Origin of the sequence: Allorhizobium pseudoryzae, assembly GCF_011046245.1 — a bacterium.
GTDB lineage: Bacteria > Pseudomonadota > Alphaproteobacteria > Rhizobiales > Rhizobiaceae > Neorhizobium > Neorhizobium pseudoryzae.
Genome location: NZ_CP049241.1, coordinates 2,252,212 through 2,478,238 on the forward strand (window position 1 = coordinate 2,252,212; position 226,027 = coordinate 2,478,238).

Consider the following 226,027-nt stretch of genomic DNA (forward strand, 5'->3'; position numbering starts at 1 on the left):
GTTCGGACGATCCGATCCGCGTCTTCCAGCAGTTTTCGACCGTCGATCTGCTTTCCGGCGGGCGTGCAGAAATCATGGCGGGGCGGGGCTCCTTCATCGAATCCTATCCGCTCTTCGGCTACGACCTCAACGATTACGACCGGCTGTTTTCCGAAAAGCTCGACCTGCTTCTGACGCTCCGCGACAACGAGATTGTTGACTGGGAAGGGGAACTCCGGGCGCCCATCCAGCGGCGCGGCGTTTATCCGCGCCCATTGCAGGACAAGCTTCCGGTGTGGATCGCGGTGGGCGGCACGCCGCAATCGGTGGCCCGTGCCGGCGCCATGGGCCTGCCGCTGGCGGTCGCCATCATCGGCGGCGACTACGCCCGTTTCGCGCCCTTCTTCGAACTGTACCGGGAGGCGGCGCGCCGCTCCGGTCACGATCCGAAGACGCTGAAGACGAGCATCAACGTGCATGGTTTCATTGCCGACACGACCGACAAGGCGGCAGACCAGTTTTACGGCCCGCAGGCGGCGGTCATGGACCGGCTTGGCCGCGAACGCGGCTGGCCGCCGACCAACCGCACGCAGTTTGATCGCGCCCGCTCTGCGCCCGGCAATCTCTTCGTCGGCGATCCGGAAACGGTGGCGGAAAAAATCATTGCCGCTCACAAGGTCTTCGGCAATGACCGGCTGCTGATCCAGATGGCGATCGGCCTGATGCCGCACGATGAGATCATGCGCGGCATCGAGCTTTTCGGCACCAAGGTGGCGCCGCTTGTCAGAAAAGCGTTGACGCCTGCCCAAGATGGGGCGAAACCCGCCGCCTAAAACGGCAGCCGGATTTGTCCCATGATCATCACCTCCGACGACGAACTTCAGAAACTGAAGGCCATCGGGCGCATTTGCGCCCAGGCGGTCGATGTGATGGCGAAGGCGCTGGAGCCAGGGATCACCACGCTGGAACTCGACCGGATCGGCCGCAAGGTGCTGGAAGACCATGACGCGCAGTCGGCTCCGGAATTCTGCTACCAGTTTCCGGGTGCGACCTGCATCAGCGTCAATGAGGAAGTGGCGCACGGCATTCCGGGCAGCCGGGTGATTGCGGCAGGCGATCTCGTCAATATCGACGTCTCTGCGGTCAAGGATGGGTTCTTCGGCGACACGGGCTCGTCCTTCGCCGTGCCCCCGGTGAAGCGCGAGATCGAGAAACTGGTGCGCGATGGACGCCGCGCGCTCTGGACCGGGCTGCAGCAGGTGAAGCCCGGCAAGCCGATCGCCGGCATCGGCCAGGCCATCGGTACATTCGCCAAAAAGAACCGCTATACGCTCATCACCAACCTCGCGAGCCACGGCATCGGCCGCTCGCTGCATGAGGAGCCGGCGGAGGTGCCGACCTGGCCGGATCCGGCCGAGAGCCGCCTCATGGACGAGGGCCTCGTCTTCACCGTCGAACCCTTCCTCTCGCTCGGCGGCGAGTGGGCGGAAGACGGCGGCAATGGCGATCCCTGGACGCTCTACAGCGATCCCAAGGCGCCGACGGTGCAGTTCGAGCACACCATCGTCGTGACCCGCAACGGCCCGTTGATCTTGACGCTTGCGGAGTAGGGGCGGGGTCCATCCTCGCACTGGCCTTCCGTGAATTAATGTGTACTTTTATCTCTCTCTGCGTTAGATTTCCTATGTCCGGAAACTGCGATGAAGATCATCTACGACGAAGGCAAGCGGCTTTCCAATCTCGAGAAGCATGGTCTCGACTTCGCCGACCTGACGATCGAGTTCTTCGCTGCTTCCACCGTCATTCCCGCGAAGTCGGGTCGCTTCATGGCGATTGGCGAGCTTGATGGCCGCATCATCATCGCGGTGGTGTTTCGTCCATTGGGCGCTGAGGCCCTGTCGGTGATCTCCATGCGGCCCGCGAGTAGCAAGGAACGGAGCGTGCGATGACGGCCAAGTTTGCATCCAGACGTCCGCTGACGGAAGATGAAGAAACCGAGATCCAGCGGATGATTGCCTCCGATCCGGATGCGCCGGAGGCAAGCGATGCGGAAATAGCCGAGGCACGTCCTTTTGCCGCGGTCTTTCCGGAGATGGCTGCCAGCATTGATCGGGAAATCGCCCGCCGCGGACCCGGTCGTCCGCCGGTCGAGTCCCCGAAGGTGGCGGTCACCATCCGCGTCGAGCCTGAGGTTCTGCAGCGGTTTCAGGCGCAGGGCAAAGATTGGCGAAGCCGGATGACCGAAGCACTGCGCAAGGCGGCAGGGTTATGATGCGACACGGTTGCTGTGGGCTGTTCGGGGCATCACTCCGGCCCAGAGGCCGATTTCTTGCTGAAGGCGAGCGCTGCCTGAGCGGTCGCATCGGACGGTTTCCGCATCACCCGTTCTGATGGGTTGCGTCAGAATTCCTGAATTGCGCCCCTGCCGTTTTGCTGCGACGAAGGGGCATGTCCCGCATCACCTCCCCCGAACCTTCACTGCTGATCGGTTTTGCCGGTGCCGTCGCCATGGCGGCGGCCATGGGCTTCGGCCGGTTCTTTTTCACTCCCGTTCTGCCCGGCATGATGAGCGGCATTCCGCTGTCGGCGGCCGAGGCGGGTTTGATTGCCGGCGGCAATTTTGCCGGTTATCTCGCCGGGGCGCTGCTTGCCAGCCAGGGCTGGGCCGCCGGCCGCGAGAGGCTGCTGTCGCTGTGCGGACTGTTTGCCACCGCTCTGCTTCTCGCCGCGATGGCGACCACGGTCTCCTTGCCGCTCTTTATCCTGATCCGCTTTTGCGCCGGGCTTGCCAGCGCCTTTGCGATGATCTTCACCTCCTCGATCGTGCTGCCTTATGCGGTGGGGCGCAGCGCGGTGCAATCGGTGCATTTTGGCGGCGTGGGGCTGGGCATTGCGCTCTCGTCCGTCGTCGCCTTCCTCATCCAGCGCGCTGCCGGTGATGCCGCGCATGGCTGGCGGCTGGACTGGGTCGGCGGGGCCATGATTGTTCTGTGTGCTGCGCTGTTCGTGGCGCGGCATCTTCCAAAGCCGGTGCAGGGCCGGCAAGCATCGCCCGAGCCGCCGATGACCTGGACGCGGCCGCTCGTGCTGCTGACCGTTTCCTATGGCCTGTTCGGGTTCGGTTACGTGGTCACGGCCACCTTCCTCGTCGCCATCGTGCGCATGGCCGCGGCGGGCGCCGCCGTGGAAGCGGGCGCCTGGCTGGTGACGGGGCTTGCCGCGGCCTGTGCGCTGTTTCTCTGGCAACCCATCGCCCGGCGGCTTGGCCTCGGGCTTTGTTATCTGCTTTGCCTGTTGCTCGAAGCAGGTGGTGTGTTCGCTTCCGTCCTGCTGCCGCCCGTGTCGGGCGCGCTGCTTGGTGGGCTGCTGCTTGGCCTCACCTTCATGACGGTGACGGCCTATGGTCTGCAGATCGCCCGTGCCCTTGCGCCAAGCAGCCCGCGCCGGGCGCTGGCGCTGATGACGGCGGCGTTCGGCACGGGCCAGATCGTCGGGCCGCTCGTTGCCGGCTGGGCGACGGAATGGAGCGGGTCGTTTACGCTGGCCTCCGTGCTGGCCGCGATCGTCCTCCTCCTCTCGGCCGTACTGATGATGCCTGTGCTGCGGCACAGCTGAGGCGGATGCAATGAAAAAGGGGCTCGGCTTGGCGCCGGCCCCTTCCTCGGTTTCAAATTGTCGTTGGTTCGAGATCAGAACTCTTCCCAACTGTCTGCCGGCTTGGTCGCAAGTGCGGCATTGCCGGAGAAGGCGCTGGCGAGCTTGCGTCCGAGCGCACGGGCCGGAGAGGCTGCCGGCTTTGCCTCGGCCGCCGCGATGCGTGCCACCGGTGCCGCGGTGCCACCGTTTGCCAGCTTGAACTGCGACAGCAACTCGTTCAGCGACGCGACTTCGCGGGCAAGGCCGTGGCTGGCGGCGGTCGATTCCTCCACCATGGCGGCGTTCTTCTGAGTGTCCTGGTCCATCTGGTTGACGGCCGTGTTGATCTGCTGCAGGCCGGACGACTGTTCCTGAGCGGCTTCCACGATCGCCGCCACATGGCGGTTGATCTCATGCACTTCGGTGACGATCGTCTCCAGCGCCTTGCCGGTTTCGCCGACCAGCTGCACGCCTTCCTGAACTTGTCCATTGGAAGTGGAAATCAAGGCTTTGATTTCCTTGGCAGCGGTTGCGGAACGCTGGGCCAGTTCACGCACTTCCTGGGCAACGACCGCAAACCCCTTGCCGGCATCACCCGCACGGGCCGCCTCGACGCCGGCGTTCAGCGCCAGGAGGTTCGTCTGGAAGGCGATTTCGTCGATGACACCAATGATCGAGGAGATTTCGGAGGACGACTTCTCGATCTTTTCCATCGAGGCGACGGCGCGGCGCACCACATCACCGGACTGCTCGGCACCACGGCGGGTGCGGGCCACCAGATCACCGGCCTCCTGGGCGCGGCGGGTGGAATCCTTCACCGTCGTGGTGATCTCTTCCAGGGCGGCTGCGGTTTCTTCCACGGCCGCGGCCTGCTGCTCTGTCCGCTTGGCCAGATCATCGGCCGCCGACTTGATTTCATTTGCGCCGGCATCGATGCCTCGGGCATTCTGGGCCACGGCCTTCAGCGCGGTCTGCAACTTGTCGGCAGAATGGTTGAAGTCGTGGCGAACCTGATCCAGGCTTTCCGCGAAGGACTGGTCGATGCGATAGGAGACATCGCCGTCAGCGAGACGCGAGAGGGCGCCGGCAAGATTATCGACGGCGAACTTCACCTCGGCAGCGACCCTGGCGTTCTCCGCTTCCCTCTGCAGGCGTTCCGTTTCCGACAGGCTGCGGTTGGCGTCTGCCTCTGCCTCGAGACGGATGCGCTCGATGGCATTGACGCGGAAGACGGCAACGGCGTCCGCCATCTCGCCCAGTTCGTCGCGACGACCGATGCCGGGAATTTCCTCCTCGGTCTTGCCGTCAGCGAGCGACAGCATGCGGTTCCGCATCAATTCGATCGGGCCGGTAATGCCGCGAGACGAGATGAAGAGGGCGGCAGCGATGATGGCGGCGAAGCATACGGCGAGACCCGTCAGAATGCTGAGGATCATCGCACTGTTCTGATTGCTCAGAACAACCGACTGCGCCTTGAGCTCCGTCATCCGGTTGTTGTTCCAATTCCGCAAGTCGGTGCGCCAGGTGACAATGTCTTTGTCGATGCCGACAAGAATGGCTGTGGCTTCCGATGTCTTGCCCTGACCGTCCAACGCAATGGCAGAGTCGAATTTTGTATAGATCTCTTTGGCGCGGCTTGCGAACCGGTCGATGTCGGTGGAGGCGTGAATGTCCAGTTCCTTGGCCTTGTCAAGACGCCTGAAAACTGTCGCTTTCCCTTCGTTGTAGCTGTCCAAAGGAGCCAGTTGCTTCTCGGTGGCATCGTCCAGGTGGACGATCTGATAGGCGGCAGCCTCCGATGCAAGCAGGGACGTCGTTGAACGCGCCATTTCCATCGCGGATGACATGTCTTCCGAGATGAAGGCGGAATAGGCCGAATCTGCTTCCTTGTAGCCGCTTGCCATGATGCCTGCGCCACCCACGCCCACCACGACAATGGAGGCAACTAAAGACAGAATTTTGGTGCGGATACGGGCGTTCCGGAGAAAGGACAAATCAAAACCTCCTTGGGTTCGATCCGTTCCTTCCCGTGGCAAGAAGTCGGCGGATTAAGAAATATTAAACATTCATGCCACGGTCAACGACCTGCTCATCAGACCACCGAACAACGTACTTAGCGAAACTTGGTTCAATACATCTCAAAAACTGACTTAATGTTAGGTTAAATTCGCCGTATATTTGACAATACGCATTCATAATACAACCTATGGGAAACTTGTTGTTGGGCTTCGCCCAATTCGATGAAGGTTACAAATGCTTAACCCTGCCGTGTCGGCCATTGCCGCACTCTCGCAACTGGCATAGGTTCTGCGCACATCGCGTCCTTCAGACGTTTGTACTGCAGCAAGGGAAACCGCATTCCGTGTTCCATTCGTTCTTCCCCCGTCCCAAACTGTTTTTTTCCTCCGCCGCCATCTGGGCGCTGATCCTGATCTTCGGCTGGTATGCTGGCGGAGAGGCGCTCGGTGCCTCGATCGGCCTGCCGCCGTTGCCGGACGGGCAAAGCCCGATCATCGGCGTGTCGGTGTTCTGGTCCACGCCGTTTCTGTGGTTCTATCTCTATTACGCCGCCGGCGTGGCGATCTTTTCCGCCTTCTGGTTCTGGTTTGCCCCGCATCGCTGGCAGATGTGGTCGGTTCTGGGCTCGGCGCTGATCATCTTCACCACCTATTTTTCGGTGCAGGTCAGCGTCGCCATCAATGCCTGGTACGGACCTTATTATGACCTCATCCAGCAGGCGCTGGCCCGTACCGCACCGGTGACCGCGGAACAGTTGTACACCGGGATGCTGGGTTTCGTCGGCATTGCCTTCGTCGCCGTTACCGTCGGCGTGCTGAACCTCTTCTTCATCAGCCATTACATCTTCCGCTGGCGCACCGCGATGAACGAGTTTTACATGGCGAACTGGGGCAAGCTGCGCCATATCGAAGGGGCTTCCCAGCGCGTGCAGGAAGACACGATGCGCTTTTCCTCGACGGTGGAAGGTCTCGGCGTCGGCTTCGTGCGTGCCATCATGACGCTGATCGCCTTCCTGCCGGTTCTGTTCACCTTCTCCGAAACGGTGAACGAGCTTCCCTATTTCGGCCAGGTTCCGCATGCGCTGGTCTGGGCAGCGATTGTCTGGTCACTGTTCGGCACGGTGTTCCTGGCGCTGATCGGCATCAAGCTGCCGGGGCTGGAATTCCGCAACCAGCGTGTGGAAGCGGCCTACCGCAAGGAACTCGTGTATGGCGAGGACGATGAGGGCCGTGCGCAGCCGGTAACGATCAACCAGCTGTTCGCCAATGTGCGCAAGAACTATTTCCGGCTCTACTTCCACTACATGTATTTCAATGTTGCCCGCATCTTCTACTTGCAGGCCGACAACATCTTCGGAACCGTGGTGCTGATCCCCTCGATTGTGGCCGGCAAGGTCACGCTCGGTCTGATGAGCCAGATCATGAATGTGTTCGAGCAGGTGCGCGGCTCTTTCCAGTATCTCATCAATTCCTGGACGACCTTCGTGGAGCTGATGTCGATCTACAAGCGTCTGAAAGCCTTCGAGGCCGCCATTGACGGAGAGCCGCTGCCGGTGATCGACCAGCATCATCTGAAACGCGAGGCAGAGGGCGGTGAACTCGCCGCCAACAAGCCGACCTGATTGAACCGACATTCTACTGACGAGGACCCGCATTGCCGACCGGTGATGCGGGTCCTGCCGTTTCAGAGACCCGACCGGCGTTCCGGCTCTGCGCGTGCACGCAGCGCTTCGATCGCCTCGCCATACGTCACGCAGGCGACATCCGGCATGCGGCACACCTCGGTTGCCAGCCGTTCCATGGCCCGCCAATAGGCGCCGCCATTCATCTCGACGAAATGGAAACCGAGCTGCAGCGGAACGCGCTCGCCGGCATATTCCCGGTCGAAGGCGGCACGGAAGGCCGAATAGGCGCGCTCCTCGAATTCCACCGTTCGGCTCTGGTTTTCCACGCCCGCCGAATGGCGGATGAAGAGGTTGTAGTCCATGGCGATGATTTTGCGCTGTTCCGGGCCCTCCGGGATCAGCGGCAGGCCGAAGTTCAAAACACCGTGTGCTGTTTCCGGCAGAGACGGACCCCTGGTGACGCCGCTGGCATCATAGGTGAAACCCTCGCGCCGTTCTGCCTCGTTCAGCGCGTCGGATGTCGAGAGATAAGGCGCACGGAAACCCCGGATGGATTGGACGAAACCGCGCCACTCGGAGGGTTCGCGGTCTGCGGCACCGACATCGCTCCAGGCGGAGGTGAGAACCGTTCGGAAGGATTGCATTTCCTGGCGCCAGTCCGTAGATGCCCAATCCTTGCCGTCGAAGTGACCGCAGGTATGGCTGGCAATCTCGTGGCCTTCCTGATGGGCCTGCCAGACATGCTCCAGCCGGGCGACCGCTTCCGCCTTCGTCTCAGCAAAGCCAACATTCGAGCGGCCGGCCTTTTGTCCCGGCCCCTGATAGGTTTTCGCCCGCTCGCGGTCGATCACCAGCGTGCAGGAGAGAAAATACGTGAAATGCGCGCCGCTTTGTTTGGCGAAATCCCGGCTTCGTTGCCAGAGCGCATTGTTGCCGGCGCCGTCGAAGGAGATCAACACAAGCTGTTGTTGCTTGTCTGCCGCGTCGGCGGTGGCGGCGGAAGCCAGAAGGGCGGCGGCAAAGGCGGTCAGAAGGCGCAAAACAGATCCTTGGTAATAAGCTTGCAAAGCGGGACTTGTCGGTGCCGAATACGGCAAAGGCGGGGCGAGGGCTCAGCCCGCAGCTCAAACCTGGTCTGCTTTCCCGGTATCAGGGCCTTGCAAAATCCAGCGCACCGCTTTGTCTCTTGTCGGTGAGAGCAGTCAACGTCGCGGCGAGCCGTTTACATCCCCCCTTACATCCTGGGCAAAATAGGTTAGAAGGCAGGCTTTCGAGATCCAGGGGCCGCCGTGCGGCCGGAGTTTGGCCCGGAGTTTGGCATGGCACACGACAACGACAGCTTTATCCGCGAAGTGAACGACGAACTGCGCTCCGAACAGCTTTCGAGCTTCTGGCGCCGCTTCCGGCCGTTCATCATTGGTGGAGCCGCTTTGGTCGTGCTCGGCACCGCCGGCTATCGTGGATACGAATACTGGCACTCGCACAATGCCTCTGTCTACGGCGATGCCTTTCTCTCGGCGCTCAACCTTGCCAAGGAAGGCAAGACGGATGAGGCGCTGACGGCGCTGCAGGATCTGGAAAAGAATGGTGGCGGGTCCTATCCGGTGCTGGCGCGCCTGCGCGCGGCTACGCTGCTTTCGGAAAAGGGTGACAAGGCCGGTGCCGTATCCGCGTTCAACGCCGTGGCGGCCGATAGTTCCGTTCCGGAGGTTCTGCGCGAACTCGCCAAGATGCGCGCGGCCTGGATCCTGATCGATACCGGCACCTATGACCAGGTCTCCGCCGAGGTGGAGGTCATGGCAACGCCCGGGCAGGCGCTTCGCCATTCCGCGCGCGAAGCGCTGGGCCTTTCGGCGTACAAGGCCGGTGACATGGCCAAGGCCAAGCAGTGGTTCCAGGACATCGCCAATGATGCCGAAACCCCGCGCAACGTCGCCAACCGCGCGCAGATCATGCTGGATACGATTGCCGCATCCGGCAAGGCGCCGTAAGATTTGAACAAGAAGGCCCAGAAAGGCACTTTTCCATGAGCTTCACCGTCGCCATTGTCGGGCGCCCCAATGTCGGCAAGTCCACGCTGTTCAACCGTCTGGTTGGCAAGAAGCTGGCGCTTGTCGATGACACGCCGGGTGTGACGCGTGACCGTCGCCCGGGCGACGCGAAGCTTGTCGATCTTCGCTTCCGCATCATCGATACCGCCGGTCTCGAAGAGGCGGGGCCCGAGACGCTCGAAGGCCGCATGCGCGCCCAGACGGAAAAGGCGATCGACGAGGCGGATCTGTCGCTCTTCGTCGTGGATGCCAAGATGGGCCTGACGCCGGTCGACCAGTCGCTGGCGGAAATGCTGCGCCGGCGCGGCAAGCCGGTGGTGCTTGTCGCCAACAAATCCGAAGCGCGTGGTTCCGACGGCGGCTTCTACGACGCCTATACGCTGGGTCTTGGCGAGCCGGTGCCGATTTCGGCCGAACATGGCCAGGGCATGATCGACCTGCGCGACGCGATCGTCGAGGCGATCGGCCCGGAAAAGGCGTTTGTCGACGACGAGGACGACGAAGCGATCACCGACATCGATGTGCGTTTTTCGGACGACGAGGACGAAGAGACCGAACCGGCCTATGACGATACCAAGCCGCTGCGGGTGGCGATCGTCGGCCGGCCGAACGCCGGCAAATCGACGCTGATCAACCGTTTCCTGGGTGAGGACCGGCTGCTGACCGGCCCGGAAGCCGGCATCACCCGCGATTCCATCTCGGTCGAATGGGACTGGCGCGGCCGCACCATCAAGATGTTCGATACAGCCGGCATGCGCCGCAAGGCGCGCGTGCAGGAAAAACTCGAAAAGCTGTCGGTTGCCGATACGCTGCGCGCCATCCGTTTCGCGGAGACCGTCGTCATCGTCTTCGACGCCACCATTCCCTTCGAGAAGCAGGACCTGCAGATCGTTGATCTGGTGCTGCGCGAAGGGCGCGCCGCGGTTCTCGCCTTCAACAAGTGGGATCTCGTGGAAGATCCGCAGGCGGTGCTGGCGGATCTGCGCGAAAAGACCGAACGGCTTTTGCCGCAGGCGCGCGGCATCCGCGCCGTGCCGATCTCCGGCCAGACGGGCTATGCGCTCGACAAGCTGATGCAGAACATCATCGACACCGACATGGTGTGGAATAAGCGCATTTCGACCGCCAAGCTCAATCGCTGGCTGGACGGGGTTCAAATTCAGCATCCGCCACCGGCGGTCTCCGGCCGTCGCCTGAAGCTCAAATACATGACGCAGGTGAAAGCGCGCCCGCCGGCCTTCATGATTTCCTGCACGCGGCCCGATTCCGTGCCGGAATCATACCTGCGCTATCTGATCAACGGCCTGCGCGCTGATTTCCAGATGCCGGGCGTGCCTGTGCGCATCCACTTGCGGGCGGCGGAAAACCCGTTCGAGAACAAGCGCAAGAAGCGGTAGTCACGACGGCAGGGCGGCGCGAAAGCCGCCCTTGCGGCCGGAGAGATTCTTCTTGCCCTGGGCGATCAGCACATTGTTGAGGAACTGTTTGGACGCCGCTTCCCAGGTGAAATGGCGCGCCAGGCGGCGCGCGTTTTCGCGCGGGCAGGACAGTGCATCAAGGCAGGCCTGGCGCAGGTCCTCGTTCAAGGCGCCTGCACCGGACCCTTCCTCTATGATATCGACCGGCCCGGTGACGGGAAAAGCTGCCACCGGAACGCCGCTCGCGAGTGCTTCCAGGATCGTATTGCCGAACGTGTCGGTCTTCGACGGGAAGACAAAGACATCGGCCTGCGCATAGGCGCGGGCCAGATCTTCACCCGTCTTCATGCCGGTAAACAGCACGTCCGGATAACGCCGCTGCAGCGCTTCCCGCTCCGGCCCGTCGCCGACCACCACCTTTGAGCCCGGCAGGTCGAGATCAAGAAAGGCCGGCAGGTTTTTTTCGACGGCAATGCGGCTGACCGTCATGAAGATCGGCCGCTGGAGGCCAAACGGTTCGTCCTCCAGTGGGCGGGGATGAAACTGCGCCTGATCGATGCCGCGGCTCCAGCGCAGAAGGTTTTTCAGTCCGAGCTTGGAGAGTTCGCGCTCCAGGCTCGCAGTCGCCACCATGCAGCCATTGCCGGCATTGTGGAACCAGCGCACGAAGGCGCGCATCCAGCGGATCGGCACGGGAAACCGCGCCGCCACATATTCGGGAAACCGCGTGTGGTAGCTGGTGGAGAACGGCAGATCGTTCTTCAGGCACCAGCGACGGGCGAGAAGCCCGAGCGGTCCTTCGGTCGCGATATGTACCGAGGTCGGCCCCTGGCTTTCCAAGAGTTTGGCGACTGCCGAATAACTGGCGACGGAAAGCCGGATCTCCGGATAGGTGGGGCAGGGGACGCTCGAAAAATCCTGCGGCGTGATCATCGAGACCTCGACACCCATGCGGGTCAGCTCGCGATTGGTGTTCTCGATGGAGCGCACCACGCCGTTGACCTGCGGATACCAGGCATCGCTCACGATGGTGATTCTGGTCATGCACCCGACCCTCGCTGGGACTGGGCACGACTCGCATGCCGCACCCATGATGAGGGCCCTTATCGATGATGCGTGTTACATGCTGATGTCAGGGGCAGTTGCGTTGTTTCCCCGTGCATGCGGTGCTATTGTTCGAAAAAAAGGGGTTTTCGATGTCATTTGTTGTGCGCGACGATGAGATTGCCGCCATGGCGGTCGAATTGCAGGAACTGTTGAAGGTGCCTGATACGACCGAGGCGCTTCGGCAGGCACTCCGCCACGAGCTGCAGCGGGCGCGGTCCCATACTCCGCTGCGTGAGAAGATCGCTAGGGCTCGTGCGACAGCGGATGCGATCGGGCCATCTGCTCCTCATTTTCAGTTCAAGCCGTTCTCCGACCAGCTCTGGGGCAACTGATGTATTTCCTGGATGCATCCGTGATCGTGGCAATCTTGAAGCCCGAGGCGGATGCGGAAACCTGGGTAAGCCGCCTTGAGCAATTGGGCGGCCCTTTTTTCGTGTCACCACTCGTTCGAATGGAGGCGATGCTTGCGGTCACCCGTGCCAAAGCGGATGCGATCCCTCAAGGAAAGCGTTCGCTTCCGCAGATCATGGTTGCAGCTGCGGCGGCGGTCGATCAGTTCATCGACGCTCTGGATGCGCACGATATGGCGATTACACCAGCCGTCGGCGCCTTCGCCAAGGATGAATCTATACGCTACGGGAAGGTGGCAGGACACCCGGCGCGGCTGAACATGGGAGACGTCTTTGCCTATGGCTGTGCCAAGTCAGCAGGCCTGTCGCTCGTCTACAAAGGCGATGACTTCACGCAAACTGACCTCGCCTAGTGAGCCTCACCCCGGCAACAGCGCAAAATCGATCAGCGCACCGTGATGGGCGATCACCACGGAGGCGACTGCGGCGCCGTGGGCGGCGGCTTCCGGCAGGGGGCTTCCCATCATCAGTCTTGCCAGCAGGCCGCCATTGAAACTGTCGCCGGCGCTTGTGGTATCCACCAGGCTTTCCGGGCGGGCGGCGGGAACGAAGATCGTCTCACCGTCCTCGCCAACGGTCGCGCCTTGCGCGCCGCTCTTGACGATCACCTGGCGTGGCCCAAGCGACTGGTAGCGCTCGATGGTGGCCGCGACGTTCGGATCGCCGAAATGGGTGTTTTCGTCATCGAAGCTCGGCAAAACGATGGTCGCGGCACGTGCGCCGGCGCTGATCGTGTCCAGCATGACCTCGCGGTTTTCCCAGAGGCGCGGGCGGATGTTCGGGTCATAGGCAACCGTCTTGCCCGAGGCTTTGGCGCGGCGCAGTTCCGACAGCAGCGTTTCGCGCGCCGTCGGGCTGAGGATCGCGAGCGTGATGCCGGAGAAATAGACGACATCCGCCGTCTCGATCGCCCGGCGCAGATGCTCGGCGTCATCGGCGAGCATGCGGGCGGCCGAGGTGTCGCGCCAGTAGCTGAAGGTGCGTTCGCCGTCCTTCAGCGAAATCAGGTAAAGGCCGGGCGTCTTGCCCGGAACCTGGCGGATGTGGTCGGTGCCGATGCCGGCCTTTTCCATGAAGCTCAGCATCTCGCCCGAAAGCGCGTCATCGCCGAGGCAGGTGAGATAATCGACGGCCACGTCATCCGGCAGGTTGGCGCGCAGATACCAGGCGGTGTTGAACGTGTCGCCGGCAAAACCCTTGCGCAACAGGCCGTTGCCCGCCTGCGACAGCTCCACCATGCACTCGCCGATCGAGAGAATGCGTCTTGTCATGAAATGTTACTCTCTCCTTCTGCCCCGCAAGCGGAATAGGCCGAACCGTGATGCAAGGCAAGCCGGCGGTTCACGCTTCTGTCATTCCTGAGGCGTCGCCGCATCATCGGGTTCATCTTCATTTGTCTTTTGCCGCAAGGTCACTAGGTTGTCGTCAGAACAGAAACGCAGACGGAGCAGAGACGGCATGGCAACGGGAACGGTACGCAAGGGCGATCCGAACTGGTGGCGCGGCGCGGTGATCTATCAGGTCTATCCGCGCTCCTTCCAGGATACGTCCGGGGATGGCATCGGCGATATCCAGGGCATCACGGCCCGCCTGCCGCATATTGCCTCGCTCGGTGTGGATGCGATCTGGCTGTCGCCTTTCTTCACTTCGCCGATGGCGGACATGGGCTATGACGTGTCCGATTATTGCAACGTCGATCCGATGTTCGGCACGCTCGCCGATTTCGATGCGATGATGGCCGAATGCGACCGGCTGGGCCTCAAGGTCATCATCGACCAGGTGATTTCGCACACCTCCGACCAGCACCCCTGGTTCATCGAAAGCCGGGCGAGCCGTACCAATCCGCGCGCCGACTGGTACATCTGGGCCGATCCGAAGCCGGATGGCACGGCGCCCAACAACTGGCTGTCGATTTTCGGCGGGCCGGCCTGGGAATGGGATGGCGTGCGCAAGCAGTATTACATGCACAACTTCCTGTCCTCGCAGCCGGATCTCAACTTCCACAACCCGGATGTGCAGGATGCCGTGCTGGCGACGGTGAAATTCTGGCTGGATCGCGGCGTGCACGGTTTCCGGCTGGATACCGTCAACTACTATTTCCATGACAAGCAGCTGCGCAACAATCCGCCGATGGTCTACGATCCGAACTCGACGGGGCTTGAGACGGATACCAACCCGTATTCGATGCAGCACCATCTCTATGACAAGAGCCAGCCGGAGAACATCGATTTCCTGAAGCGCTTGCGCGCGCTGCTCGACCGCTACGATTGCCGCACGACGGTGGGCGAGGTGGGCGATGCGGACCGTTCGCTGACGACGCTTGCCATTTACACGAGCGGCAATGACAAGCTGCACATGTGCTACACCTTCGACCTTCTGAGCCCGCGCTTTACCGCCGACCATATCCGTGGCGTGGTGTCGAAGTGCCAGGAGATCGTCACGAATGGCTGGGTCTGCTGGGCCTTTTCCAACCATGACGTGGTGCGGCATGTCTCCCGCTTCATGGAGGCGCCGGAAGAGCGCGAGCCGATCGCCAAGCTCGCCATCAGCGTGCTGTCGACGCTGCGCGGTTCGATCTGCCTCTATCAGGGAGAGGAGCTCGGGCTTCCCGAGGCGGAGCTGTCCTTCGAGGATCTGCGCGACCCTTATGGCATCCGCTTCTGGCCGGCCTTCAAGGGCCGTGACGGATGCCGCACGCCGATGGTCTGGGAGGCGGATCAGCCGCTTGGCGGCTTCAGTTCCGGGCCGAAGGCCTGGCTTCCCGTGCCGCCGGAGCATCTGCCGCTTGCCGTCAGCGCGCAGGAGGGGATCGAGACCTCGATCCTCGCGCATTACCGCGAGACGCTTGCCTTCCGCCGGGCGCATGGCGCGCTGCTGGATGGAGACATGACCTTCCTCGACACGCAGGCGGATCTTCTGGCCTTCGTGCGCGAAAAGGGCGGCGAACGGCTGCTCTTCGTCTTCAACCTGACGCGCGAAGCACAGGATTATCTGCTGCCGGCGTCGCTTGCCGATTGCCACCCGCTGCCGATGCCGGGCTACAATCCGGAGATGGACGACAAGGTGGTGCGCCTTAAGTCGTTTGACGTGTTCTGCGCGCGTCTTTGAGGGTTTGCCTCAGGCGGAGGCCGGTGCAAAGGCTGCCGGCTCCGTCTTCAGGCGCGAGACATCCTGGATCGGCGGTGCGCCGAACAGACGGCGATATTCGCGGCTGAACTGCGAGGGGCTGTCGTACCCGACGCGATGGGCGGCGCTTGCCGCGTCGAGCGCTTCTGCGAGAATCAGCCGCCGCGCCTCCTGCAGGCGCAGCTGCTTCTGGTATTGCAGCGGGCTCATGGCCGTCACTTCGCGAAAATGCTCGTGCAGGGACGAGGTGCTCATGCGCGCCTCGCGGGCCACTTGGTCGATGCTGAACGGGCGGTGGTAGTTCTGCCGGATCCAGGCGATTGCCCGGTTGACCTGCGACAGCCGGCTTTCCGGCATCAGCATGCGCCGAAGTTTTGCCGCCTGGTCGCCGCGCAGCAGGCGGTAGAGGATTTCCCGTTCGATCAGCGGTGCCATCACGGGGATATCGTCCGGCGTGTCGAGCAGGCTGACCAACCTCAGCGCCGCATCGACCAGCTTCGGATCCGTGCGGCTGAGGCAGATCGCCTTGCCGCAGCTTTTCGACGGCGAGGCGGAGGATGAGGCAATCGGCACCTCCATCACCAGGGCAGCGAGCGCATTCATGTCGAGGTCAAGCTTGAGGCTCAGATACGGAACGCCGGGACTGGCCTCCAGCACCTGCCCGGTGATCGGCAGGTCGGCGGAGGCGATCAGATGGCGCGCCGGACCGTAATCATAGATCTCGTCCGCAAGGATCACCTGTTTCGATCCCTGCGCGATCAGGCAGAGCGACGGCTGCTGCACACCCAGCATCGGTTCCGTCGGTTTTGAGACGCGCACCAGGCTGAGGCGCGGGATGGCGGTTTCCACGATCCCGTCAGCCTCGGTGTGTTGTGCAATCAAGCGAGAGAGGGCCTCGAGCTGCTGCATCGTCGTGCCTTTCCAATCCATTCGTACAAGCCGGAAATCCAGCCTTTGTGTCATGTTGAATATCAGCGATGGCTTGCTGAAGCCAGGGGATTTCCGCAAGCTCCGGATTTTTGTGCAATCATCTCGGAGTCCTGATCTACCGCGTCTGCTGTCTCGTTTGCCATATTGCTCCTGCAACGCAAAACGCACATTCCATAGAAAGGAGACGGAGATGCAACATTTCCAGCGGCTACTCGAAAGCCCATTGAACTGGGTCGTACACCTGATCGAAACGACGAAGACGCAGCACCGCATATCCGTCGAACGTCGCAAGCGTGCCGAACTTCGCCGCCGATATATGAACGGCTGAGCTTGCTTGAAAGGGGTGGGATTGCAGGTCTGCCGGATCACTGCCGACAATCATGCAATCCCTACCCATCGAGAGCATCCCGGAAAGACCCAGGAGAGACCCATGACCAGCCATTCCTATACCGGGCTGTGGATAACCGATGACGGTTTTATCCGCCACGAACTCTTGCCGAATGGCCGTTACGTTGAAGGCCGAGGCAACCGCGAACGCGCCTATCAGGGCCGTTACGAGGTGCGGGGCAACCAGATCGACTACAAGGACGATACCGGCTTTTCCGCCGACGGCGAGTTTCGCAACGATGTGCTCTACCACGCGGGCATGGTCTTGCGGCGCGGCTGACACATTTTCGCCACGGAACACGATAACGTCTGCCGGACCTTCAAACGGAGCTTCGGCGGATGGCGATAGCGGCACTTCACGCAGGATCGGACGACGCAGATTGCCGGTTCGGTGCCATTCATCCCCGCCAGCATGTGATTGCCTACTCGATCCGGGCGCATTGGCGCGTTTCGCTCGCCCTGCTTCTGCTGGCGGCGGGCTCGACCTGTCTTCTCACCGAAACCATCACCCATGCGGTGGGCCATCTGCCCAAACCGCAGAAATCGGTGGTGCTGGCCCGCAGCCGGCGCCAGCCGGTGGCGACACCGAAGACCGGGCGTGTGTGGATGCCGGAGCTTGCCAGTGCCCCGCGCAAGCTCGACCTCATCGAGCGCATGGGGGACGGCTCGCTGGCCCATTCCTCCTATTTCAACGTGTCGCTCGATCTATCCGCCGCCGAAGACAAAACCTCTCCCCTGCTTGCCGCCTATCAGGATGGCGACACCGGCGATGATCCGTTCGGGCTTGTGCTGCGTGGAACGCAGGATCAGAAGCCGTCATCTGGTGGGCTGACGGGACTTGCGGCGAAGCGGGGCAGGCTCGGTCCGGTTCTGGGCGAGCCGATCAATGTCAGCATTGCGCCGGTCAAGCCGGCGGGGCAGGTGCGGCGCCTTGTTTCCATGCCGGCGCATGACGAAGCGCTGATCAATATCGAAGGGGCCGTCGATATTCCCGAATGTGAGTTTGCCGCACTCGCCGCCGATCTCGGCGCGGGGAGCGTCAAGGCGGGCGAAGAGCTTGATCTTCTGGTGCGCGAGGCCGAGCAAGGCAAGCAGAGCCGCCAGATCATTTTCGTGCGGCACAGAAGCAAGGATGGCAAGGAGCGGCTGCTTGCCCGGCGAGACAACGGCCATTTTCAGGCGGTGGGTGACCGGCGTCTCTACGATCGGCTGCTGGCCGAGGCGCTGGCGGCGGAAGAGACCAACCGGTCTGCCAAAAGCACGGCCAAGCCGCAGGATGTGAAGGCCTTGTCGCGCGCGCAGGCGGACTATCCGAAACTGGTCTCTCATCTGAAGCAGTCCAACATTCCCTCCCGCGTCGGCGTGCAGGTGGTCGATCTCCTGCGCAAGAACGGCATCCAGTGGGAGGGTGAGGACAAGGAGCCTGTCATCGACGTCGTGTTCCGCAAGACAGAGGCGGGTGGCGAAGATCTGGTCTCGGTGACCGTGCGGCAGGACGGAAAGGAGCGGCATTTCTATCGTTATGCCGCGTCGGACGATGGCGAGGCGGAATATTTCGACGACAGCGGCCGCTCCGTGTCCAAACACCTGATGCACAAGCCGGTGCCGGCCGGCAAGCTGGGCGATGGCTTTGGCTGGCGCGTTCATCCCATTTTGAAGGTTCGCAAATTTCACAACGGCGTCGATTACCGGGCACCAGAGGGATCTCCGATCCTTGCCGCAGGCGATGGGGTCGTCATCAAGATTTCCTCCGAATGGGGGTATGGCAAGTATGTCCGCATCCGGCATGACGGCGGGTACACCACGACCTATGCGCATATTGCCGGTACGCCGAAGGGCCTGAGCGTCGGTCAGCATGTCTCACAGGGAGAGGTGATAGCCTATGTCGGCTCGACCGGCCTCTCCACCGGGCCGCACCTTTACTACGAACTGCGGGTGGGCGACCGTTATGCCGATCCGACCAAGGCGCAGATGTCGGCCGGTACGACGCTGAAGGGCCGGGCGCTCGACGAGTTCCAGTCGCAGGTGAAGCGCGTCGAATCGATTGCCGACGCGATCAAGACCTCCGCCACTTCGGCGGCGGACGCGGTTGCCCAGGCCTTCAGACCCGGCGCGCGGCAAAGAGCCGAATAGGCTCAGTCGAGCAGGCGGAACTGGTCGACATCCACCATGCCCATGTCGGAAATCTTCAGGTGCGGGATCACCGGCAGCGGCAGGAAGGCCACCTGCAGAAAGGGTTCGGCCAGCGTCGTTCCCAGAGCATAGGCGGCCTTGCGCAACTCGGTCAGCGTGTCGCGCACCGTCTCGTAGGGCTCAAGGCTCATCAGGCCGGCGACCGGCAGCGCGATTTCGCCGGTAACCTTGCCATCTTCCACCACGACGAAGCCACCGCGAATATCCGACAGGCGGTTGACGGCAAGCGCCATATCCTCCTCGCTGACGCCGACGACGCAGATATTGTGGCTGTCATGGCCGACGGTGGAGGCGATTGCGCCTTTCTTCAACCCGAAGCCTTGCACGAAACCGTTGGCATGGTTGCCGTTCTTGCCGTGACGTTCGATCACGGCGACCTTGATGATGTCGTTGGCAAGATCAACGCTCGTCTGGTTGCCGGCCGATGGCAGGCGGTAACGGCGATGTTCGGTGATGATCTTGCCCGGCAGCACGCCGATCACCGGCTGCTCCTCGCTCTTCACCGGCACGGCAAAATCCGCTGCCTTGACGAGGCGCGCCTTGACGCTGTCGAGGCCGACCGGTTCCACCGGCTGGCGGGTGGCAAAGAGGTCTGCCGTCACGCGCCGGCCGCCGGCAAACACCATCTCGGCCTTGCAGTTTTCCAGGCTGTCGATGACCACCAGATCGGCACGCCAGCCGGGCGCCACCAGCCCACGATCGCGCAGGCCGAAGGCGCGCGCCGCGGAAATCGAGGCGGCGCGGTAGATCGCCAGCGGCTCGACGCCATGGGCAATCGCCGTGCGGATCATGAAATCGAGATGGCCTTCCTCGGCTATATCGAGCGGGTTGCGGTCATCGGTGCAGAGCGCGAGATAGGGGGAGAGGCGCTCCGTGATGATCGGCATCAGCGCGTGCAGGTCTTTCGAGACCGAGCCTTCGCGCACCAGGATATGCATGCCCTTGCGGATCTTTTCGAGGGCTTCTGCGGCGCTCGTCGCCTCGTGTTCGGTGCGGATGCCGGCGGAGAGATAACCGTTCAGCCCCTGGCCCGAGAGCAGCGGCGCGTGGCCATCGATATGGCCGCCCTGGAAGGCGTCGAGCTTGGCGATTGCCCCCGGGTCCTTGTGGATGACGCCCGGGAAATTCATGAACTCGGCAAGCCCGATCACCTTCGGGTGGTCGCGGAAGGGCAGGAGCCGTTCGATCGGCAGGTCGGCGCCGGAGGTTTCGAGATGGGTGGCCGGCACGCAGGAGGAGAGCTGGACGCGGATGTCCATGATCGTCTGCTCGGACGAATCGAGGAAGAACTGGATGCCTTCGGTACCGATGACATTGGCGATCTCGTGCGGATCGCAGATCGCGGTCGTCACGCCATAGGGCAGCACGCAGCGGTCGAATTCGTGCGGGGTCACCAGCGAGGATTCGATGTGCAGGTGCGTGTCGATGAAACCCGGCACGACGATCCTGCCGGTGATGTCGATTTCGTCGCGCCCCGCGTAGCCCTCGCAGGTGCCGACGATCGTCTGGCCGCAGATCGCGATGTCGGAGGCCACCAGTTCACCGGTGGTCAGGTCGAAGAAGCGTCCGCCCTTCAGGACAATATCGGCCGGCTCGCGGCCCGTGCCCTGGTCAATGCGCCGTTCAAGATCGCTCATGCTGCCGTTCTCCGATTCATGCTGGCCGCACAGTAACCGGGTGCGGCGCGGCGCGGAAGGGGCAGACCGAGCAGGGCTTGGTCGAGGCCCGGCGCATGCGAGACCGGGCAGATCGCTCTGCCCGGTCCGAAGGTCAAAGGTCGGTGCTTATTGCACCGGAACCATCTTGCCGCCTTCCCATTTGAAGAGGTCGAAGGTCTGCGAGGTCAGGTCGCCGGTTTCGCCATAGGTGAGGTCGCCGATGACGGTCTTGACCGGCTCGCCGGATTTGAGGGCCTTGGCGACCGCTGCGGCATCCTCGGTGCTACCGGCCCGTTCGATGCCGGTCTTGATGACCTGCACCGCCGCGTAGGCATTCAACGTGAAGGATTCCATCGGGATGTTGCGGGCGGCCAGTGCGTCGGCGGCGGACTTGGCGTCCGGGTTCTTGCTGGCGTCGGACGCCGTTGTGAAGAGTGTGCCGTCGGCGGCCGGACCGCCAATGCTCGCCAGTTCCGTGTTGGACAGGCCGTCGCCGCCGATGAACAGCGGCTTGATGCCGATATCGGCGAACTGTCGCACCAGCAGGCCGGCTTCCGGATGGTAGCCGCCGAAATAGACCACATCGACATTTTCCGCCTTGATGCGGCTGGTCAGCGCGCTGAAATCCTTTTCGCCGGGCGTCAACGACTCGTTCAAGACTTCCTTGACGCCGCCCTTGTTGAGAGCGGTCTTGAAGGCTTCGGCGAGGCCTTTGCCGTAAGCACCCTTGTCGTTGAGGATGGCGATGCGCTTGTCCTTGGCGGTCTTCAGCAGATAGGCGGCGGCCACTTCGGCCTGCTGGTCGTCGCGGCCGCAGGTGCGCAGCACGGTTTCGAGGCCGCGGGTGGTGAGCGCCGGCGTGGTTGCCGTCGGGGTCACCATCAACACGCCGTTTTCAGCCAGCGCATCCGAGGCCGGCATGGCGACGCCGGAGGTGACCGGGCCGACGACGAAACGAATGCCTTCGCCGATCAGCTGGTTGGCGGCGGAAACGCCCTGCTTCGGTTCGCCGGCATCGTCAGCGATCTTCAGGACGATCTTCTCGCCCTTGATGCCGCCGGCATTGTTGATCACGTCGATGGCGGTCTCGACGCCGTTCTTGACCTGGTTGCCATAGGCGGCAACCGGGCCGGTTACCGGCGCGATCAGGCCGATGACCAAATCGGCCCGCGCGGCGGATGCGAGGGACAGCGTGGCAAGGGCAGTCGCGCCCAGCAATGTTCTGAGGTTCATGTGGCTCTCCTTGGGTCGGCCGATGCGGATGCAGGGCCTTTGCGCCTCGCGCATGAGCTGCTGTCGCCGACGTCCTGCTGCAACAGGGCGTGCCAAGCGGCGACCAGACTGCGCGGTCTATGCCGGTTGCGCCATGTTTGGCTGCAACCCGTCTGAATTGTTTAGGAATTTGCAGGGATCTGCGCAAGGAAATATCAAGTGAAGCGCGATTTTTGTGCAGATGCCTCCATTCAATGCTGTGTCGGCGATCAAATGGATCGTGGCGCTGGTCTTTGACGGCTTTTGGACCCGTTCTCCTTGCGGTTGCGCCGCCTGCTTTCTATCTCATCCTCATGAAGCAGGGTATCGATGAAAATCCGGTCATCGTGTTTGATGGCGATTGCGTGCTGTGTTCGGCGAGCGCCCAGTTCGTGCTGCGGCATGACCGGGCGGCGCGTTTCCGGCTGGCGGCGCTGCAGACACCGGCCGGCGCTGCGCTGGCAAGCCTCTACGGGATCGATCCTCTCGATCCGCAGTCGATCATGCTCGTCCGGGGAGGCAGGGCGCTGACGGACAGCGATGCCGTGCTTGCGATCGGGCAGGGGCTCGGCTGGCCGTGGAAGGCGGTGGGCGCATTGCGGATTGTTCCGCGACCTGTGCGGGATCTCGTCTACCGCTTCATTGCCCGCAACCGGTATCGGTTGTTCGGCTGGCGCGAGGGCTGTTTCGTGCCTGCGCCGGACCATCGCGGGCGCATCCTTTGAAGGACCTCGCCCACGCGGTTCCCGGTCTCATTGGGAGGGCGGGGTGACCTCGAAGGAGAACCCGTCGCGGCTGCAGCGGCGCACCTGCTCAGGCCCGCTTCGCCGTTCGCGTTCGGCGCCTGGACGCTCCCAGGACATGCGGGTGACCGTGTCGCAATCAAAGCCGCTGTCCGGCAGGTCCGGCTTGGCAACCGTTTCTGGCTGGTGCGGGCTCGGCGGTTTAAAGGCGGGGGCGGTTTGAGGGTCTGCCTTGCCGGCGCTTCCCCAATCGATGGCATGGGTGGGGCTCACGACAAGAATGCTCAGCGCGACAAATGCCAGCGCAAGCCCAGTCATCATCTGTTTCACGGATAGGCGGCTCCTCGACCTCGTTGTCCGGTTGCGTTGTCAGATGGTCCCCGCGCCATGGAAGAGCAGGATGGAGCCGAGGTCAAGTCCGGACGGATTTTTCGGCAGAGCAAATGTCCGCCGCCGCAAGGGAGCCACAGTGGTGCTCACCCACAGGCAATGGTTTGATCAAAGGGATTTTATGGGTTTTCAGTCAGCAGGCGGGGGAGGTTTGTGTCCGGGTAGCGCTCCGACATCCGGTGCCTCCCATGTGCCGCCGCAATCCTTCGGGGAGATCTCGAAGCCTTCCCCCGTCCCGATCAATCAGCTCGGAAAGTGATAAAAAAGCAGGGGGGACGCGCCTTGGGTCCGCGCCCTTCCTGCTTCCTTCAATGCTTGTCGCACCGCGATGTTTGCGCTGTCATCAGGCCGCAGATTTTGCCTGTTCGCCTTCGCAGTACAAACCTTCCAGCGTCTCGAGAACCTTCATGACCGATTCCGCGGAGCTGGAATAATAGATAGTCTGGGCGTCGCGACGCGTGTTGACCAGCTTCTGGGCGCGCAACTTGGACAGGTGCTGCGAGAGCGCCGACTGGCTCAACCCGACCTTGGTTGCGAGAGCGCCCACGGCAACCTCGCCCTTGACCAGGCAACACAGGATCATCAGCCGCTTTGGATTGGCCATTGCGGACAGCAGATTGGCTGCGGCAGCCGAGTGCTCAGTGAGTGTTGTCATTTCTTGTTCCTCAGTCGTCCCCTAGAAACACGCTACCAGCCCTGTGAGCGGTAACAATGTATCATAAATCTAGCAACTCACAGTAAGGATTGTATATCCCTAAATTTTGCGTATCGGGTATACAGCCTCAAGTATTTCGCGCAGCTCGGCATCTACTGCCGTCCACTCATCGCCCTCGAATACAAAATCGTATCGGAATGATACACTTCCGCCAATCAAGTTAAAACCGGCCGGGTCCAACCCTGCCAAACGGTAACGATGCGCCTTCGGAGCGCCGATCGCCGCCGCCAGCTGAGTCGCATCGCGATACCTTATCATAATCCGTTCTTCCAGCCGGAGCCAGTCTTCGGGATCTCCCGGCACGGCGATTTTGAAAGCGTCGCCGTCGAGCGCGTAGGCCCGCCCGAACCCGCCGTTGAGCGAGGCCCGCCTTGGCTCCAGACGAAAGAAGCTGAAGTCGGGGAAATCGATGTAGAGCGCAGCCTTGGGGTGCCGGTTGAGGAAGCGCCGTCTCGCCCTTTGGTGATCGGGGGTGTCGCGGGGCACCTGTCTTGCCTCTGCAAACAGGGTGATGCGTGGATGGGCGAGGGGATCGCCCTTGCCGACGTCGCCCGCCAGGAGCGAGCAGCGGGGCTCTGCCAGCAGGCTTTTGGTATGCAGGGCGAGCATCGAGACCAGGATGAGCGGCGTGCCATCCAGGTCGGTCGCCGTCAGCGCGCGGCTGACGGCGGGGAAGCCGGACACCGCATCCTGCACGGCCAGTGCCACATGGCCGGCCGAACGAACGAGCTTGCGGGCAAGGCTGAGGGCCTCGGGATCGAGATCCCGCAAGACGTTCGGCTTGTCGGTCACGGCGTTACCTTTCGCGGCGCCGGTGACGCGTGAGACCGGCGATGATGTCGTCTGCGCCGATGGTGCCGATCACGGCGCCGTTGTCAACGATGCCGATGACGCCCGGTTGCCGCGCCAGGGCATCCATCACGTCGATCAGCGGGGTTTCCCGCCTGGCGGTCGCGGTTACCGGTGCCTGTGCGGTATCGTCTGCGCCGGCACGCATGATGTCACCGGCGCTCAGCATGGTGATCGGGTTCAGGTGCTGCACGAAATCCGCCACATACCGGTCCGCAGGGTCCTGGACGATCTCCTGCGGCGTGCCGCACTGGACGATCCGCCCGCCCTCCATGATGGCGATGCGGTTGCCGATGCGGAAGGCCTCGTCCAGATCGTGGCTGACGAAGAGGATGGTCTTTCTCAGGCGGCTTTGGAATTCGAGCAGTTCATCCTGCAGGCGCGTGCGGATCAGCGGGTCGAGGGCCGAAAACGGCTCGTCCATCAAAAGGATGGGTGCGCCGGTGGCAAAAGCGCGGGCAAGGCCCACACGCTGCTGCATGCCGCCGGACAGTTCGCCCACCTTGCGATCGGCCCACTGCGACAGGTTGACGAGCGCCAGCTGCTCGGCGACCTGCGCCTTGCGCTCCTTTTCGGGCACTCCGGCAAGCTCCAGGCCGAAGCCGACATTGTCGGCCACGGTGCGCCAGGGCAAAAGGCCGAACTGCTGGAAGACCATCGAGACGGTGTGCATGCGCAGGTCGCGCAGCACCTTCGGCGAACAGCGGTAGGGATCGACCGGGCCGCCTTTCGTCATCACCGTGACGGATCCGCGCACCACCGGCGCCAGTCCGTTGACGGCGCGCAGAAGGGTGGACTTGCCGGAGCCGGAGAGACCCATCAGCACGAGGATCTCGCCCTCGCGGATGGTCAGCGAGGCTTTGGAGACGCCCAGCACGAGGCTGGTTTCCTTGCTGATCTCATCGCGGCTCTTGCCGGCGTCCATCATGGCGAGGGCGCGGTCCGGCTGGTCGCCGAAGACGATATCGACGGCGTCGAAGGTGATTGCGTCCGTCATGCACCATCCCCTTCGCTGTCGGCGCGGAACATGCGATCGAGGATGATGGCGAGAATGACGATGCAGAGGCCGGCCTCGAAACCGCGTGCAACGTTGACGGTATTGAGCGCGCGCACCACCGGAACGCCGAGACCATTGGCGCCGACGAGCGCTGCGATCACCACCATCGAGAGCGAGAGCATGATGGTCTGGGTCAGGCCCGCCATGATCTGCGGCATGGCAAAGGGCAGTTCCACCTTGCTCAGCACCTGGGAGGGTGTTGCGCCGAAAGCGACGGCGGCTTCGGTCAGGGCCGACGGTGTCGAGATGATGCCGAGACGGGTGAGGCGGATGGGAGCGGGGATGGCGAAGATGACGGTGGCGATCAGTCCGGGCACCATGCCGAGCCCGAACAGGATCAATGCAGGAATGAGATAGACGAAGGTGGGGATCGTCTGCATCAGATCGAGCATCGGGCGAAGGATCTCGTAGAGCCACGGACGGCGGGCGGACGCGATGCCGACCGGCACGCCGATTGCCATGCTGACGGCCGCGGCGGCGACGACAAGCGCCAGCGTCTCGGTCGTTTCCTTCCAGTAGCCCTGGTTGATGATGAAGAGCAGTCCGAGACAGGTGAACAGTGCGACGCCCGCCGAGCGGCGGAAATACCAGGCAATCCCGGTCAAGGCGGCCACGATCGCCAGCGGATGCGGCCATTGCAGAACGAGGAGAAGCAGATCGATGATGTGCTTGAGAACGGTGGAGAGCCAGTCGAAGAACCAGGCGCCACTGACGGTGAGCCAGTCGACGAAATGTTTCGCCCAGATCCCGATCGGGATTTTATGGTCTGTGAGAAATTCCAAAGGACATCTTCCCGTGTTGGACAGATTGCGCGGGAGCGACATGAGCCTCGATCAGGCAGAAGAGAACTCAGCGCTTGGCGAATGCTATCGTGCGAGCCTGTCACCCGCACGGCACCAATCGGCACGGAACCGGTGACCGTCTCCCTTGTCGGGTGCAATCACCGGGGTTCCGCACGGGGCTCGTCCCGTCAGAGGCCGAGCTTTGCCTTGACCGCAGCCGATCCGTCCTTGCCGTCCAGCGTCGTGACGCCGGCAAGCCAGGGGGTGATGGCGGACGGGTTGTCCTTCAGCCACGCAAGTGCTGCCTTCTGCGGATCCTGCCCGTCATTCAGGATCTTGCCCATGATGACGTTTTCCATGGGCAGGGTGAATTTCAGGTTGGTGACGAACTTGCCGACATTCGGGCAGTCCTTGGTGAAGCCGGCGCGGACATTGGTGTAGATCTGCGCGCCGCCGAAATCGGGACCGAACACTTCGTCGCCGCCCGTCAGATAGGTCAGCTTGAAGTTGGCATTCATGGGATGCGGTTCCCAGCCGAGGAAGACGATCGGCTCGCCGGCACGATCGGCGCGGGCGACCTGCGCCAGCATGCCCTGTTCGGAGGATTCGACCAGGTCCAGCTTCTTCAGGCCGAAACTGTCCTTGGCAATCATGTCGAGGATCAGGCGGTTGCCGTCATTGCCGGGTTCGATACCGTAGATCTTGCCGTCCAACTCCTTGGCGTGGGTGGCGATGTCCTTGAAATCCTTGATGCCGAGTTCGGCACCCTTGGCATTGGTGGCGAGCGTGTATTTTGCGCCGACCAGGTTCGGCCCGAAGGATTCGACCGATTTGTCGGTCAGGAAGGGACGCACGTCGGCCTCCTGCGTCGGCATCCAGTTGCCGAGGAAGACATCGATGTCCTTGTTCTTCAGTGACTGGTAGGTCACCGGAACCGACAGAACCTTGACTTCCGGCGTGTAGCCAAGCGCGTCGAGAAGCACGGCTGCCGTTGCGGTCGTTGCGGTGATGTCCGTCCAGCCCACATCCGAAAAGCGAACAGTGCTGCAGCTCCCCGGATCGGCGGCCAGCGTCTGACCCGTGGCCATCACGGTGATGATGGCCGCGACGGATAGTTTCAGCGAAGTGGTTCCTGGCATGGTGTTGCTCCATTTTTATGTTCCCCGGCCATTATCAATATATGGAAAGGGCAAGCAAGCACGCCTATTCGCGCCGGAAGCCAGGGGGTATTTGCGACAATGTGTCCAAAATGTGGTTTGACTTCGGTCAAAACATGAGTGCGCGAGGCGTCGTATCAGCAGCTCCGAAACAATGAACGACAGCCGCACGAGGCGGCTCGTCCGGAAGGAGCCCGACAATGAAATTCACGACCATGATCGCTGCCGGCCTGATGGTGGCTGGCACTTCGCTGTGCAGTTCTTTGGCCTCGGCCGCCGAATTCGAAGTGAAGATGCTCAACAAGGGATCGGATGGCGAAGCGATGGTCTTCGAACCGGCTGCGTTGCGCGTGGCCGTTGGCGACACCGTCCACTTCGTGCCCGTCGACAAGGGGCATGACGCCGCTGCGGTCAAGGAGCTCATTCCCGAAGGCGTGGAGGAGTTCAAGGGCAAGATGAACCAGGAACTGGTCGTCACCTTCTCGAAGGAAGGCGCCTATGTGATCAAGTGCTCGCCGCATTGGGGCATGGGCATGGTGGCGCTCGTCGTTGCCGGCGAGGGAGCCCCGGCCAATCTTGACGGCATCAAGTCCGCCAAGATGGCGAAAAAGACCCGCGAGCGTCTCGACAAGGAAATCGCCGCGCTCGGTCTCTGACCGGTCGGTCGTTTGCCTCTGTGCTTTAACAGCGAAGTCTCCTAAATAGACCTGCACACAGACGAGGTGGGGGATCAGGATGGGCGCGGAGGCTCTGAAGAACGCAGTATCGGTTGTCGAGGCGCTGTCATCGTTGCAGGGCAGGCTATCGGTTTTCGCGGACCCGCTTCTGTCGGGTGGCCGTCTCGCCGTTCGCGGCGGCCGCCGGGATCTTCTCGACGATGCCTTTGCCGAAATGGATCGCGCGGCGATCGAGGCGCGCCAGGTGGAGAGCCATCTCGTGCGCCTTGTCCTGGAAATGGATCAGGAAACGCAGCGGCTGATTGCGCCCCTCCAGCAGCCGAAGGAAGCGGAACGGCGTCCCGGCATCTGGGGGCGGTTTCGCCTGCGCGAGCCGGAGCGGGCCGAGGCCGACAAGGATCGTCGGGCGATTGTCGCGCTGGTGGCACTGTTGCGGGAAACCGGCGTCCTGCTCGGCGCGCTCGAGGATCATCGGTCCTTCCTTCGCGCATTGCTTCTGCGCTGCGAACAGGCGCTCGACGAGGCGCTGGTGCGCGTGAGGTCCGTTGCGGGAAGACCGGAGGGCAATCACGTGGCCGATGACCTGCAACCCGGCATCGACCTGCTGCAGGAACTCGTCGATCGGATCATCGGTCTCATCGGCGCGAACAGTCTCCTGATCAACAAACTGTCCGTCGATGCGGAGGAGCGCGTGATCGTGCTGTCCGGATTACGGTTCGTGCTGGATGAGGGGGACGAGAGCGTGCCGAAGCTTGCTTATCTCTTTCGCCGGGCGGAGCGGGGGCTGCTCAGCCTGAAGGGCCTGTCGTCGCGCAAGGCGCGGATCAATGAGGCGTTCCGGTTTCGGCTGAATGCGTCTCGACAAGCCGCCACCGCATAACTACGTGAAAGGCGGTCTTTGGAGGGCCTGTTGATGATGGATGCCGTTTCCGCCTTTTTCCGCCGTGCCGGCGCTGCCATAGGGCGGGTTCTTCAGCTCGCCTTTGCCGCCATCGTCTGGCCGTTCATGGCCGCGCATGGCTGGTACCGACAGCGCCATCTGATGATCAAGGTGCCGGTGGCCGCAGCTCTCATCTTTCTCGCCGGGCTCTATGGTTACTTCATCTGGCAGACGCAGGTCTGGACCGGCTTCGATACGAATTTCACCGAGCGCTACAGGCTCTCGGAACGGACCGTTCCGGTCGGCCAGCCTCTGGTGCCGCAGACGCCCGCCGTCACGGATCCGGCGCGTAGCTGCCAGTCGTCCGCGATCGTCGAGACGGTGGCCGATCTTACCGATCAGAATGTCAATCAGAACGCCTGGATCTCCTCCATGCTGCTCTACCGTCTCGGCCTGTTCGGCATGGACTGGGACCGCACGCCGTTTCTGGACAACAAGGCGGCCTTTCAGCGCGGCGTGAACCAGGCGGTGCGCCGCACGGCGGTGGAACTCGTCGATACGCTTGGCCGGGTGCGCGGCACCTCCGGCATCAACGGCGACCTGCAGGATGCGCGTGGCAATCTGCAGTTCGATGAATATTCCTGGTATTTCGGCCTCAATCCCTTCGGCTTCAAGACGCCGACGCCAAGCTACTATCGCGCGGCGATCAACAGCCTGCGCAAGTTCAACGTCGATCTCGCCGCCTGCAATGCGACATTCGATACGCGCGCCGACAACCTCGTCCAGTTCGTCGATCGCATCGCCAATGATCTGGGGTCCACCTCGGCGATCCTGCGCGAGCGCTCGGAAAACTACAATGCGGGCTGGTTCGACACCCGTGCCGATGACCGTTTCTGGTTCGCCTACGGCCAGCTCTATGGCTATTCGGCGGTGCTCTCCGCCGCCGGCGCCGACTTTTCGCAGGTCATCCGCGAACGCAATCTGGGCTCGCTGTGGACGGAAACGCTGTCGCAGTTCCAGGCAGCGTTGAAGATCCAGCCGGCGATCATCTCGAATGGCAGCGAATCCGGCATCATCATGCCGACGCATCTGGCGACGATGGGCTTTTACATTCTGCGCACGCGGTCGAACCTGGTGGAGGTGCGCGGCGTTCTGGATCGGTAAGATGCGCCGGCTGAAGACGCCTCAGATCGTGTTCATCCGCTTCTGGATCGCTTCGCAGCGTTGCGGCGGGATTTCCCAGGTAATGCCGACGATCTCGCCGATCGTTCCCTCCTTCGGGCGGAAACGGCCGGCAGAGCAGTACCAGCGATAGGTGCCGCCCGGGTCTTGGATCCGGTGGATCTTCTGGAAATGCATGGGCTCGGCGGAGGCCGATTCATGGGCTTCCATCACCAGGGTCAGATCGTCTGGATGCAGGCGGGCCGAAATGTCCACCATGCTCACCGGTCCGTCGGATGGCGGCAAACCGAAGATGTCGAGCATCGTCTTGCAACAATAGACGAGACCTGTTTCCAGGTCATTGCGCCAGTGCCCAAGCACATTAAAGGTGGAAAAGATCTCGACGACTTCGGTGTCCGTGATCTGAAACGGCCCCTGAGTGGCGGTTTCCTGGACCGATGAATGCGACTTTTGCTCCTCAAGCAACGTGGCCGCTCCCTTCGCTAAAACTACGCACGCCCGGGTGTTGATGAGGCAGGATCTAACTGATCAGCCGCAGGCGAATGGCTTTGGCTACCAGCTGAGTCCGATTCACGCAATCGAGTTTCTTGATTGCCTTATTTAGATACGTGTTGACCGTGTGATCCGACAACGAGAGGATATTGGCGATTTCTACCGATGTCTTGCCCTGCGAGGTCCAGCGGACCACTTCCAGTTCGCGGGCGGTCAGCAGGCTGCGATGCATCGGTTCGTCACCGCGCAGCCGGTCGAAGCTTCGAAACGACTGCAGGAAGAGCATGCCCAGTTCGTTGAGCTCCGGCAGCGCCAACAGCGTGCGGTCGCCGTCAAGCCGCATGACGAAGACAGATCCGTCCGACGAGTGGAGAGGCATCGCCACCCCGGTGGTCACGCCCCAGACCTTCAGCATCCGGGTCATCGCGTCCGGAAAATTGAGGCCCAGATCCGCACTGCTGGCGGGATCGTAGCTCCAGCACAGCGGCAGGGCCATGTTCTTCAACAGCGGCACCAGAGGGCAATGGGCGAGCAGGCGCCGTGCGTCAAAATCCTGGATCAACCGCCGGGGCAGCGTCGTTTCGATGATGAGCGACGAGAGCGTATGATCGCTGGCGGCAGGCGCGGTCATCAATGTGAAGAAGCGAAAGCCGAACTGTGCCGGCAGCTTTTCCATCGCAGCAACAATCGCTGCCCGCGAGTCAGCCGAGGAAATTTCTTTGCTTAAAACGGAATGGCGTTCCAGCGTAATCATCGGACGATTTTGTCAGACATGTGAACCCAGGCCCCCTCAGGCAAACCAAAGATCGTTGCGGACTGGTGGAGAGAATGTTCGAATGTCTTCTCTTAACACAGCAAATCGATAAAGCGAACGAATATTCGTTTCCACTTATTTGATGGAATGCGGCAGAACTCAGTTTTCCGTGAGTGTATCGGAATTTTCCTCTACTTGTTTTTGGTCCCGGCGGAAAACGTACTGTTGGTTGTTTCTTTGTTCGGCCAGCCATCCTCCTGCGATCCCCGGTTGATTTTCCCGTTTCCGGAGACTGTCGAGAGCGCCATTCGGCTTAAAGGTGATAGTTTTCATCCACTTTAATGTTGACAGGATCAATCATGTTTTTTATGGGGCATAGGTGAGGCGCTTCTGCGCTGACCCGTCACTTCACACCGCCAGGACCTCTTCGGCGCGCCGCGCGCCGTTGCGTTTTGGCGTGCCAGCCCGAGGACAGATCCTACATGTTGCTCCGTATTCACACCAATCTCCTGACTTGTACCGGACTTGCCCTGTTGTGCCTGACGTCGGGAGCCGTCGCGCAGGAGCAGCAGGCGGCCGTCTCCGAGGCGACGGTGCTGCCGCGCATCACCGTCAAGGGCCAGCGGGTTAACGCACCGAAGGGGTCCGCGACCGATACGCCGCTGACCACCGAGACGTCGCGGGACGAACTGGACAAGAAGCAGATCACCAGCATCGAGGATCTCGGCCGCGTGGCGGAGCCTGGTGTCAACTTCAACCGCTCGACCGGGGCGGTGAATATCCGCGGTCTCGAAGGCAGCCGCGTGCTGACGACGATCGACGGTATCCCATTGCCTTACCTGTCGGATGCCACCCGCAGCGCGAGCGGCGGTGTCGATACCGTCAATTTCAGTTCGCTGTCGGCAGTCGATGTGATGCGCGGCGCCGATTCCAGCCGCGCCGGCGGCGGTTCGCTGGGCGGCGTTCTTGCCTATCGCACGCTGGAGCCGGAGGACCTGATCGGCGAGGGCAAGGACTGGGGCGGGATTGCCAAGACCACCTATGACAGCGCCGACAAGAGCTGGCGGGGGGCGGTTGCCGTCGCCAAGACGATCGACAATACCTCCGTGCTGTTCCAGGGCAGCTACGCGAAGGGTAATGAGCGCCAGACGAACGGTTCCGTCGGCGGCTACGGCACCACCCGCACCGAAGCCAACCCGTCCGATTTCGACGAGAACAACCTGCTGTTCAAGCTGCGGCAGGAACTGGCCGGCGGCCACACGATCGGCATCACGCTGGAGCGGTATCGCAAGGACCGTGATACGGATCTGATGACGAACCAGACGCTCACCGGCAATTACCGGCCGGGCGGCTACACCACGCAAAAGGATTCCGACCGCGACCGTGTCTCGATCGACTACAGGTTCGAGAGCCAGGACAAGGACAGCTTCATCGACAATATGTGGGCGTCGCTCTACTATCAGAAGACGCGCAGCCTGGATGGTTACACCGGCTATCGCTCCACCTCCGTCATCGGCCCGATCGGCCGTGAAAACACGACGGACGAAAAGGATTTCGGCCTCATCGGTGCGGCCCAGAAGAGCGTCGAGATCGGCGGCAACAACCATCTCTTCACCTTCGGCTTCGACCTCGCAACGCTGACCAGCGAACAGTATTCCGCCGGCTACGACAATTGCGGTCCCAAGCCCGCGCGCGGCAGCTATACGGGTGCGCTCACAGCCTGCAACAATCTGCACACCAATCAGGCGGACACGCCGAAGGTGGATGGCAACCGCATCGGCTTCTATCTGGATGACGAGATCACGCTGGGGCAGTCCGGCTTCCGCTTGACGCCCGGCCTGCGCTTCGACTGGGTGCGTTACGAGCCGCAGATGACCGACGCCTTTGCCCGCAACGCCTCGAAGCCGTCGCTGCCGGGATCGTTCGAGGACACGGCCGTGTCGCCCAAGGTGCGGCTTGCCTATGATCTCGCGCCGAATGTCGAACTTTTTGGCCAGTGGGCAATGGGCTTCCGCGCGCCGACGACCGGCGAACTCTACAGCCGCTTCGGCGCCAGCGGCACCTATCTGCGCATGGGTAATCCGGATCTCGACTCGGAAACCAGCAACGGGTTCGAACTGGGCGCCAATCTCGGCGACGAAACCTTTGGCGGTCGTGTCAACCTCTTCTACAATCGCTACAAGAACTTCATTGACACGCGCAGCCTGACATCCGCAGAAGCCTCGGCCATGGGCCTCAACCTTGCAGACTACCGCCAGGGCGGCATTACCAGCTACCAGAACATCTCCCGTGCCGAGATCTATGGTCTGGAAGTGTCGGCCGAGAAGGTCTTCGACAACGGCTTGCGCATCGGCACCGGCCTTTCGGCGATGCGCGGCAACGATCTCGACAACGACACCTTCCTGCGCTCCGTCGCGCCGATGAAGGCGGTCGCAAGCCTTGGCTATGACACCGAGACCTGGGGCGTCGGCGTCGATCTGATCGGGGTTGCGGCCTCGAAGTCCGACGACGGCAAGGGTGGCACCTACTTCAAGACGCCCGGTTACGGCGTCGTCGACCTCACCGCCTGGTGGGAGCCGGAACAGGTCAAGGGCCTGCGCATCAATGCCGGCGTCTACAATGTCTTCGACCGCACCTACTATGATTACAGCAGCGTGCGGACGAACTCTGCGGCCCAGGCGCGCGAGTTCTACTCCGAGCCCGGCCGCAGCTTCAAAATCTCTCTGACGCAGCGCTTCTGATCTCCCGTCGCCGTGTCCGGGAAGGGGGTGGCACCCGGCGTGCCGCCCCTTTTCTGTTTGCAGTCTTCACTGCGCGCCGATCTGTCATTCACAGCCGGCCCGTCCATGGTCTATGCAGGGGGAACAAGAACCGCCTGCTTTTGACGAGGAACATGCATGGGACCTGTGCCGTCGGACATCGAAATCGCTCGTGCCGCGAAGAAGAAACCCATCCAGGAGATCGGCCAGCGCCTCGGCATCGGGGCAGAAGACCTCGTTCCTTACGGGCATGACAAGGCCAAGATCACCGCGAGCCTGATTGCCTCTCTATCCGACCGGCCGGATGGCAGACTGATCCTGGTGACGGCCATCAACCCGACACCGGCGGGCGAGGGGAAGACCACGACGACGGTCGGGCTCGGTGACGGGCTGAACCGCATCGGCAAGAAGGCGATGGTCTGCCTGCGCGAACCGTCGCTCGGTCCCTGTTTCGGGGTGAAGGGTGGCGCTGCTGGCGGTGGTTATGCACAGATCGTGCCGATGGAAGACATCAACCTGCATTTCACCGGCGATTTCCACGCCATCACCTCGGCGCACAATCTGCTGGCCGCCATGGTGGACAACCATATCTACTGGGGCAATGCGCTCGACTTCGACCTGCGCCGCGTGACCTGGCGGCGCGTCGTCGACATGAACGACCGGGCGCTGCGCCAGATGGTGGGCCCGCTCGGCGGCGTCTCCAATGGTTATCCGCGCGAAACCGGTTTCGACATCACGGTCGCCTCGGAGATCATGGCGATCCTCTGCCTCTCCACCGATCTTGCGGACCTTGAAAAGCGGCTTGGCGCGATCGTCGTCGGCTACCGGCGCGACAAGAGCCCGGTCTTTGCGCGTGACCTGAAGGCCGATGGCGCCATGGCGGTGCTGTTGAAGGACGCCATGCAGCCGAACCTTGTGCAGACGCTGGAAAACAATCCCGCCTTCGTGCATGGGGGCCCGTTCGCCAATATCGCGCATGGCTGCAATTCCGTCGTCGCGACCCGCGCCGCGCTGAAGCTTGCCGATTACGTGGTGACCGAAGCCGGTTTCGGTGCCGATCTGGGCGCCGAAAAATTCTTCGACATCAAGTGCCGCGAGGCGGGCCTGAAACCCGCGGCGGCGGTCATCGTGGCGACCATCCGGGCGCTGAAGATGAACGGTGGCGTCGCGAAACCGGATCTGTCGAAGGAAAATGTCGCTGCGCTCATTGATGGCTGCGCCAATCTCGGACGGCATATCGAGAATGTCACGAAATTCGGCGTGCCGGTGATCGTGGCGATCAACCACTTCTCCTCCGATACGCAGGCCGAGGTGGACGCGGTCCAGACCTATGTGCACTCGCTCGGCGTGGAGGCGATCCTGTGCCGTCACTGGGCGGAGGGGTCGGTCGGCGTCGAGGAACTTGCCCACAAGGTCGCAGCGCTTGCCGATTCCGGCAGGGCAAATTTCAAGCCGCTCTACGGCGCGGACCTGCCGCTTCTCCAGAAGATCGAAACCGTCGCCCGCGAAATCTACCGGGCTGGCGAGGTGACGGCGGAAAAGGCGGTGCGTGACCAGTTGAAGGCGTTCGAGGATCAGGGCTACGGGCATCTGCCCGTCTGCATTGCCAAGACGCAATATTCCTTCTCCAGCGATCCGGATCTGCTCGGCGCGCCGACCGGCCATACGCTGCCGGTGCGCGAGGTGCGACTGTCGGCCGGTGCCGGTTTCGTCGTGGCGATCACCGGCGAAATCCGCACGATGCCCGGCCTGCCGCGCTCGCCCTCGGCAGAACGGATCCATCTCAACGAGGCCGGCTATATCGAAGGTCTGTTCTGATCTGGGACGCATGACGTCCGCCCAGTCCGAATAAGGGCCACTCTTCCCGCGCAGGCGGCGGGCGGAGACGCAGAAGTTGTCGGCGCTTTACAAGGCTTAACCTTAGCGCCGCAATTTGTGTCGCAGTGAGGCGGGACCCCGCCCTATATTAGGGCTTTGACAAAGTTCTTCCCGGAGAAAGGGAATAACTTTGGAGACCTGATGCCGACACGCGACAAAAACCTGGTTGCTGCGCCCCGCCTCGCACCCCTGCGGTGGCTGACAGATATGGCCAATATTGGAAGCTGCGAATTGCAGTCGCGTCTCAGGCAGACGCTGACCGGTTCTGCTCTGCCGATGGCTCTGGGCTGCGCAAACTCTGCGACCGTCGCGCTTATCGCCTATTTTCGAACGGGATCCTCCATCTTCCTCTGGCTGGCGCTGTTGGATGTCATCGTTCTCTGCATCCGATGGGCGGCGACCTCGCCCCTGTTGCGGCCGTGGTATGCCGATCTCGTTCTGTTGTGCGGGGTGAGTTGGGCGGCGACGACGGCGACCACAACCTTGCTGATCAGCCTGGGAGACGATCTCGACCTGATCATCCTCGTCACGGCATCCGCCTTCGGATCCTGTGCCGGCATCATTGCCCACAATTTCGCGGCTCCCCGATATGCCTTGCTGCAGGTGATCATGATCGATGTCGCCTTCAAGGTGGCATTCGCCTTGCGCTCGCCCCTCTTTATCCCGCTCCTGTCGGTCCAGGCGGTGATCTTTGTCGTGGTGGTGCGCTGGATCATGAGGCGGCAGCGCAATACGACGGTCCGGGCCATCCGTGCCGAAATCGAAAGCCGCATTCAGGCGTTCAACGATCCGCTGACCGGCCTTCTCAATCGCCGCGGCTTTCAAGCCCGGGCGGATGAGATGATGACGTCGAAGACGCCTCTGACGCTGTTTTATCTGGATCTCGACGGGTTCAAGGCGGTCAATGACCAGATGGGGCATGCGGTTGGCGACGAGTTGCTGCGTCAGATCGCGCAACGGTTACGCGACTGCCTGCCCGAAACGACCATCTGCCGACTTGGCGGCGATGAGTTCCTGATCCTGACGCCCGGGATGGACCGTCGTCTGGCGCAATCGACGGCAGCGCGTCTCATACACGCGATTTCGACGCCCTATCTGATCGCAGAGACAATCGCCAAGGTCGGGGTGAGTATCGGTATATCGACTGTGGACGCCGAAAACTCCGACCTGATTGCCGCAACCGCGCTCGCCGACCGGGCGCTCTACCAGGCGAAGGCGTCGGGCAAGGGGCATTATATCCTGGCAGACGATGTCGCCGGAGAGACGTGCGGCGCCAACGCAAATGTCCTCAACCACGCGTTCGGGGCCGATATCTAGCGGCAGTAGCGGTAGCCGCCGTTGCGCTCCAGCACGTCCAGATGCAGGTGGTCCTGGTGCGTCGCGTCGCTGCCGGGGGAGAGCACGGTGGTGAAATGCAGGCAGGCGCCGGCGGTGATCGTCCGCTGGAAGGCGCCAGTCAGCGTCGGATCCTCCATTTTCGGTGTCATGATCACCGGCTCGCCCTTCGACAGGTCGAGACCGATGATATCGATGGCATTGCCGCGGGCATGTTCGGAAATCTTGCCGGTCTCTGCGCCGTTGCGCTTGCGGCAGGTATAGCCCGGGGCATTGCGCACGCCGGTCAGCGTCCGGTCGGGCAGGGCAAGGGCGAGCGTCGGCTGCACCGTGTCCTTCAGCCAGTGCGAGAGCGCAAGGGCTGCCTCGCAGCGCATGGGGGAGGGGTCCGACATCGGTACGCCCGGCAGGGCCTTCGTCATCAGGATCGGCCTTTCGATGCCGCAGACGCCATCGTCATCCTTGATCGGCTCCTGCGGTTCAAACTCGGCCCCCAGCGCCTTCAGATCGCGCAGGCAGGACTCGAGCTTCACCGGATCCTCCGCAACGATGGCGCTGACCACGGGTTCCTTAGGCTTTTCCGCGTCGGTGGTTGATTCCGGTTTGGGCTCGGGTGTCGGCGCGGCCGTGTCCTTCGGCTCGTCCGGTTCTGCCTTGTCCCGCTCCTGCGCGGTCGGCGTCTCACCGGAGGCCGGTGTGTCGGGGGAGGGTTTGGGCCGAGGTGTCGCGACGGGTGTCTCCGGCGGGTTCTGCGGGCCGGAGACGTCCGGTTTATCCGTCGGCAGAGGCGGTGTGTCCGGCAGTCCGGCGCCCGTCAGCATGATGGCCGCAAGTGCTGCGGCCATCCCGTTCCTGGCCCATGATGGGGATCGTGTCATCGTGCCGTCCTCGCCTTCTGCCCGTGGTGAAGTCCCTGTGGGAACCCTCACATCTGGGCAGGTAACGCACGACGGCGGGATTGGTCGCAGACGGAGGCGGGATCAGGCGGCCCGGCGGCGCGGGCGCGGATCGATCTGCACTTCGTCTTCACGGCTGACGAACTGGTTGACCAGCGCCACCATCTCGCCCACCTCCTCGGTCAGCGAATGGCTGGCGGCATTCATTTCCTCGACCATCGCCGCATTCTGCTGGGTAATCTGGTCCATCTGGTTGACGGAGGTGTTGATCGCCTGCAGCACGTCGCTCTGTTCGCTGGTGCCGAGTGCGATCGTCTCGATGTCGCCGGCAATGGACGCGATGTCGTTCTCGATTTCCTTCAGAGCCTCGCCGGTGCGCGAGACGAGCGCCACGCCGCCGGCCACTTCGTTGGTGGAATGGGTGATGAGCGCGTGGATTTCCTGCGCGGCATTGGCGGATCGTTGGGCGAGTGCACGTACTTCCTGGGCGACAACGGCAAACCCTTTGCCGGCTTCGCCTGCGCGTGCCGCCTCGACGCCGGCGTTCAGCGCCAGCAGGTTGGTCTGGAAGGCGATCTCGTCGATGAGGCCGGTGATCGAGCCGATGCGCTGGGAGGCATCCTCGATGCGGCTCATGGCATCGATCGCCTGACGGACGATCTCGGCCGAGCGTCCGACATTTTCGCGCGCGTGGTTGCTCTTCGTCATCGTGTTCTTGGTCAGGCCGCTGGAGGCGGCGATATTCGAGGTGATCTCGTCCAGCGCGGCAGCGGTCTCTTCCAGGGCCGCGGCCTGCTTTTCGGTGCGGTGGGCGAGGTTGTCGGCGGAGCCATCCAGGCTTTCGGCATTGGCACGGATTTCATCCGCCTTGCCCAGCACCCGGCGCATCGTCTGCTGGAAGACGGCGAGCGACCGGTTGAAATTGTTGCGCAGCACCTCGAATTCCTCGTCGAAGGGCTCGTCCAGCGTGACATGGATGTTGAAGCGCGACAGGCGATCGAGGCCGGCGCCCAGATCGTCGATGACCTTCTTGAGGGTCGCGGCCCGTTGCGTTTCGATGGCCAGCTGGCGGTTGCGCTCTTCGCTCGTCTGCTGTTCGTGGCGGTCGGCATCCTGCTCCAGCCGTTCCTTCTCCAGGGCCGCCTCGCGGAAATGGGCCACGGCCTGTGCCATGTGGCCGACTTCGTCCTTGCGGTCGGCATGCGGCACCGGGCTTTCGAGGTCTCCGGTCGCCAGGGCGGTCATGTAGCGTTGCATGTCCTGCAATGGCGAGATGGCGCGTCGGCGAAACAATGCGATGCCGCCGAGAAGGACGATGACGGCCACGCCGCTCGCCGTATAGGCCAGGGAGCGATAGAAGGTTCCGGTGGTGGCGGCTCGCGCCTCGACGGCGGTCATGTCCTTGTGGGCCATGTCGACCAGGTGCACGACGGCGGCGCGCTGGGTGCGGAAGCGCTTTCTCAGCTCCGTCAGGTCGGTTTCCTTGCCATTGACGGCGGCAATCTTGAACTGCGGGACAACAACCTCGAACAGATGTTGCCAGAAGGCTTCGGACGCCTGTTTGTACTCTCCGAAGACGAAGGATGCGGTGGCGGCCGGCAGGGGTTTGGTGGCCCAGGCCGCCATGCGTGCCGAGTAATCGGCGTGCAGCTTCTTCAGCATTTCGGTATTGGCGTCCGCTTCTTCCGGATAGGCCGCCGTCTCGGTGGCCGTCAGATAGGCCTCGACCACGAACATCGGCGGCGGCAGGATGTCGGCCACGAGGTCCTTCGCATCGATGATGAGGCTGTATTCCGGTCCGTCGATCTGCAACTGACGCAGAGAATACAGAAGCGTTCCCACCGCGACAGACAGTCCCATGAAGAGAACCATTCCGAACAGAGCAAGAAAGCGCGATATGGTCATCTGCATGCGTGTGAGCTCCAGTCTCTGACCCTAGGCTGTCTGATGCGGCTTCTAGTGAACAGGGTTAATCTAAGATTAACATAAGCATAAATTTGTTATTCAATTGCTAATGGCGCAGTACAATTGATTTAACTGTTCGACCTATCCGGCTGTGCGAAAAGTGTTTTTTAAAGTGCAGGCTTTCCTGAAGAAAAACTTTCGCCGCGCGTCTTCAGGCCGTCCGATCTGACGCTGTCGCGGAGCAGCACAGATCCCGCTTGTCAGACACAAAGCCGCGCGCTATGAACGTCGCCATGACAACGTCGAGCAACATGATGATCTGGTGGTGGGCACGCTAAACGCGGCCTTGACCAGTCATGTCCAAAGACGAGACAAAGCCGCCCGAAACTCCCGAGGCGGCTTTTTTGATGAAAAGACCTCCTCCAGAACCGGGCTCGATGGGAAAGAGGAAGAGGTTAAGAGCATGGTCACCATCATCGAAGACGACGGCTCGGAGGTCTACGAGACTCGTGGCGGCATTTCCGTCAGCCGCAAGCGCCGGCCGACCCCTTATGCCAATGCGGTGTCCAGTTACGTGGACAAACTGGATGAACGCCGCGGCGCGGTCTTCTCGTCGAACTACGAATATCCGGGCCGCTATACCCGCTGGGATACGGCGATCGTCGATCCGCCGCTCGGCATCTCCTCCTTCGGCCGCACTGTCTGGATCGAGGCCTATAACGGCCGCGGCGAAGTGCTGCTCGATTTCATTGCGGATCGCCTGTCGTCCGAACCGGACCTGACGCTCGGGGCACGCTCTCAGCGCCGTCTCGACCTCTCCGTCAACACGCCTTCCCGCGCCTTTACCGAGGAAGAGCGCTCGAAGATGCCGACGGTGTTTACCGTGCTGCGCGCCATCGTCGATCTCTTCCATTCGGATGCTGACAGTGCCATCGGCCTCTTCGGTGCCTTCGGTTACGATCTCGCCTTCCAGTTCGATTCCATCGATCTTTCGCTCAACCGCCCCGATGACCAGCGCGATATGGTGCTGTTCCTGCCGGACGAGATCCTCGTCGTCGACCACCACGCCGCCAAGGCCTGGATCGACCGCTACGATTTTGCCCGCGACGGCAAGACGACGGTCGGCAAGTCGGAAGAGATTGCGCCGGAACCCTTCCGCACGACGGACACGATCCCGCCGAAGGGCGATCATCGCCCCGGCGAATATGCCGAACTGGTGGTGAAGGCGAAGGAAAGCTTCCGCCGCGGCGATCTGTTCGAGGTCGTGCCCGGCCAGAAGTTCATGGAACGCTGCGATTCAAAACCCTCGCAGATCTCCAACCGCCTGAAGGCGATCAACCCGTCGCCCTATTCCTTCTTCATCAATCTCGGCAACCAGGAATATCTCGTCGGCGCTTCGCCGGAAATGTTCGTGCGCGTTTCCGGTCGCCGCATCGAGACCTGCCCGATTTCCGGCACGATCCGCCGCGGCGAAGATGCGATCTCCGACTCCGAACAGATCCTGAAGCTCTTGAACTCCAAGAAGGACGAGAGCGAGCTCACCATGTGCTCGGACGTCGACCGCAACGACAAGTCCAGAGTCTGCGAGCCGGGGTCGGTCAAGGTCATCGGCCGCCGGCAGATCGAGATGTATTCGCGGCTCATCCACACGGTGGACCATATCGAGGGACGCCTGCGTCCGGACATGGACGCCTTCGACGGCTTCCTCTCCCACGCCTGGGCCGTTACCGTCACCGGGGCGCCGAAGCTTTGGGCGATGCGCTTCATCGAGAAACACGAAAAGAGCCCGCGGGCCTGGTATGGTGGTGCGATCGGCATGGTCGGCTTCAACGGCGACATGAACACGGGTCTCACGCTGCGCACCATCCGCATCAAGGACGGCATTGCCGAGGTGCGCGCCGGCGCGACGCTGCTCAACGACAGCGACCCGCACGAGGAAGAGGCCGAAACCGAACTGAAGGCCTCCGCCATGATTGCCGCCATCCGCGATGCCCGCACGGGCAATACCGCCAAGGTCAGCCGTGACGTGCAGACGGTGGGGCAGGGGGTGAAAATCCTGCTGGTCGATCACGAGGACAGCTTTGTCCATACGCTCGCCAACTATTTCCGCCAGACGGGAGCGGACGTCTCCACCGTGCGCACGCCGGTGCCGGAGGAGATCTACGACCGGATCAAGCCGGATCTGGTGGTGCTCTCGCCCGGACCCGGCAATCCGAAGGATTTCGATTGTAAGGCAACGATCAAGGCGGCGCGCGCCAAAGGTCTGCCGATCTTCGGCGTTTGTCTCGGCCTGCAGGCGCTGGCGGAAGCCTATGGCGGCGAGCTTCGGCATCTTGCGGTTCCGATGCACGGCAAGCCGTCGCGCATCCGCGTGCTGGAGCCGGGGATCGTCTTTGCCGGCCTTGGCCGCGAGGTGACGGTCGGCCGTTATCACTCGATCTTCGCCGATCCGAAGACGCTGCATCCGGATTTCATCATCACTGCGGAAAGCGAGGACGGCACGATCATGGGGATCGAACACGCCAAGGAACCGATTGCGGCGGTGCAGTTCCACCCCGAATCGATCATGACGCTCGGCGGCGATGCCGGCATGCGGATGATCGAGAACGTGGTGGCGAACCTGTCGCGCCGGGCGAAGGAACAGGCGGCGTAAGGGCTGTTTGGGGCTCTCCATCTATTCCATCAAACCTCGCAAGACTCGGTCTTGCGAGGTTTTTATGTGACCGGCGACGGATCCGGCGAGTGGTACCCAGGTAACCGTCGGGCACATTCCGGGGCCGACTGTCGGATCAGTCGTGGCACTCAGGCACTGGCTTTCCGTCATCGTTCCCCCAGCTTTTCAGCCAGGCGCTGACTTCGTCGCCGGTCAGATGGCGACCGGAATGTTGGTAGGCGGTCCAGAATGCGTCTGCTTCCTGCCTGAAGCTTTCGCGCGCTTCGTCGCGCGGTTCGATCGGTTTCAACTCGGCAATCCAATCAGCTTCTCGAAATCTTCCCAGGTGTCGTCCATGGCATAGGCGCCGGTGAAGGGAATGTTCAGGTGGCCGAAGAGCGGCGTCAGCTGCCATTCGGCGGTCCGTTCGTCCACATTCGCCACCTGCTGCAGATACATGACGGAGGCAAGGCCGGTGCGGTCGGCGCCGTTCTTGCAGTGGACGAGGATTGGGCCTTGTGCCGTGCGGAGCAGGCTGACCAGCTTGAAACTCTGTTCCGGCGTCAGTTCCTTGCTGGCCGACATCGGAAAATCCACATGCGTCACACCGTGTGCATGCGCGGCCGCCAGTTCATCCTCGTACCAGGCCGCACCGGGTTTTGCGCCGCGCAGGTTGATGACGGTTCGGATGTGGTAGGTCTCGATATAGTGATCGAAGCCGTCCTTCGAAAGCTGGGCGGAGCGGTAGAACTGGCCGGGTACGACCTCGTGGACATTCCCCGTCAGCTGCAGAAAGCCCAGATAGGCACCGAGCAGCAGCAGCGGCGCGACGAGACAAAGCCCGGCGCCTTTAGCGATCTGTGAAACTGTCATGAAGGCCCCCGTCCGACCGAAGCAGATGCACCACACCTGCTGGAACACGATGAAGATCGCATCGGTGGCGGTTTTGTGGCAAGCGGAAAAGCTTGCCGAAGTGCTTTGACATTGCCGTCAATCCGAGCGATAGAGCGCACGAAACCGAAACCGCCGAGCGCTACAGTGTGCTCGGCGGTTTCGCCGTTTTCAGGCTTTTGCAAATCATTCGCATGCGCACGGAAAGACGATGACCGACGACGAAAAACAGCTTGTCCAACGCCTTGCCTTCTGGGGCATCCCGCTCTCGCTTGGCGTGATGGGCCTCAAGCTCCTGGCCTGGTGGGTCACCGGTTCAGTGGCGCTTCTGTCCGACGGGCTGGAGAGCTTCGTCAATGTTGCGGCGGCCTGCATCGCCTACTTCGTCATTCGTTATGCGCAGCGTCCGGCAGACGAAGATCACCAGTTCGGCCATCACAAGGCGGAATATATCTCCGCCGTCATCGAAGGCGTGCTGATCGTCATTGCCGCGCTGCTGATCGTCAAGGAGGCCTGGGGCGGGCTGGTCGAGCCGCGCCTGCCGGAGGCGCCGGTCATGGGTCTGGCGATCAATGCCTTGGCCGGCGTCATCAACGCCGCCTGGGCAATGCTTCTCATCCGCATCGGCACCAGCCATCGTTCGCCGGCGCTCAAAGCCGACGGGCAACACATCATGTCGGATGTGGTCACATCCGCCGGCGTGCTGATCGGCCTCATTCTCGCACTTCTGACCGGTTATGCCATCCTCGACCCGGTTCTCGCCATCATCGTCGGCATCAACATTCTCTACCAGGGCTCGAAGGTCATCTCCCACTCTCTGGGCGGACTGATGGACAAGGCGGTCGAGCCGGAAGAGGAAGATGCGATCCGTGCGGCGATCCGCAGCCATTCCGCCGGCGCGCTCGGCGTGCATGATCTGAGAACCCGCCGTGCTGGCGCTGTCGCCTTCATCGATTTCCATCTGGTGGTGCCGGCGAAGATGCCGGTCGGTGAGGCGCATACGATCTGCGATCGCTTGGAAGATGCGATCAAGGCGGTTATTCCCGGCGCATCACTCGCCATTCATGTGGAGCCGGAGGGCGAAAGCCCCCACGGGCTCAAGGTTACTGTAGAAGGTCAATGAAATGAGCATGACGGATGTCAGCGGGCTCTCGCAGCTCGGTAAACACGTAGAGGCTCCGACGAGCCCGGAGACGGCGGTTCTCGAAAAAGTGCCGAACAGCAATGCGGGCACGGATTACGTGGTGCGCTTTACCGCGCCGGAATTCACCTCGCTTTGCCCGATGACCGGCCAGCCGGATTTCGCCCATATCGTCATCGACTACATTCCGGGCGAGTCGCTCGTCGAATCGAAATCGCTGAAACTGTTCCTCGCCGCCTTCCGCAATCACGGCGCCTTTCATGAGGATTGCTCGGTCTATATCGCCAAGCGGCTGGTCGATCTTCTGCAACCGAAGTGGCTCCGGATCGGCGCCTACTGGTATCCGCGCGGCGGCATCCCGATCGATGTCTTCTGGCAGACCGGTGCGGTGCCGGAAGGGGTCTGGCTGCCGGACCAGGGTGTGCCGACCTATCGCGGCCGCGGATAATCCGGCTTTCGGATCAGACTTTGCAGCGCGGGGAAGTCTCGAGCTTTCCCGCGGTGCTTTTTGTGCTTGATCAGACGAAATCGCTGCCGTCGTCGCTGCCGAGATCGGTGTCGTCGTTCCAGCCGGTATCGTTGGTATCGAGATCGGCCTGCTGCAGGTTGTCGTCCGGCTCCAGGTTGGCGCTGGCATTCGTGCCGGTATCGATCTGCGGCGGATCATTGCTGGGATCGCCGTAATAGTTGTTGATGACGGTTTCCTCCACCGGCGCATTGCCAAAGCCTTCGCTCAAGGGTGCGCCGAGCCCGAGCCCGGCCATGTGATGGCCGAAGATCCCGCTCAGGGAATTGGCAAGCAGCATACCGCCCGCAACGCCTGCGGCGGTGCCGAGCGCACCGGTGAGGAAACTGCTCCCGGCGGAGGGGCCGGACACAGGTTGCGACCACGGGCCTGTCGGCGCCTGGGAATAGCCAGATGCCTGCCCATAGCCCTGCGGCTGGCTCCAGGGCGCGCCGCGATCGGTCGCCGGATAGGCGGGACGCGAGGGTGCGGGCGGTGCGGTCCGCGTCGGCTGGCTGGAGCCGAAGATCGAGCTCAGGAAACCGCGTTCCTCCGGCTGGGGTGCCGGTTTCGCCAGGTTTCCCTCAAGCTCGCGGATCCGACCTTCGAGATCGTTGATACGTTTGGAGGCGGCTTCGAGCCCTTTTTCCTGAACGATCACCGCCTGCGCCAGATAATAGGGCGCGGCCGGTTCGGCGCGCACCGCATCGGCAATCAGCCGTTCGGCATCGGCATCGCGCGGGGTGCCGGCGGCGGTGCGAACACGGTCGAACAGGGCGGTCAAAAGCTGGCGTTCTTCCGGTAACATCGGGTCTCTCCTTCGCTCAAAGGCTCTTTGCCTCAGCCATGAAAAAGAAATGGGGCCGGATTCGGTCCGTGTCACCGGGGCTTTGCCTTAATTCTTGGTAAGGCGGGGGGAGGGCTCGGGTTGCGCCCGCCCGAAGCTCTCTTCAGCCGCCGAAGGCGAGCGACAGGCCGGCGAGGGCCGCAAGGGTTCCCAGCACCCGCGACACGACCGGTGCCGTGCGGCTGACGAGAAGGCCAAGCGCTAGGCCCGCCACATGCAGGAGCGCGGTCGAGACCAGGAAGCCGAGACCGAAGGCCCAGGCGCCGGCATGGCCCAGCTCGGCGCCATGCGCATGGCCGTGGAAGAGGGCAAAGACCGCAACGACGGCAGCGGACGCCGCCACCGGCAGACGCACGGCGAGGCCGACCAGCAGGCCGAGACCGATGACGGAGGCGAGAATCGCCGGCTCGACGAACGGCAGTTGAACGCCGAACACCGCCAGCGCGAAACCCAAGGCCATGGTGCCGACAAAGGCGGCGGGCACGGCAAAGAGTGCGGCGCGGCGGCCCGGTGTGGCGGCAATCTGCGCGGCCCAGAGCCCGACGGCCACCATGGCCAGAACGTGGTCGGCACCGAAGACCGGATGCGAGAGGCCGGCGGCAAAGGAACCATGGGCCAGCGGATCAAGATGGGCGAAGGCCGGAGCGGCAGCGGCGGCAAAAAGGCCTGCGGTGAGTGAAAGACGTTTCAACATGAAGGGTTCCTTTGACAATCGACAGACAGCGGCAGGTTATCATCTGCTGCACTGCATCAGGCGCAAGATTAGGCAGTGCCTAAAAATCTGTCCATCCGCAAAATGACGGTAATTGGATTCACCTTGCCGGAAGTTCAGGCCGGCTCTTGCCGTTTCGCTCATTGTCTTGCGCGCCCGAACGCATTATGTCCGGTGGCATGCACTTCCACATTGGAGAACGCTCTATGCTTGATGAGAATGACGACGACAAGTCGAAGGAATTGCCACTCGGGAAGGAAACGGAGGCGAACCTCTTCAAGTCGCGTTCGATCTTCATCTATGGCGGCATCACGCAGGAACTGGCGCAGAAGGTCTGCACCCAGCTCGTCGCGCTGGCCGCAGCCTCCGACGAGGATATCCGCATCTACGTGAATTCTCCGGGCGGCCATGTCGAATCGGGTGATTCGATTCACGACATGATCAAGTTCATCAAACCGAAGGTCTGGATCATCGGCACTGGCTGGGTCGCGTCTGCCGGCGCACTGATCTACGTATCGGTGCCGAAGGAACGCCGCATCTGCCTGCCGAACACCCGCTTCCTGCTGCACCAACCGTCCGGCGGCACGCGCGGCATGGCGTCCGACATCGAGATCCAGGCCCGCGAAATCATCAAGATGAACCAGCGCCTGATCAAGATCTTCTCCAAGGCCACCGGCCAGACGGAAGAGAAGATCGCCAAGGACATCGACCGTGACTACTGGCTGTCGGCGGAAGATGCCGTCTCCTACGGTCTGGTTTCGAAGATCGTCGAGAGCCAGGCCGAAATCGGCTGATCGTTTTCGATCTTCGTTGCAAAATTGGCCCCGTCGGAGAGATCCGGCGGGGTTTTCCGTATCCATGATCTGCGGCGCGGCAAATGTCCGCGCAGCGTTGCAAGACCGGTGCATCCGATGAGCGTTCCGACCGACCACCCGTTCGCATTCGATCCCACCTACGGCTATAGCCTGGAGGCGCTTCAGGCGCTTCGCGCGCCGGAGGCCCCGGAGGGGTTCGACGCGTTCTGGGCCGGTCGCTACCAGCGGGCGCTTGAGGTGAAGCCAAAGCCGCAGCGGCGCGTGAGCGCCTTGTCGCATCCGGCTTGGCAGGTGGAGGAGATTCACTTCACCTCGACCGACCGTGTGCGGATCGGCGGATGGTTGCTGACGCCGAGGAGCGGAGAGATCCGCCGCGGGATCGTGGTCGGCCACGGCTATGGCGGGCGTGAGGCGCCGGATTTCGACTATCCGGTCACGGATGCAGCGCTGCTCTTTCCCTGCTTCCGCGGCATGTCGAAGAGCCCGCATCCGCCGATTTCCGGCAACGCGGTCTGGCACGTGCTGCACCATATCGAGAAGCCGGACCAATATGTCATCGGCGGCTGCGTCGAGGATCTCTTCGTCTCCGTCTCGGCGCTGCTTCAGCTGTTTCCCGCGCTTGAGGGGCAGATTGGCTACAGCGGCATCAGTTTCGGCGGCGGCATCGGGGCGCTCGGCATTCCCTTCGACCCACGGATCGATCGTGGTTTCCTCGAAGTGCCGACCTTCGGCAATCGGCCGCTCTGGCTGACGCTGCCCTCCACCGGTAGTGCGGCCTCGGTTCAGATCTATCGCAAGACACATCCGGGCGTCGATGAGGCACTGCGTTTCTTTGATGCCGCCACCGCCGCCACGCGAATCACGGTGCCGATGCTGGTGGCGCCGGCGCGGTTCGACCCGGCGGTGGCGCCGCCCTGCCAGTTTTCCGTCGCCAATGCGGTGCCGCAAAAATTTAATGAAACCTTCATTCTCGACGCCGGCCACTTCGATTATCCTGACGCTGCAACGCAGCATAACCTTCTCTCTGAGAAGGTCAGGACATTCTTCGGAGATCCATGAACCGAGAATATGTGCGCTGGTACAGTCCCCGCCTTCATCGCGAGATGGAGCTACTGATCTTTGGACACGCCGGCGCGAAGGTTCTGATGCTGCCGACCCGTGAGGGGCGGTTCTTCGAATACGAACAGATGGGCGTGGTGGCGAGCCTCGCGGGCAAGATCGAAGCCGGACAGATGCAGCTCTTCTGCATCGAAGGCATGGCGGGCGAGACCTTCTACAGCGGCTGGCGGCATCCAGGCGATCGCATCCGGCGGCATGCGCTGTTCGAGGACTATGTGCTCTCTGAGGTGCTGCCGCTGATGGCGGCGCGCAACCCGCATGACTGCACGATCATCCAGGGCTGCAGCCTGGGCGCCTTCCAGGCGGCAAGCCTTGCGCTGCGCCATCCGCACCTGTTCCGCAAGCTCGTCGCCTTTTCCGGCCGCTACGACCTGACGCTGAAAGTGGAACATTTCGATGACCTTCTGGGCGGTTATTATGACGACGAGGTGTATTTTCGCACGCCGACCCATTTCCTGCCCAACCTGCCGCCGGGCGATCATCTTGATCACCTCAGGCGTCTGGAGGTGGTGCTGGCGATCGGTGCCGACGATCCGTTTCTCGACAACAACCGGCATCTCAGCCGCCTTCTGACGGAAAAGGGTGTGATGCATCAGCTGCATGTGTGGGACGGACGTGCGCATCGCGCCGGCATCTGGCGGCGCATGGCGCCGCTCTATATCTAGCAAGCCGATCAGACGATCACGGCTTTCGGAACCGTCTTGGTGTCGGAGACGAGGCGGCCTTCCTCCAACACAAGAATGCGGTCGGCGAGATCGACGATGCGGTTGTCGTGCGTGACCATGACGGTGGTTGTGCCGCGCTCACGGCCGAGCGCCTTCAGCAGGGTCACCACCTGCAGGCCGCTTTCCTTGTCGAGGGCGGCCGTCGGTTCGTCGGCAAAGACAATCCGCGGTCCGCTGACGAGCGCGCGGGCAATTGCGACACGCTGCTTCTGGCCGCCGGAGAGGGATGCCGGCAGATAATCGATGCGGTGGCCGAGACCGAGCAGGTCGAGCATATGTTCGATCGCCCGCTGGCGTGCCTGGGCATCGCCGCGGCCATGCACTTCCAGTCCCATCATGACGTTCTGCCGGGCCGTCAGGCTTTCGTGCAGATTGTGCGCCTGGAAGATGAAGCCAACCTCACGGCGCAGGGCCTCGAGGCGCCTCTGGCCAGCACCGCGCAGTTCCTCGCCCAGCAGCAGGATCGATCCATCCATCACCTCGCGCAGGCAGCCCATCAGTGTCAGCACCGTCGTCTTGCCGGAGCCCGACGGTCCCATCAGCACGGTGAGGCTTCCCAGTGCGATGGACAGCGAGATATCGAAGAGCGCCTGCTTGCGGGCCTCGCCCTTGCCGAACCAGTGGTTCAGATGCCGGATGATGATGGGGCTATCGGTCATCAGAAAAGGTCCGCTGGATCGGCGCCCTTGAGGCGGCGGGTGGCAAGGCTGCCGGAAATGACCGAGGCGGCCAGCGTGCCGACTAGGACCATGACGGCGCGCTGTCCGGTCATCGCGATCGGCAGCGCGGTGACGCCTGACAACAGGCTATAGATGAGGTTCGACAGAAGGAAGCCCGGCACGAAGCCGAGGACGCCGAGCACCAGCGCCTCCTCCAGCACGATGCCGAAAAAGAAGCTGTGCGGATACCCCATGGCCTTCAGTGTCGCATATTCCTTCAGGTGATCGGCGACATCGGTGGATAGCACCTGATAGACGATGACGATGCCGACGAGCACACCCATGAAAACCCCAAAGCCGAAGATGACGCCGGTGGGGCGCTCTGTGGTCTGGTAGCGGAGATCCTCGGCTATTGCATCGGCGGTGGAGCGGACGATGACCGGCTCATCCTTCAGGATTTCGCGCAAGTGCGCCACGAGCGATGGGATCGCCTGCTTGTCGTCCACATGCAGAAGGATGTGTGAGGGGGTTCCGCCGATCCTTTTCGGAAACAGCGACAGGAAGGTCTGGTCGGAGGTGAACATTGCACCATCGGCGGAAAAACCGGCGCCGATACCGAGCGTTCCGATGGCGGTGATCGTGCGGCCCTGGACTTCCAGGCGGTAAGGATTTGCCTCGGATATGTCGGCGAGTTCCTGCGCTTCGACACCGCGAATCGAGTGGTCCAGCAGGACATGATCCGTCAGCATCAGGCGTGGCATCTCTGGCCGCACCTGGGGGCCGGCAAACGCCGCAGCCTCGACCGGCAGGCCATAGACCATCAGGTTCACCGTGTTGCCATCCTGCCGTTTCCAGTCCAGCTTGCCCATATAAAGGGGGGCGGCCGCGATGATACCGGGTACGGAGAGTGCGCGAAACAGCAGGCGCCTTGAGACTGCCGACCCCTCCGTCAGCGTGTTGCTGTCGTTCGACGAGATCATGATGTCGGAGACGATCGGGTCATAGCTCGTCTTGATGGTGCCGTTCAGGACGCCCATGATGCCGAGCTGGACGAAGACCAGCATGTTGGCAAAGGCGACGCCGGCAAGGGCTGCTGCCAGGCGCGCCGGGTTGTGCCGCAGTTGCAGCCAGCCGATGGGCAGGCGCCCGAACAGTTTTCCGAGAAGATAGCTCATGATGCCGGCCCCGAAATGCTGATGCGGCCGATGACTTCGAGCCCGGTCAGGCCGCGGGCGCGCTCGGAGGAGGCGTTGTCCAGATCGCCGGTCACCCGCACGATGCGCGCATCGGTATTGGCCACTGGATCGGAAGACAGAACCGTCTGGCGCTCCACCTCCAGCCCGATCCTGGTGACGAAAGCCTTCAGCGGCGTTGCAAGCGCCGGGCTGCTGATCTCGATCGACTGGCCGGGTGCAATCGACCGGATGTCGGTTTGGTAGACTTCGAGCTCCACCTGCATGTTTTGTGTATCGCCGAGCGTTGCAAGCCCGGTCGTGCCCGGCCTTTCCCCGACGCGGCTGATGAGGGAAATCACGGTGCCGTTGATGGGCGAGACGATCGTGCCCTTGCTGATGTCCCGTTCTGCCGTTTCCAGCTGGATCTTTGCGACCTCGACATTGCGGGCGGCAAGCGCGATATCGGCCTGATCGGCGGGACTTGCCGCATCATAGCGGGCGACGGATGCAATCGCCTTCAGCAGATCGCCGCGCGCCTGCGCCAATTGGCTTTCCGCCGATTGCAGCGTGGAAGTGGAGGAGGCGCCGCCCTGCTGCAGGCTCTTGGCCCGTGCCAGTTCCTTTTCCGCAAGGTCAAGCGCCGCCTTGGCGCTTTCCTGAGTAGCCCTTGCCTCTGCAAGGTTGGTCGAAACCGTCAGCTTCGTCTGCGAAAGTGTTGCCTCGCTGGCGGCGAGATTGGCTCTCGCCGTCGCAACGGCGGCCTTCAGCGATGGCAGATTGTCAAGTTCCGCCAGCACCTGGTTTGCCGTAACCGGATCGCCTTCGTCCACCAGGATCTTTGCAATGCGCGCATCGCTGCCGCCATAGGGGGAGGAGACCGTGATGGTTTTCCCGTGCGGCAGCAGGTGTCCAAGCGCCGTGACGGAGACGTTCGTGTCGGTAGCCGTCGGGAGCGCAGCCGGGGAGGGCGCCACGGCGATCGGGGTCGAGGTGCCGCCGCCGGGTTGAAGGCCGGTGATGCCGAAGAAGGCCTTCAGCGCCGGCGGCTGGAAATAGAGGCCGATGACCGCGCCTGTGAAGAGGATCGCCATCAGAACGGGCAGGCGCCAGAGACGGCGGATCGCCTTCAGCCGCGGGCGCTCCGCAGGGCGCGCGGACGGTACCACCAGCGCCTCGCGTGGCACGGGCAGGGGGAGCGATGACGCAACGGCTTGCGTGTCTTGCTGCGTCTCTGACATGATGACCTCTGGCGATTTAATGACTTTTCGGTCATTAATAGCGGAAAGGCATGAGGAAAACAATATGGATGTGGAACAGAGCCCGCGCCGGCGTCAGCGCCGCAAGGAGGCGAGACCGTCCGAAATCATCGATGCAGGGCTGGAACTGTTCCGGGAGAACGGCTTTGCCGGTACCCGCCTGGAAGACGTGGCCAAACGCGCCGGCATCGCCAAGGGCACGGTGTATCTCTATTTCCCCTCCAAGGAGGCGTTGTTCGAAGCGGCGATGAAGGAGCGGATCGTCTCCAACATGGAAGCCATGGGCCAGTTGGTGGCTTCTTTCGAAGGGACGACAGCCGAACTGCTGCAACGCTTCCTTGAGACCATGTACTCCCACCTCATGGAGGGAGAGGCCGGCATTCTGATGCGGATCCTGATCGGCGAGGGGACGCGCTTTCCGCACCTGATTGAGCTGCATCGGAAGATCACCATGGAGCTCGGCCTGGGCACAATGAAGGCCATGTTGATGCGCGCCGAGGCGCGAGGCGAGTTACGCATCCCGGTCCAGGATATCGATCCGCGGATGATCGTGGCGCCGCTCGTTCTCTTTGCTGTCGCCCGTGACATCTTTCCCAAGGACAGTTTTGGCAGCCGAGAGGATTTCATCCGCCGCCATTGCGACCTGGTGCTGAACGGCATGCTGGCCCGGTAGCGATCAACCGCCGATGAGCAGCCGGGCGGCGATGGCCCACATGACGAGCGCGATCACCCCTTCGAGGAGACGCCAGGCGGATGGGCGGGCAAACAGCGGGCGTAGCCACGCCGCGCCATAGCCGAGGGAAAAGAAGAACAGGAACGAGCCGCTGGTCGCCCCCAGGGCGAAGCTTAACGTGCGACCCGGAAACTGCGTGGAAATCGTACCAAGCAGCACGACCGTATCCAGATAGACATGCGGATTGAGCCATGTGAGCGCCAGGCAGGTGGCGAATACCTGGCCGACGGGAACCGCTGCGCCCGCATTGGTGGCCAGGGCTTCCGTCGAGGTGAACGCGGAGCGCAGGCTGCGCGCGCCATACCAGAGGAGAAAGGCAGCGCCGGCCATGCGCATCGCAGGATCGAGCCAGGGGAGCAGGGTCGCCACCTGGCCGAAGCTGGTCACGCCGAGCGTAATCAGGATCGCGTCCGAGGTGGCGCAGGTGAGGCAGACGAGGAAGACGTGCTCACTGCGCAGGCCCTGCCGCAACACGAAGGCGTTCTGGGCGCCGATGGCGAGGATGAGACTGAGGCCCATGCCAAGCCCGGTGACGTAAACGCCGAAATCCAACAAAGATTCAATCTCCACCATTGGGTTTCGCTTTTGTTAAATGCAGCTGGGCTAAATATCGAACGAGAAATCCTTGTGCCGATTAAGCGGAGCTAATGATGCTGGACTACGCAGCCCTTTCTGCCGTTGCAGCAGTCGTCCAGACGGGGAGTTTCGAGCGTGCGGCCAGCCTGCTGCATGTCACGCCATCGGCTATCTCCCAGCGCGTCAAGCAACTGGAGGAACGGCTCGGGACCGTGCTGATCAGCCGCGGCACGCCCTGCAGCGCCACGGATCAGGGCGCCTGGTTGTGCCGGCATATCGAGCATGTCGGCATGCTGGAAAAGGAGTTGCTGCAGAACCTGCCGCAGTTGACGGAGCGGGATGCTCCGGCTCTGAAAGTGACGTTGCATCTGGCCACCAATGCCGACAGCCTGGGGACCTGGTTTCTCAAGGCGATCTGCGATTTTGCCAACGCCTCCGATTATCTCTTGAAGATTGAAGTGGACGACCAGGAGCACACGGCCGAATGGCTGCAGAAGGGCAGGGTGCTGGCGGCCGTCACCGGGCATGGCAAGCAGGTGCAGGGGTGCCGCATGACGCGGCTTGGCAACCTGCGTTACCATGCCACCGCAAGCCCGGACTTCGCGGCCCGTCACTTTGCCGAGGGCGTCGATGCGGGTTCCCTGTCGAAGGCGCCGGCGCTCACCTACAATCAGAAGGATCGGCTGCAGGAGCAGTGGATCCACGCGATCTGCGGTCGCACCGTCAATCATCCCACCCACTGGCTGCCCTCGACGCATGCGTTTGTCGAGGCAAGCCTTGCCGGCACCGGCTGGGGTATGAACCCGGCTCTGCTGGTGAAGGAGCATCTGGAAAGCGGTCGCCTGATCGACCTGGCGCCCGGCACCGTTCTGGATGTGCCGCTCTATTGGCAGGTCAATCGTATGGTCGATGAGCAATTGTCGGGGCTGACCCAGGCCGTTATTGCCGCAGCCGAGTCCGCCCTCGTGCGCTGACGTCAATTTCCGGTGGATTTTTAGGGGGCGTATCAACCGATTTGAAACGGCTCAGTGAGAATACTGGTATTCTGGATGCAGATTTTAACGCATGGATGTGTTCAGTTTTACCGGATGGATCGCTGCCTTCGGGTCGATCGGCTTGTTCTGTTGTCGATGGACCGATGATTTGGATGACCTGCCGCTGATTTGAGAAGGCCACGATATTGCCAGGTTTGCTGGAGGCATTTTTTGCAAGGGTGCGCCATCGTCTTTCTTTTCACGAAGAGACGATGAGTTGGACGGCTGCCCAGAGACATGACTGGCGGGTCCGAAATCTGATCCTGGTCGCCGGCGTGCTCAGCATTCTCGTCGGCTCGATCTGGTCCTATGTCTATTTCCGACTGGGCAATCTGTGGAATCTTTCCTTCACCGCAATGGTGGTCGTCGGCGGGGGCATCATGCTCGCCCTGGTGTTTTATGGCCATCAGCGCGTCAGCATGATTTTTTTCGCGCATCTGGTGTTCGTCACCGTCATCCTGTGCGGGCTCGCCGATGTGCCGGTGGATGGTGTTCCGCGGTCGATTCACATGAACCTCCTGCCGGTGGCAGCGGCTGCGTTGCTGGCCTTTTCCAGCGAGGGCTTTTATCTTCGGCTTTTTCTGCCGATCACAAGCCTTGTGGTGTTCGTGGCATTCCAGGTCGAGTTGATCCCCGCATTGCAAATGGACGACCTCACCGGCGTGTCTGCCGGCTGGCCCGGCGTGTGGGCCAACAACATCACCGGCATCGGATCCACCTGTGTCGCCATAGCGATCATGCAGGCGAACATGACGCTCCGGCGCTCGCTGGAAGGCGAATTGCGCCAGGCGGTTGCCCGCGGTGAGTTTCACCTTCACTACCAGCCGCAGATGGACCATACGGCCCGAATGATCGGGGCAGAAGCCCTGCTGCGCTGGCGACATCCAACGCGCGGTCATGTCTCACCCGGCGAGTTCATTCCGCTGGCGGAAGAAACCGGCCTGATCATCCCGATCGGCGAATGGGTGCTGCGCACCGCCTGCGCGCAACTGCAGGTCTGGGCAAAAGATCCCGCGACGGCGCACCTGACGATTGCGGTCAATGTGAGTGCATCGCAGTTTCGCCAGCCGGATTTCGTCGAGCAGGTTCGTTCCATCCTCGCGCTCAGCGGGGCGCCCGCATCCCGGCTGAAGCTGGAATTGACGGAAAGTGCGCTGGCCGACGATGTGGCGACCGTGGTGGCGAAGATGACCGCGCTGAAGGGGACCGGAATCAGTTGGTCGCTCGATGATTTCGGCACCGGCTATTCATCGCTCAGTTCCTTGAAGCGCCTGCCACTCGACCAGTTGAAGATCGACCAGTCCTTCGTGCGCGACCTGCAGACCGATCCGCGCAACATGCCGATCGTGGAAGCGATCCTGCATTTGAGCGAGACGCTCCATCTCGTGGTGATTGCCGAAGGGGTGGAGACCGAGGCGCAGCTTGCGGCGCTGACCAGTGCCGGCTGTCGATATTTCCAGGGGTTTTACTTCAGCCGTCCGCTGCCCATTGCCGAGCTGGAGCAGTTTCACCGTTTAACGGCGTGACCTCCCGCGTCATTCGACGCCGAGCGCTTCCGCCGAGATCCAGAACACCGCATCCTGCGATTGCGCCGTCTCTATCCAGGAAAATTCCAGGTGCGGGAATTCTTCTTCCAGGATCTCGCGGCCCGAGCCGATCTCGCAGAGCAGACCGCCGCCGGCATTCAGGAACCGCGGTGCGTCGGAGAGGATGCGGCGCACCAGATCCAGCCCATCCTCGCCGCCGTCATGGGCGATCCGCGGTTCGGCCTGGTATTCCGGCGGATAGCCTTCGAGTGCGGCGTGATCGACATAGGGCGGATTGGTGATGATGAGGTCGTAGGTCCGGCCTTCCAGCGGGGCAAACAGATCGCCCTCCAGCAGCTCCACCTGGTCTTCCACCTCGTGCGCTTCCACGTTGATGGCAGCCACCTGTAGCGCATCGGCGGAGAGATCCACGGCATCGACCCGCGCATTGGGGAAAAACTTTGCCGCAAGCACCGCAAGGCACCCGGAGCCGGTGCAGATATCGACCGCACTTTCCACCAGCATGGGTTCCGGCAGGAAGGACGAACCGTTCTCGTTCAGATATTCGGCAAACAGGATCTCGCCGATATGCGAGCGCGGCACGATGACCCGCTCGTCCACATGGAATCGCACGCCCTGGATATAGGAGCGGCCGGTGAGATAGGCGGACGGCTTGCGGCTCGTCACGCGCCTCTCGATACGCTCGGCGAGCATCCGGCGCTCGTCGTGCAGGAGTTTGGCATCCAAAAAGGGATCGAGCACGTCGATCGGCAGTTCAAGCGAATCGAGGATCAGGAAGGCGGCGTCGTCGCTGGCCGTATCGGTGCCGTGGCCATAGCTCAGTTCCGCTGCGTTGAAGCGCGAGATCGCATACCGCCAGTAATCGCGCACGGTGGCGAGTTCCGCAATGACGGCAGTCTGGTGGATGATCTCGGTCTGGTTCATGGGGGGCCTCTCTTCCAAACGGTCCGGCTCTGCTTTATGGGCAAAGCATGTTTTGGGCAACGGGGTCCGGTCTCAGATCAGCATGGTGAAAAACAGCCGAAACCGCCCGCCCTCCAGACCGGCCAAGGCGCCGGATGCCCGCCGTGGCAGGCAGGCCCAGCCTCGACAGGCCGAGACGGGCAAGCGCGCCACCCTGCCGCGGGCGCTCTCCAAGCTCGGCTTCTGCTCGCGCGGCGAGGCGCAGGTGCTGATCGCGGAAGGCAGGGTGCGCCTCGGCAGCCGTCTCGTGACCGATCCGGAGACCTGGGTGGATCTTGCGGCAGACGTCATCTTCGTGGATGGCAAACGGGTCGCGGCGGAAAAGCGGCTCTACCTGATGCTGAACAAGCCGCGCGGGCTCGTCACCACACGGCATGATCCGCAAGGCCGCCCCACCGTCTTCGACTGCCTGCAGCAAGTGGACGCCACGCACCTCTCCGCCGTCGGGCGGCTGGACAAGGCGAGCGAAGGCCTGCTGCTCTTTACCAACGACACCGATTTCGCCAACCGCCTGATGGACCCGAAAACCCATGTGGCAAAAACCTATCACGTGCAGGTGGAGGGGCAGGTGGACCCGGAGACGCTTGCCCGCCTTGCCGCCGGCGTCGAACACAAGGGCGAATTCCTGAGTGCCGAGCGCGTGACCCTGATCCGCGAGGGCGAGAAGAACAGCTGGCTGGAATTCGTGCTGACCGAAGGCAAAAACCGCCAGATCCGCCGCATGCTGGAGGTGGAGGGCATCCCCGTGCTGCGCCTCATCCGTATCGCCATCGGCCGCCTGGAACTGGGGACGCTGGAAAAGGGCGCGGTGCGGGAACTGACGGAGGCGGAGCTGCGGGGGCTCGGGGGGTAACAAGTCTAGATCAAGCGCCGATTAACCTTGCAATTCTGGAACTGTTCTCCATAATTGCAAGGATGATACCGCGACGAAAATCCGCCGAACTGTTCGCCCTGCTGGACAGCAATCCTGCTGTGGTGCTGCTCGGCCCGCGGCAGGTCGGGAAAACGACCTTGGCTCTCGACATTGCAGAGCAACGTCCCTCCATTTATCTCGACTTGGAATCCGATGCAGATCGTGCAAAGCTCGCGGAGCCCGAACTCTATCTCACCGGGCATGAGGACAAGCTCGTCATACTTGACGAAGTGCATCGTGCGCAGGGTTTGTTTCTGAATCTGCGTGGCCTGATCGATAAAGGGCGCCGGAAGGGTTTGCGCAGCGGTCGCTTCCTGCTGCTGGGATCGGCGTCCATGGATCTCCTGAAACAGTCCGGGGAGAGCCTCGCTGGACGGATCGCTTATTTGGAACTAACTCCGATCCATGGCCTCGAAGTTGCGCCCGATGATCTCAACCAGCTTTGGGTGCGAGGCGGTTTTCCGGACAGTCTGTTGGCCGGGACCGATTCGATCAGCCAACGCTGGCGCATCGATTTCATCCGTACCTATCTGGAACGCGATATTCCGCTGCTCGGCCCGCGTATTGCGGCGGAGACACTGCGCCGCTTCTGGACGATGCTCGCCCATCATCAGTCCGCTCTCCTCAATGCAGCGGAACTTGCGCGCTCCCTCGGTGTGGACGGCAAGACGGTGGCCGCCTATCTCGATTTGATGGTCGACCTGCTTCTGGTGCGTCGGCTGGAACCCTGGCACAGCAATGCCGGCAAGCGGCTGGTCAAGGCACCACGGGTGTATGTGCGCGATACAGGTCTGCTCCACAGCCTGCTCGGTCTGACAACTATTGAGGATGTTCTGGGCCATCCTGTTGCGGGGGCAAGTTGGGAAGGCTTCGTCATCGAAACCCTTCATGCGGTTATGCCTGAGGGCGCGCGTCCCCACTTCTATCGCAGTTCGGCCGGTGCGGAAGTTGATCTCGTCATTACACTGCCTGGCGGTGGTCGATGGGCGATCGAGATCAAGAGAAGCCTTGCGCCGACGGTCGAACGCGGTTTCCACCACGCCTGCCTCGATCTGCAGCCGGACCGCCGCATCGTCGTCTACCCCGGACGCGAGGCCTATCCTCTCGGCAATGGCATCGAGGTGCTTTCATTGCCGGAACTTGGGGTACAGCTTGCATGGAATGGGAGGTGAGGTATGTCGAAGCTGTGCACGCACAGAGGCTAAAGCGTGTCGCATTTATTTTGCCTCATATCCTGCTGCGCGGAAAAAGTTTCTGCATTCGGTGACGGAGAAGAGGCTGATGATGTCGCCGAGGGCTTGGGCAATCGCATCGAAGCTTCTGGCGGCTCGCTTTCGTAAGAGCGCCTTGAGCTTTGAGAACGCCATTTCGATGGGGTTCAGGTCCGGTGAATAGGGCGGCAGGAAGAGCAGCCAGGCGCCCTTTGCCTTGACCAGCTGCTCGGCTTTCTCGCTTTTGTGGAAGCCGACATTGTCGAGGATGACAACATCGCCGGGCGACAGTGTCGGCGCAAGCTGTGTTTCGATCCATGTTTCGAAGATGCGGCCGTTCATGGGCCCCTCGACGATCCACGGCGCGGTCAGGCCATGGCAGCGCAGTCCGGCGATGAATGTCTGCGTCTTCCAGTGGCCAAAGGGAGCGTAAGCCGCAAAGCGGCTGCCTTTGGCAGACCATCCGGTGCGCTTCGTCAGGCGGGTATTCGTGGACGTCTCATCGATAAAGATGAGCCGGGACAACGCTTTGTTGAAGAACCGCTTTCGGCGGTTGATCCAAAGATCACGCGCCTTGGCGATCTCCGGTCTGCGCTGCTCGCTTGCCTTGAGGCTTTTTTTTATTGCTCAGCCCAAGCTGGTGTAGAAACCGCCCGACGGTGGCGCGGTGGACGTCGATACCGCGCTCGGCCAGTTCGAGACACAGTTCGTCCAGGGTCACTTCGCCATGCAGAGCAACGCGCTCGCTGATCCACTCCGCATGAGGCGAAAGTTTACTGCCAGGCGGATGGCCCTGTCTGGCGGGGCGAAGAGAACCAGAGGAACGGTGCAGGATCATCATGTTGTTGACGAACCGGGGCGAAACCCGGAAATGCCGGGCGGCTTCCCGATTGCTATTGCCTTCGTTCACAAATGCAACGACACGCTCACGCAACTCCATCGGATGCGGCTTGCCCATGGCGCTTCTCCTTCCATGGGCAAATGAATCATAAATCCAAACAAACCGGAATACCGAATCTGGTTTGGCGCGACACGCTTTAGACTTCACTAGCATTGCCGACCGTATTTTTGTCGATGGTGACAGAGACCCTCGGGACTTCGCCCTGAGCAGACGACGGAGGGGCGTTGTCGGCAACGAAAAACTCCGCCGAATTCCTCCAGCGGGGTTGCATCTTTCATCCCATCCCGAACGCCGATCAGAACTCCACAGCCCGGTCGCCATCCTCGTCCTGAATCCGCGTCGGCAGGCCGATCTTGTTGAGCAGATTGATAAACGGCTTCGGCGGCAGTTCTTCCACGTTCGCCATCTTCTTCACGTCCCATTCGCCGGTGGCGACGAGCATGGCGGCCGCAACCGGGGGAACGCCGGCGGTGTAGGAGATGCCCTGGCTGCCCACTTCGTTGTAAGCTTCCTTGTGGTCGGCGACGTTGTAGAGGAAGACGGTCTTTTCCTTGCCGTCCTTGAACCCCTTCACGTAGTCGCCGATGCAGGTCTTGCCTTCGTAGTTGGGGGCAAGCGAGGCGGGATCCGGCAGGCAGGCTTTCACCACCTTGAGCGGCACGACTTCGGAACCGTCGGCCAGCTTGACCGGCTGTTCGGACAAGAGGCCAATCGACTTCAGCACGGTGAAGACGTTGATGTAGTGATCGCCAAAGCCCATCCAGAAGCGCACGTCGGCGCCGTCCATGTTTTTGGCCAGCGAATGCACTTCGTCATGGCCGCAGAGATAGGCGCGGCGCGTGCCGACGACCGGCAGGTCGTAGTCCTTGCCGATCTCGAACATCTTGTTGACCTTCCATTCGCCGCCCTGCCAGGAATAGACGACGCCGGTGAATTCGCGAAAATTGATTTCCGGGTCGAAGTTGGTGGCGAAGTATTTGCCGTGGCTGCCGGCATTGATGTCGACGATATCGACATCGGTCACCTTGTCGAGATATTCGTCCTTGGCAAGCCGTGCATAGGCGTTGACGACGCCCGGATCGAAACCTGCACCGAGAATGGCGGTCACGCCCTTTTCCGCACATTCGGCGGCGCGCTTCCATTCGTAGTTGCCGTACCACGGCGGGGTTTCGCAGATCTTGTTCGGCTCTTCATGGATCGCCGTGTCGATATAGGCGACGCCCGTGTCCATGCAGGCGCGCAAGACCGACATGTTGAGGAAGGCGGTGCCGACATTGATGACGATTTGCACGCCAAGCTTGGTGATCAGCGCCTTGGTGGCGTCGATGTCGAGGGCGTCGAGCGCATGGGCTTCGAGAACGCCTTCGCTCTTCATCGCCTTCTTCTCGTGGACCGAGGCAATGATGGCGTCGCACTTCGCCTTGGTGCGCGATGCGATATGGATATCGCCCAGCACGTCATTGTTCTGTGCGCATTTGTGCGCCACGACCTGCGCGACGCCGCCGGCGCCGATGATGAGGACGTTCTTTTTCATGATGGGGACCAACTCCTTGTCCAATCGTCAGAAACCTTGACCCTGAGGAATTTCAGGACAGGCTTTGTTCGTAGTCCGCGTAAGAAAATTCACGGACCGTCCTGAGGCTGCCATCCAGTTCGCGGATGGCGATTGCCGGCATTTTCACGCCGTTAAACCAGTTTTTCTTGACCATCGTGTAACCGGCGGCGTCCTGGATCGAGATCCGGTCGCCGACATTCAGCTCGCTCGGAAAATCGAACTCGCCAAAAATGTCGCCGGCCAGGCAGGACTTGCCGCAGACCATGTAACGATGTGGTCCCTGGTTGGGGGAAACCTTCGCGCTTTCACGGTAGATCAGAAGATCCAGCATGTGCGCTTCGATGGATGAATCCACCACGACAAGGTCCTTGCCGTTATAGAGCGTGTCGAGCACGGTGACTTCGAGCGTCGTCGATTTGGTGATCGAGGCCTCGCCGGGCTCCAGATAGACCTCTACGCCGTAGTCTCCGGCAAAGCGCTTCAGGCGTTCGGCGAATTTTTCGAGCGGATAGTCTTGGCCGGTAAAGTGGATGCCGCCGCCAAGGCTCACCCACTCGGCCTTCTTCAGAAGCGGCGCGAACTTTTGCTCGATCTGGCCGAGCATGGTGTCGAAGAGATCGAAATTGCCGTTTTCGCAGTTGTTGTGGATCATGAAGCCGGAGATCAGATCCATCACCGGCTCGACCTGGCTCACATCCCATTCGCCCAACCGCGAGAAGGGGCGGGCGGGGTCGGCTAGGTCGAAGCTGGAGGATGATATGCCGGGGTTCAGCCGCAGGCCGCGGATAATGCCGGCGGATTGTTGTTCAAACCGCTGCAGCTGGCCGATCGAGTTGAAGATGATCTTGTCGGCGTGGGACACCACCTCGTCGATCTCGTAATCGGCATAGGCCACCGAATAGGCATGCGTCTCCTTGCCGAACCGCTCGTGGCCAAGGCGCACTTCGTTGAGCGAGGACGACGTCGTGCCGTCCATGTAATCGCGCATGAAATCGAACACACCCCAGGTGGCAAAACATTTGAGCGCCAGAAGCGCCTTGGCACCGGAGCGTTCGCGCAGCCACGCGATCTTCTCCATGTTGGCGAGAAGCTTTGACTTGTCGATGAGGTAATAGGGAGTCTGGATCAAGGCTTTATCCTTCGTGAACCCAGCCGTTTCCGGCGGAAGTGAACGGGACGCCCCGAATGCGTCGGAGGGGGTCCTATGCAAAAGGGGGGCGCAAAGCAAGAGGCAAAGCGGGCCTTTGCCTTGCAAATGCGTGTCAGGGTAAACCCTGGTTGCCCTGCGCGGGTTCTGGCTGGCCGGATCTTCGTACGGAGTGTGCCGGTTTTGCACTTGTCCGCCGCGGCGGATTCTGGTTGCAGTCGCAGACTTATTTCCAGTTGCCGCCCGGATCGCCTCGCATGCTGAAAGATTTCTCCGTTCAAGCCATGGTCATGGGCCTGCTTGCTGCCTTTGTCGGCTTCGTCAGCTCGTTTGCTGTCATCATGCAGGGGCTGACGGCCATGGGGGCGGGGCCGGATCAGGTGGCCTCGGCGCTTCTGGTGCTGTCGGTGCTGATGGGCGTGCTCGGCATCCTGCTGCCGCTCTGGTATCGCATGCCGATCAGCATTGCCTGGTCGACACCCGGGGCCGCCCTGCTGACGGGCGTCGGACTGATCGAGGGTGGTTTTCCGGTCGCTGTCGGCGCCTTTATTCTCTGTGCCGGGCTGATCGTGATTTCCGGCCTGTTTTCACCGCTTGGCCGCGCCATCCGTCTCATCCCGGCGCCGCTTGCCAATGCGATGCTGGCCGGCATTCTCGTCAACCTGTGCCTTGCCCCGGTGAAGGCTGTCGCCTTCAATCCCAGTCTCGGGCTGCCGATTGTCGCTACCTGGATGTTGGTGGTGATCTGGAAGCGGTTGTGGGCGGTGCCGGCGGCGCTTCTTGCCTTCGCGCTGGTGCTGGTCTTCGGTGTGGAGCTACCTGATGATGTGCTGTCGCAACTTGGCCAGTCCATTCATCCGCAACTGCTTCTGGTGGCGCCGGTCTTTACTCTGCACGGCTTCATCTCGGTTGCCGTGCCGCTCTTCATCGTCACCATGGCCTCGCAGAACATTCCGGGGATCGCGATCCTGAAGGTGAACGGCTATGAGCCGGCGCCGAACTCCCTCTTCGTGGCGTCCGGCCTGTTCTCCGGCCTTGGTGCGGCCTTCGGCGCAGTACCAGTCAATCTCGCAGCGATCACCGCGGCCATGTGCGCCAGCGAAGAGGCCCATCCCGATCCGGCGCGGCGCTACTGGTCGGCAATCGTTGCCGGCATCGGCTATATCCTGCTTGGCCTTCTGGCGTCGGGAATCATCGCTTTCGTGGCGCTGTCACCGCCGATCCTGTTGCAGGCGGTGGCGGGGCTTGCCCTGATCGGGGCATTCTCAGGCGCCGCGCAGGCGGCCTTCCGCGATGCCGAGAGCCGCGAGGCCGCGGCCATTACCTTCCTCGTCACAGCGTCCGGCACGGCCTTTGCCGGCGTCTCCGGCGCTTTCTGGGGGCTTTTGGCAGGGGCTGTCATGCTGGGATTAAAGCGCGTGGCGGAGAAAGGTTGAAGTTCTCGATTTCACCGAGAGGTTGTGCTTTGATGCGGATATGGAATTCGAGTTCGATCCGGCAAAGAACGCTGCAAACCAGGAAAAGCATGGGATCGACTTTGTCGAAGCCCAGGCGTTGTGGTACGATGATTTTCGTATTGATGCCGAAGCGAACCATGATCTGGAGTTGAGACGGATCACCATTGGCCGTATTGGCGAAAAATTTTGGACCGGTATCTATACGATGCGCGGGGATGTCGTCCGGATCATATCGGTGAGGCACGCCAGACCGGCGGAAAGGCTTCGTTATGCAGAAAATAACCGCTGAGGAATTTGACCGGAAGTTCGATAATGGCGAGGATATCAGCGCCTATGTCGACTGGAGCAAGGCCACTCGACCCAATCTGGAACCGGTGGAGATGACCGTTGTCGTGAAGCGTGGAACACTGCTGCGATTGGATAGGCGTGCCAAGGAGCTTGGGCTTTCGCGCGACTCTCTTTTGGAAAGCTGGCTGACGGAAAAGCTGGAAGACCAGCGGAAAGATGCCGCCGAATAACCTGCTTGCACTCTCTTCAGTCCCGCGTTATCACATCTCCATGACGATCAACGGCACATCCATAGCTGCGACGAAGATAACGGACCGCCCCGCGGTCGGTTTCGTCGCGTCGGTGCCAAACTCGCTTCTTCTCCTCGGCCTTATCCGCGGTTGCCGGGTCCTTTGAGGAGCGCCCGGCGGCCGATCAAGCCTGCCGGCATCAGCTCCTCGCACAAAATCCCCGTTTGAAGACCAAAAGCCTCACCTGAGGCCTTGATCCACCGTTATGGCGCTGTCACAGGCTTTTGCCACAAGCGCCGACGCTGGACGCGAAGGAGAAGAGACCATGGACGCCAACCATTCCGCCACAGCTGTGACCGCTTCCGGCAAAAAGGGCATGCCCGATGCCGCCCGCAAATATCGTGCTTACCCCACCATCAACATTCCGGATCGCACCTGGCCGTCGAAGGTGATCGACAAGGCGCCGATCTGGTGCTCGGTGGACTTGCGCGACGGCAACCAGTCGCTGGTCAATCCGATGGGCCATGACCGCAAGGCGCGCATGTTCAAGCTGTTGCTCGACATGGGCTTCAAGGAAATCGAGATCGGTTTCCCGTCAGCCTCGCAGACCGATTTCGATTTTGCCCGCTGGTGCGTGGAAGAGGGTGGTGTGCCGCAGGATGTCTCCCTGCAGGTGCTGGTGCAGTGCCGTCCCGAACTGATTACGCGGACCTTCGAGGCGCTGGAAGGTGCGCACCAGCCGATCATCCACTTCTACAACTCGACCTCGGAGCTGCAGCGCCGGGTGGTGTTTGCGAAGGATGTGCCCGGCATCAAGCAGATCGCCGTCGATGCGGCCAAGATGATCATGGACATGTCCCAGAAGGCCGGCGGCGGGTACCGCTTCGAATATTCGCCGGAAAGCTTTACCGGCACGGAACTTGAGGTGGCGCTGGAGGTCTGCAACGCCGTCATCGCCGAAGTGAAGCCGACGGCGGAGAACAAGCTGATCCTCAACCTGCCGTCCACCGTCGAAATGGCGACGCCGAACATCTATGCCGACCAGATCGAGTGGATGTGCCGCAACATCGACAACCGCGACAACGTCATCATCTCGCTGCATCCGCACAACGACCGGGGCACCGGCATTGCCGCGACCGAACTCGGCCTGATGGCCGGTGCCGACCGCGTCGAAGGCACCTTGTTCGGCAATGGCGAGCGCACCGGCAATGTCGATGTGGTGACGCTGGCGCTCAACATGTTCACGCAAGGCGTTGATCCGGAACTGGATTGCACCGACATCGAGCGCATCAAGGCGGTCTATGAATATTCCAACGAGATGACGATCCCCGAGCGTCATCCGTATGTTGGCGAACTGGTCTACACGGCGTTTTCCGGCTCGCACCAGGATGCGATCAACAAGGGCATGAAGGCGATCAAGTCGGCCAATTCGCCGGTCTGGGAAGTGCCCTACCTGCCGATCGACCCGCAGGATGTCGGGCGCACCTACGAGGCGATCATCCGCATCAATTCGCAGTCCGGCAAGGGCGGTATCGCCTATATCCTGCAGCAGGATCATGGCATCAACCTGCCGCGCAACCTGCAGGTGGAATTCCGCGAAGACATCCAGCGCATTACGGATGAGGAAGGCAAGGAACTGCCCTCCAAGCGGATCTACGAGCGCTTCATCGAGCGCTACGTGGAGCAGCCGGAAGGCCGCATCAAGTTCGTCGATCACCACACCTATCCGGCCGGCATGGACCAGAAGGGCATCCGCGTGGTCGCGGCCGAGATCACCGACAAGGGCGAGACGAAGCGGATCGAGGGCAAGGGTACCGGCCCGATCGACGGTTTCATCAACGCGCTGTCGATCTATCTCGGGGTGGAGCTGTCGGTCGCCGATTATTCCGAACATTCGCTGCAGCACGGCTCGAACGCGTCTGCCATTGCCTATGTGGAAGTCGAGCATGCCGGCGGAAAGCTGTTCGGCGTCGGCATCAACAAGAACATCGTGGCCGCCTCGCTGGAGGCCATCGTTTCTGCGGCAAATCAGGTGATCGCTGGAAAGTAATTCGCCTGACGGTGACTTGAATGACGCCCGGCGTTCGACGCGCCGGGCGCTTTTCGTTGTCAGGGAACCTCCCGCAGGGCTTCCGCCAGCACCGTGTCGATGCGCCTGTCCTGCATCTGCGCCACGTTGAAGCGCATGAGATTGCCGGCGCTTTGGCTGAGACTGAAGACATTGCCCGGTGCCAGCACGACGCCCTTTGCCAGCGCCTGTTGGGCGACCCTCGCAGCATCCACCCCGTCCGGTAGCCGGCACCAGAGATAGAAGCCGCCGCGCGGGCGCAGCACCGGCTCGATGCCAAGCGCTGCCAGACGCTGTTCGACCTCGCGCCGCGCATGGCCGAGCCGCCGGCGCAGCAGATCCATGTGCTTGCGATAACCGCCGCCTGCGAGAACGAGCGCGACGATCTCTGCGGCGATGGGGCTCGGCCCGCCGAAATTGGTGGCGACCTGCAGATCGACAAGGCCTTCGATCCAGTCGGCGCGCGCGGCGATATAGCCGCAGCGAATGGAGGCCGAGAACGTCTTCGAAAAGCTGCCGATGCGGATGACATGGGTCAGGCCATCGAGGGCGGCGAGCCGCACCGAGGCCTCCGGCTCGAAATCGGCAAAGATGTCGTCTTCGACGATCGTGACGCCGTGGCGGGTGGCCAGCGTGAGGAGACGATGTGCGACCGGCGCTGAAAGACTGGCGCCCGTCGGATTGTGAAGGGCGGAATTGGTCAGGTAGAGGCGGGGGCGCTCGGCCTCCAGAACCGCCGCAAACCTGTCCGGATCCGGTCCGGCGGGCGTATAGGGCACGCTCACCACCTTGACCTGGTGCGCCTTCAGCAGTGCCTGGAAGTTGAAATAGCACGGATCGTCGATCAGCACCGTATCGCCGGATCTCAGCAGGAAGCGGCAGGTGAGATCCAGCGCCTGTGTGCCCGTGCTGGTCAACATCAGCTGGTCCGGCTGCGCCACAATTCCGCCTTCGGCAAAACGCGAGAGCAGCAGGCGCCGAAGGGACTGCGAACCGCGGGTGCTGCCGTAATCAGCCAGGAGTTCCGGTGTCGCCCGCGCCACCTGCCGCATGGCTCGGCCCAGCGCCTCCTGCGGCATCCAGTCGGCCGGAAGCCAGCCGCAGCCGGGGCGGAGGATGTCCTCGCCCGCATCGAGCGACTGGCGCGAGACCCAGAAGGGATCGACGGCGCGTGCCTGCGGGGTCGAGGACTGCATCAGCGTCAGCGGCTGCAGAAGGCCTTCCGTGACGTAGAAGCCTGAGCCGCGCTGAGCCCGGATCAGACCTTCCGCCGCCAGCCGTTCATAGGCATCCACCACGGTTGCGGGCGCGACTTTCATCGTCGCTGCAAAACCGCGCACCGAGGGCAGGCGATCGCCCGGCAGGAGCGTGCGTGCGGCTATGCGGGTGCGGATTGCCTCCATCACCACCTGCCTGCGTGTCCCTGTCTCCATCTGTGCTACCTGTGGCTCCAGTACAGTTTGTGTAAATTGTATCTGTCTGTGCCTGTCATTGCCAGAGCCGGCGCCTATAAACGGAGGCGAAAGCGAGGGATCATGAAGGCGTCAATGGATGGCTGGCTCAGCGGCCTCACGGGTGTGGTGATCTTCAGCGGATCGCTGCCGGCAACGCGCGTGGCGGTGGCGGATCTGTCGCCGCTGTTCTTGACCTCGGCCCGGGCGGTGATTGCGGCGCTTCTGGCGGCAGCATTGCTGGCGGGGCTTCGGGAGGCGCGACCGGCGCGCAGTGACCTTATCCCGCTTGCCGTCATCGCAGTTGGTGTGGTCGTCGGTTTCCCACTTTTCACGGCGCTGGCGCTGCAAAGCATCACCTCGGCCCGGTCGATCGTCTTCATCGGCCTTCTGCCGCTGGCCACCGCGATCTTTGGTGTGCTGCGCGGAGGCGAGCGGCCAAAGCCGCTGTTCTGGCTCTTCTCCTGCCTCGGCAGTGCGGCGGTGGCGGGTTTTGCGCTGCAGTCGGGCGGAGCGGCGAACCTCAAGGGCGATCTGCTGATGCTGGCGGCGATCATCGTCTGCGGCCTGGGCTATGCGGAAGGGGCGCGCCTTTCCCGGCGGCTGGGCGGTTGGCAGGTGATTTCCTGGTCGCTTCTTCTGGCCTTGCCGCTGATGCTTGCGCTGGCGCTCAGCCAATTCCCGGCAGACTGGTCGGTGATCGGTGCCGGCGCCTGGGGCGGACTGGCCTATGTTTCCGTGTTCAGCATGCTGGTGGGTTTCGTCTTCTGGTACCGAGGCCTTGCGATCGGCGGGATCGCCGCTGTCGGCCAGTTGCAACTGCTGCAGCCCTTCTTCGGGCTCCTGCTGGCGGCTCTGCTGCTCGGTGAGCCGGTCAGTCCCGCCATGCTGGCCGTCACGGTGGGCGTGGTGTTCTGCGTGGCGCTTGCGCGCCGGTTTGCGCGCTGATGCGAGTTGAGAAAGGCGAGACTACAACTTTTGACATATCATTTCATGATGCTGAAATTTAGCAAATCGTAAATCCCCCATGGGTTGAATGCCGTGTGGAAATTCCACGGATCCGGAGGGTATGATGTCGTGGCGTAGTCTGTTTAATGCCTCGAAACTTGCGGATGATCTGGATGCCATTTCCGCCTCACAGGCGATGATCTGGTTCAAGCCCGACGGCACCGTGCTCAGTGCAAATGAGAATTTTTGCAAGACCCTGGGCTACCAACTGTCCGAGATTCTCGGCAAGCATCATCGCATCTTCTGTGAAGATGCCATCCGCAATTCTCCGGATTACGTTTCCTTCTGGAATGACCTCGCGAAAGAGAATTTCAAGAGCGGACAATTTCGCCGCCAGTCCAAAACATCGCAGGACGTCTGGATCGAAGCGACCTACAACCCGGTCTTCCACGGGAACAAGGTTGTCCGCATCCTGAAGCTCGCAAGCGACATTACGAAAACAAAAATCCAGGCGCTGGACGATAACAACCGTCTTCGCGCGATCGATCAATCGCAAGCCATCATCGAGTTCGAACCCGATGGTCGCGTGTTCAAAGTCAACGACAATTTCCTCTCGGCCATGGGCTATCAGGAAAATGAGGTCTTGGGGCAACATCACAGCATGTTCTGTGATCCGGTCTATCGCAACAGCAGTGACTACCAGCGGTTCTGGGAAAGGTTGAGGGCCGGCGAATATATTGCCGACAACTTCATGCGTGTCGGCAAAGGCGGACGCAAGGTCTGGATTCAGGCGGCCTATACGCCGGTCTTTTCCTCCCGCGGCGTGGTCTACAAAGTCGTCAAGGTTGCCACCGACATTACCGCTCGGATGGTTGCCGTCGAAACCATCGGCAAGGCGATCGGGCGTCTGGCGAGTGGCGACCTGACGGTCGAGATCACGGACAAGATCGACATGGCCCTTGAGCAGACGCGTCTGGACTTCAACAATGCGGCTCGGTCCCTGGAATCGACGGTGGGGTCCATCCAGCATTCGGCCGAAGTGCTTGCCGCCAATGCCGAGGTCATTCGCTCCGTGTCCGATAACATTGCGCGCAATACCGAACAGCAGGCCGCCTCTGTCGAGGAAACGGCGGCGGCCATCGATCACATCACCACCACGGTGCGCGACTCGAGCAGTCGGGCGGCGGAAGCGAGCCAACTGGTTGCCGCAACCCGGACCTCGGCTGAAGTGTCAGGCCAGATCGTCGATGATGCGACCAACGCGATGGGCAAAATCGAAGAGTCATCCAAGGAAATCGAGAACATCATTTCCGTGATTGATGAGATCGCCTTCCAGACCAATCTGCTGGCCCTGAATGCGGGAGTGGAAGCGGCTCGGGCGGGCGAGGCGGGCAAGGGCTTTGCGGTGGTTGCGCAGGAAGTGCGGGAACTGGCCCAACGCTCCGCCAAAGCTGCAAAAGAAATCAAGGCGCTCATTGCCGCGTCTGCGGGCTCGGTGGATCACGGCGTGAAGCTTGTGGCACAGACCGGCGATGCCCTGCGGGATATTGTCCAGAAGGTGCTCGAAGTGGATGGCAATGTGCAAGCCATCTCCGCGGCGGCGCGGGACCAGACTATCGGCATCAACGAGATCAACGCTTCGATCGGCACCCTCGACAAGGGGGCGCAGACCAATGCCGCCACCGTGGAAGAGGCCAATGCCGCCGCGCAAACCCTCGCCGAAGAAGCCTCGCATCTCTACGACATGATTGCGCGCTTCAAGGTCGCGCGCAAAGCACCGGTCGAGCAAAGGATCACACGAAAGGCGAACGCCGCCTGAGGCAGGACGTTCAGATGATCCGCGCCACCTTGGCGGCGAGCGTATCGAGGAAGGCGTCGGAGGAGGGGCCAGTCAACACATAGCTCGCCTGCAGTCCCTGCCAGGTCACGAGGCCGATGTCGTCGCGGATCACTTCCCGCATCTCGGTGTCGCTCGGCGCCATGCTCTTGGCAAACGAGATCGCGATGACCTCCGACTCGCTGTTGCGGTACACGAGCTGTCCGACCGGACGGCCGCCCGCGGAATAAAGGCGGGCGCCGATAAATTCCAGCCCATCCTCCGTCAGGTCCGGTATCCGGAAGGAGACGCCCGTGGTCGCCATCAGCCACTCGACGATATGAGCGGATTCATTGGCTGGCAGCTCGACAAGATGGCGCGACTGGCGGGAAAACAGCCGGTAATGCGAGGTCACGTCATCGAGCCAGGCCTTGCCCGGATCGCCGGCGAGATCGGCAAAGGTGGTCATGCTGGGACGGGCGCCGAACATGTAACCGGCACCGGCGCCCAGTCCAAACATCAGCAAGGACGAGGCGACCACCGTTGCCAGCGTCGGCTTTATTCTCACCTTGACCTTGTCAAGCGGCGTCTCGGGCAGCTGCACAACGCGGCGCGGCTCCGATGCCGTCTTGATCGAGCGCACGAGATCAAGCGAGACCGGTTCCTTCAGCATGGCCTCGAACTGTTGGCGTCCCAGATCGTTGGCGTAGCGAAGCGCATCCATCTTGGCCCGTGTCGCAGGATCATTGTCCAGCAGCGCATCCAGCGCGGCACTTTCCGTCTCGGAAAGCTGGCCGTCCAGCTGTGCGGAAAACTGCGATTCGGGGTTTTTGCGATTGTCAGCCATCAGGCCCTTCGCTCTTCGGTGTTGGATGCCAGCGCAGACAGCGCACAACGGGCGGTGAACATGGATTTGGCGATGTGGTCTTCCGTGCTTCCCATGACGGACGCGGCCTCCCGATAGGTGAGGCCCTCGACCGCGCAAAGAAGGAAAACGGCGGCAGAATCGTTCGGAAGCGTGTCGATTATGAGGCGGTGCGTCGGCTGGGTTCGCGGTGTGCGGCCCCTGGCGGATGTCTGCTCGTCGCCCGCCTTGCGCCTCTGCGCATCCTTGCGCGCGATGAGCCGCAGCCCTGTAAACAGGCGGATCTCCAGACGGATATCCCCGCGCCACGACGACGATTTGAGCACCGCCTCCTCGCAGGCGAAGGTCACCAGCCCGTCAACCCGATTTTCATCCCGGCAGAGCGCCAGCGCAAAACGCCGCAGCCTCGGCAAAATGGCGACGAGGTCGCGGCGGATGTCCGGTCGTGCGGGCGCAGGTTCCATATGCTCGTCTGTCTTTTCTCGCTGGCTGTTCACGTCGTCTGGGAAAGTCGGACCACAGATAAGCATATCGGGCTTTCGCCAAGCTAGCGGAATATCGTTGTTCAGCAAGAGGACGGCGCGAAAGGCGCACTTGGCCGCCGAAACGGGACAAACGCTCGTGTATGATTAGAGATCGAGCGCCAGCGGCGGCGGTTGTGGCACAGCATCGCCGCTGCCCAACAGAATGCGCCGCTGCTGGTGTTCGATGGCATCCGCCGTTTCGGTGAGGCCGTAGCGGTCGCAGGCGAGATTCCAGGCGCCGGGCTTCCCCGACAGGGTGAAGAAATTGTAGGCGGCGCGCGGTTTGTGTCCGCCGGGCCCTTGCGAGGCCGATGCGATGCCGACGACCGGCACGTCACCGTGATGGGTCTTCAGCGTGTAGACGGTGTTCAGATGCGTGTGCCCGTGCAGCACGAGTTCGGCGCCACCGACAGACAGGGCCGCGGCAAAACGCCGGATGCCGATCATGCGTTTATGCGAGGGCGCCGCGCCGCGGATTGGCGGATGGTGGATGAGCACGACGCGGAAGAGACCGTCCGCCTTGGCCCGCTTCAGAAGATTGGCCGTTTCGCGCGCCTGGCGGGCGCTGAAATAACCGCCGGCAGAAAACGGCAGCGTTGCATTGGAGGTCGAACAGCCGATGATCGCGATCGGGCCGCGCTGGCGGTAGGTCGGGAAAACGTGTTCCTCGTCCGGCCAGTCTTCCGGAGACTCGTCGCCGGCGATGAAGGGATACCACGCGCGGACGGACCGATCGTGCGCGCCCGGCACATAGGCATCGTGATTGCCCGGCACGACGGTCGTTTCCAGGGGCTTGCCGATGCTGTCCAGCCACTCGCCGGCCAGCCTGATCTCGATCGGCGTGGCGAGATTGACGAGATCGCCGGTGACCATCAGATGTTCGGGCCCGCGCAGGCGCATGTCGCTCAACAGCAGATCCAGCGTGTTGACCAGCAAATGCTTGCGTCGGTTCCGGTGCCAGTTGATAAAGCCGGTGATCCGTTTCGATGCCAGTTCACGCAATGTGAGGCGCGGCAGCGGTCCTAGGTGAATATCGGAAATATGCGCGAACGTGAACATGGCGCAGACATAGAGCCAAGAGGCCAAGGGGGCAAGACGCATGGCCAATCAAGGCATTCCCGAAATCAGCGGCATCAGGACGCGCATCACCGTTTTTCTGCTGCATCGTCTGTTTGCGTTGACGCGCGGCATGACGATGGGCGTGCGGGCCGCCTGCTTTGATGAAGCGGGCCGCATCTTCCTGGTGCGCCATACCTACGTGCCCGGCTGGTACATGCCGGGCGGTGGCGTGGAGCGGGGCGAGACGGTAAGCGCCGCGCTGGCAAAGGAGTTGCGGGAGGAGGGCAATCTCGACATCGTCGGGGAGCCGGAACTCTACCATGTCTACCAGAACGCCAAAGCGAGCCGCCGGGATCACGTCGTCTTCTACAAGGTGACCGTGCGGCAGGTGGCGCCCCGCTCGCCCGACCGGGAAATTGCAGAGAGCGGCTTCTTCGCGCTCGATGCCCTGCCGCCGGACGTGACGGCGGCGACGCTTGCCCGCATTCGGGAAATCTCCGGACAGCAGCCGAAGGCGGACCACTGGTAGGCCGCCTTCGGTGAACGCCTGTCAGCCGAGCGCTTCGCGCCCGTGCGGGGACTGAAGATCAAGTGCCGGGCCGAGCGGCACGACCCCGGTCGGATTGATCGTCTTGTGGCTCCGGTAATAATGCTCCTTGATGTGGCGCATGTTCACCGTCTCAGCGACGCCGGAAACCTGATAAAGATCACGCAGATAGGCCGACAGGTTACGGTAATCCGCGATGCGGCGGATGTTGCACTTGAAGTGGCCGACATAGACCGGATCGAAGCGGACGAGCGTTGTGAACAGCCGCCAGTCCGCCTCCGTCAGCCGGTTGCCGACGAGATAACGCTGCGTTGCCAATCGTTCATCGAGCGTGTCCAGGGTTTCGAACAACCGCGTGACGTTTTCCGCATAGGCCTCCTGGGTCGTGGCAAAACCCGCCTTGTAGACACCGTTGTTGACGCTGTCGTAGACCAGTGCATTTACCTCGTCGATCTCGGCCAGGAGGTCCGCCGGGCAGAAGTCGTCGGTCGAACCGGTGAGACCATCGAAGGCGGAATTGAACATCCGGATGATCTCCGCCGATTCATTCGAGACGATCGTGGTCTTCTGCTTGTCCCAGAGGACGGGGACGGTCACCCGACCGCTGTAGTGCGGATCGGCATTGACATAAACCTGCCAGAGGGTCTTTGCGCCAAAGAGCGGGTCATCCGTGGCGTCGGCATCATCGTCCGGGCGAAATTCCCAGCCCTGTTCCAGCATCAGCGGATGCACGACGGAGACCGAGATCAAATTCTCGAGCTTCTTCAGCTTGCGGAAGATCAGCGTGCGGTGCGCCCAGGGACAGGCCAGCGACACGTAAAGGTGATAGCGTCCGGCCTCCGCCTTGAAGCCGCCATCGCCGGTCGGGCCCGGTGCGCCATCGGCCGTCACCCAGTTGCGGAAGCTCGAATCAGCGCGTTTGAAATGGCCGCCTGTCGATCGCGTGTCGTACCAGACGTCCTGCCAGACGCCATCTACCAACCTGCCCATGCGTTCTTCCTTCCTGTTCCTATTCGTCGGGCGAATGTGGCAGCAGGCATCGAAAATTTCGACCCCTGCGCCGGTAGACAGTGTGTTTTTCGTGGACGACCGGAAAAAATCTTGTTATTGCGCTCGGTCAATTGGAGACATTCATGACTGAAGCCCGGACCCTTCGACGACGCTGATTGAGCCTGACGGTGCGAAAACGCGCCGTGCCGAACCGTTGTCCTGTCCGCTTATCTGGTTTCAGCTATCCATGCACGCTCACGAACTCGTCTACCTCACCGAGGACGCGTCGCACGACGCCATCATCGAGATCATCAATGCCGAGGCCTTTGGCCCTGGCCGATTCACCAAATCATCGGCGCGGATCCGCGAGCAGGGACCGCACGACCGGTCGCTCTCCTTCGTCTGTGCCGATCGGGGCGAAACGATCGCCTCGGTCAGGATGACGCCTGTCCGGGCGGGCGACGTGTATGGCCATCTTCTCGGACCGCTTGCCGTGCGGCCCTCGCACAAGAACATGGGGATTGGCCGTGAACTGGTGCGCATCGCCATCGAGGCGGCGCGGCGGAAGGGTTCGGAAGCGGTGATCCTGGTGGGTGATCCGCCCTATTACATGCCGCTCGGTTTCGAGAAGGTCCGCTACGGCGCGCTCACCTTCCCGGGCCCGGTCGATCCCGGCCGTGTCCTGGTGGTGCCGTTGGTGGGGGATGTTCACACCCGGCTGAAGGGCGTGATCGCCTGGGACGGCTGGCAGCCACAGGCACTGGCCGCCGCCGCCGAGTAAGGCCTCACGGCTTCGTCCATTCCATCAGATGCGCATAGGGCACGCGGTTGTAGGCCTCGCGTGCCGGCGGCGGACCGCCGATCGCCGGCGGTTCCTCGAACCGCACCAGTTGAAGCCCTGCCGCCAGAAGCAGCGTCATGTAGCGGCTCATCGGGCGGTGATGGTTGAGAATACGGATGCCGCGCCAGGCCTGCCAGTCCGCATGGTCCTCCAGATAGCGATCGACCCGCACGAACTGTTTGCGACCGGCGCCATCCTTGACCCAGGCGGTGCCGCCGCAGGCCGTGATGAAAGAGTTGAGGTTGGCAATCAGCAGCGTTCCCTTCGGGCGCAGCACGCGGGCCATTTCCGAGATCGCCTGCGGCAGATCAGGGATGTCGATCAGAGACAGGTAGCTCACCACGAGATCAAAGCTCTCGTCGGGAAAGGGCAGGGCTTCCGCGTCCGCCTTGAGATAGGTGCCTTGCGGATCCCTTGTCCGGGCCGCCGCCAGCAGCGGTTCCGTCGGGTCGATGCCGGTGACGGACGCAATCCCGTACCGGGTCCGCATCCGCCGGCAGAAGCGTCCTTCGCCGCAGCCGACATCCAGCGCCCGGTCGAACCGGCGTCCGGCCATCAGCGTGTCGATTGCCGGATCGAGCACGAATTCGCGGCTGAAATCGCCCTCGCTTCCCTGACTTTCGATCCAGGCCGGCGCCGATTGCGACCAGCCGTTTTCCTCGTCGTTCATGCCGCGCTTCCCTCGTCAAATCGTTTGCTGAGCCAGGAGATCCTCATATCGCCCGTCAGCGGGCCGTGCTGCCCGATGAGCCGATAGCCGCAGCGTTGATAGGTCTTCAGCGCCTCCGGGTTCATCGTATCGAGATAGGCGCCAATGCAGCCGCGGCGTTTGGCCTCCTCTTCCGCCATGGCGAGAAGTCGGGACGCAAGCCCCTGTCCGCGTGCCGCTTCGGGGATGAACAGAAGCCGGACATAAAGCCAGCCGCGCGCGGTATAGCCGACCAGCCCGCCCTCGACCGCGCCCTCTGCATTGCGCAGCGGAATGTTGAGGTCGCGCTTGTCGCTCTTGCCGAAGGTCGCGATGTTATAGGCAATCAGCGGCACCTCGATCGCCTTTTCGTCCTCCGAGGTGATCGCGTCCGTGACCGTCAGGTCATAAGCCATGAGAGTGCCTCAGCCTCCGTGAAGATCGGAAGCGCGGTGTAGCAGACCAAGAGGCGGGCGAAAACCCGGTGTTCGATGGGGTGTCAGGTTTGGGAGGCCGTCTCTTCCAGCGGACGAACCGAAAGCCGCAGCCCCATGCTGCGCAGAAGAGCGCTCAGGCTGCGCAACTCCGGATTACCGCCCTCCGAAAGGGTTCGGTACAATTGGGTGGGGTTCAGTTCGGCAGACCGAGCCACCGCCGGAACCCCGCCGAATGCCTTCGTCATCTGCCGAAGCGTCACCAGCAATTCGCCCTGATCGCCCTCGGCCAGGATGGCATCCAGCGTTGCCGCGGCAAGATCCGGGCTCTCCCGGAAGAAATCCGCCATGGCGTCGTCATGGCTGCGGTCCTTCATGATCCTCGTCTCCAAACCGTCCGTCCGCCCAGGCATCATAAACCTCACCGCCCCTCGCGCCACCACATGGCGGAGATGGCCATCAGCAGCACGGCAAGGCCGGCGAAACCGGCAAACAGCGGGGTCGTGTCGATGCCGCGCAGCACGGTCTCGTCCGTCATGCGGATCACCATGCGGTTCGGGTCGCTGATGCGCACTTCGCCGCGCACCGGCAGGATGTCCGGCAATTGCACGCTGTCACCATCCTCGACGCGGGTCACAAGGCCGCGGGTCTTCTGGGCATAGGGGGCGAGCGTATCGGTGGTCGAGATCATCGCCTTGAATTCCGGCGCATCCACCGTGCCGATGTGAACGAGCGTGGAAAACTCGCCGTTCGAGACTTCGAACAGGCCGGTCTCCTCCATCCGCTTTTCGATGCGGTAAAGGCCGGGGCCGGCGGCGGTGAATGCAACGGTCTCCGTGCGGCCGGAGGGATAGCGGATCGTCGCCGGGCCAGGATCGTCGCCGATCGTCTGGCGGGTCGCCTCCAGCGTGCGGCCAACGGCGCGTGCGGTGAGCGCCTCTTCTTCCAGCTCCGGCTCCTTCATCAGCCAGTGGGCGATGCGGCGATAGAGCGCCACATGCGGGCCGCCGCCTTCGAAACCGCGGGCCCAGAGCCAGCCCTGGTCGGAAAGAAGCATGGCGACGCGACCTTCGCCCGCCCGGTTCAGCACCAGGAGGGGGCGGTCGCCGTCGCCCTGCATCACGGTTTCGCCTTCCGGCTGGGTCACGTCGATCGTGCGGAACCAGCGGCCCCAGGCGGGCGGTTCGCTGCCGGAGCCATCAAGGCCGCGGGTCACCGGATGTTTCTTGCCGAGCTCGGAGAGACGCGGGAAAAAGCCCGCTTGATGAATGTCCCCAGTGGGAGCGGCCGGCAGAACGGTGGCGAGCGGCGTCGAGGCGATCGAATCCTGACCGGCATGTTCGGGGCCGGCGGCGATGAGAAGCGCGCCTCCGTTTTCCACGTACTGGGCGATGTAGTCGTAATAGAGGATCGGCAGCACGCCGCGGTGCTGGTAGCGGTCGAAGATGATCAGGTCGAAATCGTTGATCTTTTCGACGAAGAGCTCACGCGTCGGAAAGGCGATCAGCGACAGTTCGTTGATCGGCGTGCCGTCCTGCTTTTCCGGTGGGCGCAGAATGGTGAAATGCACCAGATCCACCGAGGCATCGGATTTCAGCAGGTTACGCCAGGCGCGTTCGCCGGCATGCGGTTCGCCGGAGACGAGCAGCACGCGGAGATTCTGGCGGATGCCGTCGATCACATGGACGGCGCGGTTGTTGGCGGTCGTCACTTCGCCCGGCAGTTCGGCGACGGAAAACTCCATCACATTGCTGCCGCCGCGCGGCACGGTAAAGCTGAACGGGATCGGTGCGCCGGGTGTCGCCGGCAGATTGGCAATGATTTCGCCATTCATGCGCACCGTCACGGGGGCAGAACCACCCTGGGCGCGTCCGTCATCGAAAACCCGGAGCGTCATCTGCTGTTCTTCGCCGACGATGCCGAAGCGCGGCGCGCGCACCACTTCGACGCGGCGGTCGAACTCGTTGGCGCGGCCGGTGATCAGCCCGTGGATCGGCGCGTTGAAAGGCAGCGCCTGATCGACACCCGGCAGATCGTGGATCTGGCCATCGGTCAGGAAGACTGCGCCGCCGACACGACCGGGCGGCACATCCGCGGTGGCGGTGGAGAGCGACGAGAACAGGCGGGTGGAGGGCGTGTCGGAATTTTCGTCATCCCGCACCTCGACGATGCGGGGCTCGATGCGGGGGAAGCGCGAAAATCGGTCCTGCAGCTGCGCCAGCGCCTCGTTCGTCTGGGCGACCCGCTCCGGCGTATCCTGGCTCTGCGAGCGGTCGACAATGACCGGAACGATGGTGGAGAGCTGTTCGCGGTCCTCCTGGGTCAGCGTCGGGTTGGTGAGGGCCAGGAGCAGCGCCGCGAGCGCGAGTGCGCGCAAGACACTGCCGCGCAGGCCCCGCCACAGGGAGAGGACGACGAGGATGGCCGCGAATGCGGCCAGAACGGCCAGAACGGGCAGGGGCAGAAAGGGCGCAAACTGAATGTCCATCGTCGCGCTCCTATTGTCCCAGCCGCTCGAGCAAAGCCGGCACATGCACCTGGTCGGCCTTGTAGTTGCCGGTCAGCATATACATCATGATGTTGACGCCGGCGCGGTAGGCATATTCGCGCTGCATCTCGTCCGGCGGAACCGTGGGCAGAACCGCGCGGCCCGTGTCGTCGATCGCCCAGGCGCCGGCAAAATCATTGCCGGTGATGAGCAGCGGCGTCACGCCGTCGCCGGTTGAGGACAGCTGGCTGCCGGAATTGCGCGCGTCCTGGCGCGCCTCCACCCAGAGCGGGCTGCCGGAATAGCGGCCGGGGAAGGACGAGAGCAGATAGAAGGTGCGGGTCAGCACATGGTTTTCCGGCGTCGGCTCCAGCGGCGGAATGTCGATATTGGCAAGGATTTCCTGCAGCCGCTGGCCATTGGCATTCGGTGCCCCACCGGCATCCAGCGAACTCAGCTGGTCACGCGTATCGAACAGCACCGTGCCGCCATTGCGCATATAGGCATCGATGCGGGAAATCGCCGCCTGGGTCGGCATCGGCGCGGTGGCCGAAATCGGCCAGTAGATGATCGGGTAGAAGGACAGCTCGTCCTTGGTGATGTCGAGACCGACCGGGGCGCCGGGCTCCAGCGTCGTGCGGTAGGTGAGGAACTGGCTGAGGCCTTCCAGGCCCTGTTCGGACAGCGTGTCGACATCCGCCTCGCCGGTGACGACGTAAGCCAGGTGCGTGGTGTCCAGCCGCTCGAGCGCCTGTTCGTCGCCCGGTTTCAGATCCTGGGCCCGGCCTTCGGTCGGGGCGAATGCGAAGGGGAGGAGGGCGAGCATCAGCATGGCCGCGGTGGACCGAGCCGCACGCGGAGTTCTGGCAAAGGCGCCGTTCATGAACAACACAATCAGGCTATCGAGGAGAAGCATCAACAGCGCCGCGGTGAAAAGAGCGGGCCTGAGAGAGATCGCCTCGCGTCCGATCAACGCCTCGCGCGTCACGGTCATGCCGGTGCCGTTGAGGGCAATCGGGTTGAGCTCCGTATCCGCCGGCAGCAGGTTGACGGCGGTGAAGCCATCTTCGGAACCGTAGAGACCGGGTGGATGGTCAAGGCTTGCGACCGGCACCTGGCCGGCGGTGAGGGTGATGGGTTTCGCCGCGGCAGTATCCGCCGTCAGCACGCCGGTGGCGTTCAGCAGGCGATAGGGCGGCAGCGCGGCTGCGGCTTCTGCCGACTGCCCGGTCGATTGTGCCCCGCCGGCACGCGAGAGCTGGACGATCCGGCGCAGCATTTCAACGAAGGTGCCCGACAGCGGCAGATCCGACCAGGTCGCCTCGGCGCTGACATGGAAGAGCACGATTCGGCCCGCATCGATCTGCTGAGTCGTCACCAAAGGCGTGCCGTCGGCCAGGCTTGCCCAGGTGCGCTCAGCCAGATCCGGCGTCGGTTCGGCCAGCACCTGGCGTTTGACTGTCACATCCGTTGCGCGCGGCATGCCGGCGAACGGGCCGAAAGTCGGGAAATCAGCCAGCGGCTGCGGTTCAGCCCAGGAGAGCGCGCCGCCAAGCGCGCGCTCGCCGCGGCGCAGGATGACCGGCACCAGCGGATCGTCGGTCGGGGCGGCAGCGAGGCGCGGGCCGGCAAACCGGATCAGCATGCCGCCCCGGGCGATCCAGCGCTGCAGCGGCTCATAGGTTTCCGCCGGCAGGCGACCGATGTCGGCCATGATGATGGCAGACGGGTTCTGCTGCAGGATGTCCGGGATCGAGGCGGCGAGATCGGCGCCTTTCGGTTCGATGAGGTCCGCATAGGGCTGCAGTGCGCGGCTGATGTAATAGAGCGGCAGCAGAAGCGGCTGCATATCATTGCCGCCATCGCCGGCAATCAGCGCCACACGGCGGCGCTTGAAGCCGTCATCCAACAGATGCACGGCGCCGGCGCTTGCGGCATTGTCGATCGACAGCCGTGCGAAATCGTTGCGCAGTTCGAAGGGAGCGGAAATCTCCGCGGTCGCCGTGGCGGCGCCGGGCGCGAAGGAGAGGGCGCCGGTGGCGAGCGAGCGCCCCTGCTGGTCGAGCGCGTTGACGGTGTAGGTGGCAGACGCCTCCCGAGTCAGCCGGGCCGCCGTAACGCTCATTGCGCCGGCATTGTTGGTGGCGCTTGTCAGCGCGACGGCCTGCCCGCCATCGCCCTCGATGAGGCGCATGTCGGCAGGCGAGAGGCTTTCAAGAGCGGACATCATGTCGGGATCCTGTGGCGTCGCCACACCATCCGACAGCAATGCGACGGTACCGGGGCGGGTGCCGTTAAAGGCTTCGGTGAGCGCCGCGGCGGCCCGTTCGCGATCCGGCACCAGCGGCTTCGGCCGTGCCGCCATCAGCTTTTCGCGGGCGGCAGCGGCACTGCCTGGCACCGCGTCGTGGTTCGCATCGGCGGTGAAGACGATCGCGACCGGCAGGTCGGCATTTTCCGCATCGCCGATCAGCATGTCGGCGGTCTCCACACGCCGCTCCCAGTCGCGCGCCGTCGACCAGCTGTTGTCCACGACCAGCGCCAGCGGCCCGACGGTCGACAGCGACCCGGTGCGCGGGTTCATCACAGGATCGGCGATCGCAAAGATGAGCGCGGCGGCCATCAGCATGCGCAGCAGCGTCAGCCACCACGGGCTTTTCGCCGGCGTTTCCTGGCGTTTCAGCACCGAGGCCAGGATGGCGAGCGGCGGGAAGACTTCTGCTTTCGGACGCGGCGGGGTGAGCCGCAGCAGCCACCAGATGGCCGGCAGCGTCACGAGAGCGATCAGGATGAGGGGGCTGGCAAAGGCAAGGGCACTCATGGGCGTGCTCCCGACAGCACCGGCGGATTGCCCGAAAGATAGCCGTGAATAGCGGCCAGTGCCTCGGAGGCGAGGTGGTCCGTGCGGTGGAAGACGAAGTTCCAGCCCATATGGCGCAGCGACTGGCCAAGGCTTTCGCGCCGCGCCAGATAGGCTCGTTGATAATCGTCCTTCAGCGTTTCGGCGCGGCCGGAGACCAGCTTTTCGCCGGTTTCCGGATCGGTGAACTCGGTGCGACCGCTATAGGGAAAAATCTCTTCGGCGGGGTCCGCCACTTCCACCACATGGCCGCGCAGGTTGCGCCGGGCAAGCGGCGTGATCTTCTCCATGATCCGGTCGGCATCGTCCAGGAAATCGCCGATCAGGACGATATCGCTCGCCCCACGGATCATGCCGGTATCCGGCATACCTTGCGTCGGCGGGGCGTGCATGATGGCGGTTGCCAGCCGTTCGGCGGCATTGCGTGCCGCGACCGGCTCCATGACGCCGGGGCAGCCGATGCGCTCTCCGGAGCGGGCCAGGATTTCCGCCAGCGCCAGCATCAGCACCAGCGCGCGGCTTTCCTTGGATACTGTCCCATAGGTTGATTTGTACATCATGGAGGCGGACATGTCGGCCCAGAGCCAGACGGTGTGCGCCGCTTCCCATTCCCGGTCGCGCACATAGGTATGGTCGTCGCGGGCGGAGCGACGCCAATCGATGCGCGACAGGCTCTCGCCTTCGGAATAGGGGCGGAACTGCCAGAAGTTTTCGCCGATGCCGCGCTTGCGCCGGCCGTGCCAGCCGGCGATCACGGTGTTGGCGATGCGGCGCGCCTCGACCATGCAGTCCGGCACCAGGATGGCGCGCTGCCGGGCGCGTGCCAGCACCTCGCTGCCGGGGGTCTGCGGAACGATCTGGCCGATGGATGATGCCACGCCTGCTCCTTCGAATTCGTCTATGAGTGTGTTGCGGACCGCGGCGTCAGCCGCGGGCCTGCTTCACCAGTCCCTGGATCACGTCGCGCACGCTCATGCCTTCGGCGCGCGCCGCAAAGGCGAGCGCCATGCGGTGTTCGAGAACGGGTTCTGCGAGTGCGTGCACGTCATCGATCGACGGCGCGAGCCGGCCTTCGTACAGCGCGCGGGCGCGGGCGCAGAGCATCAGTGCCTGGCCGGCGCGCGGGCCGGGGCCCCAGGCCACGTGCCGGTCGGTCAGCGTATTGCCCTGGCCGGGACGGGCCGAGCGGACGAGCGATAGGATGGCATCGACCACGCTGTCGCTCACCGGCATCTGGCGGATCAGGCTCTGGATCTCCTGCAGCCGCGGCGCATTGATCACGCCACGGGGCTTCGCTTCGGAAATGCCGGTCGTTTCAAGCAGGATCTGCCGTTCGGCGGCGAGATCGGGGTAAAGCACATCCACCTGCAGCAGGAAGCGGTCGAGCTGGGCTTCCGGCAGCGGATAGGTGCCTTCCTGCTCCAGCGGGTTCTGGGTGGCCAACACATGGAAGGGGGCAGGCAGATCATAGCGCTGTCCGGCCACCGTGATGTGGTACTCCTGCATGGACTGCAAGAGCGCCGACTGGGTGCGGGGCGAGGCGCGGTTGATTTCATCGGCCATCAAAAGCTGCGCGAAGACCGGCCCCTTGACGAAGCGGAAGGAGCGCCGACCGGTTTCGTCCTGGTCCATTACTTCCGTGCCGAGGATATCGGAGGGCATCAGGTCGGGCGTGAACTGGATGCGGTTGGCATCGAGCCCCAGCACCGCGCCGAGCGTCGTGACCAGCTTGGTCTTGGCAAGACCCGGCACGCCGACAAGCAGCGCGTGGCCGCCGGAGAGGACCGCGATCAGGGTGTTTTCCACCACCTGTTCCTGGCCGAAGATGACCTTGCCCACTTCGGCGCGGATGGCGGCGATATCGGCAAGCGCCTGTTCGGCCGCGGCAATGATCGCCTTCTCGTCGAGCGGAGTTTCGGTGGAAGTCATGACGCCCATGTCGGTCTCCATCAGGCTTTCTCACCGGCATCCTGCCGGGGAAACGCGAATCGCTGCGGTTGCACGATCTCATCGTGCTCTTGAACTTATTCCCACGCCAGCCGCTGACAAGAACGATCGAAATGACTATCTCGTGAGAGAGATGCGCATACACGGCAACCATGAATGAAATTATGGCAGGCGAAACGATAAACACCGCGACCGATGCTGCAGGCCGTGCTGCGATGATTGCCCGTGCCGCCGAGCAGACGGGCGAGGGCAAGCGCGGCTTACCCCCCGTAGAGCGCTGGAATCCGCCGTTTTGCGGCGATCTGGACATGGAAATCCGCGCCGACGGCACCTGGTTCTATCTCGGAACGCCGATTGGCAGGCCGGCTCTGGTGCGGCTGTTTTCCACGGTTTTGCGCAAGGATGAGGACGGCAAGACCTATCTCGTCACGCCTGTGGAAAAAGTCGGAATTCGCGTCGAGGATGCGCCCTTCCTCGCCGTTGAAATGTCCGTGACCCATAGTGAGGAGGGTCCGGTGATCACCTTCCGCACCAATCTCGGCGATGTGATCGAGGCTGGCCACGAGCATCCGCTGCGCTTCGAGATCGTTGGCGAGGAGCGTCGGTTGAAGCCCTACCTGCATGTCCGCGGACGCCTCGAAGCGCTCGTGTCGCGTGCCGTCATGTATAATCTGGTGGAGCTCGGCGAGGAGATCGAGGTGGATGGGGTGATGATGTTCGCCATCCGCTCCGGCGGCGCGGTGTTTCCCGTGATGCCGGCGGACGAACTGGATGCGGCTTCCCGATGAGTGACGTGCTGATGCCGCCGACGTTTACGGCCGAGGATTTTCGCCGTCGTGCCCTTAACCAGACGGGCGCTTCGCTGGCCGAGGCGGTGCATGATCATGGCGATCATCTCCTCAATCCGGGCATCGTCCGGCATGTCGAGGGGATGGTGCTGAAAAATGCCGCCGTGCTCGTGCCGGTCGTCGATGACGAGGATGGCGCGAAGATCATCCTCACCCAGCGCACCACCGGTCTTCGCAAGCATTCAGGCCAGATCGCCTTTCCGGGCGGTGCCATCGACCCGGAGGATGGCGGGCCGGAAACCGCGGCACTGCGCGAAGCGGAGGAGGAGATCGGCCTCGACCGACGTTTTGTCGAACCGGTCGGCCGGCTGCCGGATTATTTCGCCGCAAGCGGTTTTCGCATCACGCCGGTGCTCGCCGTCGTCCAGCGCGGCTTTAATCTGACGCTCAACCCCACCGAGGTGGAACACGCCTTCGAGGTGCCGCTCTCCTTCCTGATGGACCCGGCCAATCACAGCCAGGGCAGCCGGGAGTGGCAGGGCGCGATCCGTCATTTCTACGTGATGGCCTATCGCGACTGGCATATCTGGGGCATTACCGCCGGAATCCTGAGAACGCTTTACGAAAGGCTATACCGATGACGAGCCTCGCCGGTCAGACCTGGCTCACCGATCCCGCCGTGCAGGCGGTGTTTTCGCTTCTGAACGCCGATGGCGGGGAGGGGCGGATCGTCGGCGGCGCCGTCCGCAATGCGCTAATGGGATTGCCGATTTCGGATGCCGATTTCGCCACCACCCATCTGCCGGACGTGGTGATGGCGCGGGCGAAACAAGCCGGCATCAAGGCGGTGCCGACCGGCATCGACCACGGCACCGTGACGCTTGTCATTGATGGCCGCGGCTTCGAGGTGACGACACTGCGCCGCGATGTGGCAACTGATGGACGCCATGCGACAGTGGCCTTCGGCACCGACTGGCAGGCGGATGCCGAGCGGCGGGATTTCACCATGAATGCGCTCTACGTGACGGCGGACGGCGTGGTGATCGATCTGGTCGGCGGCCTGAAAGATATCGAGAGCCGCACGATCCGCTTCATCGGCGACGCTTCGGCCCGAATTGCCGAGGATTACCTGCGCGTTCTGCGCTTCTTCCGCTTCTTTGCCTATTACGGCTCTGGACGACCGGATGCGGATGGACTGCGCGCTTCGGCCAAGGCGAAGGATCGGCTCGACCATCTGTCGGCGGAGCGCGTCTGGGCCGAAATGCGCAAGCTGTTTTCCGCGCCCGATCCGGCGCGTGCGCTGTTGTGGATGCGCACATCCGGCGTGCTCACCGCCATCCTGCCGGAAACGGAAAAATGGGGCATCGACGCCATCCACGGGCTGGTGGCGACCGAACAGGCGCTCTCCTGGACACCGGACCCGCTTCTGCGGCTCGCAGCCATCATTCCGCCCGATGCGGAGCGGGTGGGGGCGCTGGCGAAGCGTCTGAGGATGTCGAATGCTGAGGGTGAACGGCTGCTGGAATGGGCCAAGGCGCCGCCGGTGACGGCGGATCTGGCGGAAACCGCTCTCGACCGTCTGCTCTACCGGCATCAAAAACCCGCTCTGGTGGCAAGGCTGAAACTCGCACTCGCCGCAGCCAGGGCAAGTGCCGTCACGAACGATCAGGACATGCTGAAGGCGGCGAAGCTCTCCACGCTGCTGTCGCGTGCCGAACGGTTTGAGAAGCCGGTCTTTCCGCTCGGCGGCAGCGATGTCATGCAAGCCGGGGTGCCTGCCGGTCCGCGCGTGGGGGAACTGCTGCGGGAGCTTGAAACCCTTTGGGTGGACCGCAATTTTACCCTTGACCGGGCAGCGCTTGCCGCCCGGTTGCAGAAGATGATCGAAGATCGGGGCTGACCGACAGGCAACCGGATCGGCGCCGCTCTCAGGGCGATCTCCGGCAATTGTGTTCGGTTCAGACCGTCGCCTTGGCCGGATCGTCGGTTCGGATCCGCTCCTTGATGTTGTCGATCATGTTCTCGCGGATAAAGGTTTCGCCGTGCACGGAGCGCATATGCTCGACCGCTCGGCGCACCACTTCCGCATCCTCATCCGCCCGGGTGTGCCAATCACAACCCGGAACCAGGGTTCCACATTCGAAACGTCGCATAGGAAGCCTCCATCCGTTGATGATGGGCGGCCGCTTCCTCCAAGCGGTTGCGCCCTTGGCACAACGGACGAGAGCTGGCTGTGTTCCGTTCGGCAGTCGTCGAAGGTCTATTCCGACAGAGCCCAGGCGTGAAAGACGGAGGGATGCGCCTGTCCGCTGCGCGCCGCGATACTTCCGTCGTCATTCGCCGCCGCCGATCGGGTGCGGGCCTCACCGGCCAGTTGCCGACGCACCTGCTCGACATAAAACGAATGCGGCAGATCGGAATCGCTGCGAGCACGAAGCTCCGCGGCCATCCGGTCGATCATTTCGGGGGTTTCAATCAAACGCGCCTTGTCAGGACCAGTCGATCCTGGCGCAGGGGGTACTGGCACGCTCCTTGATGTAACCATGACATCCTCCTCCGGTGCAGTCGTTCGAAAACTACCACCGCAGCCTTGATTCGGATATGTCAAATGTCAAATCAACAGAGTGTCACATTTTCGCAGGGTGATGCATCACGGCCACCGCACCAGTGGCGGCAGGGACGACAGGATCGACTCCACATTGCCGCCGGTCTTCAGGCCAAAAATCGTGCCGCGGTCGTACAACAGGTTGAACTCCACGTAACGTCCGCGCCGCATCAGCTGCTCGTCCCGGTCCGCTTCGGTCACGGGTGTTTCGAGATTGGCACGGACGATCTGCGGGTAGACGGCGTGGAAGGCGCGACCGACATCCTGCACGAAGGCGAAGTTGGCATCCCAGCCGCCCTTGTCCGCCTCCGGGTACAGCCAGTCGAAAAAGATGCCGCCGATACCGCGCGCCTCGTTGCGGTGCGGCAGGAAGAAATACTCGTCGCACCAGGCCTTGTAGCGGTCGTAATCGGCAACGGTCTCGTGCCGCCGACAGACTTGCTCCATCGCCGCATGGAAGGCTTTGCTGTCGTTGTCCTCCTGCGTCCGGCGCCGGTTCAACATCGGCGTCAAGTCCGCGCCGCCGCCAAACCAGAGGCCGGTGGTCGCCACCATGCGTGTGTTCATGTGCACGGTCGGAACGCTGGGGTTGACCGGATGGGCGATCAAAGAGATGCCCGAGGCCCAGAAGCGCGGGTCTTCGGCAGCGCCCGGCATCTGCTTGCGAAACTCCGCGGAAAACTCGCCGTGGACGGTGGAGGTGTGCACGCCGACCTTTTCGAAGACGCGGCCTTCCATCATCGACATCACGCCGCCGCCGCCCTTGCCATCCTCGCGCAGCCAGGGCTTTCGGGTGAAACGACCGGCGGGCCGCTCGGATCCGGAGAACGCATCCTCCAGCGCCTCGAAGGTGGCGCAGATCTCGTCGCGCAAGGTCTCGAACCAAGCGCGTGCCGCGGCCTTCTTCTCCTCGATATCATGCGGCAGGCCAACGGGGATCTGCGGTCTTTCCATGGGCTTCCCATCCTCTGACATCCGAAGGCTGCGGCTGCAGCGGTTTACTCCCATGGGCTTTAACCAAGGCTTTGCGCCGGTGCAACCGGGCAGGTTGGCACAGCCGATTCGACTCGTGCGCCTGCTTGTGCAACACTGGGGGACATCCGCAGAGGTAGAACGCATGGCAAAGTTCTCACCGCCGCCGCTTGCCGGGCTGAAGCGCAGGATCGATCGCCACCGCCAGGAAAAGGCCGGTGATGCGCAGGGGCTGTTCGTCCGGCAAACCTATACGCTGTCACGCGAAGATGCGCGCCAGAAGGCCCGCGAATGGTTCGATGCCTTTCCCAAGGCCGCCTATTGGACGGAAGTGGAAAGCTGGCGCCAGCTGGACGGTGACCAGATCGAATTCACCATGCGGCGGCTGCCGACCGCGGATTGATGGCGGGCGCGCATCCTGCCGCCTGGCCGAAGCGATCCTTCAAATCCACGCCTTTGCTAAAATTCTAAAGTTTCGAGAAATCGAACTGCAAAACCTCCCCGCTAAAGCTGTTGGTGAAGACGGAGATTACTCCCGTTTTCGGACAGGCGCACAGGGGGGCAGATGTCAACAACCTCAGTCAATTCGACAGCAGCTTCGGCGCTTGCCCTGCTTGGCGGGACGACGCGGGCACTGAGCGAAAACACGACGCGCGTCGCGTCGGGACGTGAGGTCCAGTCGGCATCCGACAATGCGGCGTACTGGTCGATCGCGACGACGATGAAGTCGACCAATCTGTCGCTGTCGAGCGCCGAAGATGCGCAGGCCTTTTCTGCCGCGATTGCCGATACGGCGGCTCTCGGCATGGCTGAGGCGGGCGACATCATGTCGGAGATCCAGTCGAAGCTCATTCTCGCGAAGACGCCGGGCATCGACAAGGATGCGCTGAATTCCGAGATCTCGCAGCTGAAGGAGCAGCTGGGCACGGTGATCGATTCCAGTTCGTTCAACGGGCAGAACTGGCTGAAGACGTCGGCGACGAAGAACCCCAAGATGGAGAGCATGGTCGGCTCCGTCACCAGCAATGCGCGGGGCGACGTCTCGGTCAATGTCATCAACTTTGACCGTGCCACGTCGAACCTCGTTGCGGAAGGCGATGCGAGCGACGGCCTTTTGACGCGCTCCTATTCCGGTATCACCAGATCCGGGGCCGCGTATGATTATTACCTTCTCGATGCCGGCTCGACGACGCCTGCCGGCGGTTCGGCGCGGGAGATCGGCCTGTCGAGTTCGACGACGGATGACGAGATCGACGGCATGATCTCCGCCATGAACAGCATGATGAAGGGCATGACCGACGGCGCTGCCACCATCGGCGCGACGAGCAAGCGGATCGACAGCAATGCCGATTTTCTTGCCACCCTTCAGGACGTCACCGAAATCGGCATCGGCTCCATGGTCGATGCCAATCTTGAGGAAGAGGCCGCGCGCCGTGCATCGCTTGTGGTGCAGCAGCAGTTGCAGACCTTTGGCCTCAACATCACCAATGCATCCATGGCGGGAGGACTGAAGATCTTCGCCTGATGCCAGGATTTTGCTTTGGCGGGTGAGAGAGGGAAGGCTTTCTAGTCCCTTGTCGTCTCTTCCTCTCTCCCGCCAGACCCGAAAATGCCGGTGGGGAAACCCGCCGGCATTTTCACGTTCATGCCTATTCCATGGAGCCGGCGACCGGCCGGTCGAGCGTCTGTTCAGGCGCCTGTTCGGCGCTTCTCTAACGCTTGCGGCTTCGTGATGCGCGTCTGGCGGTTGCCGGCTTGTCCGCGGGTGGCGGTGGCGGCACCGGTTCGATGGCGATCGCGGCGGCCCCGTCGATGGTGGCCATCGGCTGTGCCTCTTGCAGGATGGCGTTCTGCGGGACCGGCTGCGGGACTGGCACTGAGGCCTGATCGACGACGGGCGAGGCAAGCACCGGCGCCGGCAGCGGCGGCTCGGCAACGACGAGCGGCAGGTTCGCCGCCTTGGCGACGGGAGACGGGATCGGGCCGGCTGTTGTGGTCAACTCCGGCTCTGCCGGCAGCGGTTCGTTCGTGTTGCTGGCCGTGCGGTTGATCGCGCGTGCCATGATCTTCTGCACCACCTCGGTCACCGGCAGGTGATTGGGCAGATCCGTATTCGTGTGATGCAGCGCGTTCGGCACGATCTCGTCGGTCTCGAGGAAGCGGCGGGAATTCAATTCACCGAACCAGTCCCATTCGCCCATCACGTCGATCACCGACTTGAACATCGGCGGCATGGCGATGCGGGCGCTGAGGGTGATGAGGGTGGCGCGGGCGGCCAGTTTCTCGGCCTGCGTGTGCTCGTCCTTGACCAGGCTGTAGAGCGCTTCGGAAATGATCAGGTTGCCCTTGGAATGGCCGACGAGCAACGAGAAGGCGAGGCGCGGATCGTTGAGCAAAGCGCGCACCGTCTGCGTGTCGAGGCTGCGCTCCTGCAGGCGCTCGGCCGAAAGACGGGTGGCCGCGCCGAATTGCGGGCGCCCGAAGAGTTCGTCCAGCACCTCGAAGGAGTGGCGAACGCTGTTTAGGGTTCCGAAGAAGAAATACCCGCCCAGCGCTTCCGTCACGACATCGGCGAGGCCGTAACCGGAAATGACCGCCGCGACCGGTTTGCCGATCGCATCGGCGACGTTGCGGGCCAGCGCTGCGGAACCGAGCGCCGAACTGCCAACACCGGCCACCACCAGCGTATCGATCATGCGTCCGCCGCCGATGACGAAGTCATCGATCGTGTCGCAGAGCGTGAGAGGGGAGCCGCCGGTGGGCGGCACGATGAGGATCGCCCCTTCGGCGGCGAGACAACCGCTGATATAGAAGACCTCGTCCGCCGTGATGGTCTTCACGTCGTAGAACATCGCGTCGAGCGAGGTGTTGCGGCGACGCAGTCCCTCCAGCGTCAGATTGCGCACGGGGGAGTGCTGAATCCGTTCGGGAAGGCTTAAAGTGCGGGCAAACTGGGTGACGCTGTGCGTGAATGCTGTGGGGAACATGATCCGTCTCTCTTAAGGCTGGGAGTGTTCATGGCATGCATTCGTGTGAGCATCTTCGCATAAAGATCAGGGTCTGCCAACGCCACTTCAGGCTGTATCGTCAGACCCAGGCAATTTGCCGCATGGCCTCGCCGGCCATCATCGCTGCCGACATGGCCACGTTGATGGACCTTTGCCCCTCGACCATCGGAATGATGAGGCGGGCATCGGCGAGTTCATGGACGTGATCCGGCACGCCGGCGCTCTCGCGCCCGAACATCAGGATGTCATTGGGCGCAAAGCGGAAACCGGTATAGGGCGTGGCGGCCTTGGTGGAGGCGAGAACGAGGCGACGGCTTTCCTGCCGGCGCCAGGCGTCAAAGCTTTCAAAGTTGACGTGACGCGTTATCGCAACGCTGGCGAGATAGTCCATGCCGGCGCGGCGCAGGTTCTTGTCCGACAGCACGAAGCCGGCGGGCTCGATGATATCGACCTTGAGGCCGAGACAGGCGGCGAGCCTGAGGATCGTGCCGGTATTGCCCGGAATATCAGGTTGATAGAGAGCGATACGCAACTGGTTCATCAGGTTCTCCGGCGGGTTCCGACAGCATGTCCCGCCGCTATCTCATCCACAGGCGGTGTGATGCAACCGTCACATATCGGTCCGGTCTTCAAAGGCGATGAGATTGGCCCTTTTCACGGACGGTTGTTGCTGCTAATGCGTGATCATCTTCAACGCCCGCACAAGGAGGCAGACATGGACATGACCGTGATGACGCGCCTCCGCCGCCCAGCCTGGTTGCTGTTGGCCTGAGGCGTTCGCGGTTTCCGCATATCTCCCGCAAAAATTATCTTTCGTGGCCGGCACTCGGCCTCGTACTGTGAATTTCCTCCCGTTGACGACCATGTCTTTTGGCGCGCTTGCGCAAGGGTCGGTTGCGACGGTCTTTGATGACGGAGCATTCTGATGTTTGCCTGGTTTGAACAGCGCGTGAACCCCTATCCGACAGACGCGCCGCAACTGCCGCCCAAGGGCCTGTTTGCCTTCTGCTGGTATTATACGAAACCGGTCTGGCCCTGGCTGGTGGTGCTCGGCTTCTGCTCGATGGGCATCGCCGTGATCGAGGTGTTTCTCTACCAGTTTCTCGGCAATATCGTCGATTGGCTGAGCAGTGCCAACCGCGAAACTTTCTTGGCAGACGAGGGCTGGCGGCTGGCCGGCATGGCGGCGCTTTTGCTGATCGGCCTGCCGTTCATCGGTTTCTTCCATACGCTGACCATGCATCAGGTGCTGGCCGGCAGCTTTCCGATGATTGCCCGCTGGCAGATGCACCGTTTCCTGCTGCGCCATTCGATGACCTTCTTTGCCAACGAGTTTGCCGGGCGGGTCTCGACCAAGGTCATGCAGACGGCGCTTGCGGTGCGCGATGTGGCGATGAAGATCATCGATGTCTTCGTCTATGCCATCAGCTTCTTCGTCTCGATGCTGGCGCTCGTCGCCGCCGTCGATTGGCGGCTCGGCATTCCGCTGCTCGTCTGGCTGATCTTCTACATCCTCATTCTGCGGCACTTCATCCCGAAGCTGAGGAAGCTTTCGAGTGCGCAGGCGGATGCCCGTTCGATGATGACGGGCCGGATCGTCGACAGCTACACGAACATTGCGACGGTGAAGCTCTTCTCGCATGCCGGACGCGAAGAGACCTATGCCAGGGAGGGCATGGACGAGTTTCTGGGTACCGTGCATGGCCAGATGCGGCAGATCTCGCTCCTCAACATCGCGGTCGATATCAACAACGTGCTCGTGCAGTTCTCGGTGGCGGCGCTCGGCATCTGGTTCTGGCTGGGCGGCGATGTCAGCATCGGTGCGCTGGCGGTCGCGATCGGGCTTTCGATGCGCGTCAACGGCATGTCCAACTGGATCATGTGGGAAGTGGCGGCGCTGTTCGAAAGCATCGGCACGGTCTACGACGGCATGGGCATGATGACGAAGCCGCACGACATCCTGGACAAGCCGCAGGCGACACCGCTTGCCGCCCCGCGTGGCGAGATCGTCTACGAGGATGTCCGCTTCCACTACGGCAAGCAGAAAGGCGTCATCGAGGACTTCTCGCTCACCATCAAGGCGGGCGAGAAGGTCGGGCTCGTCGGTCGCTCCGGTGCCGGCAAGACGACGCTGATGAACCTGCTCCTGCGGTTCTACGATGTCGAGAAGGGCCGCATCCTGATCGACGGCCAAGACATCGCCCAGGTTTCGCAGGACAGCCTGCGGGCGCTGGTCGGTGTGGTGACGCAGGATACCTCTCTGCTGCACCGCTCGATCCGCGACAACATTTCCTATGGCCGTCCCGAGGCCTCCGATGAGGAGGTGATCGAGGCCGCCAAGCGCGCCAATGCCTGGGACTTCATCCAGGGCCTGGCGGACCAGCAGGGCCGCACCGGTCTCGACGCACATGTCGGTGAGCGGGGCGTGAAACTCTCCGGCGGCCAGCGGCAGCGGATCGCGATCGCGCGTGTCTTCCTGAAGGACGCGCCGATCCTGATCCTCGACGAGGCGACCTCGGCGCTCGATTCGGAAGTGGAAGCGGCGATCCAGGAGAGCCTGTTCAAGCTGATCGAGGACAAGACGGTGATCGCGATTGCCCACCGGTTGTCGACGCTGACGCAGATGGACCGGCTGATCGTGCTCGACAAGGGGCGGATCATCGAGGAGGGGACGCATACCGAACTCGTCTCGCATGGCGGCATCTATGCGGACCTCTGGAACCGCCAATCGGGCGGTTTCCTCGCCGACCAGACCACGCAGGAGCCGGAGGCGGCGGAGTAATCCGCCGCATTCCCGGCCCTTGCGAGGGCCTTTGCTCGCATTTTAACGAAGCGTTTAAACTCTTGGATCGGTCCCCGGCCTTAAGATGGTCCGGTCACGATTCGGGAGTTTGCCTATGTCGATCACCGCGTATGGAAGCACCAATGAGGCCTCGATCGGCCGCCAGGCCTCCGTTGTCCTGACGAGGCTCGGCCTCGATCTGACGCCTGCCAACTTTCATCTCGTCTGCCTGCTGTTGAAGGGAGACAATGCGGATTTGAAGCAGAGCTTCCTGCTTCTGAAGCGTCCTGTCTCGCAGGCGGATCTCACGGATCTGGCGCAGCGTTTCCTGCCCTTCCTGTTCGAGCCGGTCCAGCAGGTGGTCGATGCGCTGGCGCTCGCCCCGGTGCTGCCGAAGGTGGAAACCTCGCTCAAAGACATGCAGGTCTCGCTGCAGGACTTCGAGGCGCAGCTTGCCAAGGCGCAGGCGGTGTTTGCCGCGGCGCCGGAACCGGCCGCCGCGCCGCTCGCGCATATGGTCCATCTGCTGAAACAGTCTGCCGGCGAGCAGGTCAACGTGGTGGCCGATCTGCAGGCCTCGGTGGCGCAATGGCTGGCGGAGGTTGCGCCCGTGGCGCCGCAGGATGATGCGTCGCAGGTGGCTGCCGGTCCGCAACCGGCTCCTTCGATGCCGGACAGCATCATCAGCCACGGACTGGGCGAACGGGCCACCATGATGGGCCGTCTTCAGGCGCTGCATTCGGGCGAGCAGCATCTGGATGGCTACAGTCTGATGTTGTGTCGCGTCAGCGGTTTCGATGCCTATCGCGGCCCGGTGATGGCCAAGGCCCGCGACTATCTGCTCGACACGATCGGCCAGCAGACGGGTCGCCTGATCGGCAAGGATGACAGTGCCTGCTGGATGTCTGCGGATGAACTGGGGCTGCTGCTGAATTCCAACACCGAAATCCATCTCACCGATGTCAGCAACCGGTTGCGGCATGTGGTGGACGGCGCACTCGGCCACGCACGGCGCACGGTCAAGGATCTGCCATCGCTCAATTGCCGCTTCGGCTGCGCCACGGCCTATGGCACGGCGTCTCCCGCCCAGCTTTACGGCAGCGCGCGGCTGGCGCTGCAACGGGCGGAACTGACGGAGGACGAGACGCTGGTGATCAACGCCGTCTCGCCGCCCGTGGGCAACCGCCGCTACCACGCGATCTATGGCCGCTATTACCAGTAGCGGTCCCACCGATGCGAAGACAGCATGGCGTTTGAAGATTGCCAAGTTTTAAGGTGGGTCCTTCTTGTTGCATCCGCGAAAGAGCCTATACCCATCTTATGATCGACGCCCTGTTCCGCTTCTTCGAAAACCGCATCCAACCCTTTGCGCCGCGCGCTGATCTGAGGCCGCCCAAGGGCACGATCGCCTTCATCTGGTTCTATGTGCGCCAGGCGAAATTCCCTTTCTTCGCCATGCTGGTTCTGGGCGGCATGACGGCGGCGATCGAGGCGGCGCTGTTCTGGTTCGTCGGGCGGCTGGTCGATATCCTGGCGAGCGTCAACAAGGCGGAGGGCTGGAGCGGTCTTCTGGCTGCGCACGGGTGGGAACTCGCTGGCATGCTGGTGCTGATCGGCCTCGTGCGCTTCCTGGTGACCATGGCGACCGCGGTCGTCGACCAGCAGATCATCACGCCGGGCTTTTACAATCTCGTCCGCTGGCAGTCCTACCAGCACGTGGCGCGGCAAACGATCTCCTTCTTCCAGAATGATTTTGCCGGTCGCATCGTCACCAAGGTGTGGTCCGGCGGGCAGTCGGCGGGCGATCTCGTCACGTCGCTGATGGAAAGCGTCTGGTTCGTGCTGATCTATGCGGTCTCGATGCTGACGCTGATCGGCGGGCTCGACTGGCGCCTCGCGATGATCGTCGTTCTCTGGGTGGTGATCTTCTCCTTCCTTGCCCGCTATTTCGTGCCGCGCATCCGGTATCATTCGCGGGAGACGGCGGAGGCGGCCTCGATGCTGAACGGCCGCATGGTGGACAGCTACAGCAACATTCAGACGCTCCGGCTCTTTGGCCGCGACGAGGTGAACGACCGCTACATGCGGGAAGGCTTCGACACCTTCCAATCGACGACCATGATGTTCACCCGCTTCATCACCGGTGTCAGGGCCTCCATGGCGCTGCTCTCCGGCATCATGATCACCAGCATGGCGGCCCTCTGTATTCACCTCTGGCTGGATGGCCGTATCAGTTCCGGTGCCGTCGCCTTCACGCTGGCGCTCGTACTGCGCCTGAATTTCCTGCTCGGGCGGCTGATGACCCAGTTCAACGGCATCATGCGCAATTTCGGCACCGTGCAGAATGCCGCCGAACTGATTTCCCAGCCGATCGGCCTGACGGATGCCACGGACGCGCGGGATCTCGTCGTTGCGCGCCCCGAAATCCGCTTTGAGAATGTCAGCTTCCATTACGGTCGCGGCAAGGGCGTGATCGACAGCCTGAACCTCACCATCGCGCCGGGCGAAAAGGTCGGCATCGTCGGACGTTCGGGGGCGGGCAAGTCGACGCTCGTCAACCTGCTCTTGCGCTTCTACGATGTGGAGAGCGGGCGCATCCTGATCGATGGCCAGGATATCGCCAAGGTCCGCCAGGAAAGCCTCCGGGTCCAGATCGGCATGGTGACGCAGGATACCTCGCTCCTCCACCGCTCGATCCGCGACAACATCCTCTTCGGACGGCAGGATGCCACGGATGCGCAGCTTCTGGCCGCCGCACGGCGGGCCGAGGCGGATGGGTTCATCCAGGCGCTGGAAGATCAGCGCGGCCGGAAGGGTTTTGACGCGCATGTCGGCGAACGGGGGGTGAAGCTCTCCGGAGGGCAGCGCCAGCGCATCGCGATTGCCCGCGTCATGCTGAAGGATGCGCCGATCCTGGTGCTGGACGAGGCGACCTCGGCACTTGATTCGGAAGTGGAAGCGGCCATCCAGTCCAATCTGGACGAGCTCATGAAGGGCAAGACGGTGCTGGCGATCGCCCATCGCCTGTCGACGATTGCAGCCCTCGACCGGCTGATCGTGATGGACAAGGGCCGCATCATCGAACAGGGCACGCATGCGGAACTCGTCGCGTCCGGCGGGCTTTATGCCGAACTTTGGTCGCGTCAATCCGGCGGCTTTCTGGCGGTCAACGAACCCGCCTGATCATCATTCGTGAAAAAGGCATGCCCGCATCGGCGCGAATCATGGTCAACTCCGCTCATCGCGGGGCTTGGTCAGCGCGGGATGATGCCGTTGGGGCAGGTGACCCGTTTCGGGCATCTCCTGCGCGTCGACAGGGCCCATCGGTGCCGTAGGAATGCGATGATTTTGACCTGAGGCCGAATCGGCAGCCCCTGCGTGCAGTGCAACATCGCGGGTGCGCCTTGATCTGGCGCAAGGCAAATGGGGAAAATCTCTGCATATGCAGGACTTCCGAGCTTTGTTGACCCGCGACAATGTGCCCATAGGCTGTTGGGGAGGCTAGACTTATTGTTGCGCGACGCTTAAAAAATTTGCGGGAGATGAGAGGCCGGTTGCGTCCAGACCGGCTTCATGAGGGGCGAGGGGCAATGCAATACAATCACATTTCTGTGCAGAGGATGGTTTGACCGTGAGCGAGCACGACACGACGAGCGGAACCGTGGGCGAGCCCACTCGCCGCGATTTCCTTTATCTGACGACCGGCATGGCGGGTGCGGTGGGGGCCGCCGCCGTGGCCTGGCCATTCATCGACCAGATGCGGCCGGATGCCTCCACATTGGCGCTGGCCTCGATTGAGGTGAATGTCGCGAGCCTGGAGCCCGGCATGTCACTGACGGTGAAATGGCGCGGCAAGCCCGTCTTCATCCGCAACCGGACGGCAAAGGAAATCGAAGAAGCAAAGGCCGTTCAACTGGCTGAGCTGAAGGATCCGGTCGCCCGCAATGCGAATATCCCGGCAGACTCCCAGGCGACCGATCTTGATCGTTCCGCCGGCGAGGGCAAGGAGAACTGGATCGTCATGATCGGCTCCTGCACCCACCTCGGCTGCGTGCCGCTCGGCCAGTCCGGGGATTTCGGCGGATGGTTCTGTCCCTGCCATGGCTCGCATTACGATACGGCGGGCCGCATTCGCAAAGGTCCGGCGCCGCAGAATCTCGCCATCCCGACATTTACTTTTGCAAGCGATACCGTGATCCGGATCGGCTGAGGGGACTAATCAATGAGTGGGCATTCCAGTTATCAGCCTTCCACGGGCTTGGAAAAGTGGATCGACGCGCGGCTTCCCCTGCCGCGCATGATGTATGACAGCTTCGTGGCCTATCCGGTGCCGCGCAACCTTAACTACGCCTATACCTTCGGCGCCATGCTGATGGTGATGCTGGTGGTGCAGATCCTGACAGGGGTAGTGCTCGCCATGCACTACGCGGCGGATACGACCGTCGCCTTCAACTCCGTCGAAAAGATCATGCGCGACGTTAACCACGGCTGGCTGCTGCGCTACATGCATGCCAACGGCGCCTCCTTCTTCTTCATCGCCGTTTACCTGCACATTGCCCGTGGTCTCTATTACGGTTCCTACAAGGCCCCGCGTGAAATCCTCTGGATTCTCGGCGTCGTGATCTTCCTCCTGATGATGGCGACCGCCTTCATGGGCTACGTTCTGCCCTGGGGCCAGATGTCCTTCTGGGGCGCGACCGTCATCACGGGCTTCTTCTCGGCCTTTCCGCTGGTCGGCGAGTGGATCCAGCAGTTCCTGCTGGGCGGTTTTGCCGTCGATCAGCCGACGCTGAACCGCTTCTTCTCGCTGCACTACCTGCTGCCCTTCATGATCGCCGGTGTCGTCATCCTGCACGTCTGGGCGCTGCATGTGACCGGCCAGACGAACCCGACCGGCATCGAGGTGAAGACCAAGACCGATACGGTTCCGTTCACCCCTTACGCGACACTGAAGGATGCGCTCGGCCTTTCGATCTTCCTGATCGTCTATGCCTGGTTCATCTTCTACATGCCGAACTTCCTCGGCCATCCTGACAACTACATCATGGCGGACCCGCTGAAGACCCCGGCGCACATCGTTCCGGAATGGTACTTCCTGCCCTTCTACGCCATGCTGCGCGCCATCACCTTCAATGTCGGCCCGATCGATTCCAAGCTCGGCGGCGTGCTCGTGATGTTCGGTGCGATCATCGTGCTGTTCTTCCTGCCCTGGCTCGACACGTCCAAGGTGCGCTCCGCCGTCTACCGTCCGTGGTACAAGCTGTTCTTCTGGATCTTCGTGGCAAACTCCATCATGCTCGGCTGGCTCGGCGCCATGCCTGCGGAAGGCATCTATGTCATCCTGTCGCAGATGGGCACCGCCTATTACTTCGGCTTCTTCCTCGTTCTGATGCCCGTTCTGGGCCTGATCGAAACGCCGAGGCGCATCCCCAACTCGATCACGGAGGCCGTGCTTGCCAAGAATGGCAATGTCACCGCCGACATGCGCGCCTGAGCCAGAAGACGGAGAGGACCAACCAAATGAACAAGCTTGTAAAAAGCCTCCTGTCTCTGGCGCTGCTGACCGGTCTTGCGACCGGCGTGCAGGCCGCTGAAGAAGGCGCGCATGCCGAGGGCGGCACGCCGCATTACCCGATCCACAAGCCGCACAATCTGGACTGGAGCTTTGCCGGCCCCTTCGGACACTATGACAAGGGACAGCTGCAGCGCGGCCTGAAGATCTACACCGAAGTCTGTTCGGCCTGTCATTCGATGAACCTCGTCTCCTTCCGCACGCTGGAGGGGCTTGGCTATTCCGAAGCACAGGTGAAGGCTTTTGCCGCGAACTACGAAGTGCAGGACGGCCCGAATGACGACGGCGAGATGTTCACCCGCAAGGGTGTGCCGTCCGACCATTTCCCGTCGCCCTTCTCGAACGTGCAGGCGGCAGCGGCGGCCAATGGCGGAGCGGCTCCGCCCGACTTCTCGCTGATTGCCAAGGCGCGCGGGATTACCCGCGGCTTCCCGCAGTTCGTCTTCGACATTTTCACCCAGTACCAGGAAGGCGGCCCGGATTACATCTACTCGCTGCTGACCGGTTACCAGGAGCCGCCGGCTGGTGTCGAGGTCGCACCGGGGACGCATTACAACCCGTATTTCGCCGCCGCCGCTTCGCTGGCCATGGCCCCGCCGCTCTCCGACGGTCAGGTGACCTATGACGATGGTGCGCCGCAGACCCTCGACCAGTACGCCAAGGACGTGTCCGCCTTCCTGATGTGGGCCGCCGAGCCGCACCTGGAAGACCGCAAGCGCACCGGCTTCATGGTCATGGTGTTCCTGGCGATCTTCACGATCCTCATCTACCTGACGAAAAAGTCGGTCTACGCCAACAAGGAGCATTGAGCTTCCGGCGCAGGTTCGCGTATGAAAGGCGGCTTTCGGGCCGCCTTTTTCATGGCAGGATGTTTGCAAGTTCCCGCTCGCAGGCGAGCCTGTCCACGCCAGACAGCACACCCAGTCGCCGCAGAACAAGCTCGTTCGGAATCGTCGCGAGCCGCCAGCGGATGACACATGGTGTCTCGAGGCTCGCGGACTCCAGGTCGCGGATCAGGATGTTGCTCGGCCAGGCCGATTCCTTCGCGGTCGTGATCATGGCGACGATGGTGGCCTTGTTGGCCTCGTTGAAGCCAGGGCCCGACAGGATGACCACCGGGCGGCGCTTCAGCACCGGCTGTTCCGCAAAGGGGAAGGGCACGACGGCGGTGTCGTAGCGCTCACAGATCACGAAATGCCGCCTCGTCCTCGGCGCTCGCCCATTCTGGAAACAGCGACGCGATTGTAGGCTCGCGAGGGTTTTCGTCAGGGACTTCGCGGACCGTCAGCCTGTCGCCCCGCTTGGAGCCATACCATGCGCTCCAGATGTCTCGCATGGCGCCGCTTGGCTTCAGCCCGTCGGTCGGGCGTGCATCCACGCCACTTCTCATGCGTTTCCAGCGTCCGACAACACCACCGATTTCCAGGTGGATCTCCTCTTCCGCCTGTAGTGCCTTGAGGCGTTCCAACAGCGTCTTGCCTTCGATATGCTTGAACCAGATGACCTGATCCGTTAATCGGACATGCTGCATGTGCGACCTCCAAACCTGCGCCATGATAATCGAAGACGGCAGCAGGTTCCAACGAGGGCAGGCTATTGCAGATCACGGTGTCGTCGTATCGCGACGCAGGGATTAACAATCGCCGCTTATCTCCCGAACGCAGGATCCAAACCGATGACAACTGCCGATCAAACGCTGGCCGCTTCCATCCGTGCCATTCACGACTATCCGAAGCCGGGCATCATCTTCCGCGACATCACCACGCTGCTCGGCGATGCCAAGGCCTTCCGGCAGGCGGTGGACGAGTTGGTGCGGCCCTATCAGGATCTGTCCGTCGACCAGATTGCCGGTATCGAGGCGCGAGGCTTCATCCTGGGCGGCGCCATGGCGCATCAACTGTCGGCGGGCTTCGTGCCGATCCGCAAGAAGGGCAAGCTGCCGCACGCCACCGTCAGCGTGGCCTACAGCCTCGAATACGGCGTCGACGAGATGGAGATGCATGTGGATGCGGTGAAGCCCGGCGAAAAGGTCATCCTCTGCGACGACCTGATCGCCACCGGCGGAACGGCTGAAGGGGCGGTCAAGCTGCTGCGGCAGATCGGCGCCGAGGTGGTGTCCGCATGCTTCGTCATCGACCTTCCGGAGCTCGGCGGTCGCCAGAAGCTTGAGGCGCTCGGTGTCGAGGTGCGCACGCTCGTCTCCTTCGACGGGCATTGATCCGGCCCTGATCCGTCTTCTCACCCGTTGGTGCCGGGTGCTTGCCAGCCGGCAGGCCGAGGCGTAGCGTCGGCTCTGGAACAAGACGGGGAACGACAATGGATCTTTCGACGCTGGTCGCCTTCGGGGCGACGTTTTTCGTGTTTGCCGCCAGCCCCGGCCCCGACAATATGACGATCCTGGCGCGCACCGTACACGGCGGTGCGGCCTCCGGCATTGCCTATGGCCTCGGCACCGTCACCGGCATCCTGATCTTCCTGGCACTGGCCGCCTTCGGCCTTTCGGCGGTTGCAGCCGAGATGGGGACCGGCATGACGGTGCTGCGCTATGCAGGCGCCGCCTATCTGATCTGGATGGGCATTCGCATGTGGACGGCCCCGGCTGTTGTCCCGCAGGCACGGGCGGGTGTTGACGGACGCGATCTCGGGCGCGGCTTCCTTGCCGGCGTCGTGCTCAATCTTGGCAATCCGAAGATGCCGCTGTTCTATATCGCGCTTCTGCCGCATGTGGTCGGCCCCAACCTTTCGGTGGGTGACGTCTTCAACCTTGGCTTCGTCATCCTGCTGGTCGAAGTCCTCGTGATCGGCGGGCATGTGGTGCTGGCCAGCCGCGCCCGGCGCCTGCTTTCCACGCCACGCGTGGTGCGCACCGTCAATCGGGGTGCAGGCACGCTGATGGTGGGCGCGGGTGTTGCCGTGATCGCCACCCGCTGAGCTGTCTGCTCCAGCGTGTGGCGCAGGGCCGTGAGGGGCTGATCCCTCAGGTGAATTCCATCACGCTGCTTTCGAACTGCAGAACCGTTTCGCCGTTCTGGTTCACTCCCTCGTTGAAGGTCGAGTTCAGCCAGGTTCCCGGCCGCGAGGCGAGTTCCCGCGTCTCCGTCAACGTGACGAAATAGGTCACGCAGTCGCCGGCATAGACCGGACGGAGCCACTTGAGGTTCTTGAAACCGGGGGAGGGGCCGAGCTTGGGCGGTTCGATGCCCTGTTTCACCAGGCGCAGATGCTCCTCCTGCCAGTGGGCGAGAAACATTTTCATCCAGCCGGCGCAGGTATGCCAGCCGGAGGCGCAGAGCCCGCCGAACACATAGGATTTCGCCGCTTCTGCATCCATGTGAAAGGGCTGCGGATCAAATTTCGTGGCGAAACGGATGATGTCGTCTGCGGTGAATTCCAGTGTGCCGGTTTCGATGCGGGTGCCGACCGGGTTGAGCTCCGTCAGTCTCATGATGCCACCTCCGTCGTCTCCCGCATGCCGAACATGATGACCTGGTCGGCCACGCAGACACTCTGATCCCGTTGGTTACTGAGTTCGGTGCGAATGCGGACCAGGCCAATGCCGGGGCGGGATTTCAGGGCCCGCGCTTCCAGCACGGTCGCGGTGCCTTTCAGCGTGTCGCCGGCCAGAACCGGCTTCTTCCACTCCATCAGATCGATGCCGGGAGCGCCCTGGCAGGAGGAATTGAGGATATAGGAATCGATGATCATCCGCATCAGCATGGACGAGGTGTGCCAGCCGGAGGCGGCCAGCCCGCCGAGAATGCTGGCGCGGCCCGCCTCTTCCGAAAGATGCATCGGCTGCGGATCGAATTCTTGCGCGAATTCAATAATTTCCTCGGCGCTGACCGTTTTGGGGCCCAGCGGGAACTGCCGTTCGGGACGGAAATCCTCGAAATATAATCTGTCTGCCTGCATCCGCTGTTCTTTCCTCCTCAGAATATGCAGAATGCGTCTTATGCCCCTAATTGAAGAGAGGGTCCATGATGACGTGGCTCCATGACGCAGGTTTTCTTGCCGCACTGGAACCGGAGTGGCGGCGGGAGCTGGAGGGACTGAAACCCGTGCATGTGCCGGCGCGCACCACGCTGTTTCGCCCCGGCGATGCGGCGCAGAGCTTCGTCATCCTGCTGTCGGGGCGGATCGGCGTTTATCTCACCGGGCGCAATGGGCGCGAACTGCTGCTCTATGCCGTGACGCCGGGAGAAACATGCGTGCAGACGACGCTCGGCGTGCTGGGCGGCGCGCCCTATACGGGCGAGGCGATCGCCGAGACGGATCTGGTGGCGGTCATGGTGCCGCCTCTCGTCTTCGAGCGGCTGATGGCGGGATCTCCGTCCTTCCGGCAGTTCGTCTTTCGCGCCTTTGCCGCGCGGCTCGGCGATCTGATGTTCGTTCTGGAGCAGGTGGCCTTCGTCAAGGTAGAGCAGCGCCTTGCGCATGTGCTTCTCGATCGCGCTGATACGAGCGGGGAGGTGTCGGCCACTCACCAGGATCTCGCGGTGGCAATCGGCACGGCCCGCGAGGTAGTATCGCGCCGGCTGGAGGCTATCGCCTCCAAGGGGTGGATTGCAAACGAGCGCGGGTCGATCCGCATCCTCGACCGGGCGGCGCTGACAAAAATGGCCGCCCAGCCCTGACATCCTGCCGGATCCGGTGACTTAGTCACCGAGCGGCAAAAAGCGGCGCGCTAACCTTGTGATCATCCACTCAAAGATCCCAAGGGAGAAGGCCATGTTTGCCAAGAATGTCGGATCTATCGATCGGTTGCTGCGCATCGTTGCGGGTATCGTCCTGCTGTCGCTGTTCTTCATCTTTCCGGACGCCTCGTGGCGTTACGTCACACTGATCGGCGTGGTGCCGCTCCTGACCGGGCTGATGTCGTCCTGTCCGCTCTACAGCCTGTTCGGCCTGTCCACCTGCCCGGTCCGCAAGGCCTGAAACAAGACCCACAGGGGAGGGCACCGGCGCCACAGAGCGCAGTTGTCACCCGGCGTGACGTCCCCTAAGGTCGCGACGACCCCGGAGACTGCGGGGACGGCGGGAGTAAAGAGTGACATGACAGGTCTCAGAGGCGCATTGGACGGCGCGGTTGCCAAGGGGCTTGTTGAACCGGGAAAGCGCGATGCGCTGGAGGCGCATCTCGTGGCTTTAATGCCGCATCTCAAGGAGACGCGCAGCGATCCGGAAAGTGCTGCGCGATCCGCCGTCGTCGAAACCGAGACGCCGCGGTTCATCCGCGGTTTCCATGATGTGTTGATCACCCTTGGTCTGACGGTTCTTCTGATCGGCGTCGGCGGGCTTGGTGCCATCATCGGGCTGTTGCCGGTCGTCATCATTCTTGCGGAGATCCTGGTGCGCCGGCAGCGGCTGGCGCTTCCGGCGGTGGCGCTCACCATCGCCATGGCGATCTGGTCGGTGGTTATCTGCCAGTTGATTGCGGATAATATGGGATGGTCCGGTGACGGCTATCTGCTGCTGGCGCTGCGATTCCTGGCTTTCCCGCTGATGATGCTCGCATTCTACGCCCGCTACCGCATACCGGTGGCGCTCGCCGTCGTCATCCTGTCCTTCTTTGCCGTGCTGTTCCTCACTCTGATCGGCCTGTTGGAGATCGGGCTTCGCTCGGCGAATATCCTGATCGACCACCCCTCGATCGTGCTGGTCATGGGCATCCTTGCCGCACTCGGCCTGTTTGGCGTGGCGATGACCTACGATTTGTCGGACCCGGCGCGGCAGACCCGCCGCTCCGACATCGCCTTCTGGCTGCATCTGGCGGCGGCGCCGGCGCTGCTCTATGCGGGGCTCGCAACGCTCTTCCTCGTCTCCTTCGGAACGCTGTCCGATTTCGACGACCAGATGCGCGACGCCTCGACGCCCGGCGTGATCGCGATCGTTGCCATCCTGATGCTGATCGGTGTCGTGATCGATCGCCGCGCTTTTGTGACCTCCGGTCTCATCACCCTGATCGTCACGGTGACGACGCTTCTGCGCAACAGCGCGATCGAGATGGACAATGTCATATTCCTGGCGCTGATCACCGTCGGCATCATCGTGCTGTCGGTCGGCATCGGCTGGCAGCCGCTGAGGCGCGTCGTGGTCGGCGCTCTGCCGCCGGAGCTGAAAGCAAAACTGCCGCCCCTGCAATGAGGGACGGCAGCAAAAGTCTGGCACTGAACGCGGAAGCGATCAGGTGTTGAAGCGGAAGTGGATCACGTCGCCGTCCTGGACGACATATTCCTTGCCTTCGTCGCGGCCCTTGCCGGCTTCCTTGGCGCCCACTTCACCCTTGAAGGCAACGTAATCGTCATAGGAAATGGTGAAGGCACGGATGAAACCGCGCTCGAAATCCGTATGGATCACACCGGCCGCCTGCGGTGCCTTGGTGCCGCGGACAATCGTCCAGGCGCGGCATTCCTTCGGGCCGACGGTGAAATAGGTGATGAGGTCGAGCAGGTGGTAGCCGGCGCGGATCAGACGGTCGAGGCCGGCCTCCTCCAGACCGAGCGCCGAGAGGAACTCGCGGGCTTCCTCTTCCGGAAGCTGTGCGACCTCGGCCTCGATGGCGGCGGAGATGATGACGCATTCGGCTCCCTGCGTCTCTGCCATGGCGGCGACGGCCTGCGTATGGGCATTGCCGGTCGAGGCATCGCCTTCCGCGACGTTGCAGACGTAGAGGACCGGGTGCGAGGTCAGAAGGTTGAGGCCCTTCAAGATTTCGATCTCTTCCGGCGCAAGCGTCTTCAGAAGCAGGCGGGCGGGCTTGCCTTCGTTCAGCAGCTTGACGACCGCTTCCATGATCGGAAGCTGGGCCATCGAATCCTTGTCCTTGCCTGTGGCGCGCTTGCGGGTCTGCTCAACGCGGCGCTCCAGGCTTTCGAGATCGGCGAGCATCAGCTCGGTCTCGATCGTCTCGGCGTCACCGACCGGATTGATCCGGCCTTCGACGTGGGTGATGTCGTCATCCTCGAAACAGCGCAGCACATGCACGACGGCATCGACTTCGCGGATATTGGCGAGGAACTTGTTGCCGAGACCTTCGCCCTTCGAGGCGCCGCGCACGAGGCCGGCGATATCGACGAAGGAAATGCGGGTCGGGATGATTTCCTTCGAGCCGGCAATCGCCGCCAGCTTCTGCATGCGCGGATCCGGCACCGCCACTTCGCCGGTATTCGGTTCGATGGTGCAGAAGGGATAGTTGGCTGCCTGCGCTGCGGCCGTCTTGGTGAGCGCGTTGAAGAGGGTCGACTTGCCGACATTCGGCAGCCCGACGATACCGCATTTGAAGCCCATAAGGGTTCACCCGTCCTTGAGTTTTCGATTGTGGTGTGGCTATGGGGGAAAGCTGCCAGACGGTCAAGGGTTCGATGGGGATCAGGGCGCATCGGTGAGCGTTTCGATGGCCTTGCCATTGGCGCGAGGCTCCGTTTGTCCTATCTTTCGTCAAACTGGCACATGGTTCTGGCAAGCCTGCCGCCACACGAGGGACCTCGCCATCACGATGGTCAGGGTCCCGATGGTCCCAGGGAATAATCTGTCATGGCAAATCAGGTCGGTCTCAAACAACAAACGGCAACGAAGCCCAAGGTGGAGCGTCCGAAGCTCTACAAGGTGCTTTTGCACAATGATGATTATACGCCGCGCGAATTCGTCGTGCTGGTGCTGAAGGTCGTCTTCCGCATGGGCGAGGAGGCGAGCCAGAAGGTAATGATCACCGCCCACCGCATGGGCTCCTGCGTCGTGGTGGTCTGCCCGAAGGATGTGGCCGAAACCAAGGTCACGGAAGCGATGGATCTTGCCAAGGACGCCGAGTTTCCGCTGATGTTCACGGCAGAGCCGGAGGAATAGGCAAGGCCGGACCGTCCCGCGTCAGTCGTTGCGGATCTGGAAACCCGTCTTGTCCTGCACGAAGCCGCAGCCTTCGTAGAAGCGATGCACCTCTGCGCTGTGCCGGCCCGTCAGCAGCATCACCTTGTAGCAGTTCGCCGCAAAGCCAACGCCGATCGCATGGCGCACCACCGCCCGGCCAAGCCCGCCGCCTCGCATCCGAGATAGCGTCACCACATTCTCGATCAAGCCATAGGGCCGGGCGGAGCGGGTGAGGTTGGGGATGACGATGAGCGTGGCCGTCGATACGACACGGTCATCCTGCTCGGCGATGAAGACGGTAAGGCCGGGCTGCGTGAGCATCTGCGCGAAGGCGTTCTCCGCGGTTTCCCGGGGCAGGGCCGGGTCTGAAGGATTGAGCTCGCGGTAGAGCGTCAGCAGACCGTCCAGATCACCGATGTCGGCCGGGCGGATCGTCACGTCCGGCGGCATCGCCATCATCCGTCATCCTTCTTCGAAAACATCCGCTTCAGCATGTCGGCCATCGGGCCGTTCGTCGGCAGTGCCTTGGGCTGGTTGAAATTGCGGGCCTGGCGGATGTGCGACTGACCGGCGGGCTTCGGGTCCTTTGCGGCCTTGGCGGGTTTCGCCGTCTCCTCGTCCGCCTTAGCCCCGACGGCGAGCGCCAGCTTGTTCATCAGCTGGCTGTCTTCGTTCTTCACCAGCATCTCGGCATTGTCGGCAATTGCATCGAGAAGCGGCTCCAGCCAGTCGCGGTCCACCTTGGCGAAATCGCCGAGCACATAGCCGTGTACGAGATCCTTGTTGCCCGGATGGCCGATACCGAGGCGCAGGCGCCGGTAGTCCTTGCCGCAATGCGCGTCGAGCGATTTCACGCCGTTGTGGCCGCCATGGCCGCCGCCGACCTTGATGCGGGCTTTCGCCGGTGCGAGATCCAGTTCGTCATAGATGGCGACGATGTTCTCAGGCCCGAGCTTGTAGAAGCGCATGGCCTCGCCGACCGCGTCGCCCGACAGGTTCATGAAGGTCTGCGGCTTCATCAGCAGCACCTTGTCGCCGGCCAGTTCACCTTCGGAAATCTCCGCCTTGAACTTCTTCGACCACGGTGAAAATCCCGGCCGGCGCTGGATGGCATCCACCGCCATGAAGCCGATATTGTGGCGGTTGCCGGCATATTTGCCGCCCGGATTGCCGAGACCTGCGATGATGAGCATGGAAAACGATCCTTCTGCCGTCTGACCGCCTTGCACCGCGAAACGGCGGGGAAGTCAAGCCGTTCCCGACTTGCGGAGCCAGATGGCCGGATGTCAGGGGTTTTGCGGCAAACCGAAGCGGCTGAGGATGCGGTTCTGCTCACCGGAGGTCCGCAGGCGATCGAGTGAGGCCTGCATGGCGGCGATTACGGTGTCGGCAACGGTCCTGTTGCAGGCAATGCCGAGTTCCTGGCGCGACAGCTCGGCGACGGACTGGATCGGCGAGCCCTGGGCAAGCAGGGTTTCATAAACCCCCTGCGACATGGTCATCAGATCGATGCGCTTGCCGAGAAGCTTGGCGAGTGTCAGGTCAAAGCTGTTGCTGAGATCGATCTTGTCGAACCCTTTCGCGCGCAGCAGGCTCTCGGTATAGTCCTCGCGTTGCGTGCCGACCGAGAGCGACTTGGCCTTCTCGATCGACTGCACATTCCCGGCTGCATCCTTGCGGGTCACCAGAAGATTGATGTCGAAGAGCAGGGGGCTGACCCACTTGAAGCGGCCTTCCCGTTCCGGCGTGCGGGCGGCGGCAAAGGTGCAATGGTCGGGGCGGGTTTCGGCCAGCGCGATGGCCCGCGCCCAGGGCATGACGTCGATCGAATAATCGGTCCTTGAATCCAACCCGTCCATCATCGCGCGGACCTGCTCGACACCGGCGCCCCTGGCCGTTCCATCGTCATCCGCATAGGAATAAGGTGGATAAGGCTCCGTCGCGAAACGAATCTCCTGCGCCTGCGCGCCGAAAGCGACCAGGGTCAATGTCAGGGTCAGAACAACAGGCGTCATGTTCCCCTCATCTACAGATATTGGTAGAGTATGACGCTAACCTGCACGCGTTTCCAGAAGATTTAAATCCTTCCGAATATTCGCAACAATTTCGTTGATCGCGAGCGGGCGGGAGAACAGGTAACCTTGGGCGAAATCAATACCGATCTCGTTCAGGAGCGAGAACTGATGTTCGGTTTCAACGCCTTCTGCCACAACGGCGCAGTTCATCTTGTGGGAGATGGCGCTGATACCCTCGACCAACATGCGGCTCTTGTGCTGCACGTCCTCGGCATCCTGGCCCAGCGAGCGGATGAAGGACTGGTCGATCTTGACGATATCGACGGGGAAGCGGCTCAGATAGCTGAGCGAGGAATAACCGGTGCCGAAATCGTCGAGCGCGATGCGATAGCCGAAGCTGTGCAGCGTATCCAGAACCGTGCGGATCTGCGGATTGTCGTGCATCAACACGGCTTCGGTGATTTCAATGACGAGGCGCTGCGGGGCAATGGCATAGCGTGCCATCAGCGATGTCAGGCGGATCGGCAGGCTCGGTTCGAATTGCAGCGGCGAGAAGTTGACCGCGACATAGGCGTTTTCCATGCCGGGAAGCCGCGACAGCTGCGCGAGATTGGCCAGCGAATCCTCCAGGATCAGGTTGCCGATCTGGCCGATGGAGCCGGTTTCTTCCGCGACATCAATGATGCCGGCCGGTGACATCAGGCCCTTTCGCGGATGGCGCATGCGCATCAGAGCCTCGAAGCCAACGATCCGCCGCTCTGCTACGTCCATGATCGGCTGGAAATGCGCCTCGAACCAGTTGGCGGCGATGGCGACTTCGATATCGCTTTCGATTTCCGCGCGCTGGCGGGCCCGTTCGGAAATCGAGTTGTCGAAGATGTTGGCGCCGTTCTTGCCCTCGCGCTTGCGGGCATACATGGCCATGTCGGAACGCTGCAGCAGTTCGCTGGCACTGGCGGCATGGCGCGGGTAGAAGGCAAGCCCGATGCTGGCGCTGAGACGCACGCTCGTGGTTTCCGTCCGGAACGGCAGTTCGAAGTGATCCACGATCCGCTGGGCGATCTCGACGGCGCGCCGTTCTGCCCCTTCGCCGGTAATGAGGATGGCGAATTCATCGCCACCCAGCCGCGCGGCGGCATCGTCGCTTTGCATCAGCGGCTGGATGCGTTCGACGAACTGGCACAGGACGCTGTCGCCGGCGGCATGGCCGAGCGTATCGTTGATCTGCTTGAAACGGTCGAGATCGACGAAGAGGCAGGCCACCTCGCTCTGTTGGCGGTCGGCGGCGGCAATCTTTTCATCCAGGACCGCCTCGAAGCCCTGGCGATTGAGCAGGCCGGTCAGGTGGTCGGAAATCGCCTGGCGGCGATTGCGGGTTTCCGACTGCTTCAACTCGGTCACATCGGTCATGACGCTCAGCGAGGCCGGAAGATCGTCGCCCGACGAGGTCAGCGCGGTTTCCAGGATGAGGACGTCCATGGTCCGCCCATCGGCACACAGAAACCGCACGGTGACCTCGCAGACGCCGGCAATCGAGCGCGTCATCTGCTTGCGGTTCTTATAGGTCTCGTGATCCTGCGGCACGACGAGATCGACGAAGGGGCGCCCGAGAACCGTGTCGCGGGCATACCCGGTTGCCAGGAGCCAGTAATCGCTGACAGCGAAGATCATGTCGTTCCCATCCAGCGAGAACAGCATGGCCGGCGTCAGGTTGTAGATTTCCGTCGTCTGCTGGTGCGCGCGCTTCAGTTCGCGTTCTTCGCGCTCCAGCTGGATCTGCATCTGGTTGAAGCTCTTGGCGAGCCGCCCCATTTCGTCTGCCGAACGCCAGTCGACATGGTGGCGCGATCCGAGCTGGCGTGTCGCCTCCACGGCGGCGGTCAAACGCATCAGCGGACGGATGACCATGGTCCGGTTGCCGAGGATCGCGGCGCCGACGACGGTCAGGATGGCGACGGCGAAGATGGAGATGAGGGCGATCTCCATGCTGGTGAGGGCGGAGAACAGGCCGACCTTCTCGTACCGAACGACGAGTGTGCCAACCGTCTGGAACCCTTCGTTCGTGCGGTAGAAGATCTGGCGGCTGACCGGCTGCAATTGTTCGGACGCATCCCGGACACGGCTTTCCACCACGTCCAGCTTGCCGAGCGTATCGGTGACCTGAACGACCTGGATTCCGCGTTCGTTGAGGAGCGCGCCGGTGATCTGGCGGATGCTTTCGACGTCGAGATCCCAGAGCGGTTTGGCAAGGGCCTGGGCATTGGCCGCAATGATGACCTCGACATGCTCCTTGAGGCTTTCGGCAACCTGGCGGGACGAGAGCGCAAGGAACAACGTAAAGAGCGGCGCAACCACGATCAGCAGCGCCGCGATGATGATTGCAATAAAACGGCTCTCGACTGAACGAGTCACGTTATGCCTCATTCAAGCATCCAGACATTGCGGGCGAGTTCTCCTGTGCGATGCCCGTTATGCTTTCACTCATTCATTAAACATTGCTGAACCGGGCGGCCGAGAACTGGAGGTGCTGCCGGGAAAACTGTCCTGTTTCGGAGCTTTTGCAAAGGTTCCCTAATTTTTCGTTGCCGGCGATCCTGTTGCCCGTCAACCGGTCTTTGCGTCCGGCGTCAGGGGCCGGTGCTGCGGGTGCTGCGCCTTGCGCGACCTGTCCGGATGGGCCTTATGCCACGAAAAAACCCGCCGCGGTTTCCCGGGCGGGTTGTCTTTTCCGTACCCGTAAACGGGACTTATTCGGAGGCTGCTTCTTCAGACGTGCCGCCAGCCGGTGCAACGATCGTCGCGATTGTGAAGTCGCGATCGGTGATCGTCGGCTTGGCGCCCTGCGGCAGCTTGACATGCGAGATGTGAATGCTGTCGCCGATCTTGAAGCCGTCGAGATCGACGGTGATGAATTCCGGAATGTCGTTGGCCGGAACCAGCATTTCGACTTCGTGACGAACGATGTTCAGCACGCCGCCGATCTTGATGCCGGACTTCTCTTCGTTGACGAAGTGAACCGGAACGTTGACGGTGACCTGGCTGTCAGCCGAGACGCGCAGGAAATCGACGTGCAGGACGAAGTCGCGCACCGGATCCAGCTGGTAGTCCTTCGGAAGAACCGAGATCTTGCCGCCGTCGTAGTCGATCGTGGCAACCGTGGTCATGAAACCGCCGGCGTGGATGCGCTTTGTCACTTCGTTGGTGGACAGAGCGATGGAAATCGGGGCCTGCTTGTCACCATAGATGACAGCGGGAATCAAACCGTTGCGGCGAAGTTCACGGGAGGACCCCTTACCAACCCGTTCGCGCGCCTCGGCCTTGAGCTCGTAAGATGCGTGGCTCATGGCATATCCTTTCGAGGTTATTGGAGAAACTCAACCGGCTGCACAGGTGCGGTCGGGTGAGTTTGAAGGACATCGTCCGATGCGCTTCATCCGCGTTGCCTCCAAGGGTGTCTGCGCGGACGGGGCTCCATAGACCATACGGGCTGGGCTTGCAAGGCATTTGCCGGCCACGCGTCACGCGGCGCAGCGGGTCTTACATCCGGTTTACCATGTCTCCCAAGCATTCCTACAGCTTTGCTGATTAAGAACTTGATGAAACGCAATATCAGGTTGACCACATGCTCACACTTCTCACCTGCCTGGTGAACGACCACTCGCTTGCTTACGTGGGTGCGGCGGCAATTATGTGTATCCTCGGGTCCTATCTCACGCTGCGCCTGTTTGCGCGAGGGCGTCGGGCGAGGGGCACCGAGCGGATGGTGTGGATCGGCCTGTCCGGCTTCGTCGGCGGCTGCGCCATCTGGACGACGCACTTCATCGCCATGCTCGGTTATACGGCGGGTGGACCCGCGGCTTATGAACCGCAAAAGACGCTGCTCTCGCTCGTGATTGCCATCGCGGCCTCGGTGATCGGACTGGGCATTGCGGCGGCCGGGGATCGCAGCTTTCTGGCGGAAGCCGGCGGCGCGGTGATGGGGCTTGGCATTGCGGCAATGCACTATACCGGCATGGCCGCCTACCGGATCTCCGGCACGATCCTCTGGGACGAACGCTATGTCGTTGCGTCCGTCGTGCTGAGTATCGTTTTCGGTGCGATCGCGGTCGACCGTGTCGTGCGGCCGTGGACGCGGTTCTGCAAATATGGCGGTGCGCTGGCGCTGATCCTCGGTATCGTCCTCACGCACTTTACGGGCATGGCGGCTGTCCGTCTGGTGCTCTTGCCGATGACCCCGCCACCCGACGGCGTTCTCTCGGACCAGATTCTCGGACTCTCCGTGCTCGGCATCATGATCGTGCTTCTGGCCCTGGCGGCGGCGACCTATCTGCTCGATGCAAGCAACACCAATGCTGCCGTGGCCCGTTACCGCCATCTCTCCCTGCATGATGCGCTGACGGGCCTGCCGAACCGGGCAGGGTTCCAGGAAGAACTGGAGGCGCTGCGGGCGCTTGCACCGCAACTGCCCGGCAAGATCGCGATCCTCTCCTTCGACCTCAACCGCTTCAAGGAGATCAACGACGTTCACGGGCATCTGGCCGGTGATGCGGTGCTGCAGACAATCGGTGCGCGGCTCGGCGCCGTGGTCGCAGCCGACGAGTTCCTCGCCCGCGTCGGCGGAGACGAGTTCGTCGCGATCAGCCGTCGGTATTACGGACGGTATGACGCGACCAGTCTTGCCAACCGGCTGCTGGCGGAAATCAACAAGCCCATCGAGTGGGAAGGGCACCTGTTCTCGGTGTCGTCCAGCGTCGGGATTTCTCTGCACGGAGACGCGGGAAGTCCGCTGGAAGAGGTGCTGGCGCAGGCGGATGTCGCGATGTACCGGGCAAAGGCCAGCGGACCAAACAGCGTCTGCTTCTATGACCCTTCCATGGATCAGGCGGCGCGTGAGCGCAATGCGCTTGCCATGGATCTGCGGACGGCGCTGGCCAAGAACCAGTTCGAGCTGTTCTACCAGATGCAGAACGATACCGCGACCAGTGAGGTGGTTGGCTTCGAGGCGCTCTTGCGCTGGAACCACCCGCAGCGCGGCAAGGTTTCACCGGCCGATTTCATCCCTATCGCGGAACGGACCGGCCTCATCATCGATATCGGAGAATGGGCTCTGTGCGAGGCCTGTCGCCAGGCCGCCGCCTGGGCGCGTCCCTACCGGATTGCGGTCAACGTTGCGACGGCGCAGCTGGCGGATCTCAGCTTTCCCGACAAGGTGAAGCGGATTCTCGCGGAAACCGGCCTGCCGGCCACGCGTCTCGAGCTGGAGATCACCGAATCCGGCATTATCGACGACCAGAACCGGGCCTTCCTCATCGTCAGTCAGTTGAAGGACCTCGGCGTTCAGATCGCCATGGATGATTACGGGACCGGCTATTCGTCACTCTCGACGCTGATGCGGTTTCCCTTTGACAAGATCAAGATCGATCGCTCCTTCATCGACAAGGTGGATCGGGACGCGCAGTCGGCGGCCATCGTCCGCTCGACGCTGATCCTTGCCCAAAGCCTCAACATTCCGGTCCTGGCGGAAGGGGTGGAAACGCTCCAGCATCTGGATTTCCTGAGGCGGGAAGGGTGCTCGCAGGTCCAGGGTTATCTCTACAGCAAGCCGGTGCCGTTGATGGCGATCGCCTCGCTGGTCAACACGGTGCAGAGCGAGGAGAAACAACACGCCGCTGTGCCTTCTGCTGAGCCACCAGCGGGCCGACGCGTCGCCTGAGCAATCTCTGCTGTGGGGTTCCGAAGACGAAGAAAAGCCCGCCAGACGTTTGGGTCTGGCGGGTTTTTCATGCAAACGCTGTTCGTTTCGAACCTGCCTCAGGCGACGCGACGGATCTCGCCGCCGGAGAGCGAGAAATGCGAGATGCGGTTGCCGAGTTCATCGGCCTCATGCGACAGCGAGAAGACCGCTGCGGTGGTTTCCTCCACCATGGCGGCGTTCTGCTGGGTCATCTGGTCGAGATCCGTCACCGATGACGAGATCTCCCGCAGGCGGCTCGACTGTTCGCGCGAGGAGTCGGCAATCACGCCGATCGTCTGGTTGATCGACGCGATGCTCTTCTGGATCATGGTCAGGCTGTCGCCGGTCTTCAGCACCAGGGTCACGCCGTTTTCCACATCCGAGGCGGAGGTGTTGATCAGCGTATTGATGTCGCGGGCGGCGCCGGCGGATTTTTGGGCGAGTTCGCGCACTTCCTGGGCGACGACGGCAAACCCCTTGCCGGCTTCCCCGGCACGCGCCGCCTCGACACCGGCATTCAGCGCCAAAAGGTTGGTCTGGAAGGCGATCTGGTCGATCACGTCGATGATCTGACGGATCTTGGCAGAGGAATCCTCCAGCCGCTCCATGGCAACGATGGCGTCCTGAACGATGCTGGCCGACGACTTTGCACTTGTCAGTGCCGTGGCTGCCGCATCGACGGCCGTATCGCACTGCTGCAGGGTCTCGGACACGGACCCGTTCATTTCCGCGAGTGCCGCTGCGGCTTCCTCGAGCGAGGCGGCCTGCCGTTCCGTGCGGTGGGCGAGATTTTCCGACGCGCTGCGCAGATCGACGGCGCCTGCACGGATGGTGTCGGCGCTCGAGGTCACCGACTGCATGGTGGCTTCCAGCTGCTGAACGGAATCGTTGAAATCGATGCGCAGCTGGTCGAGCGACCCGGCAAAGGGCTGGTTGATGACGACGTTCAGCTCGCCGTTCGAAAGGCGCTTGAGACCGCCGGCAAGCGCGGCAATCGCCCGCTCGAGCTCTTGCGCGCTGCGCGCCTTTTCCTCTTCGCGCTCACGGCGTTCGACGTCGAGCTGCTGATCGCGTTCTCTCGCGGTCGCTTCCATCCGTTCCTTGTCCAGTGCGCTGTCGCGGAAGGAGGCGAGCGCCCGGGCCATGGTGCCGATCTCGTCGCCGCGATCGGCGGAATCGACCTCGATCGACTTGTCGCCGTCGTTGAGGCGGTTCATCAGAGCCGCGAGCCGGGTCAGCGGCTTGGTCAGCGACGAAGAGACGAGGAGACCGACGAGCCCCATCGACAACAGGATTGCGACGGTCGCAAGTGTCGCCCAGGTGGCAAGGTCATTTGCCGGCGCCAGGACCTTGGCTTCCTTCTGACCGATGGCGAGCAAGTTCGGCTGGCCGAAGACGGAAACCGGCAGATAGGAATAGAAAAGACGTGCATCGCCGGAGCCGGCAAAGGTCGATCCGGCCTGTGCGGTCTTGCCGGCCTGCAGGAGTTCGGCCGGGACATCGCTTGCGGCACCGGTGCCGGCGCGAACGGTTCCGTCCGCGGCAATCAGGTAGGCGGCGTCCGTACCGGCACCGTCTGGGATGACGGCCGGGGCGAGCTTGTTCGGCCCGATGCGGAAGATGATGGCGCCCTTGACCTTGATCTCTCCCCAGTTGCTGACGGCAAGGGCGCGCCCAACGAAGGCAGACGTCTGAGAGTCTTCCGCTGCAAAGGGCATGAAGCCGGTAGAGTAGGTCTGACCGACGGTCCCCTTGCTGATCTGATCGTAGATCGCCTTCAGGCTGGCATTGCTGTTATCGCTGACATTGGTGGTAAATTCGCGACCCTTGGTCACGGAATAGATGATCGTTCCGTTCGGATCGATCACGTAGATATCGCTCACACCGGTATTGCGCCAGGCGCTCGACAATGTGCCGTGGATGCCGGCATGCTGCACGCCATAGAGAAGCTTGGTGCCATTGCCGTCGAAGGCGGCGCGCTGCTCCGGTGTCTTCGATTTGTCCTGGAAGGCTTCGAGGATCTTGTCGCCCTCGATATTCAGGAAGTTGGCGACGAGATCGCTCGCATCGCCAATGGCGGTATTCTGGGACAGCTCGGCGAGGCTCTGGTCAATACGCGCCGAAAAGCGCTGCAGGGCTTTCGACTGATTGTCCGCGACCGACGCCAGCCGCAATTGACTGGCATCGATGAGGCCACTCTTGCCGATCTGGTAACTGACGATACCGACCGAGAGGCAGGAGACCAGCGTGGCGCCCAGCACGAGCGATGCGACCTTGGTCTTGACGGTCCATAAGGACCCTGCGTTTCCCTTGGAAATAATTGTTGAAAACATCTGAACTCCTCCGAAGATGGCGAAGTTTAGGAGGGTTCAACTTTATATCTGATTAACCTACATGATTTCCTGCGATCGAAAGCAACAGGACAGGCAGCTTAATCGAAGAGGCTGGATACGGATTCTTCGAGAGCGGTCCGGTTGATCGCTTCGCCCAGAAGACCGGCGGTAGAGACCACACGGATGTTCGGGGCGGATTGAACGGCCGTCGTCGGCTGGATCGAGTCCGTGATCACCAGTTCACGCAGCTTCGAGGAACTGATGCGCGCAACCGCACCACCCGACAGGACGCCGTGGGTGATGTAGGCCGTGACGCTGGTCGCGCCGTTCTTCAGCAGCGCTTCGGCGGCATTGCAGAGCGTGCCGCCGGAATCGACGATGTCGTCGATCAGCAGGCAATCCTTGCCGGTCACGTCGCCGATGACGTTCATGACTTCGGATTCACCGGCGCGTTCGCGGCGCTTGTCGACGATCGCCAGCTGACAGTCGAGGCGTTTGGCCAGGGAGCGGGCACGCACCACGCCGCCGACGTCGGGCGAAACGACCATGACGTTCTTGAGGTCGTAGTGTTCCTTGACGTCGCGCGCCAGGATCGGAACCGCATAAAGATTGTCAGTCGGGATGTCGAAGAAACCCTGGATCTGTCCGGCGTGCAGGTCGAGCGTGAGGACACGGTCGGCACCGGCTTCGGTGATAAGGTTGGCAACGAGCTTGGCGGAGATCGGTGTGCGGGGGCCGGCTTTGCGATCCTGGCGTGCGTAACCGAAATAGGGAAGCACGGCGGTGATGCGGCGTGCCGAGGACCGACGGAACGCGTCGATCATGATCAGCAGTTCCATCAGGTGGTCGTTGGCGGGAAATGATGTCGACTGGACGACGAAGACGTCTTCACCGCGCACGTTTTCCTGGATTTCGACGAAGATTTCCTGGTCTGCAAACCGTCTGACGCTGGCTTTTCCGACTGGAACGTTGAGATAGGAACAGATCGCGTCGGCCAGATGCCGGTTCGAATTCCCTGCGAAAACCTTCATTGGGGCCCGCCTGTTTTTACGCTGGATGCGGGCCTTTTAACGAGGACGAGCCCGAATGCAAGGCCTCAAGCCAAAAGCCCTGAGTTTTTTGTGAATACAGCGTGAAGGTCAGCATCATCTTCCGACCTTTCTCAGCCGCTGCGGCTTTGGCGCCACTGCAGGTACTCCGTCATGGTCTTCTGTCCGATCAGCTGCATGGTCGCGGCAGGAACGGCAGCCCAGGGTTCGCCTCCCGAGGCTGGAACGGTCTCCTGTCCCTGGATGCGGTGAAGCCGCGCGCCGCCGGCATCCAGCACATCCCACACATAGACGACCGTGACCTTGCCCTCGTTGTCGAAGGCGGAGAGATAGCCTTTGAGGATGTGCTCGCTGGAGGTGTCGCTGGAGGATTTGATGGTCAGGCCGCCGGCGCGGGCCGATGCGCCGAGCTGGCGGGAGAGCGGTGTGACGGCCTGCACCGGCGCGCCGATGATCGGCAGAAAACGGATGGTTGCCCCGGATGCCTCTCCAGATGCCGCCGGATCGAGGGTTGCCGTCTGAGAAGGACCGGTTGGCGGTGGAGCGGCTGCCGCGGCTGGAGGCGCCGACGGTGGGGAAGCGGGTGGTGGCAGGGGCGAGGTCTGGACCGGCGAGAGGTCGCCGGCATCCATGGCCTGCGCCTGCGCCTGCATCGTGTTCTGCGGTGGCAGCCGGTTCGTCGCCGCAGGTGCAGCCGGATAGGAACCGACGTTCGGCGCATCGGCGGTCGCTGCCAGCCGCCTTGCCTCATCCTGCGAAACCGGTGTGGAGCGTGTCGAGGACGGAAACAGTCCGCCGCCCACATCGACCTGTGGTGTCAGCGCATCCGTGGTATTGCACCCTGCCAGAGTGGCCGCCAGGCTGGCGATCAGAAGTGCAACTCCCCAACGGTGCATCCGACGTCCTTTCCCGTTCCTCACGGCCCACGCCAGATTAGAAGCCGGCTTTCCGTGGTGTCAACCTCGGGTGGCGGTCAGCGGACGATCAGGTCGAGATCGTGGCGGGAGAGCGAGAGCGGTGCGTCCTCGGTCGTCAGATAGGTCTGGCCAAGCGTCATCGCAGCACCACTGTCGGAATCCATGATGATCATGTGCACGAAGAGCGACATGTCGGGCAGGATCTCCTGCGGATTGCCGGCATGGAACATCTGGTGCTCCATCCAGGAGGGCGAGAAGCGGGCACCGAGTGAATAACCGCAGGCATTCAGGCGATGGCGCGTCAATCCCCTCTCGTCGATGATGCGGGCATGGGTGTCGAAGACATCGCCGAAGGTATGGCCGGGCTTCAGCACGGTCTCGATCGCCAGGATGGTTTCGCGGCAGGCATTGTAGAGTTCGCGGTGGCGGCCGGTTGGCTCGCCCACCAGAACGGTGCGCATCATCGCTGCATGGTAATGGGCGCTGACGCCCGCCCATTCCAGCGTCAGCTGGTCCTGCGCATCGAGCGTGCGTCGTCCGGCCTTGTAGCGGCAGAGAAGTGCATCGGGACCGGACCCGATGATGAATTCGTTGGCCGGATAATCGCCACCGCCGGCAAAGACGGCGCCTTGCATGGCGGCCAGAATATCCGCCTCGCTGCCCCCGGCCGCAATGAAGGGGAGTGCGGCATCCAGCGCATCATCGGCAAGTTCGGCGGCGCGCTTGACGTGGACGATTTCCGCGGCGCTCTTGCGCAGCCGCAGGCGGCTGACGAGGTAGGACGCATCCGAGACCTGGCAGAAGGAGGAGAGCTGGTCATCCAGCAGGCGGGCAACGCGGCCGGTCATGCCGTGGGTGTCGTATTCGATGCCGATCTTCGCGCCGAGCAGGTCCATCTCGCTCAGCAGGTTCTTCAGATCGACGCTCGGATCGGCGTTCACCCGATCGACCCAGATGTGGATCTTGTCGAGGACGGAGGTGTGACGGGCCTGGCGCAGATCGGCGGAGCGGGTGAGGAGCGCCATCTCGCCATCCGCCTTCACGATCAGGCACTGGAAGAAGCAGTAGCCGAAGGTGTCGTAGCCGGTCAGCCAGTACATGCTTTCCTGGGCGAACAGCAGCATGGCATCGAGCTTCTCCTCGCGCATGGCCTCCTTCAGGCGGTCCAGGCGTGCGGCAAACTCGCTTCTGTCGAAATGCAGGCCCATTTTATTCCTCCGTGATGGCGATGGCGGAAATCTGGCGCCCGTAATCCGCTTCGGCCAGATGGGTGGTGCGGCGATAGGAGAAGAACCTCTCCTGGTCCGGATAGGTGTCGAGAGCGAGGTTTTCGGCCCGAATGCCGGCCTTGATCAACCGATCCGTCGTGAGGGCCGGCAGGTCGAACATGGCGTGGCCGGCTTTTGCCGAGGGGGTGAAAAAGCGCGCGTAGTCCGGATTTTCCGACAGGAAACGCGCGACGAATTCCGGGCCGACCTCATAGCTTTTCCCGGCAATCGAGGGGCCGAGGCAGGCGACGATGCCGGCGCGCTCGGCTCCCAGCGCCAGCATGGCCTCGATGGTGTTTTCGGCAACGCCATAGAGCGCGCCCTTCCAGCCGGCATGGGCGGCGCCCACCACGCGGTTCTTCGGATCGGCAAACAGGATCGGCCCGCAATCGGCGGCCAGCACGCCGAGCACGATGCCGGGCGTCTTCGTCACGAGGGCATCGGCGCTGGGGCGCTCTCCGGCATAGCTCTCGTCCACCGTCACGACATCCGGGGAATGAACCTGGTTGACGGTGGCAAGCCGTTCCAGCGGCTGGCCGAACCAGGCTGCCACGCGCCTGCGGTTTTCCAGCACATGCTCCCGCACGTCGTTCGAACCCAGGCCGACATTGAGGCTGGCGTAGAGCCCGGCGGACACACCGCCGCGCCGTGTGAAGTAACCGTGGCGTATGGCGCTGCCGCCGGCTTCCTGCAGCATTGGGCTTTCTATCGGCGTCAGCGCGGGGTCGTGCATCATCTCGTCGCTTTGCTTTTATCGGGAGGGGCTGGCAGCGCCGGAGGGGCGCAACTGAGGCCGGGACTGTCGCCGGCTGCTTCGTTTCGGCGCAAATGTGGACCGGGGGCGGGCGCGATGTCAACGCCCCGCGGATGGTCCGCCAGCCTGTCGGATGGTTGGCCCATACGATCGACGCAAGAATGCGCCTCAGCTTCTCACGGGTCGAAAGGGGGCCAATGTGACGCTCGGACTGGAGACGGCCATGACCTTGAACAGCTCACCCATTTTGCCTTCGCCGGCGCCAGCCAGCCGCTCGGCGGCGACGGAAATCGCCCGCTGCTCGGCCTCCGCCTTGCCGTTTGCCAACCGGCTTGCGCGCTCTGCAAGACCAAGGCCGTAAAGGAAATCACCCTGATGCATGGCGCCGTTGATCTGGATGCCGGTGGCGCGCGCAATGCGGGCGAGATCCTCGAAATCCACGTGGCTCGTCAGGTCCGCCTGTCCGGGATGGGCCAGCGGCGGGTCGTAGTCATGATGGAGCACCGCCTGCAGCGTATCGCCGAAGGACGTGGCCAAGTGTCCGTAATCGATGATCAGCGCCGAGCCGCCATTCTGCTTCAGGCGCATGGAGAGCGCATTCATCACCGCCTGGCGGGCAGGCGCCACTTCGAAAACGGTGCCGTCCGGCTCGGCGCCGGTGCCTGGCGGCAGGAGTGCCGGATCGATGGTTGCCACGCCGATGCCGAAGGCGAGGTTGTCGTCGGCATCCAGCCCCACAAGCCGCTCGCGGAAACCCGTCGGCGTCTTCACGAACTGGCGGATCGGAATGGCGTCGAAAAGTTCGTTGGCGGCGATCAGCGTAAAACCCTGCGGAACATCCTCGAAGGCCGCATGCCAGGTGATCTTGGCGGAAAAGGCCTCGAGCGTCACACGCTGCACGCCGCGCAGGCGCTCGCTGGTTTCCACCATATGGACGTCGAGACTGTCATAGAGGGTCGGCGCCAGCTTGCGGATCACCCTCAGCATGTCGAGCATCATCGTGCCGCGGCCCGGTCCCACCTCGACGAGGTTCACCGGCGTCGGGCTGCCGTGCTGCTGCCAGGCATGCACCATGAAGATGCCGATCATCTCGCCGAACAGCTGGCTGATTTCCGGCGCCGTGATGAAATCGCCACCGGCCCCGAAAGGTTCGCGGCTCAGATAATAGCCGTGTTCCGGATCGGCCAGGCACAGGGCGAAATAGTCGGTCACGCTGATCGGCCCGTTCATGCGGATCAGGGTCTTGATTTTATCGGCAAGCGGCGTGGTCAAGGTCAGCCTCGTCGTCGCGTCAGGAGGTCGGTGTGGCACGGCGGGCGCGCCAGATCGCCCACAGACCGATGAGGAACATGGGAAGCGACAACACCATGCCCATCGTCAGCCAGCCGAATGCAAGGTAGCCCAGTTGCGGATCCGGCTCGCGGAAAAACTCCACGAAGATACGCGACAGAGCATAACCGCAGACGAATATACCAGCAACCACGCCCGGTTGGCGCAAGGCCTTCATCTTGTGAGTCATGAACCGCAGCACGAGAAGAAGGACCACGCCTTCCAGCATCGCCTCGTAAAGCTGGCTTGGATGGCGTGCAAAGGGGCCGCCGGTCGGGAAAACGAAGGCCCAGGGAACATCGGTGATGCGGCCCCAGAGTTCGCCGTTGATGAAGTTGGCGATGCGGCCGAACAGCAGGCCGAAGGGCGCAACGGTCGCCACCGTATCGAACAGGCTCCAGACGGGGATCGTGTTGCGGCGGGCAAACAGGATCATCGCGATCGTCGTGCCGATCAGGCCGCCATGGAAGGACATACCGCCGTTCCAGATCTCGATGGCGCGGATCGGATTATCGACCACGGCTGCCAGATCATAGAAGAGGATATAGCCGATGCGCCCGCCGAGCACGATGCCGGCGGCGACCCACACCAGGAAGTCATCCAGCTTTTCCGGCGACATGGGAGAGGCGGCACCCGGCCACAGCTCTGCCCGGGCCACCATGCGCTTGGCATAATACCAGCCCAGCATGATGCCGACGACATAGGCGAGGCCGTACCAGTGAATGGCGAGCGGCCCGATCGAAATCGCGATCGGATCGATGTTGGGGTAAGGCAGGATCGCGAGGAGACTGGGTGCTGAATACAAATGAACATACCTCGGCAGACAGTGCCGCTACTGTTGCGGAACATGGCGGTCTGCCCCCCGTCCGGTCAAGACGAATCTCCGTGCAGGCCGCGTCATCCTCAGGGAAGTCACAGGAAAGACCGGAGCGATGCTTTCGATTCTTCTTGCAAGACCTTCGCCCTGACCCTACCTCATCTCCATCGAAATGAAGGTCGCCGCCGGACCGGCGACAATTTGGAGAGCGATGCCATGTCGACCGGAACGAACCGAATGATGGATGAATTCGCGCGGCTGATGACCGATGCGGCCGGTGCCGCCCAGGGGCTGCGCCACGAAGCGGAGACCGCCATGCGCGCCCAGATGGAGCGTTTCATGAACTCCATGGATCTGGTGAAGCGCGAGGAATTCGAAGCCGTGCGCGAAATGGCGATCAAGGCACGGGATGAGAACGATGCGCTGAAGGCTCGCCTCGAGGCGCTGGAAGCCAAGCTTTCCGCCAACGCATCCTGATCCGTTCCGAAACGACACGGCGCGTCGCCGATTTTTAGCGGGGACGCGCCTTTTTTGAGGTTGACCACCTGTTCATCCGATCTTCGTCCGCAACTAATTTCGGGGCTGTGGACACATTTGAAAAAGCCTGTCGGCAGAGTCGGTTAATGCGAGTCGCTGACATGATTTTCGAAGCTTGCGGTTGAGTCGTCCCCGCAAAATCAGGCCCGGGGGCTGGCGCTGTGACTCTTCGCCTATACACTGATTTTAAATGATGATTCTAAACGGCGACCGCAAGCTCCGGGCAGGGGATAGGCGGTACGGTAAGGGCCGCGAAGGATCATTGGAAAATGAATTTCCGGTACAGTGTTCGCGTTTGTCTGTCCTCGCACGAATGTCGCTTCATCCCGGTTGAGAAGGTGCCGCATGAGCCTGATAGATATCGATATGGAACGTCACTCGAACCCGGTCGACATGATCGAGTTCGTCGCAGCCTCGAATGACTGGACGTTCGAACGGGCAGGCGAAGACGAGATTGCCATGACGGTGGCCGGCCACTGGACCGATTACCACATCTCTTTCTCCTGGATGGAAGAGTTCGAGGCGCTGCATCTGGCCTGCGCCTTCGATATCCGGGTGCCGGATGCACGGGTGAACGAGGTCATCCGCCTTCTGTCCCATGTCAATGGTCAGGTGCTGATGGGGCACTTCGATCTGTGGCGCCAGGAAGACGTGGTGATCTTCCGCCAGTCGCTGCTTCTGGCCGGCGGCGCGGAGCCGACGAACCAGCAGGTCGAGGTGCTTCTGTCGAACGCGCTCGAAACCTGCGAGACCTATTACCAGGCCTTCCAGTTCGTCGTCTGGTCCGGCATGGACGCCAAGAAGGCGATGGAAGCGGTTCTGTTCGAGACCGTCGGAGAGTGCTGATGTCGATCTCGTCTGCGGCGCCGCTCGTTCTCATCGGCGCAGGCAATATGGGCGGCGCCATGCTGTCCGGCTGGCTGAAGAGCGGTGTCGATGCCTCGGCCATCCTGGTCATCGATCCGTCTCTGTCGGATGCGCGAAAGAGCGAAATTGAGGCCGTCGGTGCCAAGCATGCCGCGGCCGCGCCGGAGGGGCTGACGGCCGGCATTCTGTTCCTGGCGGTCAAACCGCAATTGATGGCCGCGGTGCTGCCGCCTCTGAAGGCGCTCGTCGGTTCCGGGACCGTCGTCGTGTCCGTCGCAGCCGGCACCACGCTTGCGTTCCTGCAAAGCCATCTCGGCGAAGCCGGCATGGTGCGTGCCATGCCGAACACGCCGGCGATGATCGGTCGTGGCGTCACCGGTGCCTATGCCAATCCGAAGGTCAGCGAGGCGCAGCGCGCTGCCGTGCATGATCTCCTGAAGGTCAGCGGTCCGGTGGAATGGGTGGCAAGCGAGACCGATATCGATGCGGTCACTGCCGTCTCCGGCAGCGGCCCGGCCTATGTCTTCTATCTCGTCGAATGCATGGCGGAAGCCGGCCGCAAGCTCGGCCTTCCCGCCGACCTTGCCATGCGGCTGGCGCGTGAAACCGTGGCCGGTGCCGGCGAGCTCCTGCATCGGTCGCAAGACGAGGCGTCGCGCCTTCGCCAGAACGTTACCTCGCCCGGCGGCACCACGGCGGCCGCCCTTGCGGTGCTGATGGCGGAGGACGGCATGCAGCCGCTGTTCGATACGGCGCTTTCCGCCGCCCGCAAGCGGGCCGTGGAATTGGGCAGCTAAGAAGAAGGACGCGGTTTCGTGGCGGAAATTTCCTGGGACGATTTCGAGAAGGTCGATATTCGCGTCGGCACGATCATCGAGGCCGAGACCTTTCCGGAAGCCCGCAAGCCCGCTTTCAAGCTGAAGATCGATTTCGGTCCCGAGATCGGCGTCAAACGCTCATCCGCGCAGATCACCGTTCATTATACGCCGGAGACGCTGATCGGCCGGCAGGTGCTCGGCGTCGTCAACTTTCCGCCCCGCCAGATCGGGCCGGTTCGCTCCGAAGTGCTGACGCTCGGCTTTGCCGACGAGGCAGGTGCGATCGTGCTGGCGGCCGTCGAGCGGCCGGTGCCAAACGGCATGAAGATGATGTGAGCCTCAGGCCGGAACCCTGACCACAGCACGAAGGCCCCCCTGCGGGCTTTCGGCGAGCGTGACGTTGCCGCCATGCGCGCGGGCAATGTCGAGTGCGATAGAGAGCCCAAGGCCGGTGCCGGACGAATTGAGATTGCGGGCCTGGTCCAGCCGGTAGAAGGGCTTGAAGACATCCTCGCGGGACGCTTCTGGAATGCCGGGGCCGTCATCGTCGAAGGTCAGCGTCAGCCATTTGGCGCTGTGGCGCGCATCCACATGCAGGCTCTTGGCATAGCGCTCAGCGTTCTGCGCCAGATTGCCGACGAGGCGGGCAAAGGCGCCGGGGCGCACCGACAAGAGATCCTCTCCCTCGATTCGATAGGTCATCTGCTTGCCGTTCAGGGCAAAATCCGCCCGGATCTTTTCCAGAAGCTCGCTCAGCTTCAGCTCGCCGAAATCCTCCTCCGCCTCGGTGCGGGCGAAGGTGAGGTATCCTTCCAGCATGCTCTGCATGTCATCGACGTCGGAACTCATGCCGGCGAGATCGGGATTGTTGCCGGCAAGCGCCAGCTGCAGCTTGAAGCGGGTCAGGATGGTGCGCAGGTCGTGACTGATGCCGGCGAGCATGGCGGTGCGCTGCTCCATCTGGCGCTCGATGCGTTCGCGCATCTGGATAAAGGCGTAACCGGCGCGGCGGATTTCGTCGGCGCCGCGTGGCACGAAGGGGCCGGCGCGCTGGCCCTTGCCAAAGCTTTCCGCCGCGTGCGCCAGCGCCAGGATCGGCCGGATCTGTCCGCGCAGGAAGAGGATCGAAATGCTGATCAGCAGCAGCGAGGTGCCGAACATCCAGACCAGGAAGATGTGGGTGTTGGCGGCATAGGTCTGGTTGCGCACGGTGAAGACCCGGAGCACCTTGTCGCCCAGCTGCAGGCGGATTTCGACCAGACGGCTGTCGCCCACCGTGTCGATCCAGAAAGGCAGGCGGATCTGCTCGTTGATCTGGTCCGCCAGGATGTCGTCGAGGATCGCGAAGAAGGGTTTCGGCCGCGGCGGCGGCAGCTGTCCGCCGGGCTCGATGGCGATGTTCATTGTCAGCTGGTCGCGGGCAATGCGGATGACATCGGCATATTCGCCATCGGGCGAGGGGAAGGTGCGGATCATCTCGATGATCGCGGCAATGTCGCGGGTGGTGCCCTGGGCGAGGCGTTCGGTGACGTTGCGCCAGTGGCGTTCCATGAAGACGGCGGAAACCACCGTTTGGGTCAGCAGCATGGGGATCACGACGATCAGCACGGTGCGCAGGTAGAGCCCGGTCGGCATGCGGCGCTTCAGCCAGCGGCCGAGCGGTGCCCAGCCGGGCGGCGCCTTCAACAGGCCGCGCTTTTCGCGCAGCCAGCCAAGATCGCGCCCCAAGCGCTCGCGGATCACGACCGCGTTTTTCCTGGCAGCCTCTGCGACGCCCTTCATGCCCGTCCTTCCGGTTGCCTCGATCCGATGCTTGTCCGTCTCAGTCTATACTGAGACGATAGCCCACACCACGCACGGTCTGCAGGTAGACCGGGTTGGCGGGGTCATCCTCGATCTTGCGGCGCAGCCGGTTGATCTGGACGTCGATCGTCCGCTCGCCGACTTCCGCATCGTCGCCGATCAGTTCGTGGCGGGGAATGGTGTCGCCGGCCCGCAGCGCGAACAGCAGCATGATCTCCTGCTCCCGGTCCGTCAGGCGGATCGTTTCGGCGGCGCGACGCAACTCCTTGCGGGCAATCGAAAAGGTGAAAGGGCCGAACATGATCTGGTCGATCTTCGGCGTATCCGCCTGCACGTTGCGGCGCAGGATGTTGTTGATGCGCAGAACCAGTTCGCGCGGATCGAACGGTTTTGGCAGGTAGTCGTCGGCGCCGGCCTCAAGGCCCTCGATGCGGGATTGGGCTTCGGCCCGTGCGGTCAGGAGGATGATCGGGATCGCCCGCTTTTCCCGCATCGACTGGGTGAGCGAAATACCCGTTTCGCCCGGCATCATCACGTCGAGGATGATCAGATCGAAATCGAGGCCTTCCAGCTTGCGGCGGGCTTCGGCTGCGTCGCCGGCGACCGTCACACGAAAACCCTGATCCATCAGGTAGCGATGCAGAAGATCGCGAATGCGGGTGTCGTCATCCACCACCAGAAGGTGGGCTGCGTCATCGGAAAGGGACACGCTACCATTACCCATCTCAGTCGCCCTCGGTTTCGACAGTTTCCAGACCCTCTGCGCGTCCGCGCATGGCGCGCAGGAATGTCAGCACGCCTTCCCGTTGCTCCGGCGACAGATCCTGCATTGCATCGGATATGCGGCGGGACTGAGGCTCGGACAGGGCCAGCGCCAGCTCGCGGCCGGCCAAGGTGGGATAAAGCCGCCGCTGGCGGCGATCCTTGGCGCCGGCCATCTGGCGGATATAGCCGCTATCGATCAACTGCTTCAGCACGCGGGCCAGGCTCTGCTTGGTGATCTGCAGGATTTCCAGCAGGTCCGTCACCATCATGCCCGGCTGCCGGCAAACGAAATAGACGACGCGGTGATGCGCGCGCCCCATCTCGATCTTGGCGAGAATGGCATCCGGATCGGAGACGAAATCACGATAGGCGAAAAAGAAGAGTTCGATCGTTTCAAAGTCGATCTTGCTTTCATCGACAGCCGGCATCGGCGGTAGCGCCTTCTTGACGGCTTTGGCGGTCGATCCCGATGGCACCTGTCATTCCTTTCATGCCTTCATGCGCCAGCAACGGGTTACATCGGTCGGCTGGCGCCCGCGACGCTTGCAGTTGCGCTCTCTGATTAATCGCGAAGCGCCCCAACAATCAACCGGATTGTCAGAAAGACACACAGGGGCGGGCTTCTTTCGCATGCCGACCAGAGAGAGCCCGATGTAGGGGAACCTTTCCTGTTGCACCTCGTTGCGACGCTATTGGAATTCGGAGAGATAACATGGCCTTGGCATCGTACACGGATGATCTTCAGCTGCGCGGCGACGCACGTCAGAAATCGGTCGGGCACCCGTTGCGGCCTGTGCTGATCACGGTTTTTAGCCTGAAACTGGCCGTCGCCGCCGTTCTTCTCGGCTGCGTGTCGCTGGCGCCGCCTGTCTCGGCGCAAGGTGGATACTCCTCCGCGGACTGATTTTTGCTGCGCAGCCGGACGAACGGTCTTATACCCGAAGGCCATTCTTCCCGAGACAGCGAGGCATCATGGGTCAGCTTCAAGCCGGTATCATCCCGGTCACGCCATTCCAGCAAAACTGCACCATTCTGTTCGACAGCGAGACAAAGGACGCCGTGGTGGTCGATCCCGGCGGCGATGTTGCGCGCATCGTCGAGGTGCTGGGCGAGCAGGGGCTGACAGTCAGGGAAATCTGGATCACGCATGGCCATATCGATCATGCCGGTGGCGCCGACGAATTGCGTGAGGTCACGGGTGTTCCGGTCATCGGCCCGCACGAGGCCGACAAACCGCTTCTCGATATTCTCGACACCCGCGCTGCAGCTCTCGGCTTTGATATTCCCGCGCGCAAGCTGACGCCGGACCGCTGGCTGAACGAAGGAGATGTGGTCTCTCTTGGGGAGCACACCTTCGAGGTGTTCCACTGCCCCGGCCATGCGCCGGGCCATGTCATCTTTTTTAACCGCGACATGCGCTTCTGCATCATGGGCGACGTCTTGTTCAACGGCTCGATCGGTCGGACCGATTTGCCGGGCGGAAACCACCAGCAGCTTCTGGACAGCATTCGCGATAAGGTTCTGCCGCTCGGCGATGATGTGGGTTTTCTGTGCGGCCATGGGCCAGGAAGCCGGATCGGCGACGAACGCCGCAGCAATCCGTTTCTGCGCGGGCTCTGAAGGCGCGGACGGGGGCGGGCCAGAAAGGTTCCCCCCGGCAACAGAAAGACATCGCCGTGCCGGTGGATACGACGTGGCATACGAATAAAAAAACCCGGCAAGACTGCCGGGCTTCAACTCGAAAAGAAAGACGTAAAGGGATCAGCCGGCAATCTGCAGATTGACTGCCTTCGGGCCCTTGCCGCGACGATCCGGTTCCGTGTCGAAGCTTACTTTCTGGTTTTCTGAGAGACCGGACAGGCCGGAAGCCTGGACGGCAGAAATATGGACGAAGATATCGGCTCCGCCATTATCAGGCTTGATAAAGCCGAAGCCCTTGTCGGTGTTGAAGAATTTTACAGTGCCAGTCTCGGCCATGCATCAGGTCCTTTTTCCTCTGTCCGTGTTCAGCGGCGGACAGCATCACGATGTTGCCCACGAGGGGCAGGCGGCAGGCATTTCGAAAATGGAGGAAAGGGGCCCGTATTACCGCGTGGGATGAGAGAAGCCATCATGCCGATTTTTCTTCCTTCGTTCCCCCGCTCGGAAGTTTTGGCGCTTCCGAAACGCTTATTATAGCTCTTCCCATGCTCGCAAATTGCCCGAACATCCACAGAGTGCTGTGTTTATCGAAAATTGGCAAGAAAAAGTTTTCTAACCTTGAGCCCTAGACAGCGAAAAGATGTAAAGGCGGCCTGCAACACGATGGTTTTGGCGAAAATGCCGAGCCTTGGCACTCCTATGGGTGCCGAAATCTCGACCCCTGGTTGTCTGTCGACGCTCTCAGGCCGGCTGCCGAAGGTCGGTTTTTGATCGGCAGCTATCTAATAGGTAGAGTTTCGCCGTTTCAGCAGTTCAGGCACCAGTTCGACCGTCAACATCGCAAGTAAGATCAGCGCACAGCCAAAATAACCTGCTGCCGGCAAGGTTTCGCCAAGCAACGCTGCGCCGAAAAAGGCACCGAACAAGGCTTCCGATGACAAAAAGATCGCGGCCTGCGGAGCCGTCGTGTAACGCTGGCCGATAACCTGCAGCACAAAAGCAAGTCCTGACGATATGAGGCCGACGTAGAGAATTTCGCCGAGCGAATTTTCGATCGCCGCAAGCGAGACGGGTTCCCACGCCATGCCAAAGGCGATGGAGAGCAGGGCGCAGGTGGCAAACTGCGTGGCGGACAGCGCAAGCGGCCGAGCGGAGCGGGCGACGAAGCGGCCGGCGAGCACGATCTGCAGGGCCCAGAACACCGCGCAGGTGACGCTCCACAGATCTCCCGTCGACATGGCGGTGAGGGAGCCGCCGCTCAAGAGGAAGATACCGGAAAGTGCAATCAGCGCCACCGGCCAGATGATCCAGTGCGGTGCCTGACGGAACAACAGCACGGAGATGACCGGCACGAAGACGACGTAGAGACCGGTCAGGAAAGCGGAGTTCGTCACCGTCGTGGTGGTGAGCCCGATCTGCTGGGTGATCGCGCCACCGAAGAGCGCCGTGCCCACAAGAATAAAGGCAAGCAGGTCCATTCGGCGCGGGGGCGAGCCTTGGCGTTTCTGCTCCAGAAGAGCAAAGGGGAGAACGGCGATCGCGGCGATGGCAAACCGCAGGCCGACGAACCAGAAGGGGCCGATTGAATCCATGGCGGTCGCCTGAGCGACGAAACCGCCACCCCAGATGGCGGCGGCCAGCAGCAAAACAAGGTTCGCCTGGAGGCGGGTCATAAGGTCGGTCCTTGCGGAAGGGGGCGCTCAAACGGCAGGTGCGCCCCTCTATCAGCAGACCCGCATCGTCGCAAGCCGAGGCCTGGTCCGCAGACCGCCGCTCAGGTCAGGAGCGGCTGATGCGGCCGCCATGGCTGCGCGCACGGTCTTCGGCGCTCAGCGACTGGCGGAAACTGCGCCGCCAGAGGCCTGCAGCTGCAATTGAGAAGGTCAGGATCAGCCCGCCATAAAGGACGCGCTGATCCGGCGTCGGCGTGCGGTCGAGGAGCAATTGCGGAGTGACCACTTCGGACCAGGTGCGGATCTCCGCTGCACCGGCGGTATCGACAAGCACCAGCATCATGACGGCGCAGGCCGCCAATGCGGTGATGGCAACCCACAGACTGATGCCCTTGCGACGGAAACGCAGACGCGTTGTCGTTTCTTCATCATCCAGGAACATGGCGGTTTCCTCTTCACTGCTCTTGCCGTGCGTCAGAGAAAACCGCCGGAAAGCGTCTCCACAAGGACCGATTTAAGGCAGTCACTGGCATTTATTGCGGCGAAAACAAGGCGCTATTAACAGTGGTTAATTTGTCACGTCACGCGGCTGTCATATGAGCTCCCGCTCATCCGCACAGGCACTGGCCGATGCTCTGCCAGGATGCGCCGGAATCTCACCTGCCGGCCTTGAATTTGCGGGTTTCTTTCGACATAGAAGGCGACGGCAACACCAGACTGGTCTGCCGTTTCAACAGCTTCAGGATCCCATCATCATGGCCTTTCTTGCCGATGCACTTTCCCGCGTAAAGCCGTCCGCCACCATCGCCGTTTCGCAGAAAGCTCGCGAGCTGAAAGCCAAGGGACGCGACGTGATCGGACTTGGCGCCGGCGAGCCGGATTTCGATACGCCGGACAATGTGAAACAGGCAGCCATCGATGCGATCAATCGCGGCGAGACCAAATACACGCCGGTTTCCGGCATTCCGCAGCTGCGCGAGGCGATTGCCGCCAAGTTCAAGCGCGAAAACGGCCTCGACTACACACCGGCCCAGACGATCGTCGGCACCGGCGGCAAGCAGATCCTCTTCAACGCCTTCATGGCGACGCTGAATGCCGGCGACGAAGTGATCATTCCGGCGCCATACTGGGTCTCGTACCCGGAAATGGTGGCGCTGTGCGGTGGCACGCCGGTCTTCGTCTCGACGACGCAGGAAAACAACTTCAAGCTCCAGGCCGCCGATCTCGAAAAGGCGATCACGCCGAAGACCAAGTGGTTCGTGTTCAACTCGCCGTCCAACCCGTCGGGTGCTGCCTATAGCCATGACGAACTGAAGGCGCTGACGGATGTGCTGGTCAAGCACCCGCATGTCTGGGTGCTGACGGACGACATGTACGAGCACCTGACCTTCGGCGATTTCAAGTTCGCGACGCCGGTCGAAGTCGAGCCGAAGCTCTATGACCGCACGCTCACCATGAACGGCGTGTCGAAGGCCTATGCAATGACCGGCTGGCGTATCGGTTACGCCGCCGGCCCGCTGGAGCTGATCAAGGCCATGGACATGATCCAGGGCCAGCAGACCTCCGGCGCCTCCTCGATCGCCCAGTGGGCCGCTGTGGAAGCACTGAATGGCCCGCAGGATTTCGTCGCCAAGAACAAGAAGATCTTCGAGGGCCGCCGTGACCTCGTCGTGTCGATGCTGAACCAGGCCAAGGGCATTTCCTGCCCGAACCCGGAAGGCGCCTTCTACGTCTATCCGTCCTGCAAGGGGCTGATCGGCAAGACGGCACCCTCGGGCAAAGTGATCGAGACGGACGAGGATTTCGTCACCGAGCTTCTGGAAACGGAAGGCGTTGCCGTCGTGCACGGCTCGGCCTTCGGTCTCGGTCCGAACTTCCGCATCTCCTATGCAACCTCGGAAGAACAGCTGGAAGAGGCCTGCCGCCGCATTCAGCGCTTCTGCAACGCCTGCCAGTAAGCATTCGCATTCCTGATGTTGGAAAGGGCTCGTCAGCGATGGCGGGCCCTTTCGCCGTTCTTTGGGCGTCGTTGACGGTCGAAGGTCGCGGGCGTACACTTGTCGGCATGAAAACTGTGTCTATCGCCGAAGCTCAAGACCGTTTTGACGAACTCGCCCAGCAAGTCGAGAAGGGCGAGACCGTGACCGTCACGCGTGATGGCCGACCGGTGTTCGATATTGTGCCGCGTGAAGGCGTGGCACAGAAGAAGGGCGGGATCGACTGGGAAGCGGGTCAGGCCTATCTCCGCTCGATCGGAATAAAGGATCCGTTTCCCTACATCGCAGATGATTTTGATGATCCTCTGCCCGAGGATTTTCTTCTGCGACCATTGCCTTGAGCAATGGCTGTTCTCCTCGACACCCACATAGTCATTGCGTTCTTGCGAAATTCGTTTCGCACGCAGTTTCCGCAGGTACACCGGCTTCTGGAAGGATCAGCGGCAGATGGTTATGTCAGCGTAGCCAGCCTTTGGGAGATCGCGATCAAGCATAGATTGGGTAAGCTGGACATCGACGTGCCTCTTGAACGCATGCCGGACAGCTTGACCGCCAGCGGCCTGACGATCCTGCCGATCGAAATCCCCCACGTCCTCACTGCCGCCGATCCGGAGCCGCCGACGCGCGATCCCTTCGACCGGCTTCTGCTGGCGCAGTGCCAGGTCGAAGGGCTGCAGCTCGTGACCATCGACCGGGCGCTGGTCGAGCATCCGCTGGCGTTCCGGTTCTGACCCTGTTCGGGGCCAGAACCGATGCCAGGGATCAGGCCTTGGTCAGCTTCACGATGGTGGAGCCGCCGCCGCCGCGCTGTTCGGTGACGGCGTAGACGGCGCCGTCCGGTCCGACCTTCACGTCCCGAATGCGCGCCTCGAGCGGCACGCGCTCCTCGTGTTTCACCCGGTCGTTTTCCATGTGCAAAACGACAACGCCTTGGGACACGAGACCGCCGACAAGCAGCGCGCCCTTCCATTCGGGAATGGCATCGCCATCGTAATAGGCCATGCCTGAGGGGGCGATCACCGGGTCCCAGTAATAGACGGGCTGCTCTGTGTTGGACATCTTGGTAATGCCCTGGCCAACCGGGGCGCCGCTATATTCGACACCGTAGGTGACCTCCGGCCAGCCATAGTTCTTGCCTGCCAGTGGCAGGTTCAACTCGTCACCGCCGCGGGGCCCGTGTTCCACCGTCCAGAGCCGTCCCTCGCCATCGATGGTCGCGGATTGCAGGTTGCGGTGGCCGAGCGACCAGATTTCCGGCTGCGCATTGTTCTGGCCGATAAACGGGTTGCCCTCGAAGGGCTCGCCCTGCTGGGTAATTCGGAAGATCTTGCCGAGGCCGCTGTCGAGATCCTGCGCTTGGACACGCGGCTCCCGGTCGGAGCGCTCTCCGACCGTCACGTAGAGTTCCCCCTGAGGTCCGAAGGCGAGGCGGGAGCCGAAATGCTTGTTGCCGTCATAGCTCGGCATCTGGCGGAAGATCACCTCGACATTGTCCAGTTGTCCGCCGCCATTTTCATTCGGCACCAGTTTGGCGGAGGCGACCGAGGTGCCGTTGCCGTCTTCACGCTCCTCCGAGAAGGAGAAGAAGATGCGGCCGGTTTCTGGATAATCCGGCGCCAAAGCGACGTCGAGCAGACCGCCCTGGCCGTTTGCCAGCACTTTCGGGACGCCACTGATGGCAGGGCCGGCCTCACCCTCTTCGGAGATGATGTGCATCGCGCCCTGCTTCGCCGTCACCAGCATGCGGCCATCGGGCAGGAACTCCATGGCCCAGAGATGCGGCAGTCCTTCGGCCACGGTCTCGCGCTTGATTTCCGGCATCGTTGCCGGCTGCGGGGCGCGCGTCTGGTTGGCGAAGGCCGGCTCCTGGCTCGGCGCATTCGGCGCGCCGCGCTCGGCGGGCTGGCCCGCCTGCTGGGCGAGCGCCGGAAGCGCCAGGGTTGCCGACAGGATGGTGCTGGCAAGGATAGATGGCAGTCGTGTCATGAGCTTCTCCCGAAATCTGTGCGACCCGTCCTGGGTGCGCGACGCATCCGGCCGCCTCTGGCGACCCTCCAATCAGGGATGTAGGGCAAGAGCCGAGCACTTGCCGCCGGTCACTACTTCAAGTTTGCTTTATCGACAGTTGATCTTCGCTGTAACGTCGCTGCCATGCCGATTGCAAGCCTGGCATCAGCCTCCTGACAGTCTCCTGTTTCAAAGGCCGAGCAAGGTCAGGACCACGAAAGTGGCAAACAGCACGAAATGCGTCATGCCTTCGATGGCATTCGTTTCCCCGTCGTTGAGGTTGATGGCCGCAGCAATCAGCGTGATCGTCACCATCACCGTCTGGACGGGCGTCATCGCCATGATGAAGGGCTGTCCGGTGTAAAGCGCGATCGCTTCCATTACCGGCACGGTGAGGATGACGGTGGAGAGGGAGGCGCCCATCGCGACGTTGACGACGGCCTGCATGCGATTGCGCAGAGCGGCCCGCAGCGCCGTCAGAATTTCCGGTGCGGCGGAAATCGCCGCGACGATCACCGCCATCAGGGCCGGCGGCGCACCGGTTCCCTCCAGTCCGGTGCCGATAAAGGCCGACATGAATTCCGCCAGGAGGCCAATCAGCGCAACGCCGATGAGGATGATGGTGATCGAGGCAGCCGTGGACCCGTGCTGTGGCGCCGGCTGGGCCGGGCCGCCTGCCGCCGCCTGTGTCTGTCTTGGATAGCTGTAGGAAAAGAAATAGCTGTGGGCGCCAACCTGCATGCGCAGGAACAGACCGTAGAGCGCGATCATCGCGACAATGGTGAAGGCGGAATAATAGTGCCAGCGATCCTTTGGGACGAATTCCGGCACCACCATAGAGATGCCCATGGCGGTCAAGATCATCACGCCATAGGTCTTGCCGGAATTGTCATTATACGGTTGTTCGCCGTGGCGCAGGCCGCCGAGAAGTGCAGCAAGCCCCAGGATGCCGTTGATATCCAGCATCACGGCGGAGTAGATCGTGTCGCGCACCAGCGTCGGGGAGTTGCTGCTGTTCATCAGGATGGCCAGGATCAGCACCTCCACCGCGACCGCCGAGAGCGTGAGGATCATCGTGCCATACGGGTCCCCCACCTTGTGGGCGAGGACCTCCGCGTGATGCGCAACGCGGGTCGAGGTCAACACGATCACGCCGATGAGGAGGGCTGCGGCTATCAAGGCCGCCACCTGTCCGGCGGCGAGAACGGGATGTTCGGTGAAAAACGCGAGCCCCGCCGCCAGCATCGCCACCAGAAGAAACTTTTCCCGTTTGATGACTGATGGCATTCTCTATCCCGCGCGTTCGTGTGGAGGGGCCATTTAAGGCGCTTCACGACACTATCAAGTTTCCGCGATGGCGGCAGTCAATCGGTAAGCGCCTGATCGATCCACGCTTTGTCGAATGACCGATCCGGACGCGACGGAACCGAAGGCCGGGCTTGCGAATTGCGTCAGCGGACGGGCGAGCGCCAAAAGCCAGAAGACCAACAGGAGGAATTCCATGACCAAGGTGACCTACAAGATCGTGCAGCATGATGGCGGCTGGGCGTACCGGGTGGACGACGTGTTTTCCGAAACCTTTCCCACGCATGACGATGCGCTCGCCGCAGCGCGGATCGCCGCGGCCGAACAGCAGGTCGGCGGCGAGCCGGAAGAGATTAGCTGGCAGGATTCGACCGGCAAATGGCATGTCGAACACAGCGATGGCGGAGACAGGCCGGAAGCCGAAGTGGTGGATGATGCCACGGGCGCGGCATCCCGCTGAGATCGACTGTCTTCCTCGGGCCCCGGCGCCTTGCATCAGGGGGACGAGCTTGCCTCGTCCGCTGCAATGGCGTCGCTTGGCGCGGGTGGCGCGGTCGCGGGTTTTGGGGCCTTGCCCAGGATCTGGCGGGCACCCTTGCGTGAAAAGGGCTGGACCAGTTGGCCGAAAAAGCCCGGCGCAACGCGGCCAGTGATGCCGATATCGGTCGAGGGCGCGCGCGGCGGGTTAAAATACGTGCCGAAAATCTGGTCCCAGAGGATGAGATTCTCGCCGTAATTGGTATTGCCCTCGGCGACCACGCGCGAATGGTGCCACCGGTGCAGGCGCGGCGTGCTGAAGACGAGGTCGAGCGGCCCGGTTTTCACGTCGATATTGCAGTGGGTGAGAATGCCGATGAAGGCGGTCACGGCGCCGATCCAGAGAAAGACCGGCAGCGGTGCGCCGAGCAGATAAAGCGGGATCTGGCTGAGCGCGATCTTGAAGCCGGAATCGATGAAATGGAAACGGCCGGTATTGACCACCCAGAGCCGGGTGACGCTGTGATGCAGCGCGTGGAAGCGCCAGAGGAACAGGTTTTCGTGCGCAAAGCGATGCGCGGCATAGAGGCCGAGTTCGGCGATGATCAGCCCGAGCACCACCTGCAGCGTCAGCGGCAGGGCCTGCGGCCAGAGATCGAATTGCGGATGCGTCAGCGGCTGGACAAGGGTGGCAATGCCCATCGGCAGTGAGGCGCCGATCGCCGCGCAAACCTGGACCGCGCCCTTGCTCAACAGCGTGTGTGCCAGGTTGTTGAAGGTTTCGCCATCCGGTGCCAGCCACTCCCGGTCATAGGGCATCAGCCGTTCTGCAATCGCGATGAGCATGACGATGCTCAGATAGACGACGTTGAACCAGAAGAGGGGCGCATCCGACTGGAAGGCGATGTGGCTGCCGATCAGCCCGGCAACGAGGAAAAGCGGCCAGAGGCTGCATGACACAAGATTGTAAAACACCCGAACATCGTGCTCCGGCTGCGGCCAATCATTCTTTTATAACGAAGCCGTTCGGTCTCCGTCTACTGTTATCGCGGGGCGCCGATGTAGTCCTGCAGGCCGGAAACCAGACCGTCGAACGTCTTGCGGTAGCGTGGTGTGCTCTTCAGATCTTCGTGCATGGCAACAAAGGTCGGCAAGGTCAGTCGGAACTCCGGAAAGAGGTTCACGAGATCGGAATTGCGTGCGGCCAGCCGTGTCTGGCAGAAGCCAATGCCGACACCGGCGCGGATCGCCGCCAGTTGCGCGAGATTGCTGTCGGCGCGAAAGGACCAGCACGGCTGGTCCGGGTCTGGGAAGTCCGGTGCGCGCTGCCCGATCTCACCGATCATGGCGCGGATGAAGGCGGTGCTGCGATCATACCCGATGATGCAGTGGGCGCTCAGTTCGGCAAGCGAGGCCGGCCTGCCGCGGCGAGTCAGATAGTCGACATGCGCGTACAGACCGAGATCGATCTCGCCGATATGGCGGATCAACAGGGCTTCCTGTTTCGGCTCCGTCATCCGTACCGCAATATCGGCCTCGCGCCGCAGCAGATCCTCCACCGCATCCGAGAGCGACAGTTCCAGTCCGAGCCGGGGATGAGCCTCCTGCAGCCGCGCCAGGATCGGCGGCAGGACTTCGACGCCGATCACGTCGCTCGAGCTGATCCTGACGGTGCCTTCGACTTCGTTGAGAGGGCTCCGGACGCCTGGCGCCGCAGCGCGGCGGCAGTCGAGGAGAGTGACTGCGCATAGGGTTTGACGGCAAGCGCGAGCTCTGTCGGCAGAAGGCCCTGCTGCGAGCGGGTGAACAGGGCGTGGCCCAGCGCCCGCTCCAGTTCGTCCACGTGCCGCCCGACGGTCGGCTGGGTCAAGCCCAGCGCGCGGGCGGCGCCTGATAAGGAGCCGGCATTCAGCACGCCCAAAAAGGTTCGATAGAGGTTCCAGTCCGGATCATTCATTTTTGAATATCATCCATCCGCATTCGGCGAATTTCTTATATTGCAAAGCCGGTTGATACTCCAGCCATCGAAACCAGGGAGATCCCGTCATGTCCGTCGAAAATGCTGTAATGATGAGTGAAAAGCCTCTGGCGCTGGTGCTGGGTGCCACCGGCGGGATCGGCGGAGCGGTTGCCCGCCGATTGATGCTGAAGGGCTGGAGGGTGCGGGCGCTGAACCGCAGGGCGTCCGAGGCCGCGCTGCGGGAGCCGGCCTTTGACTGGGTCAAGGGCGATGCCATGAATGCCGATGATGTTCTGCTCGCGGCAGAAGGCGCAAGCCTGATTGTTCACGCGGTCAATCCGCCCGGCTACCGGGATTGGGACAAGCTCGTCCTGCCGATGCTCGACAATACCATCGCCGCCGCCCGGAAAAGCGGGGCACGGATCCTGCTGCCGGGCACCGTCTACAATTATGGGCCGGATGCCTTTCCGCTGATTGCCGAAGACAGCCCGCAACTCCCGCTGACGCGCAAGGGCGCCATCCGCGTCGAGATGGAACGCCGGCTGAAGGCTGCCTCGGAAGAGGGAGTGAGTGTGTTGATCGTGAGGGCCGGCGATTTCTTCGGGCCGGGCGCCGTCAATAGCTGGTTTTCCCAAGGGCTGGTTGCGGGCGGCCGTCCGCTCCGGACGATCAAGCGCCTCTCGAAGCCCGGGATTGGGCACCAGTGGGCCTATCTGCCGGATGTCGCCGAAACCATGGTGCGGCTGGTGGAGGAGGGGGATCGCTTGTCCTGCTTCGAGACCTTTCACATGGGTGGCGTCTGGGATCACGATGGGCTGCAGATGATCGACGCCATCCAGCGTGCTGTCGAGCCGCCGCTGAGGGTCAGCCGGTTTCCCTGGTGGGCACTGATGCTGGCGAGCCCCTTCGTTCCCTTGCTTCGGGAGATCCGGGAAATGCGCTACCTCTGGCAGCGGCCGGTGCGCTTGTCGAATGTGAAGCTGCGCGCATTCCTCGGCCAGGAGCCGTCGACACCGCTCGATACGGCCATCCGGTCAACCCTGGATGCGCTGGGGTGCCTGCCGGCGGAGCAGTCCTTAGCGCCGATCAAGCAGCGCCTGCAGGCCGGTGACGTGGCCGAGCTTTCCTGACTCCAGGAAGGCCGACATGCTCTCAGTGTTGCACGAGGCCCGCGCGAGCGGGCCTCGTTGTGTCTGTCGTTACGGTTATTCGGCAGCGTCGAGCGCCGGATAGTCGGTGTAGCCTTCCGCGCCACCGCCATAGAGCGTCTTCGGGTTGATCTCGTTCCAGGCGGCGCCATCCCTGATGCGGCGGACGAGGTCCGGATTGGCGATGAAGGGCTTGCCGAAGGACACGAGATCCGCCTTGCCGCTTTCAACCGCCTCCTTGGCCGTTTCTGCGGTGTAACCGTTGTTGACCATCCAGGCGCCCTTGCCGCCGGCAGCGACATAGGCCTGCTTGAAGGCAGCGTAGTCGAAGCTCGTGCCTTCGTACTGATGGTCGCGCGGGCCGCCGGTGGCGCCTTCGATCACATGGATGAAGGCGAGGTCGCGGCTGGCGAGCTGTTCGACCACGGCATTGAAGACGGCCTGCGGATTGCTGTCGCGGACGTCGTTGGCCGGCGTGGTCGGCGACAGGCGGATGCCGGTCCTGCCGCCACTGATTTCCTTGGCCACGGCGTCCACCACCTCGAGCGTCAGGCGGATGCGGTTCTCGATCGAGCCGCCATAGGCGTCCGTGCGCTGGTTGGCGCCGTCCTTCATGAACTGGTCGAGCAGATAGCCGTTGGCGGCGTGGATTTCGACGCCATCAAAACCGGCGTCCACGGCGGCGCGGGCCGCCTTGCGGAAATCCTCGACAATGCCGGGCAGTTCGGAAAGTTCGAGGGCGCGCGGTTCCGAGGTTTCGGCAAAGCCGCCGGTGCCATCCTCGTTGATGATATAGGTCTTCGACTTGGCGGCAATCGCGGAGGGAGCGACCGGTGCGCCACCATTCGGCTGCAGCGACACATGCGAGATGCGGCCGACATGCCAGAGCTGCGTGACGATCTTGCCGCCGCGGGCGTGCACGGCATCGGTCACCTTTTGCCAGCCGGCGAGCGCTTCCGGAAGATAGAGGCCCGGAACATCGGCATAGCCCTGACCCTGCTGGGTGATGGCGGTGCCTTCCGACACGATCAGGCCGGCGGTCGCACGCTGCTCGTAGTAGACGACGTTGAGGTCGTTCGGGACGGCCTTCGGCGAGCGATTGCGCGTCAGCGGGGCCATCACGATCCGGTTCTTCAGGGTGAGATCGCCAAATGTGACGTCATCGAACAATGTCGGCATGGGGTATATCCTTTTCATCGGGATGGAGAGAGGTGAAGGGACGCTCAGAGCGTTTCCCCGAGATGGGCGAGGAAGGCGCGAATGGCTTCCTCGTTCCGGTGGTAGAAGGTCCACTGGCCAACCTTGGTGATTGTCACCAGGCCCGCCTTTTCGAGTGTCGCCAGATGCGCCGAGACGGTGGACTGCGACAGTCCACAGCGCTTTTCGAACTGGTTGGCGCAGATGCCCATGTCCAGGGGGTGGGCCTGCGAGGAAAAATGCGCTTCCGGCTGTCGCATCCATTCGAGGAACTCGACACGAACCGGATGCGAGAGCGCCTTGAGGATCTCAGTCTTGTCCACGGTGCAATCCTTAAATCGTTCTACAGCGATATATAGATCGACGAAGGACGATTTAAAGGGGAGCAATGCTGCAGGGCAAAAAAAAGGGCTGCAGATTTCTCTGAAGCCCGAAGGTGTGAAGGTTGTTTGAACCTCCAGAGGGGAACAGCCGGTGCGGGCAACGAGGGGATGTCGCCAAAGTGCGCCAGCTACCGTGAATATGGTGCCAGCATGGGAACCTCACAAGGGGGAACCGACCGTTTCGATGGATTTTTTAGCCGTTACGGAAAACCGCAGGTAAAAAAAGAGGGCCACCGGATTGCTCCAGGGCCCTATAAGTTTGAAGGTCAATTAAACCTCCAGAGGGGAACAGCTGCTGCGGTGGAACTGGGAGGAAAAGCCACCATGTGCATCAGCTGTGTGCGATATGGTGCTTTCTTGTGCAGTGAACAATCCTTTTTTGTGCACGACAGCCATGCGCCTGGAGCAGGGCTGGAGAAAGGATTGGTGCGCAGCTTTCCAGCGTTTCGGAAACTCGCCAGGAAATCAACGGCTTGGGGCCTATTGGATAGCCCTTAGAAGCTCCAGTTGCGCGCCTTGGCGACGATGAAATCCCGAAACACTTTCAGCTTCGCCGCATTTTTCATCTCGTCCGGATAGCAGAAATAGGTGTCGAAGGACGGAATGTCGGCATTGATGGCGAGCTGAATCAGTCCCGGATCGCGGCCAACGATGTAATCCGGCAGAACGGCGATGCCGATTCCGAGCAGGCAGGCGCGCTTGATCGACGTCTGGCTGTTGATCTGCAGGTGCGGCAGGCGCGGATTGTCGGAGTTGCGGCCGGCATATTCCAGCCAGTTGACGTCCAGCAGATAGTTTGGCGCCGGTTCACCGAAGGTGATGATGCGGTGGTGGTCGAGATCCTCGATCGTCTGCGGTTCGCCAAACCGGTTGATATAGGAGGGCGCCGCATAAACGTGCATGTGCACGGTAAACAGCTTGCGCTGGATGAGATCGGATTGCTGAGGCTGGCGCAGGCGGATGGCGCAATCGGCGTGGCGCATATTCACATCCAGTTCCTCGTTGTCGAGGATGAGCTGGATCGACATTTCCGGGTACAGCTGCAGGAATTCCTGCACCTTGTCGGTCAGCCAGCCCTGGCCGAGGCCGACGGTGGTGGTGACGCGCAGTTTGCCGCTTGGCTTTTCCGTCGTCTCCGTCAGCTGCACCTTCACGGTTTCCAGCTTCAGAAGCACGTCGTGAGCGGTGCGATAGAGGAGTTCGCCCTGTTCGGTCAGGATCAGGCCGCGCGCATGGCGGTGGAAGAGCTTGACGCCCACATCCTGTTCCAGCGCGCTGACCTGGCGGCTGATGGCCGACTGGGACAGATGCAGCTTGTCGGCCGCATGCGTGAAGGAGCCGGCCTCTGCGGCGGCGTGAAAAATACGCAGTTTGTCCCAGTCGAGTGGCACTACCATTGTTACTCCGCAGCCTCGGCAACAGGCTGGATGCCCGCGAGGAATCGTTCAGCCTCAAGGGCAGCCATGCAGCCCAGACCGGCCGCGGTGATGGCCTGGCGGAAGGTGTCGTCGGTGACGTCGCCGGCGGCGAAGACACCCGGCACGTCGGTCGCCGTCGAATCGGGCGCCGTCCACATGTAGCCGTTTTCCTTCAGCTTCACCTGGCCCTTGAAGAGCTCGGTGGCCGGCACGTGGCCGATCGCGACAAACACGCCGTCGATCGGCCGTTCGGTGATCGTGCCGTTCAGCGTATTGCGCAGCCTGACGCCGGTGACAGACGGCGGCATCGGGGGCTTGGCGGGCGTACCGGTGATTTCGGCGACTTCCGTATTCCACAGCACCTCGACATTCGGGCGCTGGAACAGGCGCTCCCGCAGGATCTTTTCCGAGCGGAAGCTATCGCGGCGATGCACGACCGTGACGGATTTCGCGATGTTCGACAGATAGAGCGCTTCCTCGACGGCGGAATTGCCACCGCCGACCACAATCACGTCCTTGTTGCGATAGAAGAAGCCGTCGCAGGTGGCGCAGGCGGAGACGCCGAAACCCTGGAAATGCTGTTCGCTCTCGATGCCGAGCCACTTGGCCTTGGCGCCGGTCGCGATGATCAGCGTGTCGGCGGTCCAGACCTGGCCGGAATCCGTGCGGATGACGAAGGGACGCTGAGACAGCTGCACTTCGGTGACGAGATCGTTGACGATCTCCGTGCCGACATGCTGGGCCTGCTTCAGCATCTGTTCCATCAGCCAGGGGCCCTGGATCGGATCGGCAAAGCCCGGGTAGTTTTCCACATCGGTGGTGATCATCAGCTGGCCGCCCTGCTCCATGCCGGCGATCAGCACCGGCTTCAGCATGGCACGGGCGGCATAGATGGCGGCGGTATAACCGGCAGGGCCGGAGCCGATGATGAGAACATGGGCATGGCGGGCAGACATGAAACGGATCCTTTCGCGGGGCGCTGCGGGCGGATACAACCGAACGTGACAAGGCCTTCAGGCAGCGCCTTTTCCTCATTTATGATCGTTCCCCACTGCAATTCAAGGTCGCCGGGCAGCTTGCGGCCCAGCTTGCCAAGTTACGCACAATAATGGTGCGTCGTCGCGACATAATCTTGCGCGTTTTCCTTGCGTTCGGGATGGCTTTGGCTATTAGCATGGCAAAACGCGATATGAGGTTTCCCGTGCTCCGAGCCGAACTCGACGCCATCGACATCAAGATTCTCCGAGAACTGCAGCGCGACGGCCGCATGACGAATGTGGAGCTCGCCGAACGCGTCGGCATTTCCGCGCCGCCTTGTCTGAGGCGCGTGCGCAAGCTGGAAGAGGCCGGGGTCATCGAGGGCTATGCGGCGATCCTCAACGGGCCGAAGCTCGGCTTCGATCTCGTCGCCTTCTGCCTGGTCGGTCTCAAGCACCAATCGGAAGCGAACCTGAAGGCCTTTGCCGGGCTGGCGCAGAGCTGGCCGATCGTGCGGGAAGCCTGGATGGTGTCGGGCGACAGCGATTTCCTGCTCCGCTGCACGGCGGAGAATCTCACGAGCTTCCAGGATTTCGTCATCGAGGTGCTGGCGGCCAACGAGCATGTCGATACGGTCAAGACCATGCTGACCATCCGCCAGGTGAAGAAGCTGGGTTTGGTGGAGGTGTGAGGTTCTGCCTCAGCCCGGCGCCAGCGTAATGCGGAGATTTCTCCGGTCGCTGATCGGATTGAGCGGAGAGCCTTGCCAGGCAAACGCGGCCTGCTGGCTAAGACGGGCGATTTCCCGCTCCAGTTTCTGACCGAGCGACCGCTTCTGCCGATGGAGCGCCCAGGCGCGTTCGATTTCGCCGTCCAGCCCAAGCCGCCGGTCCTTCGCTAGGAACTGGTCCTGGATGCAGAGGGCCGGCAAGGTCTGATAGGTGGTCAGTTCGGCAAACAGCGGCGAGGCGGGATCGAACAGGATGTGGTCGAGCGCGCGGTCGCAGGTGCGGACCTTCGCCAGCAGATGCTGCGCGGCCTTCGGCGTCGCGATATAGCCGGCGGTGCCGAGATGGGCGCTCTTCAGCCGCGCCAGTTCGATGCCGTTTCCGAGGGACTGCCTCTCGCGGCCGATCTGTACGCTCTTTCCCGTTGTCTCGATCTTCACGAGGTCGGCATTTGCCGGCAGCCAGGCAGGGTCCTGCAGCAGCCTTGTCGCGGCTTTGGCCAGATGGATGTCATCCTCGACCACCACGCCCGGCTCTCCCGATGCAGCGATCCGGGCCCAGGCCTCGCGGTGGCTGAGCAGGCAGCCGATTTCTCCGGCCGAGAGTCTGCGCGACCCCTCCGGATGACACGCGGACCAGGGCGCAAGCTCCGCCTCGGACAGCGCCCTTCCATTGACGCCCGCCACCCGCTCGACGGCAAGGCCTGCGGCATCGAGCAGGGCCTGCATGCGCGCCATGCGGTCGGTTTTGTGGTCGAGGTTGATGACGTAGGTGATCACGGCTGCGGCCGATCCGCCAAGAGATCCGCATAGACAGCGCCGATTGCCGCGGCCTCGCGCTCAATCGAGAAGTTTTGCCGCATATGGACAAGCGCCGCCGCGCCCTGACGCTCACACAGCGCGGGGTCAGCGAGATAGGGGCGGATGCCGGCGGCAAAGCTGTCGAGGGAGCCGCGCTCCACCATGCACCCCGTTTTGCCATCGAGGATGAGTTCGGCAAAGGCGCCGACATCGGCAGCCACCACCGGCACGCCGGTGGCCATGGCTTCGAGCGGCGTCAGCCCAAAGCCTTCCCAGCGCTGCGGCGCGACGAAGAGATCGAGCGCCCGGTACCACGCGTTGATATTGGTGTGTTCGCCAACGAAGAGGATGCGGTCGCCAAGGCCGGCGGCCTTCACCTTCGCCTTCAGCTCGTCCTCGAAGCCGACATGTTTTGCCGTTGCGCGGCCGGCCACCACGGCTTTCCAGCCGGGATGTTCGGGTAGCAGCCGGATCATGGAATCGACGAAGAGATCGGTGCCCTTCTGGTGGCGCACGCGGCCGAAGCAGCCGACATAATGGAATGCCGGATCGAGGCCGACCGTGGCTTTCGCGGCTGCCTTGTCCGCTGCAGGCGAAAATCGCTCAAGATCGATGCCGTGCAGGATGACGGTGCTCTCGCGCTCCAGATAGGAGGCGGTCTTCTGGCAGACGGCGATCACCCGGTCCATCTTGGAGATCAGCCATTTCGTCCAGCCGGTATGCCGGCGCTGCGAGGCCGACGTGAAGACGAGCTTCAACGGCATGCGCAAAACGTCGCGCAGAATGATGCCCGGCAGCATTTCGATGTTGCGGCGGGCATGCCAGACGCGCGCGCGCCTGCCCGCCGGCGGGCGCCAGAGCGCGGGCAGGGCGGCATAGCCCATCGAGGGCAGATGGCTGGGCAGGCCGGGGCCGAAGGTGACGACCTTCTGGCCGAGGCGGTTCTGGATCGGCACGAGCTGGATGACGGTCGAGGTGACGCCCGAAAGCCGCCGCTTGAAATGCGGCGCAATCACCTCGACCTTTGTCAAATCATGGGACACGGGCGCTGGGCTGGTTGGGTTTCTCAGCCCCAGGAGACCTTCAGAACCTCATAGGCCTTGGAGCCGCCCGGCGCATTCACTTCAATGCTGTCGCCGACTTCCTTGCCGATCAGCGCGCGCGCAATCGGCGAGGAGATCGAGATGCGGCCTTCCTTCACATCGGCTTCCTGGTCGCCGACGATCTGGTAGACCTTCTCCTCATCGGTATCCTCGTCCACCAGCTTCACGGTGGCGCCGAACTTGATCTTCGAGCCGGACATCTTCGTGAGGTCGATCACCTCCGCGCGGGCCGTCAGGTCCTCAAGTTCCGTGATGCGGCCCTCGTTGTGGCTCTGCGCTTCCTTGGCGGCATGGTATTCAGCGTTTTCCGACAGGTCGCCATGGGCGCGCGCCTCGGCAATCGCCTCGATGATCCGGGGACGCTCTTCCTGCTGACGCCAGCGCAGCTCCTCCTGCAGCTTGGTAAATCCGGACGGCGTCATCGGTACCTTATCAACCATGATATCTTCTTCCTCAGTCTCATGGCCGCAACGCACGGCCACAAAAAGAAACAGGTCCCGGAGCGATACTCCGGAACCATGCGAAATCCTCAAGTCCTCGAATCATAGCAGAAACGCGGCGCGAATTTCCAGAAAATTCGAAATAGGGCAGCGGCGCTGACCTGCAAGGTGGCCCGATGATGAGGCATTCGCGGCTTGACGTTTGGCGTAAGAACATATAGTGAACATACTAATGAAGAAGTCGCTGAAAGAACGCCTCGCCATTCTCTCGGATGCCGCAAAATACGATGCCTCCTGCGCATCGAGCGGCACGACGAAACGCCAGTCGGCCGGCTCCGGCGGGCTTGGCTCAACGGAAGGGTCGGGCATCTGCCACGCCTATGCGCCGGACGGGCGGTGCATTTCGCTGCTCAAAATCCTGCTGACGAATTTCTGCATCTATGACTGCGCCTACTGCATCAACCGGTCGTCCAGCAATGTGGAGCGGGCACGGTTCACGCCGGAAGAGGTGGTCTGGCTGACGCTCGAATTCTACCGGCGCAACTACATCGAGGGCCTGTTTCTATCCTCCGGCATAATTCGCTCCTCCGATCACACGATGGAGGAGATGGTGCGTATTGCCCGCGAACTCCGCACCACGCATCACTTTCGCGGCTATATCCACCTCAAAACCATTCCGGAGGCCTCGCCCGCGCTGATCGAGGAGGCGGGGCTCTATGCCGATCGCCTGTCGATCAACATCGAACTGCCGACCGATAGCGGCATCGGCCAGTTCGCGCCGGAAAAGAAGCCCGAGAATATTCGTCGCGCGATGGGCGATTTGAGGCTGAAGATCGAAGATGCGTCGGAACCGACGCTGCAGACGAAGAAGCGCAAGCATTTCGTGCCCGCCGGCCAGAGCACGCAGATGATCGTCGGGGCGGATGGCGCAAGTGACGCCACCATTCTCGGCACCAGCGCGAGGCTTTACGGCAGCTACGGCCTGAAACGCGTCTATTATTCCGCCTTCAGCCCGATCCCGGATGCCTCGTCGAAACTTCCCCTCATCAAGCCGCCGCTGATGCGCGAACACCGGCTCTACCAGGCGGACTGGCTCTATCGCTTTTATGGTTTCGATATCGGCGAAATCACGTCGGTGTCGGAAGACGGCAATCTGGATCTCGACCTTGATCCGAAACTTTCGTGGGCGCTCGGCCATCGCGATCGGTTCCCGGTCGATGTCAACCGCGCACCGAAGGAGATGCTGCTGCGTGTGCCGGGCTTCGGCACAAAGACGGTCAAGTCCATTCTCTCGTCCCGCCGCTTCCGCCGCATCCGATTGGAGGATCTCGGGCGGTTGGGCGTGTCGCTGCGCAAGGTGCAGCCCTTCATCGTGGCGGACGGCTGGACGCCGCACCGCGTGCTCGAACGTTCGGATCTGAAGGCGATGTTTGCGCCGAAGCCGGAACAACTGACGTTGTTCTGATGCAAACGGTGTTTCTCAACGGTCGCGGTGACTTTGACGAATGGCGAGATTCCGCGCGGGTGCTCTTGCTGAGTGAGGTGGAGCCTGAGCGTATCGACTGGCGCATCGCCGGCGAGGGTGCGGATCTCTCCGGCTTTGCCGAGACGCCGCTGCCGGTGCCGCCGGCGGGCAAACAGGCGGTTGCCGTGCCGCCGGCCTTCCTCGAACTGGCCGAAAACATCGTCTGCCATAGCGATCCCGCACGCTTCGCGCTCCTCTACCGCCTGCTCTGGCGCATTCGTCATGACCGCGCGCTGCTGCAGGTCGTGTCCGACCCGGATGTGATTGCCGCGCGCAAACTGGAAAAATCCGTGCGGCGCGACAGCCACAAGATGAAGGCCTTCGTGCGGTTCAAGGAGGTGGCGTCCGATGATCCGACCGGGCGGCGGCGTTCGTTCATTTCCTGGTTCGAGCCGGACCATTTCATCGTCGCGCGCATGGCGCCGTTCTTTCGCCGCCGCTTCTTCGACATGGACTGGGTGATCGCGACGCCGAAGGGGTCAGCGGCCTGGGACGGCGAAAACCTGACCGTCTCCGACCTGCCGGCGGACAAGCCGAATGCGAGCGATGCGACCGATGATCTGTGGCGCGTCTACTATGCCAACATCTTCAACCCGGCGCGGCTGAAGGTGAAGGCGATGACGGCGGAGATGCCGAAGAAATACTGGAAGAACCTGCCGGAGGCGGCGCTGATACCAGACCTTATTGCCAATGCAGAAGCCAAGGTGATCGAGATGGCGGCGCGGGCCGCCTCCCAGCCGCCCGCCTTTCACGCGCGGCTTCAGGAGCGGATGGCGGAGGAACTGGCCGACGTTGCCCCGCCGCCCGAAGGGCTGGAGGCGCTCCGCCATGCGGCGAGCCGCTGCACGCTCTGTCCGCTGCATTGCCAGGCGACGCAGACCGTGTTCGGCGAGGGTCGTCTGGGGGCGAGCGCCATGATCGTCGGCGAGCAGCCGGGCGACCAGGAGGATCTGGCGGGGCGCCCTTTCGTGGGGCCAGCCGGAAAGCTGTTCGACGGCGTGCTCTCCGAGGTCGGGCTCGACCGGTCGAGCCTCTACGTCACCAATGCAGTCAAGCATTTCAAATACGAACCACGCGGCAAGCGGCGCATCCACCAGAAGCCAAACCAGGCTGAGATCGAACAATGCCGGTGGTGGTTGAAGCAGGAGGTGGATCTCGTCCAGCCGAAGCTGATCGTTGCCATGGGCGCAACCGCCTATTTCAGCCTGACCGGTGAGAAGAAGCGGCTCACCGATGTGCGGGGCCATATTCTGCCGATGGATCAAGGTCGCAAGCTGTTCGTCACCGTGCACCCGTCCTTCCTGCTGCGCATTCCGGAGGAGACTCGCAAGGCGAGCGAGTTGTCACGCTTCCGCGAGGAGATGGCCGTGGTGCGCCAGCTGGTGGAAACGGGCTTTCCCAATTATCCGTGACCGGCGAGCGCCGTCTCGTCGATCTTGGCCCGGGCAAAGATGTGGCGCGCGAGAAGGGCGAGCAGGATCAGGGTGACGGAGGCGACAAGGCAGCAGGCGGCAAAACCAAGGCCGAAGGCGGCGCGCGCATCGAGAAGCCACTCCGGTTGGACGGAAGGCGACACACGTTTTGCCGTATCCACCGCACCGGCGAGCGTTGCCGTGACCGTTTCGGCAGTCGTGGCATCGAGCCCGGACAGGTCGGCATTTTGCATCATCAATCGGTAGACTACCGTGCCGAGGCTGCCGAGGACGGCCACACCGAGTGCGCCGCCGAATTCCGCACTGGTTTCCGAGATGGCGGAGGCCGAACCGGCGCGCTCCGGCGGTGCCGTGCCGACGATGAGCCCGGTTGTCGTCAAAATGACCGGCACGAAGCCGAGGCCGACCAGCATGCTGGCAAACAGGATCGCGTAGAGGTTCTGGTGATAGGCGGCGAACGCCATCACGGTCGTGCCGAGCGCATTGACGACGAGGCCCGCCAGCACTGTCCTGACCGGGCCGAGCCGTTTGGTGACCCGCCAGGCCTGCAGCGACATCAGCGTGAAGACGAGCGCCGAGGGGATCGACCAGAGAGCGGCTTTCAGCGGCGAAAGATCCAGCACGAGCTGCAGATAGAGGTTCTGGAACAGGAAGACACCGAACACGAAGAACACGCCCGCCAGATTGACCAGCAGCGAGGCGGTGAAGGCGGGGATGCGAAACAGCGCCAGATCGATCAGCGGGTGCTCCAGCCGTTTCTGGCGGCGGATGAACAGGGCCCCGATCGCGAGGCCGGCAACAATGGCGACGAGCTGGTCAGGAGCATAACCATAGGCTGCCATGTGTTTCAGCCCGTAGATGATCGGCAGCACCGTTGCGAGGGACAGCAGCACACTCTTCAGATCAAGGCGGCCGCCGTCCGCGTTGCGATATTCGGGCAGCAGGAAGGGCGCAACGCAGAGCAGCGCAAGCATGATCGGGATGTTGATCAGGAAGACCGCGCCCCAGTGGAAATATTGCAGCAAAAGCCCCCCGAGCAACGGCCCGACGAGACCGCCCAGCGCAAAGGCGGTGCCCCAGATGCCGATGGCCCGGTTGCGCTCGGATTCGTCCTGGAACAGGTTGACGACGAGCGACAGGGTGGAGGGGGCGATGGTGGCTCCGGCGATGCCGAGAAAGGCGCGCGCCACGATCAGCTGGCCGGAGGTCTGGGCAGCCGCGGCAAAGGCGGAGGCGAGCGCGAAGGCGAAGGCACCGATCAGCAGCACGCGGCGACGACCTACCCGGTCGCCCAGCGTCCCCATCGTCACCAGGAAACCGGCCACCATGAAGCCATAGATGTCGTTGATCCACAGCAACTCGGAGGGCGAGGGATCGAGATCGCGCACGATCGCCGGAATGGCGAGGAAGAGAACCGACAGGTCCATCGAATAGACGAGGCAGGCGATGGAGAGGACGAAAAGCCCGATCCATTCGCGACGCGTCGCGCGCTGCGGCGCAAAATGCTGATCCGCCATGGCGGGCCACCTCCCATTCCAGATTGTCCCAAGCGTCCTTGTGCCCTGAGCGGCCGTGCCTGTGCCACGGTGCAGGATCAGCGCTGTCTCCGGCGGCGAGACTTGGTTCCCTCTTGCGTTTTGGCAAGAGGATGAGGCGTGGGGCGGCTCCCTTCCTGTCAGCAAATGCTGATGTGGTGCGCGACGGCAACAGACGGATTGGCGCGGAGAGACTCAATCCACGAAGAGGACGCCCGGCGGCAGGTTCGGCGGATCGTAGGGGCCGGCCGCCTTGCGAAGCTGGACCGAGTGATGCACCAGAGCCGTCGGCGGAATGAAACGATAATCCTGGCGGGGAAGATAAAGGCCGCCCGCCGGTTTGCCCGCATTGCGGAAGGAGGTGGCCGGGATTTTGCGCGGCAGCCATTCGACGGCGGGCCAGAACTTGGTCATGGAGTTATGCAAGGCCGCGGTGGCCTCGGGTGCCACGTATGTCGCACTGTTGATGCCTTCCACCAGTTCATCCACCATACGGCGGCGGTAGATCAACCCGGCGGGCTTGGTTTCCTTGATCATCCAGCGGAGCGGGATCTTGATCTGCTGGCTTTCCTTCTCCGGATAGCCACCGCCGACATCCCCATGCACGCCGGAAAACCAGACCTCCTTCACATCCTGCGGGCGGATGCCGTCTTCGTTCCTCGGCTTGAACGGCCCGCCCCAATAGGGCTGGCCGGGCGTCCACAGTTCCGGCTGGAACATGGTGCGGCGCTCATCGATGGCGACGGCGTGGCGCACCATCTCGACGCTTGAATTGCGATCGGTAAAGGGATGCGTCTTCAGCTGCGGCCCCCATTTGCCGGGTTCGATCACCGAGGCGACCGTATCGAACAGGCCGAGCAGGCGGATCGGCGGACGGTCGTTGCGCAGCGTTCGTTCGTAAAGGCGCATGGTCTGGAAGGCCGAGGGGGCCTCGCCGACCGCTTGCTTCTGCGCTGTCTGTTCGTGCTCGGGAATGCCCTTGTAGGTGCGATAGGCGTAATCGAGCAGGTTCAGGTGAATCTTTTTCGTCAGACCGAAGGCGTGGATGAAACCGGCCAGGACCCGGGCAGTATAGGCGCCGCGGCTGAAGCCGAAAATATAGATGCGGTCACGATCCCTGTGGTGGCCATCGGAATCCAGCGGGCCAGCATCATAGTGCTCGACCAGCATTCGGCAGGCTTCCTTGACGTTTTCGTCGAGCCCCCAGCCGGTCGCCAGGCCCCAGACTTCGGAGGCCTCGCGCTGCAGCTTCGACCACGAGTTGGCTGCCCCGAAGGTGCCGACGCCCGGATCGTAATAGACGATCTGTTCGGATGAGCGCTTGAGGCAGCCGAACAGGCGCAGGATATTGGTACGGTCTGCGGAGATCTCGTTCGACGTCCCGTCGAACAGAATGACAATGTTCTTGGACATGCATTCCCCCTGATCGCCTCATGCGACGGGGCATTTTGGTTGTGTCAGGCGAAAACTTCAACCGGATTTTGCCGCGCTTCCAGAACGCGTTCCAGCCGGTCGAAATTCTGTTCGTTGGCAAGCGCGATGAACTTGGTGAGCGTGGTGTTGTCCTCGTTCGGCTCCATCCGCATCACCCAGGTCAGACGGCTCGCGCTGTCGCTCACCACCTCGAACCGCATCTCCATGTCGAAGACGTGGATCGGATCGTGATGGGTAAATGTGATGCGCTCCGGCACGACGATCTCGCCGAAGGTCGAGCGGTTGAGGAAATCTGTGCCGTTGGAGGCCGTCATGGTGATCAGCCAGGTGCCGCCGGGTTCAAACTCGAAGCGGTGGATCTCATTGGTAAAACCGTCCGGTCCCCACCAGAGCGCCAGCAGTGCTGAATCGGCAAAGGCCTGGAAGACATCGTCACGTGCGAAAGCGAGGACGCGGGAGCTTTCGATTTCAACGGGGTTATCAAAAGGCATGGGCGGGTTCTATCGATCTGATGGATTTTACGAATAACCTTCAGGTGGCCCTGGGAGTAATGGCATCCAGTTCATCCGCAATAATGCGCCGTCGCTCCATCAGGTCATAATCGGCCTGAAGGCCCAGAAAATAACCTTCGCTCATGCCGAAATAGCGGGCGAGCCTGAGATCGGTATCAGCCGTGATCGCCCGCTTGCCCAGGACGATCTCGTTGATCCGCCGCGGAGGAACGCCGATGGCACGCGCCAGGGCATTCTGGCTGAGCTGCAGCGGCGCCATGAATTCCAGCGCCAGGATGTCGCCCGGCAGAGGGTTTGGAAGCAGATCCTGGTCAGTCGTGGTAATCGACGATTTCGACATTGTCGGCACCTCCATCCTTCCAAACAAAACAAATCCGCCATTGATCGTTGATGCGGATGCTGTGCTGACCGGCGCGATTTCCTTTGAGAGCTTCCAACCTGTTGCCGGGTGGAACCTTCAAATCGGAGAGCGTGCGCGACTGGTTGATCATTCGCAGCTTGCGCAGTGCCGCGACCTGGATGTCAGCGGGAAGCCGGCGGCTTCTTCTGCCGTCCCATATGCCGCGTGTCTCGCTGTCACCGAAGCTGCGTATCATGGCCGACGGTAACAAAAAGCCACCCATAACGCAATGCGTTATGGGTGGCTGTCATCAGTTCAAACCCTCAGAAATAGCTCTGCAGCGGCTGGACTTCGAGCTGGCCCTTCTTCAGCGCCTCGATCGCCTGGGCGGCGGCCATGGCGCCGGCCATCGTCGTGTAATAGGGCACCTTCTGCATCAGGGCGGCGCGGCGCAGCGACTTCGAATCCGAGATCGCCTTGTTCGAATCCGTCGTGTTGATGACGAGCTGGACCTGGCGGTTGCGGATCGCGTCCTCGATATGCGGACGGCCTTCGAGCACCTTGTTGACCTTGATCGCCTCGATGCCGTTTTCGGCCAGGAAACGCTGCGTGCCGCCGGTGGCGAGCACCTTGAAGCCGATCTGCACCAGAAGCTTGATCGCCGGCAGAACGCGGGTCTTGTCCTCATCGCGTACCGAGACGAAGACCGATCCATCACGCGGCAGTTCGACACCGGCGCCGAGCTGGCTCTTGGCGAAGGCGAGCGCGAAATCGCGGTCGAGGCCGATCACTTCGCCGGTCGAGCGCATTTCCGGGCCGAGCAGCGTATCGACACCCGGGAAACGGGCGAACGGGAAGACGGCTTCCTTGACAGCGATGTGCTTCAGGTTGCGCGGGTCTGGCTTCTTGCCATAGGCGGCAATTGCCGCATCCAGCTTCTCGCCGGCCATGATGCGGGCGGCGATCTTGGCGATCGGCGCGCCGATGGTCTTGGCCACGAAGGGTACCGTGCGCGAGGCGCGCGGGTTGACTTCGAGGACGTAGATCGTGCCGTCCTTGATGGCGTACTGCACGTTCATCAGGCCGCCGACGTTGAGCGCCTTGGCAAGCGCCGTCGTCTGGCGCTCCAGTTCGTCCAGAAGTTCGGCCGAGAACGAGCGGGAGGGCAGCGAGCAGGCCGAATCGCCGGAATGGATGCCGGCTTCCTCGATATGCTCCATGATGCCGGAGACAAAGACGCTGTCGCCGTCGCAGAGCGCATCGACGTCCACTTCGATCGCGTTGGTCAGGTAGCTGTCGAAGAGCAGCGGGTTCTTGCCGAGCAGCGTGTTGATCTGGCCCGTCTTGTCGTTCGGATACCGCTGCTTGATGTCTTCCGGCACGAGTTCCGGCACCGTGTCAAGCAGGTAGCTCTGCAGCATGCCCTCGTTGTGGATGATCTGCATGGCGCGGCCACCCAGAACATAGGACGGACGCACGACGAGCGGGAAGCCGATCTCGGAGGCAACGAGGCGTGCCTGCTCGACCGAATAGGCAATGCCGTTGTTCGGCTGGGCAAGGTCCAGCTTCATCAGAAGCTTCTGGAAGCGGTCGCGGTCTTCGGCAAGATCGATCATGTCGGGGGCGGTGCCGAGGATCGGGATGCCGTTCTTTTCCAGCGCTTCAGCGAGCTTCAGCGGCGTCTGGCCGCCGAACTGCACGATGACGCCGACCACTTCACCCTTTTCCTGCTCGGCGCGCAGGATCTCGATCACATCTTCGGCCGTCAGCGGCTCGAAATAGAGGCGGTCGGAGGTGTCGTAGTCGGTGGAAACCGTTTCCGGGTTGCAGTTGATCATGATCGCTTCAAAACCGGCATCCTTCAGCGCGAAGGCGGCATGGCAGCAGCAATAATCGAACTCGATACCCTGGCCGATGCGGTTCGGACCACCCCCGAGGATGACGACCTTTTTGCGGGCGGAGACCTCCGCTTCCGAGCGGGCGGAGCCGACGAAGGGCGTCTCGTAGGTCGAGTACATGTAGGCGGTCGGCGAAGCGAACTCGGCGGCGCAGGTATCGATGCGCTTGAAGACCGGGCGAACGTTCAGGCTGTTGCGCAGCATCGCCACATCCTTCGGCTTGCCGTTCGTCAGCGAGGCGAGGCGGGCGTCCGAGAAGCCCATGGCTTTCAGCATGCGCAGGTTTTCGGCATCCGTCGGCAGGCCGTGCTCGCGGATGCGGGCTTCCATGTCGACGATCGCCTTGAACTGGGCGATGAACCACGGATCGATCTTGCAACCTTCATGCACTTCGGCTTCCGACATGCCCATTCTGAGCGCCTGGGCGACCATGCGCAGACGGTCCGGGGTCGGCGTGCCGATGGCGGCGCGGATGGCGTTCTTGTCGTCGCCCTGGCCAACACCCGGGATCTCGATCTCGTCAAGACCGGTGAGACCGGTTTCCATGCCGCGCAGCGCCTTCTGCAGCGATTCGGCAAAGGTGCGGCCGATCGCCATGACTTCGCCGACCGACTTCATGGCCGTCGTCAGGACCGGCGAGGCGCCGGGGAATTTTTCGAAGGCAAAACGCGGGATCTTGGTGACGACGTAATCGATCGAGGGTTCGAACGACGCGGGCGTTGCGCCGCCGGTGATATCGTTTTCGAGTTCGTCCAGCGTGTAGCCGATGGCGAGCTTGGCCGCGACCTTGGCGATCGGGAAGCCGGTGGCCTTCGAGGCAAGCGCCGACGAGCGCGAAACGCGCGGGTTCATCTCGATGACGACGAGGCGGCCATCCTTCGGGTTGACGGCGAACTGCACGTTCGAACCGCCGGTCTCGACGCCGATCTCGCGCAGCACCGCAATCGAGGCGTTGCGCATGATCTGGTATTCCTTGTCCGTCAGGGTCAAGGCAGGCGCAACGGTGATCGAATCGCCGGTGTGGACGCCCATTGGGTCGATGTTTTCGATGGAGCAGATGATGATGCAGTTGTCCGCCTTGTCGCGGATCACTTCCATCTCATACTCCTTCCAGCCGAGCACCGATTCCTCGATCAGCACTTCGGTGGTCGGCGAGGCATCGAGACCGCCGTTGACGATATCGAAGAATTCCGAGCGGTTATAGGCAATGCCACCGCCGGTGCCGCCGAGCGTGAACGAAGGACGAATGATTGCCGGCAGGCCGACATGGTCGAGTGCCTGAGCGGCAATCGCCATGGCATGCGCCATGTAGCGCTGCTTGCGGTCGGTCTCGCCGAGGTTCCACTGGTTTTCGAGTTCGTCCAGCGCCTTGTCGAGAGCATCGCCCGACAGCGTTTCGCGCAGCTTGGCGCGCTCGGTCTCGTGCGTCTTGCGGTCGGCATCCTTGATCTCGGTGGCGTTCGCCAGCATCGAGCGCGGGGTTTCGAGGCCGATGCGGGCCATGGCCTCACGGAAGAGGGCGCGGTCTTCGGCCATGTCGATGGCGGCGGGCTTTGCGCCGATCATCTCGACATTGTAGCGGTCGAGCACGCCCATGCGCTTCAGCGAAAGCGCGGTGTTCAGTGCCGTCTGGCCGCCCATGGTCGGCAGCAGCGCGTCCGGACGCTCCTTGGCGATGATCTTGGCGACGACTTCCGGGGTGATCGGCTCGACATAGGTGGCGTCTGCCAGGCCCGGATCGGTCATGATGGTCGCCGGGTTGGAGTTGACCAGGATGACCCGGTAGCCTTCTTCCTTCAGCGCCTTGCAGGCCTGGGTGCCGGAATAGTCAAATTCGCAGGCCTGGCCGATGACGATCGGCCCCGCGCCAATGATGAGGATGGATTTCAAATCTTGGCGCTTCGGCATGTCGTCTTTCCGCTTATATCGGCCTGCGCAGAAAACCGGCCGGGTGAAACTTCACCGGTCGGGCGCAAGGCGTGGGTTCTTTCAGGCTAGAAGCGGCTTATAGGGAAATGTGGGAGCGAACGGAACCCCCAATCTTCGTGAATCTTCCACAGGATCCTTGCTGCATTCTCGGGCTGATGCAGAAGGCCACGTATCCGAGGCTCTGAAGGCCCGTGGACACCACTCTTACCCTTGTGGTGGGAAGAAGTGTCGCAACTTCTTAACGGCTGACACGCATTGTATGCTCCCAACGGTGCAGCCGCGAGTGACCTGATTTGACAAGCGTTGAAAGCAGACAAGAGCAGGCGAGGATGGAGGGGACCTGATGACGCAGCATCCGGGGATGAACGGCAGAGGGGCGAAGCCTTTGATCTGGGTCGCTGCAGGGGGTGGATCTGTTCTGCTTCTTTTCCTTTATCTCATCTTGGGCGGGTTAACGGATCCCAACTGGATCATCTGGGTCGACCGCGATTTTTCCAATTACTGGATCGCCTCGCGACTCGTCTTGGACGGCAAGGTTCAGGATCTCTTCAGCGGTCAGGACGTCTATTTTCCACATATGCAGGCTGCCTTCGGCGTCGATTACCCGTGGCACAACTGGAGCTACCCGCCGAGCTACCTGTTTTTCGTCTGGCCGGTGGGGCTTCTGCCGCATGGAGCGGCGATGGTGGTGTTTCTGTTCGTGACGATGCTGGTCTTCCTTCATTCCGTCTTTATGACCGAGCCGCATCTGCAACCTGCATCGGCCGTGCTTCTTGTACCTTTCCTGTTTTGCAACATCATCACGGCACAGAACGGCTTCATTACCTCGGCCATCGTTCTGTACGGTCTTGCCCTGCGGGAACGCTCCCCCATTATGGCTGGCATTGCGATCGGCCTGCTGACGGTCAAACCGCAACTCGGGATCCTCTTTCCCCTGTTGCTTCTGCTGGAACGGCGCTGGGCGGTTATTGTCACGGCAGGGGTCACAGCCATCGCGCTGGTCCTCCTGTCCGGTCTCATTTTTGGATGGGAGACCTGGCGGGGATACATACAGCACAACATGCCGTACCAGACGTATGTGATGACGCAGTTCGGCGGAACCTTCATTCACATGACGCCATCCTTGTTTGGTGCTTTGCGTAGCTATCTCATTCCATCGACGTATGCCCTGCCTATCCATTTGACATTCGCCGCCCTCGTTGTGGTCGTGTTCTGCATTGGAACTCTGAAAACGGGGGTGGGGATACGTCGCGATTTCGGCTTTCTGCTTGCGACCTTTCTCGTCATCCCTTACTCGCTGACCTATGATCTGGGGGCCGTTTCCGCGCTTGCCGCCATTGCGGCGCACCAGAGTGTCCGGGGAGGAACCTCGGCCGTAATGCGCAGGGTCAGTTTCACCGCCGTTGCCTTCCTGCCTTTGCTCCATTCGTCATTCTCGACCTATCTCGCACTGCCAGTCGCCCCTTTTGTCTTCATGATCGCCTATGCGATCTCGCTTTTAGACCGGGAACCAGCCGACAATCCGCCCGTTCTCGGGCGAGCATCCGCACTCAATCAGCAGACATCTGACGCGGCACGATGATCGGAAGGAAAAAATTACATGGAATGGCGGGGCCGGCGGCAGTCCGATAATATCGAGGATCGACGGGGGCAGTCGGGCGGTATCCGCTCCGGGCCCGGTTTCCGCATTCCGATCGGTGGCGGCGGGCGACGCGGCGGCGGCATCGGGATCGGCGGGCTGGTGATGATCCTGATCGTCTGCGCCGTGCTCGGCATCAATCCGCTGACGCTGTTGTCCGGCGGCGATCTCGGTTTCGACGAGGGTTCGTCCGGCTCCCAGCAGCAGCAATCGGCGCCGCGCAGCGCAGCGGATGAAGAGATGCGCGCTTTCGTCGGCACCGTGCTCGCCGAGACGGAGGCTACCTGGAACCGGATCTTCCAGCAGAGCGGGGAGCGCTATCAGGAGCCGACGCTCGTCTTGTTTTCCGGCCAGACCCAGTCGCAATGCGGTTTTGCCTCGGCGGCGACCGGGCCGTTCTACTGCCCGGGTGACCGCAAAGTCTATCTGGACACCGCCTTCTTTCGGCAATTGTCCGGCCAGTTTGGCGCGTCCGGCGATTTCGCCCAGGCCTATGTGATTGCCCACGAGGTTGGCCATCACGTGCAGAACCTGATCGGGGTCCTGCCGAAGTTCAACCAGATGCGCCGCTCGATGAGCGAGGCGGATGCCAACCGCATGTCGGTGCGCGTGGAATTGCAGGCGGATTGTTTTGCCGGCGTCTGGGGAAAAACCACGCAGCAGCGCGGGCTTCTCGAACAGGGCGACCTGGAAGAGGCGCTGAACGCCGCCCAGCAGATCGGCGACGATACGCTGCAAAAGCGCTCCCAGGGCTATGTCGTGCCGGAAAGCTTCAACCATGGCACGTCCGCGCAGCGCATGCGCTGGTTCCGCAAGGGCTTTTCCAGCGGCGACATGCAGGCTTGCGATACGTTTTCTCCGAGCTACCAGCAGCTCTAGCCGGCTGAGACCGGCGGCTTGACGCCGAAACGGCCACGGATCTCCGCCTCATAGGGACGGCTGACGGGAATGATCGTGCCGTCGGTGGTTTCGACGAAGAGCTTTCCGCGTTCACGGGTAATGCCTTTGACATGCTCGTCCGCAATCCAGTGGGAACGATGGATGCGTCGACCGCTGACGCCTGCCGTTTCGTTCACGGCATCGGAAAACCGCAGCAGAACGAGTTCTCGGCCGCGGGAGGTCACCACCTCGGTATAGTGATCCTGCACGGACAGGCGCAGCAGCCGTCCGCGATTCTCCGGCTTCAGCCGCTGGACGAGCGGCGGGGTCTCCCGGACCGCCTCCGCTGATGCTGACGGCTCGGCTGGTGCGGCGGGCGCATGAGGTGTCGGCGGCTGAAGGGCATGGCTGCTCGTCAGATAGGTCAGGAGACACAGAAGCAGGCAGAGCGGCAGCGAGACGGACGCCTGCTCCAGGATCTCCGCCGCGGTGATCGGATCGCCGGTAAAGCCGGCCTGCAGCAGGGTAATGCCCAAGCCGATCGGCAGTGCCGCAAGTGCCGAGCCCAGCAGCATGCGGACAAGCCTCGACGGGATTTTGTCCTCCAGCAGCACGTCGATCATTGTGGCGAACACCACGGCCATCGAGAAGGCCATGACATGCAGCAGTGTCCAGAAGGACAGACGCTGCAGAAGCGGCATCGTTTGGCCGGTGCCGAAAGGTCCGGTTACCGTGAACAGCAGCACCACCACAAGAATGGTTGCCCAGTAGCGCCATGACACCAGGAAGGTGCGCAATTCACGAAGCGCGAATTGCAGCTTTACGTCATCCACGAAGGGATCTCCCCGCTCACGTCAAATCTGTTTTCCGGCTCGAAGTCTTGCCGGAGAAGAGGCGAGGTTTCAATCGAGGCTTCTCACGCAATGACACTCGAACCGCTTCTTTCCGCGCCGCTCGCCGTGCAGGTCCATGTGGCGACAGTTCTTCCCGCCGCGGTGATCGGCGCATTTCTTCTTTTGTGGCGCCGAAAGGGCTCATACCTTCACCGTCAGCTCGGCAAACTGTGGATGGCGCTGATGGTGACCACGGCCTCCTCCACCTTCTTCATCCACTCCTTCGATTTGTTCTTCGGCTTCAGTCCCATCCACATCCTGTCGGTACTGACGATCAGCAATTGCTGGGCGGCCTATCGCATGGCGCGGTCCGGCAATATCCGTGGCCACCGGATAGCGGTGAAGCAGGCCTATGTTTGGGGCATCCTGGTGGCCGGCAGCTTTACGCTCCTGCCGCACCGGATCATGAACCGCGTCGTCTTCGAGGGAAGTTCGGCGGCCGACTTGTTGCTGCTCGGGGCTGTCCTGGTCTTGCCATGGTTGTTTTTCCACCTGCAACAAACGAAGCTGGGCGCCGTTGTCCACCGCAATCGCGCGCCATCGGTTCAGGATATCCATGATCATCGTTCATTATCTCAATAATTCCCGCGCCCACCGTATCCTTTGGCTGCTGGAGGAGCTGGGGCTCTCCTATGAGGTGAAGATCTACCAGCGCGGAGCGGACATGCGAGCGCCCGCCAGCCTGAAGGCGGTCCATCCGCTGGGCAAATCGCCGGTGATCGAGGATCAGGGGCGCATCATTGCCGAAAGCGGGGCGATCATCGAATATCTCGTCGAGACCTATGGCGAGGGCAAGGGGCTGAAACCGGCTGCCGGCACGGATGAGGCGCTGCGCTATCGCTACTGGCTCCATTATGCGGAAGGCTCCGCCATGCCGCTCCTGCTGTTGAAGCTTCTCTTCCTGCGGCTTCCAAGCCAGTTGCCCTTCTTCCTGCGGCCTGTGGCAAGCCTCATCGCCACCGGCGTTCAGGCCAAGCTGGTCGATCCGCAGCTTGCCGATCATCTGGCCTTCTGGAACGGCGAACTTGCGCGCGGCGGCTGGTTTGCCGGATCTGCCTTCACGGGTGCCGATATTGCCATGAGCTTTCCGGTCGAAGCCGGCATGACACGGATGAAGAGCATGGGGGATGTGCGTGCCGTGCGGCGATATCTGGACGCCATCCGCGCCCGGCCGGCCTATCGCCGGGCGCTTGAGAAGGGCGGCCAATACGATTACGCGACGAGTTGAGCGGAGGTGGGGTGAGCTGCCTCCGCCCGTCTCGCATCAACGCTCGCTGTCGAGATGCGCCATCTGCATCTGCGCATAACGGCTGCCGGCGGCGGCGCCCTTCGGCACGGCCTTTTCGATGGCCGCAAGGTCCGCATCCGTCAGGGTCACCTCAAGCGCGCCCAGCGCCTCCGTCAGACGGTCGCGGCGGCGGGCACCGACGAGCGGCACGATGTCCTCGCCCTGGCATGCGACCCACGCAATCGCCACCTGCGCCACGGACACGCCCTTGTCGTCAGCAATCTGCCGGAGCGCGTCGACAAGCGCGAGGTTCTGATCGAGATTACCCTCCTGAAACCGCGGGCTCATGGCCCGGAAATCGCCCTTGCTGGTTAAACGGTCCTTTTGCCAGTGGCCGCTGATCAGCCCGCGCGAGAGGACGCCATAGGCCGTGATGCCGATGCCAAGCTCGCGGCAGGTCGGCAAAATCTTGTCCTCGATGCCGCGCGAGATCAGCGAATATTCGATTTGAAGGTCCGAGATCGGGTGCACGGCTGCGGCGCGGCGGATCGTCCCGGCGCCCATTTCGGAGAGACCGATATGGCGCACGTAACCGGCTTTCACCATGTCGGCGATGGCACCGATCGTCTCCTCGATCGGCACGTCCGGATCAAGGCGCGAGGGACGGTAGATGTCGATATGGTCCACGCCGAGGCGGGTCAGCGTGTAGGCGAGCGCCGTCTTGACCGCCTGCGGACGGGCATCATAACCCAGCCAGCCGCGGTCCGGCCCGCGTAGCGCGCCGAACTTGACGCTGATCTGCACCTGATCGCGCGGAACCGCCTTCAGCGCCTCACCGATCAGCATTTCGTTGTGGCCCATGCCATAGAAGTCACCCGTATCGAGCAGGGTGATGCCCTGGTCGATTGCCGCGTGCAGGGTGGCGATGCTTTCAGTGCGGTCGGTCGGACCGTATATGTCCGACATGCCCATGCAGCCGAGGCCGAGGGCCGATACCTGCGGGCCCGTCTTTCCCAATTGAAGCAGTTCCATCGTCCTGATCCTTTTCGTTCAAGCCGTGTATCGAATGGCTGGGGGATCTTTTACGGTGTTCCGCACTGTGCGATAATCCGATCTCACGTGCACGGCCTGTTCGGATATTCGTACAATGAGCGATCTCCCGCTTGCAGAACTCGATGCCTTCTCCGCCGTTGCGCAGGAGCGGAGCTTTCGGGCTGCCGCGAAGCTGCGGGGTGTCTCTGCCTCCTCGCTTTCCGATGCGGTGCGGCGACTGGAGGAGCGGCTGGAGGTACGGCTGCTCAACCGCACCACCCGCAATGTGTCGATGACGGATGCGGGCGCGCGGCTTCTGGAGCGGCTGCGCCCGGGACTGGCGGAAATCGAAGCGGCGCTCGACGGCGTCAACAGTTTTCGCGAGACGCCCATGGGGCGGCTCAGGCTCAATGTTCCAGGTGTGGTGGCGCGCACCGTGCTGCCGGATATCGCGGCCCGGTTTCTTTCGCTATATCCGGACATTACCCTTGATGTGGCGACCAACGATGCCTTCGTGGATGTCATCGGCGAGGGGTTCGACGCCGGCGTGCGCTACGAGGAATCGCTGCAGGCGGATATGATTGCGGTCCCGATCGGCCCGCGAACGCAGTCCTACGTGATGGCGGCGGCACCCGCTTACCTCGACCGGTTCGGGACGCCAGAGCATCCTCGCGATCTGTTGCAGCACCAGTGCATCCTGCACCGCTTTGCGAGCGGCCGCGTGCTGCCCTGGAGTTTCGAGGAGGAGGGGCGGGAACTGACCATCCTGCCGCCGGCCCGGGTGATGGGCGAGACATCGGATCTCGAGGTGGCGATGGCGGTGGCCGGACACGGCATCATCTTCACCTTTTCCGAATTCCTCGACGAGGCCCTGAGGCTCGGGCAGTTGAAACCGGTGATGCAGCCCTGGGCGCAGCGTTTTTCTGGTCCGTTTCTCTACTACAACAGCCGGCGGCATATTCCGGCCCCGTTGAAGGCGTTCATCGACTTCCTCAAGGCGGAAAACCGGCGCAACGGCTGATGCCGATCAATCACGGCAATTGAGGCGTTGCATCAATTCTATTTCTGGACGGTCCATGCGGCTTGTCTAATCGGGCGTCATTCACTAGAGAGTTTCGAGGCCGTCTGCCCAATTTCCGGGCAACGGCTTTTTTGATTTTGGAGTAGAAGTCATGGCGAAGCTCGATGCTGCGCGCCTCATATCCTCCGACAATTCCTGGAGCGCGCATCTGCGCGGCACGCTGGTGCTTGGCCTTCCCTTTGTCGGCGCGCAATTGGCGCAGATGGCGATCAACACCACCGATGTGATCATGGTGGGCTGGCTCGGGACGACGGAACTGGCCTCGGTCGTCTTGGCGACGCAGATGTTCTTCGTCGTGCTGATCTTCGGCACGGGCTTTTCCAATGCCGTCATCCCGCTGGTGGCCCAGGCCGTCGGACGGGGCGATACGGTGCAGGCTCGCCGCTCGGTGCGCATGGGCATGTGGGTGGTGATCGTCTATTGCGTGCTGACCGCGCCGCTTTTGTGGTTTTCCGAGCCGATCCTCCTGTCGCTCGGCCAGAATTCTCAGGTGGCGTCGTTGGCGCAGGCCTATCTGCGCATCCTGCAATGGGGCATGTTTCCGGCACTTCTCCTGATGATCCTGCGGGCCTTCGTCAGCGCGCTGGAGCGCGGCGGCATCGTGCTTTACGTCACGATCGGCATGTTCCTGCTCAATGCGTTTCTCGACTACGGCCTGATCTTTGGCAATTTCGGTCTGCCGCAATGGGGGCTGGAAGGGGCGGCGGTCGCCTCCCTTGGGTCGAACCTGCTCGGCCTGGCGCTGATCGTGCTCTATATCGAAAGCCGCAAGGACATGCGCGGCTATGAGATCTTCGTGCGCTTCTGGCGGCCCGACTGGGTGGCCTTCCGCGAAATCCTGAGCGTCGGGCTGCCGATCAGCTTCACCATTCTCGCCGAAGCGGGCCTGTTTTCCGCCGCCTCGCTGCTGATGGGGGTGCTGGGCACGCAGGAACTGGCTGCGCACGGGATCGCGCTGCAGCTCGCCTCCATTGCCTTCATGATTCCGCTGGGCCTCGCCCAGGTCGCGAGCGTGCGCGTTGGCATCGCCTATGGCCGGCGTGATCCGCTCGGCGTCAAACGCGCCGCGATGGCCGTGCTGGTGGTCGGGCTCAGCATTGCCGCGGTCGGCAGTCTTATGTTTGCCCTCATTCCCGGCCCGCTGGGGCGCCTGTTCCTCGACACAACGAAGCCGGATGCGCAGGCGGTGCTGCTGCTGGCCGTGCCGTTGATCATCGCCGCCGGCGCCTTCCAGATGTTCGATGGCCTGCAGGCGGTGGTGGCGGGGCTTCTGCGCGGCCTCAAGGACACGAAGATCCCGATGATCCTGGCATTGATCGCCTATTGGCCGATCGGCTTCTTCTGCGCCTGGCTGTTTGGCTTCGTGCTAGACCTGCGCGGACCGGGGATCTGGATTGGTTTCGTCACGGGCCTGATGGCGGCCGCCGTGATGTTGTCCATCCGCTTCTGGGTGCTGGTGCGCCATACCTGACGAAGCGCGGGGCTTTGCGGCTCCCCGATCTCTGCCGCATACGAAAAGGCCCGCGACGAGCGCGGGCCAAATGGTCTTGATGGGGAGAGCGATCAGCGCTCGGCGAGAGCCGGTTCGCCCTTCTTTTCCCGCACCATGTTGATGAAGCGGCGGAAGAGGTAGTGGCTGTCCTGCGGGCCGGGCGAGGCTTCCGGATGATGCTGCACGGAGAAGACCGGCTTGCCGGCGAGACGCAGGCCGCAGTTCGTCCCGTCGAACAGCGAAATATGGGTTTCTTCCACGCCGTCCGGCAGCGACTTCGAGTCGACCGCGAAACCGTGATTCATCGAGACGATTTCCACCTTGCCGGTCGTGTGGTCCTTGACCGGATGGTTGCCGCCGTGATGGCCCTGGTGCATCTTCTCGGTCTTGGCGCCGAGCGCCAGGCCCAGCATCTGATGACCAAGGCAGATGCCGAAGGTCGGCGTCTCGCTCTCAATGATGTCGCGGATCACCGGAACGGCATAGTCGCCGGTCGCGGCCGGATCGCCCGGGCCGTTCGACAGGAAGACGCCATCCGGCTTCAGCGCCATGATGTCCTCGGAGGAGGTCTGGGCCGGAACCACCGTTACCTTGCAGTCGAGGCCGGTAAACAGGCGCAGGATGTTGCGCTTGACGCCGTAATCGACGCAGACGATGTGGTATTTCGCATCGTCCGGGCCGAGCGTGCCATAGCCTTCGTTCCACACCCACGGCGTTTCCGTCCACTGCGACGACTGGCCGGACGTGGCTTCCTTGGCAAGGTCGAGGCCGACGAGGCCGCCCCAGGCGCGGGCTTCGGCCTTCAGCGCCTCAAGGTCGAAATTGCCGTTCGGATCATGGGCGATGACCGCATTCGGGGCGCCGTTTTCGCGGATCCAGGCCGTGAGCGCGCGCGTGTCGATGCCGGAAAGACCGATGATGCCGCGCGCCGTCAGCCAGTCGTTCAGGTGGCGGGCAGCGCGGTAGTTCGACGGTTCGGTGATGTCGGCCTTGAAGATCGTGCCGACGGCGCCGCGGCGGGCCGCGGGCGTCAGGTCTTCGATGTCTTCGTCATTGGTGCCGATATTGCCGATGTGGGGAAAGGTGAAGGTGACGATCTGGCCGAGATAGGAGGGATCGGTCAGGATCTCCTCGTAACCGGTCAGGGCCGTGTTGAAGCAGACTTCTGCCGTCACCTTGCCCGTGGCGCCAACCCCGTGGCCTTCAATCACCGTTCCGTCGGCAAGGACGAGGACGGCGGTCGGCTTGCGGGTTGTCCAGGGTGCTGTCTCAGTCATGTCGGTTCGTCTCCGCCCGAGCCCCGCCACGTGCAGCGGCAGGACGGTGGGGCCATCTATGGTCGCAGAAAAGGGCGCGCGGACAGGTGTCGCGCAATGCTCAGCGTGTTAATAATCGTGCAGGTCCCCGACATAACGAAAGCCGAGGAAGCGGTCAATCGCGCACTCTGGACTTGAGGTGGATTTCTGAACCCGCTTTTCAAGGCGTGCGTGCTGATTGATCCCACTTTCAGCCTGCGCTATGACGGCAGCGCACAACAGGGAAGGGCAGAGGCTGGCCGGACGGGCCGATTCTCGCCGTTCCGAAGGAGAACAACAAGATGATGCGTGACAAGCTTTCCACTGCCATGAAGGATGCGATGAAGGCGAAGGAGGCCAGACGCCTCTCGACCGTGCGTCTCATCCAGACGGCGATCAAGGATCGCGACATCGCAAACCGCGGCGCTGGCAAGGACCCCGTCAGCGACGACGATATCCTGCAGATCCTGCAGAAGATGATCAAGCAGCGCGAGGAATCCGCTAAGATCTATACCGAAGGCGGCCGCGCCGAACTCGCCGATCAGGAACTCGCCGAAATTGAGATCATCCGCGATTTCCTGCCCGAACAGCTGTCCGACGAGAAGATGCGCGAGATCATCGCCGGCATCATCGAGGAAACCGGTGCGCAAGGGCTGCGCGACATGGGCAAGTGCATCGGCCTCCTGAAGGACCGCTATGCCGGCCAGATGGATTTTGCCAAAGCCTCCGGCATGGTCAAGGACATGCTGAAGTAACACGACAGGCCTTGATCGTGCGAACGGCTGGTGCGGGCAACGCGTCAGCCGTTTTTGCTATCTATTCAGGGGGAGGGACGATTGTCTTCTTCCTGCGCGGTTCGACCCAGGTTGCCTCGGACCAGTCTATGTCGATCAGATCCTGCCAATCGGGATCATCGCGCATTGAGGCGACAATCTCTTCGTCGGTCAGGGCGTCCACGCGTGCCCAATCGGACTTGCTGCCTTCCCGCGCGATCTTTTCGCGGATTTCATCTGCCGTAACGCGGACAATGTTTTCTTCGTTGTCTTCGCACATCGGCGTGTACCGCTCTTGCTGATATGATCCACCATCATACCGTAGCAGCGCCTTGGCGTCAAAGCTTTGCGCGATAAAGTTGCGCTCGTTGTTGGAGAATTGCAACCCTCTCTTCTGCCTCACAGGCAAGCGAGGCAGAGCTCGGGATTGCTCTGCCTCTTACGCCTGGACATGCATTGCCTTCCGGGGGCAGGAGGGCAATGCGCCGGACACCTCGTTGGGGGGCAAGGTGCCGTTTGAACTTCCTGTTGGAGAGTGGGACATCAGGAAGACAGGGACATCCAAATCCCGTTTGAGCCCGAGTTCAACTTACAAATTCGTAATTATTGTACTCGCCAGTTTGCCCCAAAAATGTCGCAAGTCGCGCCGCCTATGGTCGGTTTTTCAGGTGGCTGTTCCGGCGCTCGTCACTGTGGATATCGGGTACCTCTGCCGCTGGCCGTGGTGTTTGCGGGCAAGCGGGCCTATATGGATGACATGTCCATGAGGTGACGATGCGGTTTTCCAATAATTTTCTCGACGAGATACGTGATCGCGTGCCGATTTCGGCGGTGATTGGCCGTCGTGTGACCTGGGACAAGAAGAAGACCAATGTCTCCCGTGGTGATTACTGGGCCTGCTGCCCGTTCCACGGCGAGAAGAGCCCGAGCTTTCACTGCGAGGACCGCAAGGGGCGTTACCATTGCTTCGGCTGCGGCGTCTCCGGCGACCATTTCCGTTTCCTGCAGGAAATCGAGGGCATGAGCTTTCCGGAATCGGTGCAGACGATCGCCGATCTCGCCGGTATTGCAATGCCGCAGCCGGATGTGCAGGCGGAGCGGCGCGAGAAGGAGCGGGCGACCCTTGTCGACGTGATGGAAATCGCGACGCTGTTCTTCCAGGACCAGTTGCAAAGTGCCTCAGGTGCGAAGGCACGCGCCTATCTGCGCGATCGTGGGCTCACCGCACGCACGATCGAGACCTTTCGCCTGGGTTATGCGCCCGAAAGCCGCAATGCGCTGAAGGAGCATCTGGCCTCCAAGGGTGTCTTGAAGGAGCAGATGGAGGCCTGCGGGCTTGTGGTGCACGAAAACGTGCCGGTCTCTTACGACAGGTTCCGCGACCGCATCATGTTTCCGATCCTCTCCTCCCGCGACAAGGTGATTGCGTTCGGCGGGCGGGCCATGTCGCCGGATGCCATGGCGAAGTATCTGAATTCGAACGAGACCGAGCTCTTCCACAAGGGTAATGTGCTCTACAATTTCACCCGCGCGCGCCGCGCCTCGCAGGCGGCCTCCAAGGGGCCGGATGCCCAGCCGCCGGTGGTGATTGCCGTCGAAGGCTACATGGACGTGATCGCGCTCTATCAGGCGGGCGTCGAAAACGCCGTCGCACCGCTTGGGACGGCGCTGACCGAAAACCAGCTGGATCTGTTGTGGCGGATGTCGCCGGAGCCGGTTCTCTGCTTCGATGGCGACGGGGCGGGTCTTCGCGCCGCGCACCGCGCCGCCGATCTGGCGCTGCCGCACATCAAGCCCGGCCGCACGGTGCGCTTTGCGCTTTTGCCTGATGGCAAGGACCCGGATGATCTGGTGCGCCACGAGGGCCGCGCGCCCTTCGACCAGGTGATGGCGCAGGCCAAACCGCTCGCCGAGATGATCTGGATGCGCGAAGCCGGCAATGGCAGTTTCGACACGCCGGAAAAGCGCGCCGAGCTGGAGGCGCGGCTGAAGCAGACGGTGGCGGTGATTGCCGATGAAGGTGTGCGCCGTTTCTACCAGCAGCATATGCGCGAGCGATTGAACGCCTTCTTCCGGCCGGATGCCGGGCAGGGCGGGCAGCGCCAACCCTTTGCGCCGCGGGGCGGACGGGGCCAGGGTGGTCCAGGCGGGGGCGGCCAACGCGGAGGGCAGGGCGGATTTAACGCGTCGCGGCCGCTCGGTGTCTCCGACCGGCTGGCGCGCTCCGGCCTCGTGCGCGGTTATCAGGAGCTGCCGGCGCTGCGCGAGGTGGTGCTGGCGATCACCATCGTCAATCATCCGCAGCTTTTGCTCGAAGAATATGACGAGATCGCCGCGATCGATTTCGAGAACAGGGACCTGCAAAAATTCTGGTCGGCGGTTCTGCCGGCGGCGGCGACGGCCGGTCCGCAGCTGTCGCGCGCCTATCTGATCGAAAAACTCGCCGCGCAAGGGTTCGAGCCGCTTCTCCAGGTGCTGGAGCAGCAGGTGCGCAATGCAAGGCTCTGGACCGCGACGGAGCAGGCGGCGATGGAGGATGCCCGGGAGGGCTACCGTCAGGCGCTGTCGCTGCACAAGCGCACCAAGGCGCTGAGGCTGCAGAAGATGGATCTTGAGCGCGAGATTGCCGCAGCGACCGAAGCCGGTGACGAGGAGACGATCGATCCCTTGATGCGGGCTCTGGCGGAAGTTCAGTTCGAAATCGTACGGATGGAAAACCAGGAAGCGATCATCGACGGGTTCGGCGTCATGTCCGGCCGCGTCAAGGGCGCCGCCATCAGCCATGGCACGTGACGAGGACAGCTTTTGACCATGGATTTTTCGCGGCATCCATACGTCTTGCTATTTGGCGGCGGCTTCCTAAATAAGCGTCAACCGCAGTGCTGGCCGATCAAAGCTGCGTGCTGCTCCGAATTTTCCAACTTAAACTGCGCATTGCCTTGATAAAGGCTTGACGGAAGGGAAAATTGTGGGAATCACCGTTCCAGGCAGAAGAAGGCGGAGCAAAGCAGATCAGCCACGAAAAGCAGAATCGTTGGCGTGAGGGCGGCGAATGCCTCTTGCGGCGTAAACTCCCGACTGGTTAAGCGGGAATTAAAGGTCCACCCGGTACGTGAGTGAGTGTGATTCGCAAGCGCGACAGCGTTGACGAAACGCCGCTGAAGACGTCCAAGGAAAGACGAATACATGGCAACCAAAGTCAAAGAAAACGACGAAGCAGAGAACGAACGCGACGGCGCTACGGACGGTCCGCTTCTCGATCTTTCCGACGACGCCGTCAAGAAAATGATCAAGCTCGCCAAGAAGCGCGGTTACGTGACGATGGACGAGCTGAACGCCGTGTTGCCCTCCGAAGAGGTGACCTCCGAGCAGATCGAGGACACGATGGCCATGTTGTCCGACATGGGCATCAATGTCGTCGAGGACGAGGAAGCCGAAGAGCAGGCCGCGGGCGAGGATGACGGCGAAGAGGAGGGTGAAAGCGAGGGCGGCGAACTGGCGCCCACCGGCAACACCGCTGTCGCCACCGCCAAGAAGAAAGAACCGGCCGACCGCACGGACGATCCCGTTCGCATGTATCTGCGCGAAATGGGCTCGGTCGAGCTTCTGTCGCGCGAGGGCGAAATCGCCATTGCCAAGCGCATCGAGGCCGGCCGCGAGACCATGATCGCCGGTCTCTGTGAGAGCCCGCTGACCTTCCAGGCGCTGATCATCTGGCGTGACGAGTTGAACGAAGGCACGACGCTTCTGCGCGAGATCATCGATCTCGAAACGACCTATTCCGGTCCGGAAGCCAAGGCGGCCCCGCAGTTCCAGAGCCCGGAAAAGATCGAGGCGGACCGCAAGGCTGCCGAAGAGAAGGAAAAGACGCGCAGACCCCGTCCGTCTGCCGGTGAGGATGACATCACCAATGTCGGCGGTGACCTGCCGCCCATGGAGGAAGAGGAGGAGGACGACGACGAGTCGAACCTGTCGCTTGCTGCCATGGAAGCGGAACTGCGCCCGCAGGTGATGGAAACGCTCGATTTCATCGCCGAGACCTATAAGAAGTTGCGCAAGCTGCAGGACCAGCAGGTGGAGGCGCGCCTCTCCTGCACCGGCACGCTGTCGACCGGCCAGGAGCGCCGTTACAAGGAGCTCAAGGACCAGCTGATCACGGCCGTGAAGTCGCTGTCGCTCAACCAGAACCGTATCGAAAGCCTGGTCGAGCAGCTTTACGACATCAACAAGCGTCTCGTGCAGAACGAAGGCCGCCTGCTGCGTCTGGCCGAATCCTACGGCGTCAAGCGCGACAGCTTCCTGGAGCAGTACCAGGGTGCGGAACTGGATCCGCACTGGATGAAGTCGATTGCCAACCTCTCCGCCCGCGGCTGGAAGGAATTTGCCCGCGCCGAAAGCAACACGATCCGGGAGATCCGCCAGGAAATCCAGAACCTCGCCACCGAAACCGGCATTTCGATCACGGAATTCCGGCGCATCGTCTCGATGGTGCAGAAGGGCGAGCGCGAGGCCCGCATTGCCAAGAAGGAAATGGTGGAAGCCAACCTTCGCCTCGTGATCTCGATCGCCAAGAAATACACGAACCGCGGCCTGCAGTTCCTCGATCTCATCCAGGAAGGCAATATCGGCCTGATGAAGGCGGTCGACAAGTTCGAGTATCGTCGCGGCTACAAGTTCTCGACCTATGCCACCTGGTGGATCCGTCAGGCGATCACCCGGTCGATCGCCGACCAGGCCCGCACCATCCGCATTCCGGTGCACATGATCGAGACGATCAACAAGATCGTCCGTACCTCGCGCCAGATGCTGCACGAGATCGGTCGCGAGCCGACGCCGGAAGAACTGGCCGAAAAGCTCGCCATGCCGCTCGAAAAGGTGCGCAAGGTTCTGAAGATTGCCAAGGAGCCGATCTCACTCGAAACCCCGGTGGGCGACGAAGAGGACAGCCATCTCGGCGATTTTATCGAGGACAAGAACGCGCTTCTGCCGATCGACGCCGCCATTCAGGCGAACCTGCGCGAAACGACGACCCGCGTGCTCGCCTCGCTCACCCCGCGTGAAGAACGCGTGCTGCGCATGCGCTTCGGTATCGGCATGAACACCGACCATACGCTGGAAGAAGTCGGCCAGCAGTTCTCGGTGACCCGCGAACGTATCCGCCAGATCGAGGCGAAGGCGCTCAGAAAGCTGAAGCATCCGAGCCGCAGCCGCAAGCTGCGGAGTTTCTTGGATAGCTGAGGCGGGACAGAGCTTCGACGACATTTGAGACCCGGCGGGAGCAGTTCCGCCGGGTTTTTTGGATTTGGTTTGACATACTCATCAGCTGGACGCTTATCGAGATTCAGTGGCATGTGGCCATAGTGCTTGCGTGTGGTGAGAAGCTTCTGCATCTTACCTAGCGAACGAGATTGGATAGCGAGCGCGCGTCAGTTGCGGATCGAGCAACGCCATTGAGGGGACATAATGGCTGAAATGTTGCTTGGCGTTGCAGATATCGCGAGTCGTGAGACGCTGGAGGCATATCTTCGCACTCGCCCTATCTCAGAGGCGCAAGTGCTGGCGTTGAGGTCTGCGCTGCGGGTCATGCCGCTCATTGCACTTAATCGGCTTCCCGACAGGCGTCATACGCAGGAACTGATGCTAGCGGTGTTTCGCACCCTCTTCTTTTCATGGGCAGCGCGCAATGATTCTGCCCATGAGGAGAAACTGGCGTCCGTCGCTGCTTCCTTCGCCGCGAAGGCTACTTCTTCCTCAGTTTCCGCTGCGGCTGCCATTGCCGCTGCTGCTGAAGCTGCTCGCGCTGCTGTCGGCCCCGGCGCATTTGCCGCAGCCGCAAGAGCCGTAGACTTGGCGGCAACTGCTGCCGATCTCGCGGCTGGGGCCAACGGCGCCGTCGGCCGCGCAACGCGCACCGACCTTGAGAATATGCGGGAAAATTCTGTTCCCGCCTGTATAGCAACGCCCCTTTGGCCAAATGGGGGCGCGCCAATCGAATTGTCCGAGTGGGATGTTGCCTTCAGCGCAGTGCTAGATGACTTCGGCTCTCATTGGGGTTTAGTCGCTGACTTCTACTACGCTCTGCATGAGGGGCAAGCGTCCCTAGCCACTCTTTGGAGTGAGGCTGGCACGGCAGCAGTGGCGGAGGAGGTAGAGGCTTTTTGGCGCCAAGATCCTGACGCGGTGATGCGCGATTTGGGATGGCGCCTGAAGCACAATCAGCCTCTGATGGAATACGGGTCAGCTTCAAGCAGCGCATCAGCAAACTTTGACTTCTTCATCAGCTATTCCACCCGAAACCAGACCGAAGCTCGCGAAATCAACCGATATCTCGAAGACGCAGGTTACTCCACCATCGTCCAATTCAAGGATTTCCCGGTCGGCTCAAACTTCGTCATCGAAATGCAGGACGGATTGGAGCGGGGCGCGCGCGCCATCGCCCTGCTGTCGCCAGACTATGTAGCATCAGATCATTGCAGGGCCGAATGGGCCGCTGTTTATAACATGGATCCGCTCGGCAAAGGTCGAAAGCTCGTTCCACTGCTTCTAAAACCCGCCAACCTCAACACGCTGGCCCGCCAGATCGTCTACAAGTCTTTGGTTGGTCTCACTGCGGAAGAGCGTCGCGCTGCCGTGCTGGAAGCAGTCGGTCCGAAGCCGAATCCACTTCCGCCAGACATGCTGAAGCGCCGGCTTGCGGAAACCGCCAGCCCGGACGTTGCGCCGACACCGGATGGCAAGCTGGATGCCGTGCCCAACGCCATCTATGATCGGCCTATCTTTGACGCTGAACTGCCGGACCTGCCGGAGACGTTGCGGACACTCTGCTCAGTCATTCAAGCTTCTCTTCCAGAGAACAGCCCGAAAACGATTGCGCCCTCGCTGCAGGCCTATGGCAATCACCTCAGCGATCGCGGCGTACGCCCAATCCTCGGCCTGCTCTGCATGCTGGCGGATGCCTTGAACAGGGACGTCCGTTCCGTCGAGTTCCACATCTGGGGTGATGGACTGGCAGTTCACTTCGACAATTTCTTTTCCTGCCATTCAAAATACGTCACGCATTTTCCGAAGTCGCAGGAGCGCGAAGAAGCGCTCGCCACAAATGAAATCGATGAGGATCGTGCCAGCGGCAAGGATTTTGTGGAACCGGTCAAGAAAGTCGCCGAGGCTCTGGCTGACTTGCACGAGATCGGTGGGACAACGCCTGCATTCGAGCGGGTGGTGCAGGATAGCGTGCAGAGGGCCAGAGACATCGATTCGCTGCCCAGTCCCTCCGATGCCGGTCAGGGCGGCGATGTCACCCCGAAGCGCCGCTTCGTCTTTTCCCAAATCGGTTTCTGGGAACGCATCCTCTCGGCGCTTGGCAGTATGACGACGCTGGCGACAACGGAGCAGGGCAGGGCGGCCATTGCCACGCTGCGGGAAGCCATCGCCAAATTCCTGTCTTTTCTTTCTTCCAACTGATCAGAGGACGCTGCCTCCCTCCGCAATGTTTTTCGCCTCTGTTGCGGATCGCCTCTCGATCCCGCCGCCATTCGCGCCTACATCGGGGGCATGCAGGAGATGCCGGATAAAGACGAGATGAGGGCGGACGAGCCGCTGGCAAGCCGGGTGCCCGGCGTGCGGCGTAGTTTCGGCGTGGCGGGGTCGATTGCCCTGCATCTCATTCTCGTTTTGCCCTTCCTGATTAATCTGTCCCTGCCGAGCCACGACAAGCCGCAGGAGGAGACGGTTTCGGTCGAGATCGTTCCGCCGCCGGAGCCGGAACCAGAGCCCAAGCCGGAACCGCCGCCGGAGGAAAAGCCCGAGCCGCCGGCCCCGGAGCCCCCGCCGCCCGAGCCTCAACCGGAACCTCAGCCGGAGCCCGAATCGAAACCGGAACCTCAGCCTGAGCAGCAGGCGGCTGCACCGGCCCCGCCCATTCCCACACTCCGGCCGGTCTTCAAGTTCGGTGAGGAAACCCGCGGGCCGGACCAGAAGGCCGACGGCAACAGTGCCGAAGAGGCGGAAAAGCCGGCCGAGCCTGCGGAACAGCCGGTTGAGGAGCCGAAGCCAACCGAGAAGGCCGAGGCGAAGCCGACGGAGGAGAAACCCGCCGATACACCGGTGGAGGCCGAGACCGGTAGCGAGACGGCAGAGGCCGTGCCTCAGGAGCCGCCCGCATCCCCCGAAGCGCCGGTGGTGGACAGTGCCGCACTTGCGCTTCTGACGGCACCGGCGCTTTCCGAGACAGGCGCTTCCGAACCCGGCGCGGCGGATGTGGTTCTGCCGGAGAAGGTCGTGCGGCCGAGCCCGCGTCCGGCCTCTGCGACTGCTGCTGCCGAGCGGCCGATCCCGGAACTGCAGGAGGCCAAGCGCCTCTATTCCTCCTCCCGCACCGGCGACCAGCGGGCGATGACGGCGATGGCCGGCATTCCGCGCGGTGAGCGCGCCGGTCAGCTGTGCGCCTCCGAACTGCAGGCGCAATTGCGCAACGGCTCGCCCGCCTACCGGCCGGAACTCATTCCCGCCTATACGCTGGCGCCCGGCACGACCGCGCTGAAGGTGGGCCGCGGCGCCTTCCGGGCGGAGGGTGCCTGGTATGACGTGAGCTTTTCCTGCCAGGTGAATGCCGATGCGACCGAGATCGAGTCGTTTTCCTACGCGGTGGGAAGCCGCATTCCGCGCAGCGAATGGCGCGCGCGGGGTTTTCCGAGTTTCTGATGCCACGATCGTGCCAAGCCTGGAGGTTGCCATGCCGCAGACGGTTCTTTCCCTCTCCACCCGCAGGCAGGGGCTTTATGAATTCACCGCCGAGGTGACGGCCTTCGTGAGGGCCTCCGGTCTCAGCGAGGGCCTGCTGACCGCCTTCGTGCGCCACACCTCCTGTTCGCTGCTGATCCAGGAAAATGCCGATCCGGACGTACAGCGGGACCTGAAGGAATTCTTTCGCCGCCTGGTGCCGCCGGGCGATGACGCCTCCATGCGCTGGATGGTGCACACGACGGAAGGGCCGGACGACATGCCGGCGCATATCAAGGCGGCGCTGACGGCCACCTCGCTCGGCATTCCGGTGATGGGCGGCCGGCTTGCGCTTGGCACCTGGCAGGGAATATACCTCTTCGAACATCGCGACCGTCCGCACCGGCGCGAGGTGGTGCTGCATCTTTCTGCCTGAGGCGGCGCGGTTTTCGCCCGTCCCTTTATCTGAATTGTCCCTGAACGTACGGTTGGGTGGCGGTTCAGGTGCCGTGTCCTAATTTGCCTTCCATCAGCCGACGCCAGGTCGGCGCGAGACATGAATACAGGATGGAGAAGCGCCCATGTCAAACCTCATCGCCAAGCTTGGTCTTGCCAGCGTCATGGCCGTCACGGGCCTGTTGGCACCGCTGTCCGGCGCCTCGGCGGCAGACCGTGGCCTGCTGGGTCCGGATCTGCGTGTGCAGGTGCAGTGGCGTGACGATCATCGCGGGCCGGACCGACGCTACGACCGGGGTCGTCACGATCGGCGTGACCGCTGCGCCCCGTGGCTTGCGGAAGACAAGGCCAGCCGTATGGGTCTTCGCCGCGCCCGCGTGGTGGACGTGAACCCGCGTGTGGTGGTGGTGGCCGGCTTCGACCGGGGTGGGCGTGATCGCGTCGTGTTTGCCAATGAACGCGGCTGCCCGCTGATCCGCCGCTGAGCGTTTGGAAGATCCTCTGCCGGAAACGGCTGGAGTGGTGGAACCGCCGTTGGTGCTCCCCCTAGGGTGCCGGCGGCGGTCTCTTTTTGTCTTTTGTGATGAGGGGAGCGGAGCGGCATCCCGGGCCTCCAGGCTGATGACGGCAGCCGCAACGGGCTTAGGTGCCGCAGCCACCGCCGGCAGAGACGAACCCTGCCGGCGGCCTTGCGGGTGGACTTCGCCGAAACAATGCGGCCTTAGGGTTTTGGGCGAAGGTCGAAGCGCATGTCCACGGTCACCGCATAGGTGTTTTCGCCGCCGGCGATCGGCACGGGAGAGACTTCCTTGGCCATCGCCATGGTGCGCATCAGCGGCATCGGCTCCGGTTGCGCGGCGTTTTCCGAAATCGACATCACCGGCCCAAGCGCAAGCCCCGCCGCTTCGGCGAGGACCCGCGCCTTGGCCATGGCGTCCATCACCGCCTTGCGGCGCGCCTCTTCCACCGCCTTGGCCGGATCGGCATTGGTGAAGGTGATCTGGCCGCCCTGGTTGACGCCGAGCGTGACGGATCGGTCGAGAATGGCGCCCAGTTTGGTGATGTCACGCACGCGAAGCGTCACGCCGTTGGACACCTGGTAGCCGATGATCTGCGGCTGCTGTTCGCTGCCACCCTGCCGGGTCGGGTCCGGCTGGCTGTAGCGCGGGAAGATCGAAAAATCGCTCGTCTGGATGTCGCGCTCGGCCATGCCATCGGCTTTCAAAGCCTCGATCACCTGGCGCATGGCCGCAGAATTGGCGGCAAGGGCGGCCTCGGCCGTCTCGCCGACGCGGGTAACGGTGAGCGACAGCATTGCCATGTCGGGCGCAATCGCCGCGCGCCCTTCGCCCGTCACGCTGATAAAGGGATGCGGCGGCGGCGGCCCTTCGGCATGCGCCGGAGCGGTGAGGCAAAAGCCCGTCGCCAGCAGAGCAACGGGAAATGCCAGGCGTCTGATCGTGAACATGTGAGCCGTCATGAAGGTCCTCCGCAGGGCGCTGGTCTGGTGTCTTGGCCGGCAGTGTGCCGGTCTGATGATAGCTGCCTGTCGATTGTGAAGCCAATACGGCGAGACTTGTGAAGCATCGGATTTTGCGTTAGAGCCCACACCATGCCGGGTGTGCCATTGCCCCGGCACGGCCGCGACACCCCGCGCCCGGGCCTGTAGCTCAATGGTTAGAGCCGGCGGCTCATAACCGCTTGGTTGGGGGTTCGAGTCCCTCCGGGCCCACCACCTCAATATTCTGACGTTGTTTTGTCATCGTTTTTTCCTTGATTTGCCTCACCGGAATCCTGGACTGGAGAAAGTGGGACATGTTTGTGGGCCACGTAGGTTTTGCGACGCTCGAAACCGGCATCGATAATCCGCTTGGATTGGGCGGCTTTGGTGTAGTGCTGCGCCATCTTGGAATCAGACCAGCCAAAGATCGCCATCAACTGATGTTCGGTAGCACCTGCCTCGGCGAGGATCGTTGCGGACGCTTTTCTAAGGCCGTGCGACGAGCATTCGGGCAAATCGGCGTCGTTGCACCACTGGCGCATCTTGTTGCCGAAGCCATTGCCAGTGAACGCCTTGCCGTATTCGGTGATAAGGAAAGACGGCTGATCATGGGTGATCGCATCAAGCACCTCGCGAAGCTCGTCAGTGACCGGTAGGCTCAGGGACTGCGTGTACTTGCCGGCCCCCTTCTCTGGCGTGAACTCGATGCGATTGCCGGTCAGGTTTCGCCAGCCGAGCTTAACGAGATCGGAGCGCCTGACGCCCAAATTCAGCATCAACTCCATTGCAAGGCGAGCCATGGAGCCGACTGGATAGGCAGCGCGGAAGCGAGCCACCTCTGCTTCGCTCCATGTGTGGAAGCCCGGCGAGTTGTGAATTTTTGTGACACCGTTCGCAGGGTTGAAGGTCGCCAGATCGGCGGTGATCGCCCAATTGAAGAGCGCCTTCAGATATTTCACCAACTTATCGGCCGCGCCGGGCGTGTCGCTGCGCTTCATCTGGCTGGCCTCAATGTCCGATTTGCGGATTTTTTTGAATGGTAGCTCGCCCACATTGGCGCAATAGCGATTGAGAACACTTTTCTTATCCTTTTGCGTTGCAGGAGACTGGCTTTGAAACGCCTTGGACCGATAGTAGGTCTCGACAAGCCAGCGAACCGAGCCGGGCTCCAGTCTTGAAATCGGGATGGTTTTCTCACCACGATCGCCAGCCAGCACTCGGTGATACTCTTCCGTAAAAGCCTGAGTGACGCTTCCTGCCTCGTCCAGATAGGCGGACGTCATCCTGTATTTCGGCATGCCGGGCAGGCGGAGATAAAAACGCTCGTTGCCGTGCCGATCGATATCCCGCGAACAATATTTAAAGGGGACGCGCTGGCTACCCGACCGCGTGATCAAACGGGTTTTCGCCATCGTCTTCGTCTCCGCTCAGTCCCTGTTCCTTCATGTCGTACCAGGACGCGCGGATTTCCTCGGCATCCCAGCGGCGCAAGGCGCCGATCTTCACACCTCTCGGCATCAACCCACGACGTACCCAATCGTCAAAGGTACCCGTCGATACGTCGAGAAGTTCCGCCGCACGGACGCGGCTGACTGCGACCTTGTAAATGGGGCGCGGGGCCAACGCTTCAGCTTGCTGCTTCATGTGCCGCTCCTCACGCTCTGGAGGTGCTGTCAGCAAGCGCCAAAGCCTTCTGCTTGGGCTCGACCATATTCGCCGCAAGATACTCATCCACGGCGTTTTCCGGCAGAAACAGACTTCCTCCAATCCGGACATGCCGGATTTCCTGCTTGGCGATCAGGTTTCGGATGCGAGCGACCGGCCATCCGGATCGATCTGCGAGTTGTTTGGGTGATAAAAGCTGAGATTGCATAACTGCACACCTCCATAGAGATAATTCGACACAAGACAGAACGAATCATATAATCGCGCTAGCTGCAACAGTTTTATCGCATTCGAGATATTTTGATGCAAGACGGATTTATGGAGGCGATGGGCCAAAGGCTCGGGAAAATTCGAAAGGATTCCGGGCTCAAGCAAGTGCCCTTTGCCGAAGCCCTTGAGGTGTCGCAAAGCGCTTACAACACTTACGAGCGCGGAAATCGCGAGATGCCCGCGAAGCTTCTCCGCCTTCTGCATTTAAAATTCAATGTGAATCCCGCATGGATGCTCACGGGAGAAGGAAGCCCCTACAATCGGGACAAGGTCGACTTGTATCACCATGTCACGGAGGCGGTTGACGTTTTCATTGCAAGGGAAAACTGTCAGGTGGAACCGGACAAGCGCTTGAAGCTCATCCGGTTCCTGATCGACTACGCCGAACAGCACGGCGAATTCACAGAGGAAATCGCAGAGAAATATTTGAGGTCAGCGATATGAGTAAATCGAGCTTCGAAGAGCAGATAATGCAGGGCGCATACGCCCTTGGTCGTCAATGCGATCAACTGGCATCCGAAAAGCGACGGCTGGCAAGGCAATTACGCTATGCTCAGCATTCGGCCCGGCTCAAGAGCCTTTCAAAGCAATACGATTTCGGAATGGTCTTCTTCGCTGCAATGGGAGCCGTTTCGCTCATCTTGTTCGACGCAAACAGCGGCTCCGAGGCATGGATGACACCAGTGCTCAGCCTTTCGCTCATTCTGTTCGCGTGCGGCAATGCGCTGCGTGCCGGAAGATGGTCAGCCGTATCAGAAGCTTCGATGATCGTTTCGGTAGCTGGCAGTTCTGACGGAGACTATTCAACCCACTTTGATGGGTTGAATAGTTTTAAAAAATGCATTATTTGAACCATTAAAAGGGTCAATTAATGCGTTTAACGCTCCAAATCCATTTTGACGGTGAGTGGCATCACGCCGCTACGCTAGAACTTAAGGACGACGCGGCCGGCTTCCAGGGCGCGTCGATCGTCGATTACGATCTCGACTATTTCGTCACCGTGGCATCGGCGGAGTTTTCTGCTGGAAAAACGGTCCGGGACCATCGCGCCTTGTCAGTCCGTTATCCCGTTGATCTCGAAAATCGATATAGCCGCAGTTGGCCGCCATTCCTGTTGGATCTCATGCCGCAGGGACATGCGAGGCGAAAGCTTGCCGAGCACCTCGGCCTTGCTGAAGGCTCGCGCGCTTCTGATCTGCCACTGCTTCTCCGATCGGCGACGGGAGGCATAGGTAATATCCGGATCAAAGAAGCGGCTGAGGCAGAAACTGAACGCCTGCACGGTGTTGAGCGCCAAGGGGTGACAAAGGCGGAAATCCTTGAGCGGTCAGATGGCTTCATGGAAGTCGCCGACCGTTTTGGAATGCTCGCCTCCGGCTCAAGCGGCCTTCAAGGCGAATGGCCGAAGGTCTCGATGACCCAGGCCAATGACGGGCTCTACTATCCCGACAGCTTCGTGACGGACGAAGAGGCCGTGCGCCACGTCATCGTCAAGCTGGTACGCAGCAACGAGCCTGTGGACCGCCTCATCCTCGAAGGCGAAGCCCTCTATTCGCGGATCGCTCAAGAGATCGGTTTGAATGTCAGTGAACCTTCGACCTATGCCGAAGGTGTCCTCATCATTCCCCGTTTCGACCGGAAGAAGAGAGAAGGCGGCGGAACCGTCCGGCTGGGGCAGGAAAGCCTCGTGTCTGCGATCGGCGTTGCTGATTTTGGCCATGTTGGCACACACGAGGCCTATATCGACGTTCTGCGCCAATATTCTGCCAATTCCTTTGCGGACATTGTCGAATACCTGAAGCGAGATATCGCGAACCTCGCGCTTGGCAATCCCGATAATCATGGTCGGAATTCCGCCCTCAGCAAGCACCAGGACGGCACAATCCGCCTGTCCCCGCTCTTTGATTTCGCACCCATGCGGCTCGCCAAAGAGGGGATCGTCCGGTCTACTCGATGGGCGATGATGCGTGACGGTGGTCGCGATCATTTTCCCGATTGGAAGAGGATTTGCGGCGAACTGATGCCTGATCCTGCTGAGCAGAGTGCGCTGCAAGCTACGCTTTCCGAGTTTGCTGAACACCTGCGCCAGATTCCAGCCATGGCGAAAGAAATGGGAGCGCCTGCGGATATTCTGGAACGTGCAATGGCGCGCTGTATGGCGATAGCGGACAGCGTTCTGGCCGCGTGTCAATGATGGCGAAGGACCGCTAAATGGCTCGCTGGAAAAAGCCCACGAAAGAAGAGATCCTCGAAAACCGGCGAACACTGGCGGAGCGTGCTCGAACCGGTGATCTAAGGTTGCCTGGCGCCGTTGCAGATATCCGTAAAGGGTTCGGCATGACGCAGGAGGAGTTTGCCAAGACGCTGTCGCTGACTAGACGACAAGTTGCGGAGATCGAAGCCGGCACAGCAAACCCCACGCTCGAAACATTGGAAAAAATAGGCCGATTATTCGGGTTTGGCGTTGGATTCATTCCAAAGCAATCGAGCCCAACTTGATAATTATGCAATCAACAGTCGGCAATTCCTCAAGATCCAAAGGAGAGCTAAGATTCATTTAGCTAGAACTTAAGGCGTTCAGGCCAACACTGTTTGAGACGCGGTATATATCGACCTTAGTTTCCAGGCACTTGCGCAAGCTCAAGTCATGACATCCTATCTCGAACCACCCGCCTGGTTTCTGATAGAAGTCGAGGCCACGGCCAATCTTGATGATCCAGCCGTTGTCCAGCCTGATTTCCCGATCGTGTAGGTTGGGATTGAGGATTATCTCGAGGGTAACATCGAGTTCTAAAAGGCTTTGCTTGAGTGTGTTTCGGCGTGCAAAATTGACCCCATTAGCGGGGTAATCGGCGTCCAATTTTGACCCCCTTCGGATTTATCTGACCATCCGTCTTTTGACGGCGGATGGAGAGGGAGTTGAAGCGAGTGGATACGATTGCGCGCGTCCGGCGGGCCTTTCATGTTCAAGGCTGGTCGATGAAGAAGATCGCCCGCGAACTGCATGTTTCCCGCAACACGGTCCGCAAGATATTGCGCACCGATGAGACCGACTTCTCTTACGAGCGCGAGCGGCAACCTTTGCCGAAGACAGGGGCCTGGAAGGCGGAGATCGAGCAGTTTCTCGTGACGAACGAAGGCAGGCCATCGCGCGAACGGCTGACGCTGATCCGGATTTACGAGGAGCTGCGGGCGCTCGGATACGACGGCAGCTATGATGCGATCCGCCGTTACGCCAAGGGTTGGGCGAAGAACCGCGGATCAGCGACGGCGCAGGCTTATGTGCCTCTCTACTATGCACCCGGCGAAGCCTACCAGTTCGATTGGAGCCACGAGATCGTGCTGATCAATGGCACGACGACGACCGTAAAGGTCGCCCATGTCCGGCTCTGCCACAGCCGCATGATATTTGCCCGCGCCTATATGCGCGAGAGCCAGGAGATGGTGTTCGACGCCCACGACAAGGCGTTTGCCTTCTTCCGTGGCACCTGCACACGCGGCATCTACGACAACATGAAGACGGCAGTGGAGGCCGTGTTCGTCGGCAAGGAGCGGCTATACAATCGCCGTTTCCTGCAGATGTGCAGTCATTATCTCGTTCAGCCTGTCGCCTGCACACCCGCCTCCGGCTGGGAGAAGGGGCAGGTCGAGAACCAGGTTGGCTTGGTGCGCGAACGCTTCTTCACCCCGCGCCTGAGGGTCAAGAGCCTTGAGGAATTGAACGTCTGGCTGCTCGATAAATGTGTTGCCTATGCCAAGGCGCACAACCATCCGGAACAGGCCGACCAGACGATCTGGCAGATGTTCGAGGCCGAGCGCGGCAGTCTCGTTCCCTATGTCGGTCCGTTCGACGGCTTTCACTGCGTTCCGGCCTCGGTGTCCAAGACCTGCACGGTCCGTTTCGACAACAACAAATACTCGGTCCTCTCAACGGCAGTCGGCCGCCCGGTCGAAGTCCACGCCTATGCCGACCGGATTGTCGTCAAGCAGGATGGCACGGTCATCGCCGAACATCGGCGCAGCTTCGGACGCGGCGAGACGGTCTATGATCCCTGGCATTATGTGCCTGTCTTGGCCCGCAAACCCGGCGCTCTTCGCAATGGCGCGCCGTTCCGCGACTGGGTAATGCCAGCGGCGATGGAGAAGGTCCGCAAGCGATTGAAGACAGTCGATGATGGCGATCGGCAAATGGTTACTATCCTCGGATGCGTGCCAGGCGACGGGATCACGGCCGTGGAGGCCGCCTGTCAGGAGGCGCTTGAACAGGGTGTCTGCTCGGCTGCCGTCATTCTGAACATCCTGGCGCGTCGTCGCGATCCGGCTCCGGCTGCGCCCCTACAAATCCCCGATGCACTGCGGCTGACCCATGAGCCGGTCGCCGATTGCGCACGCTATGACAGCCTCAGGAGGGCAAGCTGATGGAACGCACACAGGTTCTGGAATTGATGAGCACCTTGAAGCTCTACGGCATGCGCAGCGCCTATGACGAGGTCATGGGCAACGGCATCAAGCGCCAGCATGAACCGCCGCGCATCGTTGGCGATCTTCTGCAGTCCGAGATCGCCGAGAAACAGGCGCGCTCCATTCGCTACCAGCTCAGCATCGCCAAACTGCCGCTCGCCAAAGACATCGACGACTTCGACTTCGCCAACACACCCGTCAATGAAGGCCTTGTCCGCGATCTGGCCACCGGAGCCTTTGTTGCCGATCAGCGCAATGTTGTTCTCGTCGGCGGCACGGGCACCGGCAAGAGCCACCTGGCCATCGCGATTGCCCGCGCGCTCATCCGCAACGGCACACGCGGGCGCTTCTACAATGTCGTCGATCTGGTCAATCGGCTGGAGACGGAGACGCGCAGCGGCAAGCAAGGCCGGACCGCGGATTATCTCAACCGCCTGGACTTCATCATCCTCGACGAACTCGGATACCTGCCCTTCGCCCAGGCCGGCGGCCAGCTTCTATTCCATCTGATCAGCAGGCTTTACGAGCGCACATCCATCATCGTCACCACCAATCTCGCGTTCGGCGAATGGCCAACCGTCTTCGGCGACGCCAAGATGACCACCGCGCTCCTCGACAGGCTGACCCATCACTGCGAGATCGTCGAAACTGGCAACGAGTCCTGGCGCTTCAAAAACCGCTCTCAAAGCTAAAGCCGAAGAGCCCCATCACTCGCACCTGGTTCGCCCTCTGCAACCCCGGCCAGCGCCGGGCGATCCAGGTGCTGATCGTCAACATGGGGGTCAACATTGGACGCCGATATGGGGTCAAGTTTCCGTGCCGATTGACATTGTAGGTTCATGCTGCGGGTAACTAGAGGAACGAAGCGGTAGCCGAAACGAGAAAATTTCGCGGCCAATTGCGGCAATCTGTGTTCGGATTTGGGGGCACCAAATTCGATGCCACGCACCTTGCCGGGTGCAAGAGGTGGAGGCTCTGTCTTGCCCTTCATCAAATATGGATGAAGGTCCCAGAGGCGTTTTAACTGGGGGTGCAAAGCCTTTCGAATCTCATGCTTATGTGTCGCTCTGGCTGCCAACGCCGACCCGCGCGTCGTACTCGCCAACAATGTACCTTGGTAGGTTAATCTAAACTCCACAGTCACCTCCCGTCCTCAAAGCTATTGCATTATCCAAGCATGTCAGCTCACTGAAGAGAAGTAGATCATATTCGCCCGCCCTTGCCCCTGGATCGAATAGCTGCAATCCACCTCTTCAATGGAGAACGTCGAGAAAGTCTCAAAGACCTCTCGAACGGCGTTCAAAGACAGGATGAAGCGGCCTCGAATGCGGCTGAGTACCTCTGCCATCTCCGCAAAATCCTCGCGGCTGAACACGGCTTTGCCGTAGTCGTCCTCGCAGCCCCAATAGGGCGGATCGAGATAGAAGAGCGTCGTCGGTCGATCGTAGCGTTCGATGAAGGCGCGCCAGCCGAGGTTCTCAATCACCACGCCGGCCATGCGCTCGTGGATCTCTTCAAGCTGCGGCGCGAGCTTCATCAGGTTGAAGCGGCCGCCGTCCATGGTCACGCCGAAGGTCTGTCCGCGAACCTTGCCGCCGAATGCCAGGCGCTGGAGATAGAGGAACCGTGCCGCGCGCTCCAGGTCGGTCGCATGATCGATACGGCGTGCCAATGCTGCGTCAACGAACACCAAAACAGGCCGGCACTTGCGGCCTCCAAGCCTTCCTTATCTGCGAAACAGTGACCGGATGAAGCGGGAGACCGTCATGTGGCGCGGCGGCTCAAGCCCCAGTGCCGTGTACCCGGATTCCGACAGCGAAAATCGAGTGCCATGGGCAGTGCGTTTGCGGATCACGTACTGCATGCTGATCGCGTGGTTGAGCGCAGGCGTCATGTCCGGTGCCCAGGCGATGTCTTCAGCGGGAACACGTTCGGCGCCAGCCTCCAGCAGCACGGTCAGGACACGAACCAAATCTGGACTGGTCATTTTGCTGCCTGCCTTTCAGGATGACGCCGCCATAGAGTACACAGAGTACACGGGCGGTCATTGATGTCACACCCCTGGCGCCCGGATTGAGCCTGCCCCAGGTTTCAGGCCATTTGACGTTCGCTCCGGCTGTTTCGGGCTGCTGTACCCGGTCGGTCGCGGCGTGATGCGGTGCCATTCCAGCGTCTTCAACCGCCGAGGAGCTCCGTCAGTTGCCCTGATCCGCGCCGGCTTTCCCCGTCACACCATTTCCCGGATCCGCTTCGCCAGCAGATCATAGTCATAGGGTTTGGTGATCAGGCTGGCGTGTTCCAGACCTTCCGAGCCGGGGACATGCATGTCGCCCGTGGCGAAGATGACGGGGAGGGTGGGCTGGTGTTCCCGGATTTTGCGGATGAGGTCGAGGCCGTTCATGTCGGGCAGGTGCACGTCGGTGACGAGGATGTCGATCGCGCCGCCGTCGATGGCGGCAAGGGCTTCCTTGCCGTTGCCGGCTTCCACGACGCTGAAGCCGAAATCGGAGAGATAGTCAGCCGTCGAGATGCGGATGAGCGCCTCGTCCTCGCAGAAGAGCACACGGATGGCGGAGGATGGTTCTGTCGTCATGGATGCGCCTCCTGATGAAAGGTCGGCCGTCGGGTGGCCGGCCCGCTCGCGTGCCTTGTCGAGCAGCGCGCGAATCTTGCGGGCCAGGGTTTCACGCGCATAGGGTTTGCTCAAGAGGTTGACGCCGGGATCCAGCCGGCCACCGTGCACGATGGAATTTTCCGTATAGCCGGACGTAAACAGCACCTCGATTTCCGGGCGGCGTTCGCGGGCCTTGCGGGCCAGTTCGCTGCTTTTCAGGCGTCCGGGCATCACCACGTCGGTAAACAGCAGGTCGATCGCCACACCGCTTTCGATGATGGCAAGCCCGCTGTCGGCATCGCGCGCCTTCAGCACCTTGTAGCCGAGGTCGGAGAGCATGTGCACGGTGATCTCGCGCACCGCCTCGTCATCCTCCACCACCAGCACGGTTTCTGACCCGCCGGTCACCTCGCCACCGATCTCTTCGGTCAGAAGATCCTCGGTTTCCATCGAGCGCGGCAGGTAGATGCGCACCGTCGTGCCGCTGCCCACCTCGCTGTAGATGTTGATATGGCCGCCCGACTGTTTGACGAAACCATAGACCATCGACAGGCCAAGGCCGGTTCCCCGCCCTTCCGGCTTGGTGGTGAAGAAGGGATCGAAGGCGCGGGCCAGCACATCCGGAGGCATGCCGCAGCCCGTATCGCTGACCGCCAGCATCACGTATTGCCCGGCTTGCACATCGAAGGCATTGCGGGTGTAATGATCGTCCAGAAAGGCGTTGCCGAGCTCGATGGTCAGGCGGCCGCGGCCATCCATCGCGTCGCGGGCGTTGATCGCGAGATTGAGAAGCGCGTTTTCGACATTCGACGGATCGACCTGCGTGTTCCACAGCCCGCCGCCGACGATGGTGTCGATCTCGATCGCTTCGCCAAGGCTGCGGCGGATCAGGTGATCCATCTCGCGCACCAGCCGGCCGAGGTTGATGACCTTGGGGGCGAGCGGCTGGCGGCGCCCGAAGGACAGAAGCTGGGAGGCAAGCCGCGCGCCGCGCGAGGCCCCGGAGAGCGCGCTTTCCAACCGCTTTTCCGCCGCCGCATTGCCGGCGATATCGCGCGACAGAAGCTGCAGGTTGCCGGTGATGACCTGCAGCAGGTTGTTGAAATCATGCGCGATGCCGCCGGCCAGATTGCCGATCGCTTCCATCTTCTGGCTCTGGCGCAGCACTTCCTGCGTCTTCAACAGTTCGGCGGTGCGCTCTTCCACCCGGCTTTCCAGCGTGGAAGCCAGCGTTTCCAAACGGCTTTCGGTCTTCTTCTGGTCCTCGATGTCGGTGTTCGTCCCAACCCAGCGGATGATGTCGCCGCCGGCATTGGCTATCGGCACGGCGCGGCTGATGTGCCAGCGGTAATTGCCCTCGGCACAGCGCAGGCGCATTTCCGCCTGGAAGCTGCGCGCATTCTTGATGGCTTCTGCCCAGGTGCGCCAGACGCGGTCGCTGTCGTCCGGGTGCAGCATGGTGTCGATGATGTCGCGGCGTTCGGTGATATCGTCGACGCCGATATAGGTCAGCATCGGCAGGTTGCACCAGTCCAGGCGGCCTTCCGCGGTTGCCGTCCACACGTGGTTCGGCAGCACCTGCGCCAGCGAGCGGAACCGATCCTCGCTCTCGCGGGCCGCTTCCTGCGCCAGGTGCAGTTCGGTCACGTCATTGCCCTGGACAAAGATGCCGGTGACGGTTCCGCCCGCATCGCGCACGGGCTGAAACACGAAATCGATGAAGCGTTCGTCCAGGGTGCCCGGTTCCAAGCGCTGCAGCGCAACCTTGGCACCGAAGGCCCGGTAGGGCTCTCCGGTCGCAAACACCTGGTCGAGCAGTTCGTAAAAGCCCTGTCCCTCGATATCCGGCAGCGCGTCGCGCACGGTGCGCCCGACGATGTCGCTGCGGCCGACGAGCTTCAGATAGGCGGCATTGGCGATCTCGAAGACGTGGTCGCTGCCATGCAGCACGGCCATGAAACCCGGCGCCTGTTCAAACAGGCTGCGCAGGTATTCCCGCTCGCGCCCGAGCGCCAGGTTCTCGCCCTGAACGGCATCGGCGCGGCGCAGAACATCGGTTTCGATCTGCCAGGAACTCGGCACCGACTGGCGCAGGAGATGCAGTTCGGTGACATCCACCGTATGCTGGAGGATGAGGCTGACCTTGCCGTCCTCGGTCTTGATCGGTGTGTGGGTGGCGCTCCAGTAGCGCTCGGCCATCGTGCCGTCCGGCTTGGCGATCGGGTAGGGGATCAGCGGCAGGTGATCCGGCTGGCCGGTCTTGAACACCTTGGCAAAGGACTGGCGCAGCAGCCGGCCATGCAGGGATTGCGGATCGCTGGGGAAAACCTCGAACATGTCGCGGCCGAGCAGGGCCTCGCGGGTCTGCATCGTGACTGCCAGATAGGCGTCATTCATCCCGACCATCACCAGTTCGGGATCCAGGATCACATACGGGTTGGGTGATAGATTAAAAAGCCTGTCAAGATCGAGCCCGGAGAGCCCAGTCCGTCGAAACATGCCATGTCCCCGTGCCGCACCTGTAATTCTCGGTGTTTATAGTGCGCAAACGCGGGCTGGCAAGGCGCGGGTTCGGAAGAAGATCCGCGGGGAAAAACTTGGTCTAGTATCGGACGGTGAGCTTGGTCTCATCAAGCAGGGCGTAAACACCTGTGGAATGCGCTCAAAGGGCCTGTTTCCGGGAGCCTTGCCGCGGCAGCTTCCCGGTCTTGATCAGCGTCCGGTCACGAAGGCTCGCTGCGCCTCAGAGGGCCGAGGCGCCAGCCGGGTCCAGACCCATCAGGTTGCGCGCGGCCCGCAGATCCCGTCCGTAGGAGGTGCGAAGGCTTTCGCGCGCCGTATCCATCAGCAGATCTTCCCGGCGGGTGAGGTGGAACACGCCATCGGCAAAGGTGCCGGTCGCGTTCTCCTCGTTTTCGGTTTTCAGCCACTCTTCAATGAAGGTCATGATCGTCATCGTTCACTCCGTCGACAGCCAAACGAGCAACATGCGGCTTCGTTCCATCAGAGCAGATGGAGGTTAAGGAATTGGTGGGTGGCGGATATCACGTGTGGCCTCCCCACGCGGTCGTGCCCTGGAACGGACACGGAACACAAGGGGATCGGGCGAAAGCGCAATTCACAGCTTGTCCACAAGGTGTGCAGGATGGTCGCTCTTCGACATGTCGTGCATGTTCAAGGCGTTGCGCGGGAGTGCGGGAGGCGGTGTGGATGGAACGTTAGGGGCGGAACAAACGCTACGGCGTGCGGCGAGGACGAGGCGTCCGGGAGGTGCGACAGGGCCGCGAACCGGCGAAGCGTTTCGCCGAGATGCCCTTGCGATATTTCTGTCGCAATTGGAGGCGATAACAGTGTGGCTGCTGGAGGAATGGCCATGGATGCTGAACTGAGTGTGACGGAACTGGCGAATGATCCGCTGATCGGCATGCTGATGCGCGCAGATGGCGTCGGTCAGGATCAACTGTCTGAACTGCTGTGCCAGGCGGCGCGGCTGCAGGTGGCGCATCTTCAGGATCGCATCCGCCAGGCCCGTGCGGAAGACTTCTACAGCCGTCTCGATCTCGCCTATCAGGTGCGGCCGGCGGGGTCGCGCCCGGCACGCCCGTCCGGCGCCTGACCCTCTCCGCCCGTTCGACGCTCAGGGCGCGGTGCCGGCGTCGCCCGTTTCACCTGCTTCCGACAGGCGGACAAAATTCACGCCGCGCCGCTTCAGGTCTGCAAGCGCCCGCGCCACCCCTTCGCCTGCCGCATGGCCAGGCTGGTTGATGTGGGCAATGATCACGTCCCCGTCCTTTGCGGAGGCAATCTTCTTTTCGCTCATGGCGGCGCCCAGCAGTGATCCTCCATCGCCGTTGAGGGAGTAACCGGCAATGCGGTATCCCATGGCGCGGATCTGGCGGATGGCGGAGGGGCTGTATTTCGCCGTCGATCCGCGAAACCAGGTGGGCCGTGAAAAACCGGCCGCTTCGATGGCCGCATTGCCGCCGGCCACCTCCCGTTCGACGGCCAATGCCGATCCCGCTGCGGCAATTCCATAGATCGACATCGGCACATCGACGGCCGGTACATGGTTTTCGCCGTGGTTTTCCACCTCGAACAGCTCCGGATGCTGGCGAAGGATGGCAACCGCTTCCGGATTGCTGCGCAGCCAGCGGGCTGTCACGAAGATCGTCGCGGGGATCTGTTCTGCGATCAGCACGGACAGGATCCGCATGTCGGTCTTGCCCATGCAGGCATCAAGCGTGAGCGCCACCTGCGGGCGGCTGCGATCCTGTGCCGGCAGAAGGCGCAAGTGCGGCTCCAGGAGACGCGGTGTCACGGGCCGCACGGGAAGTGACGGCACTGCCGCAATGACAACAGGCTTCGCATCGATCGCACGGCTTGGCAGTGCCGGCGACAGCGAAAGGAGAGCGGCAAGAAACACGGCGGAAAGCACACGGTCTGTCATCGGCAGGGATCGGCAAGAGGAGGAAAGGTCGCGGCCTGTGGTGAACAGGATCCTGCCGCTCTATCGCAAGGCGGAGTTTTGCACCAGTTACAGTTCTGCAATGCGGACCCGCAAGGATGAATGCACTGTTCCTGTGTCGCAATGGCGCATCCAACCACCGCTGCTTACCAGTTGCTAACCGCAGTTTGCGACGGCGAGAGACGTTTTGCGACAGGGCGGTAATCTCCTGTTTGCCATCCCTGGTGGCGCGGGAAACCGTCGGACCCCCCACTCTGACGAGTGCGACGGTTTCCCAACGGTTTCTGCATGAGGCGGCGACTGCCCAATTGCCTGACAGGTGAGCTTGATGATCAAGGAAGACGCGGCCATCGATGGCATTTTGAATCCCGAGGAACTCGCGCTGCTGCAGCGCATCTTCGACGACGCGCTACGGGGAACCGGTTATCCGCGGCAGAGCCTGGAGGCCAATCTGCTGGCATCGCTCATCATTCATCTTTATCTTCGGGGTGTCCGAAAGGAAGAAAGTCTACGCGCGCTTTTGGCGGCCTGATGGATCGGCCGCCATGCGCTTGGCTAACAACTCTCTTTTTGCCGAGCGGCTCAGAATTCCTCCCAATCCTCCTTCAGGGCGTTGGCGCCGCTGACGGCCGGGGCAGGGCGTCTGGCCGGAGCGCTTCTTGCCGGAGCGGACGGGGCGGATGCGGCGTGACGTTGGGGCGCCGGTGCGCTGGAGCGGCCATTCAGGGTAAAGTGGGACAGCAACTGGCGCAGGCCCGCGGTTTCAGTGGCGAGCGAGGCGCTTGCAGCGTTCGATTCCTCGACCATCGCGGCGTTCTGCTGGGTCATCTGATCCATCTGGTTGATGGCGCCGTTGACTTCGCCGAGCGCAACCGACTGTTCCTTGGCGGCACTCGCAATGGCTTCGATGCGTTCATTGACGGCGGAAATATTGCCTTCGATGAGTTTCAGCGCCTTGCCGGTCTCGCTGACGAGGCGAACACCGTTTTCAACCTCTGTCGATGAATTCTGAATCAGCCCCTTGATTTCCTTGGCGGCGGCGGCGGAGCGCTGCGCCAGTTCGCGCACTTCCTGGGCGACGACTGCAAAGCCCTTGCCGGCTTCCCCGGCGCGAGCTGCCTCGACGCCGGCATTCAGTGCGAGCAGGTTGGTCTGGAAGGCGATTTCATCGATGACACCGATGATGTTCGAGATCTGGCCCGAGGAGGCTTCAATGCGTGCCATGGCGCTGACGGCATCCGCCACGACCTTTGCCGAGTTGATGGCGCCGGTATTGGCGGTCGCGGCGGCGGCCTTGGCTTCGTCGGCGCGCTGCGAGGAGGTCGTCACGTTCGTGGTGATTTCGTCGAGTGCTGCGGCTGTCTCCTCCAGCGAGGCGGCCTGCTGTTCGGTGCGTTTCGACAGATCCTCCGCGCTTCGGCTGATTTCGCGTGTGCCGGTATCGATTTCCTGCGTCGAACGGGCGACCGCGCCCAGCGTTTCGGCGAGTTGCGAGACGGCGCTATTGAAGTTGTTGCGCAGGAGTTCGAAATCCTTGGCGAAGCTGGATTGGATCGTGCAGGTGAGATCGCCAGCGGCCATCTTCTTCAACCCTTCGCCGATCTGATCCACCGCGCGGACACGCTCCGTCACGTCGGTCGCGAACTTGACCACCTTCGTCACCCGGCCCTTTTCGTCGAGGATCGGATTGTAGGAGGCATTGATCACGACGGTCCTGCCACCCTTGCCGATGCGGGTGAATTCAGCGGCCTGGAACCGGCCGGCATTCAATTCCGACCAGAAGGTGCGGTAGTCGGCGCTTGCTGCATAGCTCGGATCAACGAACATGCTGTGATGTTTGCCCTGGATCTCGTCCAGCCGATAACCGAGTGTCGTCAGGAAGTTCTCGTTGGCGGTGACGACCTTGCCATCCGTGGTGAACTCGATGATCGCCTGCACCCGGCTGATGGCTTCCATCTGGTTTTGGTAATCGACATTCAGCATCCGGGCTTTCGCGTCGAACCACTCGACGGCAAAGCCGGTCACTTTGGAACCCTCTTTCAGCGGCGTCACCGTGAGGTCGAAGGCGCGGTGTCCCACCCAGATGGTCGCCTTGTGCGGCTTCTGCAGCGAGGCCAGCATCTTGCGCTGATGCTGCGGGTTCTTGTGAAAGATGTCGATATTGGCGCCGATCAGCTTGTCTACGGCGAAGGCCGGCAGTTCCTTCTTGAGATCACTTTCCGCTTCGATGAGAAGCGCGCGCACGGCCTCGTTCATGTAGCGGATGTTCAACCCGACGTCCGCAATCATGATGTTCGCGCCGACGCTGTTCAGCGCCTGCATCTTCATCCCGAGATTCTTGCCTGCAAAGCCGAACATTCCGATCTCCCACTGCCTATCAGGTTGCCAATCCATGCGTTAACGATGCCGGACACAGCAGTCTTTGGGCACTTGAGAACGCGTCGACCTCAATTTTTAGGGGTGCCTAATTAATGGCGGGTAAAACGCATTCGCCAGCTTTACGTGTGTGATTTATTGGGGTTTTTTCTGAAATTTGCCTTTTAAGTATACGGATATACTGAGAATAATCTGATGTCGCTCACGTGTATATATTTTTGAACGGGAGATGTTGCTTATCGTGCATTGTCTCCGCCATGGTGTGCGGGGATACAGAGGTCAGCTTTGCGCCAAGTTGCGCACTTAATGTTTTGTTACGGAATGGCGCCATATCCTGAACCATCGGTCGCACGATTCGTTGACTTGTGAGGGGGGAACGATCCGGCGGTCGCATTCGTTGGTCGTTCAAACTTCGACGGACGACGGGAGGAACCCATGCGTGGCAGAGGTAAGACCGTACATAAAATCCAGCGCCTGTCGATGAAGATCCTGATCGGCGCTTTTCTGGGATGCGCCCTGCTCGCGGGGCTCCAGCTTGTTGTTCTCACGAAAGTTGACGCTGCGATGAAGACGCAGCAGACGAGCCTCGCCGAGGCCCGCACCGCCTTTCTGCGATAACTGCGCTGAAGGTTTCTTCAGCGCAGCAAGTCTCTATCAAAGCGATGCGCCGTGTTCCGCAATCACCTTGGTCAGGCTGCCGGTCGCCGGATAAAGCGGGATGAGGCAGGCCTGGAAGGCATGGTAGATATCGCCCTTGCCCGGGAACAGCGTGTTGGCCGGCATGAGGTCTTCGGTGGTTTCCTCGAACCAGCCGCCGTGTTCGCGATCGATGAAATGATCGGCAATCGTTGACCAGATCAGGCGGTAGCTTTCCTCGTGGAAGGCGCTCGGCGCATGGGCATTGAGGAAATGCGCGGCACCGGCAGCCTCGCACATCGGCCACCACAACTTGCTTTTCTTCTCCGGCACGTCCTGCCAGTCGAGCGTATAGAAGAAGCCGCCCTTGGCCTTGTCCCAGCCGAGCGTCATTGAGCGTTCGAATAGGGCGGTGGCCGCTTCCGGCATCCAGGCATGCGACTTGCCGCCCAGCGCGTAGAGCTGCAGCAGCAGGCGTGCCCATTCCAGCCAGTGGCCGGGCGTGGTGCCGGCCGGGCGGAACATCTCGTTGACGTGGTAGTAGCTGCGATCGACCACCCATTCCTCGGAAAAATGTTCGGCGACGCGAAACCCTTCCTCGCGGGCGCGGCGGTTGATCAGAAGATCGGCGATGCTTTCCGCCTTCTCGAGATAATGCCGCTCCCCCGTCGCCTCGAAGGCGGCCATCAGGCTTTCGGTCAGGTGCATGTTGGAGTTCTGGCCGCGATAACCGGGCACCGGCTGCCAGTCCGCCGAAAACTCCTCCGCGATGGCGCCGTGGCGCTTCTCCCAGAATTTCGTCTCGATCACCTCGGTGATGTCCGCCAGCATCCGGTCCGCCAGCGGGTGGCCGATCACCTTGGCGGAGGAGGCGGCAAGCAGCACGAAAGCGTGGCCGTATCCCTGTTTGGAGGCATCGGCGGCACCGTCATCATTGACCTGCCAGAAATAACCGCCATGCGTCTGGTCGCGGTGCTTTTCCCAGAGATAGCGCATGCCGTGATCGACCACATCGGCAGCCCCTGGACGGCCCAGGAGATCGGCAATCGCAAAGCAGTGCACCATCCGGGCGCTGGCATGGATGCCGCGCGCCGGATTGTTCGTCTCGAGGGGCGCGCCCTCCCGATCAAGATCGTAGAACCCGCCCTTCGGGTTGATCGCCCGATGCTGGAAGAAATCCATCAGGCCTTCCGCCTCAGAGAGAAGCCAGTGGCGATGATAGGGGCGATGGGCCCAAAGCGGGCTGAGCGGTCCGGCGGCGGTCATGTCTGCTCCGAAACTTGGAATGGGAACCGAATATGCCTATACCCGCCCCGCCGGGTGCTGTCATGACCGATTGATGCCCATCCCGTTCCCTTGCTCGCACATTGACATAAAGATATGTTTATGTGATTAAGCCTGATCTGCCCCACAGCCCCGAGGAGACTGCCCGTGTTCGATCATCTGTTTGGTGCCGAAGGAGCAGCGCGCAACGGCCATGAGATTTTCGAGGCGCTGGCCAAGGCCGCGCGCGAACGAATCCTCATTCTGGACGGCGCGATGGGCACGCAGATCCAGGGGCTGGGCTATAACGAGGACCATTTCCGCGGTGACCGGTTCATTGGCTGCGCCTGTCACCAGCAGGGCAACAACGACCTCCTGATCCTCACCCAGCCGCAAGCGATCGAGGACATTCACTACCGCTACGCCATGGCAGGCGCGGATATTATCGAGACGAACACCTTCTCCTCGACGCGCATCGCGCAGGCCGATTACCAGATGGAAGGCGCCGTCTACGACCTCAACAAGGAGGGCGCGCAGGTGGTGCGCCGGGCAATCGAGCGGGCCATGCGCGAGGACGGCAAGCGTCGCTTCGTCGCCGGCGCCATTGGCCCGACCAACCGCACCGCCTCGATATCGCCGGACGTCAACAATCCCGGCTACCGCGCTGTTTCCTTTGACGATCTGAGGCTTGCCTATGCCGAGCAGATCGATGGCCTGATCGATGGCGGCGCCGATATCATCCTGATCGAGACGATCTTCGACACGCTGAACGCCAAGGCGGCGATCTTTGCCTGCGAGGAGCGGTTCGAAGCGAAAGGCATCCGCCTGCCGGTGATGATTTCCGGCACGATCACCGACCTGTCCGGCCGCACGCTGTCGGGCCAGACGCCGACGGCGTTCTGGAACTCGGTGCGCCACGCCAACCCGTTCACCATCGGCTTCAACTGCGCGCTCGGTGCCGACGCCATGCGTCCGCATCTGCAGGAAGTGTCGGGCATTGCCGACACCTTCGTCTGCGCCTATCCGAATGCCGGCCTGCCGAACGAGTTCGGCCAGTACGACCAGTCGCCGGACGACATGGCGCGCCAGGTGCGCGAATTCGCCAAGGAAGGCCTGATCAACGTGGTCGGCGGCTGCTGCGGCTCGACGCCGGACCACATCCGCGCCATTGCCGAGACGGTGAAGGAGTTCGCCCCACGTCAAGTGCCGGAACATCGCCCCTTCATGTCGCTGTCGGGTCTCGAGCCCTTCGAGCTGACCAAGGACATTCCCTTCGTCAATGTCGGTGAGCGCACGAACGTCACGGGTTCTGCCAAGTTCCGCAAGCTGATCACCGCAGCCGACTACACCTCTGCCCTCGCAGTTGCCCGTGACCAGGTGGAAAACGGCGCGCAGATCATCGACATCAACATGGACGAGGGCCTCATCGATTCCGGCCGCGCCATGGTGGAGTTCCTCAACCTGATTGCCGCCGAGCCCGATATTGCCCGCGTGCCGGTGATGATCGATTCATCCAAGTTCGAGATCATCGAGGCGGGCCTGAAATGCGTGCAGGGCAAGGCGGTGGTGAACTCCATCTCGCTGAAGGAAGGCGAGGAGAATTTCATCCGCCAGGCGACGCTCATCCGCCGCTTTGGCGCCGCCGTCGTGGTCATGGCCTTTGACGAGCAGGGGCAGGCGGATACCTATCAGCGCAAGGTGGAGATCTGCCGGCGCGCCTACACGATCCTGACGGAACAGGCGGGGTTTGCGCCGGAAGACATCATCTTCGACCCGAACATCTTTGCGGTCGCGACCGGTATCGAGGAACACGACAATTACGGCGTCGATTTCATTGAGGCCACACGCACGATCCGCCAGGAAATGCCGCTGGTGCACATTTCCGGCGGTGTTTCGAACCTCTCCTTCTCGTTCCGCGGCAACGAGCCGGTGCGCGAGGCCATGCATGCGGTGTTCCTCTATCACTGCATCCAGGCCGGCATGGACATGGGCATCGTGAACGCCGGCCAGCTGGCGATCTACGAAAACATCGATCCGGAACTGCGCGAGGCCTGCGAGGACGTGGTGCTGAACCGCCGCAAGGATGGCACCGAGCGGCTGCTTGCGGTCGCCGAACGCTTCCGCGGCGTGGCCGGCAAGGAAGCCAAGGCGCAGGATCTCTCCTGGCGCGAATGGCCGGTGGAGAAGCGCCTGTCGCATGCGCTGGTCAACGGCATCACCGAATATATCGAGGCCGATACGGAAGAGGCGCGGCTTGCCGCCGAGCGTCCGCTGCACGTCATCGAAGGCCCGCTGATGGCCGGCATGAACGTGGTGGGTGATCTCTTCGGCTCCGGCAAGATGTTCTTGCCGCAGGTGGTGAAATCCGCTCGCGTGATGAAGCAGGCGGTGGCCGTGCTTCTTCCCTACATGGAAGAGGAAAAGCGCCTCAACGGTGGCGATGGAAAACAGGCCGCTGGCAAGGTGCTGATGGCGACCGTGAAGGGCGACGTGCACGATATCGGCAAGAATATCGTCGGCGTCGTTCTCGCCTGCAACAATTACGAGATCATTGACCTCGGCGTCATGGTGCCGGCAACGAAGATCCTCGAAGTGGCGAAGGAACAGAAGGTCGATGTCATCGGGCTGTCCGGCCTCATCACGCCGTCGCTCGACGAGATGGTGCATGTGGCGGCCGAAATGGAACGCCAGGGTTTTGACGTGCCGCTTCTGATCGGCGGCGCAACGACGAGCCGTGTGCACACGGCGGTGAAGATCCATCCGCAATACAAGGCGGGGCAGGCAGTCTATGTGACCGATGCCAGCCGCGCCGTCGGCGTCGTCTCGAACCTGCTCGCCGAAGGCGGCCGCGAGACCTATGTCGAGGGCATTCGCGCCGAATATGCCAAGGTGGCAGCCGCTCATGCGCGCGCCGAAGCCGAAAAGGTGCGCCTGCCGATTGCCCGCGCCCGCGCCAATGCCCACAAGGTGGATTGGGCCGCCTATCAGCCGGTGAAACCGAGTTTCCTTGGAACGAAGGTATTCGACGACTATTCGCTCGAAGACCTGGTGCGCTACATCGACTGGACGCCCTTCTTCCAGACCTGGGAGCTGAAGGGCCGATATCCGGCGATCCTGGAGGACGAGAAGCAGGGCGAGGCGGCCCGCCAGCTGTATGCCGATGCGCAGGCGATGCTTTCAAAGATCGTCGCGGAAAAGTGGTTCCGCCCGCGCGCCGTGATCGGCTTCTGGCCGGCCAATGCAGTGGGTGACGACATCCGCCTGTTCACCGACGAGAGCCGTGCTCAAGACCTCGCGACCTTCTTCACGCTCCGCCAGCAGCTCTCGAAGCGCGATGGCCGGCCGAACGTGGCGCTCAGCGATTTCGTGGCACCGATCGAAAGCGGCAAGACCGATTACGTCGGCGGCTTCGTCGTCACGGCCGGCATTGAGGAAGTGGCGATCGCCGAACGCTTCGAGCGCGCCAACGACGACTATTCCTCGATCATGGTCAAGGCGCTCGCCGACCGGTTTGCCGAAGCCTTTGCCGAGCGCATGCACGAACAGGTGCGCCGCGACTACTGGGGTTATGCCAAGGACGAAAGTTTTTCCAACGAAGAGCTGGTCTCGGAAGCCTATGCCGGCATCCGCCCGGCTCCGGGCTACCCTGCGCAGCCCGACCATACCGAAAAGCTCACGCTGTTCGATCTGCTGAAGGCCGAAGACACGACCGGCGTGGTGCTGACGGAAAGTTATGCCATGTGGCCCGGCTCCTCCGTCTCCGGCCTCTATATCGGCCATCCGGACAGCTATTACTTTGGCGTGGCCAAGGTGGAGCGCGACCAGGTGGAGGACTATGCTCGCCGCAAGGGCATGGAGATCACCGAGATCGAACGCTGGCTCGGGCCGGTGCTGAACTACGTGCCGGCGAGTGGCGAGGACGCGGTGGACGACGCGGCGTGAGGGGGGTGCCCTTCACGGTGTGATCAACGTAACGTTCGGGAAGTAGGTTCTGTATCTGCCCGCATCGCGCGTCAGAAGCGGAACATTCTCTGCCTCAGCCTGAGCGCCGATGAAGAAGTCGGGCAGGACTCCGGTTCGTGTGCCGCCAGCCTTTCTGTAGGCTCCAAATGCTTTACCTGCCAGAAACAGGGCAGTGCGACTGATTGGAACCAGTTCCAGTTCGGCCGCTTCAATGAAGTCATCGAGTTCTCGAAACGAAGCGTAGCGAACCGCCAGCTCGGCATAGATGACGTCATTGATTGTCAGTCGTCCTAGCCGTGCTGCTGCGGCGAGTTGTGTCACCGACCATTCCGCCCATTGGGTGTCATCGGTGACTAAATCCAGAAGGACGTTGGTATCGACCAGGGTCACGGTTCGCCGCGGGTCAAAGCCATGACAGCGTCAGTGTTCGGTCCTGCGCCGGCGTGGCCACGCAGCTTGTCAAACCGGTCTGCCAGTGACGCCTGATCGACGCGCACAAGAATGACCGAACCATCGGCCGCCTGACGGAAATCGACCTGGCTTCCTGGGGTCAGGCCCAATTGATCACGCACCGCCTTGGGGAGCGTGATCTGCCCGCTTTGCGTGACGGTCGTTGCCATGTGCGCTCCTCTCGTCGTTTCCCTGCCAAGGTATGCCCTTCCCGGAAATGCTTCAAGAGGCACGCCTTAGACGCGACCGCTCACCCCTCCACGCGCACCAAGATCGCCGTCGTATCATCGCTCTGCTTGAACCGTGGGTATTGCAGCCCGTCAGGATCGACCTCGCGTTCCAGGTGCCTCAGTTCCGCAACGAGTGGTCCGAAGCCGGCGGTCGCGGCGCGGCGGATGAGGGCGCCGGCGTCGTAGATTGCGTAGAGGCTCACGAGATCGGCGAGCCCATCCGAGCAGATGATCGCCGTGGCTCCGCCGGTCAGCGGGATCGTCTCCTGCGCCAGATGGTCGGCGGCGTCCGGCACCAGGCCGAGCGACCAGACCCGGCCGCCTGGCGTGTTCTGTTTGGCGCGGCTTGCCCGCAAATCCTCAAGCGTCTCAGGATCGCCGACGAGCGAGCCGGCCGCACCGATGCCGCCAAGCCGGGTGAGATGGGCGCGGGCGGCGGCCTGTTCGCGCATGAAGGCATCGGGCAGCGCGGTGAAGGTCTCGGTCCGGGCATCGTCATGCAGCAGGTAGACGACGCTGTCGCCGAGGCCGAAAAACTGCAGGCCCGCCTGCGTGACACGAAGCCCGGCAAGGGCTGCCGCCGGCCAGGCATAACGCGGCTGTTCGCCGGCGGTCGCCTCGAAGATCTGCCTTGCATCGGCGCTGATGCGGCGGACGAGGTCTGCCACCTCGACCTCGGGTGTGAGTTCGACCGAGAGGCGCTGTGCGGCGTATTCGGCAATCCAGGCGGCATCCGTCTCGAAGCCGGTCATGAACGGCCGGTCGCCGAGGCCGGTCGCGCCGTCCAGCACGAAGGCGGCGGTGCGATTGGCGCCGAAGCGGTCCTCGTTGGCGCGGCCGGGCTTGCCGGCATCGGAGAGGCTTTCGATGACATCGAGGCGGAAGGTCATGGGGATTTACTCGAAACGGTCGATGATGCTGATGCCGCTTTCGCGGAATGTGTCCATGGCGGGCAGGGCGTCGACGGCATCGGTGAGGCTGATGTGCCGGCCGATCAGTTTTTCGGGGTGCAGCGTGCCGGCCTCGATCATGGCGAGCATGGCATCGTAGCGCCAGGCCTGCATGCCGTGGCTGCCATAGATTTCCAACTCATGGGCAATCACGCGCGCCATCGGGATCTGCGGCATGGCGTGGTCGGCCAGCATCAGGCCCACCTGCACATGGCGTCCGCGGCGCCGGAGGTTGGAGATCGAATTGCAGCAGGTCTGCGGATGGCCGAGCGCATCGACGGACACATGTGCGCCACCGCCGGTGATCTCTCGCACCGCCTCTGCCACATCGTCCACCGCGCGGCTGTTGATCGTCGCCTCCGCGCCAAGTTCTCGCGCCAGTGCCAGCTTGTCCTCGGCGATGTCGATCGCAACGATGCGCGCGCCAAGCCCCTTGCCGATCATGATGGCCGAGAGGCCGACGCCGCCGCAGCCGTGCACGGCGAGCCATTCTCCGCCCTTCAGGCGGCCCTGGTCGACCACGGCACGGAAGGAGGTGGCAAACCGGCAGCCGAGGCTCGCCGCCGTCGCATAGGACATGGCGTCCGGCAGGCGGACCAGGTTCTGCTCGGCATGATCTATCGCAACATATTCGGCAAACGAGCCCCAATGGGTAAAGCCCGGCTGGAACTGCGCCTCGCAGACCTGTTGATTGCCCGAGCGGCACTCGTGGCAATGGCCGCAGCCGGAGACGAAGGGGACGGTGACACGGTCACCGACCTTGAAGCGCTTCACGTGACGGCCAACGGCGGCAATCGTGCCGGCAAATTCATGGCCGGGCACATGCGGAAGCGTGATGTCGCTGTCATGCCCCATCCAGCCGTGCCAGTCGCTGCGGCAAAGGCCGGTCGCCTTCACCTTTATGACGACGCCATCGGCGGCGGGGGTGGGGTCGGGCAGGGTGGCGACCTTCGGTGCCTCACCGAACCGTTCGAAATACAATGCGCGCATGATGCCTCCTGTTCCGCAAGCCGGGCCATCCGTAGCCCGATTTGCCCCCGCCTGGAAAGACAATAAGGGCGCCTGTCGGGATGACGGGGATCAGTCGCCCAGCACCATCAGCCCGTCCTGCTGCAGTGCGAGAGATACGGTCTCGCCCGCCTTCGGCAAGATGGCGGAGGGCTGGTTGAACATGTCGAAGGAGATGATGTTGCCGCCGAGATCCACCTTGGTGCGCAGAACCGAGCCGAGGAAGTTGGATGACAGCACCTGCCCGCCAAGAACCGCCGGTCCGGTGGAAGGGCCTGCGAGCATGGCGGCTTCGGGACGGAAGGCGATCGAGATCAGACTGCCGTCCGCCTTGCCGCTCACCGGCTGCGGCAGGGTGAGCATTTCTTCGCCGATCTTCACCGTGCCGGTGCCACCATTCACGAGCGTTGCCTGAATGACGTTCAGCGTGCCGACGAAATTGGCGACGAAACGGGTGGTGGGACGGTTGTAGATCTCGCCCGGCGTGCCGATCTGGTCTGCCTTGCCGGCGTTCATCACCACGATACGGTCGGAGATCGACAGCGCCTCTTCCTGGTCGTGGGTGACGAAGACAGTGGTGATGCCGAGCTGGCGCTGGATCTGGCGGATTTCTTCGCGGAGCGACACGCGGATCTTGGCGTCGAGCGCCGAGAGCGGCTCGTCGAGCAGCAGCACCTGCGGGGCAGGGGCAAGCGCCCGGGCGAGCGCCACGCGCTGCTGCTGGCCGCCGGACATCTGATAGGGGTAGCGGTCGGCGAGATGATCGAGATGGATGAGCTTCAGCATCTCCTTCACCCGCGCCTCGATCTCGGCCTTCGGCTTTCCAGCGACCTTGAGGCCGAAGGCGACATTGTCGAACACGTTCATGTTCGGAAACAGCGCATAGGCCTGAAAGACCATGCCGATATTCCGCTGGTTGGGCTTCAGCCGGGTCTGGTCCTTGCCATCAATCACGATCGAGCCGCCTGACGGCAGCTCGAAACCGGCGATCATGCGGAGAACCGTCGTCTTGCCGCAGCCGGAGGGGCCGAGAAACGAGATGAACTCGCCCTTGTCGATGGCCATATTGAAATCATGCACGACCTTCACCGTGCCAAACGACTTCTGCAAATGGGAAAGTGTCAGAAAGCTCATCTCAAATCATTCCTCAGACCGGGCGCTGCGGGGTTTTCTGCAGCTTGGACACCAGCTGCATCAGGCCAAGGCAGGCCCAGGTAATCACGAAGGCGATCACGGCGAGCGCCGCCGGTTCATAGGCGCGGTTGGCGCCGAGCAATTGCATGTAGGGGCCGAAGGCCGGCTTGTTCAAAAGCGCGGCCATGGTGAATTCGCCCATCACGATCGCGAAGGTGACGAAGGCGCCGGACATGACCGCCACCGTGACGTTCGGCAGGATGATGCGGCCGATGATCGTCACCCAGCCGGCGCCAAGGCTCTGGGCGGCTTCGGTCAGCGTCGTCACGTCGATGGTGCGAAGCCCGGTATCGACGGCACGGTACATGTAGGGAAGGCTGAGCGTCGCATAGCCGAAGACCAGCAGGATATCGGTGCCGATATAGGAGCCGGTGAGCGGCAGCCAGCTCGAGGTGTTGTAGAGCCGGATATAGCCGAAGACGATGACGATCGCCGGGATGACGAGCGGCAGCAGCGTGACGAATTCGATATAGGGGCGCAGGAAGGGCAGCTTCAGGCGCACCCAATAGGCCGTCGGCACCACCAGGAAGACGCCGAAGAGGATCGTCAGAACCGCCATCCAGACCGAATAGCTGAAGGTCTCGTGGAAACGGCTGTCGGCAAACACCTTGGCATAGGCATCGAAGGAATATTCGCCGCGCCGCATTTTCAGCGAGAAGTTCGTCATGCCGACGAGCGGCAGGATGAAATAGAGAAGGCCGATGATCAGCGCGGCCCAGGCCCAGAGACGCTTCATTTGAGCCACCTTTCGCTGCGGGCGCGAAGCCAGATGTAGATGGCATTGGCGATGCCGGTGACGACGATCATGCCAAAGGCCAGCGCATAGCCCAGATGCGGATCACCCAGCACGTCGCCGCGGATCTGCGCAAACAGCAGGATCGGCACGATGTTGAGCGACGAACCGGTGAGCGCGATCGCGGTCGCCACCGCGCCGAAGGCATTGGCAAACAAAAGCGCCAGCGTGCCGAGCAGCGAGGGAAGCAGGATCGGGAAGGCGACGAGCCGCCAGTATTGCGCATTGGTTGCGCCGAGAATGGAGGCGGCCTCCCGCCATTCCCGCTTCAGGCCGTCCAGCGCCGGCGTGATGATCAGGATCATCAGCGGGATCTGGAAGAAGAGATAGGTGATCGTCAGGCCCCAGAAAGACAGGATGTTGAAGCCGAGCAGGCGCAGATCGATGCCGAGTTCGCTGCGCAGGAAAACGGTGACGAGACCGACCGGGCCGAGCGTCGCCAGGAAGGCGAAGGCAAGCGGCACGCCGGCGAAGTTGGAGGCGACGCCGGAAAAGGTGAGCAGCGGACCGCGGATCGTGCGCGGCAGGCCGCCCAGCACGACGGCGGCGGCCATGGCAAAACCGATCAGGCAGCCGAGGATTGCCGAGGCGAAGCTGATCTTGATGGAGATCCAGTAGGCGGCCAGGATCGAGGAGGTGAACAGGCCCGCGACATTGGCCAGCGTCAGGCTGCCGTCCGGCGTCTGGAAGGCGCCGATGACGATCTTCATCGTCGGCAGGATCAGGAACAGGAGCACGAAGGCGGCGAAGGGGACGATGCCCAGCCAGTGCAGCGGTAGGCGCCGGAGCGGTGGCGCAGGCATAGCGCCCGGTGCTCCCTTGGCCGTGTCGGTTGACATCTCGTTTTGCCCCTCTTGCTTATCGTGACCGCGTTTGCCGCGGTTGTCATGCAAAAGCAATGCCGCCCCGGTCCCTGGAGACGGGGCGGCACACGCGAATGCGCGCCTTACTTGACGTTGGCGCCGACGACCTTGTCCCAACCGCCGGTGACGGCAGCCTTGTTGGCATCGACTTCTTCCAGCGTCGGGAAGTAGGCCTTTTCATAGGCGGCTGCCGGCGGCAGCTTGTCGATCAGGTCCTGCGGAACCTTGCCGGCCTTGACCATGGCGTTGAAGCGGGCCGGGTGGCAGTAGCCCTTCAGCCACAGGTTCTGACCTTCGTCGGAATAGAGGTGCTCCATCCAGAGCTTGGCAGCGTTCGGGTGCGGTGCATAGGCGGAGATGCCCTGGACGTAGACGCCGGCGAGAACGCCGGAGGCCGGAACGACGACTTCAACCGGCGGGTTGCCGGCGAGCGTGTCCTTGGCGGCAAGCGCGTTGTAGTCCCACATGACGACGATCGGGGTGGCGCCCTGGGCGAGCGTGCCGGACTTGCCGATGACGGGCACGAAGTTGCCGGCCTTGTTCAGATCGGCGAAATACTTGAGGCCCGCTTCGCCGGCATCCTTGCCAGCCTTTGCGCCGCCGGCCATGCCGGCTGCGAGAACACCGAGGATGGCCTGGTTGGAGGCGCGCGGATCACCCGCGAGAGCAACCTGACCGGCATACTCCGGCTTCAGCAGGTCGGACCAGTCCTTCGGCGAGGTCTTCACCAGGTCCTTGTTCACCAGGAAGGACATGACGCCGTAATAATCGCCGTACCAGTAGCCTTCGGCATCCTTGATGTTGTCCGGGATTTCAGCCCAGGTCGAGACCTTGTACGGCTGAAGGAGACCTTCCTTCTTCATCTGCGGGCCGAACGCGAGACCAACGTCGACCACGTCGGGAGCCTGCGGGCCCTTGTTGTCCTTGTTGGCCTTCACGGCCTCGACTTCGTCAGCCGAGCCGGCATCCGGGTTCAGTTCGTTGACTTGGATTTCCGGGTACTTCTTCTTGAAGGCGGCGATCACGTCGCCGTAGCCGCACCAGTCGTGGGGCAGCGCGATCGTCGTCAGCATGCCTTCCTTCTTGGCGGCAGCGATCAGTTCGGCGCTCGGCTCGGCATAGGCGAGGCTTGCCGTCGCAACGACCATTGCGGTCGTCATGGAAAGCAGTCGGTGGAACTTGGACATCACGATAATCCTCCTGAGTTGAATTCGTGTGGCGGCACTCGTAGAGCCGTTTGATGAATGGCATGTGACATGAAGAAGTCTTGAAGCCTGACGGGCGGGCAATGCCTGCCTGCAGCGGCTGTCGCCTTGTTTCTGTTGACCTATCCTTCCTTTCCCGTCTCCGTCCTGCGAAACAGCCGGCTTCGTTCGAACAGTCTTTCGAGGGCGCTCATGCGCTCCCGGGTCCTCTCCCAGGTGGCGCTCTGGACAGCCTCGATCAGTGCTTCCACCGTGAACAGCGTCACGACGGAGGAATCCCATGCGGAGGGTGCCTCAATGCGGACCTTGAACACGTGCCGCGCATGGCGGGCAACGGGTGAGGCCCAGACATCGGTGAACAGGATGATGACGACACCGCTTGCGGCCGCCGCCTCTGCCAGCGTCGCCAGTTCCTGCTCATAGCGACGGATGTCGAAAATCACGAGCACGTCGCCTTCGCCCATGTTCAGCAGATATTGCGGCCAGGAACTGCGGTTCGTCGAGATCAAACTCGTCTTCGACCGAATGACCTGCATATGGGTGAAGAAATACTCCGCAAGCGCCCCGGTGATGCGTCCGCCGACGAAATAGATGCCGCGCTTCTCATCCTGCAGAAGCTTTGCCGCCTCATCGAAGGTCGCAACGTCTATGCTCGACAACGTGTCGCGCAGATTGCTCGTCACGGCGTCGGCAAACCGGTTCAGGATATGGGCGGTCGGGACCCCGGCGGCCCAGCGGTCGTGCTTGGCGATCGGGTTGGAAATCGTCGCCTCGAGATCCTGGTGCAGGTGGTGCTGGAACTCGGGGTAACCCTTGTAGCCAAGCTTCTGCACCATGCGCGCAACCGTCGGCGTCGAGACGCCGGCATTGTCGGCAACCGTCGTGATGCTGCCGAGGCCGGACACGGGGTAGTGCTCCAGCAGGCTGTCGGCCAGCTTGCGTTCAGCCGGTGTCAGTCCGTCGTAATGCAGACGGATGACGTCGAGCACCGTGTGTGAAGGTGACGTCACGTTCAGCCTTGTTCCCCTTCCGGTCTTTGCCGGTCATTTTGATCGAATTAACAATTTTCAGGCGTCAGGAGTCAATCCGCCTTCTGAAAAGAATCTTTCAGAAAAACGGTTGACGAGGTCGTGATGATGAAGAATTCTCTTCTGCATGATCCACGGAGACAGGATGTTCCATGCTGGCTGAGACGCGCCTGCTGAGCGAAGCGGATGGTTATCCCTATGCCATCGACAACCCGCAGGGTCGCGGTGATGTCCTGCTGGTCTGCGAGCATGCAAGCCGCCTCCTGCCGGCCTCTTTCGGCAGCATGGGGCTGTCCGAGGAGGCGCTTGCCTCGCATATCGCCTGGGATCCGGGCGCGCTGGCGGTCTCGAAGCTGATGGCGCGCCGGCTGGACGCGCCGCTCATCCACCAGCGGTTCTCCCGCCTCATCTACGACTGCAACCGGCCACCGGACTCGCCTGGCGCCATTCGTGACACAAGCGAGATCTACCGGATTCCAGCCAACGAGAACCTTAGCGACGCCGAAAAGGCAGCACGCGCCAAGGCGATCTATTTTCCATTCCAGAACCGCATTGCAGACGAGATCGCCGCACGGGCTCAGCGCGGGCAGGCGACGGTTCTGGTGACGGTGCATTCCTTCACGCCGGTCTATTTCGGCACGCCGCGTGCGGTGGAAATCGGTATTCTGCACGACAAGGACAGCCGGCTTGCCGACAGGATGCTGGGCGCTGCGGCCGATACAAGCCTCTACCGGGTCGAACGCAACGAGCCTTACGGTCCGGCGGACGGGGTCACCCATACGCTTCTGTTGCATGCGGAGCCGGCCGGCCTGCTGAACGTGATGATCGAGATCCGCAACGACCTGATTGCCGACGAGGCAGGGCAGGGTGTGGCGGCTGATTTTCTCTCGGGCCTTCTGACGGAGGCTCTGACACAGTAACGTCACGCCGGCCTTTGCCGGTACCGTTTCAAAACCTGGCACAATAACCACAAAAGAGGGAACAGATGCCGGCGAAGACAAGAGGGAAGGATCGACAGCGGAGCCTTGCGCGGTTGCCTGTCGTCACCAGCGCGCGGAGGCGAGATGCCTGAAGCGCTGAAAACATATGTTCGGATTGTCGATGCCTTCAACCGGCGCGTCGGCCGGATCGTCATGTACGGCGTCTTCGTCATGATGGGCATTCTTTTGTATTCATCGATTTCCAAGACGATGTTTCTGCCCTCGCAATGGACGCTGGAAATGGCGCAGTTCGTCATGGCCGGTTATTACCTCCTGGGCGGCGCCTATTCCCTGCAACTGGACAGCCATGTGCGGATGGATCTTCTCTATGGCCGCTGGTCGCCGCGCACCAAGGCCATGGTCGATGTCGTCACCATCTTCATGCTGTTCGTCTATCTGTATTTCCTGCTCTATGGCGGGATCTCCAGCACGGCGTACGCGCTGAAATTCGGCGAGACGAGCTACTCCTCCTGGCGTCCTTACATGGCGCCGATCAAGATCATCATGGTTGTCGGCATTGCGCTCACCTTCCTCCAGGCGACGTCCATCCTGATCAAGGACATCGCCATTGCGCGTGGGAGGCCGATCGCATGAGCTATGAGATGATCGCCCTCTTCATGTTCATGTCGATGATGCTGTCGATGCTGACCGGGCAGCGGGTGTTTGCCACGATCGGCTTCGTCGGTGTCGTCTCGGCGGCCCTCCTCTGGGGCAATGGCGGCTTCGAACTCGGCTTTTCCGCCAGCATGAAGCTGATGAAATGGTATCCGCTTTTGACGCTGCCGCTCTTCATCTACATGGGCTACATGCTGTCGGAATCCGGCATCGCGGAAGATCTCTACAAGGCCTTCCATGTCTGGATGGGCGGCATGCCGGGCGGACTTGCGGTCGGCACGATCGGCCTGATGGTGGTGATCTCGGCCATGAACGGTCTCTCGGTCGCCGGCATGGCGATCGGTGCCTCCATCGCGCTGCCGGAACTGCTTCGCCGCGGCTACGACAAGATCATGGTCTCCGGCGTCATCCAGGGCGGCAGTTCGCTCGGCATTCTGGTGCCGCCGAGCGTCGTTCTGGTGCTCTACGGCATGATCGCCCGCCAGCCCGTTGGCCAGCTCTGGCTTGCCGGCGTGTTTCCCGGCCTGCTTCTGGCAGCGCTCTTCTGCATCTACATCATCGTCCGCTGCCGCATCAATCCGGCGCTCGGGCCTGCTCTCCCGAAAGAAGAACGCGACATGCCGCTCGGCGAGAAGCTGAAGCTTCTGCGCGCCGGCATCCTGCCCTTCCTCATCTTCTTCCTGATGATGGGCCTGTTCCTGATGGGCGTGACCAGCCTGGTGGAAAGCTCGGCAGTGGGGGCGCTGAGCGCCCTGTTTGCCGCCTGGTTCAAGGGGCGCCTGACGAAGGAGGTCTGGAACCGCGTTCTCGAACAGACGCTCGGGATTTCCTGCATGTTCATGTGGATCATCCTCGCAGCCCTCTGCTTCGGCGCCGTCTTCGATGGCCTTGGTGCGGTCAAGGCCATCGAGAAGCTGCTGATCAGCGATATCGGGCTGACGCCGTGGGAAGTGCTGATCCTGATGCAGATCTCCTTCCTGATCATGGGCGCGTTTCTGGACGATACGGCGATGCTCGTCATCGTCGCGCCGCTCTATATCCCGCTGGTTGGAAAGCTGGGCTTCGATCTCATCTGGTATGGCGTGCTCTACACGATCACCTGCCAGATCGCCTACATGACGCCGCCCTTCGGCTACAATCTTTTCCTGATGCGGGCGATGGCGCCGCCTCAGATCACGCTCATCGATATCTACCGATCCGTCTTCCCCTTCGTGCTGCTTCTGCTTCTCGGCATGGTCATCATCATGGCCTTTCCGGAGATCGCCACGTGGCTGCCGAAGCATGTCTATGTGCGGGGGTAGGGCGAACAGACATAACGAGGCCTGCCATACAGGCCCTTTCCTACAGGTCATGCGCCCCGGCTCAGCGGGGGCGACACACATAAACCAACGGAAACAGAGGGATGATCAATGACCAACAGCAGACGTAATTTCCTGAAGACGGCCGCCATTGCCGCACCGGCGGCTCTGGCCGCGCCCTATGTGAACGCGCAGGGCAAGAAGATCACCTGGCGCCTGCAGACCTATGCCGGCGCTGCCTTGTCCGAATTCGTCATCCGCCCCTCCGTCGATGCCTTCAACAAGGCAGCGAATGGTGAGATGGAAATCCAGCTTTATACCGCCGACCAGCTGGTGCCGACGGGCGAGCTCTTCCGCGCCATGCAGGCCGGCACGATCGATGCCGTGCAGTCCGACGACGATTCCATGAACTCGCCGGTCGATATCAAGGTGTTCGGTGGCTATTTCCCGTTTGCCTCTCGCTACAGCCTCGACGTGCCGACACTCTTCTACGAGTACGGCCTCGCCGAGATCTGGGACAAGGCCTATTCGGAAGTCGGCGTGAAGTGGCTGTCCGCCGGCGCCTGGGACCCCTGCAATTTCGCTACCAACAAGCCGATCAAGTCGCTTGCCGACCTCAAGGGCCTCAGGGTCTTCACCTTCCCGACGGCCGGCCAGTTCCTTGCGCAGTTCGGCGTCGTGCCGGTCACCATTCCCTTCGAGGACGTGCCGGTTGCCATGCAGACGGGCGAGATCGATGCGATTGCCTGGTCGGGCATCACGGAAGTCTTCACCTCCGGCTGGGTGGACGTGACGAAATATTTCCTCACCAACAACGTCTCCGGTGGCTGGGCCGGCTCCTTCTTCGCCAATGCCGACCGCTGGAAGGAAGTGCCCGAGCATCTGAAGGTGCTCTGGCAGATGTGCATGGACAGTTCCCACTACAAGCGCCTGCACTGGTACTGGGGCGGCGAAGCGCGCCTTCGTGCCGAGGGCGGCAAGCTCGAGCTCACCAGCATTCCGGACGCGGAATGGAAGACCGTGGAAGATGCCGCCCACACATTCTGGGAGGAAATTGCCGCGCAGTCTCCGCGCAACAAGCAGGTGGTCGAGATCCTCAAGAAATACAATGCCGATATGGAAAAGGCCGGCAAGCCCTACCGCTACGGCTGAATGCACTGACGGCACCCGGTCGATCCGTCGGTCGGGTGCCTTTTGAAACGACACGACGAACGAAAACAACACGCGGTGACGGGCACTTGCCAGTCATCCACCCGGGACGGACACGATGACCACCATCTACACTTTCGACGACCTGAAGATCGACGTCGCGGCGGGCCGCATCGACACGGTGATCGCCGCCCAGATCGACATGCAGGGCCGTCTCATGGGCAAGCGCTTCCAGGCGGAGTATTTCGTCGACAGTGCCTGGAAGGAGACCCATAGCTGCAACTACCTGATGGCGACCGACATGGAGATGGAAACCGTGCCGGGCTACAAGGCGACCAGCTGGGAAACGGGCTATGGCGACTATACGATGAAGCCGGACCTTTCGACGCTGCGAAAGCTGCCGTGGCTCGATGGCACGGCGCTCGTTCTCTGCGACGTGCTCGACCACCACACCCATGCCGAAGTGCCGCATTCGCCGCGCGCAATCCTGAAGGGACAGGTGAAGCGGCTGGAGGCTCTCGGCTTTTCGGCCTTCATGGCGACCGAACTCGAGTTCTTCCTGTTCGACCAGACTTTCGAAGCGGCGCGCGAGGGTGGCTACCGCAACCTGAAGCTGTCGAGCGCCTATAACGAGGATTACCACATCTTCCAGACCACCAAGGAAGAGGAAGTGATGCGGGCGGTGCGCACTGGTCTGCAGGGCGCCAGCATCCCGGTGGAAAACTCCAAGGGCGAAGCGTCTCCGGGCCAGGCGGAGATCAATGTGCGCTATGCCGAGGCGCTCACCATGGCCGACCGGCATGTGATCATCAAGAACGCGGTCAAGGAGATTGCCTGGTCGAAGGGCAAGTCCGTCACCTTCCTGGCCAAATGGCACAATGCGGCGGCGGGGTCCTCCTCGCATATCCACCAGTCGCTGTGGAGCGCAGACGGGAAGACGCCGCTCTTCTACGACAGAGAGGCCCCGCACGGCATGTCGGCGCTGATGAAGCATTATGTGGCGGGACTTCTCGCCTATGCCGGCGACTACACCTATTTCCTAGCACCCTACATCAACTCCTACAAGCGCTTCGTCGCCGGCACTTTTGCCCCGACCAAGGTGGTCTGGAGCAAGGACAATCGCACCGCCGGTTTCCGCCTTTGCGGCGAGGGGACCAAGGGCATCCGCATCGAATGCCGCGTCGGCGGTTCCGACCTCAATCCCTATCTCGCCATGGCAGCCCTGCTGGCCGCCGGCATTAAGGGGATCGAGGACAAGATGGAACTGGAAGCCGCCTTCGAGGGCGATGCCTATGGCGGCAAGGGTGTGAAGGAAATCCCGCGCACGCTGCGGGATGCGACCGGGATGCTGAAGGGCTCCGCCATGCTGCGCGCTGCCTTCGGCGACGATGTCATCGATCATTATGTGCGCGCCGCCGAATGGGAGCAGGAGGAATTTGATCGCAAGGTGACGGATTGGGAGGTGGCGCGCGGTTTCGAGCGGGCGTGAGAAAATCGCAATCAGCGCAGTGCGGATTGTTGAAAAAGCAATATCGCGCTACCCTTATAGGTGCTGGGCTGGAGACAGGTGATGGCGATCGACAGCGCGTGGTTTTACCGACAACTGGAAAACAAGGACGCATCAGTCCGCGACCTAGCAGCTTTTCTGGGTCTCGATCCGAGTTCCGTTTCGCGGATGCTGAGGGGGGAGCGCAAGATGAGCGCCGAAGAGCAAGACGGCATTTCCGCCTTTCTCGGCGTGCCTCTGGATATCGTGGCGATGCACCGCCGCGGCGAGCGCGGTGTTTCAGGGTTTGAGGAGGACAAAACACCTTACGAAGCCTCTCCCGGCGATATTCGTGGCGGTGGGCCGATGGGCAAAATGTTCGGGCGGGACGATATCATCTACCGGGACGGCAAGCGCATGATGGAAAAAGACGATGGCACGCTGATCGAACTTCATCCTGCGTATGGTTACATGGCCGCTACCATAACCGTTATGCCCGGCGTGGATCTGACCGCTCCGATGGACTGGGACGAGGATTGGGGTGAGACGCTGTACAATGCATAGCGGCTTCCTGCTCGATACGTGTTTTGTGATCTGGATGTCGCAGCAGGAGGAATTGGCGCCGCCATCGTTGCAGGCGCTGGCTGAAAGCAGGCTCAATAATGTTCCCGTGTTTGTGTCGTCCGCGACGGCATGGGAACTGGCGATGTTGCTGTCGAAAGGACGAATTCGGGAAACGCGCGAGGCGGAAGACTGGTATCGGGACTATCTTCGGGGCGGGGGATTTGCTGAACAGCAGGTCACTTCCGCGATATTCATCACCTCCTGTTTTCTGCCGCAGCCAATCCACAAAGATCCAATCGACCGCATCCTGATCGCCACCGCACGGACGTACGATTTGACCATCATCACGCGCGACCGAGCACTCCTTGCCTATGGTGCCGCGGGACATGTGAAGACACTCGCCTGCTAGCAGGCATCTGACTGGAGACTAAAATGTCGATGATCCAATGTATCTCGCCGATAGACGGCTCGGTTTATGCCGAACGGCCGGCGCTCACGCCAGACGAGGCGACAGCCGTTGTCGAGCGTGCCCGCAAAGCGCAGAAGAGCTGGGCGAAGCGCCCGCTGGAAGAGCGCATCCAACTCGTGATGAAGGGCGTTGCCCGCCTCAACGAGATGGTGGACGAGGTGGTGCCGGAACTGGCCTGGATGATGGGCCGTCCGGTACGCTATGGCGGCGAGTTCAAGGGTTTCAACGAGCGCTCGAACTACGTGGCCAATGTCGCGGCCGAAGCCTTAGCACCGATAGAGATCGAGACGAGTGCCGCCTTTACCCGCCGGATCGAGCGCGAGCCGCATGGCGTCGTCTTCGTCATCGCGCCGTGGAACTACCCGTACATGACAGCGATCAACACGGTGGCGCCGGCGCTGATGGCCGGCAACGCGGTGATCATCAAGCATGCGTCGCAGACCCTTCTCGTTGGCGAGCGCATGGTGCGCGCCTTTGTCGAGGCTGGCGTGCCGGAGGATGTGTTCCAGAACGTCTTCCTCGATCACCAGACCTCGGAAAAACTGATCGCGGCAGGCTCCTTCAACTTCATCAACTTCACTGGATCTGTGGCGGGCGGTCGTGTCGTCGAGCGTGCGGCAGCCGGCACCTTCACCGGCATGGGCCTGGAACTCGGCGGCAAGGATCCGGGCTACGTGATGGACGATGCCGATCTCGACGCCGCCGTCGATACGCTGATGGATGGCGCGACCTACAATTCCGGCCAGTGCTGCTGCGGCATCGAGCGCATCTATGTGCATGAAAGCCTCTACGACGCCTTTGTCGAAAAGTCCGTCGCCTGGGTCTCCAACTACAAGCTTGGCAATCCGCTCGACACGGAAACGACGCTTGGGCCCATGGCCCATGCACGCTTCGCCAAAACCGTGCGCGAGCAGGTGGCGGATGCCGTTGCCAAGGGGGCAAAGGCGCTCGTTGATCCGAAGCTCTTCCCGCAGGACGATGGCGGCGCCTACCTGATGCCGCAAATTCTGGTCGATGTGGACCACTCGATGGAGTTCATGCGGGAGGAAACCTTTGGTCCGGCTGTCGGCATCATGAAGGTGAAGAGCGATGCGCAAGCGCTCGACCTGATGAATGACTGCAAGTACGGGCTGACCGTGTCGCTCTGGACGAAGGACGAGGAGCGTGCGTCGCGCCTCGGCGCCGAACTGGAAACCGGCACCGTTTTCATGAACCGCTGTGACTATCTCGATCCGGCGCTGGTCTGGACGGGGGTCAAGGAAACCGGGCGCGGTGGTTCGCTCTCCGTGCTTGGCTTCCACAACCTCACCCGGCCAAAATCCTATCACCTGAAGAAAGCCTGAATGCCATGAACATTACCGCCAACTGGAGCTACCCCACCGCTTTCAAGCTGGGACGGGGCCGCATCAAGGAACTCGCCGCCGCCTGCACCTCGCTCGGCATGAAGAAGCCGCTTTTGATCACCGACCGCGGTCTTGCCGGCATGGCGATCACCCAGACCGCGCTCGATGTGCTGGAAGAGGCGGGTCTCGGTCGGGCGCTGTTTGCCGATGTCGATCCGAACCCGAACGAGATCAATCTGGAGGCCGGTATCAAGGCCTATCGCGATGGCGGGCACGACGGCGTCGTTGCCTTTGGCGGCGGCTCGGGTCTCGATCTCGGCAAATGCGTGGCCTTCATGGCCGGGCAGACGCGCCCGGTCTGGGATTTCGAGGATATCGGCGACTGGTGGACCCGTGCGAACGTCGAGGGGATCGCACCGATCGTGGCGGTGCCGACGACGGCGGGTACCGGCTCCGAAGTGGGGCGTGCCTCGGTGATCACCAATTCGGTGACGCATGTGAAGAAGATCATCTTCCATCCGAAATTCCTCCCCGGCGTCGTGATCGCCGATCCGGAACTGACGACGGGCATGCCGAAGGCGATCACTGCCGGAACGGGCATGGACGCGTTTGCCCATTGCCTGGAGGCCTATTGCTCGCCCTTCTTCCACCCCATGAGCCAGGGCATCGCGCTGGAAGGCATGCGGCTCGTCAAGGAATTCCTGCCGCGCGCCTATCATGACGGGGCAGACCTCGAGGCGCGCACCAACATGATGGCCGCGGCCGCCATGGGCGCCGTCGCCTTCCAAAAGGGGCTCGGCGCGATCCATGCGCTCTCGCATCCGATCGGCGCCGTCTACAATACGCATCACGGCATGACCAATGCGGTGGTGATGCCACCGGTCCTGAAGTTCAACCGGTCCGCAATCGAGGACAAGATTGAGCGCGCTGCCGCCTATCTCGGCATTTCCGGCGGTTTCGACGGCTTCTACGACTATGTGCTGTCGCTGAGGGCGGAACTGCATGTACCGCAGACGCTGTCGGCCATGGGCATCAAGCCGGACCGGATCGACGAGCTTGCGGCGATGGCAATCGAAGATCCGTCCTGCGGCGGCAATCCGGTGGCCATGACGCTTGACAACACCAAGCAGCTGTTCCGCGACTGCTTCTGACAAGGCTGTTCCGGCACCGTTCACCGACGGTGCCGGACGGTTTTGAATATGCTAACCAATGGAACTTCTAGGTTATATTAACTAGGCCTAAATTTACTTTTCGTTAACCCTGTTCTTCGAAGATTGTTACTGTCGGCACCATGTATCTCCGGTGCCCGTCCGAGCGATGCGGCTCGATCATTTTCGAGGACACGAAATGCCAGTCATCTCATTTGCGAATGCCAAGGGCGGGGCCGGCAAAACCACCGCAGCGCTTTTGCTTGCCACAGAACTTGCCCATCAGGGGTACCGTGTCACCCTGATCGATGCAGACCCGCAACGCTGGATCAGCCAATGGCATGACATGTCCGGTGCGGTGCGCAACATCACCATCATCACACAGGTCACCGTCGCCTCGCTGCAATGTCATCTGCGGGAAATGTCGGCCGCGACCGACTATTTCATCATCGATCTGGCAGGCGCGCGCGACGCGCTGGTCACGACCGCGATCGGTCTGTCCGACCACGTCTTCATCCCGATCCAGGGTTCGGCCATGGATGCCAAGGGCGGGGCGCAGATCCTGGATCTGCTGTCGCTGATGAAGGACAAGGCCGGGCTTGCCATCGCGCATTCGGTCGTCCTGACGCGCGTGACACCGGTGGTCACCACACGCTCGCTGGTCGCGATCAAGGGGCTGCTCGCCCAGCGCGGCGTCAATGTTCTCAACACGCCGATCGGCGAACGCACTGCGTTTCGCGAAGTCTTCGAAGCCGGCGGCACGCTCTATTCGCTTGATCCGGCCAAGGTCTCCAACCTCGACAAGGCGCGCGAAAATTCCCGTGCGCTCGCCGACGAGATCAAGCAGTTGATGCCCATCCGCGTGGTGCGCACCGGTGGCATGCCGCGTGTGCTGAACTTCAAGCGCGACGCGGCCTGAGCGCGCCCCCCACCATCATCCCGAACGAGAAAAGGGCGCCGGAGGAGGCGCCCTTTTCTCGTTTCCGTGATCGACCCTGCTTAATCGACGAATTCCACCACCGTGCCGGGCTTCACCATCTTGGCGAGTTCGGTCGCATCCCAGTTCGTCAGGCGAATGCAGCCATGGCTGTTCGTCTTGCCGATCTTGGAGGGTTCCGGCGTGCCGTGAATGCCGTAGGTCGGCTTGGAAAGCGCGATCCAGACAGTGCCTACGGGGCCGTTCGGACCTGGCGGGATCTGCAGGATCTTGTCGTTATCGCCCTGCTTGAAGTTGATCTTCGGATTGTAGGTGTAGCCGGGGTTCAGGGCGATCCGCTCCACCGTATGGGTGCCGGTGGGCGAGGGGGTGTCGGAGGAACCGATGGTCGCCGGATAGGCGGCGACCAGCTTGCCGTCCGCCCCATAGGCAAAGACCTGCTTCTTGGCTTTGTCCGCCAGAATGCGCACCACTTCCCCGGTTTTCGGCTGGCCCGGATTGACGACCTTGATGATCGTGCCGGGGATGGAGAAATCGACGCCGGGGTTCAGCGCCTTCAGATACCCTTCGTCCATGTGGAACCGTTCGGCGAGCGCCTCGCTGGTCGAGGTAAAGGACATGGCCGGAAGCTGCGCCTTGTGGGCGTAATCATCCGGGATCGATGCGACGTAAGGGCCGGCCGCATCGGCGGCGGTGATGGTGTAATCGGAAAAGGGCAGGCCGCCGGAATAGGAGAGGCGCTGCATGATCTCTTCGGAATTGTTCGGGTCCAGCGTCTCGCCCGTCATTTCCTGCCAGGCAGCGACCGCCTTGTTGACATTGTCGCCGAGATGGCCATCGATCACGCCCGGCGAAATGCCCTGGCGGTCGAGGAAGACCTGCAGCGCGACGATCTCCGCCTGCGGTTTCTTCGTCACAGAGATGACAGGTTTGTTGGACTGCGGCGCAATGGTCGGCTGGGGAAGAGCCTGCTGCTGGGGCTCCAGCGAGGCCTCCTGTTCGCCGTCATCGATAATCGCTCCGTCCTCGCCCAGAGGCAGGCGGATGATGGAACTGTCGTGCGGGATCGAGCCGGTCACGTCGCCGGGTTCGCGGTATCGATATTCGCGGTAGTCGCGATAGGCGCCGTTGCCGTAACCGCCGGCGCCGTCATCACGCGGGCGCTCGCCGGGGCGCTGATAGGAATAGTCCCGCGCGGAGGGCGGCGGCGGATACCCGTAATCCCGTTGCGGGCGAGCGGAGTTGCCGCGCATTTCCGTCGCAATCATGTTGCCGTAGCGGTCATAGAGCACACGTCGGCCCATGCCGTCGCGGCGGATCACAACTTCGCCGGCTTCCGGAATATAGTCGAGGATGGCTCCGTCCGGTGCGACCAGGATCGTGTCTGACGCGTAACCGCCATAACGGCTCTGGGCCACCGAGGGAGCGGTGGCCAGGAGGGGCAGCACGAGTGCCAGGCTGATGGTTGTCAGAAGAGAGGACTTCACGATATCACCGATTCCAGTTTTGACGGACAACGGCGGTTCGCCCGCCTCGTTCCCCTAATGCCTTTTCTCAGACAGGCAAATTTTGTCGCCAGTGTGGAAAAATAGAAAGTCATGGTGAACGATTGATGAATAACGTGGTTCTTGTTGCCGGTCTGTCGGCATGAGCATGGGAGAGTGGGTGTGAAGGCATTTTCCGCGGCGCGGGGACCGAAACTGTTCCTCGACGAGACGAGCGTGCTCGATATCGGCGGCTGCATCGTCAACGGCACCGATATCGCACCGGGACGGGCGATCCCCGATGACGGCGATCCACGCATCGACCATTCGCTGGAAGGCTTTCTCTTCACGTGCGGACCGGACCATATCCGTCACCCGCAGCCGATTCCGGGCGATCAGCAAGGCCGCAAATACCCGCTGCATGGTTCCTATTCCGCCCATCCGGCCGAAATCCTGTTCTGGGATGCGCAGGGCGACGATGCCGAGTGCCAGGCGCGGGTGGCGGTGAAGACCGCCGAGGGCGGCGAGGCACTTTTGGAGCGTCACTGGCGCATCAGCGGCGAAACCGGCGAGGTGTCGCTCTCCGACCGGCTGACGAATGTCGGCACGGTGCCGTTTGCCAAGGTGCACATGTATCACATGAACATCGGCGCCTGGCTGTTTGATCCGCATGTCCATCTCACCGGCCGGATGCTGGAGGGCGGCGGTTTTCCCTGGAACTTTGGCGAGGACCCCGGCGGCGTGTTCTGCGTGCCGGCGAAGGTGGAGGGCGAAGACTGGGCGGAGGTGGCGCTCGGGCCGCTTGCCTCGCTCGGCGGCGTGACGCTGAAGGTGAAGTTCCGCACCGATACGCTGCCGCACCTGCAGATCTGGCGCAACCAGAAGGCACCGGCGCATGTGCTGGGCATCGAGCCCGTATCGCACCGCTGGGTCTCGCGCGCGGAACTGGCCGCCTCGAGTGAGTTGCAGATGTTGAAGCCAGGCGAGAGCGCCGACTACGGGCTTCGCTTTTGCTTTTCCTGAGGACGGATGAAGCCCAAGCCGTCATTGACGCGATCCGGCCGCCATCGTAAGTGAGGGCCCTGTTTTGGCAAAGCCGGAGGCCGATGAAGATGGATATCCGCCAGATCAACGACGAATACGCGGTGACGGGTCAGATCACGCCCGCAGACCTCGATGAGATCAAGGCGATGGGCTTCAAGTCGATCGTCTGCAACCGCCCGGACGAAGAAGAGCCCGGCCAACCGAGCTTTGCCGAGGTGGCCGCCCGCGCCAAGGAACTCGGCCTCGAGATCGCGCATGTGCCGGTCGGCCGCATGGGTGTCGATGCGGACGCGGTCCGCGGCATGGTCGATGCGCTCGACGATTTTCCGCGTCCGATGCTCGGCTATTGCCGCTCCGGCGCCCGCTCGACCGCGATCTACGAAAAAAGCCAGCACCTGCGCGGCTGATCTCAGCCTTTCTCTGAGGCGCTCCTTGGGGGCGCCCTTTCGCCCGTTTTTTCCAAGCTCATTTTTATGGGGAGCATGTCCATGAGCATCAAGCGTATCGAGCCCGGCAAGCGCATGAGCGGTGCCGTCGTGCACGGCAACACCGTCTACCTCGCCGGCCAGGTGGGTGAAGGCACGACCGTGACCGAACAGTCGAAGTCGGCGCTGGCCGAAGTCGACCGCCTGCTGGCGCTCGCCGGCACGGACAAGTCAAAAATCCTGCAGACGATCATCTATCTGTCGGACATGGCAAACTTCGCCGAAATGAACGCCGTCTGGGAAGCCTGGATCGACCCGGCCAACCCGCCGGCCCGCGCCACCTCCGGCGCACCGCTCGCGACCCCGGACTACAAGGTCGAGTTCATCGTCACGGCTGCCATCTGAGCGCAAGCCTGACGAAGTGAATCAAGAGCCCGGTGCATCGTGTTGATGCGCCGGGTTTTTTGTTGGGAACGTGACACGCGAGATACCTCCGCACAAAGTTGCCTGCTTCATTAGGCTATGAGTGCGGAGACGCAGTTAAAAGGTCGAGTTGATCTTACTCCGTCGTCGTCCCTGAGCGTCGTTCTCTGATGCAAAAGCGGCGGATTGCATAAATGGAACGTTTTCGCTCGGGCGGAAGGTGTGCGCCAATTGCGGACGTTGCTTCAGGCAAGGCGCTCTACGAGTTGGGGGCCGTGAGCGGACTATCGACTGCTTTCATATGCAAACCACATGCTGAATTTAAAAAATTGCCTACGGATGGCAATATATCTCAGCTCCTAAGTCTATAACCTGTCTTCGTAAATTACTTAGGAGCAGACATTCATCTCATAGCTTACGAGCCACCTCCATCGGCGCGAACTCCTCCATCCGACCGAACAAGTTCAGGTCAATGTCCATCTTATGGTCTCTGTACTTTTGAACGAGTGCCGCAATGCCTGCATCGCGAGAGCTAGCGAAAACATACTGCTCGGCGTTGGCCGCTCTGATGGAGTTGTACAATCCAGCGGCTTCCTCACCGGGGCGGCGCACCTTTGCGCTTGCCCCGCTTTTCCATCTCAGCTCAAGCATCACTGAAGGGGAGAGTGGCACCGTCACCAACTCCTCGATGGGTTTGGCGCGTTGCTCTTTTGTAGGTGCTGTTCCAATGAAAGTCTGAACAAGCGGATTATCGCTGGTGACGAGCTTCCTACCCTCGCTATCGCAGAGATTCCATTCCATTTCGAAGAATTTGTCGGTCAGCTTGTCGGTGACCTGAAATGCCCTCAGCCCCGCTTGCTGATGAATGCGGAGCTTGTACATTCGGTTCTTTAGGAACTTGGCAATGGCCTCGATATCGACTTGATCCGGGTCAGCGCAGAACGGCGACTTTTTGAAGTCCTCCATCTCCTTCCTAAAATGCTGTTCATCAGCTAGGATTCTGATTGTGCGGCTTTGGATGTACGCTCCGTGCAACTCGGCCACCCGGTTTAGGATCGCTGGCGTTCTTGTCGCCAAGGACGCGAGGAATACCGCATAGTCGGCCTTCTCCTGTCCCTCGACCATTATTCCGCTCATTAGTTTTCGGTGAATTGGAGCGGCTTTGTCCTCTACGCCTTGTAGCCACTGATCCAGACGGTCGTCGTAGGTGCCGTCATCTTTGCGGACTGAATATATATTTCCCTGAAGAGCAACATTGCTCGGATCGCTCCAACGTATCGAAGCTTCAACGTGCTTGGCACGCTTGTCATATATCCAGACTACATCGTTCTCATCCGCGAAATGCCGAAGATAGAAATCAGGCACGTAATGGTGGCGTTTCGTTCGTTTCTGAGTTGTCATGGCGACCCGCGTGGCGTGCAGGATCAGACCATCCTACCCGCCTTTGCTAGTGTCAACTGTTGAACTTTGGTGCAGGCAGGCGACGATTGGCGGTGGCGACAAGATAGTCGATTGGCTGACAAGTAGATTAGATCATTTTTGTCTTGATCAGGGCTGCATCTAGAGAAACTAAATTTGGCCCTCACGACGCTCATTTAGAGGCAAAGCTGCGCCAGCGCATCCGGCCAGTAATGACCGCAATGTGCCGATTGCCGACTGCGACGAGCCTCGTGGCTCGTGGCTCGTCGCTGGCAACCCCTCATGCTTTCTCCCTGATCTGTGTCAGTGTCCGCGTTGGCGTAATCGCCTCCGGCGAGAGCATCACCTCGATGATCGCCGGTTTGCCGGAGGCGCGGGCGCGCTCGAAGGCCGGGCCGAAGTCTTCGGTCTTCGACACCCGCTCGCCGTGCCCGCCATAGGCTGCCGCAAACGCGACGAAATCCGGGTTGACGAGGTCGGTGGCGCTGACGCGGCCGGGGAATTCGCGCTCCTGGTGCATGCGGATCGTGCCATAGGTGCCGTTGTTGACGAGCACGGTGATGATCGGCAGGCCGTAGCGCACGGCGGTGATGAATTCCTGGCCGTGCATCATGAAGCAGCCGTCGCCCGCAAAGCAGATGACCTCGCGCTCCGGAAACAGCTGTTTTGCCGCGACCGCCGCCGGCAGGCCGTAGCCCATGGAGCCTGAGGTCGGGGCCGCCTGGGTATTGTAGGCCTGGAAGCGGTGGAAACGGTGCAGCCAGGTGGCGTAATTGCCGGCGCCATTGGTGAAGATGGCGGTCTTCGGCGTGTTCTCCTCGATCCAGGTCATGATCGGGCCCATCTGCACGTCGCCGGGCCCGGTCTGCGGCGGGGTCGACCATTTGAGATAGGCGTCATGCATGGCGGCGGTGCGCTCCGCCCAGACGGGCCAGGCGGGGGCTTCAAGGGTGCCGAGCGCTGCGACGAATTCCGCCGGGGCGGCGGCGATTGCGAGATCCGGGCGGTAGATGCGGCCGAGTTCTTCCGGATCGGGGAAGACATGCACGATCTTCTGCGACGGGTAGGGGATGTCGAGCAGCGTATAGCTGGAGGAGGGCATTTCCGACATGCGGGCGCCGAGCAGCACGATCAGGTCGCTGTCCTTGATCTCCTTTGCCAAGGACGGATTGATGCCGATGCCGACATCGCCGGCATAGCAGGTGTGGAGGTGATCAAACAGCATCTGACGGCGGAAGGAGCAGCCGACGGGGAGGTGAAACCGTTCGGCAAACTCCCGGATGCCGGCAACGGATGCTTCACTCCAGCGGGTGCCGCCGAGGATCACCATCGGCCGGCGCGCCTCCTGCAGCAGCTCCGCGAACTGCGCGACCTGGCTCTGGCCCGGATGGCTTTCGACGCGCGTATAGCGCTTTGCCGCCGGCGCCTCGACCTCGTCCATCAGCATGTCTTCCGGAAGCGTCAGCACCACCGGGCCGGGGCGGCCGGAGGTGGCGACCGCAAAAGCGCGGGTGACGAATTCGGGAATGCGGCGGGCATCGTCGAT

At 62.1% G+C, this 226,027-nt stretch carries 219 protein-coding genes, 1 tRNA gene and 3 pseudogenes (2 of these 223 running past the window's edge); 109 read left to right on the plus strand and 114 right to left on the minus strand.

Annotated features, from left to right (window positions below; all coding sequences use genetic code 11):
- The 5 genes from G6N78_RS10915 to G6N78_RS10935 all read left to right on the plus strand — a co-directional run.
- Window positions 1-812 carry the 3' portion of an LLM class flavin-dependent oxidoreductase gene (locus tag G6N78_RS10915; protein ID WP_165221632.1) on the plus strand. Its footprint begins 253 nt before the window's first position, so 812 of the gene's 1,065 nt are visible here — the last part of the coding sequence; its start codon lies off the left edge, out of view; it ends in the stop codon at window positions 810-812.
- Window positions 813-833: 21 nt separating this feature from the next.
- On the plus strand, window positions 834-1,589 hold the full coding sequence (gene map, locus G6N78_RS10920) for a type I methionyl aminopeptidase (protein WP_165218288.1): 756 nt from the start codon (window positions 834-836) through the stop codon (window positions 1,587-1,589).
- A 90-nt stretch (window positions 1,590-1,679) separates the two neighbouring features.
- Entirely contained in the window at window positions 1,680-1,928 is a 249-nt protein-coding gene (locus tag G6N78_RS10925) for a BrnT family toxin (protein WP_165218290.1), read from the plus strand.
- The gene (locus tag G6N78_RS10930; RefSeq protein ID WP_165218292.1) at window positions 1,925-2,251 is read left to right on the plus strand and encodes a BrnA antitoxin family protein; all 327 of its coding nucleotides are present in this window, start codon (window positions 1,925-1,927) and stop codon (window positions 2,249-2,251) included. The genes G6N78_RS10925 and G6N78_RS10930 overlap by 4 nt, the downstream gene beginning before the upstream one ends.
- Before the next feature lie 176 nt (window positions 2,252-2,427).
- Window positions 2,428-3,594, plus strand: a complete 1,167-nt coding sequence (locus tag G6N78_RS10935) for a YbfB/YjiJ family MFS transporter (protein WP_165218294.1) — start codon at window positions 2,428-2,430, stop codon at window positions 3,592-3,594.
- A gap of 74 nt (window positions 3,595-3,668) precedes the next feature.
- Here G6N78_RS10935 and G6N78_RS10940 read toward each other — a convergent pair whose 3' ends face one another.
- Window positions 3,669-5,609 carry a methyl-accepting chemotaxis protein gene (locus tag G6N78_RS10940; RefSeq protein ID WP_165218296.1) on the minus strand — a complete coding sequence of 647 codons (1,941 nt, stop codon included), beginning with the start codon at window positions 5,607-5,609 and terminating at the stop codon, window positions 3,669-3,671.
- A 368-nt stretch (window positions 5,610-5,977) separates the two neighbouring features.
- On the opposite strand from G6N78_RS10940, the gene bacA reads away from it, so the two are divergent.
- A complete protein-coding gene (gene bacA / locus G6N78_RS10945) occupies window positions 5,978-7,255 on the plus strand; it encodes a bacteroid development protein BacA (RefSeq protein ID WP_165218298.1) in 1,278 nt (425 codons plus the stop codon).
- Between the two features lie 62 nt (window positions 7,256-7,317).
- On the opposite strand, the gene G6N78_RS10950 is transcribed toward bacA, so the two are convergent.
- Entirely contained in the window at window positions 7,318-8,298 is a 981-nt protein-coding gene (locus G6N78_RS10950) for a polysaccharide deacetylase family protein (RefSeq protein WP_234905781.1), read from the minus strand.
- A 279-nt stretch (window positions 8,299-8,577) separates the two neighbouring features.
- Between G6N78_RS10950 and G6N78_RS10955 the strand changes: the two genes are divergently transcribed.
- Both G6N78_RS10955 and der read left to right on the plus strand, forming a co-directional pair.
- Window positions 8,578-9,249, plus strand: a complete 672-nt coding sequence (locus G6N78_RS10955; protein WP_165218302.1) for a tetratricopeptide repeat protein — start codon at window positions 8,578-8,580, stop codon at window positions 9,247-9,249.
- A 35-nt stretch (window positions 9,250-9,284) separates the two neighbouring features.
- Window positions 9,285-10,706 carry a ribosome biogenesis GTPase Der gene (gene der, locus G6N78_RS10960; protein ID WP_165218304.1) on the plus strand — a complete coding sequence of 474 codons (1,422 nt, stop codon included), beginning with the start codon at window positions 9,285-9,287 and terminating at the stop codon, window positions 10,704-10,706.
- Here the strand turns inward: der and G6N78_RS10965 are convergent, their stop codons facing one another.
- The gene (locus G6N78_RS10965) at window positions 10,707-11,771 is read right to left on the minus strand and encodes a glycosyltransferase family 4 protein (protein WP_165218306.1); all 1,065 of its coding nucleotides are present in this window, start codon (window positions 11,769-11,771) and stop codon (window positions 10,707-10,709) included.
- Between the two features lie 152 nt (window positions 11,772-11,923).
- Here G6N78_RS10965 and G6N78_RS10970 point away from each other — a divergent pair, with 152 nt between their 5' ends.
- On the plus strand, window positions 11,924-12,166 hold the full coding sequence (locus tag G6N78_RS10970; protein ID WP_165218308.1) for a type II toxin-antitoxin system VapB family antitoxin: 243 nt from the start codon (window positions 11,924-11,926) through the stop codon (window positions 12,164-12,166).
- Window positions 12,166-12,597, plus strand: a complete 432-nt coding sequence (locus tag G6N78_RS10975; RefSeq protein WP_165218310.1) for a type II toxin-antitoxin system VapC family toxin — start codon at window positions 12,166-12,168, stop codon at window positions 12,595-12,597. Before G6N78_RS10970 ends, G6N78_RS10975 begins: the two co-directional genes overlap by 1 nt.
- A gap of 6 nt (window positions 12,598-12,603) precedes the next feature.
- Here the strand turns inward: G6N78_RS10975 and G6N78_RS10980 are convergent, their stop codons facing one another.
- A complete protein-coding gene (locus tag G6N78_RS10980; RefSeq protein ID WP_165218312.1) occupies window positions 12,604-13,515 on the minus strand; it encodes a sugar kinase in 912 nt (303 codons plus the stop codon).
- Between the two features lie 187 nt (window positions 13,516-13,702).
- Here G6N78_RS10980 and bglA point away from each other — a divergent pair, with 187 nt between their 5' ends.
- Window positions 13,703-15,352 (plus strand): beta-galactosidase BglA, encoded by a 1,650-nt coding sequence (bglA, locus tag G6N78_RS10985; RefSeq protein ID WP_165218314.1) that lies wholly within the window; start codon window positions 13,703-13,705, stop codon window positions 15,350-15,352.
- A gap of 9 nt (window positions 15,353-15,361) precedes the next feature.
- Here the strand turns inward: bglA and G6N78_RS10990 are convergent, their stop codons facing one another.
- The gene (locus G6N78_RS10990) at window positions 15,362-16,279 is read right to left on the minus strand and encodes an AraC family transcriptional regulator (RefSeq protein ID WP_165218316.1); all 918 of its coding nucleotides are present in this window, start codon (window positions 16,277-16,279) and stop codon (window positions 15,362-15,364) included.
- Window positions 16,280-16,490: 211 nt separating this feature from the next.
- Between G6N78_RS10990 and G6N78_RS10995 the strand changes: the two genes are divergently transcribed.
- Genes G6N78_RS10995 through G6N78_RS11005 form a run of 3 tightly spaced genes read left to right on the plus strand, consistent with a single transcriptional unit; the run spans window position 16,491 to window position 18,820 of the window.
- The gene (locus tag G6N78_RS10995) at window positions 16,491-16,628 is read left to right on the plus strand and encodes a hypothetical protein (protein ID WP_165218318.1); all 138 of its coding nucleotides are present in this window, start codon (window positions 16,491-16,493) and stop codon (window positions 16,626-16,628) included.
- 57 nt (window positions 16,629-16,685) lie between these two features.
- Complete coding sequence (locus tag G6N78_RS11000; RefSeq protein WP_234905953.1) at window positions 16,686-16,967, plus strand: Atu4866 domain-containing protein; 282 nt, start codon at window positions 16,686-16,688, stop codon at window positions 16,965-16,967.
- A gap of 59 nt (window positions 16,968-17,026) precedes the next feature.
- Window positions 17,027-18,820, plus strand: coding sequence for a M23 family metallopeptidase (locus G6N78_RS11005; protein WP_165218322.1), 1,794 nt, complete (start codon window positions 17,027-17,029; stop codon window positions 18,818-18,820).
- Window positions 18,821-18,822: 2 nt separating this feature from the next.
- Here the strand turns inward: G6N78_RS11005 and ade are convergent, their stop codons facing one another.
- Both ade and G6N78_RS11015 read right to left on the minus strand, forming a co-directional pair.
- Window positions 18,823-20,517: an adenine deaminase gene (ade, locus tag G6N78_RS11010; RefSeq protein WP_165218324.1), complete on the minus strand. Its 1,695-nt coding sequence runs from the start codon at window positions 20,515-20,517 to the stop codon at window positions 18,823-18,825.
- A gap of 147 nt (window positions 20,518-20,664) precedes the next feature.
- A complete protein-coding gene (locus G6N78_RS11015) occupies window positions 20,665-21,771 on the minus strand; it encodes an ABC transporter substrate-binding protein (protein ID WP_165218326.1) in 1,107 nt (368 codons plus the stop codon).
- A gap of 332 nt (window positions 21,772-22,103) precedes the next feature.
- Between G6N78_RS11015 and G6N78_RS11020 the strand changes: the two genes are divergently transcribed.
- A complete protein-coding gene (locus tag G6N78_RS11020) occupies window positions 22,104-22,514 on the plus strand; it encodes a thiol-disulfide oxidoreductase DCC family protein (RefSeq protein WP_165221635.1) in 411 nt (136 codons plus the stop codon).
- 27 nt (window positions 22,515-22,541) lie between these two features.
- Here the strand turns inward: G6N78_RS11020 and G6N78_RS11025 are convergent, their stop codons facing one another.
- The 6 genes from G6N78_RS11025 to G6N78_RS11050 all read right to left on the minus strand — a co-directional run bounded on the left by G6N78_RS11025 (window position 22,542) and on the right by G6N78_RS11050 (window position 27,464).
- Window positions 22,542-22,862, minus strand: a complete 321-nt coding sequence (locus G6N78_RS11025) for a hypothetical protein (RefSeq protein ID WP_165218328.1) — start codon at window positions 22,860-22,862, stop codon at window positions 22,542-22,544.
- Window positions 22,863-23,265: 403 nt separating this feature from the next.
- Window positions 23,266-23,577, minus strand: a complete 312-nt coding sequence (locus G6N78_RS11030) for an ArsR/SmtB family transcription factor (RefSeq protein WP_165218330.1) — start codon at window positions 23,575-23,577, stop codon at window positions 23,266-23,268.
- Window positions 23,578-23,676: 99 nt separating this feature from the next.
- Window positions 23,677-24,429: a HugZ family pyridoxamine 5'-phosphate oxidase gene (locus G6N78_RS11035; RefSeq protein WP_165218332.1), complete on the minus strand. Its 753-nt coding sequence runs from the start codon at window positions 24,427-24,429 to the stop codon at window positions 23,677-23,679.
- Between the two features lie 4 nt (window positions 24,430-24,433).
- Window positions 24,434-25,483, minus strand: a complete 1,050-nt coding sequence (gene choV / locus G6N78_RS11040) for a choline ABC transporter ATP-binding protein (RefSeq protein WP_165218334.1) — start codon at window positions 25,481-25,483, stop codon at window positions 24,434-24,436.
- Window positions 25,480-26,325: a choline ABC transporter permease subunit gene (gene choW / locus G6N78_RS11045; RefSeq protein ID WP_165218336.1), complete on the minus strand. Its 846-nt coding sequence runs from the start codon at window positions 26,323-26,325 to the stop codon at window positions 25,480-25,482. The genes choV and choW overlap by 4 nt, the downstream gene beginning before the upstream one ends.
- A 188-nt stretch (window positions 26,326-26,513) precedes the next feature.
- Window positions 26,514-27,464 (minus strand): choline ABC transporter substrate-binding protein, encoded by a 951-nt coding sequence (locus G6N78_RS11050; RefSeq protein WP_165218338.1) that lies wholly within the window; start codon window positions 27,462-27,464, stop codon window positions 26,514-26,516.
- A 218-nt stretch (window positions 27,465-27,682) separates the two neighbouring features.
- On the opposite strand from G6N78_RS11050, the gene G6N78_RS11055 reads away from it, so the two are divergent.
- The 3 genes from G6N78_RS11055 (at window position 27,683) to G6N78_RS11065 (ending at window position 30,203) form a co-directional block, all read left to right on the plus strand.
- Window positions 27,683-28,138 (plus strand): pseudoazurin, encoded by a 456-nt coding sequence (locus G6N78_RS11055; RefSeq protein ID WP_370691405.1) that lies wholly within the window; start codon window positions 27,683-27,685, stop codon window positions 28,136-28,138.
- Window positions 28,139-28,217: 79 nt separating this feature from the next.
- Entirely contained in the window at window positions 28,218-29,039 is an 822-nt protein-coding gene (locus G6N78_RS11060) for a hypothetical protein (RefSeq protein ID WP_165218340.1), read from the plus strand.
- A 33-nt stretch (window positions 29,040-29,072) separates the two neighbouring features.
- Window positions 29,073-30,203, plus strand: coding sequence for a DUF2333 family protein (locus G6N78_RS11065; protein ID WP_165218342.1), 1,131 nt, complete (start codon window positions 29,073-29,075; stop codon window positions 30,201-30,203).
- A 21-nt stretch (window positions 30,204-30,224) separates the two neighbouring features.
- Here G6N78_RS11065 and G6N78_RS11070 read toward each other — a convergent pair whose 3' ends face one another.
- A complete protein-coding gene (locus G6N78_RS11070) occupies window positions 30,225-30,686 on the minus strand; it encodes a PAS domain-containing protein (protein ID WP_165218344.1) in 462 nt (153 codons plus the stop codon).
- Between the two features lie 55 nt (window positions 30,687-30,741).
- Window positions 30,742-31,467 carry a helix-turn-helix transcriptional regulator gene (locus tag G6N78_RS11075; protein ID WP_165218346.1) on the minus strand — a complete coding sequence of 242 codons (726 nt, stop codon included), beginning with the start codon at window positions 31,465-31,467 and terminating at the stop codon, window positions 30,742-30,744.
- 482 nt (window positions 31,468-31,949) lie between these two features.
- Here G6N78_RS11075 and G6N78_RS11080 point away from each other — a divergent pair, with 482 nt between their 5' ends.
- From G6N78_RS11080 to G6N78_RS11090, 3 genes are all read left to right on the plus strand, one after another.
- The gene (locus G6N78_RS11080) at window positions 31,950-34,208 is read left to right on the plus strand and encodes a TonB-dependent hemoglobin/transferrin/lactoferrin family receptor (protein ID WP_165218348.1); all 2,259 of its coding nucleotides are present in this window, start codon (window positions 31,950-31,952) and stop codon (window positions 34,206-34,208) included.
- A 156-nt stretch (window positions 34,209-34,364) separates the two neighbouring features.
- Window positions 34,365-36,044: a formate--tetrahydrofolate ligase gene (locus tag G6N78_RS11085; protein WP_165218350.1), complete on the plus strand. Its 1,680-nt coding sequence runs from the start codon at window positions 34,365-34,367 to the stop codon at window positions 36,042-36,044.
- Between the two features lie 201 nt (window positions 36,045-36,245).
- Window positions 36,246-37,421, plus strand: a complete 1,176-nt coding sequence (locus G6N78_RS11090; protein ID WP_165218352.1) for a GGDEF domain-containing protein — start codon at window positions 36,246-36,248, stop codon at window positions 37,419-37,421.
- Here the strand turns inward: G6N78_RS11090 and G6N78_RS11095 are convergent.
- Together G6N78_RS11095 and G6N78_RS11100 are read right to left on the minus strand one after the other, a co-directional pair.
- On the minus strand, window positions 37,418-38,284 hold the full coding sequence (locus tag G6N78_RS11095) for an extensin family protein (protein WP_165218354.1): 867 nt from the start codon (window positions 38,282-38,284) through the stop codon (window positions 37,418-37,420). The two genes, G6N78_RS11090 and G6N78_RS11095, sit on opposite strands and share 4 nt — an antisense overlap.
- Window positions 38,285-38,419: 135 nt before the next feature.
- Window positions 38,420-40,246 (minus strand): methyl-accepting chemotaxis protein, encoded by a 1,827-nt coding sequence (locus tag G6N78_RS11100; protein WP_165218356.1) that lies wholly within the window; start codon window positions 40,244-40,246, stop codon window positions 38,420-38,422.
- 457 nt (window positions 40,247-40,703) lie between these two features.
- Between G6N78_RS11100 and G6N78_RS11105 the strand changes: the two genes are divergently transcribed.
- Window positions 40,704-42,893 (plus strand): anthranilate synthase, encoded by a 2,190-nt coding sequence (locus G6N78_RS11105; protein ID WP_165218358.1) that lies wholly within the window; start codon window positions 40,704-40,706, stop codon window positions 42,891-42,893.
- A gap of 136 nt (window positions 42,894-43,029) precedes the next feature.
- On the opposite strand, the gene G6N78_RS11110 is transcribed toward G6N78_RS11105, so the two are convergent.
- Both G6N78_RS11110 and G6N78_RS11115 read right to left on the minus strand, forming a co-directional pair.
- A complete protein-coding gene (locus G6N78_RS11110; RefSeq protein ID WP_206531561.1) occupies window positions 43,030-43,203 on the minus strand; it encodes a hypothetical protein in 174 nt (57 codons plus the stop codon).
- Window positions 43,200-43,766: a dual specificity protein phosphatase family protein gene (locus G6N78_RS11115; RefSeq protein ID WP_165218360.1), complete on the minus strand. Its 567-nt coding sequence runs from the start codon at window positions 43,764-43,766 to the stop codon at window positions 43,200-43,202. Before G6N78_RS11115 ends, G6N78_RS11110 begins: the two co-directional genes overlap by 4 nt.
- A 229-nt stretch (window positions 43,767-43,995) precedes the next feature.
- Between G6N78_RS11115 and G6N78_RS11120 the strand changes: the two genes are divergently transcribed.
- Both G6N78_RS11120 and queF read left to right on the plus strand, forming a co-directional pair.
- Window positions 43,996-44,907, plus strand: a complete 912-nt coding sequence (locus G6N78_RS11120; protein WP_165218362.1) for a cation diffusion facilitator family transporter — start codon at window positions 43,996-43,998, stop codon at window positions 44,905-44,907.
- Window position 44,908: 1 nt separating this feature from the next.
- Window positions 44,909-45,373, plus strand: a complete 465-nt coding sequence (gene queF, locus G6N78_RS11125) for a preQ(1) synthase (protein WP_165218364.1) — start codon at window positions 44,909-44,911, stop codon at window positions 45,371-45,373.
- A 70-nt stretch (window positions 45,374-45,443) separates the two neighbouring features.
- On the opposite strand, the gene G6N78_RS11130 is transcribed toward queF, so the two are convergent.
- The gene (locus tag G6N78_RS11130) at window positions 45,444-46,238 is read right to left on the minus strand and encodes a DUF2076 domain-containing protein (RefSeq protein ID WP_165218366.1); all 795 of its coding nucleotides are present in this window, start codon (window positions 46,236-46,238) and stop codon (window positions 45,444-45,446) included.
- A 142-nt stretch (window positions 46,239-46,380) separates the two neighbouring features.
- Window positions 46,381-46,971, minus strand: a complete 591-nt coding sequence (locus G6N78_RS11135; protein WP_165218368.1) for a HupE/UreJ family protein — start codon at window positions 46,969-46,971, stop codon at window positions 46,381-46,383.
- A 224-nt stretch (window positions 46,972-47,195) separates the two neighbouring features.
- Here G6N78_RS11135 and G6N78_RS11140 point away from each other — a divergent pair, with 224 nt between their 5' ends.
- The 3 genes from G6N78_RS11140 (at window position 47,196) to G6N78_RS11150 (ending at window position 49,588) form a co-directional block, all read left to right on the plus strand.
- On the plus strand, window positions 47,196-47,783 hold the full coding sequence (locus G6N78_RS11140) for an ATP-dependent Clp protease proteolytic subunit (protein ID WP_165218370.1): 588 nt from the start codon (window positions 47,196-47,198) through the stop codon (window positions 47,781-47,783).
- Window positions 47,784-47,900: 117 nt separating this feature from the next.
- The gene (locus tag G6N78_RS11145; RefSeq protein ID WP_165218372.1) at window positions 47,901-48,863 is read left to right on the plus strand and encodes an acetylxylan esterase; all 963 of its coding nucleotides are present in this window, start codon (window positions 47,901-47,903) and stop codon (window positions 48,861-48,863) included.
- Complete coding sequence (locus tag G6N78_RS11150) at window positions 48,860-49,588, plus strand: esterase family protein (RefSeq protein WP_165218374.1); 729 nt, start codon at window positions 48,860-48,862, stop codon at window positions 49,586-49,588. Before G6N78_RS11145 ends, G6N78_RS11150 begins: the two co-directional genes overlap by 4 nt.
- Window positions 49,589-49,596: 8 nt before the next feature.
- Here G6N78_RS11150 and G6N78_RS11155 read toward each other — a convergent pair whose 3' ends face one another.
- Genes G6N78_RS11155 through G6N78_RS11165 form a run of 3 tightly spaced genes read right to left on the minus strand, consistent with a single transcriptional unit; the run spans window position 49,597 to window position 52,720 of the window.
- Window positions 49,597-50,307 (minus strand): ATP-binding cassette domain-containing protein, encoded by a 711-nt coding sequence (locus G6N78_RS11155; protein ID WP_165218376.1) that lies wholly within the window; start codon window positions 50,305-50,307, stop codon window positions 49,597-49,599.
- Window positions 50,307-51,482, minus strand: a complete 1,176-nt coding sequence (locus G6N78_RS11160) for an FtsX-like permease family protein (RefSeq protein ID WP_165218378.1) — start codon at window positions 51,480-51,482, stop codon at window positions 50,307-50,309. Before G6N78_RS11160 ends, G6N78_RS11155 begins: the two co-directional genes overlap by 1 nt.
- The gene (locus G6N78_RS11165; protein WP_165218380.1) at window positions 51,479-52,720 is read right to left on the minus strand and encodes an HlyD family efflux transporter periplasmic adaptor subunit; all 1,242 of its coding nucleotides are present in this window, start codon (window positions 52,718-52,720) and stop codon (window positions 51,479-51,481) included. Before G6N78_RS11165 ends, G6N78_RS11160 begins: the two co-directional genes overlap by 4 nt.
- A gap of 64 nt (window positions 52,721-52,784) precedes the next feature.
- Between G6N78_RS11165 and G6N78_RS11170 the strand changes: the two genes are divergently transcribed.
- On the plus strand, window positions 52,785-53,411 hold the full coding sequence (locus tag G6N78_RS11170) for a TetR/AcrR family transcriptional regulator (RefSeq protein ID WP_206531562.1): 627 nt from the start codon (window positions 52,785-52,787) through the stop codon (window positions 53,409-53,411).
- A gap of 3 nt (window positions 53,412-53,414) precedes the next feature.
- Here the strand turns inward: G6N78_RS11170 and G6N78_RS11175 are convergent, their stop codons facing one another.
- Window positions 53,415-54,023 carry a LysE/ArgO family amino acid transporter gene (locus G6N78_RS11175; RefSeq protein ID WP_165218384.1) on the minus strand — a complete coding sequence of 203 codons (609 nt, stop codon included), beginning with the start codon at window positions 54,021-54,023 and terminating at the stop codon, window positions 53,415-53,417.
- A gap of 98 nt (window positions 54,024-54,121) precedes the next feature.
- On the opposite strand from G6N78_RS11175, the gene G6N78_RS11180 reads away from it, so the two are divergent.
- Both G6N78_RS11180 and G6N78_RS11185 read left to right on the plus strand, forming a co-directional pair.
- Window positions 54,122-55,021: a LysR family transcriptional regulator ArgP gene (locus tag G6N78_RS11180; RefSeq protein WP_165218386.1), complete on the plus strand. Its 900-nt coding sequence runs from the start codon at window positions 54,122-54,124 to the stop codon at window positions 55,019-55,021.
- Window positions 55,022-55,293: 272 nt separating this feature from the next.
- On the plus strand, window positions 55,294-56,607 hold the full coding sequence (locus G6N78_RS11185; RefSeq protein WP_165218388.1) for a putative bifunctional diguanylate cyclase/phosphodiesterase: 1,314 nt from the start codon (window positions 55,294-55,296) through the stop codon (window positions 56,605-56,607).
- Window positions 56,608-56,616: 9 nt separating this feature from the next.
- On the opposite strand, the gene prmB is transcribed toward G6N78_RS11185, so the two are convergent.
- Window positions 56,617-57,552, minus strand: a complete 936-nt coding sequence (prmB, locus tag G6N78_RS11190; protein ID WP_165218390.1) for a 50S ribosomal protein L3 N(5)-glutamine methyltransferase — start codon at window positions 57,550-57,552, stop codon at window positions 56,617-56,619.
- An 82-nt stretch (window positions 57,553-57,634) separates the two neighbouring features.
- On the opposite strand from prmB, the gene G6N78_RS11195 reads away from it, so the two are divergent.
- Together G6N78_RS11195 and G6N78_RS11200 are read left to right on the plus strand one after the other, a co-directional pair.
- A complete protein-coding gene (locus tag G6N78_RS11195; protein WP_165218392.1) occupies window positions 57,635-58,444 on the plus strand; it encodes a pseudouridine synthase in 810 nt (269 codons plus the stop codon).
- 62 nt (window positions 58,445-58,506) lie between these two features.
- Entirely contained in the window at window positions 58,507-59,676 is a 1,170-nt protein-coding gene (locus G6N78_RS11200; RefSeq protein ID WP_165218394.1) for an ATP-binding protein, read from the plus strand.
- 45 nt (window positions 59,677-59,721) lie between these two features.
- On the opposite strand, the gene G6N78_RS11205 is transcribed toward G6N78_RS11200, so the two are convergent.
- The 3 genes from G6N78_RS11205 to G6N78_RS11215 all read right to left on the minus strand — a co-directional run bounded on the left by G6N78_RS11205 (window position 59,722) and on the right by G6N78_RS11215 (window position 63,300).
- A protein-coding gene (locus tag G6N78_RS11205; protein ID WP_165216547.1) for an IS630 family transposase occupies window positions 59,722-60,673 on the minus strand; the annotation gives its coding sequence in 2 pieces (ribosomal slippage) (window positions 59,722-60,339 and window positions 60,341-60,673; 951 coding nt in all).
- A gap of 238 nt (window positions 60,674-60,911) precedes the next feature.
- The gene (locus G6N78_RS11210; protein ID WP_165218396.1) at window positions 60,912-62,150 is read right to left on the minus strand and encodes a saccharopine dehydrogenase family protein; all 1,239 of its coding nucleotides are present in this window, start codon (window positions 62,148-62,150) and stop codon (window positions 60,912-60,914) included.
- A gap of 52 nt (window positions 62,151-62,202) precedes the next feature.
- On the minus strand, window positions 62,203-63,300 hold the full coding sequence (locus G6N78_RS11215; RefSeq protein WP_165218398.1) for a carboxynorspermidine decarboxylase: 1,098 nt from the start codon (window positions 63,298-63,300) through the stop codon (window positions 62,203-62,205).
- A 275-nt stretch (window positions 63,301-63,575) separates the two neighbouring features.
- Between G6N78_RS11215 and G6N78_RS11220 the strand changes: the two genes are divergently transcribed.
- From G6N78_RS11220 to leuA, 4 genes are all read left to right on the plus strand, one after another.
- Window positions 63,576-64,754, plus strand: coding sequence for a benzoate/H(+) symporter BenE family transporter (locus tag G6N78_RS11220; RefSeq protein ID WP_165218400.1), 1,179 nt, complete (start codon window positions 63,576-63,578; stop codon window positions 64,752-64,754).
- A 40-nt stretch (window positions 64,755-64,794) separates the two neighbouring features.
- Window positions 64,795-65,064, plus strand: coding sequence for a BrnT family toxin (locus tag G6N78_RS11225; protein WP_165218402.1), 270 nt, complete (start codon window positions 64,795-64,797; stop codon window positions 65,062-65,064).
- Window positions 65,045-65,293, plus strand: coding sequence for a type II toxin-antitoxin system BrnA family antitoxin (gene brnA, locus G6N78_RS11230; RefSeq protein WP_165218404.1), 249 nt, complete (start codon window positions 65,045-65,047; stop codon window positions 65,291-65,293). The genes G6N78_RS11225 and brnA overlap by 20 nt, the downstream gene beginning before the upstream one ends.
- Before the next feature lie 325 nt (window positions 65,294-65,618).
- A complete protein-coding gene (gene leuA, locus G6N78_RS11235) occupies window positions 65,619-67,343 on the plus strand; it encodes a 2-isopropylmalate synthase (RefSeq protein WP_165218406.1) in 1,725 nt (574 codons plus the stop codon).
- A gap of 59 nt (window positions 67,344-67,402) precedes the next feature.
- On the opposite strand, the gene G6N78_RS11240 is transcribed toward leuA, so the two are convergent.
- Complete coding sequence (locus G6N78_RS11240; RefSeq protein ID WP_165218408.1) at window positions 67,403-68,794, minus strand: aminotransferase-like domain-containing protein; 1,392 nt, start codon at window positions 68,792-68,794, stop codon at window positions 67,403-67,405.
- A 102-nt stretch (window positions 68,795-68,896) separates the two neighbouring features.
- Here G6N78_RS11240 and G6N78_RS11245 point away from each other — a divergent pair, with 102 nt between their 5' ends.
- Together G6N78_RS11245 and G6N78_RS11250 are read left to right on the plus strand one after the other, a co-directional pair.
- Window positions 68,897-69,760, plus strand: a complete 864-nt coding sequence (locus G6N78_RS11245; RefSeq protein WP_165218409.1) for a DMT family transporter — start codon at window positions 68,897-68,899, stop codon at window positions 69,758-69,760.
- Between the two features lie 124 nt (window positions 69,761-69,884).
- Complete coding sequence (locus tag G6N78_RS11250) at window positions 69,885-71,579, plus strand: methyl-accepting chemotaxis protein (protein ID WP_234905782.1); 1,695 nt, start codon at window positions 69,885-69,887, stop codon at window positions 71,577-71,579.
- Between the two features lie 10 nt (window positions 71,580-71,589).
- On the opposite strand, the gene G6N78_RS11255 is transcribed toward G6N78_RS11250, so the two are convergent.
- Genes G6N78_RS11255 through G6N78_RS11265 form a run of 3 tightly spaced genes read right to left on the minus strand, consistent with a single transcriptional unit; the run spans window position 71,590 to window position 74,024 of the window.
- A complete protein-coding gene (locus tag G6N78_RS11255) occupies window positions 71,590-72,423 on the minus strand; it encodes an anti-sigma factor family protein (RefSeq protein ID WP_165218413.1) in 834 nt (277 codons plus the stop codon).
- Complete coding sequence (locus tag G6N78_RS11260; RefSeq protein WP_165218414.1) at window positions 72,423-73,013, minus strand: sigma factor-like helix-turn-helix DNA-binding protein; 591 nt, start codon at window positions 73,011-73,013, stop codon at window positions 72,423-72,425. The genes G6N78_RS11255 and G6N78_RS11260 overlap by 1 nt, the downstream gene beginning before the upstream one ends.
- 57 nt (window positions 73,014-73,070) lie before the next feature.
- A complete protein-coding gene (locus G6N78_RS11265; RefSeq protein ID WP_165221641.1) occupies window positions 73,071-74,024 on the minus strand; it encodes a metallophosphoesterase family protein in 954 nt (317 codons plus the stop codon).
- Window positions 74,025-74,064: 40 nt separating this feature from the next.
- Between G6N78_RS11265 and G6N78_RS11270 the strand changes: the two genes are divergently transcribed.
- A complete protein-coding gene (locus G6N78_RS11270) occupies window positions 74,065-74,553 on the plus strand; it encodes an NUDIX domain-containing protein (RefSeq protein ID WP_165218416.1) in 489 nt (162 codons plus the stop codon).
- Window positions 74,554-74,574: 21 nt separating this feature from the next.
- Here G6N78_RS11270 and G6N78_RS11275 read toward each other — a convergent pair whose 3' ends face one another.
- Window positions 74,575-75,561 carry a glutathione S-transferase family protein gene (locus G6N78_RS11275; protein ID WP_165218418.1) on the minus strand — a complete coding sequence of 329 codons (987 nt, stop codon included), beginning with the start codon at window positions 75,559-75,561 and terminating at the stop codon, window positions 74,575-74,577.
- Between the two features lie 247 nt (window positions 75,562-75,808).
- Here G6N78_RS11275 and G6N78_RS11280 point away from each other — a divergent pair, with 247 nt between their 5' ends.
- Window positions 75,809-76,342 carry a GNAT family N-acetyltransferase gene (locus G6N78_RS11280; RefSeq protein ID WP_165218420.1) on the plus strand — a complete coding sequence of 178 codons (534 nt, stop codon included), beginning with the start codon at window positions 75,809-75,811 and terminating at the stop codon, window positions 76,340-76,342.
- Window positions 76,343-76,346: 4 nt separating this feature from the next.
- On the opposite strand, the gene G6N78_RS11285 is transcribed toward G6N78_RS11280, so the two are convergent.
- The 7 genes from G6N78_RS11285 to G6N78_RS11315 form a co-directional block, all read right to left on the minus strand.
- Window positions 76,347-77,072: a class I SAM-dependent methyltransferase gene (locus G6N78_RS11285; protein WP_165218422.1), complete on the minus strand. Its 726-nt coding sequence runs from the start codon at window positions 77,070-77,072 to the stop codon at window positions 76,347-76,349.
- Window positions 77,069-77,506, minus strand: coding sequence for a GNAT family N-acetyltransferase (locus G6N78_RS11290; protein ID WP_165218424.1), 438 nt, complete (start codon window positions 77,504-77,506; stop codon window positions 77,069-77,071). Before G6N78_RS11290 ends, G6N78_RS11285 begins: the two co-directional genes overlap by 4 nt.
- 83 nt (window positions 77,507-77,589) lie before the next feature.
- Window positions 77,590-77,901 (minus strand): helix-turn-helix domain-containing transcriptional regulator, encoded by a 312-nt coding sequence (locus G6N78_RS11295; RefSeq protein ID WP_165218425.1) that lies wholly within the window; start codon window positions 77,899-77,901, stop codon window positions 77,590-77,592.
- 44 nt (window positions 77,902-77,945) lie between these two features.
- A complete protein-coding gene (locus G6N78_RS11300; RefSeq protein ID WP_165218427.1) occupies window positions 77,946-80,012 on the minus strand; it encodes a hypothetical protein in 2,067 nt (688 codons plus the stop codon).
- A gap of 10 nt (window positions 80,013-80,022) precedes the next feature.
- Window positions 80,023-82,833, minus strand: a complete 2,811-nt coding sequence (locus G6N78_RS11305; RefSeq protein ID WP_165218428.1) for a DUF4159 domain-containing protein — start codon at window positions 82,831-82,833, stop codon at window positions 80,023-80,025.
- Window positions 82,830-83,750, minus strand: coding sequence for a DUF58 domain-containing protein (locus tag G6N78_RS11310; RefSeq protein WP_165218430.1), 921 nt, complete (start codon window positions 83,748-83,750; stop codon window positions 82,830-82,832). The genes G6N78_RS11305 and G6N78_RS11310 overlap by 4 nt, the downstream gene beginning before the upstream one ends.
- 46 nt (window positions 83,751-83,796) lie before the next feature.
- Window positions 83,797-84,810 (minus strand): AAA family ATPase, encoded by a 1,014-nt coding sequence (locus G6N78_RS11315; protein WP_165218432.1) that lies wholly within the window; start codon window positions 84,808-84,810, stop codon window positions 83,797-83,799.
- A 173-nt stretch (window positions 84,811-84,983) separates the two neighbouring features.
- Between G6N78_RS11315 and G6N78_RS11320 the strand changes: the two genes are divergently transcribed.
- The 3 genes from G6N78_RS11320 to G6N78_RS11330 are packed head-to-tail and all read left to right on the plus strand — an operon-like array spanning window position 84,984 to window position 87,507.
- Entirely contained in the window at window positions 84,984-85,607 is a 624-nt protein-coding gene (locus G6N78_RS11320) for a DUF1285 domain-containing protein (protein WP_165218434.1), read from the plus strand.
- The gene (locus G6N78_RS11325) at window positions 85,604-86,248 is read left to right on the plus strand and encodes a CoA pyrophosphatase (protein ID WP_234905783.1); all 645 of its coding nucleotides are present in this window, start codon (window positions 85,604-85,606) and stop codon (window positions 86,246-86,248) included. The genes G6N78_RS11320 and G6N78_RS11325 overlap by 4 nt, the downstream gene beginning before the upstream one ends.
- Entirely contained in the window at window positions 86,245-87,507 is a 1,263-nt protein-coding gene (locus G6N78_RS11330; protein ID WP_165218436.1) for a CCA tRNA nucleotidyltransferase, read from the plus strand. Before G6N78_RS11325 ends, G6N78_RS11330 begins: the two co-directional genes overlap by 4 nt.
- A gap of 58 nt (window positions 87,508-87,565) precedes the next feature.
- On the opposite strand, the gene G6N78_RS11335 is transcribed toward G6N78_RS11330, so the two are convergent.
- The 3 genes from G6N78_RS11335 to hemF all read right to left on the minus strand — a co-directional run bounded on the left by G6N78_RS11335 (window position 87,566) and on the right by hemF (window position 89,166).
- Window positions 87,566-87,760: a DUF1059 domain-containing protein gene (locus tag G6N78_RS11335; protein WP_165218437.1), complete on the minus strand. Its 195-nt coding sequence runs from the start codon at window positions 87,758-87,760 to the stop codon at window positions 87,566-87,568.
- Between the two features lie 107 nt (window positions 87,761-87,867).
- A complete protein-coding gene (locus G6N78_RS11340) occupies window positions 87,868-88,086 on the minus strand; it encodes a hypothetical protein (RefSeq protein WP_165218439.1) in 219 nt (72 codons plus the stop codon).
- A gap of 171 nt (window positions 88,087-88,257) precedes the next feature.
- Entirely contained in the window at window positions 88,258-89,166 is a 909-nt protein-coding gene (hemF, locus tag G6N78_RS11345) for an oxygen-dependent coproporphyrinogen oxidase (RefSeq protein WP_165218440.1), read from the minus strand.
- A gap of 163 nt (window positions 89,167-89,329) precedes the next feature.
- Here hemF and G6N78_RS11350 point away from each other — a divergent pair, with 163 nt between their 5' ends.
- Together G6N78_RS11350 and G6N78_RS11355 are read left to right on the plus strand one after the other, a co-directional pair.
- Window positions 89,330-89,587: a hypothetical protein gene (locus G6N78_RS11350; protein ID WP_165218442.1), complete on the plus strand. Its 258-nt coding sequence runs from the start codon at window positions 89,330-89,332 to the stop codon at window positions 89,585-89,587.
- 162 nt (window positions 89,588-89,749) lie between these two features.
- Window positions 89,750-90,709 carry a flagellin N-terminal helical domain-containing protein gene (locus G6N78_RS11355; RefSeq protein ID WP_165218443.1) on the plus strand — a complete coding sequence of 320 codons (960 nt, stop codon included), beginning with the start codon at window positions 89,750-89,752 and terminating at the stop codon, window positions 90,707-90,709.
- Window positions 90,710-90,896: 187 nt separating this feature from the next.
- Here G6N78_RS11355 and G6N78_RS11360 read toward each other — a convergent pair whose 3' ends face one another.
- Window positions 90,897-92,171 carry a hypothetical protein gene (locus G6N78_RS11360; protein ID WP_165218445.1) on the minus strand — a complete coding sequence of 425 codons (1,275 nt, stop codon included), beginning with the start codon at window positions 92,169-92,171 and terminating at the stop codon, window positions 90,897-90,899.
- A gap of 100 nt (window positions 92,172-92,271) precedes the next feature.
- Entirely contained in the window at window positions 92,272-92,733 is a 462-nt protein-coding gene (locus G6N78_RS11365; RefSeq protein WP_165218446.1) for a tRNA (cytidine(34)-2'-O)-methyltransferase, read from the minus strand.
- A 384-nt stretch (window positions 92,734-93,117) separates the two neighbouring features.
- On the opposite strand from G6N78_RS11365, the gene G6N78_RS11370 reads away from it, so the two are divergent.
- From G6N78_RS11370 to G6N78_RS11395, 6 genes are all read left to right on the plus strand, one after another.
- Window positions 93,118-94,974 (plus strand): ABC transporter ATP-binding protein, encoded by a 1,857-nt coding sequence (locus G6N78_RS11370; protein ID WP_165218448.1) that lies wholly within the window; start codon window positions 93,118-93,120, stop codon window positions 94,972-94,974.
- A 115-nt stretch (window positions 94,975-95,089) separates the two neighbouring features.
- Window positions 95,090-96,196, plus strand: coding sequence for a diguanylate cyclase domain-containing protein (locus G6N78_RS11375; protein ID WP_165218454.1), 1,107 nt, complete (start codon window positions 95,090-95,092; stop codon window positions 96,194-96,196).
- A 98-nt stretch (window positions 96,197-96,294) separates the two neighbouring features.
- Window positions 96,295-98,157, plus strand: coding sequence for an ABC transporter ATP-binding protein (locus G6N78_RS11380; RefSeq protein WP_165218455.1), 1,863 nt, complete (start codon window positions 96,295-96,297; stop codon window positions 98,155-98,157).
- 448 nt (window positions 98,158-98,605) lie between these two features.
- Complete coding sequence (gene petA / locus G6N78_RS11385) at window positions 98,606-99,184, plus strand: ubiquinol-cytochrome c reductase iron-sulfur subunit (RefSeq protein WP_165218457.1); 579 nt, start codon at window positions 98,606-98,608, stop codon at window positions 99,182-99,184.
- A gap of 12 nt (window positions 99,185-99,196) precedes the next feature.
- Complete coding sequence (locus G6N78_RS11390; protein ID WP_165218458.1) at window positions 99,197-100,468, plus strand: cytochrome b; 1,272 nt, start codon at window positions 99,197-99,199, stop codon at window positions 100,466-100,468.
- Window positions 100,469-100,494: 26 nt separating this feature from the next.
- Window positions 100,495-101,355, plus strand: coding sequence for a cytochrome c1 (locus G6N78_RS11395; RefSeq protein WP_165218460.1), 861 nt, complete (start codon window positions 100,495-100,497; stop codon window positions 101,353-101,355).
- Window positions 101,356-101,404: 49 nt separating this feature from the next.
- Here G6N78_RS11395 and G6N78_RS11400 read toward each other — a convergent pair whose 3' ends face one another.
- Complete coding sequence (locus tag G6N78_RS11400) at window positions 101,405-101,737, minus strand: type II toxin-antitoxin system PemK/MazF family toxin (RefSeq protein WP_165218461.1); 333 nt, start codon at window positions 101,735-101,737, stop codon at window positions 101,405-101,407.
- Window positions 101,727-102,077, minus strand: a complete 351-nt coding sequence (locus G6N78_RS11405) for a hypothetical protein (protein WP_165218463.1) — start codon at window positions 102,075-102,077, stop codon at window positions 101,727-101,729. The genes G6N78_RS11400 and G6N78_RS11405 overlap by 11 nt, the downstream gene beginning before the upstream one ends.
- Before the next feature lie 144 nt (window positions 102,078-102,221).
- Between G6N78_RS11405 and G6N78_RS11410 the strand changes: the two genes are divergently transcribed.
- Both G6N78_RS11410 and G6N78_RS11415 read left to right on the plus strand, forming a co-directional pair.
- On the plus strand, window positions 102,222-102,764 hold the full coding sequence (locus tag G6N78_RS11410; protein WP_165218464.1) for an adenine phosphoribosyltransferase: 543 nt from the start codon (window positions 102,222-102,224) through the stop codon (window positions 102,762-102,764).
- Window positions 102,765-102,862: 98 nt separating this feature from the next.
- Window positions 102,863-103,477, plus strand: coding sequence for a LysE family translocator (locus G6N78_RS11415; RefSeq protein ID WP_165218466.1), 615 nt, complete (start codon window positions 102,863-102,865; stop codon window positions 103,475-103,477).
- Between the two features lie 46 nt (window positions 103,478-103,523).
- On the opposite strand, the gene G6N78_RS11420 is transcribed toward G6N78_RS11415, so the two are convergent.
- Entirely contained in the window at window positions 103,524-103,991 is a 468-nt protein-coding gene (locus G6N78_RS11420) for a MaoC family dehydratase (protein ID WP_165218467.1), read from the minus strand.
- Complete coding sequence (locus G6N78_RS11425) at window positions 103,988-104,458, minus strand: MaoC family dehydratase (protein WP_165218469.1); 471 nt, start codon at window positions 104,456-104,458, stop codon at window positions 103,988-103,990. The genes G6N78_RS11420 and G6N78_RS11425 overlap by 4 nt, the downstream gene beginning before the upstream one ends.
- Window positions 104,459-104,523: 65 nt before the next feature.
- On the opposite strand from G6N78_RS11425, the gene G6N78_RS11430 reads away from it, so the two are divergent.
- From G6N78_RS11430 to G6N78_RS11440, 3 genes are all read left to right on the plus strand, one after another.
- A complete protein-coding gene (locus G6N78_RS11430; protein ID WP_206531563.1) occupies window positions 104,524-105,180 on the plus strand; it encodes a Crp/Fnr family transcriptional regulator in 657 nt (218 codons plus the stop codon).
- A gap of 94 nt (window positions 105,181-105,274) precedes the next feature.
- Window positions 105,275-105,481, plus strand: coding sequence for a YgaP family membrane protein (locus G6N78_RS11435; RefSeq protein ID WP_165218470.1), 207 nt, complete (start codon window positions 105,275-105,277; stop codon window positions 105,479-105,481).
- Window positions 105,482-105,598: 117 nt separating this feature from the next.
- On the plus strand, window positions 105,599-106,690 hold the full coding sequence (locus tag G6N78_RS11440; protein WP_165218472.1) for a hypothetical protein: 1,092 nt from the start codon (window positions 105,599-105,601) through the stop codon (window positions 106,688-106,690).
- 39 nt (window positions 106,691-106,729) lie between these two features.
- Here G6N78_RS11440 and ychF read toward each other — a convergent pair whose 3' ends face one another.
- Entirely contained in the window at window positions 106,730-107,833 is a 1,104-nt protein-coding gene (gene ychF, locus G6N78_RS11445; RefSeq protein ID WP_165218474.1) for a redox-regulated ATPase YchF, read from the minus strand.
- 246 nt (window positions 107,834-108,079) lie between these two features.
- Here ychF and clpS point away from each other — a divergent pair, with 246 nt between their 5' ends.
- Window positions 108,080-108,388 carry an ATP-dependent Clp protease adapter ClpS gene (clpS, locus tag G6N78_RS11450; protein ID WP_165218476.1) on the plus strand — a complete coding sequence of 103 codons (309 nt, stop codon included), beginning with the start codon at window positions 108,080-108,082 and terminating at the stop codon, window positions 108,386-108,388.
- A gap of 21 nt (window positions 108,389-108,409) precedes the next feature.
- Here clpS and G6N78_RS11455 read toward each other — a convergent pair whose 3' ends face one another.
- From G6N78_RS11455 to G6N78_RS11475, 5 genes are all read right to left on the minus strand, one after another.
- The gene (locus G6N78_RS11455) at window positions 108,410-108,868 is read right to left on the minus strand and encodes a GNAT family N-acetyltransferase (RefSeq protein WP_370691410.1); all 459 of its coding nucleotides are present in this window, start codon (window positions 108,866-108,868) and stop codon (window positions 108,410-108,412) included.
- Window positions 108,865-109,602, minus strand: coding sequence for an aminoacyl-tRNA hydrolase (gene pth, locus G6N78_RS11460; RefSeq protein ID WP_165218477.1), 738 nt, complete (start codon window positions 109,600-109,602; stop codon window positions 108,865-108,867). Before pth ends, G6N78_RS11455 begins: the two co-directional genes overlap by 4 nt.
- 93 nt (window positions 109,603-109,695) lie before the next feature.
- Entirely contained in the window at window positions 109,696-110,424 is a 729-nt protein-coding gene (locus G6N78_RS11465) for a substrate-binding periplasmic protein (RefSeq protein WP_165218479.1), read from the minus strand.
- Window positions 110,425-110,460: 36 nt separating this feature from the next.
- Entirely contained in the window at window positions 110,461-112,836 is a 2,376-nt protein-coding gene (locus G6N78_RS11470; protein WP_165218481.1) for a putative bifunctional diguanylate cyclase/phosphodiesterase, read from the minus strand.
- Window positions 112,837-113,171: 335 nt separating this feature from the next.
- The gene (locus G6N78_RS11475) at window positions 113,172-113,768 is read right to left on the minus strand and encodes a 50S ribosomal protein L25/general stress protein Ctc (RefSeq protein WP_165218482.1); all 597 of its coding nucleotides are present in this window, start codon (window positions 113,766-113,768) and stop codon (window positions 113,172-113,174) included.
- 278 nt (window positions 113,769-114,046) lie between these two features.
- On the opposite strand from G6N78_RS11475, the gene G6N78_RS11480 reads away from it, so the two are divergent.
- On the plus strand, window positions 114,047-116,137 hold the full coding sequence (locus G6N78_RS11480) for a putative bifunctional diguanylate cyclase/phosphodiesterase (protein WP_165218484.1): 2,091 nt from the start codon (window positions 114,047-114,049) through the stop codon (window positions 116,135-116,137).
- A 98-nt stretch (window positions 116,138-116,235) separates the two neighbouring features.
- On the opposite strand, the gene G6N78_RS11485 is transcribed toward G6N78_RS11480, so the two are convergent.
- The 7 genes from G6N78_RS11485 to lgt all read right to left on the minus strand — a co-directional run bounded on the left by G6N78_RS11485 (window position 116,236) and on the right by lgt (window position 124,613).
- Window positions 116,236-118,491, minus strand: coding sequence for a methyl-accepting chemotaxis protein (locus G6N78_RS11485; protein ID WP_165218485.1), 2,256 nt, complete (start codon window positions 118,489-118,491; stop codon window positions 116,236-116,238).
- A gap of 98 nt (window positions 118,492-118,589) precedes the next feature.
- A complete protein-coding gene (locus tag G6N78_RS11490) occupies window positions 118,590-119,522 on the minus strand; it encodes a ribose-phosphate pyrophosphokinase (protein ID WP_165218487.1) in 933 nt (310 codons plus the stop codon).
- A 131-nt stretch (window positions 119,523-119,653) separates the two neighbouring features.
- Window positions 119,654-120,436, minus strand: coding sequence for a hypothetical protein (locus tag G6N78_RS11495; protein WP_165218488.1), 783 nt, complete (start codon window positions 120,434-120,436; stop codon window positions 119,654-119,656).
- A gap of 77 nt (window positions 120,437-120,513) precedes the next feature.
- Complete coding sequence (locus tag G6N78_RS11500) at window positions 120,514-121,665, minus strand: M24 family metallopeptidase (protein ID WP_165218490.1); 1,152 nt, start codon at window positions 121,663-121,665, stop codon at window positions 120,514-120,516.
- 1 nt (window position 121,666) lies between these two features.
- Entirely contained in the window at window positions 121,667-122,461 is a 795-nt protein-coding gene (gene pgeF, locus G6N78_RS11505) for a peptidoglycan editing factor PgeF (RefSeq protein WP_165218491.1), read from the minus strand.
- Window positions 122,462-122,647: 186 nt separating this feature from the next.
- Window positions 122,648-123,751: a class I SAM-dependent methyltransferase gene (locus tag G6N78_RS11510; RefSeq protein WP_165218493.1), complete on the minus strand. Its 1,104-nt coding sequence runs from the start codon at window positions 123,749-123,751 to the stop codon at window positions 122,648-122,650.
- A gap of 19 nt (window positions 123,752-123,770) precedes the next feature.
- Window positions 123,771-124,613, minus strand: coding sequence for a prolipoprotein diacylglyceryl transferase (gene lgt, locus G6N78_RS11515; protein ID WP_165218494.1), 843 nt, complete (start codon window positions 124,611-124,613; stop codon window positions 123,771-123,773).
- Window positions 124,614-124,841: 228 nt separating this feature from the next.
- Here lgt and G6N78_RS11520 point away from each other — a divergent pair, with 228 nt between their 5' ends.
- The 4 genes from G6N78_RS11520 (at window position 124,842) to G6N78_RS11535 (ending at window position 127,183) form a co-directional block, all read left to right on the plus strand.
- On the plus strand, window positions 124,842-125,102 hold the full coding sequence (locus G6N78_RS11520; protein ID WP_165218496.1) for an accessory factor UbiK family protein: 261 nt from the start codon (window positions 124,842-124,844) through the stop codon (window positions 125,100-125,102).
- 405 nt (window positions 125,103-125,507) lie between these two features.
- Window positions 125,508-126,008 (plus strand): type III secretion system chaperone family protein, encoded by a 501-nt coding sequence (locus G6N78_RS11525; RefSeq protein WP_165218497.1) that lies wholly within the window; start codon window positions 125,508-125,510, stop codon window positions 126,006-126,008.
- Window positions 126,008-126,826, plus strand: a complete 819-nt coding sequence (gene proC, locus G6N78_RS11530) for a pyrroline-5-carboxylate reductase (protein ID WP_165218498.1) — start codon at window positions 126,008-126,010, stop codon at window positions 126,824-126,826. Before G6N78_RS11525 ends, proC begins: the two co-directional genes overlap by 1 nt.
- Window positions 126,827-126,844: 18 nt before the next feature.
- Entirely contained in the window at window positions 126,845-127,183 is a 339-nt protein-coding gene (locus G6N78_RS11535; protein ID WP_165218500.1) for a tRNA-binding protein, read from the plus strand.
- Window positions 127,184-127,186: 3 nt separating this feature from the next.
- Here G6N78_RS11535 and G6N78_RS11540 read toward each other — a convergent pair whose 3' ends face one another.
- The 3 genes from G6N78_RS11540 to G6N78_RS11550 all read right to left on the minus strand — a co-directional run bounded on the left by G6N78_RS11540 (window position 127,187) and on the right by G6N78_RS11550 (window position 129,843).
- Window positions 127,187-128,482, minus strand: coding sequence for an ATP-binding protein (locus G6N78_RS11540; protein ID WP_234905956.1), 1,296 nt, complete (start codon window positions 128,480-128,482; stop codon window positions 127,187-127,189).
- Window positions 128,483-128,669: 187 nt separating this feature from the next.
- Window positions 128,670-129,374 carry a response regulator gene (locus G6N78_RS11545; RefSeq protein ID WP_165218504.1) on the minus strand — a complete coding sequence of 235 codons (705 nt, stop codon included), beginning with the start codon at window positions 129,372-129,374 and terminating at the stop codon, window positions 128,670-128,672.
- A 1-nt stretch (window position 129,375) separates the two neighbouring features.
- Window positions 129,376-129,843 carry a MarR family winged helix-turn-helix transcriptional regulator gene (locus G6N78_RS11550; protein WP_165221652.1) on the minus strand — a complete coding sequence of 156 codons (468 nt, stop codon included), beginning with the start codon at window positions 129,841-129,843 and terminating at the stop codon, window positions 129,376-129,378.
- Between the two features lie 284 nt (window positions 129,844-130,127).
- Between G6N78_RS11550 and G6N78_RS11555 the strand changes: the two genes are divergently transcribed.
- Window positions 130,128-130,319: a hypothetical protein gene (locus tag G6N78_RS11555; protein ID WP_165218505.1), complete on the plus strand. Its 192-nt coding sequence runs from the start codon at window positions 130,128-130,130 to the stop codon at window positions 130,317-130,319.
- 68 nt (window positions 130,320-130,387) lie between these two features.
- Entirely contained in the window at window positions 130,388-131,035 is a 648-nt protein-coding gene (locus tag G6N78_RS11560; RefSeq protein ID WP_165218507.1) for an MBL fold metallo-hydrolase, read from the plus strand.
- 141 nt (window positions 131,036-131,176) lie between these two features.
- Here G6N78_RS11560 and G6N78_RS11565 read toward each other — a convergent pair whose 3' ends face one another.
- The 3 genes from G6N78_RS11565 to G6N78_RS11575 form a co-directional block, all read right to left on the minus strand.
- Window positions 131,177-131,392, minus strand: a complete 216-nt coding sequence (locus G6N78_RS11565) for a cold-shock protein (RefSeq protein WP_003494703.1) — start codon at window positions 131,390-131,392, stop codon at window positions 131,177-131,179.
- A 446-nt stretch (window positions 131,393-131,838) separates the two neighbouring features.
- Window positions 131,839-132,729: a DMT family transporter gene (locus G6N78_RS11570; RefSeq protein ID WP_165218508.1), complete on the minus strand. Its 891-nt coding sequence runs from the start codon at window positions 132,727-132,729 to the stop codon at window positions 131,839-131,841.
- A 106-nt stretch (window positions 132,730-132,835) separates the two neighbouring features.
- On the minus strand, window positions 132,836-133,171 hold the full coding sequence (locus G6N78_RS11575) for a hypothetical protein (RefSeq protein WP_165218510.1): 336 nt from the start codon (window positions 133,169-133,171) through the stop codon (window positions 132,836-132,838).
- 313 nt (window positions 133,172-133,484) lie between these two features.
- Between G6N78_RS11575 and G6N78_RS11580 the strand changes: the two genes are divergently transcribed.
- The 3 genes from G6N78_RS11580 (at window position 133,485) to G6N78_RS11590 (ending at window position 135,457) form a co-directional block, all read left to right on the plus strand.
- A complete protein-coding gene (locus tag G6N78_RS11580) occupies window positions 133,485-134,687 on the plus strand; it encodes a pyridoxal phosphate-dependent aminotransferase (protein WP_165218511.1) in 1,203 nt (400 codons plus the stop codon).
- Between the two features lie 107 nt (window positions 134,688-134,794).
- Window positions 134,795-135,067 carry a type II toxin-antitoxin system Phd/YefM family antitoxin gene (locus tag G6N78_RS11585; RefSeq protein WP_165221655.1) on the plus strand — a complete coding sequence of 91 codons (273 nt, stop codon included), beginning with the start codon at window positions 134,795-134,797 and terminating at the stop codon, window positions 135,065-135,067.
- A gap of 3 nt (window positions 135,068-135,070) precedes the next feature.
- Window positions 135,071-135,457 (plus strand): type II toxin-antitoxin system VapC family toxin, encoded by a 387-nt coding sequence (locus tag G6N78_RS11590; RefSeq protein WP_165218513.1) that lies wholly within the window; start codon window positions 135,071-135,073, stop codon window positions 135,455-135,457.
- Between the two features lie 31 nt (window positions 135,458-135,488).
- Here G6N78_RS11590 and G6N78_RS11595 read toward each other — a convergent pair whose 3' ends face one another.
- On the minus strand, window positions 135,489-136,712 hold the full coding sequence (locus G6N78_RS11595) for a PQQ-dependent sugar dehydrogenase (protein WP_165218514.1): 1,224 nt from the start codon (window positions 136,710-136,712) through the stop codon (window positions 135,489-135,491).
- 210 nt (window positions 136,713-136,922) lie between these two features.
- Window positions 136,923-138,020: a calcium:cation antiporter gene (locus G6N78_RS11600; protein WP_165218516.1), complete on the minus strand. Its 1,098-nt coding sequence runs from the start codon at window positions 138,018-138,020 to the stop codon at window positions 136,923-136,925.
- A gap of 214 nt (window positions 138,021-138,234) precedes the next feature.
- On the opposite strand from G6N78_RS11600, the gene G6N78_RS11605 reads away from it, so the two are divergent.
- Window positions 138,235-138,498: a DUF2188 domain-containing protein gene (locus tag G6N78_RS11605; RefSeq protein ID WP_165218517.1), complete on the plus strand. Its 264-nt coding sequence runs from the start codon at window positions 138,235-138,237 to the stop codon at window positions 138,496-138,498.
- A gap of 35 nt (window positions 138,499-138,533) precedes the next feature.
- On the opposite strand, the gene olsE is transcribed toward G6N78_RS11605, so the two are convergent.
- Both olsE and G6N78_RS11615 read right to left on the minus strand, forming a co-directional pair.
- Window positions 138,534-139,490, minus strand: a complete 957-nt coding sequence (gene olsE / locus G6N78_RS11610) for an ornithine lipid hydroxylase OlsE (RefSeq protein ID WP_206531564.1) — start codon at window positions 139,488-139,490, stop codon at window positions 138,534-138,536.
- 68 nt (window positions 139,491-139,558) lie between these two features.
- Window positions 139,559-140,472: pseudogene (locus G6N78_RS11615) on the minus strand (LysR family transcriptional regulator).
- A gap of 110 nt (window positions 140,473-140,582) precedes the next feature.
- Here G6N78_RS11615 and G6N78_RS11620 point away from each other — a divergent pair.
- Entirely contained in the window at window positions 140,583-141,605 is a 1,023-nt protein-coding gene (locus G6N78_RS11620) for an NAD-dependent epimerase/dehydratase family protein (protein ID WP_165221661.1), read from the plus strand.
- 75 nt (window positions 141,606-141,680) lie between these two features.
- Here the strand turns inward: G6N78_RS11620 and G6N78_RS11625 are convergent, their stop codons facing one another.
- The 4 genes from G6N78_RS11625 to trxB all read right to left on the minus strand — a co-directional run bounded on the left by G6N78_RS11625 (window position 141,681) and on the right by trxB (window position 145,577).
- Window positions 141,681-142,802, minus strand: a complete 1,122-nt coding sequence (locus tag G6N78_RS11625; RefSeq protein WP_165218519.1) for an alkene reductase — start codon at window positions 142,800-142,802, stop codon at window positions 141,681-141,683.
- A gap of 44 nt (window positions 142,803-142,846) precedes the next feature.
- A complete protein-coding gene (locus G6N78_RS11630; RefSeq protein WP_165218520.1) occupies window positions 142,847-143,143 on the minus strand; it encodes an ArsR/SmtB family transcription factor in 297 nt (98 codons plus the stop codon).
- A 554-nt stretch (window positions 143,144-143,697) separates the two neighbouring features.
- On the minus strand, window positions 143,698-144,594 hold the full coding sequence (locus tag G6N78_RS11635) for a LysR family transcriptional regulator VtlR (protein ID WP_165221664.1): 897 nt from the start codon (window positions 144,592-144,594) through the stop codon (window positions 143,698-143,700).
- A gap of 8 nt (window positions 144,595-144,602) precedes the next feature.
- On the minus strand, window positions 144,603-145,577 hold the full coding sequence (gene trxB / locus G6N78_RS11640) for a thioredoxin-disulfide reductase (RefSeq protein ID WP_165218522.1): 975 nt from the start codon (window positions 145,575-145,577) through the stop codon (window positions 144,603-144,605).
- A 245-nt stretch (window positions 145,578-145,822) separates the two neighbouring features.
- Between trxB and G6N78_RS11645 the strand changes: the two genes are divergently transcribed.
- A complete protein-coding gene (locus G6N78_RS11645; RefSeq protein WP_165218524.1) occupies window positions 145,823-146,290 on the plus strand; it encodes an Lrp/AsnC family transcriptional regulator in 468 nt (155 codons plus the stop codon).
- Between the two features lie 9 nt (window positions 146,291-146,299).
- Here G6N78_RS11645 and G6N78_RS11650 read toward each other — a convergent pair whose 3' ends face one another.
- From G6N78_RS11650 to greA, 3 genes are read right to left on the minus strand one after another with little or no spacing between them, the layout of a single operon-like run.
- Window positions 146,300-147,106 (minus strand): glycosyltransferase family 25 protein, encoded by an 807-nt coding sequence (locus tag G6N78_RS11650; protein ID WP_165218525.1) that lies wholly within the window; start codon window positions 147,104-147,106, stop codon window positions 146,300-146,302.
- Window positions 147,103-148,170 carry a glycosyltransferase family 4 protein gene (locus G6N78_RS11655; protein ID WP_165218527.1) on the minus strand — a complete coding sequence of 356 codons (1,068 nt, stop codon included), beginning with the start codon at window positions 148,168-148,170 and terminating at the stop codon, window positions 147,103-147,105. Before G6N78_RS11655 ends, G6N78_RS11650 begins: the two co-directional genes overlap by 4 nt.
- A 23-nt stretch (window positions 148,171-148,193) precedes the next feature.
- Entirely contained in the window at window positions 148,194-148,670 is a 477-nt protein-coding gene (greA, locus tag G6N78_RS11660) for a transcription elongation factor GreA (RefSeq protein WP_165218528.1), read from the minus strand.
- A gap of 232 nt (window positions 148,671-148,902) precedes the next feature.
- Here greA and G6N78_RS11665 point away from each other — a divergent pair, with 232 nt between their 5' ends.
- Entirely contained in the window at window positions 148,903-150,135 is a 1,233-nt protein-coding gene (locus tag G6N78_RS11665) for a putative DNA modification/repair radical SAM protein (RefSeq protein WP_165218530.1), read from the plus strand.
- Window positions 150,135-151,607, plus strand: a complete 1,473-nt coding sequence (locus tag G6N78_RS11670; protein WP_165218532.1) for a UdgX family uracil-DNA binding protein — start codon at window positions 150,135-150,137, stop codon at window positions 151,605-151,607. The genes G6N78_RS11665 and G6N78_RS11670 overlap by 1 nt, the downstream gene beginning before the upstream one ends.
- Here the strand turns inward: G6N78_RS11670 and G6N78_RS11675 are convergent.
- The 6 genes from G6N78_RS11675 to carB form a co-directional block, all read right to left on the minus strand.
- Window positions 151,598-153,145, minus strand: a complete 1,548-nt coding sequence (locus G6N78_RS11675; RefSeq protein WP_165218533.1) for an MFS transporter — start codon at window positions 153,143-153,145, stop codon at window positions 151,598-151,600. The two genes, G6N78_RS11670 and G6N78_RS11675, sit on opposite strands and share 10 nt — an antisense overlap.
- Window positions 153,146-153,358: 213 nt before the next feature.
- Complete coding sequence (locus G6N78_RS11680) at window positions 153,359-154,576, minus strand: T6SS phospholipase effector Tle1-like catalytic domain-containing protein (protein ID WP_165218535.1); 1,218 nt, start codon at window positions 154,574-154,576, stop codon at window positions 153,359-153,361.
- 44 nt (window positions 154,577-154,620) lie between these two features.
- Window positions 154,621-155,088, minus strand: coding sequence for an SRPBCC domain-containing protein (locus G6N78_RS11685; protein ID WP_165218537.1), 468 nt, complete (start codon window positions 155,086-155,088; stop codon window positions 154,621-154,623).
- Between the two features lie 40 nt (window positions 155,089-155,128).
- A complete protein-coding gene (locus tag G6N78_RS11690; protein ID WP_165218538.1) occupies window positions 155,129-155,449 on the minus strand; it encodes a HigA family addiction module antitoxin in 321 nt (106 codons plus the stop codon).
- Window positions 155,421-155,705 (minus strand): type II toxin-antitoxin system RelE/ParE family toxin, encoded by a 285-nt coding sequence (locus G6N78_RS11695; RefSeq protein ID WP_165221667.1) that lies wholly within the window; start codon window positions 155,703-155,705, stop codon window positions 155,421-155,423. Before G6N78_RS11695 ends, G6N78_RS11690 begins: the two co-directional genes overlap by 29 nt.
- A 67-nt stretch (window positions 155,706-155,772) precedes the next feature.
- Window positions 155,773-159,255: a carbamoyl-phosphate synthase large subunit gene (gene carB, locus G6N78_RS11700; RefSeq protein ID WP_165218549.1), complete on the minus strand. Its 3,483-nt coding sequence runs from the start codon at window positions 159,253-159,255 to the stop codon at window positions 155,773-155,775.
- A 364-nt stretch (window positions 159,256-159,619) separates the two neighbouring features.
- Between carB and G6N78_RS11705 the strand changes: the two genes are divergently transcribed.
- Both G6N78_RS11705 and ypfJ read left to right on the plus strand, forming a co-directional pair.
- Entirely contained in the window at window positions 159,620-160,858 is a 1,239-nt protein-coding gene (locus tag G6N78_RS11705) for a glycosyltransferase family 87 protein (protein WP_165218551.1), read from the plus strand.
- Window positions 160,859-160,876: 18 nt separating this feature from the next.
- Window positions 160,877-161,794: a KPN_02809 family neutral zinc metallopeptidase gene (gene ypfJ / locus G6N78_RS11710; protein ID WP_165218553.1), complete on the plus strand. Its 918-nt coding sequence runs from the start codon at window positions 160,877-160,879 to the stop codon at window positions 161,792-161,794.
- On the opposite strand, the gene G6N78_RS11715 is transcribed toward ypfJ, so the two are convergent.
- Window positions 161,791-162,627, minus strand: coding sequence for a LytTR family DNA-binding domain-containing protein (locus G6N78_RS11715; protein WP_165218555.1), 837 nt, complete (start codon window positions 162,625-162,627; stop codon window positions 161,791-161,793). The genes ypfJ and G6N78_RS11715 overlap by 4 nt on opposite strands.
- Here G6N78_RS11715 and G6N78_RS11720 point away from each other — a divergent pair.
- Both G6N78_RS11720 and G6N78_RS11725 read left to right on the plus strand, forming a co-directional pair.
- Window positions 162,607-163,269, plus strand: a complete 663-nt coding sequence (locus G6N78_RS11720; protein WP_234905784.1) for a DUF2306 domain-containing protein — start codon at window positions 162,607-162,609, stop codon at window positions 163,267-163,269. The two genes, G6N78_RS11715 and G6N78_RS11720, sit on opposite strands and share 21 nt — an antisense overlap.
- A complete protein-coding gene (locus G6N78_RS11725) occupies window positions 163,244-163,915 on the plus strand; it encodes a glutathione S-transferase family protein (protein ID WP_165218557.1) in 672 nt (223 codons plus the stop codon). The genes G6N78_RS11720 and G6N78_RS11725 overlap by 26 nt, the downstream gene beginning before the upstream one ends.
- Before the next feature lie 36 nt (window positions 163,916-163,951).
- On the opposite strand, the gene G6N78_RS11730 is transcribed toward G6N78_RS11725, so the two are convergent.
- The gene (locus G6N78_RS11730) at window positions 163,952-164,947 is read right to left on the minus strand and encodes an aldo/keto reductase (RefSeq protein ID WP_165218559.1); all 996 of its coding nucleotides are present in this window, start codon (window positions 164,945-164,947) and stop codon (window positions 163,952-163,954) included.
- A gap of 115 nt (window positions 164,948-165,062) precedes the next feature.
- On the opposite strand from G6N78_RS11730, the gene G6N78_RS11735 reads away from it, so the two are divergent.
- Together G6N78_RS11735 and G6N78_RS11740 are read left to right on the plus strand one after the other, a co-directional pair.
- The gene (locus tag G6N78_RS11735; protein WP_165218561.1) at window positions 165,063-165,968 is read left to right on the plus strand and encodes a LysR family transcriptional regulator; all 906 of its coding nucleotides are present in this window, start codon (window positions 165,063-165,065) and stop codon (window positions 165,966-165,968) included.
- Between the two features lie 151 nt (window positions 165,969-166,119).
- A complete protein-coding gene (locus tag G6N78_RS11740; protein ID WP_165218562.1) occupies window positions 166,120-167,499 on the plus strand; it encodes an MATE family efflux transporter in 1,380 nt (459 codons plus the stop codon).
- 92 nt (window positions 167,500-167,591) lie between these two features.
- Here the strand turns inward: G6N78_RS11740 and carA are convergent, their stop codons facing one another.
- Window positions 167,592-168,797, minus strand: coding sequence for a glutamine-hydrolyzing carbamoyl-phosphate synthase small subunit (gene carA / locus G6N78_RS11745; RefSeq protein ID WP_165218572.1), 1,206 nt, complete (start codon window positions 168,795-168,797; stop codon window positions 167,592-167,594).
- Window positions 168,798-169,117: 320 nt separating this feature from the next.
- Between carA and G6N78_RS11750 the strand changes: the two genes are divergently transcribed.
- Complete coding sequence (locus tag G6N78_RS11750; protein WP_165218575.1) at window positions 169,118-169,570, plus strand: GatB/YqeY domain-containing protein; 453 nt, start codon at window positions 169,118-169,120, stop codon at window positions 169,568-169,570.
- 61 nt (window positions 169,571-169,631) lie between these two features.
- Here the strand turns inward: G6N78_RS11750 and G6N78_RS11755 are convergent, their stop codons facing one another.
- A complete protein-coding gene (locus tag G6N78_RS11755; protein WP_165218577.1) occupies window positions 169,632-169,973 on the minus strand; it encodes a hypothetical protein in 342 nt (113 codons plus the stop codon).
- A gap of 389 nt (window positions 169,974-170,362) precedes the next feature.
- On the opposite strand from G6N78_RS11755, the gene dnaG reads away from it, so the two are divergent.
- The 6 genes from dnaG to G6N78_RS11785 all read left to right on the plus strand — a co-directional run bounded on the left by dnaG (window position 170,363) and on the right by G6N78_RS11785 (window position 179,247).
- Window positions 170,363-172,381, plus strand: a complete 2,019-nt coding sequence (gene dnaG / locus G6N78_RS11760; RefSeq protein WP_165218579.1) for a DNA primase — start codon at window positions 170,363-170,365, stop codon at window positions 172,379-172,381.
- 393 nt (window positions 172,382-172,774) lie between these two features.
- Window positions 172,775-174,826 (plus strand): RNA polymerase sigma factor RpoD, encoded by a 2,052-nt coding sequence (rpoD, locus tag G6N78_RS11765; protein ID WP_165218581.1) that lies wholly within the window; start codon window positions 172,775-172,777, stop codon window positions 174,824-174,826.
- A 225-nt stretch (window positions 174,827-175,051) separates the two neighbouring features.
- A complete protein-coding gene (locus G6N78_RS11770) occupies window positions 175,052-177,049 on the plus strand; it encodes a toll/interleukin-1 receptor domain-containing protein (protein WP_165218583.1) in 1,998 nt (665 codons plus the stop codon).
- A 99-nt stretch (window positions 177,050-177,148) separates the two neighbouring features.
- Window positions 177,149-178,288 (plus strand): DUF930 domain-containing protein, encoded by a 1,140-nt coding sequence (locus G6N78_RS11775; protein ID WP_165218585.1) that lies wholly within the window; start codon window positions 177,149-177,151, stop codon window positions 178,286-178,288.
- Between the two features lie 31 nt (window positions 178,289-178,319).
- On the plus strand, window positions 178,320-178,742 hold the full coding sequence (locus G6N78_RS11780) for a secondary thiamine-phosphate synthase enzyme YjbQ (protein ID WP_165218587.1): 423 nt from the start codon (window positions 178,320-178,322) through the stop codon (window positions 178,740-178,742).
- 145 nt (window positions 178,743-178,887) lie between these two features.
- Window positions 178,888-179,247 carry a hypothetical protein gene (locus tag G6N78_RS11785; protein WP_165218589.1) on the plus strand — a complete coding sequence of 120 codons (360 nt, stop codon included), beginning with the start codon at window positions 178,888-178,890 and terminating at the stop codon, window positions 179,245-179,247.
- 236 nt (window positions 179,248-179,483) lie between these two features.
- On the opposite strand, the gene G6N78_RS11790 is transcribed toward G6N78_RS11785, so the two are convergent.
- Window positions 179,484-180,242: an SIMPL domain-containing protein gene (locus G6N78_RS11790; protein WP_165218591.1), complete on the minus strand. Its 759-nt coding sequence runs from the start codon at window positions 180,240-180,242 to the stop codon at window positions 179,484-179,486.
- A gap of 179 nt (window positions 180,243-180,421) precedes the next feature.
- On the opposite strand from G6N78_RS11790, the gene G6N78_RS11795 reads away from it, so the two are divergent.
- Window positions 180,422-180,497, plus strand: a tRNA-Ile gene (locus G6N78_RS11795).
- Window positions 180,498-180,499: 2 nt separating this feature from the next.
- Here the strand turns inward: G6N78_RS11795 and G6N78_RS11800 are convergent.
- The 3 genes from G6N78_RS11800 to G6N78_RS11810 are packed head-to-tail and all read right to left on the minus strand — an operon-like array spanning window position 180,500 to window position 182,136.
- Window positions 180,500-181,675, minus strand: coding sequence for a site-specific integrase (locus tag G6N78_RS11800; protein ID WP_234905785.1), 1,176 nt, complete (start codon window positions 181,673-181,675; stop codon window positions 180,500-180,502).
- Window positions 181,641-181,907, minus strand: coding sequence for a helix-turn-helix transcriptional regulator (locus tag G6N78_RS11805; RefSeq protein WP_062554093.1), 267 nt, complete (start codon window positions 181,905-181,907; stop codon window positions 181,641-181,643). Before G6N78_RS11805 ends, G6N78_RS11800 begins: the two co-directional genes overlap by 35 nt.
- Window positions 181,908-181,917: 10 nt before the next feature.
- Window positions 181,918-182,136 carry a helix-turn-helix domain-containing protein gene (locus G6N78_RS11810; RefSeq protein ID WP_165218593.1) on the minus strand — a complete coding sequence of 73 codons (219 nt, stop codon included), beginning with the start codon at window positions 182,134-182,136 and terminating at the stop codon, window positions 181,918-181,920.
- 95 nt (window positions 182,137-182,231) lie between these two features.
- Between G6N78_RS11810 and G6N78_RS11815 the strand changes: the two genes are divergently transcribed.
- Genes G6N78_RS11815 through G6N78_RS11830 form a run of 4 tightly spaced genes read left to right on the plus strand, consistent with a single transcriptional unit; the run spans window position 182,232 to window position 184,697 of the window.
- Window positions 182,232-182,642, plus strand: coding sequence for a helix-turn-helix domain-containing protein (locus G6N78_RS11815; RefSeq protein WP_165218595.1), 411 nt, complete (start codon window positions 182,232-182,234; stop codon window positions 182,640-182,642).
- Window positions 182,639-183,049: a hypothetical protein gene (locus G6N78_RS11820; protein WP_234905786.1), complete on the plus strand. Its 411-nt coding sequence runs from the start codon at window positions 182,639-182,641 to the stop codon at window positions 183,047-183,049. The genes G6N78_RS11815 and G6N78_RS11820 overlap by 4 nt, the downstream gene beginning before the upstream one ends.
- A 20-nt stretch (window positions 183,050-183,069) precedes the next feature.
- Window positions 183,070-184,392, plus strand: a complete 1,323-nt coding sequence (locus tag G6N78_RS11825; RefSeq protein ID WP_165218597.1) for a type II toxin-antitoxin system HipA family toxin — start codon at window positions 183,070-183,072, stop codon at window positions 184,390-184,392.
- Window positions 184,393-184,409: 17 nt separating this feature from the next.
- Window positions 184,410-184,697: a helix-turn-helix transcriptional regulator gene (locus tag G6N78_RS11830; protein ID WP_165218599.1), complete on the plus strand. Its 288-nt coding sequence runs from the start codon at window positions 184,410-184,412 to the stop codon at window positions 184,695-184,697.
- A gap of 58 nt (window positions 184,698-184,755) precedes the next feature.
- Here G6N78_RS11830 and G6N78_RS11835 read toward each other — a convergent pair whose 3' ends face one another.
- Complete coding sequence (locus G6N78_RS11835) at window positions 184,756-185,058, minus strand: MIT C-terminal domain-containing protein (protein WP_206531566.1); 303 nt, start codon at window positions 185,056-185,058, stop codon at window positions 184,756-184,758.
- 59 nt (window positions 185,059-185,117) lie between these two features.
- Between G6N78_RS11835 and istA the strand changes: the two are divergent.
- A pseudogene (gene istA, locus G6N78_RS11840) lies at window positions 185,118-186,684 on the plus strand (IS21 family transposase).
- A complete protein-coding gene (istB, locus tag G6N78_RS11845; RefSeq protein ID WP_165217142.1) occupies window positions 186,617-187,351 on the plus strand; it encodes an IS21-like element helper ATPase IstB in 735 nt (244 codons plus the stop codon). Before istA ends, istB begins: the two are co-directional and overlap by 68 nt.
- Before the next feature lie 488 nt (window positions 187,352-187,839).
- On the opposite strand, the pseudogene G6N78_RS11850 reads toward istB, so the two are convergent.
- The 4 genes and pseudogenes from G6N78_RS11850 to G6N78_RS11865 form a co-directional block, all read right to left on the minus strand.
- Window positions 187,840-188,307 (minus strand): annotated as a pseudogene (locus G6N78_RS11850) (DNA adenine methylase); the annotation flags it as partial.
- A gap of 78 nt (window positions 188,308-188,385) precedes the next feature.
- Window positions 188,386-188,646, minus strand: a complete 261-nt coding sequence (locus tag G6N78_RS11855; RefSeq protein ID WP_165218603.1) for a hypothetical protein — start codon at window positions 188,644-188,646, stop codon at window positions 188,386-188,388.
- Window positions 188,647-188,886: 240 nt separating this feature from the next.
- Window positions 188,887-191,772: a hybrid sensor histidine kinase/response regulator gene (locus G6N78_RS11860; protein WP_165218605.1), complete on the minus strand. Its 2,886-nt coding sequence runs from the start codon at window positions 191,770-191,772 to the stop codon at window positions 188,887-188,889.
- A 244-nt stretch (window positions 191,773-192,016) separates the two neighbouring features.
- Entirely contained in the window at window positions 192,017-192,229 is a 213-nt protein-coding gene (locus G6N78_RS11865) for a hypothetical protein (RefSeq protein ID WP_165218607.1), read from the minus strand.
- Between the two features lie 417 nt (window positions 192,230-192,646).
- Between G6N78_RS11865 and G6N78_RS11870 the strand changes: the two genes are divergently transcribed.
- Entirely contained in the window at window positions 192,647-192,889 is a 243-nt protein-coding gene (locus G6N78_RS11870; RefSeq protein WP_165218609.1) for a hypothetical protein, read from the plus strand.
- Between the two features lie 21 nt (window positions 192,890-192,910).
- Here G6N78_RS11870 and G6N78_RS11875 read toward each other — a convergent pair whose 3' ends face one another.
- Complete coding sequence (locus G6N78_RS11875; RefSeq protein ID WP_165218611.1) at window positions 192,911-193,720, minus strand: polysaccharide deacetylase family protein; 810 nt, start codon at window positions 193,718-193,720, stop codon at window positions 192,911-192,913.
- 346 nt (window positions 193,721-194,066) lie between these two features.
- Between G6N78_RS11875 and G6N78_RS11880 the strand changes: the two genes are divergently transcribed.
- Window positions 194,067-194,270, plus strand: a complete 204-nt coding sequence (locus G6N78_RS11880; protein WP_165218613.1) for a hypothetical protein — start codon at window positions 194,067-194,069, stop codon at window positions 194,268-194,270.
- 50 nt (window positions 194,271-194,320) lie between these two features.
- Here the strand turns inward: G6N78_RS11880 and G6N78_RS11885 are convergent, their stop codons facing one another.
- Window positions 194,321-196,096: a methyl-accepting chemotaxis protein gene (locus G6N78_RS11885; protein WP_165218615.1), complete on the minus strand. Its 1,776-nt coding sequence runs from the start codon at window positions 196,094-196,096 to the stop codon at window positions 194,321-194,323.
- A gap of 453 nt (window positions 196,097-196,549) precedes the next feature.
- On the opposite strand from G6N78_RS11885, the gene G6N78_RS11890 reads away from it, so the two are divergent.
- Window positions 196,550-196,732 carry a hypothetical protein gene (locus G6N78_RS11890; protein WP_165218617.1) on the plus strand — a complete coding sequence of 61 codons (183 nt, stop codon included), beginning with the start codon at window positions 196,550-196,552 and terminating at the stop codon, window positions 196,730-196,732.
- 36 nt (window positions 196,733-196,768) lie between these two features.
- Here the strand turns inward: G6N78_RS11890 and G6N78_RS11895 are convergent, their stop codons facing one another.
- Complete coding sequence (locus G6N78_RS11895) at window positions 196,769-198,016, minus strand: AGE family epimerase/isomerase (RefSeq protein WP_165218619.1); 1,248 nt, start codon at window positions 198,014-198,016, stop codon at window positions 196,769-196,771.
- 165 nt (window positions 198,017-198,181) lie between these two features.
- Between G6N78_RS11895 and metH the strand changes: the two genes are divergently transcribed.
- Complete coding sequence (gene metH, locus G6N78_RS11900; RefSeq protein WP_165218621.1) at window positions 198,182-201,955, plus strand: methionine synthase; 3,774 nt, start codon at window positions 198,182-198,184, stop codon at window positions 201,953-201,955.
- Between the two features lie 12 nt (window positions 201,956-201,967).
- Here metH and G6N78_RS11905 read toward each other — a convergent pair whose 3' ends face one another.
- From G6N78_RS11905 to G6N78_RS11945, 9 genes are all read right to left on the minus strand, one after another.
- Entirely contained in the window at window positions 201,968-202,366 is a 399-nt protein-coding gene (locus G6N78_RS11905; RefSeq protein WP_165218623.1) for a type II toxin-antitoxin system VapC family toxin, read from the minus strand.
- Complete coding sequence (locus G6N78_RS11910) at window positions 202,363-202,596, minus strand: AbrB/MazE/SpoVT family DNA-binding domain-containing protein (RefSeq protein ID WP_165218625.1); 234 nt, start codon at window positions 202,594-202,596, stop codon at window positions 202,363-202,365. Before G6N78_RS11910 ends, G6N78_RS11905 begins: the two co-directional genes overlap by 4 nt.
- Before the next feature lie 80 nt (window positions 202,597-202,676).
- Entirely contained in the window at window positions 202,677-203,546 is an 870-nt protein-coding gene (locus tag G6N78_RS11915; protein WP_165218627.1) for a protein phosphatase 2C domain-containing protein, read from the minus strand.
- A gap of 6 nt (window positions 203,547-203,552) precedes the next feature.
- A complete protein-coding gene (locus G6N78_RS11920; protein WP_165218629.1) occupies window positions 203,553-204,596 on the minus strand; it encodes a zinc-dependent alcohol dehydrogenase family protein in 1,044 nt (347 codons plus the stop codon).
- Between the two features lie 90 nt (window positions 204,597-204,686).
- Window positions 204,687-205,748, minus strand: a complete 1,062-nt coding sequence (locus tag G6N78_RS11925) for an ABC transporter ATP-binding protein (protein WP_165218631.1) — start codon at window positions 205,746-205,748, stop codon at window positions 204,687-204,689.
- A gap of 13 nt (window positions 205,749-205,761) precedes the next feature.
- Window positions 205,762-206,544 (minus strand): ABC transporter permease, encoded by a 783-nt coding sequence (locus G6N78_RS11930; protein ID WP_165218633.1) that lies wholly within the window; start codon window positions 206,542-206,544, stop codon window positions 205,762-205,764.
- Window positions 206,541-207,404 carry an ABC transporter permease gene (locus G6N78_RS11935; protein ID WP_165221676.1) on the minus strand — a complete coding sequence of 288 codons (864 nt, stop codon included), beginning with the start codon at window positions 207,402-207,404 and terminating at the stop codon, window positions 206,541-206,543. Before G6N78_RS11935 ends, G6N78_RS11930 begins: the two co-directional genes overlap by 4 nt.
- A gap of 143 nt (window positions 207,405-207,547) precedes the next feature.
- A complete protein-coding gene (locus G6N78_RS11940) occupies window positions 207,548-208,651 on the minus strand; it encodes an ABC transporter substrate-binding protein (protein WP_370691412.1) in 1,104 nt (367 codons plus the stop codon).
- A 140-nt stretch (window positions 208,652-208,791) separates the two neighbouring features.
- Window positions 208,792-209,679, minus strand: a complete 888-nt coding sequence (locus G6N78_RS11945) for a MurR/RpiR family transcriptional regulator (RefSeq protein ID WP_165218637.1) — start codon at window positions 209,677-209,679, stop codon at window positions 208,792-208,794.
- 170 nt (window positions 209,680-209,849) lie between these two features.
- On the opposite strand from G6N78_RS11945, the gene G6N78_RS11950 reads away from it, so the two are divergent.
- The 10 genes from G6N78_RS11950 (at window position 209,850) to G6N78_RS11995 (ending at window position 219,668) form a co-directional block, all read left to right on the plus strand.
- Window positions 209,850-210,617 carry an N-formylglutamate amidohydrolase gene (locus G6N78_RS11950; RefSeq protein WP_165218639.1) on the plus strand — a complete coding sequence of 256 codons (768 nt, stop codon included), beginning with the start codon at window positions 209,850-209,852 and terminating at the stop codon, window positions 210,615-210,617.
- Between the two features lie 144 nt (window positions 210,618-210,761).
- Window positions 210,762-211,271: a TRAP transporter small permease subunit gene (locus tag G6N78_RS11955; protein ID WP_165218641.1), complete on the plus strand. Its 510-nt coding sequence runs from the start codon at window positions 210,762-210,764 to the stop codon at window positions 211,269-211,271.
- Window positions 211,268-212,593, plus strand: coding sequence for a TRAP transporter large permease (locus tag G6N78_RS11960; RefSeq protein WP_165218643.1), 1,326 nt, complete (start codon window positions 211,268-211,270; stop codon window positions 212,591-212,593). The genes G6N78_RS11955 and G6N78_RS11960 overlap by 4 nt, the downstream gene beginning before the upstream one ends.
- Before the next feature lie 108 nt (window positions 212,594-212,701).
- Entirely contained in the window at window positions 212,702-213,742 is a 1,041-nt protein-coding gene (locus G6N78_RS11965) for a TRAP transporter substrate-binding protein (protein ID WP_165218645.1), read from the plus strand.
- 115 nt (window positions 213,743-213,857) lie between these two features.
- Window positions 213,858-215,228, plus strand: a complete 1,371-nt coding sequence (locus G6N78_RS11970; RefSeq protein ID WP_165218647.1) for a glutamine synthetase family protein — start codon at window positions 213,858-213,860, stop codon at window positions 215,226-215,228.
- 81 nt (window positions 215,229-215,309) lie between these two features.
- Window positions 215,310-215,789: a helix-turn-helix domain-containing protein gene (locus G6N78_RS11975; RefSeq protein WP_165218649.1), complete on the plus strand. Its 480-nt coding sequence runs from the start codon at window positions 215,310-215,312 to the stop codon at window positions 215,787-215,789.
- The gene (locus tag G6N78_RS11980; RefSeq protein WP_165218651.1) at window positions 215,782-216,198 is read left to right on the plus strand and encodes a type II toxin-antitoxin system VapC family toxin; all 417 of its coding nucleotides are present in this window, start codon (window positions 215,782-215,784) and stop codon (window positions 216,196-216,198) included. The genes G6N78_RS11975 and G6N78_RS11980 overlap by 8 nt, the downstream gene beginning before the upstream one ends.
- 23 nt (window positions 216,199-216,221) lie before the next feature.
- Window positions 216,222-217,601: an aldehyde dehydrogenase family protein gene (locus tag G6N78_RS11985; RefSeq protein ID WP_165218653.1), complete on the plus strand. Its 1,380-nt coding sequence runs from the start codon at window positions 216,222-216,224 to the stop codon at window positions 217,599-217,601.
- 5 nt (window positions 217,602-217,606) lie between these two features.
- The gene (locus tag G6N78_RS11990; RefSeq protein WP_165218655.1) at window positions 217,607-218,752 is read left to right on the plus strand and encodes an iron-containing alcohol dehydrogenase; all 1,146 of its coding nucleotides are present in this window, start codon (window positions 217,607-217,609) and stop codon (window positions 218,750-218,752) included.
- Between the two features lie 196 nt (window positions 218,753-218,948).
- Window positions 218,949-219,668, plus strand: coding sequence for an AAA family ATPase (locus tag G6N78_RS11995; protein WP_165218657.1), 720 nt, complete (start codon window positions 218,949-218,951; stop codon window positions 219,666-219,668).
- 80 nt (window positions 219,669-219,748) lie between these two features.
- On the opposite strand, the gene G6N78_RS12000 is transcribed toward G6N78_RS11995, so the two are convergent.
- Window positions 219,749-221,173, minus strand: coding sequence for a L,D-transpeptidase family protein (locus G6N78_RS12000; protein WP_370691414.1), 1,425 nt, complete (start codon window positions 221,171-221,173; stop codon window positions 219,749-219,751).
- A 180-nt stretch (window positions 221,174-221,353) separates the two neighbouring features.
- On the opposite strand from G6N78_RS12000, the gene G6N78_RS12005 reads away from it, so the two are divergent.
- From G6N78_RS12005 to G6N78_RS12015, 3 genes are all read left to right on the plus strand, one after another.
- Window positions 221,354-222,193, plus strand: coding sequence for a DUF4432 family protein (locus tag G6N78_RS12005; protein ID WP_165218659.1), 840 nt, complete (start codon window positions 221,354-221,356; stop codon window positions 222,191-222,193).
- Between the two features lie 89 nt (window positions 222,194-222,282).
- Window positions 222,283-222,621 carry a protein tyrosine phosphatase family protein gene (locus G6N78_RS12010; protein ID WP_165221682.1) on the plus strand — a complete coding sequence of 113 codons (339 nt, stop codon included), beginning with the start codon at window positions 222,283-222,285 and terminating at the stop codon, window positions 222,619-222,621.
- Window positions 222,622-222,702: 81 nt separating this feature from the next.
- A complete protein-coding gene (locus G6N78_RS12015; protein ID WP_165218661.1) occupies window positions 222,703-223,044 on the plus strand; it encodes a RidA family protein in 342 nt (113 codons plus the stop codon).
- A 426-nt stretch (window positions 223,045-223,470) separates the two neighbouring features.
- Here the strand turns inward: G6N78_RS12015 and G6N78_RS12020 are convergent, their stop codons facing one another.
- Together G6N78_RS12020 and G6N78_RS12025 are read right to left on the minus strand one after the other, a co-directional pair.
- Complete coding sequence (locus G6N78_RS12020) at window positions 223,471-224,463, minus strand: DUF4238 domain-containing protein (RefSeq protein ID WP_165218663.1); 993 nt, start codon at window positions 224,461-224,463, stop codon at window positions 223,471-223,473.
- A gap of 298 nt (window positions 224,464-224,761) precedes the next feature.
- Window positions 224,762-226,027, minus strand: partial view of a thiamine pyrophosphate-binding protein gene (locus tag G6N78_RS12025; RefSeq protein ID WP_165218665.1) — the 3' portion only. The gene runs 384 nt beyond the window's last position; the window shows 1,266 of its 1,650 coding nt (coding positions 385-1,650); its start codon lies beyond the right edge, outside the window; its stop codon occupies window positions 224,762-224,764.

Coding starts and splice junctions, on each gene's coding strand:
- map (WP_165218288.1), top strand. CDS start 834: ATGATCATCACCTCCGACGACGAACTTCAGAAACTGAAGGCCATCGGG.
- G6N78_RS10925 (WP_165218290.1), top strand. CDS start 1,680: ATGAAGATCATCTACGACGAAGGCAAGCGGCTTTCCAATCTCGAGAAG.
- G6N78_RS10930 (WP_165218292.1), top strand. CDS start 1,925: ATGACGGCCAAGTTTGCATCCAGACGTCCGCTGACGGAAGATGAAGAA.
- G6N78_RS10935 (WP_165218294.1), top strand. CDS start 2,428: ATGTCCCGCATCACCTCCCCCGAACCTTCACTGCTGATCGGTTTTGCC.
- G6N78_RS10955 (WP_165218302.1), top strand. CDS start 8,578: ATGGCACACGACAACGACAGCTTTATCCGCGAAGTGAACGACGAACTG.
- der (WP_165218304.1), top strand. CDS start 9,285: ATGAGCTTCACCGTCGCCATTGTCGGGCGCCCCAATGTCGGCAAGTCC.
- G6N78_RS10965 (WP_165218306.1), bottom strand. CDS start 11,771: ATGACCAGAATCACCATCGTGAGCGATGCCTGGTATCCGCAGGTCAAC.
- G6N78_RS10970 (WP_165218308.1), top strand. CDS start 11,924: ATGTCATTTGTTGTGCGCGACGATGAGATTGCCGCCATGGCGGTCGAA.
- G6N78_RS10975 (WP_165218310.1), top strand. CDS start 12,166: ATGTATTTCCTGGATGCATCCGTGATCGTGGCAATCTTGAAGCCCGAG.
- G6N78_RS10980 (WP_165218312.1), bottom strand. CDS start 13,515: ATGACAAGACGCATTCTCTCGATCGGCGAGTGCATGGTGGAGCTGTCG.
- bglA (WP_165218314.1), top strand. CDS start 13,703: ATGGCAACGGGAACGGTACGCAAGGGCGATCCGAACTGGTGGCGCGGC.
- G6N78_RS10990 (WP_165218316.1), bottom strand. CDS start 16,279: ATGCAGCAGCTCGAGGCCCTCTCTCGCTTGATTGCACAACACACCGAG.
- G6N78_RS10995 (WP_165218318.1), top strand. CDS start 16,491: ATGCAACATTTCCAGCGGCTACTCGAAAGCCCATTGAACTGGGTCGTA.
- G6N78_RS11005 (WP_165218322.1), top strand. CDS start 17,027: ATGGCGATAGCGGCACTTCACGCAGGATCGGACGACGCAGATTGCCGG.
- ade (WP_165218324.1), bottom strand. CDS start 20,517: ATGAGCGATCTTGAACGGCGCATTGACCAGGGCACGGGCCGCGAGCCG.
- G6N78_RS11015 (WP_165218326.1), bottom strand. CDS start 21,771: ATGAACCTCAGAACATTGCTGGGCGCGACTGCCCTTGCCACGCTGTCC.
- G6N78_RS11020 (WP_165221635.1), top strand. CDS start 22,104: ATGAAGCAGGGTATCGATGAAAATCCGGTCATCGTGTTTGATGGCGAT.
- G6N78_RS11030 (WP_165218330.1), bottom strand. CDS start 23,577: ATGACAACACTCACTGAGCACTCGGCTGCCGCAGCCAATCTGCTGTCC.
- choV (WP_165218334.1), bottom strand. CDS start 25,483: ATGACGGACGCAATCACCTTCGACGCCGTCGATATCGTCTTCGGCGAC.
- G6N78_RS11050 (WP_165218338.1), bottom strand. CDS start 27,464: ATGCCAGGAACCACTTCGCTGAAACTATCCGTCGCGGCCATCATCACC.
- G6N78_RS11055 (WP_370691405.1), top strand. CDS start 27,683: ATGAAATTCACGACCATGATCGCTGCCGGCCTGATGGTGGCTGGCACT.
- G6N78_RS11060 (WP_165218340.1), top strand. CDS start 28,218: ATGGGCGCGGAGGCTCTGAAGAACGCAGTATCGGTTGTCGAGGCGCTG.
- G6N78_RS11065 (WP_165218342.1), top strand. CDS start 29,073: ATGATGGATGCCGTTTCCGCCTTTTTCCGCCGTGCCGGCGCTGCCATA.
- G6N78_RS11075 (WP_165218346.1), bottom strand. CDS start 31,467: ATGATTACGCTGGAACGCCATTCCGTTTTAAGCAAAGAAATTTCCTCG.
- G6N78_RS11080 (WP_165218348.1), top strand. CDS start 31,950: ATGTTGCTCCGTATTCACACCAATCTCCTGACTTGTACCGGACTTGCC.
- G6N78_RS11085 (WP_165218350.1), top strand. CDS start 34,365: ATGGGACCTGTGCCGTCGGACATCGAAATCGCTCGTGCCGCGAAGAAG.
- G6N78_RS11090 (WP_165218352.1), top strand. CDS start 36,246: ATGCCGACACGCGACAAAAACCTGGTTGCTGCGCCCCGCCTCGCACCC.
- G6N78_RS11095 (WP_165218354.1), bottom strand. CDS start 38,284: ATGGCCGCAGCACTTGCGGCCATCATGCTGACGGGCGCCGGACTGCCG.
- G6N78_RS11100 (WP_165218356.1), bottom strand. CDS start 40,246: ATGCAGATGACCATATCGCGCTTTCTTGCTCTGTTCGGAATGGTTCTC.
- G6N78_RS11105 (WP_165218358.1), top strand. CDS start 40,704: ATGGTCACCATCATCGAAGACGACGGCTCGGAGGTCTACGAGACTCGT.
- G6N78_RS11115 (WP_165218360.1), bottom strand. CDS start 43,766: ATGACAGTTTCACAGATCGCTAAAGGCGCCGGGCTTTGTCTCGTCGCG.
- G6N78_RS11120 (WP_165218362.1), top strand. CDS start 43,996: ATGACCGACGACGAAAAACAGCTTGTCCAACGCCTTGCCTTCTGGGGC.
- queF (WP_165218364.1), top strand. CDS start 44,909: ATGAGCATGACGGATGTCAGCGGGCTCTCGCAGCTCGGTAAACACGTA.
- G6N78_RS11130 (WP_165218366.1), bottom strand. CDS start 46,238: ATGTTACCGGAAGAACGCCAGCTTTTGACCGCCCTGTTCGACCGTGTT.
- G6N78_RS11135 (WP_165218368.1), bottom strand. CDS start 46,971: ATGTTGAAACGTCTTTCACTCACCGCAGGCCTTTTTGCCGCCGCTGCC.
- G6N78_RS11140 (WP_165218370.1), top strand. CDS start 47,196: ATGCTTGATGAGAATGACGACGACAAGTCGAAGGAATTGCCACTCGGG.
- G6N78_RS11145 (WP_165218372.1), top strand. CDS start 47,901: ATGAGCGTTCCGACCGACCACCCGTTCGCATTCGATCCCACCTACGGC.
- G6N78_RS11150 (WP_165218374.1), top strand. CDS start 48,860: ATGAACCGAGAATATGTGCGCTGGTACAGTCCCCGCCTTCATCGCGAG.
- G6N78_RS11155 (WP_165218376.1), bottom strand. CDS start 50,307: ATGACCGATAGCCCCATCATCATCCGGCATCTGAACCACTGGTTCGGC.
- G6N78_RS11160 (WP_165218378.1), bottom strand. CDS start 51,482: ATGAGCTATCTTCTCGGAAAACTGTTCGGGCGCCTGCCCATCGGCTGG.
- G6N78_RS11165 (WP_165218380.1), bottom strand. CDS start 52,720: ATGTCAGAGACGCAGCAAGACACGCAAGCCGTTGCGTCATCGCTCCCC.
- G6N78_RS11170 (WP_206531562.1), top strand. CDS start 52,785: ATGGATGTGGAACAGAGCCCGCGCCGGCGTCAGCGCCGCAAGGAGGCG.
- G6N78_RS11180 (WP_165218386.1), top strand. CDS start 54,122: ATGCTGGACTACGCAGCCCTTTCTGCCGTTGCAGCAGTCGTCCAGACG.
- G6N78_RS11185 (WP_165218388.1), top strand. CDS start 55,294: ATGAGTTGGACGGCTGCCCAGAGACATGACTGGCGGGTCCGAAATCTG.
- prmB (WP_165218390.1), bottom strand. CDS start 57,552: ATGAACCAGACCGAGATCATCCACCAGACTGCCGTCATTGCGGAACTC.
- G6N78_RS11195 (WP_165218392.1), top strand. CDS start 57,635: ATGGTGAAAAACAGCCGAAACCGCCCGCCCTCCAGACCGGCCAAGGCG.
- G6N78_RS11200 (WP_165218394.1), top strand. CDS start 58,507: ATGATACCGCGACGAAAATCCGCCGAACTGTTCGCCCTGCTGGACAGC.
- G6N78_RS11210 (WP_165218396.1), bottom strand. CDS start 62,150: ATGAAAAAGAACGTCCTCATCATCGGCGCCGGCGGCGTCGCGCAGGTC.
- G6N78_RS11220 (WP_165218400.1), top strand. CDS start 63,576: ATGCTGAAAGATTTCTCCGTTCAAGCCATGGTCATGGGCCTGCTTGCT.
- G6N78_RS11225 (WP_165218402.1), top strand. CDS start 64,795: ATGGAATTCGAGTTCGATCCGGCAAAGAACGCTGCAAACCAGGAAAAG.
- brnA (WP_165218404.1), top strand. CDS start 65,045: ATGCAGAAAATAACCGCTGAGGAATTTGACCGGAAGTTCGATAATGGC.
- leuA (WP_165218406.1), top strand. CDS start 65,619: ATGGACGCCAACCATTCCGCCACAGCTGTGACCGCTTCCGGCAAAAAG.
- G6N78_RS11240 (WP_165218408.1), bottom strand. CDS start 68,794: ATGGAGACAGGGACACGCAGGCAGGTGGTGATGGAGGCAATCCGCACC.
- G6N78_RS11245 (WP_165218409.1), top strand. CDS start 68,897: ATGAAGGCGTCAATGGATGGCTGGCTCAGCGGCCTCACGGGTGTGGTG.
- G6N78_RS11250 (WP_234905782.1), top strand. CDS start 69,885: ATGTCGTGGCGTAGTCTGTTTAATGCCTCGAAACTTGCGGATGATCTG.
- G6N78_RS11255 (WP_165218413.1), bottom strand. CDS start 72,423: ATGGCTGACAATCGCAAAAACCCCGAATCGCAGTTTTCCGCACAGCTG.
- G6N78_RS11265 (WP_165221641.1), bottom strand. CDS start 74,024: ATGTTCACGTTCGCGCATATTTCCGATATTCACCTAGGACCGCTGCCG.
- G6N78_RS11270 (WP_165218416.1), top strand. CDS start 74,065: ATGGCCAATCAAGGCATTCCCGAAATCAGCGGCATCAGGACGCGCATC.
- G6N78_RS11275 (WP_165218418.1), bottom strand. CDS start 75,561: ATGGGCAGGTTGGTAGATGGCGTCTGGCAGGACGTCTGGTACGACACG.
- G6N78_RS11280 (WP_165218420.1), top strand. CDS start 75,809: ATGCACGCTCACGAACTCGTCTACCTCACCGAGGACGCGTCGCACGAC.
- G6N78_RS11285 (WP_165218422.1), bottom strand. CDS start 77,072: ATGAACGACGAGGAAAACGGCTGGTCGCAATCGGCGCCGGCCTGGATC.
- G6N78_RS11290 (WP_165218424.1), bottom strand. CDS start 77,506: ATGGCTTATGACCTGACGGTCACGGACGCGATCACCTCGGAGGACGAA.
- G6N78_RS11295 (WP_165218425.1), bottom strand. CDS start 77,901: ATGAAGGACCGCAGCCATGACGACGCCATGGCGGATTTCTTCCGGGAG.
- G6N78_RS11300 (WP_165218427.1), bottom strand. CDS start 80,012: ATGGACATTCAGTTTGCGCCCTTTCTGCCCCTGCCCGTTCTGGCCGTT.
- G6N78_RS11305 (WP_165218428.1), bottom strand. CDS start 82,833: ATGAGTGCCCTTGCCTTTGCCAGCCCCCTCATCCTGATCGCTCTCGTG.
- G6N78_RS11315 (WP_165218432.1), bottom strand. CDS start 84,810: ATGGGCGTCATGACTTCCACCGAAACTCCGCTCGACGAGAAGGCGATC.
- G6N78_RS11320 (WP_165218434.1), top strand. CDS start 84,984: ATGGCAGGCGAAACGATAAACACCGCGACCGATGCTGCAGGCCGTGCT.
- G6N78_RS11325 (WP_234905783.1), top strand. CDS start 85,604: ATGAGTGACGTGCTGATGCCGCCGACGTTTACGGCCGAGGATTTTCGC.
- G6N78_RS11330 (WP_165218436.1), top strand. CDS start 86,245: ATGACGAGCCTCGCCGGTCAGACCTGGCTCACCGATCCCGCCGTGCAG.
- G6N78_RS11335 (WP_165218437.1), bottom strand. CDS start 87,760: ATGCGACGTTTCGAATGTGGAACCCTGGTTCCGGGTTGTGATTGGCAC.
- hemF (WP_165218440.1), bottom strand. CDS start 89,166: ATGGAAAGACCGCAGATCCCCGTTGGCCTGCCGCATGATATCGAGGAG.
- G6N78_RS11350 (WP_165218442.1), top strand. CDS start 89,330: ATGGCAAAGTTCTCACCGCCGCCGCTTGCCGGGCTGAAGCGCAGGATC.
- G6N78_RS11355 (WP_165218443.1), top strand. CDS start 89,750: ATGTCAACAACCTCAGTCAATTCGACAGCAGCTTCGGCGCTTGCCCTG.
- G6N78_RS11360 (WP_165218445.1), bottom strand. CDS start 92,171: ATGTTCCCCACAGCATTCACGCACAGCGTCACCCAGTTTGCCCGCACT.
- G6N78_RS11365 (WP_165218446.1), bottom strand. CDS start 92,733: ATGAACCAGTTGCGTATCGCTCTCTATCAACCTGATATTCCGGGCAAT.
- G6N78_RS11370 (WP_165218448.1), top strand. CDS start 93,118: ATGTTTGCCTGGTTTGAACAGCGCGTGAACCCCTATCCGACAGACGCG.
- G6N78_RS11375 (WP_165218454.1), top strand. CDS start 95,090: ATGTCGATCACCGCGTATGGAAGCACCAATGAGGCCTCGATCGGCCGC.
- G6N78_RS11380 (WP_165218455.1), top strand. CDS start 96,295: ATGATCGACGCCCTGTTCCGCTTCTTCGAAAACCGCATCCAACCCTTT.
- G6N78_RS11390 (WP_165218458.1), top strand. CDS start 99,197: ATGAGTGGGCATTCCAGTTATCAGCCTTCCACGGGCTTGGAAAAGTGG.
- G6N78_RS11395 (WP_165218460.1), top strand. CDS start 100,495: ATGAACAAGCTTGTAAAAAGCCTCCTGTCTCTGGCGCTGCTGACCGGT.
- G6N78_RS11405 (WP_165218463.1), bottom strand. CDS start 102,077: ATGCAGCATGTCCGATTAACGGATCAGGTCATCTGGTTCAAGCATATC.
- G6N78_RS11410 (WP_165218464.1), top strand. CDS start 102,222: ATGACAACTGCCGATCAAACGCTGGCCGCTTCCATCCGTGCCATTCAC.
- G6N78_RS11415 (WP_165218466.1), top strand. CDS start 102,863: ATGGATCTTTCGACGCTGGTCGCCTTCGGGGCGACGTTTTTCGTGTTT.
- G6N78_RS11420 (WP_165218467.1), bottom strand. CDS start 103,991: ATGAGACTGACGGAGCTCAACCCGGTCGGCACCCGCATCGAAACCGGC.
- G6N78_RS11425 (WP_165218469.1), bottom strand. CDS start 104,458: ATGCAGGCAGACAGATTATATTTCGAGGATTTCCGTCCCGAACGGCAG.
- G6N78_RS11430 (WP_206531563.1), top strand. CDS start 104,524: ATGATGACGTGGCTCCATGACGCAGGTTTTCTTGCCGCACTGGAACCG.
- G6N78_RS11435 (WP_165218470.1), top strand. CDS start 105,275: ATGTTTGCCAAGAATGTCGGATCTATCGATCGGTTGCTGCGCATCGTT.
- G6N78_RS11440 (WP_165218472.1), top strand. CDS start 105,599: ATGACAGGTCTCAGAGGCGCATTGGACGGCGCGGTTGCCAAGGGGCTT.
- ychF (WP_165218474.1), bottom strand. CDS start 107,833: ATGGGCTTCAAATGCGGTATCGTCGGGCTGCCGAATGTCGGCAAGTCG.
- clpS (WP_165218476.1), top strand. CDS start 108,080: ATGGCAAATCAGGTCGGTCTCAAACAACAAACGGCAACGAAGCCCAAG.
- G6N78_RS11455 (WP_370691410.1), bottom strand. CDS start 108,868: ATGATGGCGATGCCGCCGGACGTGACGATCCGCCCGGCCGACATCGGT.
- pth (WP_165218477.1), bottom strand. CDS start 109,602: ATGCTCATCATCGCAGGTCTCGGCAATCCGGGCGGCAAATATGCCGGC.
- G6N78_RS11465 (WP_165218479.1), bottom strand. CDS start 110,424: ATGACGCCTGTTGTTCTGACCCTGACATTGACCCTGGTCGCTTTCGGC.
- G6N78_RS11475 (WP_165218482.1), bottom strand. CDS start 113,768: ATGAGCCACGCATCTTACGAGCTCAAGGCCGAGGCGCGCGAACGGGTT.
- G6N78_RS11480 (WP_165218484.1), top strand. CDS start 114,047: ATGCTCACACTTCTCACCTGCCTGGTGAACGACCACTCGCTTGCTTAC.
- G6N78_RS11485 (WP_165218485.1), bottom strand. CDS start 118,491: ATGTTTTCAACAATTATTTCCAAGGGAAACGCAGGGTCCTTATGGACC.
- G6N78_RS11490 (WP_165218487.1), bottom strand. CDS start 119,522: ATGAAGGTTTTCGCAGGGAATTCGAACCGGCATCTGGCCGACGCGATC.
- G6N78_RS11495 (WP_165218488.1), bottom strand. CDS start 120,436: ATGCACCGTTGGGGAGTTGCACTTCTGATCGCCAGCCTGGCGGCCACT.
- G6N78_RS11500 (WP_165218490.1), bottom strand. CDS start 121,665: ATGGGCCTGCATTTCGACAGAAGCGAGTTTGCCGCACGCCTGGACCGC.
- pgeF (WP_165218491.1), bottom strand. CDS start 122,461: ATGATGCACGACCCCGCGCTGACGCCGATAGAAAGCCCAATGCTGCAG.
- G6N78_RS11520 (WP_165218496.1), top strand. CDS start 124,842: ATGTCGACCGGAACGAACCGAATGATGGATGAATTCGCGCGGCTGATG.
- G6N78_RS11525 (WP_165218497.1), top strand. CDS start 125,508: ATGAGCCTGATAGATATCGATATGGAACGTCACTCGAACCCGGTCGAC.
- proC (WP_165218498.1), top strand. CDS start 126,008: ATGTCGATCTCGTCTGCGGCGCCGCTCGTTCTCATCGGCGCAGGCAAT.
- G6N78_RS11540 (WP_234905956.1), bottom strand. CDS start 128,482: ATGCCGACCGGGCTCTACCTGCGCACCGTGCTGATCGTCGTGATCCCC.
- G6N78_RS11545 (WP_165218504.1), bottom strand. CDS start 129,374: ATGGGTAATGGTAGCGTGTCCCTTTCCGATGACGCAGCCCACCTTCTG.
- G6N78_RS11550 (WP_165221652.1), bottom strand. CDS start 129,843: ATGCCGGCTGTCGATGAAAGCAAGATCGACTTTGAAACGATCGAACTC.
- G6N78_RS11555 (WP_165218505.1), top strand. CDS start 130,128: ATGGCCTTGGCATCGTACACGGATGATCTTCAGCTGCGCGGCGACGCA.
- G6N78_RS11560 (WP_165218507.1), top strand. CDS start 130,388: ATGGGTCAGCTTCAAGCCGGTATCATCCCGGTCACGCCATTCCAGCAA.
- G6N78_RS11565 (WP_003494703.1), bottom strand. CDS start 131,392: ATGGCCGAGACTGGCACTGTAAAATTCTTCAACACCGACAAGGGCTTC.
- G6N78_RS11570 (WP_165218508.1), bottom strand. CDS start 132,729: ATGACCCGCCTCCAGGCGAACCTTGTTTTGCTGCTGGCCGCCGCCATC.
- G6N78_RS11575 (WP_165218510.1), bottom strand. CDS start 133,171: ATGTTCCTGGATGATGAAGAAACGACAACGCGTCTGCGTTTCCGTCGC.
- G6N78_RS11580 (WP_165218511.1), top strand. CDS start 133,485: ATGGCCTTTCTTGCCGATGCACTTTCCCGCGTAAAGCCGTCCGCCACC.
- G6N78_RS11585 (WP_165221655.1), top strand. CDS start 134,795: ATGAAAACTGTGTCTATCGCCGAAGCTCAAGACCGTTTTGACGAACTC.
- G6N78_RS11590 (WP_165218513.1), top strand. CDS start 135,071: ATGGCTGTTCTCCTCGACACCCACATAGTCATTGCGTTCTTGCGAAAT.
- G6N78_RS11595 (WP_165218514.1), bottom strand. CDS start 136,712: ATGACACGACTGCCATCTATCCTTGCCAGCACCATCCTGTCGGCAACC.
- G6N78_RS11600 (WP_165218516.1), bottom strand. CDS start 138,020: ATGCCATCAGTCATCAAACGGGAAAAGTTTCTTCTGGTGGCGATGCTG.
- G6N78_RS11605 (WP_165218517.1), top strand. CDS start 138,235: ATGACCAAGGTGACCTACAAGATCGTGCAGCATGATGGCGGCTGGGCG.
- G6N78_RS11620 (WP_165221661.1), top strand. CDS start 140,583: ATGATGAGTGAAAAGCCTCTGGCGCTGGTGCTGGGTGCCACCGGCGGG.
- G6N78_RS11625 (WP_165218519.1), bottom strand. CDS start 142,802: ATGCCGACATTGTTCGATGACGTCACATTTGGCGATCTCACCCTGAAG.
- trxB (WP_165218522.1), bottom strand. CDS start 145,577: ATGTCTGCCCGCCATGCCCATGTTCTCATCATCGGCTCCGGCCCTGCC.
- greA (WP_165218528.1), bottom strand. CDS start 148,670: ATGGTTGATAAGGTACCGATGACGCCGTCCGGATTTACCAAGCTGCAG.
- G6N78_RS11665 (WP_165218530.1), top strand. CDS start 148,903: ATGAAGAAGTCGCTGAAAGAACGCCTCGCCATTCTCTCGGATGCCGCA.
- G6N78_RS11670 (WP_165218532.1), top strand. CDS start 150,135: ATGCAAACGGTGTTTCTCAACGGTCGCGGTGACTTTGACGAATGGCGA.
- G6N78_RS11675 (WP_165218533.1), bottom strand. CDS start 153,145: ATGGCGGATCAGCATTTTGCGCCGCAGCGCGCGACGCGTCGCGAATGG.
- G6N78_RS11680 (WP_165218535.1), bottom strand. CDS start 154,576: ATGTCCAAGAACATTGTCATTCTGTTCGACGGGACGTCGAACGAGATC.
- G6N78_RS11685 (WP_165218537.1), bottom strand. CDS start 155,088: ATGCCTTTTGATAACCCCGTTGAAATCGAAAGCTCCCGCGTCCTCGCT.
- G6N78_RS11690 (WP_165218538.1), bottom strand. CDS start 155,449: ATGTCGAAATCGTCGATTACCACGACTGACCAGGATCTGCTTCCAAAC.
- G6N78_RS11695 (WP_165221667.1), bottom strand. CDS start 155,705: ATGATACGCAGCTTCGGTGACAGCGAGACACGCGGCATATGGGACGGC.
- carB (WP_165218549.1), bottom strand. CDS start 159,255: ATGCCGAAGCGCCAAGATTTGAAATCCATCCTCATCATTGGCGCGGGG.
- G6N78_RS11705 (WP_165218551.1), top strand. CDS start 159,620: ATGACGCAGCATCCGGGGATGAACGGCAGAGGGGCGAAGCCTTTGATC.
- ypfJ (WP_165218553.1), top strand. CDS start 160,877: ATGGAATGGCGGGGCCGGCGGCAGTCCGATAATATCGAGGATCGACGG.
- G6N78_RS11725 (WP_165218557.1), top strand. CDS start 163,244: ATGATCATCGTTCATTATCTCAATAATTCCCGCGCCCACCGTATCCTT.
- G6N78_RS11730 (WP_165218559.1), bottom strand. CDS start 164,947: ATGGAACTGCTTCAATTGGGAAAGACGGGCCCGCAGGTATCGGCCCTC.
- G6N78_RS11735 (WP_165218561.1), top strand. CDS start 165,063: ATGAGCGATCTCCCGCTTGCAGAACTCGATGCCTTCTCCGCCGTTGCG.
- G6N78_RS11740 (WP_165218562.1), top strand. CDS start 166,120: ATGGCGAAGCTCGATGCTGCGCGCCTCATATCCTCCGACAATTCCTGG.
- carA (WP_165218572.1), bottom strand. CDS start 168,797: ATGACTGAGACAGCACCCTGGACAACCCGCAAGCCGACCGCCGTCCTC.
- G6N78_RS11750 (WP_165218575.1), top strand. CDS start 169,118: ATGATGCGTGACAAGCTTTCCACTGCCATGAAGGATGCGATGAAGGCG.
- dnaG (WP_165218579.1), top strand. CDS start 170,363: ATGCGGTTTTCCAATAATTTTCTCGACGAGATACGTGATCGCGTGCCG.
- rpoD (WP_165218581.1), top strand. CDS start 172,775: ATGGCAACCAAAGTCAAAGAAAACGACGAAGCAGAGAACGAACGCGAC.
- G6N78_RS11770 (WP_165218583.1), top strand. CDS start 175,052: ATGGCTGAAATGTTGCTTGGCGTTGCAGATATCGCGAGTCGTGAGACG.
- G6N78_RS11775 (WP_165218585.1), top strand. CDS start 177,149: ATGCCGGATAAAGACGAGATGAGGGCGGACGAGCCGCTGGCAAGCCGG.
- G6N78_RS11780 (WP_165218587.1), top strand. CDS start 178,320: ATGCCGCAGACGGTTCTTTCCCTCTCCACCCGCAGGCAGGGGCTTTAT.
- G6N78_RS11785 (WP_165218589.1), top strand. CDS start 178,888: ATGTCAAACCTCATCGCCAAGCTTGGTCTTGCCAGCGTCATGGCCGTC.
- G6N78_RS11790 (WP_165218591.1), bottom strand. CDS start 180,242: ATGACGGCTCACATGTTCACGATCAGACGCCTGGCATTTCCCGTTGCT.
- G6N78_RS11800 (WP_234905785.1), bottom strand. CDS start 181,675: ATGGCGAAAACCCGTTTGATCACGCGGTCGGGTAGCCAGCGCGTCCCC.
- G6N78_RS11805 (WP_062554093.1), bottom strand. CDS start 181,907: ATGAAGCAGCAAGCTGAAGCGTTGGCCCCGCGCCCCATTTACAAGGTC.
- G6N78_RS11810 (WP_165218593.1), bottom strand. CDS start 182,136: ATGCAATCTCAGCTTTTATCACCCAAACAACTCGCAGATCGATCCGGA.
- G6N78_RS11815 (WP_165218595.1), top strand. CDS start 182,232: ATGCAAGACGGATTTATGGAGGCGATGGGCCAAAGGCTCGGGAAAATT.
- G6N78_RS11820 (WP_234905786.1), top strand. CDS start 182,639: ATGAGTAAATCGAGCTTCGAAGAGCAGATAATGCAGGGCGCATACGCC.
- G6N78_RS11825 (WP_165218597.1), top strand. CDS start 183,070: ATGCGTTTAACGCTCCAAATCCATTTTGACGGTGAGTGGCATCACGCC.
- G6N78_RS11830 (WP_165218599.1), top strand. CDS start 184,410: ATGGCTCGCTGGAAAAAGCCCACGAAAGAAGAGATCCTCGAAAACCGG.
- istB (WP_165217142.1), top strand. CDS start 186,617: ATGGAACGCACACAGGTTCTGGAATTGATGAGCACCTTGAAGCTCTAC.
- G6N78_RS11855 (WP_165218603.1), bottom strand. CDS start 188,646: ATGACCAGTCCAGATTTGGTTCGTGTCCTGACCGTGCTGCTGGAGGCT.
- G6N78_RS11860 (WP_165218605.1), bottom strand. CDS start 191,772: ATGTTTCGACGGACTGGGCTCTCCGGGCTCGATCTTGACAGGCTTTTT.
- G6N78_RS11865 (WP_165218607.1), bottom strand. CDS start 192,229: ATGACGATCATGACCTTCATTGAAGAGTGGCTGAAAACCGAAAACGAG.
- G6N78_RS11870 (WP_165218609.1), top strand. CDS start 192,647: ATGGATGCTGAACTGAGTGTGACGGAACTGGCGAATGATCCGCTGATC.
- G6N78_RS11875 (WP_165218611.1), bottom strand. CDS start 193,720: ATGACAGACCGTGTGCTTTCCGCCGTGTTTCTTGCCGCTCTCCTTTCG.
- G6N78_RS11880 (WP_165218613.1), top strand. CDS start 194,067: ATGATCAAGGAAGACGCGGCCATCGATGGCATTTTGAATCCCGAGGAA.
- G6N78_RS11885 (WP_165218615.1), bottom strand. CDS start 196,096: ATGTTCGGCTTTGCAGGCAAGAATCTCGGGATGAAGATGCAGGCGCTG.
- G6N78_RS11890 (WP_165218617.1), top strand. CDS start 196,550: ATGCGTGGCAGAGGTAAGACCGTACATAAAATCCAGCGCCTGTCGATG.
- G6N78_RS11895 (WP_165218619.1), bottom strand. CDS start 198,016: ATGACCGCCGCCGGACCGCTCAGCCCGCTTTGGGCCCATCGCCCCTAT.
- G6N78_RS11910 (WP_165218625.1), bottom strand. CDS start 202,596: ATGGCAACGACCGTCACGCAAAGCGGGCAGATCACGCTCCCCAAGGCG.
- G6N78_RS11915 (WP_165218627.1), bottom strand. CDS start 203,546: ATGACCTTCCGCCTCGATGTCATCGAAAGCCTCTCCGATGCCGGCAAG.
- G6N78_RS11920 (WP_165218629.1), bottom strand. CDS start 204,596: ATGCGCGCATTGTATTTCGAACGGTTCGGTGAGGCACCGAAGGTCGCC.
- G6N78_RS11925 (WP_165218631.1), bottom strand. CDS start 205,748: ATGAGCTTTCTGACACTTTCCCATTTGCAGAAGTCGTTTGGCACGGTG.
- G6N78_RS11930 (WP_165218633.1), bottom strand. CDS start 206,544: ATGAAGCGTCTCTGGGCCTGGGCCGCGCTGATCATCGGCCTTCTCTAT.
- G6N78_RS11935 (WP_165221676.1), bottom strand. CDS start 207,404: ATGCCTGCGCCACCGCTCCGGCGCCTACCGCTGCACTGGCTGGGCATC.
- G6N78_RS11940 (WP_370691412.1), bottom strand. CDS start 208,651: ATGTCCAAGTTCCACCGACTGCTTTCCATGACGACCGCAATGGTCGTT.
- G6N78_RS11950 (WP_165218639.1), top strand. CDS start 209,850: ATGCTGGCTGAGACGCGCCTGCTGAGCGAAGCGGATGGTTATCCCTAT.
- G6N78_RS11955 (WP_165218641.1), top strand. CDS start 210,762: ATGCCTGAAGCGCTGAAAACATATGTTCGGATTGTCGATGCCTTCAAC.
- G6N78_RS11960 (WP_165218643.1), top strand. CDS start 211,268: ATGAGCTATGAGATGATCGCCCTCTTCATGTTCATGTCGATGATGCTG.
- G6N78_RS11965 (WP_165218645.1), top strand. CDS start 212,702: ATGACCAACAGCAGACGTAATTTCCTGAAGACGGCCGCCATTGCCGCA.
- G6N78_RS11970 (WP_165218647.1), top strand. CDS start 213,858: ATGACCACCATCTACACTTTCGACGACCTGAAGATCGACGTCGCGGCG.
- G6N78_RS11975 (WP_165218649.1), top strand. CDS start 215,310: ATGGCGATCGACAGCGCGTGGTTTTACCGACAACTGGAAAACAAGGAC.
- G6N78_RS11980 (WP_165218651.1), top strand. CDS start 215,782: ATGCATAGCGGCTTCCTGCTCGATACGTGTTTTGTGATCTGGATGTCG.
- G6N78_RS11985 (WP_165218653.1), top strand. CDS start 216,222: ATGTCGATGATCCAATGTATCTCGCCGATAGACGGCTCGGTTTATGCC.
- G6N78_RS11990 (WP_165218655.1), top strand. CDS start 217,607: ATGAACATTACCGCCAACTGGAGCTACCCCACCGCTTTCAAGCTGGGA.
- G6N78_RS11995 (WP_165218657.1), top strand. CDS start 218,949: ATGCCAGTCATCTCATTTGCGAATGCCAAGGGCGGGGCCGGCAAAACC.
- G6N78_RS12010 (WP_165221682.1), top strand. CDS start 222,283: ATGGATATCCGCCAGATCAACGACGAATACGCGGTGACGGGTCAGATC.
- G6N78_RS12015 (WP_165218661.1), top strand. CDS start 222,703: ATGAGCATCAAGCGTATCGAGCCCGGCAAGCGCATGAGCGGTGCCGTC.
- G6N78_RS12020 (WP_165218663.1), bottom strand. CDS start 224,463: ATGACAACTCAGAAACGAACGAAACGCCACCATTACGTGCCTGATTTC.